Source organism: Granulicella aggregans (assembly GCF_025685565.1).
In the GTDB taxonomy this organism is placed as follows: Bacteria; Acidobacteriota; Terriglobia; order Terriglobales; family Acidobacteriaceae; genus Edaphobacter; species Edaphobacter aggregans_B.
Map to the genome: position 1 here is coordinate 230,687 of NZ_JAGSYE010000002.1, position 230,686 is coordinate 461,372.

General features: G+C 60.6%; 187 protein-coding genes, 1 other RNA gene and 1 pseudogene (1 of these 189 only partly in view). 91 read left to right on the top strand and 98 right to left on the bottom strand.

What is annotated here, in order from left to right; translation table 11 throughout:
* Positions 1-163 precede the first annotated feature (163 nt).
* The 4 genes from OHL18_RS10515 to OHL18_RS10530 all read left to right on the top strand — a co-directional run bounded on the left by OHL18_RS10515 (position 164) and on the right by OHL18_RS10530 (position 5,860).
* On the top strand, positions 164-736 hold the full coding sequence (locus OHL18_RS10515) for a thioredoxin family protein (protein WP_263374810.1): 573 nt from the start codon (positions 164-166) through the stop codon (positions 734-736).
* Between the two features lie 387 nt (positions 737-1,123).
* On the top strand, positions 1,124-2,866 hold the full coding sequence (locus tag OHL18_RS10520; protein ID WP_263374811.1) for an NACHT domain-containing protein: 1,743 nt from the start codon (positions 1,124-1,126) through the stop codon (positions 2,864-2,866).
* 182 nt (positions 2,867-3,048) lie between these two features.
* Entirely contained in the window at positions 3,049-5,307 is a 2,259-nt protein-coding gene (locus OHL18_RS10525; RefSeq protein ID WP_263374812.1) for an alpha-galactosidase, read from the top strand.
* 79 nt (positions 5,308-5,386) lie between these two features.
* Positions 5,387-5,860, top strand: coding sequence for an REP-associated tyrosine transposase (locus OHL18_RS10530; RefSeq protein WP_263374813.1), 474 nt, complete (start codon positions 5,387-5,389; stop codon positions 5,858-5,860).
* A gap of 101 nt (positions 5,861-5,961) precedes the next feature.
* Here the strand turns inward: OHL18_RS10530 and OHL18_RS10535 are convergent, their stop codons facing one another.
* The 3 genes from OHL18_RS10535 to OHL18_RS10545 all read right to left on the bottom strand — a co-directional run bounded on the left by OHL18_RS10535 (position 5,962) and on the right by OHL18_RS10545 (position 10,163).
* On the bottom strand, positions 5,962-7,464 hold the full coding sequence (locus tag OHL18_RS10535) for a serine/threonine-protein kinase (protein WP_263374814.1): 1,503 nt from the start codon (positions 7,462-7,464) through the stop codon (positions 5,962-5,964).
* Positions 7,465-7,579: 115 nt separating this feature from the next.
* Entirely contained in the window at positions 7,580-7,816 is a 237-nt protein-coding gene (locus OHL18_RS10540; RefSeq protein WP_263374815.1) for an addiction module antidote protein, read from the bottom strand.
* Positions 7,817-7,880: 64 nt separating this feature from the next.
* Positions 7,881-10,163 carry a carboxypeptidase-like regulatory domain-containing protein gene (locus OHL18_RS10545; RefSeq protein ID WP_263374816.1) on the bottom strand — a complete coding sequence of 761 codons (2,283 nt, stop codon included), beginning with the start codon at positions 10,161-10,163 and terminating at the stop codon, positions 7,881-7,883.
* A 242-nt stretch (positions 10,164-10,405) separates the two neighbouring features.
* On the opposite strand from OHL18_RS10545, the gene nikR reads away from it, so the two are divergent.
* The 4 genes from nikR to OHL18_RS10565 all read left to right on the top strand — a co-directional run bounded on the left by nikR (position 10,406) and on the right by OHL18_RS10565 (position 15,414).
* Positions 10,406-10,834, top strand: a complete 429-nt coding sequence (gene nikR, locus OHL18_RS10550; RefSeq protein ID WP_263374817.1) for a nickel-responsive transcriptional regulator NikR — start codon at positions 10,406-10,408, stop codon at positions 10,832-10,834.
* Between the two features lie 233 nt (positions 10,835-11,067).
* Positions 11,068-12,666 (top strand): phosphatase PAP2 family protein, encoded by a 1,599-nt coding sequence (locus OHL18_RS10555; protein ID WP_263374818.1) that lies wholly within the window; start codon positions 11,068-11,070, stop codon positions 12,664-12,666.
* A 150-nt stretch (positions 12,667-12,816) separates the two neighbouring features.
* On the top strand, positions 12,817-13,218 hold the full coding sequence (locus OHL18_RS10560; RefSeq protein WP_263374819.1) for a helix-turn-helix domain-containing protein: 402 nt from the start codon (positions 12,817-12,819) through the stop codon (positions 13,216-13,218).
* Between the two features lie 135 nt (positions 13,219-13,353).
* Positions 13,354-15,414, top strand: a complete 2,061-nt coding sequence (locus OHL18_RS10565) for a beta-galactosidase (protein WP_263374820.1) — start codon at positions 13,354-13,356, stop codon at positions 15,412-15,414.
* A gap of 167 nt (positions 15,415-15,581) precedes the next feature.
* Here the strand turns inward: OHL18_RS10565 and OHL18_RS10570 are convergent, their stop codons facing one another.
* Complete coding sequence (locus OHL18_RS10570; protein ID WP_263374821.1) at positions 15,582-17,450, bottom strand: sigma-54-dependent transcriptional regulator; 1,869 nt, start codon at positions 17,448-17,450, stop codon at positions 15,582-15,584.
* On the bottom strand, positions 17,444-20,257 hold the full coding sequence (locus OHL18_RS10575) for a sensor histidine kinase (protein WP_263374822.1): 2,814 nt from the start codon (positions 20,255-20,257) through the stop codon (positions 17,444-17,446). The genes OHL18_RS10570 and OHL18_RS10575 overlap by 7 nt, the downstream gene beginning before the upstream one ends.
* Before the next feature lie 307 nt (positions 20,258-20,564).
* Between OHL18_RS10575 and rph the strand changes: the two genes are divergently transcribed.
* Complete coding sequence (gene rph, locus OHL18_RS10580) at positions 20,565-21,341, top strand: ribonuclease PH (RefSeq protein WP_263374823.1); 777 nt, start codon at positions 20,565-20,567, stop codon at positions 21,339-21,341.
* A 69-nt stretch (positions 21,342-21,410) separates the two neighbouring features.
* Here rph and OHL18_RS10585 read toward each other — a convergent pair whose 3' ends face one another.
* Entirely contained in the window at positions 21,411-25,250 is a 3,840-nt protein-coding gene (locus OHL18_RS10585; RefSeq protein WP_263374824.1) for an LVIVD repeat-containing protein, read from the bottom strand.
* A gap of 56 nt (positions 25,251-25,306) precedes the next feature.
* On the bottom strand, positions 25,307-27,457 hold the full coding sequence (locus OHL18_RS10590) for a carboxypeptidase-like regulatory domain-containing protein (protein WP_263374825.1): 2,151 nt from the start codon (positions 27,455-27,457) through the stop codon (positions 25,307-25,309).
* A gap of 120 nt (positions 27,458-27,577) precedes the next feature.
* Between OHL18_RS10590 and OHL18_RS10595 the strand changes: the two genes are divergently transcribed.
* Positions 27,578-28,129, top strand: coding sequence for a hypothetical protein (locus OHL18_RS10595; RefSeq protein WP_263374826.1), 552 nt, complete (start codon positions 27,578-27,580; stop codon positions 28,127-28,129).
* Between the two features lie 93 nt (positions 28,130-28,222).
* Here the strand turns inward: OHL18_RS10595 and OHL18_RS10600 are convergent, their stop codons facing one another.
* A complete protein-coding gene (locus tag OHL18_RS10600) occupies positions 28,223-30,394 on the bottom strand; it encodes a tetratricopeptide repeat protein (RefSeq protein WP_263374827.1) in 2,172 nt (723 codons plus the stop codon).
* 78 nt (positions 30,395-30,472) lie between these two features.
* Positions 30,473-31,204, bottom strand: coding sequence for a DUF4384 domain-containing protein (locus tag OHL18_RS10605; RefSeq protein ID WP_263374828.1), 732 nt, complete (start codon positions 31,202-31,204; stop codon positions 30,473-30,475).
* Between the two features lie 291 nt (positions 31,205-31,495).
* On the opposite strand from OHL18_RS10605, the gene OHL18_RS10610 reads away from it, so the two are divergent.
* From OHL18_RS10610 to OHL18_RS10625, 4 genes are all read left to right on the top strand, one after another.
* Positions 31,496-32,614, top strand: coding sequence for a hypothetical protein (locus OHL18_RS10610; protein ID WP_263374829.1), 1,119 nt, complete (start codon positions 31,496-31,498; stop codon positions 32,612-32,614).
* Positions 32,611-35,967, top strand: coding sequence for an FG-GAP repeat domain-containing protein (locus tag OHL18_RS10615; RefSeq protein WP_263374830.1), 3,357 nt, complete (start codon positions 32,611-32,613; stop codon positions 35,965-35,967). Before OHL18_RS10610 ends, OHL18_RS10615 begins: the two co-directional genes overlap by 4 nt.
* A gap of 20 nt (positions 35,968-35,987) precedes the next feature.
* Positions 35,988-36,692: a hypothetical protein gene (locus tag OHL18_RS10620; RefSeq protein ID WP_263374831.1), complete on the top strand. Its 705-nt coding sequence runs from the start codon at positions 35,988-35,990 to the stop codon at positions 36,690-36,692.
* Positions 36,693-36,789: 97 nt separating this feature from the next.
* Positions 36,790-38,118: a glycosyltransferase family 39 protein gene (locus OHL18_RS10625; RefSeq protein WP_263374832.1), complete on the top strand. Its 1,329-nt coding sequence runs from the start codon at positions 36,790-36,792 to the stop codon at positions 38,116-38,118.
* On the opposite strand, the gene OHL18_RS10630 is transcribed toward OHL18_RS10625, so the two are convergent.
* Positions 38,054-38,821 (bottom strand): glycosyltransferase family 2 protein, encoded by a 768-nt coding sequence (locus tag OHL18_RS10630; protein WP_263374833.1) that lies wholly within the window; start codon positions 38,819-38,821, stop codon positions 38,054-38,056. The genes OHL18_RS10625 and OHL18_RS10630 overlap by 65 nt on opposite strands.
* Before the next feature lie 100 nt (positions 38,822-38,921).
* On the opposite strand from OHL18_RS10630, the gene opgC reads away from it, so the two are divergent.
* Entirely contained in the window at positions 38,922-40,112 is a 1,191-nt protein-coding gene (opgC, locus tag OHL18_RS10635) for an OpgC domain-containing protein (protein WP_263374834.1), read from the top strand.
* Positions 40,113-40,160: 48 nt separating this feature from the next.
* Here the strand turns inward: opgC and OHL18_RS10640 are convergent, their stop codons facing one another.
* Positions 40,161-42,248 (bottom strand): site-specific recombinase, encoded by a 2,088-nt coding sequence (locus OHL18_RS10640; RefSeq protein ID WP_263374835.1) that lies wholly within the window; start codon positions 42,246-42,248, stop codon positions 40,161-40,163.
* Between the two features lie 107 nt (positions 42,249-42,355).
* On the opposite strand from OHL18_RS10640, the gene cyaY reads away from it, so the two are divergent.
* Complete coding sequence (cyaY, locus tag OHL18_RS10645; RefSeq protein ID WP_263374836.1) at positions 42,356-42,688, top strand: iron donor protein CyaY; 333 nt, start codon at positions 42,356-42,358, stop codon at positions 42,686-42,688.
* 3 nt (positions 42,689-42,691) lie between these two features.
* On the opposite strand, the gene OHL18_RS10650 is transcribed toward cyaY, so the two are convergent.
* The 3 genes from OHL18_RS10650 to OHL18_RS10660 form a co-directional block, all read right to left on the bottom strand.
* On the bottom strand, positions 42,692-43,063 hold the full coding sequence (locus tag OHL18_RS10650) for a hypothetical protein (RefSeq protein ID WP_263374837.1): 372 nt from the start codon (positions 43,061-43,063) through the stop codon (positions 42,692-42,694).
* A 162-nt stretch (positions 43,064-43,225) separates the two neighbouring features.
* Positions 43,226-44,701: an ATP-binding protein gene (locus OHL18_RS10655; RefSeq protein WP_263374838.1), complete on the bottom strand. Its 1,476-nt coding sequence runs from the start codon at positions 44,699-44,701 to the stop codon at positions 43,226-43,228.
* Positions 44,702-44,788: 87 nt separating this feature from the next.
* Positions 44,789-46,435, bottom strand: coding sequence for an FAD-dependent oxidoreductase (locus tag OHL18_RS10660; RefSeq protein WP_263374839.1), 1,647 nt, complete (start codon positions 46,433-46,435; stop codon positions 44,789-44,791).
* A 256-nt stretch (positions 46,436-46,691) separates the two neighbouring features.
* Here OHL18_RS10660 and OHL18_RS10665 point away from each other — a divergent pair, with 256 nt between their 5' ends.
* Positions 46,692-47,348, top strand: a complete 657-nt coding sequence (locus OHL18_RS10665; RefSeq protein ID WP_263374840.1) for a response regulator transcription factor — start codon at positions 46,692-46,694, stop codon at positions 47,346-47,348.
* A gap of 82 nt (positions 47,349-47,430) precedes the next feature.
* Here OHL18_RS10665 and pruA read toward each other — a convergent pair whose 3' ends face one another.
* On the bottom strand, positions 47,431-49,023 hold the full coding sequence (gene pruA / locus OHL18_RS10670; protein ID WP_263374841.1) for an L-glutamate gamma-semialdehyde dehydrogenase: 1,593 nt from the start codon (positions 49,021-49,023) through the stop codon (positions 47,431-47,433).
* Between pruA and OHL18_RS10675 the strand changes: the two genes are divergently transcribed.
* Positions 49,016-49,444, top strand: coding sequence for a hypothetical protein (locus OHL18_RS10675; RefSeq protein WP_263374842.1), 429 nt, complete (start codon positions 49,016-49,018; stop codon positions 49,442-49,444). The genes pruA and OHL18_RS10675 overlap by 8 nt on opposite strands.
* The gene (locus OHL18_RS10680; RefSeq protein WP_263374843.1) at positions 49,441-49,683 is read left to right on the top strand and encodes a type II toxin-antitoxin system RelE family toxin; all 243 of its coding nucleotides are present in this window, start codon (positions 49,441-49,443) and stop codon (positions 49,681-49,683) included. Before OHL18_RS10675 ends, OHL18_RS10680 begins: the two co-directional genes overlap by 4 nt.
* 4 nt (positions 49,684-49,687) lie before the next feature.
* Here OHL18_RS10680 and OHL18_RS10685 read toward each other — a convergent pair whose 3' ends face one another.
* On the bottom strand, positions 49,688-53,245 hold the full coding sequence (locus OHL18_RS10685) for a polysaccharide deacetylase family protein (protein ID WP_263374844.1): 3,558 nt from the start codon (positions 53,243-53,245) through the stop codon (positions 49,688-49,690).
* 122 nt (positions 53,246-53,367) lie between these two features.
* Between OHL18_RS10685 and OHL18_RS10690 the strand changes: the two genes are divergently transcribed.
* Positions 53,368-54,777, top strand: a complete 1,410-nt coding sequence (locus OHL18_RS10690; protein ID WP_263374845.1) for an ArnT family glycosyltransferase — start codon at positions 53,368-53,370, stop codon at positions 54,775-54,777.
* A 117-nt stretch (positions 54,778-54,894) separates the two neighbouring features.
* On the opposite strand, the gene OHL18_RS10695 is transcribed toward OHL18_RS10690, so the two are convergent.
* The 4 genes from OHL18_RS10695 to OHL18_RS10710 all read right to left on the bottom strand — a co-directional run bounded on the left by OHL18_RS10695 (position 54,895) and on the right by OHL18_RS10710 (position 57,835).
* Positions 54,895-55,620 (bottom strand): LolA family protein, encoded by a 726-nt coding sequence (locus tag OHL18_RS10695; RefSeq protein WP_263374846.1) that lies wholly within the window; start codon positions 55,618-55,620, stop codon positions 54,895-54,897.
* Between the two features lie 33 nt (positions 55,621-55,653).
* A complete protein-coding gene (locus tag OHL18_RS10700) occupies positions 55,654-56,043 on the bottom strand; it encodes a hypothetical protein (protein WP_263374847.1) in 390 nt (129 codons plus the stop codon).
* Complete coding sequence (gene serS, locus OHL18_RS10705; protein ID WP_263374848.1) at positions 56,044-57,390, bottom strand: serine--tRNA ligase; 1,347 nt, start codon at positions 57,388-57,390, stop codon at positions 56,044-56,046.
* 85 nt (positions 57,391-57,475) lie between these two features.
* Positions 57,476-57,835 (bottom strand): hypothetical protein, encoded by a 360-nt coding sequence (locus OHL18_RS10710; RefSeq protein WP_263374849.1) that lies wholly within the window; start codon positions 57,833-57,835, stop codon positions 57,476-57,478.
* A 125-nt stretch (positions 57,836-57,960) separates the two neighbouring features.
* On the opposite strand from OHL18_RS10710, the gene OHL18_RS10715 reads away from it, so the two are divergent.
* The 6 genes from OHL18_RS10715 to dgt all read left to right on the top strand — a co-directional run bounded on the left by OHL18_RS10715 (position 57,961) and on the right by dgt (position 69,859).
* Positions 57,961-59,673 (top strand): alkaline phosphatase family protein, encoded by a 1,713-nt coding sequence (locus tag OHL18_RS10715; RefSeq protein ID WP_263374850.1) that lies wholly within the window; start codon positions 57,961-57,963, stop codon positions 59,671-59,673.
* 154 nt (positions 59,674-59,827) lie between these two features.
* On the top strand, positions 59,828-60,763 hold the full coding sequence (locus tag OHL18_RS10720; RefSeq protein WP_263374851.1) for a dihydroorotate dehydrogenase: 936 nt from the start codon (positions 59,828-59,830) through the stop codon (positions 60,761-60,763).
* A 201-nt stretch (positions 60,764-60,964) separates the two neighbouring features.
* Positions 60,965-64,435: a glycosyl hydrolase 2 galactose-binding domain-containing protein gene (locus OHL18_RS10725; RefSeq protein ID WP_263374852.1), complete on the top strand. Its 3,471-nt coding sequence runs from the start codon at positions 60,965-60,967 to the stop codon at positions 64,433-64,435.
* Between the two features lie 101 nt (positions 64,436-64,536).
* Positions 64,537-66,174: a bifunctional phosphoribosylaminoimidazolecarboxamide formyltransferase/IMP cyclohydrolase gene (gene purH, locus OHL18_RS10730; RefSeq protein ID WP_263374853.1), complete on the top strand. Its 1,638-nt coding sequence runs from the start codon at positions 64,537-64,539 to the stop codon at positions 66,172-66,174.
* 331 nt (positions 66,175-66,505) lie between these two features.
* A complete protein-coding gene (locus OHL18_RS10735; protein WP_263374854.1) occupies positions 66,506-68,608 on the top strand; it encodes a tetratricopeptide repeat protein in 2,103 nt (700 codons plus the stop codon).
* A gap of 102 nt (positions 68,609-68,710) precedes the next feature.
* Positions 68,711-69,859: a dGTP triphosphohydrolase gene (dgt, locus tag OHL18_RS10740; protein ID WP_263374855.1), complete on the top strand. Its 1,149-nt coding sequence runs from the start codon at positions 68,711-68,713 to the stop codon at positions 69,857-69,859.
* Between the two features lie 136 nt (positions 69,860-69,995).
* Here dgt and hpxZ read toward each other — a convergent pair whose 3' ends face one another.
* From hpxZ to OHL18_RS10755, 3 genes are all read right to left on the bottom strand, one after another.
* Positions 69,996-70,379 carry an oxalurate catabolism protein HpxZ gene (gene hpxZ / locus OHL18_RS10745; RefSeq protein ID WP_263374856.1) on the bottom strand — a complete coding sequence of 128 codons (384 nt, stop codon included), beginning with the start codon at positions 70,377-70,379 and terminating at the stop codon, positions 69,996-69,998.
* A 139-nt stretch (positions 70,380-70,518) separates the two neighbouring features.
* Entirely contained in the window at positions 70,519-71,490 is a 972-nt protein-coding gene (locus OHL18_RS10750) for an acetamidase/formamidase family protein (RefSeq protein WP_263374857.1), read from the bottom strand.
* A gap of 57 nt (positions 71,491-71,547) precedes the next feature.
* Entirely contained in the window at positions 71,548-72,024 is a 477-nt protein-coding gene (locus tag OHL18_RS10755; RefSeq protein WP_263374858.1) for a RidA family protein, read from the bottom strand.
* Positions 72,025-72,064: 40 nt separating this feature from the next.
* Here OHL18_RS10755 and OHL18_RS10760 point away from each other — a divergent pair, with 40 nt between their 5' ends.
* Genes OHL18_RS10760 through OHL18_RS10770 form a run of 3 tightly spaced genes read left to right on the top strand, consistent with a single transcriptional unit; the run spans position 72,065 to position 74,820 of the window.
* The gene (locus OHL18_RS10760) at positions 72,065-72,973 is read left to right on the top strand and encodes a c-type cytochrome (RefSeq protein ID WP_263374859.1); all 909 of its coding nucleotides are present in this window, start codon (positions 72,065-72,067) and stop codon (positions 72,971-72,973) included.
* Between the two features lie 49 nt (positions 72,974-73,022).
* Positions 73,023-73,517 (top strand): DUF2165 family protein, encoded by a 495-nt coding sequence (locus tag OHL18_RS10765; RefSeq protein WP_263374860.1) that lies wholly within the window; start codon positions 73,023-73,025, stop codon positions 73,515-73,517.
* A complete protein-coding gene (locus OHL18_RS10770) occupies positions 73,510-74,820 on the top strand; it encodes an amidase (RefSeq protein WP_263374861.1) in 1,311 nt (436 codons plus the stop codon). The genes OHL18_RS10765 and OHL18_RS10770 overlap by 8 nt, the downstream gene beginning before the upstream one ends.
* A gap of 4 nt (positions 74,821-74,824) precedes the next feature.
* Here OHL18_RS10770 and OHL18_RS10775 read toward each other — a convergent pair whose 3' ends face one another.
* Positions 74,825-75,196, bottom strand: a complete 372-nt coding sequence (locus OHL18_RS10775; protein WP_263374862.1) for a hypothetical protein — start codon at positions 75,194-75,196, stop codon at positions 74,825-74,827.
* 118 nt (positions 75,197-75,314) lie between these two features.
* Between OHL18_RS10775 and OHL18_RS10780 the strand changes: the two genes are divergently transcribed.
* The 15 genes and pseudogenes from OHL18_RS10780 to OHL18_RS10850 all read left to right on the top strand — a co-directional run bounded on the left by OHL18_RS10780 (position 75,315) and on the right by OHL18_RS10850 (position 90,406).
* Positions 75,315-76,310: an ABC transporter substrate-binding protein gene (locus tag OHL18_RS10780; protein ID WP_263374863.1), complete on the top strand. Its 996-nt coding sequence runs from the start codon at positions 75,315-75,317 to the stop codon at positions 76,308-76,310.
* A gap of 86 nt (positions 76,311-76,396) precedes the next feature.
* Entirely contained in the window at positions 76,397-76,945 is a 549-nt protein-coding gene (locus tag OHL18_RS10785; protein WP_396274334.1) for a nucleoside deaminase, read from the top strand.
* Positions 76,942-78,306, top strand: coding sequence for an FAD-binding oxidoreductase (locus OHL18_RS10790; protein ID WP_263374865.1), 1,365 nt, complete (start codon positions 76,942-76,944; stop codon positions 78,304-78,306). Before OHL18_RS10785 ends, OHL18_RS10790 begins: the two co-directional genes overlap by 4 nt.
* A gap of 84 nt (positions 78,307-78,390) precedes the next feature.
* Positions 78,391-79,179: a creatininase family protein gene (locus OHL18_RS10795; protein ID WP_263374866.1), complete on the top strand. Its 789-nt coding sequence runs from the start codon at positions 78,391-78,393 to the stop codon at positions 79,177-79,179.
* A 163-nt stretch (positions 79,180-79,342) separates the two neighbouring features.
* Positions 79,343-81,049: a CocE/NonD family hydrolase gene (locus OHL18_RS10800; RefSeq protein ID WP_263374867.1), complete on the top strand. Its 1,707-nt coding sequence runs from the start codon at positions 79,343-79,345 to the stop codon at positions 81,047-81,049.
* 106 nt (positions 81,050-81,155) lie between these two features.
* Complete coding sequence (locus OHL18_RS10805) at positions 81,156-81,947, top strand: ABC transporter ATP-binding protein (RefSeq protein ID WP_263374868.1); 792 nt, start codon at positions 81,156-81,158, stop codon at positions 81,945-81,947.
* Positions 81,944-82,732, top strand: a complete 789-nt coding sequence (locus tag OHL18_RS10810) for an ABC transporter permease (RefSeq protein ID WP_263374869.1) — start codon at positions 81,944-81,946, stop codon at positions 82,730-82,732. Before OHL18_RS10805 ends, OHL18_RS10810 begins: the two co-directional genes overlap by 4 nt.
* Positions 82,733-83,008: 276 nt before the next feature.
* Complete coding sequence (locus tag OHL18_RS10815; protein WP_263374870.1) at positions 83,009-83,827, top strand: DUF3891 family protein; 819 nt, start codon at positions 83,009-83,011, stop codon at positions 83,825-83,827.
* A gap of 64 nt (positions 83,828-83,891) precedes the next feature.
* Positions 83,892-84,761, top strand: coding sequence for a beta/alpha barrel domain-containing protein (locus OHL18_RS10820; RefSeq protein WP_263374871.1), 870 nt, complete (start codon positions 83,892-83,894; stop codon positions 84,759-84,761).
* Between the two features lie 115 nt (positions 84,762-84,876).
* The gene (locus OHL18_RS10825; RefSeq protein ID WP_263374872.1) at positions 84,877-85,302 is read left to right on the top strand and encodes an acyl-CoA thioesterase; all 426 of its coding nucleotides are present in this window, start codon (positions 84,877-84,879) and stop codon (positions 85,300-85,302) included.
* A 30-nt stretch (positions 85,303-85,332) separates the two neighbouring features.
* On the top strand, positions 85,333-86,076 hold the full coding sequence (locus OHL18_RS10830; protein WP_263374873.1) for an SDR family oxidoreductase: 744 nt from the start codon (positions 85,333-85,335) through the stop codon (positions 86,074-86,076).
* Between the two features lie 1,203 nt (positions 86,077-87,279).
* A pseudogene (locus OHL18_RS23440) lies at positions 87,280-87,624 on the top strand (methyl-accepting chemotaxis protein); the annotation flags it as partial.
* A gap of 549 nt (positions 87,625-88,173) precedes the next feature.
* Entirely contained in the window at positions 88,174-88,380 is a 207-nt protein-coding gene (locus tag OHL18_RS10840) for a hypothetical protein (RefSeq protein WP_263374875.1), read from the top strand.
* A gap of 201 nt (positions 88,381-88,581) precedes the next feature.
* A complete protein-coding gene (glmU, locus tag OHL18_RS10845) occupies positions 88,582-89,982 on the top strand; it encodes a bifunctional UDP-N-acetylglucosamine diphosphorylase/glucosamine-1-phosphate N-acetyltransferase GlmU (RefSeq protein WP_263375742.1) in 1,401 nt (466 codons plus the stop codon).
* A gap of 127 nt (positions 89,983-90,109) precedes the next feature.
* Complete coding sequence (locus tag OHL18_RS10850; RefSeq protein WP_263374876.1) at positions 90,110-90,406, top strand: 4a-hydroxytetrahydrobiopterin dehydratase; 297 nt, start codon at positions 90,110-90,112, stop codon at positions 90,404-90,406.
* A gap of 204 nt (positions 90,407-90,610) precedes the next feature.
* Here OHL18_RS10850 and OHL18_RS10855 read toward each other — a convergent pair whose 3' ends face one another.
* Complete coding sequence (locus OHL18_RS10855) at positions 90,611-91,663, bottom strand: M20/M25/M40 family metallo-hydrolase (RefSeq protein ID WP_263374877.1); 1,053 nt, start codon at positions 91,661-91,663, stop codon at positions 90,611-90,613.
* A 156-nt stretch (positions 91,664-91,819) separates the two neighbouring features.
* Here OHL18_RS10855 and OHL18_RS10860 point away from each other — a divergent pair, with 156 nt between their 5' ends.
* On the top strand, positions 91,820-92,506 hold the full coding sequence (locus OHL18_RS10860; protein ID WP_263374878.1) for an alpha/beta hydrolase: 687 nt from the start codon (positions 91,820-91,822) through the stop codon (positions 92,504-92,506).
* A 146-nt stretch (positions 92,507-92,652) separates the two neighbouring features.
* Here OHL18_RS10860 and OHL18_RS10865 read toward each other — a convergent pair whose 3' ends face one another.
* A complete protein-coding gene (locus tag OHL18_RS10865; RefSeq protein ID WP_263374879.1) occupies positions 92,653-93,582 on the bottom strand; it encodes an alpha/beta fold hydrolase in 930 nt (309 codons plus the stop codon).
* Positions 93,583-93,886: 304 nt separating this feature from the next.
* Between OHL18_RS10865 and OHL18_RS10870 the strand changes: the two genes are divergently transcribed.
* From OHL18_RS10870 to OHL18_RS10880, 3 genes are all read left to right on the top strand, one after another.
* Entirely contained in the window at positions 93,887-96,913 is a 3,027-nt protein-coding gene (locus tag OHL18_RS10870) for an ATP-binding protein (protein WP_263374880.1), read from the top strand.
* Positions 96,910-97,347 carry a hypothetical protein gene (locus tag OHL18_RS10875; RefSeq protein ID WP_263374881.1) on the top strand — a complete coding sequence of 146 codons (438 nt, stop codon included), beginning with the start codon at positions 96,910-96,912 and terminating at the stop codon, positions 97,345-97,347. Before OHL18_RS10870 ends, OHL18_RS10875 begins: the two co-directional genes overlap by 4 nt.
* 81 nt (positions 97,348-97,428) lie before the next feature.
* Positions 97,429-98,856, top strand: a complete 1,428-nt coding sequence (locus tag OHL18_RS10880) for a sigma-54-dependent transcriptional regulator (RefSeq protein WP_263374882.1) — start codon at positions 97,429-97,431, stop codon at positions 98,854-98,856.
* A 27-nt stretch (positions 98,857-98,883) separates the two neighbouring features.
* On the opposite strand, the gene OHL18_RS10885 is transcribed toward OHL18_RS10880, so the two are convergent.
* The 10 genes from OHL18_RS10885 to recN all read right to left on the bottom strand — a co-directional run bounded on the left by OHL18_RS10885 (position 98,884) and on the right by recN (position 111,904).
* Complete coding sequence (locus OHL18_RS10885) at positions 98,884-100,563, bottom strand: sensor domain-containing phosphodiesterase (RefSeq protein WP_263374883.1); 1,680 nt, start codon at positions 100,561-100,563, stop codon at positions 98,884-98,886.
* Positions 100,564-100,790: 227 nt separating this feature from the next.
* Complete coding sequence (locus OHL18_RS10890; protein WP_263374884.1) at positions 100,791-101,903, bottom strand: zinc-dependent dehydrogenase; 1,113 nt, start codon at positions 101,901-101,903, stop codon at positions 100,791-100,793.
* Positions 101,882-102,562 (bottom strand): phosphorylase family protein, encoded by a 681-nt coding sequence (locus tag OHL18_RS10895; RefSeq protein WP_263374885.1) that lies wholly within the window; start codon positions 102,560-102,562, stop codon positions 101,882-101,884. The genes OHL18_RS10890 and OHL18_RS10895 overlap by 22 nt, the downstream gene beginning before the upstream one ends.
* Positions 102,559-103,569, bottom strand: a complete 1,011-nt coding sequence (gene hpnA, locus OHL18_RS10900) for a hopanoid-associated sugar epimerase (RefSeq protein ID WP_263374886.1) — start codon at positions 103,567-103,569, stop codon at positions 102,559-102,561. Before hpnA ends, OHL18_RS10895 begins: the two co-directional genes overlap by 4 nt.
* Positions 103,570-103,603: 34 nt before the next feature.
* The gene (locus OHL18_RS10905) at positions 103,604-104,050 is read right to left on the bottom strand and encodes a hypothetical protein (RefSeq protein WP_263374887.1); all 447 of its coding nucleotides are present in this window, start codon (positions 104,048-104,050) and stop codon (positions 103,604-103,606) included.
* Positions 104,051-104,129: 79 nt separating this feature from the next.
* Entirely contained in the window at positions 104,130-105,272 is a 1,143-nt protein-coding gene (gene hpnH, locus OHL18_RS10910; protein ID WP_263374888.1) for an adenosyl-hopene transferase HpnH, read from the bottom strand.
* A gap of 60 nt (positions 105,273-105,332) precedes the next feature.
* Positions 105,333-107,381: a squalene--hopene cyclase gene (shc, locus tag OHL18_RS10915; protein ID WP_263374889.1), complete on the bottom strand. Its 2,049-nt coding sequence runs from the start codon at positions 107,379-107,381 to the stop codon at positions 105,333-105,335.
* Positions 107,382-107,455: 74 nt separating this feature from the next.
* Positions 107,456-108,457 (bottom strand): 4-hydroxy-3-methylbut-2-enyl diphosphate reductase, encoded by a 1,002-nt coding sequence (locus tag OHL18_RS10920; protein ID WP_263374890.1) that lies wholly within the window; start codon positions 108,455-108,457, stop codon positions 107,456-107,458.
* A gap of 336 nt (positions 108,458-108,793) precedes the next feature.
* On the bottom strand, positions 108,794-109,837 hold the full coding sequence (locus tag OHL18_RS10925) for an alpha/beta fold hydrolase (RefSeq protein WP_263374891.1): 1,044 nt from the start codon (positions 109,835-109,837) through the stop codon (positions 108,794-108,796).
* A gap of 393 nt (positions 109,838-110,230) precedes the next feature.
* On the bottom strand, positions 110,231-111,904 hold the full coding sequence (gene recN, locus OHL18_RS10930) for a DNA repair protein RecN (protein WP_263375743.1): 1,674 nt from the start codon (positions 111,902-111,904) through the stop codon (positions 110,231-110,233).
* Between the two features lie 203 nt (positions 111,905-112,107).
* Here recN and OHL18_RS10935 point away from each other — a divergent pair, with 203 nt between their 5' ends.
* The 8 genes from OHL18_RS10935 to OHL18_RS10970 all read left to right on the top strand — a co-directional run bounded on the left by OHL18_RS10935 (position 112,108) and on the right by OHL18_RS10970 (position 121,870).
* Positions 112,108-112,551 carry a response regulator gene (locus OHL18_RS10935; protein ID WP_263374892.1) on the top strand — a complete coding sequence of 148 codons (444 nt, stop codon included), beginning with the start codon at positions 112,108-112,110 and terminating at the stop codon, positions 112,549-112,551.
* Positions 112,552-112,592: 41 nt separating this feature from the next.
* Positions 112,593-116,165, top strand: coding sequence for a PAS domain-containing protein (locus tag OHL18_RS10940; protein WP_263374893.1), 3,573 nt, complete (start codon positions 112,593-112,595; stop codon positions 116,163-116,165).
* 209 nt (positions 116,166-116,374) lie between these two features.
* A complete protein-coding gene (locus OHL18_RS10945) occupies positions 116,375-117,145 on the top strand; it encodes a MotA/TolQ/ExbB proton channel family protein (protein WP_263374894.1) in 771 nt (256 codons plus the stop codon).
* Positions 117,146-117,147: 2 nt separating this feature from the next.
* Positions 117,148-117,561: an ExbD/TolR family protein gene (locus OHL18_RS10950; RefSeq protein ID WP_263374895.1), complete on the top strand. Its 414-nt coding sequence runs from the start codon at positions 117,148-117,150 to the stop codon at positions 117,559-117,561.
* Between the two features lie 144 nt (positions 117,562-117,705).
* Entirely contained in the window at positions 117,706-118,503 is a 798-nt protein-coding gene (locus OHL18_RS10955) for an energy transducer TonB (protein WP_263374896.1), read from the top strand.
* Positions 118,504-118,556: 53 nt separating this feature from the next.
* A complete protein-coding gene (gene tolB / locus OHL18_RS10960) occupies positions 118,557-119,891 on the top strand; it encodes a Tol-Pal system beta propeller repeat protein TolB (RefSeq protein WP_263374897.1) in 1,335 nt (444 codons plus the stop codon).
* 111 nt (positions 119,892-120,002) lie between these two features.
* Positions 120,003-120,776, top strand: coding sequence for an OmpA family protein (locus OHL18_RS10965; protein WP_263374898.1), 774 nt, complete (start codon positions 120,003-120,005; stop codon positions 120,774-120,776).
* A gap of 137 nt (positions 120,777-120,913) precedes the next feature.
* Positions 120,914-121,870: a tetratricopeptide repeat protein gene (locus tag OHL18_RS10970; protein ID WP_263374899.1), complete on the top strand. Its 957-nt coding sequence runs from the start codon at positions 120,914-120,916 to the stop codon at positions 121,868-121,870.
* Positions 121,871-121,879: 9 nt separating this feature from the next.
* On the opposite strand, the gene OHL18_RS10975 is transcribed toward OHL18_RS10970, so the two are convergent.
* The 6 genes from OHL18_RS10975 to OHL18_RS11000 all read right to left on the bottom strand — a co-directional run bounded on the left by OHL18_RS10975 (position 121,880) and on the right by OHL18_RS11000 (position 131,234).
* Positions 121,880-122,929, bottom strand: a complete 1,050-nt coding sequence (locus OHL18_RS10975; protein ID WP_263374900.1) for a dihydrodipicolinate synthase family protein — start codon at positions 122,927-122,929, stop codon at positions 121,880-121,882.
* A 52-nt stretch (positions 122,930-122,981) separates the two neighbouring features.
* The gene (gene carB, locus OHL18_RS10980) at positions 122,982-126,275 is read right to left on the bottom strand and encodes a carbamoyl-phosphate synthase large subunit (RefSeq protein ID WP_263374901.1); all 3,294 of its coding nucleotides are present in this window, start codon (positions 126,273-126,275) and stop codon (positions 122,982-122,984) included.
* Entirely contained in the window at positions 126,259-128,034 is a 1,776-nt protein-coding gene (locus OHL18_RS10985) for a hypothetical protein (RefSeq protein WP_263374902.1), read from the bottom strand. Before OHL18_RS10985 ends, carB begins: the two co-directional genes overlap by 17 nt.
* A 77-nt stretch (positions 128,035-128,111) precedes the next feature.
* Positions 128,112-129,278, bottom strand: a complete 1,167-nt coding sequence (locus OHL18_RS10990; RefSeq protein ID WP_263374903.1) for a hypothetical protein — start codon at positions 129,276-129,278, stop codon at positions 128,112-128,114.
* Positions 129,279-129,349: 71 nt separating this feature from the next.
* A complete protein-coding gene (carA, locus tag OHL18_RS10995; protein WP_263374904.1) occupies positions 129,350-130,501 on the bottom strand; it encodes a glutamine-hydrolyzing carbamoyl-phosphate synthase small subunit in 1,152 nt (383 codons plus the stop codon).
* A 421-nt stretch (positions 130,502-130,922) separates the two neighbouring features.
* Positions 130,923-131,234 carry a Rieske (2Fe-2S) protein gene (locus OHL18_RS11000; RefSeq protein WP_263374905.1) on the bottom strand — a complete coding sequence of 104 codons (312 nt, stop codon included), beginning with the start codon at positions 131,232-131,234 and terminating at the stop codon, positions 130,923-130,925.
* 93 nt (positions 131,235-131,327) lie between these two features.
* Here OHL18_RS11000 and OHL18_RS11005 point away from each other — a divergent pair, with 93 nt between their 5' ends.
* Positions 131,328-132,251 (top strand): alpha/beta hydrolase, encoded by a 924-nt coding sequence (locus tag OHL18_RS11005; RefSeq protein WP_263374906.1) that lies wholly within the window; start codon positions 131,328-131,330, stop codon positions 132,249-132,251.
* 169 nt (positions 132,252-132,420) lie between these two features.
* The gene (locus tag OHL18_RS11010) at positions 132,421-132,885 is read left to right on the top strand and encodes a peptidoglycan-binding domain-containing protein (RefSeq protein WP_263374907.1); all 465 of its coding nucleotides are present in this window, start codon (positions 132,421-132,423) and stop codon (positions 132,883-132,885) included.
* A 160-nt stretch (positions 132,886-133,045) separates the two neighbouring features.
* Here OHL18_RS11010 and OHL18_RS11015 read toward each other — a convergent pair whose 3' ends face one another.
* From OHL18_RS11015 to flgB, 23 genes are all read right to left on the bottom strand, one after another.
* Positions 133,046-134,131 (bottom strand): GspE/PulE family protein, encoded by a 1,086-nt coding sequence (locus OHL18_RS11015; RefSeq protein ID WP_263374908.1) that lies wholly within the window; start codon positions 134,129-134,131, stop codon positions 133,046-133,048.
* Entirely contained in the window at positions 134,119-134,787 is a 669-nt protein-coding gene (locus OHL18_RS11020) for a FliM/FliN family flagellar motor switch protein (RefSeq protein WP_263374909.1), read from the bottom strand. The genes OHL18_RS11015 and OHL18_RS11020 overlap by 13 nt, the downstream gene beginning before the upstream one ends.
* A 32-nt stretch (positions 134,788-134,819) precedes the next feature.
* A complete protein-coding gene (locus tag OHL18_RS11025; protein ID WP_263374910.1) occupies positions 134,820-135,806 on the bottom strand; it encodes a flagellar motor switch protein FliM in 987 nt (328 codons plus the stop codon).
* 37 nt (positions 135,807-135,843) lie between these two features.
* Positions 135,844-136,785, bottom strand: a complete 942-nt coding sequence (locus tag OHL18_RS11030) for a sigma-70 family RNA polymerase sigma factor (protein WP_263374911.1) — start codon at positions 136,783-136,785, stop codon at positions 135,844-135,846.
* Positions 136,786-136,901: 116 nt separating this feature from the next.
* Entirely contained in the window at positions 136,902-139,031 is a 2,130-nt protein-coding gene (flhA, locus tag OHL18_RS11035) for a flagellar biosynthesis protein FlhA (protein WP_396274348.1), read from the bottom strand.
* Positions 139,028-140,272 carry an EscU/YscU/HrcU family type III secretion system export apparatus switch protein gene (locus OHL18_RS11040; RefSeq protein ID WP_263374912.1) on the bottom strand — a complete coding sequence of 415 codons (1,245 nt, stop codon included), beginning with the start codon at positions 140,270-140,272 and terminating at the stop codon, positions 139,028-139,030. Before OHL18_RS11040 ends, flhA begins: the two co-directional genes overlap by 4 nt.
* Positions 140,273-140,305: 33 nt before the next feature.
* Positions 140,306-141,100: a flagellar biosynthetic protein FliR gene (locus OHL18_RS11045; protein WP_263374913.1), complete on the bottom strand. Its 795-nt coding sequence runs from the start codon at positions 141,098-141,100 to the stop codon at positions 140,306-140,308.
* Between the two features lie 34 nt (positions 141,101-141,134).
* Positions 141,135-141,404: a flagellar biosynthetic protein FliQ gene (locus OHL18_RS11050; RefSeq protein WP_263374914.1), complete on the bottom strand. Its 270-nt coding sequence runs from the start codon at positions 141,402-141,404 to the stop codon at positions 141,135-141,137.
* A 22-nt stretch (positions 141,405-141,426) separates the two neighbouring features.
* The gene (gene fliP / locus OHL18_RS11055) at positions 141,427-142,083 is read right to left on the bottom strand and encodes a flagellar type III secretion system pore protein FliP (protein ID WP_263374915.1); all 657 of its coding nucleotides are present in this window, start codon (positions 142,081-142,083) and stop codon (positions 141,427-141,429) included.
* A 254-nt stretch (positions 142,084-142,337) separates the two neighbouring features.
* Positions 142,338-142,808: a flagellar biosynthetic protein FliO gene (locus OHL18_RS11060; RefSeq protein ID WP_263374916.1), complete on the bottom strand. Its 471-nt coding sequence runs from the start codon at positions 142,806-142,808 to the stop codon at positions 142,338-142,340.
* Positions 142,809-142,886: 78 nt separating this feature from the next.
* Positions 142,887-143,222, bottom strand: a complete 336-nt coding sequence (locus OHL18_RS11065) for a FliM/FliN family flagellar motor C-terminal domain-containing protein (protein WP_263374917.1) — start codon at positions 143,220-143,222, stop codon at positions 142,887-142,889.
* A 59-nt stretch (positions 143,223-143,281) separates the two neighbouring features.
* Positions 143,282-143,803: a flagellar basal body-associated FliL family protein gene (locus OHL18_RS11070; RefSeq protein ID WP_263374918.1), complete on the bottom strand. Its 522-nt coding sequence runs from the start codon at positions 143,801-143,803 to the stop codon at positions 143,282-143,284.
* Positions 143,804-143,994: 191 nt separating this feature from the next.
* Positions 143,995-145,224, bottom strand: a complete 1,230-nt coding sequence (locus tag OHL18_RS11075) for a flagellar hook protein FlgE (RefSeq protein ID WP_263374919.1) — start codon at positions 145,222-145,224, stop codon at positions 143,995-143,997.
* Positions 145,225-145,290: 66 nt separating this feature from the next.
* Complete coding sequence (locus OHL18_RS11080; protein WP_263374920.1) at positions 145,291-145,755, bottom strand: flagellar hook assembly protein FlgD; 465 nt, start codon at positions 145,753-145,755, stop codon at positions 145,291-145,293.
* Positions 145,756-145,838: 83 nt separating this feature from the next.
* The gene (locus tag OHL18_RS11085; RefSeq protein WP_263374921.1) at positions 145,839-148,358 is read right to left on the bottom strand and encodes a hypothetical protein; all 2,520 of its coding nucleotides are present in this window, start codon (positions 148,356-148,358) and stop codon (positions 145,839-145,841) included.
* Positions 148,359-148,473: 115 nt separating this feature from the next.
* Positions 148,474-148,977: a hypothetical protein gene (locus OHL18_RS11090; protein WP_263374922.1), complete on the bottom strand. Its 504-nt coding sequence runs from the start codon at positions 148,975-148,977 to the stop codon at positions 148,474-148,476.
* A 2-nt stretch (positions 148,978-148,979) separates the two neighbouring features.
* Positions 148,980-150,392, bottom strand: a complete 1,413-nt coding sequence (locus OHL18_RS11095) for a FliI/YscN family ATPase (protein WP_317890488.1) — start codon at positions 150,390-150,392, stop codon at positions 148,980-148,982.
* Positions 150,389-151,096, bottom strand: a complete 708-nt coding sequence (locus OHL18_RS11100; protein WP_263374923.1) for a FliH/SctL family protein — start codon at positions 151,094-151,096, stop codon at positions 150,389-150,391. The genes OHL18_RS11095 and OHL18_RS11100 overlap by 4 nt, the downstream gene beginning before the upstream one ends.
* Positions 151,080-152,165, bottom strand: a complete 1,086-nt coding sequence (fliG, locus tag OHL18_RS11105) for a flagellar motor switch protein FliG (protein WP_263374924.1) — start codon at positions 152,163-152,165, stop codon at positions 151,080-151,082. The genes OHL18_RS11100 and fliG overlap by 17 nt, the downstream gene beginning before the upstream one ends.
* A 55-nt stretch (positions 152,166-152,220) precedes the next feature.
* Positions 152,221-154,062 carry a flagellar basal-body MS-ring/collar protein FliF gene (gene fliF, locus OHL18_RS11110; protein WP_263374925.1) on the bottom strand — a complete coding sequence of 614 codons (1,842 nt, stop codon included), beginning with the start codon at positions 154,060-154,062 and terminating at the stop codon, positions 152,221-152,223.
* A gap of 106 nt (positions 154,063-154,168) precedes the next feature.
* A complete protein-coding gene (gene fliE, locus OHL18_RS11115) occupies positions 154,169-154,501 on the bottom strand; it encodes a flagellar hook-basal body complex protein FliE (RefSeq protein ID WP_263374926.1) in 333 nt (110 codons plus the stop codon).
* Between the two features lie 105 nt (positions 154,502-154,606).
* Entirely contained in the window at positions 154,607-155,143 is a 537-nt protein-coding gene (flgC, locus tag OHL18_RS11120; protein ID WP_263374927.1) for a flagellar basal body rod protein FlgC, read from the bottom strand.
* Positions 155,144-155,188: 45 nt separating this feature from the next.
* A complete protein-coding gene (flgB, locus tag OHL18_RS11125) occupies positions 155,189-155,569 on the bottom strand; it encodes a flagellar basal body rod protein FlgB (RefSeq protein ID WP_263374928.1) in 381 nt (126 codons plus the stop codon).
* Between the two features lie 266 nt (positions 155,570-155,835).
* On the opposite strand from flgB, the gene OHL18_RS11130 reads away from it, so the two are divergent.
* On the top strand, positions 155,836-156,759 hold the full coding sequence (locus OHL18_RS11130) for an alpha/beta hydrolase (protein WP_263374929.1): 924 nt from the start codon (positions 155,836-155,838) through the stop codon (positions 156,757-156,759).
* A 197-nt stretch (positions 156,760-156,956) separates the two neighbouring features.
* On the opposite strand, the gene OHL18_RS11135 is transcribed toward OHL18_RS11130, so the two are convergent.
* From OHL18_RS11135 to OHL18_RS11145, 3 genes are all read right to left on the bottom strand, one after another.
* Positions 156,957-158,099, bottom strand: coding sequence for a Gfo/Idh/MocA family protein (locus OHL18_RS11135; RefSeq protein ID WP_263374930.1), 1,143 nt, complete (start codon positions 158,097-158,099; stop codon positions 156,957-156,959).
* Between the two features lie 83 nt (positions 158,100-158,182).
* The gene (locus tag OHL18_RS11140) at positions 158,183-159,457 is read right to left on the bottom strand and encodes a sigma-54 dependent transcriptional regulator (RefSeq protein ID WP_263374931.1); all 1,275 of its coding nucleotides are present in this window, start codon (positions 159,455-159,457) and stop codon (positions 158,183-158,185) included.
* Positions 159,458-159,730: 273 nt separating this feature from the next.
* Positions 159,731-160,576, bottom strand: coding sequence for a response regulator transcription factor (locus tag OHL18_RS11145; RefSeq protein WP_263374932.1), 846 nt, complete (start codon positions 160,574-160,576; stop codon positions 159,731-159,733).
* A gap of 287 nt (positions 160,577-160,863) precedes the next feature.
* Between OHL18_RS11145 and ppk1 the strand changes: the two genes are divergently transcribed.
* Positions 160,864-163,041 (top strand): polyphosphate kinase 1, encoded by a 2,178-nt coding sequence (ppk1, locus tag OHL18_RS11150; RefSeq protein WP_263374933.1) that lies wholly within the window; start codon positions 160,864-160,866, stop codon positions 163,039-163,041.
* Positions 163,042-163,165: 124 nt separating this feature from the next.
* On the opposite strand, the gene OHL18_RS11155 is transcribed toward ppk1, so the two are convergent.
* The 5 genes from OHL18_RS11155 to OHL18_RS11175 all read right to left on the bottom strand — a co-directional run bounded on the left by OHL18_RS11155 (position 163,166) and on the right by OHL18_RS11175 (position 172,376).
* Positions 163,166-165,958 (bottom strand): protease pro-enzyme activation domain-containing protein, encoded by a 2,793-nt coding sequence (locus tag OHL18_RS11155; RefSeq protein ID WP_263374934.1) that lies wholly within the window; start codon positions 165,956-165,958, stop codon positions 163,166-163,168.
* A 269-nt stretch (positions 165,959-166,227) separates the two neighbouring features.
* Complete coding sequence (locus tag OHL18_RS11160; protein WP_263374935.1) at positions 166,228-168,051, bottom strand: acyl-CoA dehydrogenase family protein; 1,824 nt, start codon at positions 168,049-168,051, stop codon at positions 166,228-166,230.
* 86 nt (positions 168,052-168,137) lie between these two features.
* A complete protein-coding gene (locus OHL18_RS11165; protein ID WP_263374936.1) occupies positions 168,138-168,512 on the bottom strand; it encodes a hypothetical protein in 375 nt (124 codons plus the stop codon).
* A gap of 79 nt (positions 168,513-168,591) precedes the next feature.
* On the bottom strand, positions 168,592-169,782 hold the full coding sequence (locus tag OHL18_RS11170; RefSeq protein WP_263374937.1) for an acetyl-CoA C-acyltransferase: 1,191 nt from the start codon (positions 169,780-169,782) through the stop codon (positions 168,592-168,594).
* Between the two features lie 134 nt (positions 169,783-169,916).
* Positions 169,917-172,376: a 3-hydroxyacyl-CoA dehydrogenase/enoyl-CoA hydratase family protein gene (locus OHL18_RS11175; protein ID WP_263374938.1), complete on the bottom strand. Its 2,460-nt coding sequence runs from the start codon at positions 172,374-172,376 to the stop codon at positions 169,917-169,919.
* A 166-nt stretch (positions 172,377-172,542) separates the two neighbouring features.
* Here OHL18_RS11175 and OHL18_RS11180 point away from each other — a divergent pair, with 166 nt between their 5' ends.
* Positions 172,543-172,953 carry a hypothetical protein gene (locus OHL18_RS11180; RefSeq protein WP_263374939.1) on the top strand — a complete coding sequence of 137 codons (411 nt, stop codon included), beginning with the start codon at positions 172,543-172,545 and terminating at the stop codon, positions 172,951-172,953.
* Between the two features lie 91 nt (positions 172,954-173,044).
* Here OHL18_RS11180 and OHL18_RS11185 read toward each other — a convergent pair whose 3' ends face one another.
* A complete protein-coding gene (locus OHL18_RS11185) occupies positions 173,045-173,314 on the bottom strand; it encodes a hypothetical protein (RefSeq protein WP_263374940.1) in 270 nt (89 codons plus the stop codon).
* 106 nt (positions 173,315-173,420) lie between these two features.
* Complete coding sequence (locus OHL18_RS11190) at positions 173,421-174,005, bottom strand: LOG family protein (protein ID WP_263374941.1); 585 nt, start codon at positions 174,003-174,005, stop codon at positions 173,421-173,423.
* Between the two features lie 47 nt (positions 174,006-174,052).
* Between OHL18_RS11190 and OHL18_RS11195 the strand changes: the two genes are divergently transcribed.
* The 3 genes from OHL18_RS11195 (at position 174,053) to OHL18_RS11205 (ending at position 178,345) form a co-directional block, all read left to right on the top strand.
* Entirely contained in the window at positions 174,053-175,114 is a 1,062-nt protein-coding gene (locus OHL18_RS11195) for a dipeptidase (RefSeq protein ID WP_263374942.1), read from the top strand.
* A 67-nt stretch (positions 175,115-175,181) separates the two neighbouring features.
* The gene (locus OHL18_RS11200) at positions 175,182-176,723 is read left to right on the top strand and encodes a M16 family metallopeptidase (protein ID WP_396274362.1); all 1,542 of its coding nucleotides are present in this window, start codon (positions 175,182-175,184) and stop codon (positions 176,721-176,723) included.
* Positions 176,720-178,345 carry a M16 family metallopeptidase gene (locus tag OHL18_RS11205; protein ID WP_263374944.1) on the top strand — a complete coding sequence of 542 codons (1,626 nt, stop codon included), beginning with the start codon at positions 176,720-176,722 and terminating at the stop codon, positions 178,343-178,345. The genes OHL18_RS11200 and OHL18_RS11205 overlap by 4 nt, the downstream gene beginning before the upstream one ends.
* A 253-nt stretch (positions 178,346-178,598) precedes the next feature.
* Here OHL18_RS11205 and OHL18_RS11210 read toward each other — a convergent pair whose 3' ends face one another.
* Together OHL18_RS11210 and OHL18_RS11215 are read right to left on the bottom strand one after the other, a co-directional pair.
* A complete protein-coding gene (locus OHL18_RS11210; protein WP_184216623.1) occupies positions 178,599-178,823 on the bottom strand; it encodes a helix-turn-helix transcriptional regulator in 225 nt (74 codons plus the stop codon).
* Positions 178,823-179,248: a hypothetical protein gene (locus tag OHL18_RS11215; RefSeq protein WP_263374945.1), complete on the bottom strand. Its 426-nt coding sequence runs from the start codon at positions 179,246-179,248 to the stop codon at positions 178,823-178,825. Before OHL18_RS11215 ends, OHL18_RS11210 begins: the two co-directional genes overlap by 1 nt.
* 1,059 nt (positions 179,249-180,307) lie before the next feature.
* Here OHL18_RS11215 and OHL18_RS11220 point away from each other — a divergent pair.
* A complete protein-coding gene (locus tag OHL18_RS11220) occupies positions 180,308-180,538 on the top strand; it encodes a hypothetical protein (protein WP_263374946.1) in 231 nt (76 codons plus the stop codon).
* A 20-nt stretch (positions 180,539-180,558) separates the two neighbouring features.
* Here the strand turns inward: OHL18_RS11220 and OHL18_RS11225 are convergent, their stop codons facing one another.
* The 7 genes from OHL18_RS11225 to dcd form a co-directional block, all read right to left on the bottom strand.
* Positions 180,559-180,960, bottom strand: a complete 402-nt coding sequence (locus OHL18_RS11225; protein WP_263374947.1) for a hypothetical protein — start codon at positions 180,958-180,960, stop codon at positions 180,559-180,561.
* A gap of 180 nt (positions 180,961-181,140) precedes the next feature.
* Complete coding sequence (locus tag OHL18_RS11230) at positions 181,141-181,767, bottom strand: hypothetical protein (protein ID WP_263374948.1); 627 nt, start codon at positions 181,765-181,767, stop codon at positions 181,141-181,143.
* A 106-nt stretch (positions 181,768-181,873) separates the two neighbouring features.
* Positions 181,874-182,803, bottom strand: coding sequence for a UDP-3-O-(3-hydroxymyristoyl)glucosamine N-acyltransferase (gene lpxD / locus OHL18_RS11235; protein ID WP_263374949.1), 930 nt, complete (start codon positions 182,801-182,803; stop codon positions 181,874-181,876).
* Positions 182,803-183,708 (bottom strand): lysophospholipid acyltransferase family protein, encoded by a 906-nt coding sequence (locus OHL18_RS11240; RefSeq protein WP_263374950.1) that lies wholly within the window; start codon positions 183,706-183,708, stop codon positions 182,803-182,805. The genes lpxD and OHL18_RS11240 overlap by 1 nt, the downstream gene beginning before the upstream one ends.
* Before the next feature lie 128 nt (positions 183,709-183,836).
* Positions 183,837-184,535 carry a lipid-binding SYLF domain-containing protein gene (locus OHL18_RS11245; RefSeq protein ID WP_263374951.1) on the bottom strand — a complete coding sequence of 233 codons (699 nt, stop codon included), beginning with the start codon at positions 184,533-184,535 and terminating at the stop codon, positions 183,837-183,839.
* Between the two features lie 371 nt (positions 184,536-184,906).
* Positions 184,907-185,596: a response regulator transcription factor gene (locus tag OHL18_RS11250; RefSeq protein WP_263374952.1), complete on the bottom strand. Its 690-nt coding sequence runs from the start codon at positions 185,594-185,596 to the stop codon at positions 184,907-184,909.
* Positions 185,597-185,656: 60 nt separating this feature from the next.
* Positions 185,657-186,211 carry a dCTP deaminase gene (dcd, locus tag OHL18_RS11255; RefSeq protein ID WP_263374953.1) on the bottom strand — a complete coding sequence of 185 codons (555 nt, stop codon included), beginning with the start codon at positions 186,209-186,211 and terminating at the stop codon, positions 185,657-185,659.
* Positions 186,212-186,528: 317 nt separating this feature from the next.
* Here dcd and OHL18_RS11260 point away from each other — a divergent pair, with 317 nt between their 5' ends.
* Positions 186,529-186,798, top strand: coding sequence for an HU family DNA-binding protein (locus tag OHL18_RS11260; RefSeq protein WP_184216606.1), 270 nt, complete (start codon positions 186,529-186,531; stop codon positions 186,796-186,798).
* Between the two features lie 230 nt (positions 186,799-187,028).
* Positions 187,029-188,078: a site-2 protease family protein gene (locus tag OHL18_RS11265; RefSeq protein WP_263374954.1), complete on the top strand. Its 1,050-nt coding sequence runs from the start codon at positions 187,029-187,031 to the stop codon at positions 188,076-188,078.
* A gap of 36 nt (positions 188,079-188,114) precedes the next feature.
* On the opposite strand, the gene OHL18_RS11270 is transcribed toward OHL18_RS11265, so the two are convergent.
* Genes OHL18_RS11270 through OHL18_RS11280 form a run of 3 tightly spaced genes read right to left on the bottom strand, consistent with a single transcriptional unit; the run spans position 188,115 to position 191,847 of the window.
* On the bottom strand, positions 188,115-188,753 hold the full coding sequence (locus tag OHL18_RS11270; RefSeq protein WP_263374955.1) for a response regulator: 639 nt from the start codon (positions 188,751-188,753) through the stop codon (positions 188,115-188,117).
* Positions 188,750-189,988 (bottom strand): ATP-binding protein, encoded by a 1,239-nt coding sequence (locus tag OHL18_RS11275; RefSeq protein WP_263374956.1) that lies wholly within the window; start codon positions 189,986-189,988, stop codon positions 188,750-188,752. The genes OHL18_RS11270 and OHL18_RS11275 overlap by 4 nt, the downstream gene beginning before the upstream one ends.
* Complete coding sequence (locus OHL18_RS11280; protein WP_263374957.1) at positions 189,985-191,847, bottom strand: ligand-binding sensor domain-containing protein; 1,863 nt, start codon at positions 191,845-191,847, stop codon at positions 189,985-189,987. Before OHL18_RS11280 ends, OHL18_RS11275 begins: the two co-directional genes overlap by 4 nt.
* Before the next feature lie 148 nt (positions 191,848-191,995).
* Here OHL18_RS11280 and OHL18_RS11285 point away from each other — a divergent pair, with 148 nt between their 5' ends.
* The 5 genes from OHL18_RS11285 to OHL18_RS11305 all read left to right on the top strand — a co-directional run bounded on the left by OHL18_RS11285 (position 191,996) and on the right by OHL18_RS11305 (position 198,070).
* Positions 191,996-192,754: a FadR/GntR family transcriptional regulator gene (locus OHL18_RS11285; protein WP_263374958.1), complete on the top strand. Its 759-nt coding sequence runs from the start codon at positions 191,996-191,998 to the stop codon at positions 192,752-192,754.
* Positions 192,755-192,998: 244 nt separating this feature from the next.
* Positions 192,999-195,326 (top strand): methionine--tRNA ligase, encoded by a 2,328-nt coding sequence (metG, locus tag OHL18_RS11290; protein WP_263374959.1) that lies wholly within the window; start codon positions 192,999-193,001, stop codon positions 195,324-195,326.
* Between the two features lie 202 nt (positions 195,327-195,528).
* Positions 195,529-196,353, top strand: a complete 825-nt coding sequence (locus tag OHL18_RS11295; RefSeq protein WP_263374960.1) for a TatD family hydrolase — start codon at positions 195,529-195,531, stop codon at positions 196,351-196,353.
* Positions 196,354-196,403: 50 nt separating this feature from the next.
* Positions 196,404-196,904, top strand: coding sequence for a YajQ family cyclic di-GMP-binding protein (locus OHL18_RS11300; protein WP_263374961.1), 501 nt, complete (start codon positions 196,404-196,406; stop codon positions 196,902-196,904).
* A 176-nt stretch (positions 196,905-197,080) separates the two neighbouring features.
* Positions 197,081-198,070 (top strand): polyprenyl synthetase family protein, encoded by a 990-nt coding sequence (locus OHL18_RS11305; RefSeq protein WP_263374962.1) that lies wholly within the window; start codon positions 197,081-197,083, stop codon positions 198,068-198,070.
* Positions 198,071-198,182: 112 nt separating this feature from the next.
* On the opposite strand, the gene OHL18_RS11310 is transcribed toward OHL18_RS11305, so the two are convergent.
* Positions 198,183-198,974, bottom strand: a complete 792-nt coding sequence (locus OHL18_RS11310; RefSeq protein WP_263374963.1) for a tetratricopeptide repeat protein — start codon at positions 198,972-198,974, stop codon at positions 198,183-198,185.
* Between the two features lie 159 nt (positions 198,975-199,133).
* Between OHL18_RS11310 and OHL18_RS11315 the strand changes: the two genes are divergently transcribed.
* Together OHL18_RS11315 and OHL18_RS11320 are read left to right on the top strand one after the other, a co-directional pair.
* Entirely contained in the window at positions 199,134-199,985 is an 852-nt protein-coding gene (locus OHL18_RS11315) for a menaquinone biosynthetic enzyme MqnA/MqnD family protein (RefSeq protein WP_263374964.1), read from the top strand.
* 77 nt (positions 199,986-200,062) lie between these two features.
* A complete protein-coding gene (locus OHL18_RS11320; RefSeq protein ID WP_263374965.1) occupies positions 200,063-200,761 on the top strand; it encodes a YqaA family protein in 699 nt (232 codons plus the stop codon).
* A 6-nt stretch (positions 200,762-200,767) separates the two neighbouring features.
* Here the strand turns inward: OHL18_RS11320 and OHL18_RS11325 are convergent, their stop codons facing one another.
* From OHL18_RS11325 to ffs, 3 genes are all read right to left on the bottom strand, one after another.
* The gene (locus OHL18_RS11325) at positions 200,768-201,436 is read right to left on the bottom strand and encodes a DUF2306 domain-containing protein (RefSeq protein ID WP_263374966.1); all 669 of its coding nucleotides are present in this window, start codon (positions 201,434-201,436) and stop codon (positions 200,768-200,770) included.
* Positions 201,437-201,613: 177 nt separating this feature from the next.
* Positions 201,614-202,633, bottom strand: coding sequence for a beta-ketoacyl-ACP synthase III (locus tag OHL18_RS11330; RefSeq protein ID WP_449727817.1), 1,020 nt, complete (start codon positions 202,631-202,633; stop codon positions 201,614-201,616).
* A 178-nt stretch (positions 202,634-202,811) separates the two neighbouring features.
* Positions 202,812-202,909, bottom strand: an RNA gene (gene ffs, locus OHL18_RS11335) — signal recognition particle sRNA small type.
* A 91-nt stretch (positions 202,910-203,000) separates the two neighbouring features.
* Between ffs and OHL18_RS11340 the strand changes: the two genes are divergently transcribed.
* The 5 genes from OHL18_RS11340 (at position 203,001) to OHL18_RS23290 (ending at position 208,466) form a co-directional block, all read left to right on the top strand.
* Positions 203,001-204,320 (top strand): M48 family metalloprotease, encoded by a 1,320-nt coding sequence (locus tag OHL18_RS11340; protein WP_263374968.1) that lies wholly within the window; start codon positions 203,001-203,003, stop codon positions 204,318-204,320.
* Between the two features lie 58 nt (positions 204,321-204,378).
* Positions 204,379-205,530, top strand: coding sequence for an FUSC family protein (locus OHL18_RS11345; protein ID WP_263374969.1), 1,152 nt, complete (start codon positions 204,379-204,381; stop codon positions 205,528-205,530).
* A gap of 78 nt (positions 205,531-205,608) precedes the next feature.
* A complete protein-coding gene (locus OHL18_RS11350; protein ID WP_263374970.1) occupies positions 205,609-206,397 on the top strand; it encodes a hypothetical protein in 789 nt (262 codons plus the stop codon).
* A 73-nt stretch (positions 206,398-206,470) separates the two neighbouring features.
* Positions 206,471-208,120 (top strand): 30S ribosomal protein S12 methylthiotransferase RimO, encoded by a 1,650-nt coding sequence (gene rimO / locus OHL18_RS11355; protein WP_263374971.1) that lies wholly within the window; start codon positions 206,471-206,473, stop codon positions 208,118-208,120.
* Positions 208,121-208,256: 136 nt separating this feature from the next.
* Positions 208,257-208,466 carry a GIY-YIG nuclease family protein gene (locus tag OHL18_RS23290; RefSeq protein WP_396274373.1) on the top strand — a complete coding sequence of 70 codons (210 nt, stop codon included), beginning with the start codon at positions 208,257-208,259 and terminating at the stop codon, positions 208,464-208,466.
* 341 nt (positions 208,467-208,807) lie between these two features.
* Here the strand turns inward: OHL18_RS23290 and OHL18_RS11360 are convergent, their stop codons facing one another.
* Positions 208,808-210,562: a DUF885 domain-containing protein gene (locus tag OHL18_RS11360; RefSeq protein WP_263374972.1), complete on the bottom strand. Its 1,755-nt coding sequence runs from the start codon at positions 210,560-210,562 to the stop codon at positions 208,808-208,810.
* A 120-nt stretch (positions 210,563-210,682) separates the two neighbouring features.
* Positions 210,683-211,705: a YncE family protein gene (locus tag OHL18_RS11365; RefSeq protein WP_263374973.1), complete on the bottom strand. Its 1,023-nt coding sequence runs from the start codon at positions 211,703-211,705 to the stop codon at positions 210,683-210,685.
* A 140-nt stretch (positions 211,706-211,845) separates the two neighbouring features.
* Here OHL18_RS11365 and OHL18_RS11370 point away from each other — a divergent pair, with 140 nt between their 5' ends.
* The 3 genes from OHL18_RS11370 to OHL18_RS11380 are packed head-to-tail and all read left to right on the top strand — an operon-like array spanning position 211,846 to position 213,706.
* On the top strand, positions 211,846-212,073 hold the full coding sequence (locus tag OHL18_RS11370; RefSeq protein WP_263374974.1) for a DNA gyrase inhibitor YacG: 228 nt from the start codon (positions 211,846-211,848) through the stop codon (positions 212,071-212,073).
* A complete protein-coding gene (locus OHL18_RS11375) occupies positions 212,073-212,585 on the top strand; it encodes a phosphatidylglycerophosphatase A family protein (RefSeq protein ID WP_263374975.1) in 513 nt (170 codons plus the stop codon). The genes OHL18_RS11370 and OHL18_RS11375 overlap by 1 nt, the downstream gene beginning before the upstream one ends.
* Positions 212,586-212,626: 41 nt before the next feature.
* Positions 212,627-213,706, top strand: coding sequence for a gluconolaconase (locus OHL18_RS11380; RefSeq protein WP_263374976.1), 1,080 nt, complete (start codon positions 212,627-212,629; stop codon positions 213,704-213,706).
* Between the two features lies 1 nt (position 213,707).
* On the opposite strand, the gene OHL18_RS11385 is transcribed toward OHL18_RS11380, so the two are convergent.
* A complete protein-coding gene (locus OHL18_RS11385) occupies positions 213,708-214,673 on the bottom strand; it encodes a glycoside hydrolase family 43 protein (protein ID WP_263374977.1) in 966 nt (321 codons plus the stop codon).
* Between the two features lie 140 nt (positions 214,674-214,813).
* Between OHL18_RS11385 and rplS the strand changes: the two genes are divergently transcribed.
* The 3 genes from rplS to OHL18_RS11400 all read left to right on the top strand — a co-directional run bounded on the left by rplS (position 214,814) and on the right by OHL18_RS11400 (position 216,765).
* On the top strand, positions 214,814-215,173 hold the full coding sequence (gene rplS / locus OHL18_RS11390; RefSeq protein WP_281383454.1) for a 50S ribosomal protein L19: 360 nt from the start codon (positions 214,814-214,816) through the stop codon (positions 215,171-215,173).
* A 90-nt stretch (positions 215,174-215,263) separates the two neighbouring features.
* Positions 215,264-216,049 (top strand): ribonuclease HII, encoded by a 786-nt coding sequence (locus OHL18_RS11395; protein WP_263374978.1) that lies wholly within the window; start codon positions 215,264-215,266, stop codon positions 216,047-216,049.
* 5 nt (positions 216,050-216,054) lie between these two features.
* On the top strand, positions 216,055-216,765 hold the full coding sequence (locus OHL18_RS11400; RefSeq protein ID WP_263375747.1) for a PIG-L deacetylase family protein: 711 nt from the start codon (positions 216,055-216,057) through the stop codon (positions 216,763-216,765).
* Between the two features lie 13 nt (positions 216,766-216,778).
* Here the strand turns inward: OHL18_RS11400 and OHL18_RS11405 are convergent, their stop codons facing one another.
* The 4 genes from OHL18_RS11405 to OHL18_RS11420 all read right to left on the bottom strand — a co-directional run bounded on the left by OHL18_RS11405 (position 216,779) and on the right by OHL18_RS11420 (position 222,412).
* A complete protein-coding gene (locus tag OHL18_RS11405; RefSeq protein WP_263374979.1) occupies positions 216,779-219,019 on the bottom strand; it encodes a DUF1800 domain-containing protein in 2,241 nt (746 codons plus the stop codon).
* 28 nt (positions 219,020-219,047) lie between these two features.
* Positions 219,048-219,743 (bottom strand): protein-methionine-sulfoxide reductase heme-binding subunit MsrQ, encoded by a 696-nt coding sequence (locus OHL18_RS11410; protein WP_263374980.1) that lies wholly within the window; start codon positions 219,741-219,743, stop codon positions 219,048-219,050.
* A 215-nt stretch (positions 219,744-219,958) separates the two neighbouring features.
* Positions 219,959-220,939: a protein-methionine-sulfoxide reductase catalytic subunit MsrP gene (gene msrP / locus OHL18_RS11415; protein ID WP_263374981.1), complete on the bottom strand. Its 981-nt coding sequence runs from the start codon at positions 220,937-220,939 to the stop codon at positions 219,959-219,961.
* A gap of 102 nt (positions 220,940-221,041) precedes the next feature.
* Positions 221,042-222,412 carry an APC family permease gene (locus tag OHL18_RS11420; protein ID WP_396274379.1) on the bottom strand — a complete coding sequence of 457 codons (1,371 nt, stop codon included), beginning with the start codon at positions 222,410-222,412 and terminating at the stop codon, positions 221,042-221,044.
* A gap of 292 nt (positions 222,413-222,704) precedes the next feature.
* On the opposite strand from OHL18_RS11420, the gene OHL18_RS11425 reads away from it, so the two are divergent.
* From OHL18_RS11425 to OHL18_RS11450, 6 genes are all read left to right on the top strand, one after another.
* Positions 222,705-225,446: a PIG-L family deacetylase gene (locus OHL18_RS11425; protein WP_263374982.1), complete on the top strand. Its 2,742-nt coding sequence runs from the start codon at positions 222,705-222,707 to the stop codon at positions 225,444-225,446.
* A 14-nt stretch (positions 225,447-225,460) separates the two neighbouring features.
* On the top strand, positions 225,461-226,231 hold the full coding sequence (locus OHL18_RS11430; RefSeq protein ID WP_263374983.1) for a 2-keto-4-pentenoate hydratase: 771 nt from the start codon (positions 225,461-225,463) through the stop codon (positions 226,229-226,231).
* Positions 226,232-226,327: 96 nt separating this feature from the next.
* Positions 226,328-227,944 carry a malate synthase A gene (aceB, locus tag OHL18_RS11435; RefSeq protein WP_263374984.1) on the top strand — a complete coding sequence of 539 codons (1,617 nt, stop codon included), beginning with the start codon at positions 226,328-226,330 and terminating at the stop codon, positions 227,942-227,944.
* A 195-nt stretch (positions 227,945-228,139) separates the two neighbouring features.
* A complete protein-coding gene (locus OHL18_RS11440; RefSeq protein WP_263374985.1) occupies positions 228,140-229,759 on the top strand; it encodes an EAL domain-containing protein in 1,620 nt (539 codons plus the stop codon).
* Between the two features lie 53 nt (positions 229,760-229,812).
* A complete protein-coding gene (locus OHL18_RS11445; RefSeq protein WP_263374986.1) occupies positions 229,813-230,082 on the top strand; it encodes a DUF2277 domain-containing protein in 270 nt (89 codons plus the stop codon).
* A 135-nt stretch (positions 230,083-230,217) separates the two neighbouring features.
* Positions 230,218-230,686: the 5' end (the start) of an alpha/beta hydrolase family protein gene (locus tag OHL18_RS11450; RefSeq protein ID WP_263374987.1), read on the top strand. Its footprint extends 878 nt past the window's final position; 469 of the gene's 1,347 nt are visible here — the first part of the coding sequence; its start codon is at positions 230,218-230,220; the stop codon falls past the right edge of the window.

The following is a 230,686-nucleotide window of genomic DNA, read 5'->3' on the forward strand; positions in this document are numbered from 1 at the left end:
TCCTAGACCTTCCACGCCCCAGCTATCCCCTTCGTAGCCATCCCACTCTATTTGTCATTCCCGAAGGGAATCTGCGTTTGCCTTTCCCTGCCGCAGAAGATATCCGCACATCAGGCATAATGACTCATCGCTTCAAAATCCCTCAATGAGTCCACAAAAGCCTATGCCCTCAAGACGCACCCTTCCGAGCCTCGTCTTCTCCGCCGCCCTCGCTCTCATCCCCACCGCCGCACACGCCGCCGTGCCCGATACCGGGGCCACCGCCGCTGACGTCATGACCGCCGCCGAGCATCGCGCCGCCGCCGAGCACAAGAACATCCTGCTCACCTTCGGAGCCTCCTGGTGCGGCAACTGCCGCCTCTTAGACAAGTTCTTCGCCGACCCCACCATCCGCCCCATCATCGACAAGGCATTCGTCCTCGCCGACCTCGACACCGGCGAGCACGCCAGCGACACCCGCCACGCCAACATCCCCGGCGGCGAGAAGATCCAAACCGCGCTCGGCGGCAAAGACGCCGGCTACCCCTACATCGTCATGCTCGACCCCACCGGCAAACTCCTAGCCGGCTCCAACCGCCCCTCCAACCTCGCCCACCCCGGCAACATCGGCTACCCCGTCGCCCCGTGGGAGATCGACTGGTTCCTCGACATGCTCAAAAAATCCGCCCCCACCCTCACCCCACAAGACACCGCCACCATCCGCACCTGGCTAACCACCCACGGCCCGGGCCACTAACCTCTTACTTCATTCCTTGTGCCTGCCGCCAACCTGAGCAGCAGAATGCCCCTGGGTTATCTGTACTTGCCGTCATCCTGAGCGTAGCGAAGGATCCCGACGCTGCCCCACATCCGCACAGCCGCCCGAACCTTTCTCCCTCGGATCCCCACGTCCCTGCTAGCCATCCCTCGATCGATCCACACGGACGACCCGGGCCTCCAAAACACGCCAGTGTGCCTATCCCAAACTAACGAATTTCAATCAAAGATTGACATCCCGCAACCGAAAAGGCACCGCCCCGATAGAGCACGGTGCCGTCATACCCGCCTCCCTCGTCAATTGACACTTGGCACTCGCTCGTATGCTCAACGGCCAACTGCATAAGATATGGTTTAGACTCTCGCCATGATCCCACTTCCGTCCCTGAGTATTAACCTGGCAAACCTTCTTCCCTATTTGGAGGAGAAATTCAAGACATGGTTGGGAAAAGACCCGGCGAGCATAGAGTTGGCGGATTGGTTTAAGGCCGTACAGGCTTCTTCTTTACAGCTAGCATCCGTAGTCTATTGCGTCGGGATGCCGGAGCCTATCCCTTTTGAGCAACTCTACCAACCAACTCGGATGACCAAGAAAGGCGTTGGTCGTCGTAAAGATACCTATGCGTATAACGGGAGACTTGACCGCTCGGTTGCCCTTGCGCACGCAGCTACCGAACGGGAGATCACGGTTTCAGATTTCCTGCTTAGCAAAGACGACGCGATAATTTACGCCGGCCCAGAATGGGGCAAGACGACATTTCTGCATCATCTTTTCCGTACTCTCTTGAAGAATCCCATCGTACTCCCTGTCCTCATAACCTTGAGGAGAACAAATGCTGTGGAAGATCTTGAACGTATCGTTCAGATTGGAGGCGCTGTCAGCAAGAAAGCGAAACGGGACGAGTTTGTATTGCTGGTCGATGGGTACGATGAGATTGACCCGAACGCACGAAAGCGGGTTTCTGACGCACTATTAAAATTTCAAGGGTTGCAGCTAGGGCGCTTCTATCTCACCTGTCGAAGCTTTTATGATGTTGCCCTGATCACGGCACCGGAACTCCACATAAAGGGCTTTCATCTCACAGATAAGTACGCTTTTGTCACGACATTTCTTAAGACATACGGCTCGAAGCTGGACCCTATACAGACCGTTGATGATCTTCAAAAGCGAGGGTTTGAAGATTTCCTCTCGCACCCGCTACTTCTGACGTTGGCATGCATTGTTGAGACGACAAGCCACACCAATCATCCAAGAAGCGCGCTGCGGCTGCTTGAGCGAGCGCTCGAAGTACTCGCCTATAAATGGGACGATCAGAAGATCATCGAACGTCACCGTATTACAGCGTTGGATGGTAGGGATCGCATAGAACTCCTAAAGCGCATTGCATATCAATCTCGATCCCCTATAGTCGACAAACTCCGCGTCACGACCCTTGCGAAAGAAGAACTATCACTGATGCATTTTGATCGCGTTGACCACAATCGAGTGTTGATGGAGACGGCACAGTTCTATGGAATTTTTGTTCCGAAAGACGATAGCTGGGAATTTGTACACCGAAGTCTGCAAGACTTTCTCGCAGCGCAGTATTGGGTTGAAACAGGTATCTTTGCTGGGATTGAGCAATATAGATGGGATTCACGCACGGCGTACGCTGCGTGCCTTTATCACGATGCAACCAAAGTCATTTTGGCCGGGCTTAGCAATCCAGAGGCGCTCGCAACGGTCGCAGAGATATTTAGCAATGCTCCATATTTCAGTATGACGCTCGTAACTGAGGCCATATTTAAATATTACGCTCAACCAAAGTGCGCCGAGATCTACGAGAGCGATCCTCAGTGGTATATAGTCGGTCGTCTCGGAACTGACTTCATCCGTTTGGTGGATTCTAGATATTTAAACCGCCTCGCAGAGGCCTGCGCGAATAATCGAAGCGAATTGTCCGATCTCATAGCTGCGTACTGCGCATTTGAACTCTGTCACAGGCGGCTGCGATTCGATCTCTTGACCTATCAGTGCATGGTCGAGGGATACGGCCATGAGGAGTTCATCTTCAGCATCGTCGATGTGGGCGAGATCAAGCTTTCAAACGCGCGACCGCTCGGGTACTAGACAGTTTTGCAATTTCGAGCCTGCAAGGCGCTTTCGTCACACCCCTGACACCTACCCTTCCCCCGGTGTATACCTTCCTAAGCCCCAAAACTCCGGCATGCAACCGCTTTCACGCCCGGAACCCGGCACCCAATAGCTCAACGCACCGACATACGAATCACAGAAGAACAGGAAAGACGCCCATGTTGAAGCACCTCGGCCTCCGCCAGCATCTCGCCCTAGCCGCCGCGATCACCACCGCCCTCGCTCTCCCTGTCCTTTCCGCGAGCGCCCAGGCCATCCACTTCGACGCCACCACCCACGTCTTTCGCATCGACACCCCCGGCGAGACCTACGCCTTCGGCGTCAACGCGCAGTCCGAGATCCAAACCATCTACTGGGGCTCCCCGCTAGCCGCCGCCGACCCACTCCCCACGCCCGCCGCCTACCGCAGCCTCTCCGGCATGGAAGAGTCCACCAACATCACCCCCTACGAGTACCGCGCCTGGGGCGGCCTCAACTTCACCGAGCCCGCCGTCAAGATCAACTTCCCCGACGGCAACCGCGACCTCGTCCTCCACTACGTCTCCCACAAGATCGACGGCGACCGCCTCACCATCACCACCAAAGACATCTCCCGCGAAGTCTTCGTCGACCTCATCTATACCGTTGACCCCGCCACCGGCGTCATCGGCCGCAACTCGATCATCACCAACAAGACCAAAGAAAAACTCACCATCGAACAAGCCGCCTCCGCCACCTGGAACCTCCCCCACGGAACGGATTATCAGCTCAGCTATCTCAGTGGAAGATGGGCCGCCGAGTGGCAGCTCACCCAAGAGCAGATCAAAGACGGCACCACCGTCCTAGAGTCCCGCCGCGGCAGCACCGGCCAGCAGAACAACCCCTGGTTCGCGATCACCCGCGCCAACTCCTCCGGCCCGCATCCCGAGTTCCCCACCAACGAAGAGGTCGGCCAGGTCTGGTTCGGAGCTCTCGCCTGGTCCGGCTCCTGGCGCATCAACGTCGAGCGCAACCAGGTCCATGACATCCACGTCACCGGCGGGTACAACCCCTTCGACTTCGCCTACCCGCTCGCCCCCGGCCAGAAGCTCGAAACACCCGTCTTCTACGCCGGCTATTCGTCGCATGGAATCGGCGAAGCCTCTCGCATCTTCCACCGCTTTGAGATCTCACAGATCCTCCCGCAGAAGCCCACGCCCAAGCTGCGCCCCGTCATCTACAACTCCTGGGAAGCCACCGAGATGGCCGTTGACTATCCCGGCCAGGCAGCCTTGGCCGAGAAGGCCGCCCGCATCGGCGTCGAACGCTTCATCATGGACGACGGCTGGTTCGGCCAGCGCAAGGACGACCACGCCGGCCTCGGCGATTGGTACGTCAATCAGAAAAAATTCCCCAACGGCCTCAAGCCGCTCATCGACAAGGTCCACGCCCTCAACATGGACTTCGGCCTCTGGGTCGAGCCCGAGATGGTCAACCCCAACAGCGACCTCTACCGCGCCCACCCCGACTGGGTCCTCAACATGACCGGCCGCCCCCGCAGCGAAGGCCGCAACCAGCTCATGCTCAACCTCGCCCGCAAAGACGTCCGCGCCTACGTCTTCAACTTCCTCGACAAGATCCTCACCGACAACGACATCGCCTTCCTCAAGTGGGACTACAACCGCCAATGGTCCGAACCCGGCTGGCCCGAACTCGGCCCTGACTCCGACAAGCAGAAGACCGTCTACGTCGAGTACATCCGCAACCTCTACAGCATCCTCGCCGAGCTCCGCACCAAACACCCCAAGGTCGAGATCCAGTCCTGCTCCTCCGGCGGCGGCCGCGTCGACCTCGGCATTCTCGGATATACCGACGAGGTCTGGCCCTCCGACAACACCGACCCCTTCGACCGCCTCAGCATCCAGGACGGCTTCACCTACGCCTACACCCCGCAGGTCATGACCGCCTGGGTCACCGACTCGCCCAACTGGGCCAACGACCGCAGCACCTCCGTCGCCTACCGCTTCTTGTCCTCAATGCAGGGCGGCCTCGGCGTAGGCGCGAACCTCAACAAGTGGACCGACGCCGACTTCGCCACCGCCAAAGACCTCATCGCCGCCTACAAGACCATCCGCCAGACCGTCCAGCAGGGCAGCCTCTACCGCCTCATCAACCCGCGCAATGGCAGCGACCACTCCGCCACCGAGTCCGTCTCAACCGACCTCCACCAGGCCGTCCTCTTCACCTTCCTCAAATCGAGCACGCAGCGCTACCCCTATCCCCGCGTCTACCTCAAGGGCCTCGACCCCGCCAAGCAATACAAGGTCACCCCCATGTACGGCACCCTGAAGAAGGACACCCCCGAAACCGCTTCCGGAGCCTACTGGATGAACCACGGCCTAGACCCCGACCTAACCGGCGACTTCAAAGCGGCAGCATTCAAGTTCGAGGTTCGGTGACCGCACAAAATCTGGGTGCCCCATATCTGGCAGCTTCACCGCCAGATGTGGGGTTCTCCCATAAAGTAGAATCCCCACCATGCCAAGCCGCCTCAACCGTTATCACCACGAAGGCGAAGACCATTTCATCACCGTTAGCTGCTATCACCGGCAACCCTACTTCATCACCCCACAAGCCAAAGACATCGCTCTAACTTCCCTCGAAGCCACACGTCAGAAGTATCAGTTCGAAATTCTCGGCTACGTTGTGATGCCAGAGCACGTCCACCTTCTCATCTCCGAACCACCCGACCACGAGAACCACACGATAGCCACAATCATGCAAGCGTGGAAGATATCGGTCGCGCGACGATTGCCGCAACGCCCTTTCTGGCAAAGACGCTACTACGACTTCAACGTCGCATCACGCGACAAGGTCATCGAGAAGCTACGCTACATGCACCGGAATCCCGTAACTCGTGGTTTAGTTGAACACCCTGAAGATTGGAGATGGTCGTCATTCCGTCACTATCTGCTGGAGGAAGACGGCCCCGTAAGGATCACCGCGACTTGAAAATCGGTGCCATTGGCACATCCCACATCTGGCGATGAAACTGCCAGATATGGGGCACCCGGCGAGCGGCGCTTTAGCCGCAACGATCAACTAGCAGCGGATCAACTAAAAATTTGCCGCCAATATGTCGGAGAGAAAGGTAACGAAGATGGGTATTTCAGTTTTCCTTCAGCCGCAGCCGCAAAAATTGACATCCAGCGTTCTATAAAATCACCTTCGTTCTCGTCGTCAACCGAAACGGGACCGAAGGCCGCTTGATATACGTGCATAGTTGCTGACAGAGCTAAATCGAGATGACTGAAACGAGGGTGGCCTGGAGCCCGAACATCTATAAGGCTAAAAGGAGGTATCTCGCCGCCTGAACCTAGCGACATAAACGACACCTCATACCAGCGGTAGTCGTTTTCTTTTGGCAAACGACAGTATAAAAGCGACGAACTCCAGAAGTATTCCGGATGGAATTGCTCTACCTGTATAGTCTTGGCGAGCACAACGTCAATCTGAGAGTGCTCAAAGCTCAAAGGCGGGATCACTTGGAGATAATTGAATGCGGTTGCTTTAGGTAAGGAGAACCGCGCTGTCCCGAACTTTAGGTATGTCTCCTCCTCCCGACAGGATGGAGCTTCACTTAGGATTGTCTGTCGAAGACGCGTGAACATTTCGTCGAGCAGATTATGACCGCTGAGAGCTAAACGTTCACGTGCGATCACAATCGATTTCTGTTCGGCAGCAGCTGATTCTTCTCGCGACCGAACATGTTCTAGTCGCACGGCGGCTTCGGCGATTGGACTGGCGTGTCGTGGCACCAAAAGTTCAACGTTGCCAAGTATGTCTCTAATCCTTTGAATTTGTGGCCGGGCCTCGGGAGACTTGCGCAGTAGCATCGCAATTAAAGTGCGTAGCGTCGGAGGAATGTCTTCCGGCAGCGAAGAAGGAGATCGATGCAAATGCTGGTCTCGATAGTCATCCATCTTTGGCCCTTCGAAAGGCAGTCGACCGGATAAGAGCTTGTAACCAATACAGCCAAGGGCATAAACATCGGTCGCAGCCTTGGCACTTTCAAGAAGCCATTGCTCAGGAGCAGCATATTGCGGTGATAGGCAACCTTTCAGGGTATTCAAGCTGGTAGACTCTTCAACAAACCGAGCAATTCCAAAATCTGCAAGTTTCCACGTTCCGTCGTGAAATAAAACGTTTGCCGGCTTAAGGTCTCTATGAATTAGACCGTCCAACTCCCTGATGCCTTCAGTTACCTGCATAAGAATGTCAACTGTCTCAACCAGCGAGTATTTTTTACTTTGATCCAAGTCTGATTCAAGACTTTTAGAGGCACGAGCCATCACGATAAAGTAGCTTCCTGTATTCGCATCTTCGCCAGAATCGAATGTCGGAATTAGGTGAGGCTTAGGATGACTCACTAACTGAGACGCAACTCGAAATTCTCGATGAGCAGACTCCTCAGAGCCAAGATGAAGTTTTTTAATGGCAACCGCGGTTCCGTCGGGAGACTGACCTTCAAAAACTGCACCGAATCCTCCGGGCGCTCCAAGGGGCTTTGTAGGGTCGTAGTACCAATTTTGTCTTTCTAGACGAATCTCAATCATCTTATTCCTTAGTGTCAATCAAGTTGATTATCCATCATATCCGGGTATCCCCAATGACTCGCTTTTGGTCATTGGCTGGGTGTTAGCGGCACTGTAGAGCAGCTACCAGAAGAACTTACACCAGCTTCACCCTGAGCGCCGCACACACCCGGCTCACCGTATCGAACCGCGGAGCGCTCCCTGGCCGCAGCGCCTTATACAGCGCCTCCCGCGTAATCCCCGCCGACTTCGCAATCTCGGTCATCCCCCGAGCCCGCGCAATCTCCGCCAGCGCCGAGGCCAGCAAAGCCCGATCCCCCGCCTCAAGAATCTCCGTCAAAGCAGCAGCAACCGACGCCTTGCTTAAGGGCACAGCTTCAGCCGTGCCACAACCCCACCTTCGCCAAACGGCTTCAGCCGCTGAGGTACGCCATCCCCTACTTCGCCGCCGCCCGTCCCCCAAACTTCCACGTCAGATTCACGCTCGCGTAAGAAGGAATCCGCACCCCCACAACCTCTGAGATCTCGCTCCCCCCAAACGACTCCAGCGTCTGCCCTGTATACCCGCCGGCCAACAGAAAATTCACCCCAACATTCAGCCGCTCGTCGAGAAACGGCCTCACCACCGCCCCGCGAAACTCCTTCACCGCCGTCCCCAGGCACTGCGCATTCACATCCGGCAGACACCCCGTTCCCAGCGGCTTCTTCCCTACAAACTCGAACTCTCCCCGAGCCTGCATTCCGAACGGCAGCCGCTGCACATTCGCCAGCACATCGAAGATCGTCCTCGGAGCCTCGGGCACCGGCTGCCCCGAGTCCACATCCCGAGCATCCGCCTTCGAGAACGTCACCAGCACCGACCCGCCGGTAAAACTCTGCCGCACCGCCGCCGTCAGAAACTCCAGCCGCCCCGGTCCCTGGTCCTCCTGCAGTCCCGTGTCCGGATCGATCTTCGCCAGCTCGGAGCTCGTCGTCACATGCCCCAGCGTCAGCTTGAAGTCCGTCGCCGCCGCCGTCTTGCTCACCACCAGCTGATAGTTATGCGACCGCGCCACCAGCGTGCCGTTCGCGCTTCCTAGCGCGATCCTCGGGTCCTCCGTGAAGAACGCTTCGCCAAAGCTAGCCGAGACCAGCGGCAGAAACTTCATCTCCCCTGGCACAAACGACACCGTGGCCTTCGGCGAGTTCACCCCAACCCACTTTTGAAAGGAGTGCTCCGCATCGATCCGGTCCACGTTCGTGATATCGATCTGGTCCCGTCGCCACCCGCCGTAGTATCGGAAGTGTTGCCCCAGCGCACCCGACAGTGCTCCATACGTCGTCACCGAGGAGATCGTCACATCGCTCGAGTCCACCTTGGTAAACGGGCCATACACAAACTGCCCCGTGTAGTTGTCATAGTGATCGAGGTTGTCCCTACGCGGAGCTTCCCTCTCCCAATCAAGTCCAGCCAGCACCGAAAGCGCATCGCTGAACTTATTCACGTAGCTCGTACTCTGCGCGGCCACAGTCCGAAACTCGCTCTGCCGAATCAGTCCATCCCCAAAGTTCGAGAACAGCGCCAGGTTATAGGTCCTAAAGAACCCTGAGACCTGTAGCTCCTGCCTGGAGTTCAGCCGCCAGATATCATTCACCGCCGCCAGTGCAGTATGCGTCTGGTCTCTCTGCCGCGGGTCAATCGTGTCGCCGTAGTTCACCACGCCTGCGTCGCCATCGTCATCCGGAAAGATAGGAACCAGCCCCGGCACATAGGACCTGCCCCAGTACGCAATCCCAAGCAACGTCAGCTCATGCCGTCCCAGGTCGAAGACCCTCTGCGAGTTCAGCTTGTACTGCTGCCTGTGCTCCAGCCGCTGCAGAAAACCGTTCCCCAACGACGCCTCGATCGCCACAAACGACTTCTCCGCCGGACTTACGCCAGCCACCAGATCGATGTCCCGATAGTCTCCCGTAAGCGACACAAACGGATCGACCCGCGACCGCAGCCCATAGGTCGCTGCCACATTCAACGCATGGTTCCCCTGGCGCACGTTGAATGCTCCTCCATCGACCTGAACACTTTCGATCACCGACGGGATGAGGATATTCGGATCGGAGTAGCCATTGCCGTGCGCGTTTGCGGAGAGATTGTTCGGCACCAGGTAACCGCCTACGGCAACGAACTGAGCGATCGGCTCGCCATGATCTCCCGCCACTCCCGGGGCAAAGTATTGCGGAGCCTTGATGCCGCTCGATGCTGTCTCGATCGGATATCCAGGAATCGACACCGGCGCTCCCGGCCTCCCAGGATTTGCATCGATCAAGTCCTGCTTCACGAAGACCTTCTCCGCCGGATCGGGCGAGAGCACATCCAGTTGATTGATGTCCGCGGTCACCGCCACCGACTCCTTGTGGCTCAGCGTCGGAACCATGTCTATCTGCAACGTACTCGTCGAGTTGTCCAGCTTGATTGTCGTTGATACAGTCTGGAACCCTGGTGCATTGAAAACCAAAACGTAACTTCCCGGCATCAATTTCCCAAACTCAAACCTCCCAACGGAATTGGTCAACACCTCGCGCTTACGTCCAAGCTGCGGCGAAAGCTCAACCGTCGCGCGAACAACCGGTTTCCCCGCCGAGTCAACGACCTCGCCCTCCACGCGGAAGAATTCCTGCCCCGTCGCGAGCAACGGGTACATCATGCCGAAGAATAAGCACCAACGGACGAGAACAGCGGTCATGGCCTTCCTTTCAGCTCATCGAATGGAGGAACAGGGTTTTGATATGCGGGATCGATTCCCAAACGTAAGAGGAATGTAAAAATCGTGCTACGTTATTCGCGGAATTCGTGGGAGAAATTTCATCGATCGGCACGATGGTATTACATTTTTTATAACTGTGCTACGAAACGGCTCGCAGTCTGGATTGCGCAATTGGAAGAGATATCCTTGGATCGAAGTCATAGCTTCATCCGAGAGGTTGCATGTCCAATCTAAGCCGCACCGGCGTCTCGCTCGACGGAGACCTCCTCAAGGAGTTCGATCGCCTTATCACCAAACGCGGTTACAAGAACCGTTCCGAGGCCGTCCGCGACCTCATCCGCCGCGCCCTTCTCGAAGAAGACGTCGATTCGAATAAGTCCGTCGTAGGCACCCTCACCCTGGTCTACGACCACCACATCCCCAATCTCTCCGAGAAGCTCACCGACGTTCAACACCGCGCCGGAGCCATGATCCTCGCCGCGACCCACGTCCACCTCGACCATCACTACTGCCTCGAAGTCATCATCATGAAGGGCAAGAGCAGAGAACTGCAGGCAGTCGCCGACGGCATCCTCGCCCTGCGCGGCGTGGAACTCGGCAAGCTCGTCCTCACCAACTCCGGCAAGGACCTTAAGTCGCACACCCACTAAAGTCTAGAGAGAAACCGTTGACTACGTCCGCTGCCACGACACTTGCATCCACTGCCACATCTCTTTATGGCGCGCCGTTTAGTAGTCTTCACCTCATGCGAGGTTGAAACGCAAGGACCATCGCGCGCACTCTTGCTCGTCAGATGCAGGGTCTAACCTATCGATTCGATTCCTTGCAGCTCGAGCAGCACCTCAGGCCCGTCTATCAAATCGAACGACCACGAGGAGACTCTATGCCAAGTCCGTGCAGCACGCCCGTACCTTCCCCCTGCGCCCCTGCCATTCCCGCCGGACGCATCCTCGATAACTTCACCCACCGCTACAACACCGCCACCGCACAAGCCGTTCAGGCCGTCCCGCCACAGCCCACGAACGGTGACGAGGCTCTGCCCGACAAGTGCGGCACCTACACCAAGTGCATCAAGCAGGCATCTCCCGGCAAGGTCGATCTCACCGCCTTCGCACAGTTTCGTAGTGCCATCAACTCTGGCGACTTCGCTGACTTCCAGAACCTGACTCTCGGCGGAAGCCGCACCCAGAACAATCCGATGGGCTCCTATGCGTACAGCTTTGTCGGTGCCGACGCCAGCCAGTTTGGCCTGCCTGAAGTGCCTGCCCCGCCCGCTCTCGCCAGCGAAGAGTACGCCACGGAACTCATCGACCTCTACTGGTGCTCGCTGCTTCGCGACGTCGCCTTTATCGACTACCATGACAACCCCATCGCCCACGCCGCCGCCAAGGAACTCACGAACTCTGTCGAGTACAAGGGGCCCAAACACGCTGGTAAAGTCACTCCGGAACTCCTCTTCCGCGGCAACTTCCCCGGAGAAGCGATCGGCCCTTACATCTCGCAGTTCTTTGCCACACCCACCAACCTCGGCGCTCTGCCCTTCAGCCAGCAGTACGTCACCTACAAGCCGAACGTCGACTACATGACCGATCAGGGTACATGGTGGGCGGTGCAGAACGGCGTCGGCACCGGCTTCACCAATCAGAAGCTTGCCACTCCGCTTTACCTTCACGATGGCCGTGGCCTGGCTGCCTATACTCACGTCGACGAACTCTACCAGGCCTACTTCACCGCCTACCTGGTCCTCAGTTCTATCGGCGCACCCGTCAATCCCGGCAGCCCGTATGTTGTTGGAGGCCTGCCCTCAAAGAAGCAGAACGGCTTCGGCACATTCGGCGGGCCGGACTTCGCAGCCGTCCTTGCGCAGGTCGCCAAGCTCGCACTCAACACCGTCTGGTATCAGAAGTGGGTCGTCCATCTTCGCCATCGGCCGGAGTCCGGCGCGGGCCTTATCCATCTCATCAACCGCGGTTCTACCTTCGACGCCCAGCCGCTGCCGCGCGTCTTCAACTCACAAGCCCTGCATCAGAGCAGCAGCAAGTACGGCTCCGATCTCCTCTCGCAGCCCTTCCCGGAGGGCTCTCCCGCGCACCCGGCCTACCCCACAGGCCACGGCACCGTTGGCGGAGCCTGCATCACTATCCTGAAGTTTTTCTTCGATGGCGACTACGTCCTCTACGCTCCACAGGAGTCCAGCTCCGACGGCACCACGCTCGGGCCGTGGGACCCCATGGACCACCCCGACTACCTACGGGGCAACCTCACCGTAAACGGCGAACTGCACAAGCTCGCGCACAACGTTACCTTCGGCCACGGTCTTCACGGCGGCATCCACTGGCGCAGCGACAGTGACTGGTCGATGACTCTAGGCGAAGCTGTCGCCATCCGCTTCCTGCAAGACCTCGCCTGCACCTACAAGGAACCATTCAGCATCACCTTTACCAAGCTGGACGGCACTCCGCAGACCATCACGAATATGTAAGCCGTCTCCTCAAGCGCGTTGCCAGCCCGACAACTGGCATCGCAGCGAGGAACAGCCGTTCGAAGCTCAATCACTCAACATGCGTCTCTTTGAAGCGAATCCGAAACAGGCAATGTACACGTAGCAAAGCGACGGAAGCAGAGACGCTAGGTGCAGCCCGATCGCGTCGGCGAGCCCTCCCGTTGCGAGCGGGATGATCGCTCCACCAACGATCGCCGCAATCATCAGGCTGGAGGCCGCGTACTTTCCTACCTCCATCAGCACTATCAGGATCAGAACGCCGTCGAGAGGCTAAGCCGCATCGACGCCCTGAGCCGCAGTTCGCTGCATCGACTCTTCAAGCTTCACACCGGCGCGACGATCACCGAGTATATTTCGCGACTGCGTATCGGCAACACGTGCGCCCTGCTCATCAACACCGAACGATCCATCTCCCTCATCGCCGACGATGTCGGCTATCGCAACCTAGCGAAGTTTAACCGCCAATTCAAAGCATTCAAGTCAACAACTCCCCGGCAGTTTCGTTCAGCGTTCAACGTTAAGCACGCATGAGATAAGGGATTGTTTCGAATTCTGGAGAATCGCCCATTCAATGCGTTTCTTTACAACCAGTCACCAGTGGTCCCACCAATCGGCTACAGTGTATGTAATCGTTTTCAGGCCACTCTGAAACAGGAGCCTCAACCCTTGAAGCCTTCGCACATCCTCACCCGCGCCTGCACACCTCTTCTCGCTCTTCTCCTTACGACCGCTGCGCTTCCCGCACAGAATGCCGCGCCCGCTCCGCCGCTCGTCCTCGGCACCGCCTGGTATCCCGAGCAGTGGCCCGAGTCCCGCTGGGACGCCGACCTCGACCTGATGCAGAAGGCCGGCATCCACATGGTCCGCGTCGGCGAGTTCGCCTGGAGCCGGATGGAACCCTCTGAAGGCGATTACGAGCTCGACTGGCTCGACCATGCCGTCGCGGCCGCCGCGCGCCACAACATCGTCACCGTCATCGGAACCCCCAGCGCAGCGCCGCCCGCATGGCTCACTCAGAAGTATCCCGAGACCTTGCGCACCAAGGAAGACGGCCGCAAGGACGAGCACGGTAACCGCACCCAGTTCAACTGGGCCGACCCCAAGTACCGCCAACTCGCCCGCGCCGTCGCCGAACAGCTCGCCAAGCGCTTCGGCCACAACCCCAACGTCGTCGGTTGGCAGATCGACAACGAGTATGGCGACAACTCCTACGACGCCGCCACTAAAGCCCAGTTCCAGGCATGGCTCAAGGCGCGCTACGGCACGCTCGACAACCTGAACACCCGCTGGACGACCTCCTACTGGAGCGAGACCTACCAGAACTGGGACCAGGTCCCCATCCAGACCGGCTACGGCAACCCCGGCCTGCTGCTGAGCTGGAAACGCTTCGTCTCCGACACCTGGCGCAGCTACCAGAAGAACCAGACCGAGGTCATCCGCGCCAACTCCGCCAACCAGTTCATCACGACCAACATGATGGGCCTCTTCGACGGCTACGACCACTACACGGTCGGCCAGGATTTGGACATCATTTCGTGGGACGACTACGTCGGTACCGGCCAGCTCGACCCCTACAAGAACGGCATCGCCCACGACTTAATGCGAGGAATTTTGCGCAAGAACTTCTGGGTCATGGAGACGCAGCCCGGCTCGGTCAACTGGTCGCCCAACAACAACACCCTCGACAAGGGTGAGGTCCGTGCGATGGCCTGGCACGACATTGGCCACGGTGCAGATGCCGTCAGCTACTGGCAGTGGCGCAGCGCCTTGAACGGCCAAGAGGAGTACCACGGAACCCTCGTTGGAGCTGATGGAACGCCAGTCCCGCTCTACACCGAGGTCGCCCAGCTAGGCCAGGAGTTCGTCAAAGCTGGCCCGGTGCTCGCCGGAACCTCCGTCCACTCCGACGTTGCCATCCTCCACTCCTACGACAGCCGCTGGGCCATCAATTGGCAGCGCCACAACAAGGCGTATGACCCGGTCGCGGAGATCTACAGCTACTACAAGCCGCTGCGCGATCTCGCGCAATCGATAGACATCGTAAACCCATCCGTCTCGCTCTCTCAGTACAAGCTAGTCGTCGCTCCGGGCCTCAACGTGCTGTCTGAGGAAGAGGGCAAGAACCTCATCGCCTACGTCGAACAGGGCGGCAACCTCGTCCTCGGGCAGCGCTCTGGGATGAAAGACGTGGACAACGGCCTCCAGACAAACCGCCAGCCCGGCCCGCTCGTTCCTTTGCTCGGCGGTCGCGTGGAGCAGTACTACTCCCTGATCGATCCAGTCCCGGTCTCCGGCGCATGGGGCAACAGCTCTAGCAAAGAGTGGGCCGAACAACTCAGCGCGTCCTCACCCGACACCAAAGTCCTGATGACCTACGGCAAGTCGAACGGCTGGCTCGATGGCCAGCCCGCAGCCATCACCCGCAAGGTCGGCAAGGGCAGCATCACCTACATCGGCGCCTGGCTCGACGAACCCGCCATGAAGAATGCCGCCAAGTGGATGGCCGACATGAGCGGCGTCGCCGCAAAGTTCGGCCCCGTGCCTGCGGGTGTCGATGTCTACCCGCGCGAGGGAGACCACGGCAAGGTCTTCATCCTGGTCAACTTCGCCAAATCACCACAGAAGGTCGCATTGCCAACGGCGATGACCGACGTACTGAAGGGCGGAGCCATCCACACGGTCGATCTGCCCGTCTATGGCGTAGCCGTGCTGTCGGAGGCAAAGTAAAACGTCCTGACGGACGGGCCCGCTACGCGCGGGGCGGGCGCTTACGTGCCTTTTTAACGTTTCGCGTGGCTCTCCCGTTGGTCGAGGTTGCGACCAACGGGAGCACCACGCGAAGCCCAATAAGCGTCACGAAGTGACCGCCGCCCGCGCAGGGCAGCCTTTCGTCTTTAGTGCATCCCCTCAGCCCCCTCGGCGATTCCGTACTCCTTCAGCTTCCGATAGAGCGTCGTCTTGCCAATCTGCAACAACTTCGCTGCCATCAGCTTGTCGCCATGCAGTTGCCGGATCGTATTCAAGATCGCCTGCTTCTCAAGCTCCGCGATCGAGACAATCCTCTCCCCATTCTCCATGCGGATCAGAGAGGTATCGTTTGCCGCCGGTCCCAGGTAACCGCCATGCGACTGCTCCAGCGTAGGCGCTGCAGCGGTCTGGGCTTGCGCCTGCCGCTCCCGCTGCTCGATGAGGCTCTGCCGTGCGTGCATCTGGAAGTCCTGCAACTGGGTCGGCAGGTCGCCGATATGCAGCACCGGCCCCGAGGAGAGCGCACAGGCACGCTCGATCGCATGTTCTAGTTCACGCACATTTCCTGGCCAGGGAAACTCAATCATCCAGCGCAGCGCTTCGTCCGAGAGAATCAGCGAGCGCCCCGTCTCTTTCCGCTTTCGCTCAAGAAAGTGCTCGGCCAGCACCGGGATGTCCTCCTTGCGCTGGCGCAGCGGAGGAATCTTTAAGTTCACCACGTTCAAACGGAAGTAGAGGTCCTTGCGGAACTGCCCCTGCTCGACCATCGCCAGAAGATCACGATTGGTCGCCGCCAACACCCGCGCCGATATTGGCACCGCATGGTTCGACCCCACCGGCCGCACCTCCTTCTCCTGCAGCGCCCGCAGCAGCTTCGCCTGAAGGTCAAGCGGAAGCTCGCCGATCTCGTCGAGGAATACCGTCCCGCCCTCGGCTGAGGCCAGCAGACCCTCTTTCGAACGGTTGGCGCCGGTGAACGCTCCTTTGACGTGGCCGAAGAGCTCGCTTTCGATCAGCGTCGGCACAAGCGATCCGCAGTCCACGGGAACAAACGGCTTGCGCGCGTTGGGTCCGTTGAAGTGGATCGTCCGCGCCACCATCTCCTTGCCCGTCCCGCTCTCGCCCAGGATCAGTACCGGGTGGTTCGAGAACGCGACCTTCGAAAGTATCCGATAGAGCTTCTCCATCTCCGGGCTGTTCCCGATGATGTGACCGTCGCCCTTCTGCGAGCGCAGTCTCTCCCGCAGCAGCCTGCTCTCGATGTCATACTGCCGCCGCTTCGCCGCGCGCAGTAGCGTGTTGCGCAGCTCGGTCAGAGCGAAGGGCTTGGTGAGGTAGTCCGCCGCCCCGATGCGCATCGCCTCGACCGCCGACGAGACCGTCGCGAAGGCCGTCATCACCACCACCACCGTCTCCGGATGGATCGCCCTGATCTCTTCCAGTAAGAGGAGACCTCCTCCCCCAGGCAGCTTGAGGTCGAGGAGCAACAGGTCGATAGGCTGAAACTTGAGCACCGCCCTTGCCGCAGGCACACTCTCTGCGCTGTGCACGGTGAATCCCATCTGGCGCGCGATCTCGCAGCAGGCGTTACGCACGGGGTCGTCGTCGTCGACAACGAGCAGATGGTGAATCCCAACCTCCGTACCGGGCACATGGTCAGAGCCGGCGAGAAAGGCTGATGCCTGTTCGTCCGTCAGGGCCTGACCGGCTTCACCGATCGCGTCCCCACTCAACCGGCTCCGATCCCGAGCGGCCCAGTCGGAGACGATCGCAGCTCCTGGCTCTCCGCGCTCTCCGCCCATGGCCAGCCCGGATCGATCGCCAAACTCTGCGCTCGACTGGAGCAGGGCCTCTCCGGACCGCGCTTCGCCGACCGGTAATCCTGCCGGCGAAGGTTCCGAATTCGGTAATCCGATCGTCTCCCCGTCCCTACGTGTCGCCTCCCTGAAGTGGGAGGTGTCCCTCTGTCCTGCAGCCGATTCATCCCGTTCGCCGAATCCCTTCGTCTTTAGCATGCGATCGCTCCTTCCAATCCCTGCTGGGGGCGACGCTGTCCAGCTACTCCGGGGCGAGGGATTGCGGCCGTCACGCCCGTTGACGCTGGAGGGATACGCCCGGAGTGGGTCTCCGGCTCCACGCTGGATTGCAGCGTGGGGCTGGGTTGCAGCGCGGGCCAGTGGATCTCGATTCGAGTCCCCACTCCAAGGCGGCTGTAGATGGCTAACTCCCCCCCGCTGGCTGAGACGAGCTCCCGAACAATCTGCAGCCCCATGCCATGCCGGCGATGGCTTCTGGAATGGCCCGTCAAAGGTGGGTGTCGGGCATTATCCTGACCAGGTTTGGGAACAGGATTGATGTCGGGGCTGACGTCGATCCCGCTCTGAAGACTATCCTGAAGTGATCCGTGTGTACCAGAGTGAGCGCCAATACCCTTTGCATCGACCATAGTTCGGCCCGTGCCCAGTACCTTCGCGATCTGCTCCTCGCTCATGCCGCACCCCGAGTCGTCCACCGTCAGCACCATCTTGCCAGCTGGCCGGACCCACCCCTCGGAAGACGGATGAGAGGGAGCCGGACGACGCGTCTCGGCGCGACCTACTCCAATCCGGATCGCGCCGCCGTTCCGTGTCGCCGTCATGGCATTATGAACCAGATTCACCAGAATACGTTCCATCGCCTCTTCGCCAACCTGGATCGGGAGCGCCGCCTGGGGTCCAAACTTCACCTCGACAGGCCCGCGAGCGATCATGGATAGCAAACTGCCCCAGCGAGTGAGCAGATCGACAAGATTGATCGGGTCACTCCCAGTGCCCGCCTTGTCTCCGATGTCCTTTGCTCCGATTTGCTTTATTCCTGCATGGGACAGCTCGGCCTCTCCCAACCTAGCTGTACTGTCCTTGCCCGGAGACTGCGCAGCCGCAGGGGCGAGCCTTCCGTCCTCAGGGTTGCCGACCCTGGGCACGCCGTCGGCTGCACCCTCCGGAAGCGCCTGAACTCGCTCCAGACAACGGTCTTTTCGTTCTTGCGATGGTTCTTGCAAAAGAGACGGCTCTAGGCGAGATGTTGCTACGAGACCAATGCCTCCGGTCACCGGATCTTCGTCCGAAGAGAATCGGTCGCGCTGATTCGAACCCGATTCGGTGGTTCGCGAGGGCATCGAGCTTCTTGGCGTAGCTCCCTCTGCTTGCTCCGCGAAACGTTCGCCGGATGGCGCATCTGCCGGGCCGAGAGACACGTCGTCCGCTCCACCGTTCGCTCCGTCGTCCGTTCCACCGAGGACATGGTTCTGCACAAGCTGGCGGGCATCGCTCTCGGCAAGGCTGCAGGAGGCGAGCAGACGGTCGATCAGCACCTCGCTCCGTGCCGCCAGCAGCTTCAGGTCCTGGGCGTAGTGGCTGTGCCGTGCATGGAGAACGCCCGATAGCGCCAGCAACTCGCTATACAGCTTCAGGGCGGAGAGCAGGTTACTCGCGTCATGCGCCAGCGCAGGGGCATCCGATGCCGTGCCGTTCGCTCCACGCAGGCTCGGCGTCGAAGCGGCCGGTAAGCCTTCAGGCAGAGATGTGATTCGTACATCGCCACCCTCTGCGGCTTCGAATCGTGTCTCATTCCGCATCTCGTCCCGGATCTCGCTTCGTATCTCACCCAATGTCCGGTTTAGCGTCCACTCCTGGTCCAAGTTGCCCTGGTTCAACTTGCTCTCGGCAGCCTCTGTCCGCGGAGAGAGGCTCAGCCCCGCAGACGAGAGGGGGAGACCGCCGTTACCAGGCCGTTCTGCTCTGGCGTACTCGCTGGGACAGGTCTCCCGTGCTGCCGCCACCGAAGTCTCTCTCGCGACCTCCTGCGCGGCAGACGCATCTTCTCCCGCCTTGCTCCCGCTGGCTGGGCCTGTCAAGTCAACCTCCAAGATTGGATTTTTCTTTGCGCTGAGTCTCTGGGAGCTGAGTCTCTGGGAGCTGAGTGGCTGGTCCGTGGAATCGATCGCCTCAGGCATGGACCAGAGCTGACGTGCAACCTCGGCAAAGCCGGTACCGGGGTTGCTGATCGCAGTCTCTGCTGTGGCGACAAGCTGCGTAAGGGCGCGGGTCGGCAATCCGTTCCGTGCTCCACCACTCCCGGGAAGTTCGGGGAGCTCTTGAGGCGGTGCCCAGCGGCTGGACGACTCATGCGCCAGACGAAAGATTGCGGCGCGAACGGCCTGAGGATCGAGGAGCGGTCCCCCCGCGACCGATGCTTCCGTGGAGCTGTTTGCCTCCTCGCGATGAGCGGTCTCGAATTGAGTCTCCCGCTTGTCTAGCTCTAAGTCCGGCGCTGGATCGGGGAAGTCCTGCGCTGTCCCAAAGGCTTCCGGCTGGCCGCCCTCCCCGGACAGATCTAGCCAGTCGTCGGTCCCATCCGCCTCAAGCTCGGTCTCAAAGTGGAAGACCGTCTCGAAGGCAAAGGCCGCTTCGATGGACTGACCGCTATAGCCGTTCGCCGCCCGCGCTTGATCGCCATGACGGATATCATCAGCCGGACTCCTAACAGCTTTCTCGATGCTGCCGGAGGCCGTGCTCATCGCGGGAGCTGTCCCCGGATTAGTTCCAGAATTCGTTTCAGGAGTCTGATGAGGTGACTCAGCCCGCCAGCACCGCAACCACGCCGGGCGGCCATCGTCGAGAGATGCATCGGCCTCCTCGGTGTCCATCGCTGCTAACGCTGCCTCGCTCTCTCTCTGACGATCAAGGTACCTCTTCGCCGCTTCGAGCGGGCCGGTGGTAGCGGACATCAGCCCGCGCTTCTCCGTCTTATCCGGGATCATGCTGCTCTGGATTCCCTGCATGGTGCTCTCCAAGGCGGTTCAGGATTCCCCTTTCGGGGGATGGTGTGCGACTCCTGTATTCACGTCGCATGCCAAACTGGAACGCACGGAACAAGTGCCTGATAAGAAGGCCCTAATCTGGAATTCCACAGCTCTTCGGCCATAGGGGTTCATTCCCGAATCGGTACCGCGGTCCATCCGTTCTCGGTGAGCCGTCCTGAAACGGGAGATATTCCCGCAATGGGAATATCTCCTCCAACGTTGCGCCCCATCCCTCAAGAGCTCCCCTCACGATGACACCCCAGGCCACGCCACTATAATCGCGGTAATGACACTTGCAATCCCCACCCAACCCGAGAGCGCCGTACCCGAGACCCTCGTGTATCGCCCCGGCAACCGCTCCGCCTCTGAACTGCGCCCCACTGTTCTCACCCCGGGGTTCAGCGCCATGCCCGAAGGCTCCGTTCTCATCGAATGCGGCAACACCCGGGTCCTCTGCAATGCCACCATCGAGCAGGGCGTCCCCGGCTGGCTGCGCAACTCTGGCCGCGGCTGGGTCACCGCCGAGTACGGTATGCTTCCCCGCGCCACCCTCACCCGCACCCCGCGCGAGAGCGAACGCGGCAAAGTGACCGGTCGCACTCACGAGATCCAGCGCCTCATCGGCCGGTCCCTGCGTTCTGTGGTCGACATGAAGGCCCTCGGCGAGCGCACCATCATCCTCGACTGCGACGTCCTGCAGGCCGACGGAGGCACCCGCACCGCCGCCATCACCGGAGCCTCGCTTGCCTTGGCGATCGCGCTCCAGAAGCTGGTCGCCGCCGGTACCTTGAAGACATCGCCCCTGACCCAGATGGTCGCGGCAACTTCCGTCGGCATCGTCGACGGCAACGTCCTGCTCGACCTCTGCTACGAAGAAGACTCCCGCGCCGACGTCGACATGAACGTGGTGATGCTTGCGTCCGGAGGTCTCGTAGAGACCCAGGCCACCGCCGAGAAGGATCCCTACTCCCGGGCCCAGCTCACCCAGATGCTGGACGTAGCCGAGTCCGGAATCCGCTCCCTATTGGAGCTTCAGCAGGCCGCACTGGCAAAGGCCGTTTAGCTAGGAAGACGTTGTACGTTGTGAGTTCTACGTTGTACGTAAAACTCACAACGTAGAACTTACAACCTGCTACCGCTTCGTCATCATTGTCGCACCGACAGCCGGCCCCGGCGGCTCGTCCGTCACCGTATACAGCTCGCCAGCCCGCAGATACATCCGCCGCATCTCTTCGCCATTGAACGGTCTCGCCCCACGCCGCCCGAAGACTGCGAGCTGATTCCCTTCCTCATCCACCGCACGATCGCGGTCAATGCCCTTCGAGATGGCCAGCGCTCGCCCGCGCATCGGCTGCGTCGCGATCAACTCCGGCACAGGCATCGGGCTGAAGCCGTAGAAGTTCCGTTGCGTCCCCGGTGAGAAAAGCTGCACAATCCGCATCCCGTTCTTGCCATCGGCCACGAACGCGAACTGGCTCGAGCTGACCATGCCGATCTTCAGGTCGTTGACATCGTTCAGCTGACCATCAGCGTTGAAGTTCCGCACGAAGGTAGCGTGCTCCGGCTTCTCCACATCGACGATGCCGATGCCATCTTTGCCTGCGGACACGTAAGCGTAGGTCCGCGCCACGTAGACATTACGCGCGTCTGTAAACGGTACTGTCTCACCCACCCGTTTGATCTTCTCCGGCACGGTCACGTCGAAGACCTTCAGCCCTTCGGCATCGACCACAAACGCATAGCGGAACTGGATCGCCACGCCGCGCCCATCATGCACCTCCGGCACCTCGGCGATCACCTTTGGATGGAGCGGATCAGCCAACTCCACAACAATCAAGCCCTTGTTCGCAAGAATGTAAGCCTTCGTTCCGCCAATCGTGATTCGCCGTGCTCCATCCAACACGCCGTTCGGGTTGAACGTGATCTCCCGGTGTAACACGTTGTTCCGCGCGTTCCCATCGAGCAGCGTCCCGACACCCTTCGCTCCGTTCCCCACCACGATCAGACCTTCATACTTGTCCGCGACATAGAGGAACGCATAAAGCGGTGCGATCCCCTGCTCTTCGTTCTCCGCGACCTGCGTCCGCAGTGGGTCGAGCGCCAGCGTCGACGGCGACGCAATCGACGTAGCGAACTTCGTCTTCACATAGAACCGCTGGCTCAGTGGCGAGACAGGCGCAGTCTGCAGATGCTCCGAATCATCTTTCACATCGACGTTCGCCACATCGAAGACCCGGAAGCCACCCTTACCCATCGCCGCGTAGAGATACTCACCACGCAGCTGCACCTCGAGCACCTCGTCGCCCTCATGGCTCGATCCGCCCTTGATGATCCGTCCGCCATCGACAAACTTCTTATAGTCCGACGGATACGCCAGCTTCTGGAAGTCGCTACCCGCGATCACCGGAGGCTCCGTGCTGGCCGCGACTGGCACCGCCGAAAAGCCATGGTCGCCACGCGCTACATAAACGTACTTACCCATGAAGTTCAGGAAGTTCGTTCCCTGCACCAGCAGTTGCGACATCCACGCGTTGTTATCGCCCTTGGCCGAGACATGGCAGTCCGTGCAGCCCTTGGTCTCCTTGCCACGCACCGTATGCGGCACATAGGTGCTGAAAGCCTCTCCGCTGAACCCCGGAGCGGAGACCGTCTGCTGCGTCTGATAGATCCAGTTGCGGTTCGCGTTCTGAGAACTCACCACCACAGCGCAGGCCGATCTCACCGGCGACACCTTATTCCCTGTCACCGTCCCATCGATGCCGAGCATGTACACATCGTCACGCAGCACCTGGAAGTTATAAGCAGTCCAGTTACGCGTCGTCTCGCCCTCATTGTGCAGCATCGGCATCTTCTGGTTGGCGGACATCGAAAGATGGCACCCGAAACAACTCGTCGTCCACGACGAGTGACAGCTCTGGCACGTCATCCGCTTGTCGCTGTGGGCCATCTCGGCGATGGGATCGGCCGCACCCCAGGTGACGCCGTCCTTCTGCATCGTCTTCGCCAGCCGCGACTTCTCGCTGTAATGCACGTTGCCCGGAGTGATGGTGTCGACCGTCTGCACGACCTCCCACTCTACCTTTGCATCCAGATTCGACCGCTGCCACAGCTTACCGTCACGCCAGTAGAACCGAGCCTGCTTGAACGGCGTACGCATCCGCAGAAGGTTCGATGAAGCATCGTTCGCCGATGCCGGCCCACTGGTCGTCAGTAGCGCCTTCTTGTAGATCGTGCCATGGCAGTCCTGGCAGCCGATCTCGACCGCATTGCGCGTCTCGCCGTAGAGCTTGCCGTTGCCGTGCACGTCCTGCGTAAAGTGGCAGTCGATGCAGTGCATCCCCTTCTCAAGATGGATGTCCGCAAGATGAACTGCCTTGCCCAGCGCCTCGGGATCCTCTGACGGAACGATGTTGTCATCCTTATCGAGGAGATTACCCTTGCGGTCGCGCTTGTACACCTTGCGGAAGATCCAGCCATGCGAGTGGAAGTCCGCGAACTGTGTGTCCTTCAGATTCTTGTTGAACTCCGGAGTGCCCACTGTCTTCAGGAACTCAGGATCGGCCCAGAGCCCGCGCGCCGCGCTGCCTTCAGGGTTCCGCACCTTCACATCGTGCAGCTCCTGCTCGCTCGGATTCTGCTGCTTGTCCGGATACATCGTCTTGCCATCTGCCTCGTTGTCCCACCACGTCATGCCGTAGTACGAGACCACCATGTTCGTTCCCGGATGCACATGGCAGACCATACAGCTCGACGACGGTATGTCTTTCTGGAAGGTGTGCTGCAGAGGATGTCCGCTCTCTTCCTTGTTCACCGTCTTGTCGTTGCTGATGCTCAACCCAGCGTTGCCATACTGCGCAATCGCGGCCGAGTGCTGCGGATCGCGGTCGTTGGCATACAACACGTGGCAACCCGAGCAGCCTGCGCCGCGATAGTCTCCCGGCTGCTCATTCGTGCCCGGCATCGAGAGCAGAGGATCGAGCAGCCTCGTCTTCTGCAGCCCCAGAAACACGGGATCAGTCCGCAGCTCCGTACCCAACCCGCGGTCACTCAGCTTCGTGTCCGGCTTGCCTGGAAGATCTTCACGGTCAGGATTGCCAATCTCCGATCTTGGGCCGCCGCCGCGCTCAAACGCGCGCAGCATGTTTCCCGGCTGCGAGTACTCCCACCGCTGCAGCGGATCGAGATACGGCAGCACGCCCTTCAGCTTCGTCTCCTCCGGCGTCGGCGGAGGAAAGCTTCTCAGCCGCTCCGGCTTGCCGTTCACGTCGTAGGCCTCGCCGAAGTGTGGATTCTTCAACGGATACGCTCCGTTGTTATAGAGCGCCGCACCCCACAGCATCGCGCCGTGCGTCATCATGCTGTTCTTCACGTTGCGCGTCTCGGCCGCGTGACACCCACCGCAGGTCTCGGGCGCGACGCGAAGGTCGCCAGGGTCGGAGAACTTCACGAACTCGTAGCTCTCTTTCAACCACCGTACATACGGCCGCACCGGATGACCACCCTGCGCGAGATCCTCCGGGAAGCGGGGCTGCACATGAGCCTTCTGCTCTTCCTCCGCATACTCGTCCGTGTCCGGCCGATGCGTCGATGTCACTTCTGCGTTTCCTCCGTGGCAGTCCGTGCACCCCAGCACGACCGTGTCCTCGGCGTGCATGTTCGGGTGCTCGATGCCCGTGTGGCAGCTCACGCAGCCGACGCTCGCGAGCTTCGCCTGCTCCGCCGTCTCCGTCTGAATCGTAGGACGCAGCTTGATCCGCAAGGGCTCAGGCGGCAGCGGCCCTGGACTAGGCACCGGTGCAGGTACCGTCTTCACCGCCGGCTGTTGCATCGCGGGTTCAGCTTGCTGCGCAAGCACCCACCGTACCGGGCTCTTCGACACTGCCCCCGCAACAAGACACACGGCCGCGATCACCAGCAGCGTCCTGCGCAACGCCTGCTTCGACTCTCGCGACCATGATCTAAACACCAGCATTCACCGCTTCCCTCATATCAAACGAACAAGGCAAAACGCACATCGTACGGCCGCACTTAGAACTGAAACTTCACCAACCCGAACACCGAGATCAGCGTCTGGCTCGTATAGATATCCCGCAGCCCTCTCAAGGGCACAAGGTCCGTTGCTCCTGCGTGAATGATCACGTTGTCGTTGAGAAACGGACGGTAGATAAATCCCATCCCCGAGTCCACGCCAATAGTACGGCGAATGCCATTCTGTTGCAGCAGAAATTCCAGAGGCTCCGTGCGGTCAAACTGCATGAAGTTTGTGTTGGCGACAAACTTCAATGTGGGCAGCACGTCGACGTCGACACCCGCGTTGTAAAGAAAGATTCCAGGGTTGACAAAATTCGACTGCCCTTCATCCTTGCTCGATCGCAAGTCGGGAAGAAAGCTGTCGCCCGCATTCAGCGCAACACCTGCGCGCGTCAGCGGCAAACCTTCACGATTGAAGAAGCTGAACTCCCCTCCAGCGAAAGCTACGCCGTCGACGATCGAGCTGAACCCTCGCGCGGTGCTGTCCCTTACCTTGCCATCGCCCGAGGCATACAGGAACGAAGTGCGGAATCGCATGTAGTCTCGATCGACCGAAAGCTCCACCGCCGCTAGCTGGGCGTTGATTCCCGTCTTCTGCGCTGCAATCTGATTGAACGAATCGTTGCCCAGTACCTCGTAGAACGCATGGGTCAGGTTCAGCTTGCCAATGTGTCCATCGCCCGTCCAGCCGAAGTAGTCTGCGTCGATACGATGGGGTGCGATCGTTCCAATCGGCGCAGGCCGCACAATCTGGCCGTTGTCGTTATAGTGCGTCGAGTTGTTGTCGCGTTGGAAGTGATAGCTGAACTGCGTCGTGTATCCCTTCGCAATAAAGTCCTGCATATAAAAATTCGCGACTGCAACCTCACGACCGCGCCGATGGAAGGTATTCAGCCCGCTATTCGTGTTCTTCTCCAGCAGGTCGAACATCGCCACGTTGTATTGAATGCGATTGGACAGTACGTTGCCGAAGATCCTCACACCCGGCTGCTCGTCGGCGAAGATAAACCCTCGGAAGTCGGACACGAAAGACTGAATTCCCACGCGCAAGTTCAGGAAGTCGTAGTTCGGCCCAACGTCGAAGACCTTCACCTCGCCGAAGGCCTCCTGCAGCGACTCCGCCGTGTCGAAGTGAGTCGTACCGTTCGTCACCAGAGGACTGAAGACCTGGTTCTCCCGCGCCACCCGGTAGTTGAGGTTCACCGCCGGAGTCACCCGGATCCGCCAGTCGACGGGCCGGAACGCCGAGGTGTCGCCGTGGAAGAGATCGAGGCTGAAACGGAACGTCTGTGCGAGAAAAAACTGCCCTCCGTTGCCGAAAAAGTCAGGCTCGTTCGGGTTTGCAGTGGACTGCCCCGCCGGCGTCGGCAGCCGCTTGCCCTCGAGCGCCGTGATGCTATCCGCAGTCAAGCTGAAGAACGTCTTGCCAAACAGAGGCTTGTCCGCCTTCAATCGGTTGCGGTTGAACGGATCGTACCAATGGCCCAGAACAAAAGGCGTCTCATCGCCAAGATTGTAGCGATGATAGTTTGGCATCGACGTGTTCCAGCGATCCGGCCTCGGCTGGAAGTAAGCCGCATCGGGAAGGATGTTCTCGAGCGGCGCCGCAACCACCGCGCCATCGGAGTCTGGTCTGCGGTTCAGTTCCCTGTAACTCGCATCGCCCAACACTTCCCCTGGAGTCTGCGGCAGGGCAAAGGCCGTGCTCCTGTCCGCTACCGTCAGGTGGACTTCGATCGAGAGCACCTCGCCCGCGTGGATCTCAACACCCTGCCTGCGCATAGCCGCACCCCCGCGCGGCGTGAAAACCAGCTCGTAACTTCCGGGAGGTATACGGAGCGCACGGAAGATACCATCACCGGATGTAGAGACCGGCACCTGGATTCCCGAAAGCCTGACCTCGACCCCCGCCAGCGGTCTGCCTGCCTGGTCCATCACCATTCCCTGCAGGGCTCCGACTCGCGAGACCGGCTGCTGCGGAACTCTCTGCTGCACGGCCTGCGACCGCTGCGACTCAACCTGTGGAGCAGCGGGTTCAGCCGTCTGAGCATGCGCAAACACCGGCCACGCCATAGCCGGCAGCAGTAGAGCGCACATCAGGGTTGGCCATGGGGCCAGCCATCCAGGCATCGTTCCTGTCGATCGCATCTTTCTCTCTGGAATAGTTCGCACCCAGCCTAACGGCACTCTCGTCACACCGCAACCACAATCCGCATCCCGCCTGCTACACTCCCGTCTATGTCTGCCGCAGCCAGCTCTGAAGAACCGGTGGTCCATCAAGCCGAAGATTTTTGCAACCGGATCCACTTCCTCTACCAGATCATCGAAGACACGCAGGAGACGGTCCGTTTCCTCGATACCAAGGCCGGCTTCTGCGTCACATTGCTCTCCGGAATGGCCGCCGTCAGTATTCAGCATCCCGGCTCCAGACCAGCAGTCCACCTCTTGCTCTTCGCTCTGTTCATGGCCGTCGAGGTCTGTTCCATCCTGGTCTGCCTGCGCGTCATCTTCCCTACCGTCAAACCTCACATCAATAACGGAGCGCCCGCGAAGCCCCGCTTTTATATCGCGCACAACAAGGCCCATCACTGGGTGAAGCACACCATTGCCAACCCCAGCGACAACATCTTGTCAGAATCCAAGATCACTTACTTTGAATCGCTCAAAAAGGCAACCGACGAAGATCTTATGTCCAGCCTCGCCGATACCGTCCTCACCCTTGCCTTCGTCCGCCAGATCAAGAGCGATCGCCTCCACGCGGCCATGTTCTGCCTTATCGCGTCGGTCTTTCTCTTCGCCGCGATCATGCTCTTCAGTTAGTGCACTGGGATTGTCTTCCGTTACGTCACGAATACACGGGTGCCCCATCCATGCGGCCTTATCGCATGGGTGGATGTAAGCCGCTCACAACGCTTACTGCACTTGGGCCAATACGCTGTCGATGTTCTTCACATACTTCCGCGCCCTGTCGGCCTCGATCGCATCAGGGTTCGATTGAATCGACGCGGAAAAGTGCAGCTTCGCTGCCGCCAGCAGCCCAAGCTGGTTCTGCTGATTGAACTTCTCCGAGTACAAAACCCCCAGCCGATAGTTCACGCCCAGATCGTTCGGAAGATACGTCAGCGCCTTCTGACAGTACGTAATCGCCTGGTCGAACTGCTTCTGCGCGTAAGAAGTGTTGCACAACCCGAAGTAAGCCTCACCGCGAAGCTCCTTCCAGATGTCACCCTGCGTCGCCCGCGACTTCTTGCCCATCCCGAGCAGGTATCCCGCAAGATAGTAGTTCAACTGCCCCGCCATGCCTGTATCAAAGTTCGAAAGCGCGAGGTACGTGTTGTACTCGCGCTCGGCATCCGCAGGCTGCTTCAACATCCGCATACACTCAGCCAGCCAGAAGTGTGCCTCCGCATTCTTCGGCGTCAGCCGGATCGCATTCTCCGCCGCTGTCTTGCCATCGGCGAAGTCGTCCTTGCGCGCATACGCCTGCGAAAGCAGATACCAGGCCCACCCCCGGTTCGGCTCTCTTCGCGTCACCACATCAAGCTGACGTACAGCTTCATCCAGATTGCCGCTGTCCAACAGCACTGCGGCGTAGCTCGACCGCGCCTCCTGATAGTCCGGATCGAGATCGACCGCAGCCTTCAACGAGACGACCGCCTTGTCGTTCTCATAAAGCGCGCTCTGCGCCCGTCCCAGATACACCATTGCCGCGCTGAACTTCGGGTCAAGCGCGATCGCCGCATTGAAGTGCTCGATCGCCTTCTTGTAGTTCGCCTCGTACCCCTTGTTGTAGAACTCGATCCCCTTGTCGAACTCCTCCGTCGCCGCATGGTTCGGCCGTCGCGCAATCAGTATCCGCAGGCTCACGGTAGAGTCCTGCCCCGGATACACCTGCTCCTCACGAGGGCCATCCGGCTCGTAACCCAGATGCACTCCCTTGATCGTGTGTGATCCCGGCGAGATACCCGGCAGCCTCAGCGCAGCGCCCTTGTTCACAACGCCCGCGCTCTTGCCATCGACCCACACCTCAACCCCATCCATGTTCGTCTCAATAATCAAGTTGCCGAACTGCGGCGCAGGCAGGTTCGCTCCCTTTACCCGTGAAGGGTTATAGGCCAACACCATGTTGCGATCAAAGCTGCCACGCTCGCTCGTCGGATTCTGCCTGCCCTCGGTCGCCAGCCTCACGTTAGTATGCACGTACTCCGCGAGTTCATCCGCATCGACCACGCCGTCGCCGTTGGTGTCCGCCTCGCCCTCAATTCCCTTGATGACGTAGTACGTAAAGATCCCGTGCCCGCCGCCCCAGCGATCGCTCTCGAAGCTCTGTTCGCGGTCGCGGCTCGCCGTCAGCGAGAACAACGACTTCTGTAGATCAAGCAGCGTCTGCGTCACCTGCTGCCGGTCAGCCTCAGGCGTGATCGCGCCGGAATGACACGCGTCCGTGATCAGCACCTTCCACTTGCCCCTGATCTTGCCGCCGATCTCCGACCCCAGCCCATCCATCGGATATGCCGTTGTCGTGATGTTGTGCAGATCGACGTCGTACGTCGCCAACCATCCCTTGCCGCCCGAAACAAATCCGTGCCCCGCGAAGTAGATCAGCACGCGGTCGTTGTCCTGCGTCACCGAAGGCAGCCACACCTCAAGCTCATGCCGGATGTTCGCAATCGTCGCCCGCTCGTTGATGAGCTTGTGGACATTTTCCGGAGGAAACTGGCCGCCCTCAGGACTGATCAGCGCAGCATAGATATCCTCAGCATCGCGATTCGGAAACTCCAACTGCGCAGTAGCCGGCAGGTTCTTATAGGCCGAGATTCCGATCACCAGCGCATAGCTGCGTGGAATCGTCACCGTAACCGTCGACTTCTGCTGCACCGCCTTCAAGTCGCGTGACTCCGTCGTCGCTGGAGGAGCGGAAGGAGCAGCCTGCGTCGGAGGCTGCGCCGCGGGATCAGCCGACGGTGCCGTCTGGCTATGAGCCGAAATCCCCAACGCACCAAATAACGCCGCGAACGCCAATCCCGCCAATCCACGAATGCACTCACTCGCCCATCTTCTGCGTTCACCGCCAAACCTTCCCATACCTATACCCTCAACCCAAACCGACCTAGCGACAACGGACAAGAACGGACAACGGTCTACTTACAACGGACAACGCCTCTACAAATGAGCCAGCCGGAATGTATACAACATCGGCGCGGCGCTCTCACCCGTTACTCCCACGGTCCCGTTGCTCTTATTGGTAAACGTAATATCACGCGACGCGCTCCCCGCCAGGGGGGCCAATGGAGCCGGAAGCGCCTGGCCCGGCGCGACCGCAGCCGGCCCGGCACTATCGTCCGTGCAGTCTCCCCGCGAGCGGAAGATCTCGTCATTACACCGCGGCTTCAGCGAACTCACCGGTCCCGGCGCGGCGAAGCTCGAGAGCACCGGCGGAGTCAACGCAGTCGGGCTCAGCAGGAAGTACAGCACATCAAATCCAGCGGGCCCGCCCACCTCAAACCAGCCGTCTTCAACCGCCGGCACCAGATACTGCTTCGCCCGCTGTACCCGGTTGTCGCTGCCCGTCTGCATTGCAGGGAACACGGTCGCAAACTTACCCGAACTTCCCTGGTCCATTACATACAGAAAGCCGTCGTAGTGGCTTACCAACTTCAGCCGGATGATATCGCCCGTCGCGAAGACATGGCCCGCGGCCATCGCCTCCACCTTGCCATCTTTCTTCCGCTCCAGCGTAATGTCCACAACCATCGCGGAACTTGAGCTGCCGGGAGACACCGCGGCCTGGCTGCCAGCAGGGTTCACCACTTCGTCCGGCGCAGCCTTCGCCTCAGACTGCGCCACCGGAAGAGCAAGTACCAACAAGACCGAAATCAATACAAAACGGACCACAGCTTCTCTCCCTTAATCGCTTCCACTACTAAGGCCCGGTAAATCCACAATGCGGCTGGTACCTTTGCTACTATCCGGCTGCCACGCATTCTACTCGTATCTACGTGACATCGCCCCATCCGGTTTGCTCCGGCCACCGTACCTCCCACAATCGGGTAATTGACCTCTGTAACGATTTGCCACATCAAGCCACTCTTTATTGCTTGCTCTTGCCCCTCAGACACGGTATCTTGCAGCGGTATATTCCCCAAGGTATTCATCCGTCCTCAACTTGCTCGCGCAAGGAGAACTATGCAATCTCAGGTCGCGCTTCTCTCAGAAAAGACATCTCCGGCCCGCGTTGATGCGGTCTCCCGTATCGCCGTCGCTGCTGCACTTTCGCTCACCTGCGCTCTCTCCGCCACGTTCGGTTGCGGTAGCGGAACCGTCCAGTCGATCGGCTCAGGCTCGCAGAGCAGCGCGGTGCCCACCGCCTCCGCGCAGGGACCGCAACTCGGCTACCTCTGGCTCGACTCAGACCGCACCCTCCGTCCCATTCTGGGCGTAGCAGGAGCCTCGCAGATTGGCCAGAGCCTCGTTCCCGCAGGCGCCTACGTCGGTGCCGCGAGCCATGCCGCTGCGAATATCGCCATTCTGCAGGACACAGACGGCAGCTTCGACCTGATGCGGCTTCCCTCCGGGTTACCAGCTTCGCTCTCGGTCAAGCTCCCCACGGGCGCGGCTGTCAGGATATCCCCGTCAGCAGCGAGTGCGCTCCTTTACACTCCCGGCACAAACTCGGCGACACTGATCACCAACCTGCTGTCTACACCGCAGGCGCAGACCGTAAAACTCTCCGCTTCCATCGTGGATTCAGCCGTAAGCGACACTGGGACGATCGCTGCGGAGTACACCCAGGGTTCCTCGATCGCCCTGGCGGTCACCTCGACGTCCGGCCGGTCCGTTCCACTCGCCAATCTTGGCGCGGCCGGGGGCCTGAGCTTCCTTCCCGGTCACGACGACCTGCTCTTCGCCGATGGCGCCGCAAACAGCGCCACCCTTGTTCGGTCGGCAACCTCGGCCCCTGCATCCTCACTGGTTCAAACCGGGTCTCTTCTTAAGTCTCCCTCCGCTCTCGGGGTCTCGGGCAGCGGCCGCTGGGCCCTCGTCGTCAACAACGCCGCGAACAGCGCAACTCAGACGCTCGTCCGGATCGATCTCAACACTTTGACCACCGTTTCGGTGTCATGTTCCTGCAAACCCACTGAAGCGGCGGTCCTGACCGACGAAGGCGCATTCCGCGTCACGAACGTAAAGTCAGGTGCGAATTGGATTGTCGATGCCTCTTCAAGTTCACCTCGTACGCTGTTCATTCCCGCTCTGCCTCAGACCGCCAACACATCCCTGGTAGCCGCAAATATTGCGCCATGAGATGCGGGCTGCGCAGGCTGGGCCTCTCGCTGGTTGCGGCCTGCCTGGCTCCGGTCTGCTCCGCGCAGATCGCAAGCTATTCGATTACGCCTGACCTGACCTCGCTTCCTGCTGGCTCCTACGGCGCTACAATCCACGCAACCGTCGAGAATCTGCCACAGGGATCATCTTTCAACGTCTGTTTCTACACCGGTTTCGGAGACATGGCTCCCATCGTGCCAGACTCGTTGCTCAACCTCAGCAACTCGGCCTCCGTCACCTTCCCCGTCGACCCATCCTCCATCCAGGATGTGCCCCCCGCTTCGTTCAGTGCGGGTATCTTCCCCGCGCTCCTCTACACCGTCGATCCATCGGCCACCTCATGCACGGGCTCAAGTCAGGCGCAGGGAAACGCCGCCACCATATCGCTTCTCTTTCCCACCCTGACATCCCTGAGCCTTACCTCAACGCCGCATCTCAATCCCAAGCTCACCAGCCTGGTCCCGTCGAATCTTTCGCTCACCGGCATGAACTTTCTCGGCGGCACATCTCCCAGTTCAGTGACCTTTACCTCCACAACTTCTGTCTCCGGCCAGGTCAGCTTCATCTCACCGACCACGCTCGTGAGCACGATCCCCACCACACTTCCGCTCAACGCAAGTTCAGTCAACGTCCAGGTCTGCAACACCGCCGTCTACAGCTATTGCAGCGGGACCAGGAAGCTCGGACTCACCTCCATCCCGACGACGCCTGGAGTCGTGGTCGCCAACCCGGCTTCAGCACTGCCTTCGCAGCTGGTGACAGTCAGCGCGACTTTCGGGTCGGCCACCCCTACAATCGCCGGCGCTCCCGGGGGCAACGTCGACTTTCACTACGCCAGCACAGAACTCGGCGGAGCTCCGCTCATCCTCGACAAGACCGGCGTCTTCGTCGCGGCTCCCATCACTTCCTTCCAGGCAACGCACTCCGTTGACTCACCCATCGTCGCCGACTTCAATCAGGACGGCATTCCCGACGTTCTGCTCGTCGAATCGTCCTCGTCCACACTTCACCTCCTGCTTGGAACCACCCCCAGCGGCAGCTTTGCCGCAGACCGCCCACTTGCTCTTCAAATAAACGGCTCCCACTTTGTCGTGCAATCTGCGGCAGTCGCGGACTTCAACCACGATGGCTTCCCCGACATCGCCATCCTTGGACAAACAGCAGACTCTGGTGGCCAGCCAAACTCCCTCTATGTGCTGCTCAATGACGGGAGTGGCAACTTCCTGGCTCCCACTCTTGCATTGGCCTCCGCCTATGGATCCAGCATCGTTGCAGGCGACTTCGATCATGACGGCAAGCAGGACATCCTTCTTACTGGGGCGTTGTCCAATACAACGGGCTTCGAAGTACTTCTCGGGGACGGCATCGGCGGATTCACCGCCGGCCCCGTCTCCTCGGGCCTGAATACCGCGCCCAGCGCCAGCTTCGGCGGCTACAAGGTCCTTGCGGCGGACTTCAACAGCGACGACCATCCCGACATCGCCATCCTCAACGGTGCGAGCGGAGACGGCACCCAGATCGCGAAGTCCATTAATATCTTCCAGAACGACGGCTACGGCAGCTTCACCCAGAAAGCGACCATCGCCACAGACGGCACCGCGACCTCCACCTTTCTCGCGGCCCCGCTCGCCTACGGCCAGCCTCCGGCAATTCTCCTCGTATCGCCTTCAACCGCAGCCATCTCCGTCGTCCCAAATCAGAGCACGACCACGATTTCCTTCTCCAGCTCGCCTATCGTCACCAGCGTCCCTGGTCTGAAGCAGAGCGTCAGCGGCGACTTCAACGGCGACAACCTGCTCGATTTGGTCGTCGACGACGGAGCCACCGTCCATCTCCTCAGCGGAGACGGCAAGGGCGGGTTCACCGCAGACTACCCCGGCATCTCCACCACTTCGATCATCGGCACAACGCTCCTCGCTGCCTCAGACGAGAACGTCGACACCTTCGCAGACCTGCTCGCTCTTACCGCCTCTACTCCTTCCTCAATCGGGACTATCTCGTATCAACTCCGCGACTACATCACCGCCGGGACAGCAACCGCCACCCTCGCCGCAGCTACCTTCCCCGCAGGTCTCCACATCATCCAGGCGCGTACGCCCGGCACCTTCAACATCGAGTGCGGCAGTGTCACCGGCAACCTCACCATCGTCAAGCTAACGCCCGTCATCACCTGGACCACTCCCGCCCCGATCGTCGCAGGGACTGCTCTCTCCTCGACCCAACTGAACGCGGCCTTTACGGGTAGCGATGGCAACCCTCTTGCTGGCACACCGATCTACAACCCGGTCGCCGGAACGCTCCTTACTCCCGGCATCCACACGCTGACCGTCACGTTCACGCCGGCAGACTCGATTGACTACGTTACCGTCTCAGCCAGCGTGACGATCCAGGTCGTCGCCTTCTCCCTGAACAGCCTCTCAAGCAACACGGCTTTACTCGGCGATCCCGCCAAGACCATCACCCTCACCGGCAGCGGCTTCCTTCCAACCGCAGTAGTCCAGATGGATGGCTCCGCAGTCGCGACGTCTTATATCAACGGCACAACCCTCACGGCCGTCATCCCTGCCAAGGACTTCCTCACCGTCCATACGATTCAAGTCGCTGTCTTCGATGCCTCTCTGGGCCTCACCACAACCTCGCTCGGCATCAACGTCACCGCACCCGCCGCGGCAGTCGACTTCAGTGGTCCCACCTCCATCGCGCCCGGGTCACAGATAACCCTGAACTTCAAGCTCACCAGCGCCTACCCCGTAGACGTCACGGCAACCTTCACTGTCGCCTTCACCCCGGCGACGGGGCTTCCTGACGACCCCTCTGTCCAGTTCGCCAGCGGCGGCCGCACCTTCACCGCTGATATACCTGCCGGCACAACCTCGCTCGCGCCCATTGAGATTCAGTCCGGAACCGTTGCAGGCACACTCACCGTCTCTACAAAACTCATGGCCGGCGGCGTGGACATCACTCCCGCCTCTGTCCAGCCTCTGATTATTGAGGCTGGGATCTCCGCGCCCGGTATCGTCTCGGTCAAGTTCTCCGGTAACGGAAACATGCTCACCGTCACTGTAAGAGGCTTCTCCAATACACGCGAGATCACCGGCGCGAAGTTTCACTTCAAGCCGGTCGGAGGAGCAAGCATCAAGACTCAGGACGTGACCATCGATGCCCAGGCGCTCTACGCATCCTGGTACAGCTCTGAAGCTTCACTTCAGTACGGTTCCACCTGCACTTATACCCAGGTATTTAATCTCAGCTCCGACGCCAACGTCGTCGGCCAGGTGTCAGTCATCCTGACCAACACTCAGGGGAACTCACCGGAAGTGAACTCTCAATGACCTTTAAAGCGATAAAAAAAATGACAAATAGAATCTCTCCTACCTACCTCATCGGTTACGTCCGGCAACTTCTCGCCCTCGCTCTGATCTTCGCCATCGGTCCCGCGCCGGCCCTCTTCGCCCAAGCCTCGACCGTCGGCCAGTCTGTCGCGGCGACGCCCATGTCGCTGCACATCACCATCCTCGACGGAGAGGACGCGCTCAACAGCATCCGCGAGCGCACCGCCCGCGAGCCGATCGTCCAGGTAGAGGATGAGAACCACAAGCCCGTCGCAGGAGCTCTCCTTCTGTTTACCATCAACGGCGGTCCAGAAGGAGCCAGCGGGTCCTTCTCAGGAATCAGCAGCACGCTCTCTGTCACCACCGGCCCCGACGGCCGCGGCGTTGCTCACGGCCTGCTGCCCAACAAAACCCCCGGCAAATACACCATCACAGTCTCCGCCACGCTCGGCACCCTCGTTGCAACCGCTATCATCCATCAAAGCAACGTCGCTGGTGCCGCGCCCGGGGGATCATCGTCGTCTTCTGCTGCCTCACCGGAGCAACCCAATCCAAACTCGGGTTCGATCGGAACGAAGACACCCAGCCGCCTCGCCAGAATTCCCAAGAAATACTGGGCAATCGGCGGCGGTGTCATCGTTGTTGGCACCGTCCTCGGCGTGACGCTGACACGCGGCAATGGTGCCACCACGATCACCCCGGGCAATGGCACCGTAGGTCCGTAACTCCACCCCACCGTTCGCAGCAAAGAGGCTCCCGCATTTAGCAGGAGCCTCTTCGTCTTAGGCCACCACCGCAACTGCGAACTACAATCGATCCAGAATGTTCTCCCGCCTGAAGTCCTTCTTTATCTGCGCCGGAATCGGATTCCGCGCTCCGCTCCGCATCTTCTGGGTCGGCCTCGCCGTTCGCCTTCTGTATATCACCGTCGCCCACACCTACCGCATACGGCTTCTTCTGGACCACTTCCAGTTCGGCTGGGAGGCAGGCCGAATAGCTCGTGCCCTGGTCACCGGCTATGGCTACGCCGATCCCTTCCTCGGCCACACCGGTCCCACCACCTGGATTCCACCGCTTTTTCCGCTCCTCATCGCCGCCGTCTTCAAGCTCTTCGGCATCTACTCGCCGCTCTCCGCCTGGGTGGTCTTTGCCATCGACAGCGTCTTCTCCGCCGCCACCGCGCTGGCCGTCTACGAGATCGCTGTCCGCTGCTACAACCGCCGGATCGCCCTCTGGGCAGCCTGGCTCTGGGCCCTCTATCCAGCCGCCATGCAGTACGCCGTCCACTGGGTGTGGGACATGTCCCTCACCACCTTCCTCTTCTCATGGACGCTCGTCATCGCTCTTCGCGTCCGCGGCATCGGCGAACCAGACCGGCCATCCAACCCGCAGACAGCGTCCCGATGGGCGGCCTTCGGCCTCCTCTGGGGACTCATCGCCCTCACCAATCCCTCACTACTGATCGTGCTTCCCGCCTGCGGCCTCTGGATGCTCTGGGGTATGCGCGCCAACATCAACTCCGCGACAGCCGCAGCCTCAAAAGCTCTCCTCGCCGGAGTCATCTTCACCCTCTGCCTGACACCGTGGGTCTACCGCAACTTCCGCACATTCCACGCCTTCATCCCCACCCGCGGGAACCTCGGCGCAGAGCTCTACCAATCAACCCTCCAAGAGAACGACGGCTTCCCCTGGGGCACCACCGTCCCCTTGGCTGAGACTCACCCCGAATACATCCGTTACAAGACTCTTGGCGAGCTCGCCTACATGAAGGAGAAGACCGCCGCCGCCAAAGCCAACATGCGCCAGCATCCGGAACGCATCGCCATGTGGACCGTCAAGCGCATCTATTTCTTTTGGGCCAGCGTTCCCCACCCCTTCGAAAAATCCCCATTCCTCGAATACGCCCGCGAGATCAACTTCGGCTTCCTCAGTGTCACCGGAATCCTCGGACTCTTACTCTCGCTCAAGCGCCGAATCGCCGGCACCTGGCTCTTCGCTGCGATCTTTCTGATCCAGCCGATCATCTACTACGCCGTCACCGTCCAGGCCCGCTTCCGGCATCCGCTGGAACCGCTCATCGCCATCTTCACGGTCTTTCTCTTCCAGTCCGCCCAGCCTCGAGCGCCCAGAGCTTTGCGTACTTCGAGCTGACATAGAACGCGTGATACAGGTTCAGCAGGACCCCCTCCCGCCCATCAAGAAACCCTAGCCGAAATCCATAGTTATAAATGAACGTAAGCACCGGGCGAAGCAACACATCGGAGATAAATCCCGCCCTACGCCCGCTCTTCGCAGCCTCGCCCGCCCCCAGCGAGCTATACCGGTTCATATGCTCGAAGTAACTCTCCAGCGTTGGATAAGCGTTGTGCAGCAGATTTCCGCGAAGCCTCTTCGTCGGCCCGGTAAACTTCATGCTCTCGTGTACCGCGCGCTCCTCGAACCACACCGTCCCCTTACGAAACAGCCGCAGCTTCGCGTCGGGATAGAACCCAGCATGACGAATCCACCGCCCAAGAAAGTAGTTCTTGCGATTCGCATAGAACGCATCGCAGCCACCCTGCCCGTGGACCACCCGTTCAATCTCCCGCCGTAGCTCCTCATCCACCACCTCATCCGCATCAAGCGACAGCACCCATTCCCCGCCGCACTGCGAGATAGCAAAGTTCTTCTGCGCCCCAAACCCCAGCCACTCTTTCTGAATTACCCGCGCCCCCGCTTCGCGCGCGATCTCCACCGACCCATCCGTCGATCCCGAATCGACCACAACAATCTCATCCGCCCACTGCACGCTCGCAAGCGTCGCGGGCAGATTCGCCGCTTCGTCCTTCACAATCATCGCAACAGAAAGCCTCACCCTGCCCTCATTGTTCTCGTCCAAAACTCATCGCTCCAGTCTTCCATTCGACGGTAACAGCATCGGGCAATTCCACACAGAATGGCATCCTATAGCCAGGATGCAGCGGCCATCACTCAAGGCACTCGCCAGTCTCCCCAAGCTCGAGCGCAGACCCGAGATCGATGCCCTGCGCGGCCTCTTCCTCGTCTGGATGACGCTCACCCATCTGCCCACGCACTTCAGCGACTTCGTCAACCAGCCCTTTGGCTTCGTCTCTTCCGCGGAGGGCTTCGTCTTCCTCTCCGCCCTGCTCGTCGCCCGCCTCTACATCCGCAAGGCAGCCGAAGATGAAGCCGCCCTCCGCGCCAAGCTCTGGAAGCGCGCCCTGAAGATCTACGGCTATCACGTCATTCTCTTGGCGCTAGCCTTCACGATCGCAGCGGCCTTCGCAGTCACGACGCACCGCGCCGCGCTCAGCAATCTGCTCGACTTCTACCTCGCCCACCCTGTCACGGCGATCATCGGCTCGCTCCTGCTTATCTACTGCCCGCCCCTGCTCGACATCCTCCCAATGTACGTCATCTTCCTTCTGCTCTCACCGTATGTGCTCGCCTTCGCGGCACGCCGCGGTTGGAAGCCCCTGCTAGCCCTCAGCACCTTCGTCTGGCTGCTCGCGCAGTTCGGTCTTCGCACCTGGGTGCACGACCTCGTTGTCCGTATTACTCACCTGCATATTCCGCTACAGGAGACCGGAGCCTTCAACCTTTTCGCATGGCAACTGATCTGGCTTCTTGGCATGTGGATCGGCGCGCGCTCCGCCGATCCACCACCCAATGGCGGACTTCCTTTCCGGCATCTCCCTGGGTACGCCTACCCCATCGCCGCCGCGATCTGCGTCTTCTTTCTAGGCGTTCGCCACAACTGGCTGGGTCCTCACCTTACCCAGGAAGCCCTCGGAGTTCACTTAGACAAATGGCAGCTCGCCGCGCCCAGAATGCTGAACCTTATCGCCTTTTCCATCCTCATCTACTGGTTCCGTAAACCGGTGAAGCGCATCGTCCTCATCGAACCCTTTCTCACCCTCGGCAAAGCTTCGCTCGAAGTCTTCTGCGCCCACATCGTCTTCGTCTTCATCGCCCTGGCCCTGCTCTACGGAGAGTTCACCCAACTCCGCGGCATATACGCCGCAGCAACCCTTGTCCTTACCTTCACCGGACTCATCCTCATCGCGATCCGCGAAGTCCGCATCAAGCGCAAGGAAGCCTTTGCCGCGAAGCAGCTTGCGCCCCTTAAAAATCAGACACCTTGATTACTTGCCCTTCCCGGAGGGGATCAGCGTCTCATCCCGCACTTGCCGTCAGTGCTCCACAGCCACAGTCTCCGCTTCTGCCTCTTCCTTCGCTCCAGGCGCTATCGAAAGAACCCCTTCCCGCACCGGAAAAACGAACGACAGCGGAGCATCCAATACCTCACGCGCCAGGAACTTTACAATCTGCCACTGTTCCTCGCGCGGAACCTCATAGGCGCGGAGAGCCACCAGCGAAGCAATGGAGAAGCTCACGCCTAGATTCAGCACAAACGTGATTCCAATCCCCGCGATCGCATACCAGAGCCACCCGTGCCCAAACGAGCTCGTCCCAAACCGAGCCGCCGCCAGCGCCAGCGTTCCAGTGCTCAGTGTCACGTGCCGCACATCGAGCGGAATTCCAAAGAACCTCGCCACCACCGGCGAGAACCCCAGCAGGTATCCCAGCACGATACTCGTGCTCCAACTCGCCAGGTTACGCTCCAGCCAGTCTGCCGCCAGCTTCATCTTCCGCGTACCAAACCGCTGCCCCAACGGATGTTGCGCCACTGCCTCCGGCACCCGGTGATAAACGGCAAAGTTCTCGAACCATCCGCCGATCACCGCCGCCAGCCAAAGTAGAACTCCGGTAAACGCAGCGAAGATCGCCGTCCCCGAGGTAAACGGATGCAGCGTGGACGTCACATGACGCGCGCTCTCCTCCGCCAGATAGTGCGTTTGAAACATCCAGCCCCAAAGCCTCTCAAACGCCACTGCCCCAATACACACCGCGATCACATTCGAAAACGCCGCCGCAAGCTGCGTCCTTGAGATGTCCGCCGCAAACTCCGAGATCTTGCTCCAACGCGCCACGCCGCGATTCTCGCGAATGATCCCCGCCAGCGTCGCCGCCGTCATCGAAGGCTGTTTCGTCGCCAGCGCAAATCCGAAGATCTGCAGCAGGATGAAACTCACCGCGTAGTCGGTCCCTATCAGAAACCCTTCGACAAACGGCGGAAAGTGACTGTCGATCAGCCTCATCTTGATCGCCGCAGTGAATACCGTCAGCAACCCACCGCCCGCAGCAGCGCGCCACATCCGCCAGTAAGCCCGGTTGGAGTGCGCAATGTAGTGCTCGCCGCCCTGCCCCGTCCGCTCCACCGTCTTGCGCGCCAGCAGGTTCACGCTCTGCCCCAGCAGCAGCCGTATCCGCATGTCCTCCAGCCGCCCGCGGACCAGCGTGTTCATCAGCTCGCGCAGGGGTGAATGTACCCGTTGGCTACCGCCCGTATAGACTGCCCCCAGCATGTCCATCCGCACCAGGCTGCCTTCGATGCTGCGCAGGTCATAGACCAGCGCCGAGCTCACGCCAGCTTCTTCCATGTGCAGGTGAATTTGATCCAGCTCTGCGATACAGGCCGCCACCGCGCGTTGCCACATCCCAAACTCTTCCCGCCGTTCGAACATCCCAGCGGCGTGCATCATCCGTTCCGTCGCGAAGATCAACCGGTAGAACGGCGACTCCTCCACGTGCCGCGTGCTGCCACGTTGCCGAATCGCCGCCGTCGCTCCGCGTCCGGCAACCCGGGTCGCCAGCAGGCACATTGCCTGTCGCAGATCTTCCTCCAGGTGCATCACTGCTGCCGGCGAGAGCGCCAGCAGCCGCACCAGCCGCTCAAAGACAAATCCCTGGGCCCCGAGAAACCGCTCCACCGCGTCCGGCGTCGAGAAGACCTCGGCAAAGATCCGTCCCGCATCGGACTCCTCTCGCGCCGATGGCAGCAGCCGTTGAAATACCCGCCCGATAAGCTCCCGTATCAGCGCATGATGAGCCGGCAGCCCAGCTTCGGCAAAAAGGGTCACCGAGTCCAGTTCCAGCAGCATCGCATTCCAGTTCTTGTTGAATGCGGCGCTCAGTTCGCGGTCCTGCTCCATCATCCGGATCCAGCGCAGCAGCCGGACCACGAACGCCCTATCCCGCGTCGTATCCCAGATATACGCAAACAGACCCGTCGCACGCCGGGTTCTGCCCTGCGCGGTATCCGCCTCGCAGAAGGCCTGCGTCAGGCTGTACAGCTCGTCATGCGCGCGCACGAACGTCGGCCCCTTCTTCCAGCGCCGACCACGCAGCAGCTTGCGCACTGTCCGAATCAGACTCATCCACCAACCTTAGGGAAATTTCGCCAACAGCGTTCCACAGCCACGCTGGAGACAATGCTTCGTGAGCGTTACGTTCTTCGATGCAGAATAGACGCTAAACTTATGCCATGATCGATGAAGCAACCTTCCGCCGCGCCTCCGACAGCGCACTAGAGGCCCTCAAGCAGTCCCTCATTGCCGCCGAAGAAGACGGCGGCTTCGAAGCCGAAGATAACAATGGCGTTCTCAACATCCTTTTCGAAGACGGCACCGGCAAGTTCGTCTTCACGCCCAATACACCCGTGCGTCAGATCTGGATCTCGGCCCAATCCACCAGCTTCAAGCTCGACTGGTCCGAGACCGAATCAGCCTTCGTCCTCCCAAAAACCGGAGAGGCGCTGACTCCACTCACCCAGCGCCTCCTCCGCGAACATCTCTCGGACGACAGCATCACCCTTTAGCCCTTAGCGAAGTCCCCGATACCCCTCGTCATACCCGCGCAGATAGCTGTCCCTGTAGCTCTGCCGGTAGACATCGAATGGCCCCAGAGCGGGATCATAACCGGGTGTCGAACGGAAGTTCCGGTCATGGTCCGGCCGGTAGCCGCTGCCGCGATACGCATCACGCGCCCCATCCTCTCTGCCCGCAACGTGTCCGTTCCGCTGTGCAATCTCAACCAGCGGAGGCCGCTGTGCATAGCCCACAGGAGGCGGCGGTGGTGGCGCTGCGGCATAGTAATAGTGGTGCGAGGAGCAACCCGCGGTCGTAAGCATAGCTGCCGCGCCAACCGTCAAAAGGAGTGCCTTCGAATAAGGTCCCGCTTCGAAAAACTTCATCTGGATAACCCTTTTCGCCATCTCCGTCTTTGCGGGAGGGCGACCTTTCTCCGGTAAAAACGCTTCTCGGAGAGAAAGGTTGCAGGAAAAGAAGTTGCGGTGAAACCCAGATTTATTCGCTCTGAACTTCGCTAAATGATGTACCGCTGTCTCGCAGCCGTTTCAACTCTTTGCTCGTGTACTCGGCAGACTCACTACGAACTCCGTCCGCCCCGGCTGCGACGAAAATCGGATCGTGCCCCCGTACTGGTCCACGATCTTGTTCACGATCCCCAGCCCCAGCCCAGTCCCTACCCCCACTTCCTTCGTCGTATAGAAGAGGTCGAAGATATGCGGCTGAATATCCAGCGGAATTCCCGCACCGTCATCGGCGATGCTGATCAGAATATATGGAACCCCAAACCGCTCCTCCGTCCAGGTCTTCAACTCGATCCTGCCATGCTGCTGCAACGCGTCGATCGCATTGTCGAGGATATTCGTCCACACCTGATTTAACCCCGATAGCTCAGTCTGCAGAAGAGGAAGTGAGTTGTCGAAGTTCTTCTCGACCGTAATCTCCTTCTCGCGCATCTTGTGCCCCAGGATGACCAACGTGGCATGGATGCTGTCGTTCACATTGATCGACTGCTTCGATCCTTTGCCCTCGTAGGCATACGACTTCACCGCGTGAACCAGTTCTGTGACTCGACCGATGCTCTCTTCGATCATGCCCACCAGCTGCATGCTCGACACCAGAGCTTCGAGCCAACTTAAGCAATCGGAGAATAGCTCCGGCTGAAACTCGCTCCGCGCACACTCCAGGTCAGGTGCCTTGATTCCCACGGAGACCAGCGTGGGAGCCAGCTTCCAAGCATTCTCGATGTGCGCCTCTTCCATCCACGTCGCTAGCTCTTCTTCGGCATCGCTTTGTTCCAGCGAATTCATCCGGATCGGCTTCTCCGCCTGCATGGCGTGCGCTTGTAAGTCAAAGATGCATTCCTTCTGCTCTGCATTCAACTCGGTTCGGCTTAACCGCGTGCTCAGCTCATGCATTCGTTGCAGGTTCTGTCGCAACTGCGAGGCCGCCCGTCTTGCCGCAGTGCCGGGATTGTTCAACTCGTGCATCAAGCCCGCTGCCATCGTTCCCAGCGACGCCATCTTCTCGTGCTGGAGCGTCATGGTCTGATGCTTCGTGAATCGCTGTGCCATATTCCGCAGGATCGCCTTACGAACCTGCGGACAGCTCGTCATCAGCTCCCAGAACGACTCCTCATCCAGTAGCAGCAGATAGCTAGGCTGCATCGCCCGCACCGTGCCCGTCACGGGGAGGTTGGCCAATAAAGGAAGCTCTCCGAACGCACTACCCGCACTGTAGGAAGCGACTTCGACCTCCTCCTGCTTCCCTGTCTTGTGGAAGATGCTGATCTTTCCCTCGAGCAGGACCGCAAAGTGCTTGACCGACTCGCCCTGCTGGATCATCACATCGCCGGGTGCCATGTGGACCTGCTGGATGTCCGTCATGCACTCGAACTCTTCGTCCTTCAACGACTCGAAGATCGAGACTCCGCGTAGCAGACTGAGCAGCTTCGGCGTTATCTCGCCAACCGGGGACAGATCGAGCTGCTCGATCCCCACCTTACCCACCTCCGAGCTGGACATCTCGCTCATCCTTGCCTCAACTCCCAGACCAACCCTTGCATATTCCTCCCGCACAACATCTCTCTCAATCCCACAAACGAACCTGCCCTACAGTGTTGCCAGATACTGATGCACAAACTGGATTGCAATCGACCCTTCGCCCACAGCGGAAGCACATCGCTTCACCGACCCATGCCGCACGTCGCCCGCCACGAAGACTCCCGGAACGCTGGTCTCCAACAGGTACGGGTCCCGATCTTGCAGCGGAAACTGTGCTCCAGAACTCTTCAGATCCGGGCCCGCGAGAATAAAGCCCTTGCTGTCGAGCGCAACCTCCCGTGGCAGCCAGTCCGTCTTCGGAGCGGCACCGATAAAGATGAAGACCGACGACGCCTGCCGCACCTCTTCGCCCTTTGGCGAAGAAATCGTCACGCACTCGAGGTGGTCGCCGCCGCCCATCGCCACAATCTGCGTCCTCGTCTCAACGATGATGTTCTCGGTCGACTCGATCTGATCCACCAGGTACTTCGACATGCCCTTCTCCAGCGAGTCCCCGCGCACCAGCAGATGCACCGTCGCGGCGTAGCGCGAGAAGTGCATCGCCGCCTGCCCCGCGGAATTTGCCCCGCCGATGATATACACAATCTCGTCGCGGCAGGCGTGCGCCTCAGTCTGCGCCGCACCGTAGTAGACGCCGGCACCTGTAAAGCGATCCGCCCCAGGAATATCCAGCATGCAATACGAGACGCCCGTGGCAATCAGGCACACGTGGCAGGTGACCTCGCCGCCGTCCGCCATCTTTACGATGTGGTACTGCCCTTCAGTGCGGATGCAGGTAACCCTCTGCGTCAGAAACTCCGCGCCCAGCCGGTTCGCCTGCAGAAAAGCCCGCTTGGCGAGTTCCTCGCCGCTCAGTCCCTCGGGGAAACCGAGATAGTTTTCGATCCTCGAGCTAGACCCCGCCTGTCCACCCGGCGCAACCGGCTCGACCACCAGCGTTCGCAGGCCTTCCGAAGCTCCATAGACGGCCGCCGCCAGCCCTCCCGGCCCTGCGCCGACGATCACCACGTCATAAAACTCCTGCTGCGCCTGCGTCCTTAGGCCCACCTTCTCGGCGATCTCGGTCATCGTTGGCTGCACCAGAGCGGTGCCGTCGCCAAAAAGGATCACCGGCAGCTTTGCGTCGTCGATCCCCTTCTCCCGCAGCAAAGTCAGCGCCTCAGGATTCTGGTGAGGATTCAGCCACATGTAAGGAATTCTGTTTCGGGAAAGAAAGTCGCGCACCGCATAATCGGCCGGCGACCATCTCGGTCCCACCACCCGAATACCCTCAAAGGGAGGCTTGTAGCCCTGCTTCCAGGACTCCAACAGGTCTGTCAGTACCGGGTAAAGCTTCTCCTCCGGCGGGTCCCAAGGCTTATTCAGGTAGTAGTGAATCTTCGCCGCATTGATCGCCCGGATCGCGGCCTCAGTGTCCGCATACGCCGTCAGCAGCACGCGTTTCGCCTCGGGGTAGATCGCGATTACCTGCTGAAGCAGGTCGACGCCCGTCATCCCCGGCATCCGCTGGTCCGAAAGGAACAGCGCAACCACTTCGTTGCGCTCCTTCAACTGCACGCAGGTATCGAGCGCCGCTTGTCCGGAAGCCGCCCGGATGATTCTATAAAACTGGCCGTACTGCCGCCTAAGGTCCTGTACAACCGCCTCAAGCACACTCACATCGTCGTCAATTGCAAAAAGAATTGGTTTTGGCATGCAGGAACTCTTTGAATCTCCAGTCCAACTCCAGTATCAACCACCCGCCTGCAACCGCAGGCCAGCCGCGCCAATACCACATTCGATACCCCGAATACATCTCAGGGTTCATTAATTCATCTTGTCACGTACCGTTACTTACGTTACCGTACTTGCTGAACGACCTTGTACGAATTGAATACATTGAAACCCCGTCCGCTGCCAGCGCCGATGAGGTGCTTGCGGGCGAAGTTCTAACTGCCGCGGAGACAGATCTATGAATCGAATCATACTTGGAGACAACCAGGCCATCTTTCGTGCGGGAGCAGCCCGCCTGCTGGCCATGGAAGACGATGTGCGGATCGTAGCACAGTGCGATAACGGAGCACGCCTTCTCGCGGCCGTCGAAGCCAACCGCGGTGCCGTCATCTTGCTCTCTACCGGCCTCAATATTGATCTCCCCGCCCTGCTGGTCCAGACCAAGCAACTCGCCAGTCGCGTAATCCTCATCACCGAGAAAGCCGAGGAGCTGCCCGACCACGTCATCTCCAATCTCGACGGCGTCATCTCCCGCAACATCGCCGGCCCGGAGCTCATCGACACCATCCGTCGCGTCTCCCACGGTCTGCGCTGCGTCCGCCACTCCGGTGTGACCACCATGCGGGCTCAGGACAGCGTCGGCGAGCGGGTCCGCGACCGCCTCACACCCAAGGAGATGCAGATCGTTGCCCTCATCGTCCAGGGCTGCAAGAACAAGGACATCGCCACCCAATTGAATACAAAAGAGCAGGTCATCAAGAACTACCTGCGCAATATCTACGACAAGACAGGCGTCTCCGACCGCCTCGAGCTGGCTCTCTTTACCATCCACCACCGGAATCTCGCCGAAGCCGCCGCCAAGGTAGGCGAACTCCTCCGCAAAAAAACGGCGTAGCGCTCTTCGAACCCGCCCAACGGGCGGGCCACGCAAAGCGGTATACAAGTCACGAAGTGACCGCCCCGCGCGCAGCTGGCCTTTATACCGCCGTCACCTTTTCCGCGATCGACTTCGCCTGCGTAAACAGCAGCAAATAATCCGGCCCACCTGCCTTCGAGTCCGTCCCGCTCATATTGAACCCGCCAAACGGATGCGCTCCGACCATCGCCCCCGTGCACTTCCGATTGAAGTAAAGGTTGCCGACGAAGAACTCCTCCCGTGCCCGCTCCAGGTGATCGCGGTTGTTCGAATACACCGCCCCGGTCAACCCATACTCGGTGTTGTTCGCAATCTTCAGCGACTCATCGAAGCCACTCGACTTGATCACTGCCAGCACCGGCCCAAATATCTCTTCCTGCGCAATCCGCGCCGTAGGCGAAACATCCGCGATCACCGTCGGAGCGATGTAGTAGCCCTTCTCAGCCGTCTCGACTGCGGCACCACCCGTCAACAATCGCCCTTCACGCTTGCCAATCTCGATGTAATCCAGCACCCGCTTGTACGCGATCGGGCTGATCACCGGCCCCGCATAAAAGTTCTCCACCGGATCGCCCTGCTTGATCGCCTCGACCCGCTCCACCAGCCGGTCGCAGAAGACATCATAAATCGACGCATCCACAATCGCCCGTGAACACGCCGAACACTTCTGCCCGTTGAACCCGAACGCACTAGCCGCTACGCCTTCAACCGCAGCCTCAATATCGCAGTCACGATCGACAAGGATCGAGTCCTTGCCACCCATCTCGAGCACCGTCCGCTTGATCCAGATCTGCCCTGGACGGGTCTTGGCCGCGCTCTCGTGGATCTCCAGTCCCACCTTCTTCGATCCGGTAAACGCGATAAACCTCGTCTTCGGGTGCGCTACGACCTCCGAGCCAAACTCCGGCCCCTCGCCCGGACAGAAGTTCACCACCCCATCCGGCAGACCAATCTCCCGCAGCAACTCGAAGAAGATCGCAGCAATCGTCGAAGCATCCACCGACGGTTTCAGGATCACAGTATTTCCCGTCACAATCGCCGCCGCGGTCATCCCCGCCATAATCGCAAACGGGAAATTCCACGGCGGAATCACCGCGCCCACTCCCAGCGGAATGTACTTCAACTGGTTTTTCTCGCCCGGATACTGAATCGGCGTCTTCGCCTCGTTCAGCCGCAGCGCCTCGCGCGCATAGAACTCCAGGAAGTCGATGCACTCGGCGACATCCGCATCCGCCTCGGCCCAGTTCTTCCCTACCTCATACGTAAGCCAAGCGCAGAACTCGAACTTCCGCTCACGAATCAGATCCGCAGCCTGCAGCAGAAACTGCACCCGCTCGGTTACATCCGTCTTGCTCCAGGCAGCAAAGGCCCCATGGGCCGCCGCAATCGCAGCCTCGACATGCTCCGCCCCGGCCCGCTGATGCGTTCCCACCACCTGCGAAGGATTCGCCGGATTCACCGAAATGATCTTCCCGGTAGTTTTGATCGGACTCCCGCCGATCACCATGTCGTACTCGCGCCCCAGCTTCGAATACACAGAAGCTAGCGCAGCCTCCATCGCCAGTTTGTTCTCCGACGCGGTAAAGTCGACAAACGGCTCGGTGGCAAAGGAGGAGAGTTCAGCGACGGCGGGCGGAATCGTCAAAGTGGCCATAGTCTTCGATTTTACGCCGCGCGGCTCAATCGTGATTCAGGTCGCCGTATACTATCCGCAACTTGCAGAAGATCCACTCATCCAGGCACGGAACTTCCGCATCGGAGGAAACACGATGGAGACGAACCTGACCCGGCAACGTCAACACGCCCACGAACTGATCGACAAGATGTCCGTTCGACAGGTCGTTGCCGCTGTTGGCCTCTTCGAAGCCATGCTCGATCCAGTTGAAATCGCCTCGGCAAATGCCCTCCATGACGACGAGCCGCTCACGGCGGAAGAGATCAAGGCGCTCGATGAGTCTAACGAGTGGCTCAGACACAACGACCCCATCCCCCACGAACAGGTGTTGGCGGAACTTGGCATCACGCAGGAAGAGATCGACAACTATAGGGCACCCCAGTATGCGGAACCGCAGTGAAGCGGATCGTCTGGACTGAACCGGCCAGGGCCGATGTTCGACGCATCGACCGCGAGATGGCCATGCGCATTCTCACAGCGCTTGACCGCTTCGTCCGCACCGGTGAGGGCGACGTAAAAGCCCTGCAAGGGCGGGACGAACTCCGCCTCCGCGTCGGCGACTACCGGCTCTTCTTCGTCAACATCGAGGAGGATATCGAACTCCGCCGCGTCCTTCATCGCCGGGAAGCATACCGATAGCCCGTCACCCAGCCGTCAGCTTCTCCGTCTCCGCCGACATCTTCGCTGTCCGATCCAGCTTGTCCCAGTTGAACGGCTTACCATCCACGGCGCGTTTGACTGTCTTCAGCAGCACTAACGAGAACACCTGCCGATACGTAAAGCGCTGTATCCAGATGTGGAACAGCAGCCACCAGTCACCCTTGCTCGCCTGGTGCTTCCGCTCCAGCGCAAAAGCCACCGCCGACGCCGCAAAATCAATCACCGTAAACGTCAGGAAGAACGCGATCAGCTTGTAGAGGCTCGCCGTCGAAGCCGATTCCGGGTGGAAGTAGTGGTCGATGATGTAGTGAAAGATCCCCGCCACAAACATCAGGTCGATCAGCGGCGACACCAGCGGCAACAATATCTGGAAGATCAGAATATTTGGCAGCGCAAACAGCCCCATCGCCCGGTGCTTCCGAATCGCACCCTTGTGCTTGTAGATCGCCTGCAGGATCCCGAACGACCACCGGAACCTCTGCCGCATCAGTCCATCCGCGTTGACAGGTGCCTCAGTAAACGCCAAAGCCTGATCCTCGTAGATCACCGAGTACCCCTGCTCCAGGATGTTCATCGTCAGGTCGGCATCCTCGGCTACGGTATTGGTGTGGTAGCCATTACCGGCCTTCACCGCATCGGTCCGCCAGGCCCCAATCGCCCCTGGCACCACCATCACCACATCGAACAGATCCAGCGCCCGCCGCTCAAAGTTCTGGCTGGTGATGTACTCAAGCGCCTGCCACCGCGTCCACAGATTCACGCGATTGCCAACCTTCGCGTTACCGGCAACCGCCCCAATCTTCGGGTTGGCAAAGTGAGGCACCAACCGCGTAATCGCATCATGCGCGATCACGCCATCGGCATCGATGCCGACATAGATCTCCTCATCCACATAGTTCAGCGCGTAGTTCAACGCATCGGCCTTGCCGCCGTTCGGCTTGGTCAGCACGGTCAGCCGCCCAGCCTCAATCTCCTTCGGATAGGCAGCCCGCGCCACCTCGCTCGTCCGGTCTTTCGAGCCATCATCGATCACGATGATGTGCATGTTCTTGTAGTTCGACATCATCACCGAACGAATCGTCCGCACGATCACCAGCTCTTCGTTGTAAGCAGGAATCAGCACCGCCACGCGCGGATTGTAGTCAGCACTCGCAAAGTTCTTCCGCTTGCGTAAGCGATCAATGATCGCGAACAAGCCGATGATGATCAGTCGTCCAGTCATCAGGACATCGCCGACAAAAAACACTGCGACCACAAAGTGGTTGAAGAACGAGATGAAGAAGAACGCTACAGAATCCGCAAACGCCAGAGCCCGCTGCCGCCATCCGGTCAACGGAACCATCACCTGTTCGCGCGTCTGTCCCACCAGCTGTGACACAGGCACAATCTCATATCCCCGTGCCCGCAGCGCCTCAATCAGCATCGGCAAAGCGGCTACGGTCGCCGAGCGATCCCCGCCACCATCGTGCAGAAGAATGACCGATCCCCGCCCCCACGGATTCTTCTCCATCGCATCAATCTGGCGGAAGACACTATCCCTGATCTCTTCCGGCGACTTCCGCGGATGCTCATCCCAATCATCCGTGTCGATCTTGTTGCCCACCACCACGTACCCGAGGTTCTGGATCAACTCCACCGGAGCGGCCTGGTCGTTCGTGTCCGGCTCCTGGTCGATCGAGTACGGCGGCCTGAAGTACAGCGGATTCACGCCGAGCTTCGCCGCAAACAGCCGCTCCGTCGCCACCACCTGCAGCTTCACCTGCGCGCTGGAAATGCTGCTGATGTCCGGGTGTGTGAACGTGTGGTTTCCGATCTCGTGGCCTTCGCGGTACACGCGCTTCATCACGCCTACGTTGTTCTCCGCCTCCTCGCCAATCATGAAGAACGTTCCCGACACTTTGTACTTCTTCAACACATCCAGAATCTTCGGCGTCCACTCCGGATCAGGCCCATCGTCGAACGAAAGCGCCACCTTTTTCTTGTTGTATCCGACATACTGCACTGTGTACGGCAGCGGGTACGACTTCATCTGCTCGTTTACCACGCTGCGCTGGTCCATCGGCACTTCGTCGTCATCCTCGAGCGTCATCGTCCGCTGGCCACTCTGCGGACGCTTCGTCACCCGCATAATGTCGCCCTCGCCCTCATCGTCGACGTCGTACCCGGGCTCAACCTGCGCCAGGTCCTTCCACGCATCCACACGCTGCGGCTTGTCCCATATCTTCCACAGCGAATCGTCTTCCGAGCCAAGTCGCCAAAGCCCAATCGTCTGGATACCCAGCGCCCGCGCCGCCCGCATCTCGTTCAACACGGTCACGCCGTCCAGGAACCAGACCTGATGGCGCACATGCGCATCTTCATCGTCGTATGCGAAGTGCGCATTCATTGCATCGGGATCGAACTGTATCTGCGCGTCTGCGTCCGAAGCCGCCTGCCATGCCTCCTGCGTCGAAAGAGCCGTCGCATTCAGCACCTTCGCTGGAGGCGGCTGTGCAGCCTTCTTCCCCTTCACTCCCTTCGCCGGCCCGGGCGGCGGCAACGCGGTCGTCCAGTCATAGCCATAGCTGCCCAGCGAGCAGATGATCTTCTCCTTCGGCACGACCTTCAACACGTCCTTCAGGTTGTCGATAAACCAGTCCTGCGACGCGATCGGTCCCGGCTGGCTGTCCACCTGGTGCTCGTCGTAGTTCATGATCATCAATCCGTCCGAATGGTCGGCCATAAACTTCAGGTCGTAGTCCGGATCGCTGACCGGCGTGTTGATATAGAGCTTTAGATTCCGTCGGTGAAAGTCGTCATAGAGCGCACCGATCAGCGCGCGATATCCGGGCTGCGCCGCTGTCGGAATCTCCTCCAGATCGAGCGCTATCCCCCGATACAAAGTGTTCTTCGCCAGAAATGTATCAATCTCGGTTACAAATCGCGCCCGCGAAGCATCATTGCCAAGGAAATCTCCTACTAGCGGAACGAACATTCCCTTCCTCGGATCAAAGTTGTTCACCAGCGGAAAGACTTCCGTATCTTCATGCGCATCGGAGATCGCCCGCGCGACCTTATTCTCGCGGTCGACCCCATGCACGCCGGCACGATCCACAATCGAGTACGGCACATTGTCGATCGTGTTCGCCGTAATGTCTCCGTCCGTACCCACCACATGCAGCCAATCCGGGAACAGCAGATCGATCTGCTTGATGTGCTGCTTCAGCGAGGGGTAGCTCGAAGGGTCCCACTCCACGTAATACGCCGCACGCAGACCTTCGCCCGAGTTCAGCGTGATATCCGACGGTGCCTTGTCCGTCTTCCGGTGCGGTGCACGCCGAAGCTTCTGCGCGGCGGTCTTGGTGGCAATCGGCTTCGTATCCAGGGCGCGGTAGTTGTGCGTCGTCGCCGGAAGCAGAAGCTCCTTCATCGGCTTCACCCGCAGCAGTCCCACGATAAAGATCACGCCGACGATCAACCCCAGCAGCGCTGCCACGTCCAGAACGCGACGAAGCCGCTTCCATCGTCTTCTCTGCGGATCGTAAAAAACCTGTTGGCTCACGACTGCCTACTCGCTAAGGGAAAGAAACACCGAAAATTCGTTTGGGGACGGAGCACTGAAGCCAATCGTAGTGACACCTCACCCTCCAGTCAACGCGCTGCATCTTCAGTATGATGCGAGAGATGGCGCAACCGAGAGCAAAGCTGTGGGTATGGGTCGCAACCGCACTTGCGGCAGGCGTTGCACTTCGCCTTTACTTTCTGCATATCGCCCCAAAGCTCACCACCGATACCCTCCTCTACGGCGACATCGCAAAGAATCTCCTCCAGAACCACGTATACGGCTTCACCGTCCCCGGACATCCGCCGCGCCCGACCCTCATCCGCGTTCCGGGCTACCCACTCTTTCTCACCCTCTGCTTCCTTCTCTTTGGCGTCGAGAACTACACCGCCGTCCTCTATCTCCAACTCCTCATCGACCTTGCCACCTGCCTCCTCGTCGCCGATCTCGCCCGTCGCCTCTGGGGCACCCGAGCCGGCATGGCCGCCCTATGGCTGGCCGCCCTCTGTCCCTTTACCGCCAACTACGTCGCTTCGGCACTCACTGAGACACTCACCCTCTTCTTCATCGCCGCTGCCTTCTATGCCCTCCATCGCTGGAGCGAGACCACCCTCGGCTACAACCGTTGGCTCTGGCTCATCGCCGCTTCGCTCGCCGCAGCCATCCTCGTCCGTCCGGAGCAGGGCCTCCTCGCTACCGCCATCATGCCGGCTATGCTCTGGGTCGCCGGACGCTCCCGTGCCAGCACCTTCTCGTCGGTTTCAGTACGTCTGGCACCTGTTTTCATCGCCGCGCTCTGCGTCGTGCTCCCATTCGTACCCTGGGCCGCGCGCAACTGGCACGCCTTTCACGTCATTCAGCCCTTGGCCCCACGCTCCGCCACCGACCCCGGCGAGCACATTCCCCTCGGCTTCCAGCGCTGGTATCGCACCTGGGCCATCGAGTTCGCAAGCAACGAGTACGTCTACTGGAACTACGACAGCAGCGACATCAAGATCACCGATCTTCCCACCCGCGCCTTCGACTCGCCCGCCCAGCGCGCCGAGACCGCCCAACTTCTCGCCGACTACAACCTCACCGACAGCGACTCCCCTGCGATCGACGCCCGCTTCAACGCTCTGGCCGCCGAACGCATCTCCGGCCGCCCGCTCCGCTACTACGTTGTCCTGCCCGTGGCTCGCCTCGCGAACATGCTCTTCCGTCCACGCCTTGAGCTGACGGCCATTACTCTCGAGTGGTGGCAGTGGAACGAAGACCGCAAGGAATCGACCTTCGCCTACGCCTACGCCTTGCTCAATCTGGCATACATGGTCCTGGGAGCTCGCGGCTTCATCCGCTGGAAGTCCCTCCCGCCCGCATTTGCCGGCCAAGCTCCCCTCGCACTTGGGATGGCAGCCTACGTAGCTCTCCGCTGCGCTCTGCTCCTCACACTCGACAACTCGGAAGACCGCTACACTCTGGAGTTCTTTCCCATCCTCATCTTCTGCGCCGCAGTCCTCTTCAAACGCGAAGAAGCGCCAGCCATCAGCTGACGCTTTCTTTCACCCACCCCAGAAACCCTGAGCGAGGCGGCTGGTAACTTCATCAGCTTGCGCCTCACTCATCGCGGCATCATCACGATGAGTGGGACCGCCACAAACGTAAGAGACTTACCGCCGGTCCACCTGCGTATCCTTGTTTGTCTTGATCGCGAACGCGCCCTCGTTCACCTTCTGGTTGTACCGGATGTTCTGGAAGAACGTCGTAAACGTATCTCCCGAGGGTGAGAAGAACTGCTGCTTCAGCGAGATCCCCAGCGTCGGCTCTACCCAGATCGTAATGTGCGAGAACATGTTGCGATTGTTCGGGTCCTTCGCCACCAAATCCAACTTCACCACGCTGTACGCCTTCGCCCCATCCTTGATCGTCTCGGTTCCCTGCTCCGTGATGTTCCAGGTTTTGGCGAGGTCCTTGCCGCTCCCACCAAATCCAAGCGTCAGAAAGCTCTCGTATTGCGCCTGGTTATTCCCGGCATGAAGAACGGTCAACCGATTCGTGCCTGGCTCATAGATCTGCAACTCCCCGCCTTTATAGGCCACCGTTCGCGTACCATTCGCCGTAGCCGAGGCTTCACCCGCGCAAGCCTGTGTCGCCGAAGGGGCCACTTTCAACCCCATCTCCGTCTCGGAACCTTTGCGCACAAAGTAGATCGTCCCGCATTGCGAGCTCGTCTCCTTGACCACTTTCGTAAATGTGTCCCGGCGAAAGTCCGCCTGCGCCGACTTGAACCCTACACTAGCCGTATCCATCTGCTTCAGCACGGCATCCAGACCCGGCTGCTGCGCTCCCGCAGCCATAGACAATCCCAGCAAGCAACTCACAGCAAAAATTTTCATAGAAAACCTACACCCTATCCCCTACTTCCTGCCTTACCGCAGCACCCAAGCGTCGTAAGCCACAACCTTGCCCTTGCCATCGATCACCGGCTCGTAGTGGTCCAGCGTTACCTCGCCCGAGATCGGCTCAACAGTCCGCATGATCGCAGCAACGCGCTCGCTCTCACTCTGAGATGCATTCGGCGACCCGCTTCCGCCGCCTGCGCGAATCTCATAGATGAACTGGTTCTTCTGCCCGTTGGTCCCCGCTTCCTTCACCAGCACCTCGCTGTCGCGCAGCGGCACCGTCGCAACCGGCCTCGCACCGTACTCGATGAACTGCGGCGACACAAACAGGAACAGCAAAATCAGCGTCACCATCACATCGTAGTGAACGCTGCCGCGCTCATACGTCCACCAGAAATAGCTCTTCAGCAGCTTCATCTAGGCCGACGCCCCTTTCTTATGCATGTGCGTCTGTACTCCAATCACCGTGTCGCCGTTCATATACGGCACCAGGACCTCTGGCACCTTGATAGACCCGTCTGCCTGCTGATAGTTCTCCAGGATCGCCAGATACGTTCGCCCGACAGCCAGGCCGCTACCGTTCAATGTATGCAGTAGCTCACTCTTCTTCGCTCCCGTCGGCTTGTAGCGAATGTTCGCCCGCCGCGCCTGAAACGCTTCGAAGTTCGAGCACGAAGAAATCTCGCGATACAACTGCTGCCCCGGCAGCCAGACCTCCAGGTCATACGTCTTGGCGGAAGAGAAGCCCATATCGCCCGTGCAAAGAAGCATCCGGCGATACGGCAGTCCCAGCTTCTCGAGCACCGTCTCCGCGTGACGCGTCAGCAGTTCGTGCTCGGCGTCAGAGTCTTCCGGACGCACAAACTTCACCAGCTCGACCTTCTGAAACTGGTGCTGACGGATCATCCCACGAACATCCTTGCCATACGATCCGGCCTCGCTCCGAAAGCAAGGCGTATACGCACAGAAAGAGATCGGCAACTGACCTTCATCCAAGGTCTCGTCGCGAAAGATATTCGTCACCGGAACCTCAGCCGTTGGGATCAGCCAGTGATCGTTCTCCTGAAACTTGCCCGGCTCATAAGGCCCCTTGTCGTCGCAGTGAAATGAATCTTCGGCAAACTTCGGCAACTGCCCCGTCCCAAACAGTGACTTCGAATTCACCATGAACGGCGGAAGCACTTCGGTATAGCCATGCTCGCGCGTATGCAGGTCGATCATGAAGTTCGCCAGTGCCCGCTCCAGCCGCGCTCCCTGCCCGAAGTGCACTACGAAGCGCGATCCGGAGATCTTCGCCGCACGGTTGAAGTCCAGAATCCCCAGCGCCTCGCCCAGCTCCCAGTGCGGCTTCGCGGTAAACGGGAACTCCGTTCGCTCGCCCCACACCTTCACCTCGACGTTGTCATGCTCGCTATTGCCCGAAGGAACGCTATCCTGCGGCAGATTTGGCAGCGTCTGCAATACCTCGCGAAGCCGCTCATCAGCCGCAGCAGCAGCGGCTTCCAGAGCCTCCACCTCGCCCTTCAGAGACTTCGTCTGCTCCATCAGCGCGGTCGCATCACCGCCCGAACGCCGCAGTCCGACTATCTCTTCCGTCAGCTTGTTCCGCTGAGCCTTCAGTGTCTCGACACGAGTCACAGCATCACGCCGTTCCCGGTCAATCTCCGCAAAGCCTCCCAGCAGCACAGCCGGATCGGCCCCGCGCAGACGCAGCTTCTCTTCTACCAAGGGCAGATTCGCCCGTACAAATCCCAGATCGATCATCGCTCCTCATTCTAAACGCCCACAATGCAAACGGCCCCTTCCGCTTAGAAGGGACCGCTTTTATAGCCAGATCAACTACGAGTCGTTACCGAGGTCCGCCGCCCATCAGGTGTTGAACGCCGACATCGTATCCGCGGCGAAAACCGTCTCTGTAATCCCGTCTCGCGCCACGCGGCACATTCGGATGCCGGTACTCATCGCGATTATTCACATCCGGCCTACGGTGGTTCTCATAGTCCTTCCGAGCGCCCTCGATGCCGTCGTGAAATCCCCGGCGATGAATCTCATCAGCATACTCAGCAGGCGGCGCGTCCCATCCACCCGGCCCATAAGCGCCCGGAGGAGGAGGAGGAGGCCCCTGTTGATATTGCGCCTGAACCGCTCCGCTGCTCAAAAGGAGTCCCGCCGTCAAAGCCATTGCCGAGAGTACATTTCGTGTCTTCATTACCTAAACCTCTTTCGGGGCATCATCTGCCACTTCGTTAGAACCCAACTTCGTAACGCGTGTTGCTTCGCCCCGCAAATTGCCTCGTTCGCACCCGCGAAACAATCCCCGTTTATCATTCCCAGATGCAAAAGAAAGTCGCCGCCCTCCTGTGCCTTGCCCTGGCCCTCGCTGAATCCCCGCGCTCCTTCGCCCAGGCCTACCAGGCAAAGCCAAAGCTCGCCATCATCCTCGTGATCGACCAGTTCCGCGGCGACTACCTCGACCGCTACCGCGACGACTTCACCACTCCGAACGGCTTCAATCTCTTCCTCAAGAAGGGTGCCTACTTCAACTCCTGCTACTACGACTACGCCAACCTGAAGACCGCGCCCGGCCACTCCACCATCGGGACCGGCGCGTACACCGACGGCCACGGCATCGGCTCCAACGAGTGGTGGGATCTCTCCCGGAGCACCGATCACCCCGTCTCCTCCGTCGAAGACCAGCGCTACCGCATCACCGGCACCTTCGACGACCTCCCCGTGCCGCCCCCGCCCGCCATCGATCCCAGGGCCCCGCGCGTCGGCTCGTCGCCCTTCAACCTCAAGGCCACCACCATAGGCGACGAAGTCCGCCTGGCCACCAACGGCGAATCGAAGCTCTTCGGCGTCTCGCTCAAAGATCGCGCCGCCATCCTGCCCTCCGGCCAGACCGCCAACGGCGCGTTCTGGATCGATCAGGCCACAGGCCGCTTCGTGACCTCCACCTACTACATGGCCCAGCTCCCCGAATGGGCGACAAAGTTCAACAAAGGGCCGCGCGTCGCCCAGGCCATCAAGGAAGCCGGCCTCGACGACACCACGCAGTTCTACGCTCTCGTCGGTCGCACCCCTGCCGCGAACAGCTATGAGCTCGCCTTCGCCGAAGCCCTGATCGACGGCGAACAACTCGGCAAGCACCCAACCACGGATGTCCTCACCGTCAGCCTCTCCGCCAACGACATCCTCGGTCACCAGATGGGCCCTGACTCCGACGCCGAAAAAGAGATGGTCCTGGCTCTCGACCAGCAGATCAACACCTTCTTCTCCGACCTCGATAAGAAGGTCGGCCTCGCCAACGTCCTCGTCGCCTTTACCGCCGACCACGGCGTTGCTCCCATCGTGCGTGAGTCCGCAAAGCTTGGCGTGCAATCGGCAAGCCTCGACCTCGAAGCCATCGTCGAGTCCGTCAACGGGGCCCTGAACAAGAAGTTCAACACCGCGAAGAAGACGAACTTCTTCTTACCCGCGCAGGAACTCCCGAACCTGGCACTCGACTCCCGAGCCTTCGAATCGATCAAAGTCTCCGAACAAGACGCCGAAGCCGCCGTCGTCGACGCTATACCCGCAGCCGTAGCCGCGCTTGCGCCGCCGCCACCACCGCTTGATAACCCATCGCTCCATCCGCTCGACCCCACCGCCGGCCTGACCTTCAGCGAGACCCGCATCGACGCCTCACCGCGCATCGCCTTCCTTCGCTCCCGTGTCGACCTCGCCGCCGGCAAGATTCCTGACACCGAGTTCGGACACCTCATCCAGCACAGCCTCACCGACCACGGCGGCTGGTACGTCATGGTGTTCCCGACGGCCTACCAGATGGAGTACCTCAGCGGCATCCAGACCACCCACTTCTCGCCCTGGAGCTACGACCGCCACGTCCCCCTGGGCTTCTACGGTGCCGACATCATCCCCGGCTACCATCGTGAAAAGGTGGCACCGGTGGATATCGCCGCGACCTTCGCCGCAATCCTGGGCGTCAACGCTCCGTCCTCCAGTGTCGGCCACATCCTTACCCAGATCATCAAGCCTTCAAACTAGCCACAACTCTGTGCCCCATTCATTCGCAGCTTCATCGCGAATGAGTGGGTCTCGGCACTCCGGCCTCTTTTTTTTCTTCGACTCTCCGTTTGTCATCCTTCGCCGAAGGCGGAGGATCTGCTTTCCTCTCCCGCCACAAAGCTACAATCGTTCCATGTCCCCCAAGCCCCCCAGAGGCCCCGACATGCGGGTCGCCCTCGCCGGCGTCGAGCTCGCCAACCCCGTCATCGCCGCCAGCGGCACCTTCGGCTACGGTGTCGAGTTCGAAGAGATCGTCTCGCTCGCCCGCATCGGAGCCTTCGTCACTAAGGGCCTCTCGCGCGAGGCCATGCCCGGCAACCCCACCCCTCGCATCGTCGAGACCGCCGCGGGCATGATGAACGCCATCGGCCTCCAGAACATGGGCGTCCGCGCCTTCGTCGAACAGAAGATGCCCCGCCTCCGTAAGATCCCCGGAGCCGTCGTCATCGCCAACGTCTTCGGCTTCCGCATCGAGGACTGCATCGAGGTCATCCGAGTCCTAAACGACACCCCGGACATCGCCCTCTACGAGCTCAATGCCAGCTGCCCCAACACCAGCCACGGCGGCATGGTCTTCGGCACCGACCGCGACCTCCTCCTCGAACTCACCTCGCGGTGCAAGTACATCGCGACCCGGCCCATCATGGTGAAGCTCTCACCCAACGTCACCAGCATCGCCACCATGGCCCGCGCCGCGCAGGATGGCGGTGCCGACGCCATCTCCCTCGTCAACACCTTCCTCTCGCTTTCCATCGACATCGAGACCCGCCGCTCCCGCATCGCCAACTTTACCGCCGGCCTCTCCGGCCCCGCGATCAAACCCATCGCCCTCCGCATGGTCTACGAGGCGTCGCAGGCGGTCAGCATTCCGGTTGTAGGACTCGGCGGTATCGTCCGCGCCGAAGACGCCGTGGAGTTCTTACTGGCTGGAGCCACAGCCGTCCAGGTAGGCACCGCCAGCTACGCCGACCCCCGTGCCGTCGAAAACATCGCCAACAACCTCCGCCGCTGGTGCGGCGAAAACAACGTCACCCGAGTAGCCGAGCTGACGGGCGGTCTGCTCATCTAGCTCATTTTGTTATCCCTTTTGTTTTGTCATTCCCGAAGGGAATCTGCTTCTTTCTTTGTCGCTACTATCGTCCATTTCAGCCGTGACATGCCAGCACTCTCATCCCTTCAGCAACACTCGCTATACTGAAGCTCCGTGAATCCACACAATCAAAGAAACCAAGCAGGTCCTTCAATCCATAGGAGGTGGTCAGGGACTCGTGTGGCAGCGTTGCTGTCTCTTGCAGCCGCTCTATCTTCAGCGGCCGCAGCCGCGCAACAGCCGGAGCCAATTGTCGTTCCCACGCTGCATCTCACTCAGCCCTCGTCGCCGTCGCACTTTGGGCCTTACAACGCACACATCCTCGCGGGCGGCCGAGGCCTGACAAAGTCTCTGCCCGCAAGCGACCCGATCCTAGACGCCCGAACCCCCTGGACACTCTCCGCCTGGGTCGAACTCTCGCCCAACTCTGCCTCGACCTTCTTGATCGCGGGAGCCGGAGATCCAACAGCCAAGAGTCTTCGCTTCTTCGCACTGGTCGATGGAAAGCCAGTCTTCAAGCTCGGCGACGCCAAACCGCTGGCCAACGCCGCACCCTTCGCTATCAACGGCTGGCACTTCCTCACAGCTACCTCCGATGGAACAATGGCCCGCTTCTACATCGACGGAGTGGAGGCCGCACACAGCGCCTTACCCAACACCCCAATAGCTCCCCAACTCGAAATCGCCCCGGTCCAGCGAGCCTGCGCCAAACTGCCATGCCCGCACTTCGGCGGTCGCATCGCCGCCTTAACCCTGGCGCGCGGAGCCGCATCGGCGGGAACCATCGCGGCCCTCGCCCGCGACACACCTGACCCTGACCTGATCACCTTCGAAGAAGGCTCAAAGCCCTGGCCCCTGCAGGTCGTCCAGTTCGCTGGCAACACCGCCCCGCAGGAACCCTGGACAATGCCGCAGCGCAACGCTCCCTTCAGCAAACCGGTCGCCCAGCCGCTGCCGCCCGCCGAAACGACGCTAGCCGAAGACTCTCCCGGCGAGTGGAAACTCACCGGCGGATGGAGACTCATCGAAGCCCCCGCCGTCTCCGCTTCTCCCGAAGCCCTCTCCACCCCCGGCTTCGACGCGACCGCCTGGATGCCCGCCACCGTCCCCGGCACCGTCCTCACCACCATGATCGACCGAGGGCGCTATCCCGACCCCGACTTCGGCCTCAACAACCTCGCCATCCCCGAAAAACTCAACCGCCAGGACTACTGGTACCGCGCGGAGTTCCCCACGCCCGCCACCAACGGCCAGCCGAACCTCTCGCTGCGTCTCGACGGCATCAACTACCGCGCCGAGATCTGGCTCAACGGCCAGCGACTCGGCCACATCGCCGGAGCCTTCACCCGCGGCACCTTTGACGTAACCCGCCTCCTGCATCCCCACGTAACGAACGCCCTCGCCATCCACATCTTCCCCGTCCCCCATCCCGGCATTCCCAACGTTCAGTCCATCGCGCTCGGCTCTGGCCTCAATGGCGGAGCCATGGAGCTCGACGGCCCCACCTTTCTCGCCTCCGAAGGCTGGGACTGGAACCCTCCCATGCACGACCGCGACACTGGACTCTGGCAGGATGTTCATTTGGTCGCCACGGGCCCCGTCGCCATCGGTGACCAGCAGGTCATCACCCACCTCGCCCTTCCCGATACCACCAAGGCCGACGTGACGCTCAACGTCCCCCTGACCAACGCCTCCGCGAGCTCCGTAACCGGCATCCTCACCCTCGCCTTCGAAGGCGTACAGATTCACAAACAGATCACCGTGCCACCCGCCGGCACCACAATCCAACTCGCACCCTCCGAGTTCACCGCCCTCCATCTCGACCATCCCCGCCTCTGGTGGCCCAACGGCTACGGCTCCCCCGAGCTCTACCACCTCACCACCACCTTCGCCGCCGACGACTCGGCACCCGCAGTCAAGAATCTCCGCTTCGGCGTCCGCGAGATCACCTACGAACTCAGCCTCCTCGACAACCACGGCGAACTCCGGCGCGTTGACTACAATCCAACGGTCGGTCGTCTGGAAACAACCCCGCAAGTCGATGTCACCCACGAAGCCATGCGGCAGGTCCCCGGCGGATGGGCCGCCTCCATCGCCGCCGGCCAGGACACCTCGCCCGTCTTCCATCCCGTCGACGACACCCGCGCCACCCCCTTCCTCACCATCAAGGTCAACGGAGTCCGCATCGCCATGCGCGGCGGAAGCTGGGGCATGGACGACTCCCGTAAGCGCGTCTCCCGCGAGCACCTCGAACCCTTCTTCCGCTTCGACCGCGATGCCAACCTCAACACCATCCGCAACTGGCAGGGCCAGAACACGGAAAAGGTCTTCTTCGACCTCGCCGACGAGTACGGCATGCTCGTCTGGAATGACTTCTGGGAGGTCACCACCGACTCCAACGCCGAAGCCGAAGACCCGCAACTCTTCCTTGCCAATGCAAAGGACACGATCCTTCGCTACCGCAACCATCCCTCCATCGCCATCTGGTGCGGCCGTAACGAGGGCGTTCCGCAGCCCATCATCAATCAGGGGCTGATCGCTCTCACCCACTCGCTCGACGGCACACGCTACTACTCGCCCTCCTCGAACGAGGTGAACCTGCTGCCCAGCGGCCCCTACTCCTACGAAGAACCTGCCGATTACTACACCAAACTCGACCGCGGCTTCGCCGTCGAGGTCGGCACCTCATCCCTGCCAACGCTGGAATGGTTTTACCGATGGCTCCCCAAAGAAGACCGCTGGCCTGTCTCCGACGACTGGGCCTACCACAACTGGCATCCCAACGACGCATTTCGCGACCACCGCGAGGCGCAGTTCGGCAAGGCAACCAGCCTCGAAGAGTATGAACGTCAGGCGCAGATGATGAACTACGTCGACTACCGCGCCATCTTCGAAGGATTCAACGCCCATCTCTGGTCGCCCAACACTGGCCGCCTCCTCTGGATGACCCAACCCTCATGGCCCAGTATGTTGTGGGGCATCCTTAGCTCCGACTACGCCACCCAGGCCTCCTACTACGCCACAAAAAAGGCCTGCGAACCGCTCCACGTCCAGCTCGATCTCGCGACTAACGATGTCCAGGTCATCAACACCACCCGCGAAGCTCTTCAGAACGCAAAGGTGGACGCAGATATCTACGCGCTCGACGGCAAGCTGCTCCTCCACCGTGACGCGACGCTCGACGCGCCAGCGAACGATGTGGAGCAGGCGCTGCACCTCGATCTGGCCCCGCTGCTAGGCAACACCACCGTCCTTGTGCATCTTGCCTTGCACCGCCCAGATCGCACTCTGCTGTCACAGAATCTTTACTGGCGTGCGGCATCGGACACTGGCTACCGTGCCCTCAATTCGCTTGCCGCATCCGCTCTGACCCTTACGGCTGTAGAAACTTCCGCGCCTTCAGGCCGCTCGATCAAAGTCCATCTGAAGAACACAAGCGCAGTCGCAGCCCTTAGCTCAAAGCTCACAACCTTCTACGACGACGGCTCCGAGGTACTTCCCGCCTTCTACAGCGACAACTACATCTCGCTACTTCCGGGCGAGGAGCGTACCGTCACCATCGACCTTCCCCGAGCCGACAAGAAACAGGCCATCCGGGTAAAGCTGCGCGGCTGGAACGTGACTCCCGCGTCCGCCGAACTTCCCAACTAGCCAGGTAAAGCCGGGGCCCCAGGTCTCGCTTCTCAGACTTGGGAGACCACAAATCCATCCCGTTGCCCCTTCGCTCCGCCTCCAGCGCTAAACTAATCCACGTGAACATTGAATGCATCTCTACCACCGCTCCTGAGATCTCTGGCGACCTCCGCCCCATCCGTCGCGCCCTCCTCTCCGTCACCGACAAGACCGGCCTCATCGAATTCGCCACCACCCTCTCCACCTTCGGCGTCGACCTCGTCTCCACCGGCGGCACCGCCCGCGCCCTCCGCGACGCTGGCCTTCCCGTCCGCGACATCAGCGACCTCACCGGCTTTCCCGAGATGCTCGACGGCCGCGTCAAGACCCTCCACCCCAAGGTCCACGGTGGCATCCTCCACATCCGCCACAACGCCGCCCACCTCGCCTCCGTCGCCGAGCACGCCATCGAGCCTATCGACATGGTCGTCGTCAACCTCTACGCCTTCGAAAAGACCGCGCAGAAGCCGAACGCCGCCTTCTCCGACATCATCGAGAACATCGACATCGGCGGCCCGTCCATGGTCCGCTCTGCCGCCAAGAACTTCGAAGACGTAGCCGTCGTCACCGCAGTCGCCGACTACGCCGCCCTCACCGCTGAGCTCATCGAGCATCACGGCAGCCTCACCCGCGCTACCCGCTGGCGGCTCGCCAAGCAGGCCTTTGCCACCACCGCCGCCTACGACGCTGGCATCGCATCGACGCTCGAAACCATCATCGAACCCGCCGCCGAAGGCGAGCCCGCGAAGTTCGACCACGCGACTCTCCCCACAACCGTCCGCATCATCGAGCCTCTCGCTTACACCCTCCGCTACGGCGAGAATCCACACCAGAAGGCCGCTCTCTACACCGACGGCAGCGGCAAAGGCGTCGCCTCAGGCAAGCAACTCCAGGGCAAAGAACTCAGCTACAACAATATCGTCGACCTCGACGCCTGCTGGGAGCTAGTCAGCGAGTTTGAAGGCTCGGCCGACGCCGCCGTCGCTATCATCAAGCACACCAACCCCTGCGGCGCGGCCACCGGCGCGACCGTCCTCGAGGCCTACAACCGCGCCCTCGAAGCCGACCCCATCTCCGCCTTCGGTGGCGTCATCGGCATTAACCGCGAGGTAGACGAAGCCGCCGCCGAGGAGATCGCCAAGCTCTTCGTCGAAGCCATCGTCGCCCCCAGCTTCACCGAGGGCGCACTCGCCCGCTTCGCCGCCAAGAAGAACCTCCGCCTCGTTGCCATCACCTCAGCCCACACTCCGCGCATCCTCAAGCAGGTCTCCGGTGGCCTTCTCATCCAGGACGCCGACCGCCATCGCGTCACCGAGGCCGACCTGAAGACCGTGACCAGCCGCCCGCCCACGCCCGAAGAGATGCGCGCCCTGCTCTTCTCCTGGAGCGTCTGCAAGCACGTAAAGTCGAACGCCATCGTCTACGCCCGCTTCAACGCCGGGCACGGCCAGACCGTCGGTATCGGCGCCGGCCAGATGAGCCGCGTCGACGCCGCGAAGTTCGGCGCGATGAAGGCCGCTCTCCCGCTAGCCGGAACCGTCGCAGCCTCGGATGCCTTCTTCCCATTCCCCGACGGCCTCGAAGTCGTAGCCAACGCCGGCGCAACCGCCATCATCCAGCCCGGCGGCTCCGTACGCGACGCCGAAGTCATCGCCGCCGCCGACAAGCTCGGCATCGCCATGGTCTTCACCGGCATCCGCCACTTCCGCCACGGCTGACCCTGACGACCCTCTGTGCCCCACTCATCGCAGTCTTGTTGCGATGAGTGGGACCAGGCACAACCTCACCCTTGTCATCCTTCGACGAAGTCGGAGGATCTGCTTTTGTCTTTGCGGTTGCCCTTCAATCCCTTCATCCCGCCCAGAATCCCAACTTTCCCACCCTACCGTCTATAATTCTCCCCATTACATCCGCGTGAACACCGCGCGCAGATCCCGGCATCCGACTCACGAACCCAAACGTCTAACCTTGTAGCACTGGTTCCACTGCATCACTCGTTCCACCGAACTCCCATGAGCTTCTAACCCGTCGGCACCGGATAAAACACATATGACCTTTCGACCCTCGAACGCCGTTCTGATCTCCTGCCGCCGCTTCCTTCCCACTCTCGCTCTCTGCGTTGCGACCCTTTCGCTTCCCGCTCAAACCCTGAAGCATCATAGCGATACGCCCGAAGCCGCTCCAAAATCCGCTGCGCCTGCGGTGGATCACGGCGCAAGCTACTACCACTACGGCCTCGCCCATCTCTACGAAGATATGGCGGTCAACGCCGGTCGCCCCGACTACGCCACCCAGGCCGTCGAAGAGTACAAACTCGCCCTGAACGCCGATCCCGACTCGCCGATGCTCCAGAACGGCCTCGCCGACCTCTACTTCAAAATCGGGCGCATCCGGGAAGCCGTCACCGCCGCGAAAGACCAGATCTCCCGCAATCCGAACGACATTGAAGCCCACAAGCTCCTCGGCAAGGTCTACCTGCGCTCCCTCGGCGACGCCCAGAATCAGCAATCAGCCGAGATGCTCCAGCTTGCACTCACCGAGTACGAAACCCTCGCCAAGCTCGATCCCAACGACGTCGAGAACCACCTGCTCCTCGGCCAGCTCTACGGCCTCAACCACGACTCCGCAAAGGCCGAAGCCCAGTTCAAGCTCGCCGAAAAGATCGACCCCAACTCCGAGGAGAGCGTCCTCAACCTCGCCCGCCTCTACAGCGTCCAGGGCGACTTCCAGCGCACCATCGAAGTTCTCAAGTCTGTCCCGCCAGAAGACCGCACACCCCGCATGGAACTCGCCCTCGGCGGCAGCTACGACCAGGTCAAGGACTACGGAAACGCCGCGGCAGCCTACAAACGCGCCCTTGACCTCGATCCCGGTAACGTCGATAGCACACGCGGCTACGCCAACGCCCTTTTGAACGACGGCAAGCTTGACGAAGCCCTCGCCCAATTCAAGGCTGTGCTCGCCATCGAATCCACCGATGCCCAGTCGCAGATCCGTATCGCCGACATCCAGCGTCGGCAGGGCCACTACGAAGAAGCCCTCGCAACATTGCAGAAGGCCAAGACTCTCACCAAGGATAACCAGGAGCTCAGCTACAACGAGGCCCTGATCGACGACTCCCTCGGTCGCTACGACGACGCCGTCGCCGTCCTCACCGGCCTCGTCGACTCCGGCACCCAGCCCGACGGCAAGTACTCTGACGGCGACAAGTCCAACCGCGCCATCTTCCTCGATCGCCTCGGCATCATCTACCGCGAACAGAACAAGACCGCTCAGGCCGTCGATGCCTACAAGCAGATGATCGCACTCGGTGGCGATTACGTCTCCCGCGGCTACCAGGGTGAGGTCGACGCCTATCGCGATGTGCATCAATGGAACGAGGCCACTTCAGTCGCTGCTGAAGCTGCCAAGGCTCTGCCGAAAGACCGCCAGGTCCAGCTCATGTACGCCGGTCAGCTAACCGACTCCGGCAAGGTGGACGAAGGCCTAGCCCTCGCCAAGGCCCAACTCCAGGGCACCTCTGACGACCGCGACGTCCAGCTCTCCCTCGCCCAGATCTATCTGCGCCTCAAGCGCTACTCCGATGCAACCGCCGAGATCGACAAGGCCGAAACCACCTCAAAGACTCCCGGCGAAAAGCTCTACATCCACTTCCTCCGTGGAACAGTTGCCGACCGCCAGAAGAACTACGACGAAGCTGAGTCCGAGTTCCACAAGGCCCTCGCCATCGATCCCCAGAACGCGACGGTCCTAAACTATATCGGCTACATGAACGCCGACCGCGGCGTAAAGCTGAACGAAGCCCTCGCCCAGATCAAGAAGGCGGTCGACCTCGACCCGCAGAACTATGCCTTCCTCGACTCGCTCGGTTGGGTCTACTTCAAGCTCGGCCAGTACACCGAAGCTTCGCAGAACCTCCAGAAGGCCGTCGAGCGCAGTAGCACCGACCCCACCGTCCACGACCACCTCGGCCAGGTCTACGAGAAGACCGGCAAGCTCAAACTGGCCGTCACCCAGTGGGAGCGCTCCATGACGGAGTACGCGCACTCCCTGCCCGCAGACGCCGACCCCGCTGACATCGCCAAGGTTCAGCATCATCTCGACGCGGCCAGAATCAAGCTGGCCAAAGTAAACACCCCAGCCAAGCAATAGCACTCGACGGCGAATTTGCGACAACTCTGTGCCCCATTCATCGCAGCCGTATCGCGATGAGTGGGCCTCGCCGCAATCGCCCCTTGCAATACACTGCTGTCAGTGACTGAGAACGACACCCCTCATCTTCCGTCCGTCCGTGGCGACGCCGATGACCCGCTCTGCACGCGCGTCTACCCGGCCCCCGCGCGTCCGCACCGCACCCCTTTCCAGCGCGACCGCGACCGCGTCGTCCAGGCCCGCGCCTTCCGCCGCCTGGCAGGCAAAACGCAAGTCTTCACCAGCCGCGCCAGTGACCACTTCCGCAGCCGCCTCACTCACACCATCGAAGTCGTACAAATCGCCCGCGACGTCGCAGCCGCCCTCGGATTGAACGAAGACCTCGCCGAGACCCTCGCCCTCGTCCACGACATCGGCCACCCGCCCTTCGGCCATGCCGGCGAGCGCGCCCTCGACAAGTGCCTGCAGCAGCACGGCCTCCGCTTCGACCACAACCTCCACGCTCTGCGCATCTGCGAACACTTCGAGCAGCGCTACGCCGCCCACCGCGGCCTCAACCTCACCCTCGGCGTCCGCGAAGGCATCATCAAGCACTCCCGCGACTACAAGCCACACGAGCACCCGCTCCTTGAGCCCTACATGCTCGGCGAGCGCCCACCGCTCGAAGCCCAGCTCATCGACCTCGCCGACGAGATCGCCTACCTCACCGCCGACCTGGACGACGGCGTAGAATCCGGCCTCCTCGAGATCGACCACATCTGCGACCACGTCAACATCCTCAGCCGCTGCTACAAGCACGTCGCTGCCCAGCACGCTGGCGTCGAGCAGAAGTACCTCTTCAACGAAGCCCTGCAACTGATGCAGCACGCCCTCACCGACGACCTCATCGCCACCACCCGCCGCAACGCAGAAGCCATCGGCGCGAAGTCCCTCGAAGACATTCGCAACCACCCCCGCCGCCTCGCCGTCTTCTCAGAGCAAGCCGAGTCCGAACGCCTACAGGAGAAGCGCTACCTCTACGACACGCTCTACACCTGCGACGCCCTCGAAAACGAACACAACAAGGCCGAAGAGGTTGTCACCGCTCTCTTCAACTTCTGGATCGAAAACCCCGAGGAACTCCCGCAGGGCTACTTTGATGAGTCCGAAGCCGAAGGCGTCCCCCGCATCGTCGCCGACTATATCGCCGGCATGACGGATCAGTACATCCTGCTCCAGTTCGCCGCCATCCGCCGAGCCATCCGCCGCTAACCTTCGTGTTTGTCCTTCCCGAAGGCGTGTTTGTCATTCCCGAAAGGATCTGCGTTTGCTTTTGAGGCTACGGCCACCCATGCCCGGGTGCCCCATCCATGCGCAGCCTCATCGCGCATGGGTGGGACGTAAACTGCTACGGCAGCAACGAAACATGCGCCGCCACAATCCTCCATCCCTCGTCGAACCTCACCCAGACCTGACTCTGTCGCCCACGAATCACCCGGCCATCCCCGGCAACCCGCTCAAACTCTAAAGTAATGCTTCCATAGTCGCTTCCAAATGCAACCACATGAAGCCGCTTCACCGTTCGCGCCAACCCCGCCGACGGCCGGCTCTTACGAAACGCCTCCAGCTCTTCGAAGCCGTAGAGATTCTCCGTCACCCCAAACCGCATCACCTCCGGCGAATGCCAGAACATCGCCGTCAGCGTCTCCACATCGTTCGAGACCAACGCTACTTCATACTTCGGATAAAGCGCAGTCAGCTCCGCCACAACCGCCGGATCATTTACCACCATCGTTTCGTTCTCCTCGACCCAACTAAAACCTTGTTATCCTGAGCGAAGCCATTCGCGGCTTCATCGCAAATGGTGCACGCGAAGGACCTGCTTCTGGGGCCACCAGGCGCAAAGATCGGACCTTTCAGCCACGAATCTCCTAAAACAGCCTCCGCCCAGGCAAGATACTCTTCCCAATCGAAGCCGCGACCGTCACCATCGGACGATTCACCACCTGCGCCAGCCTCAGATCCATCGCCACGCTGCACAGTAGATACGCGTGCAGTTCCGAGAGCCCCCAGCGGTCGGCCAACAGATCAATCATCCGCGAAGTCGCCGTCTTCGCCGCTCCCAGCGCATCCGGAGAGGACTCCACCACCGTCCACCGTCCCAACGGGTCAGCCGCAACAAAGGGAGCATCCACCACGGGCCCCGCCAACGCTCTCTCCTTGTGCAGCGCAAACCGCAGCGTCACATCCGCCGGACACTCGATCCCGTTGATGCAGACCTCACCGTCGCCCTGCGCCGCATGGGCGTCCCCGCAGGAGAAGAGCGCACCCCCATTGAATACCGGCAAATAAAGCGTCGACGCCGTCACCAGGTCCCGCACATCCATGTTCCCGCCAAACGCCCCCGGAGGCCGCGTCTTGAACACCCCCGCCTCACCTGGAGCCACACCCATCACCCCACAAAACGGTCGCAGCGGCAACACAGCCGGAGCCAGCGACCGCGAGACCTCCCCATCCAAGTCCCAGTGAAACAGACTCGGCTCAGTAAATCGCTCATCCAGGAAACCAAGCCCGGCAATCGTGCTCGTCCATCCCCACCCCTTGTGCCTGACCTCCAGCACTTCTACTTCGAGCACATCCCCCGCAGCCGCGCCCTTCACGTACACCGGGCCGGTAAGAGCATGGATCCTGTCCCGCTCGATTCCGAGAAAATCCTCAACAGTAGAGCTCGGCTTCACCTGCCCACCGCTCGCGTCCAGGCACTCAAAGTGAACTGTATCGCCAGCCTCAATCTCGAGCCTCGGCTCCAGTTCCTTGTTCCAAACCGAATGGGTCGGCTCCGCCGCTAACTCAAACTCCGCCATCCATCCCCCAGCCTCATATTGATTTGTCTTCCGGAGCAAGGGACGTGCACTTTCATCGCGCGTCCCGCAGTCGAAGGGCCTGCCTTTCGCCTGTCCCTAAAAAATCTCAACCACCATTTGCACCTCCACCATCGCATTTCTCGGCAAAGCGCTAACCCCCACAGCAGCCCTTACATGCCGCCCAGCATCACCAAATATCTCCACCAGCAGGTCCGAAAATCCATTTACCACCTTCGGCGAATCCGCAAATCCCTCCGGTGCGTTGACATACCCATTCACGCTCACCGCGCTCTTCACCGCATCCAGAGACCCAAGGTGTCTCTTCAACACCGCGAGCTGCGTCAACCCGCAAAGTCTGGCCGCCCGATACCCCGCATCAACATCCGAAACCTGCCCCGTCACAACTCCGTGTTCATCCGATGAAATCACTCCCGCCAGGTAAACCAGCGTTCCTACCGTCTTCGCAGAGAGATAATTTCCGCCAGGAGCGGGCAGTTCCGGCAGTACGATACCCGCTGCGGCCAGCCTTGTCTCTGCGCTTGACGTCTCTTCCAGGCTCTTAATCTGTGTCATAGCCCCGTACTCTATCACGCTCAAATTGGAAACATCGTAGGTGCTTGGGCATCATCCGCGATACGCTGCTTTCATGCTTCGGCGGGTCTCCCTTATCCTCGCTCTCTCTCTTGCTCTGCAAATAGCCGGACAGCAGGCCAGACGGCCTGCACCGGCAACGCATCGTCACTCCCCGTCCGACCTTGAAGTCATCACACTCGACCCCACCGGTCGTCAGAAGCCAAGCATCTTCCTCTCCCGCGCCTATCTCTCGAGCCTCCCTCAGACCACGACCAGGATCCACGCGGACGAAGATTTTCCGGAACTCCCCACCTCTGGCACACGCATCAGCGGAGTCGATCTCGAAACCCTCATTCACGCCATCGATCCCTCGAACCCCAATCTTGCCGCGGTCGCCATCTGCCGTGATGAATATATCTCCCCGTTTCCGTCTCAAACCATCGGACAACATCACCCGATCCTCGCCCTCACGATGGACGACCTCTCCCCCCACGCCTGGGCCGTCAAACACCACACCTACGATCCCAGCCCTTACTTCGTCACGTACCAGAACTTTGTTCCGGCCTTTCACATCCTGGCTCACCAGGACCGCGCGCAACACCCTGCCGAGATCGTTGGCCTAAAGCTCCTCCCTACCTCCTTGCTCGTTGCCGCCATCACTCCACCCGGTGCAGATCAGCTTCCTCCCGGCTCGCCCATCCTCGACGGATTCCAAATCGCCCAACAGAATTGCTTCCGCTGTCACAACTCCGGTGAGACCGGCGGCAAGAAGGCCCATCGCACTTGGCAGCAACTCGGCGAAGTCGCGAAGTCGCGACCGGAGTTCTTCGCCGACTGGGTCCACAATCCCCAATCCATTGATCCGAAATCAAAGATGCCGCCCAATCTGAAGTATGATCAAGCCACACTCAAAGCCCTGACTCGTTACTTTCAGACCTTCGCTCCGTAGAGATTTCCAAGAGCGCGCCCCGAAAAGTAACCAGCTCTCAAGGAGATCGATGGCGGTCCGTCTCTCGAAGTGCATCCTCGTCCTTGGTGTCGCCTTCTTCTGTTCGCTCGTCGTCTTCAACAACCTTACCGACTACGACTCGAACTTCCAGTTCGTCCGCCACGTCCTCCAGATGGACACTACCTTCCCCGGCAATCGTGGCATGTGGCGAGCCATCAACTCCCCCGCCTTTCATCACGTCGCCTACGACTTCGTGATCTTATGGGAGTCCATCACCGCCGCCATCGCATGGTTGGGAGGCATCATTCTGCTCCGCGCCGTGAAGCGACCCGCCGCTACCTTCAACGCCGCAAAGTCCCCCGCGGTCGCGGCCCTTACCCTCGGCATGGTCCTCTGGTTCGTCGGCTTCATCGCCGTCGGCGGCGAGTGGTACCTCATGTGGCAATCCAAAGTATGGAACGGCCAAGACCCAGCCTTTCGCCTCGTTGTAATCCTCGGCGTCACCCTTCTCTACGTCACCTCTCCGGATCAAGACCATGCCTGAAACAACACCTCCCCTCGCTGCCATGAGCGCGTTCCTCCGCTCCGGAGAGTTCGACCCCGTGACCGTGATGGTCGAAGCCCAGAAGAACGCCGACGTCCGCCCCGGCAACGGCAACACCTACCTCCAGCGCGACTCCTCCCTCGCGATCCGCGAGGCGCTCGCCCTGCCTGCAAAGTTCCCCGATGAAGCCTCGCGCCTTCCGCTCTACGGCATCCCCGTCTCGCTCAAAGACTGCTTCGACCTCACCGGCACCGTCACCACCTGCGGTTCAAAGTTCTACGCCGCCCAGAACCCTCCCGCCACCGCCAACTCCTGGATCGCCGACCGCCTCCTGGCCGCAGGTGCCCTCATCACCGGCAAGACCCACCTTCACCCTCTCGCCTACGGCATCACCGGTGAAAACCCCGAGTACGGCGACTGCCTCCAGCCCCGCGACACCACGCTCCTCACCGGCGGCTCATCATCCGGCGCCGTAGCCAGCATCCAGGAAGGCTCCGCCCTCTTCGCCATCGGCACGGACACCGGTGGCTCCGTCCGTGTGCCCGCCGCTTTGGGCGGCCTCGCAGGATACCGTGCCTCCCTTGGCCTCTTCCCCGAAGAAGTCTGCTGGCGCGGCGGAGCCCACCTCGCACCTTCCTTCGACACCCTCGGCCTCCTCTTCCGCGATCTCCGCGACGCCCCCGCCTTCGGCCACACCGTCTTCGGCATCGAGCCAGTCCCCGCACCCTTCGCCCCCCGCATCGGCATCCCCGACGAAGCCTTCCTCCACGACTGCGACCCCGATGTCCTCGCCGCCTACAATGCCTGGCAGCACCGTCTCCGGCAGTACGGCGCGACGCTCGCCACCTTCGACACAGCAGCCTGGGCCGACTGCAAAGAGATCTTCACCTCCATCCAGGCCAGCGAAGCCGCCGCCATCCATCGCGGCCACTTCGCTGAGTTCGAGGCATCCATCGCCGAGCGCCTCGCCTGGGGCGAATCCATCACCCCCGACCAACTCGCCGCCCTCCACGTCCGCCTCGAAGCCTTCCGCGCCACCATCGCCGAACTCTTCACCCGCTTCGACTTCCTCATGCTCCCCTGCGCTCCCGTCAGCCGCCTCGTCGTCGGCGAAGACCAGAGCGGGGCCCGCGCCCGCATCCTCCGCTACACGTGCCCCATCAGCATGGCCGGCCTGCCGACGGTCACCCTCCCCGGGGAAGTCCTCGCGACCAAACCCGACGAACACTTCGGCACCGGCATGCAACTCTGCGCCCCGCGCCTCAAAGATGCCCAACTACTCGCCCTGGCTGCCTCGTTGTAGCCGTTCACTCGGACAACTTGCCCAGTAACGCCAGAAGTCCAACCCGCAATCTCTCCGTCGCAGCCATCCGCCACCATAAATCCGGACAATGCTGAGGATCGATCAGCGACCGGCATACCTCCAGATTCGGATGCCACTCGAATAAATCCTTCGCAAGCCTTCTCTTCGCGGACGTCAACTCAGCAGGGGTGCGAGCAGACAGGCGCGTTGCAGAACTGCCATAGCCGGCCACTGTAGCAAAGTAATCATCCAGCTCCGGGATCAAGTCTCCATCTGGCAATCCAACTCGATCGGCCAGCCAGCGGCAGTCGTTGTAAGGAAAAGGTCCACCGAGAGCATCGCGATAAATCGCTTCGAACTCTTCCGCAAGATTCAAACAATCCACCATTTGTTCGGGACGGCGTGAAATCCGTCACCCACCATATTTTCACGCTTACCGCACCACTGCTATGCTGCAATCACACCGAAAAACACTTCAGGAGACCCCACCCAAGATGCGGAAGGTTCCATCCTCACTCATCCTGCTCTGCACCGGAGTTCTCCTCCTCCTCACGTCCTGCAAGAAACCAGCCCCCGCCAACGGTCTCTTCCCCGTCACTCTCCAGACCGACTGGTACCCGCAGCCCGAGCACGGCGGCTTCTACACCGCGCTCCTCAAGGGCTATTACAAGCAGGAAGGCCTCGACGTCACCATCAATCCCGGTGGCCCCGCCGTCTTCGGCGATCAACTCGTAGCCAGCGGCAACGCCACCTTTGGCATGAGTTCCTCCGACAAGGTGCTGGTGTCTGTCTCCAAAGGCCTGCCCCTGGTCGCTGTCGCCGCCACCATGCAGCGCGACCCGCAGTGCGTCATGGTCCACGCCGAATCACCCGTCCAGACCTTCGCCGACCTCAACGGCCACTCCATCGCCGTCCAACCCGGCTCCATCTGGTTCCAGTATCTCGTCAAGAAGTACCACCTCGACAACGCCCGCGAGATCCCCGCCACGCTCTCCGTCGCCAACTTCCTCTCCGACCCGAACTACATCCAGCAGTGCTTCGTCACCTCCGAGCCGTACTTCGCCGAAAAGGCCGGTGCCAAAGTCCGCACCCTCCTCATCGGCGACTCCGGCTACGAACCTTACCGCGTCTACGAGACCTCCGAGAGCTTCCTCCACGACCATCCCGACATCGTCGCAAAGTTCGTCCGAGCCTCCACCCGCGGCTGGCGTGACTACCTCGCCGACCCCACCCTGGCCAACGCCGAGATATCCAAGCTCAACCCCGCCATGAGCCCCGGCCAGATGGCCTTCAGCTACCAGGCGCTCAAAGACCAGCACTTCCTGACGGGCGACGGCCCCAGCGATCCTAAGCTGGTCTCCGGCGACATGCTCGGCAAGTTCACCACGCAACGCTGGGCGACACTTTACAGCCAGCTCGTCGACCTCAAAGTCATCACCGCCCCTATCGAACCCGCGAAAGCCTACACCCTGCAATTCCTGCCCCAATAGCCCGTCAGTCTGAGCGAAGCGAAGAATCCCCGCATCTCGCTCGCGCCCACAAACGCCGTTTCCATAGATACACCGACCGAGACAATATGCCGCCAGAACCAACCGACGAATCCTTCATGGCCGAAGTCATACACTTCACCATAAAGTCCATGAAAACGACCACGCCAGTCCCGTTCGGCGCTCTCATCGTCGACACCGCCACCGGCAAGCCCCTGATGAAGGCCTTGAACGCGGTCGCCGCCGAGAACGACCCCAGCTCCCACGCCGAGCTCCGAACCGTCCGCAAAGCCTGCAAGAAGCTCGCGAAGCAGGGCAAAGGCCGCTCACTCAAGGGCTACACCATGTACTCCACCTGCGAGCCCTGCGCGATGTGCATGGCGAACATCCTCTGGTCCGGCCTCGACCGCGTCGTCTACGCCGCGACTATCGAAGACGCCAACCGCCACTGCAACCAGATCCACATCCCCGCCCGCGAGGTCTCCACACGCAGCGACATGCCCTGCATCGTTGACGGCCCGCTGCTCCGCGACGAAGCCTATGCCCTGTTCACCCACCCCAACATGCTCAAAGTCTTCGAGAGCTGGAAGTCCGGAAGCCGTACATTGAAGAAGCAGGCAAAGAAAGGCAAAGCATGACCGACTCACAGATCGCCGCCCTGACCGCCTGCCTCTCCGACCCCGCGCGCCTCATCACCAACGCCCAAACTGTCCAGCGACTCTCCCGCGACTTCTACTGGTACTCCCCCATCCTCAAGAAGCAGCTCGAAGACAAGACAGCCGACGTAGCCATCCAGCCCACGTCTGTCGAAGAAATAAGAAGCATCCTGACCTACTGCCACCAGCAAGAGATCCCTGTCACCGCACGAGGCGCAGGCACCGGCAACTACGGCCAGGCCATCCCGCTTGAGCGCGGAGTCGTCCTCGATCTCATCAAGATGGACGCCATCGAAGCCATCACCCCCGACGGCGTAGCCATCTGCCAACCCGGAGTCCGCCTCGGCGTCCTCGAAGCCGCTGCCCGCGAGCAGGGTTTCGAACTCCGCTGCTATCCCAGCACCGTCGTCAAAGCCTCCGTCGGCGGCTTCCTCGGCGGAGGCTCCGGTGGCATCGGCTCCATCGCCCACGGCGGCCTGCGTGACTTCCAGACCGTCCGCGCCATCGAAGTCGTCACCATGGAAGCCACCCCGCGCGTCGTCCTCCACGAAGGCACTGCCGTCCACGACGTCATGCACTCCTGGGGCACCAACGGCATCATCACCCGCATCTGGCTCGCGCTCACCCCAGCCGTCGAATGGGCCCAGTGCGTCGTCGCCTTCCCTACCTTTGACGAAGCCTTCACCTTCAGCGAACAGATCGCCGTCTCCGAAGCCTGGATCAAGCGCCTCATCACCACCTTCGAGTGGCCCATTCCATCCTGCTTCACCCCGATCGCCCAGGTCACACGCGAAGGCAAATCCCTGATCTTCTTCATGATCGCGGCCGCCCAGTTAGAAGCCCTGCAAGCCGCCGCCATCGAAGCCGGTGGCGAGATCACGCTCGCCGCGCCGTACACCGGCCTCCGCACCCTGCCGCTGCTCTCCGACTACACCTGGAACCACACCACCCTCTGGGCCATCAAGCAGGACGACACCTTCACCTACCTCCAGTGCGGCTTCAACCCCGGCACCGTCCGCGACCAGTTCGCGCAGCTCAAAGCAAAGTTCGGCGACGAGATCCTCTTCCACATCGAGTGGATGAAGAACGGCACTGGCACCATCATCCCCGGCTCCATCCCGCTCGTGCGCTACACCACCGAAGGCCGCCTCAACGAGATGATCGACTTCTGCCGCAGCATCGGCGTCGGCGTAGCCAACCCTCACGTCAATAACGTCGAAGGCGGCGGTCGCTACCGCGAAGACAACGTCCAGCTCCAGACCAAGTACAAGTACGACCCCAAAGGCCTCCTAAACCCCGGCAAGATGACGACGTTCATCGCCAAGGAAGTTATCCCTATCTGATCGCACGAGCATTCTGGGTGCGCCATCCATGCGGTCTTATCGCATGGGTGGGATCGAACAAGTTCAACTCAGCAAGGAAAACAAATGCAAACCTGGATCCCCGACTCCCGCCAATTCGCCTATCTCAACTGGAAACAAGTCGACGCCCTCGACCGCGACAAAACTTTATTAGTCCTCCCCACAGCCGCCATTGAGCAGCACGGCCACCACCTCCCGCTCGCCACCGACACCCTCATCAACAACGTCCTCCTCGGCAAAACTCTGTCGCAGCTCCCAGCAGACGCCCCCGTCTACGCCCTGCCTCCCGTCTGTTACGGTAAGAGCAACGAACACATTGGCTTCCCCGGCACGATGGCGATCTCCGCGCAGACCTACATGGCCGTCCTCCGCGACCTCGGCGCCAGCCTCCACGCCGCCGGCTTCAAGAAGCTCGTCCTCTACAACTCGCATGGCGGCAATACCGCGCTCAACGACGTCATGGCCCGTGACCTCCGCGCCGAGTTCGGCCTGCGCACCTTCCAGATGGGAGCCTCCGGCGGCGCAAAGTTCCCCGAAATAAGCGAGCAGGAACGCGCCTACGGCTTCCACGCCGGCGAGTACGAGACCTCCGTGCTCCTCGCCGCCACACCCGCGCTCGTCGACACCACCGCCTACACCGTCAACTACATCGCGGACATCACAAAGCCCGAACTGCTCAAACCAGAGTTCGCCCCCGCCACCTTCGCCTGGCTCACTCGCGACATCGCACCCTCCGGCGTCATGGGCGACCCCAACCCCTCCACCGCTGAAAAGGGTGAGCGCTGGATCGAAGCCGCCGCCACCGCCGCCGCAGCCTGCCTCGAAGCCATGCTCGCCTACGAGAACCCCCACTAAAGATTCGTCATCTCGACCGGAGCATCGCAGCCGTATCGCGATGCGCAGTGGAGAGACCCCCGCATTTCGCTCTGCCTTTGCCGTTGCATAGTCTTTCTTTGTCATTCCCGAAGGGAATCTGCTTTTGTCTCTTCCGTTCCAATGAGCGACCCCTGAGAGCCACATGACCGAGCCAACGAAAATAATCAACATGGGCAACGGCGTAACCCTCCGCCGCTCCATCCCCTGCCGCATGTCCGACGGCGTCACCCTCCTCTCCGACCACTACGCTCCCGCCGACGCATCCACCCCGCTCCCGACGATCCTCATGCGCCAGCCCTACGGTCGAGACATCGCCTCCACCGTCGTCTACGCGCACCCGGCATGGTTCGCCCGCCGCGGCTACAACGTCGTCATCCAGGACGTCCGCGGACGCGGCGACTCCGGCGGGCACTTCTATCCCTTCCTCCACGAAAAACAGGACGGTGCCGAGACCATCGCGTGGCTCCGCACCTTGCCCGAGTCCAACGGCAAGGTCGGCATGTATGGCTTCTCCTACCAGGGCATGACGCAGCTTCTAGCCGCCGCCGCCCAGCCCGAAGGCCTGCTCTGCATCTCCCCAGCTATGGCAGCGACCGACCTCTACCACGGCTGGTTCTACAACAACGGCGCGCTCCGCCTCGCCTCGTCTGTGGGCTGGGGCCTCCAGATGCTCAAGGAGGACGCCCGCCGTCTGAACCTCCGCGAAGCCAGCGAGCGCCTCGAACGCGCCTGGGCCAATCTTCCCGCGCAGTTCCTGGAAACCCCATACGCCGCCCATCCCGCGATCAAGGCCAACGCCCTCAGCAAGTACGTCGTCGATTGGATCGAGCACAACGCTCCCGGCGATTTCTGGTCGCGCATGGACCTCAGCACCTCGCTCGAACAGATCACCATCCCCGCCCTCCACGTCTCCGGCTGGTACGACACCTACCTCAACGGCACCATCGCCGGCTTCAGATCTCTAACTGAAAACGCCGGCACCGCCCACGCCCGCGACAACCAATACCTGCTGGCCGGCCCGTGGGTCCACATCCCTTGGGGCAACCGCATCGGCACACAGAACTTCGGCCCCGAGGCGCTGCTCGACACCGACGACTTGTTGCTGCGGTGGTTCAATCACTGGCTCAAAGACTCCGGCGAGTTTGCCGCCGAGCCGAAGATCAAGCACTTCGCCCTGAACCAAAACAAGTGGCACCCCGCCGCCACCTGGCCCACCGAGTCCTCACTGGACCTCTACCTTCACAGCGAAGGCCGCGCCAACTCCAGCAAGGGCAACGGCAGTCTCCGCGCCGAAGCGCCCACGAACGAAGAAGCGTCCGACATCCTATCCGTAGACCCCGAAGTTCCCGTCATCGCCCCCGGCGGCATCGCCTCAGCCAGCGGCTGCTTCAACCAGGCCGCCGCGCAGCAGGGCAACAACGTCCTCGTCTACACCTCAGATCCATTCGATAAAGCACTCCACATCTTCGGTACTCCCAGCATCACCCTCCACGCCAGTACCTCCGCCCCGCACGCCGATCTCGTCGCCAAGCTAACCTGCGTCCGCCCCAACGGCGACGCCGACTTCATCTGCATCGGCATCGCCCGCAGCAGTTTTCTCTTCGAGCACTACACCCCCGACACCCCGCACATCTGGCGCTTCGACCTCGAACCCACATCCTGGGTCTTCCAACCCGGCGAGCGCCTCCGCCTCGAAGTATCTGGCAACAGCTATCCGCTCTACGACCGCAACCCCCACACCGCCGTCAAACCGTCTCACGCAGACTCATGGAACTGGAAACGCTCCACCCACATCCTCCACCACACCATCGAACTCGCATCGGCGCTTCACCTGCCCGTCGTGGGTTGAGTTACGCTAAGAGCAAAATCATTCCAAAAGAATCGTCATCTCGACCGGAGCCAAGCGCAGTGGAGAGACCCCCGCATTTGTCTTGGTCCTTAGGCGGCACTGCACCATGACCAACGAAACCATCACCGTCCCCGCCATCGCCATCGACCGAGCCACCAAGAGCTACGGCACCGGCACGACCATCCTCAAGGACATCTCCCTCAACGTCGCAAGAAAAGAGTTCGTCAGCATCATCGGCCCCTCCGGCTGCGGCAAGTCGACGCTGCTGAAGCTCGTCGCCGGTCTCAGCCCCATCACCTCCGGCACCATCGCCGTCGACGGCATGACACCTACCAACGCCCGGGAGATTGTCTCCTTCATCTTTCAGGAAGCGACTCTTCTCCCCTGGCGCACCGTTCGCCAGAACATCGTCCTCGGCCTTGAACTCGAAGGCATGGCCCGCGAACGCCGCACAGAAAAAGTCAACGAAGTCCTCCAGCTCGTCGGCCTCGCTCACGTCGCCGACTCCTACCCTCGCCAGCTCTCAGGCGGCATGAAGATGCGCGTCTCGATAGCTCGGGCGTTAGCAACACGCCCGCAAGTGTTACTTCTCGACGAACCCTTCGCAGCGCTCGACGAGATGACCCGCGACCGCATCAACGAAGACCTCCTTCGTCTCCGCGCCGAGCAAGGGTGGACCTCGCTCTTTGTAACTCATTCGGTTGCAGAAGCCGTCTTCCTCTCCACCCGCATCCTCGTCCTCGCCCCGCACCCCGGCCGCGTCGCACATGATATCGCCATAGACCTGCCCTTCCCGCGAAACGAAGAGACCCGTTCCACCCCTGCCTACGAGCAAGCCGTTGTAGAAGTCTCCCGCGCGCTTCGCAGCGTCAGCGTCGGAGGTAACACAAACCTATGAAGATCTTTCGCAATGTGGCGCAGACGCTCGGCATCCTCGCCGCAATCCTGCTCTTTTGGCAGTGCATCGTCTGGCTCTTCAATCTCAAGCCCTACATCTTTCCTGCGCCGCTCGACGTCCTCAAAGCCATCGAAGCGCGCTATCCAGAGCTGCTAGCCTCTTTGAGCCTTTCAGCATCCGCCGCAGCAGCCGGGCTTTTCGCTGCGCTCATTGCAGGCATCGCCATCGCGCTCGTCTTCGCGCAGTCACCATGGGTGCGGAAGATGTTCTACCCCTACACCATCCTGCTGCAGACCGTGCCCATCGTCGCCGTCGCTCCGCTCATCATCATGTGGATCGGCCCCGGCCTCTTTGCAGTCACGCTGATCACCTTCATCATTTGTCTCGCGCCCATCATCGCCAACACGACGCTCGGCCTCATCAGCATCGACCGCAACCTCGTCGACCTCTTCCTCATGCACAACGCCACCCCGGCCCAGGTGCTCTTCAAACTCCGCATGCCCCACGCCCTGCCTTCGATCTTCACCGGCATTCGCATCTCTTCCGGCATAGCCGTCATCGGCGCACTCACCGGCGAGCTCTTCGCCGGCTCCGCGCGCGTCGGCCAGGGCGGTCTCGGCTACGCGATCCAGTACGCCAGCGCCCAAACTGAGACGCCCTACCTCTTCGCCCTTGTCCTCGCTGCATCCGCCCTTGGCTTCGCCTTCTTCTTCATCGTCATGGGCCTCGAGTGGTACTTCCTCCACCAATGGCACGAGTCCGCCCGCTCCACCGAACTCGAATAACCCCACCTTGATTGTCATTTTTCGTCATTGCAGGGCCTTTGTTTGTCATTCCCGAAGGGAATCTGCTGTTGCCGCTGCTCTTGGTGTCGCCGTTGCCGTTGCCTCTAGGTAGGCCAAGGCATTAGCCTTGGCATCACAACATCGCCACGATGAGGGGCTCTGGCGCCGGAGGTATGCGACCATTACGCTCCATCCGTCTTGCTTAAGGGCACGGCTTCAGCCGTGCCACAACCATCCTCCTGCAACGCGGCTTTAGCCGCTGAGGACATATCTCCGATGCTTCGCCTCGAAACCCCCACCGGCTACTGGCTAGTCACCCACCCCGATCACGCACACCTCGCCGGCGCCATCGCCACCCACTGGGGCAACGATCTCTTCACCTCACCCGAGCCCCGCACCAACGTCCTCCTCGGCGTCCACTCCCACGACGACGGTTGGGCACTCCGCGACATCTCTCCCTCGATCACAAGACAAGGCAAGCCCTCCGCCTTCTCCGTCGAACTCGTCGGCAAGTACTCCGCCTTCGAAGAGATTGACCTGCAGGACTACCTCAACGTCCGCGAGCGCGCCGTAGCCGAAGTCGCGGTCCAGGACGCCTACGCCGCTCTACTCGTCTCCAAGCACACCTACAATCTCCTCACCGCCCGGGCCGACCGCTCCACCATCGCGCCCGATCTATTGCCCTTGCTCGACAACTTCCTGGAACGCCAGCGCACGCTCCAATCCGACCTCCTCACCACCATCCGCGCCGACTCGTCATTCACGTCAGAAGACACCTCCGACGCCACCATCGAAGACCACTTCCGCCTCCTGCAAGCCTGCGACAACATGTCCCTCCTCACATGCGTCGACTTCGCTGCCCCCGCAACCCTCCTGCATCCTCTGTCCACCATCGACGGCCATCAGGAGATCACAGTCACCCCACTCGGCAACCGTACCTTCCGCCTGACACCTTACCCACTCGACCAGGAAAAGATCACCATCGACTTCCCAGCCCGTCACGTCACCGGAAAGACCTTCGCCTCTTCAAGCGACCTGGCCACCCTCTTCCAAGCCGCTCCCATCGATACGCTCACCGTGACTCTCTCTGCCTGAGCGCATCTTTCGCGTACTCTAAAAGATGGGCCGCCGCACAGGCCCATCTAAGGAGCCACCAAGAGTGTCCGCAGTAAAGATCATCGAATCCCCGCGACTCGCCTGGCAGCATCTTCCCAAGTCCATGCCCGCCGAGATCAAGGCTGACTACCTCCGCACCCTCATCGCCGCCGGCTTCAAGTACATCGACGCCGTCAGCTTCGTCGGTCGTGCGCTCGTCCCACAGATGGCCGACGCCGAACTCGTCCTCGAGTACCTCGACCCGCCCGACGACGTCGAGATCACCGGCCTCGTATGGGATACCAAGGGGGCAGAGCGCGCCATCAAGTCCGGCTCCATCCAGACCTTAGCCTTCCCTTACTCGCTCTCTCCCGCCTTCCTGCAGCGCGAACAAGACCACTCTCTCGAAGACGCGCTTGAGCTGCTCGAAGAGGTCGGCACACTCGCCTACAAAGCTGGCATCGACCTCGTCGCCCACGTCTCCATGGCCTTTGGCAACCCGCTCGGCGATGACTGGAGCATCGAGGAAGCCGTCAACGCCGTCGACCTCCTTGTCGAAGGCGGCGTCACCCAGATCACTCTCGACGACACCGCTGGCCTCGCGACACCCAGGCTCATCAGCGACCTTTTCTCTGACGTCTCCGCCGTCCACGACGAGGTCGACATCGGCCTACACCTCCGCGCCCTGCCCCAGGACGCCGCCATCCGCATCCGCGCCGCCTACGAAGCTGGTTGCCGCCGCTTCAACACCCTCCTCGGCGGCTTCGACTCGACGGTAGCTCTCGGCAATACGCTTGCCCCGACCATCCCCACCGAACTCGCCCTTACCGAACTCCGCAGCCTTGGCGCAGAACTCGACGACATGCGCCCGGTCGAGTCCATCGTCCACGCCGCCTCCGAGATCGCCCGCAAGTACGGAGCCCGCGTCCAATGAGCATCCCATTACGTTGAGTTCATCATCCCCACTCGAAGATCCGTCATCTCGACCGGAGCGAAGCGTAGTGGAGAGACCCCCGCATTTCACACTCACTGAAGAGGTAAAGCATCCCTTGGAAGTCACCCCACAACCCAGCGAAACCCGCGTCCGCGTCCGCTATGCCGAAACCGACCAGATGGGCGTGGTCTACCACGCCAACTATCTCATCTGGTTCGAGGTCGGTCGCGTCGAACTCATGCGCCAACTCGGCCTCAACTATCGAGACATGGAACGCCAAGAAGGCTGCGGCATCGCCGTCGTCGAAGCCAACGCCCGCTACCGCTCCCCCGCTCGCTACGACGATGAGCTCATCGTTCGCACTCGCCTCACCGCAATGCGTGGCCCGGTCATCAAGTTCGGGTATAGCATTGTCCGCGCGTCCGATGAGACGCTCCTGTGCGAAGGCCACACCGTCCACGTCGTCGTTGACGGCACCATGAAAAAATGTGCCCTTCCACAGAGATATGCGGAACGTTTGGCCGCCTGCCTCATCCCATAAGGCGAGTCACAAGCAACGGAGGAACCACCCATGAGCACCACGAAGAAGATCGCCCTCGTCACCGGCGGCAATAAAGGCCTCGGCCTTGAAACCAGCCGCCAGCTCGCCGCCGAAGGCGTCACCGTTCTCCTCGGAGCCCGCGACCTCGCCAAGGGCGAAGCCTCCGCCGCCCCGCTGAAGGCCGAAGGCCTCCATGTCCGCGCCGTTAAGATCGACGTCGATGACCGTGCCGACCACACCGCGATCGCTGCCTTTATCGAGAAGGAGTTCGGCGTGCTCGACATCCTCGTTAACAACGCCGGCATCATGGTCGATGGCGGCGCGCTCGGCACCAACACCACGCTTACCGTCTCCGAAGAGAACACCCGCAAGACATTCGACACCAACTTCTTCGCCGTCGTAGCTCTCACCGATGCCCTGCTCCCTCTGCTCCGAAAGAGCGAAGCCGGCCGCATCGTGAACCTCTCCAGCATCCTCGGCTCGCTCACACTGCACGCCACCAAGGGATCGCCCATCTACGAGGCAAAGACCTTCGCCTATGACACCTCCAAGGTCGCGTTGAACTCTTACACCATCCACCTCGCGCACGCGCTCAAGGACACCAAGATCAAGGTCAACTCCGCCCACCCCGGCTGGGTCAAGACCGATATGGGAACCGACGCCGCTCCGATGAACGTAGTCGACGGCTCAAAGACCTCAGTGTGGCTTGCCACCCTTCCCGAAGACGGCCCCACCGGCGGCTTCTTTCACATGCACGACACCCTGCCCTGGTAACTCGATCTTTGCGCGTTCGTAGCGACAGCCGCCGCGATGAACGCGTCGAACGAAGTCCGCTGGATACGCCTTGCTTAAGAGCACGGCTTCAGTCGTGCCGCAGACTAATCGTCGACAGTGCGGCTTTAGCCGCTGAGGTACGCCTTTCTCTCTAAAAACCATTCTGACAACCGGTCTTCAGCGAACTCCGCTGAAGGCCGTTCCGCATGCGCTCACGAAACCCTCCAGCACCGCCGATAACCCCACTGGAGACGCGCGTCGCAGACAGCCATGTCCATCGCCAAACTATTCTTTGGAAGAATGACCATCGGCAGGAAGCTCTTTCTTAGCTTCGGCGCTGTCATGGCCATTACTTTGCTCATCGCCCTCGGCGCTCTCGTCAACAACGCCGCCCTCAGCGCCACAGTCGAGCGCGTCGTCTACTCCACGGCAGTCAAGCAAGCCGTGGCCGACGAGATCGATATCAAAGTGACAAATCTGATCGCCATTGAACGCGGCATGTACCTGCACACCCTCCTGAAGGACCGTGCCTCCGCAGACGACTTCAATCGCGCCTACCTCGCGGAGGCCGACAAGCTCACCCTCCTATCCCAGCGCCTCGAACCTCTCCTCACCACGCCTGAAGACACCCAGGTCTCCGCGCAGATCAGCTCCGGCGTCCTTCAACTTCGCCATCTCCACGAACAGGCGTACACCCAGATCAGCCAGCCCTCCGCCATCGCGCCTCTCAGCCTCTACACGGGGCAGTTCGCTCCCCTTGCCGCACGAACCAAATCGCTCGCCGACGATCTCCTTGATCGCCAGACGCGCCTCACCCCGCAGGAGTCCCTCTTTGCACGCGCGGAAGAGTCCAAGGCCCGCTGGCTTACCTGGGCCATGCTCTTCCTCTTCTGCGTCGCCGGCATCGTCCTCACCTTCATCGTCGCCGACATTAACCGCAGCCTCCGCCACACCGCCACCGACCTTAGCCGCGGTGCCGCCCAGATCGCAGCCGCCGCCATCCAGGTCTCCTCGTCCAGCCTCTCGCTCGCCGAAGGTGCATCCGAGCAGGCCGCCTCCATTGAAGAGACCTCGGTCGCCGCCGAGCAGATCAGTGCCATGGCCCGCAGCAACACCGACAACGCCCAGGCCACCGCTGGCGTCGTCGCCGAAAGCCAGAACCACATCGCCGAAGGCAACCGCTCGCTCTCCCAGATGCTCTCCGCCATGGAAGGCATCGCCACCTCCAGCGTCCAGATCTCAAAGATCATCAAGGTCATCGACCAGATCGCCTTCCAGACCAACATCCTCGCCCTTAACGCCGCCGTCGAAGCCGCACGCGCCGGAGAAGCAGGCATGGGCTTCGCCGTCGTCGCCGATGAGGTCCGCAACCTCGCCCAGCGCAGCGCCCAGGCCGCCAAGGACACAGCTACCCTCATCGAGGACTCCATCGCTCGCTCCCTCGCCGGCAAAGCCAGCGTCGACGAGGTCGCAGAGGCCATCCGCTCCATCACCACGCAGTCATCCCGCGTCAAAATCCTCGTCGATGAGATCCACACCGGCAGCCGCGATCAGTCCCGCGGCATCGACCAGGTCAGCCGCGCTGTCCTTCAGATGGAACACGTGACCCAGGCCACTGCCTCCAACGCCGAGCAAAGCGCCGCTGCAGCCAATCAGCTCAAGTCCCAGTCCCAGACCATGCGGGAGATCGCCAGTGCCCTCGGCGCGATGGTGGGCGGCATCGAGAAGGAGTATCCCGAACCCTCTGGCGGACCAGCACCATCGAACCGCGCCGCGACTTCTTACGCGACGGTCACTCCAATCGACAAGCTGCACTCCGCCGCTCGAACTCCCGATCGTAGACGACGCGACACTCCCGGCTCTTCATCCACACGGCGCTTCACCGATCGACGTTCCTTTTCGCCGCCCTCGCGTGATGAAGACGAAGACTTCCACCCATTCTGAACAGGTCGCCTGAATCAAAGTTTGCGACTCATTTAGTCGTAATTTACGCGGCAATTTGTAACGTGTATCTTCACTCCGCAGACAACCGTGTAGCTCCGCGGAGAGTCACAATGCTTGAAAAGAACTAAGTGCAAGACAAAAAGGAGGTTTCAGATGCAGGCAATTCACGAAGGACAATGCGGTGCATGTGGTCACTTCGGCGAACATCATAAGAGCGATGTGCTCGTAACGATCCTCTCCACCAAGAAGGCCGATGAGTCTTTCCTGGAAGATTGCGGCCTTCCTAAGAACGCAGCGATCCACCTGAAGGTCTCCCCCATCAGCGGATGCGACGGCTTCGTCCCAGCCGCTTCCGCATAAGACGATCTTCCTTGCTTGAGTCGCAGTCGAAACGGCGGAGCCCATCGGCTCCGCCGTTGCACGTTCACCGAGCCTCGTCATCCTTCGGCCTTCTCGCTCCAGTCACACATCCACGCTCCATCCTCTCGTATCATCGAGAGGACAGGAGACACCTTGCCACTCGAAACCCAAGCCCCGAATCAAGACCTCGCAATCGTCATCATGGCGGCCGGCAAAGGCACCCGCCTCAAGAGCAAGCGCCCTAAAGTCCTCCATGAAATCGGCGGACGCTCTTTGCTTCTCCACGTCATCGCCGCCGCAAAGTCCCTCGTCCCCGCCGACCGCATCTACTGCGTCATCGGCCACGAAGCTGACATGGTCCGTCACGCCGTCGCCCACGCCGGCGTCCACTTCGTCCTGCAGGCTGAGCAGCGCGGCACCGGCCACGCTCTCCAGACCGCAAAGGCCCACTTCGCCGCAACCGGCGATCCCCTCCCGCAGAACCTGATCGTCCTCTCCGGCGACGCTCCCCTTATCCGTCCGGAGACCCTCCACTCCCTCGTTAGCTTCCACACCGAGCAGCACGCCGCGATGACCATCCTCACCGCCGTCCCGCCTGACCCCACCGGCTACGGCCGCGTCATCCGCGCCACCCCGAATGTTCCCGACGTAACCGCCATCGTCGAGCAGAAGTCTCTATCCCCCGAACAGAAGAACGCGCCCGAGATCAACTCCGGCATCTACTGCTTCAACACCGCAGCTCTCTTCTCGAAGCTCGATCTCCTCTCCACCAGCAACGCCCACGGCGAGTATTACCTCACCGACGTCGCCGCCCTCCTCGTCGCCGACAACCAACGCGTCGTCGCCATACAGGCCGACTCCGTCGACGAAGTCCTCGGTGCCAATACCATCGCCGAGATGATGCACCTAGACGCCGCCATGCGCCTCGCTACAGCGAGCCGTCTCATGGCCGAAGGCGTCACCATCTTTCGCCCTGAAACCTGCGTCATCGACGCCGAAGTCCAGGTCGCCCCCGACACGATCATCGAACCCTACGTCCAGATCCTCGGCGCGACCCGCATCGGCGCAGACTGCCGCATCCGCTCCTACTCCGTTATCCACTCGTCGGAACTAGGGGAAGGCGTACTCGTTCGCAACGGCTGCATCCTCGACGGCGCAACCATCGGCGACGGTGCCGTCCTCGGCCCTTACGCGAACCTCCGTCCCGAGAGTCACATTGGTGCCGCCGCCCACGTCGGCAACTTCTGCGAGACCAAGAAGATCACCCTCGGGGCAGGATCAAAGGCCAACCACCTCACCTACCTCGGCGACGCCGTCATCGGCACCGGCGTCAACATCGGGGCCGGCGTCATCACCTGCAACTACGACGGCGTCCACAAGCACACCACCATCATTGGCGACCACTCCTTCATCGGCTCAGACTCTACTCTGGTCGCCCCGATCATCGTCGGCGAAGGTGCCTACGTAGCCGCCGGCAGCTGTATCACCGAAGAAGTTCCCAACGACGCCCTTGCCTTCGGTCGGGCCCGGCAGGTCACCAAATCCGGCTGGGCCGCCACCCGCCGCGAAACCATCCGCGCAAAGCAAGCACCCGAGTCATAGAAGGCCCGCCAACTCAATCGTCATCTCGACCGTAGTCCGCGCCTTTTGCGGACGCAGTGGAGAGACCCCCGCATTTCTTTCGCGTGCGCCTCTGCCCATCCGCATCGAACAATCCGAGGAACTCATCATGCCAAAACTCACCCAAACCGAAATCACAGCCGCCCTGCAAACCCTACCCGGCTGGCAACTCTCCGAAGAAAAACTCATTCACGACTACAACTTCCCCGACTTCGCCGCCGCCATGGCCTTCGTCAACCAGGTCGCCACCCTCGCCGAGTCCGCCAACCACCACCCCGACATTGACATTCGCTACAACAAAGTCCGCCTCGCCCTTGTCTCCCACGACTCCGGCGGCATCACCAGACGCGACATCAAGTTTGCAACCTCCATGAACGAAGCCTTTCCGCCACAACGTGAGGGTTAAGGAGTGAGGACTCCCGGTGTTCTGGGAGTCCTTCTAACTGGGGGGAGTTTTTTTGCGGATAGGGGAAGCCGGAGTTGTGGGAACTGCTAACCTCGACTGTTTGGTTGCTACATTCAATCAGACGCGACCTTCGAGCAAAAGTTGCACCCGCTCCGAAAAATAAATTGTTTTCTGCATTTTTATACAGAAAACCGTATTACTGCCTCAAGCCTGCAACTCCCGACCCTCAACAAGGCTCGTCGCGAGATCGTAATAGAGCTCTACGCAGTCCAGCAGCTCCTTCTTCGCGATCCGTTCGTCCGGCGTATGCGCCACATGAATCGATCCCGGCCCCAGCAGGAACGGCTCGCCCCACGCCGTAAGCGCCGGAATGTCGGTTGCAAACTTCGCCACCATCGTCGGCAACGTCCCCACCCGGCGCATCCGCACAAACGGCAGCTCCAGCGTAAACCTCACATCCGCCCGGTCGCCGACTGTCTTCACGATCAGCGCCTTAGTCTCCTCGGACGGCCCCACCAGGCGGATCAGAATATGCGCCTCCGCCTTGTCTGCGATCACATTCGGTGCCCGTCCGCCCTCGATCAGCCCGATATTTAACGTTGAAGGCCCAATCTCCGGTTCGACCGGCAACGGCATCGCAAGAATGTCGTTCAACGCGGCCACCAACTTGTCGATCGCCGACTCCCCCAGCTCCGGGTAAGCCGAGTGCGCCATCCTGCCCTTCGCCCGCAACTCCACCCGCAGCGCGCCCTTCGAAGCCAGCGCCAGCCGGTTATCCGTCGGCTCACCGTTGATCAGAAACCGCGATCCCTTCGGCGACAGGTTCGCAATCTTCGCCCCCGCCGAATCCCGCTCTTCGCCGACTACAAACAGCAGCCCAACCTTGACTCCTGCCTCCCGCAACCGGTCCGCCGCCGCGATCTGAGCCGCGATAATCCCCTTGGCATCGCAGGTCCCGCGTCCATACAGAAACTCGTCGTCCTCGCTCGATCCAAAGAATGGCGGAACGGTGTCCATGTGCGTCGACAGCACCACATCCGGAGTCACTCCCGGCAACGCTGCATACACGTTGAACCGTTCCCCATCCCCAGCTCCCGGAGTCGCCGCGCGGTCAGGCTGCGGAACCGCCATCCGCTCGACCGCGTACTTCTCGCCTTCAAGAAACTCGTGCAGGAATGCCCCTGCCAGCCCTTCGTGGAAGGTAGTCGAATGAATGTCGACAAGCTGCTTCGTCAGTTGAATCGCATCGATAGCCATGTGAACTTCAGAATACCCGACGACCCGCAACCCTTGTCACCACGCCCCGATAAAGCAGCCGAGCAACCCATAAGTCCGGGTACCCATCAAGTCCGGGTGCCCCTATCTGGCAGTCTCATCGCCAGATAGGGGATCCACGCCAGTAAACTATCAAGGATGCCACCCTCCACAACCTCGCACGTCCGCGCCATCGAAGACCTTTACGGCCCCGCCGGTCGCCTCGAAGCCGTCCTGAACACCGGCAGCGACGACGCCCCCTACACCGCGCTCGTCTGCCATCCCCACCCGCCCAGCGGAGGCACCCTTCATAACAAGGTCGTCTACAACGCGATGAAGGTCTTCTCCTCCTTCGGCCTTCCCGTCCTCCGCTTCAACTTCCGCGGAGCGGGCCTAAGCGAAGGCGTCTACGACGACGGCCACGGCGAGCAGAACGACGTCCGTGCCGCCCTCGAGTGGCTAGAACTCAACTTCCGCAAGCCCATCCTTTTCGCCGGTTTCTCCTTCGGAGCCAACATCGGTCTCCGCGCCTGTTGCGGCGACATTCGCGTGAAAGGCACCATAGGCCTCGGCCTTCCCATCAACGCCGAGGGCCGCGAGTACACCTACAGCTTCCTTCCCCGTTTGATCGAACCAAAGCTCTTCGTCATCGGCGATCACGACCCCTTCGCCCTCCGCGAGCAGATCGAGCAAGTCCTTCAAAAGTCCCCGCCACCCAGCGAAACCGTCTGGATCGAAGGCGCAGACCACTTCTTCCAGGGCATACCGGAGTCACCAAGTCCGAAACTGGACGCGATGAAGCGAGCCATGCAAACCTGGCTCACCAAGACCTACAATCTAAGCTAAACAAAATGCCTTGCTGCTAAACAATTCGCATTGCCGAAGGGCACGGCTTCAGCCCTGCCATAAGCCGACCGCCTAAGAAAACCGGCTTTAGTCGCTGAACTACGCTTCAGCCCGAGCCACAACCAAACGTCCCCTGAGACGCGAGTCTAAGCCCCGACCAGCCACTCCACCATGGCCTGGTTACAAGCGTCCGGCATCTCCGCAAACGGAAGATGTCCCGCCCCTGGGATCACCACCAGCTTCGAGTTCGGCATCATCGCCCGCAACCGCTCGCCCGAAGGCAGCGTCACCGCCCGGTCCATATCGCCCCAGATGAACAGCGCAGGTTTGGCCGCCAGATGGATCAACTCCGAACGCAGCGCCCGCATGTCCTCATACCATCCACCAACGATCCCTAGGACATGGTCGATCGTCCCCGGAATCCTTAGGCCATCCGTATACGTCTCAAGCGTCCCCTCAACTACCCGCGTCGGATCACCGTACATTCTCGCCAGCGCCGTTGCATGGAGCATCCTCGGCAACTGTGGCAGTCGCCGCGCGAACCATTGACCCGTCCGGGTGTTGTAGAAACGGATCAGATGCCGCCCCGCATCACAGAATGGATTCGCCGGGGCGAAAAGGATCAGCTTCCGTACCCGGTCCGGATGCCGCGCCGCAAGCATCATCGCGATCGCCCCGCCGTGCGAGTGCGCCGCAATATCCGCGGATTCAAGCCCTAGCGCCTCCATCAGGGCAACAATACGATCTGCCGTAGCCTCGAGGCTCGCATCCAGCCCCGGGACCCGCTCCGACTCGCCCATATTGAACAGATCAACCGCATACACGCTCGCGTAACGCGAGAGGAACCCGATATTTTGCCGCCAGTTACTTCCCGACCCGACCAGCCCATGTAGAAGCAGCAAAGGCCGACCCGCACCTGCGAAATGGTAATGCACCCGAGCGCCATTCACCTCAACATGGTGGTCTTCCACCAACGGGGATGCGGACATTCCCAGCTTCGCTTCACCCTCGCGCTGCCGCCCTTCACTCGTGGGCAAAGTCAGATTTACGTCCATCATGTTGCCCAAGCTCGCCAAAACAGTTCCGCCTCTACCCGTTGCAATCTCAAAGCTAAATGTTACAGCAATGTGAATCGTTCGCAGCAAAAATTACTCTCACTTCCGCATTACGTCCCATCACTTTTGGATGCAGTTCAGACAAAATTGGAACCCTCCCTTGGCGCGGAACGTATTTCGTTGAAACAGCTTGCAAGCCGTCTCTGCAATAACGGAATAGCTTATGATTAGTCATACTGAAGAAGCACTGTAATTGAGGCATATCTCCTTCCAGCAACTACACGCGCCGAATGGCACTTAAGTTGCTACTTCCCTTGGAACCGCTATGCAGCAGGCCACCCGCACCCGCGCTCTCGTCATCGCACTCGCCCTCGCGACGATGGCTGCCTGCTTGCTCGCCGGTTTCAACCTCTCCCAGGAAGCCAGCTTCGACATCCCCACCGACGGCATTCGCTGGCTCGAAGCCACTGGCGGCCTTCGCGCTGACCGCGTCCCCATCGACTCCCCCGGCTACCGTGCCGGCGTTCGCACCGGCGACGTCCTCCAGGCTGTAAACGATCACCCCACCCCCCGCCTGGCACCCTTTGAACGCGAGATCTATCGCAACGGCATCTGGTCGCACTCCACTTACTCGATCCTGCGCCCCGTCCATCACGCCGATACGCCGGACACCGCCGCCAAGCTCGAGATCCAGGTCATCGTTGAACCCACCGATCGCAGCATCAACCTCGGCCTCCGTCTCATCGCCTTGGTCTATCTCTGTATCGGCCTCTACGTCCTCTTCCGCCGCTGGACTGCGCCCAAGTCCCTCCACTTCTTCGTCTTCTGTCTCGCGTCCTTCGTCCTCTACGCCTTCCGCTACACCGGCGCGCTTGATCTGCTCGACTCCATCGTCTTCTGGGGCAACGCAGTCGCACTTGCTGTCCAACCCGCCCTGTTCCTCCACTTTGCCTTCGACTTCTCTGGCTCAGACGACCAGAACGACCGCTTCCGCATACGCCGCCGCGCCATCGGAGCCCTGCTTTACATCCCCGGCGCAGCCCTCGTCGTCCTCCAGGTCTACGCCCAGCAGTACTGGTCCGCGACCGGCGAGCTGCTCAACCGCCTCAACCAGCTCTTCGTGGGATACCAGGGCCTCTACTACGTCATCGCTGCTGCGGTCTTCGTCTTGCGCTACGTCAATGCCCGTTCACCTCTCGAACGCCAGCAGCTCAAGTGGCTCACCCGCGGCACGCTCGTCGCCTTTGCTCCCTACACGCTGCTCAACGTCCTCCCCCTGATCTTCGACTTCCAGGTTCCCGGCCTTCTGCTCAAGCTCAGCGCCGCCTGCCTCGTCATCCTTCCGCTGACCTTCAGCTGGGCCATCATCCGCTACCGCCTGATGGACGTTGACCTTATCTTCAAGCGCGGCGTCACCTACACCATCGCCACCGCCGCGCTGGTTGGCCTTTACTTCGGGGTGGTCGCCATCGTCTCGGAGACGGTTCGCAGCCGCGTGCCCAGCCTCGGCGTCTGGGGCCTGATGGCCGCCGTCATCGCCACCGGCCTCATCTTTGATCCGCTCAAGCGCGCCGTCCAGTCGCGCGTGGACCGCATCTTCGACCGAAAGCGCTTCGACTACCGCGAGACCCTCGTCGACTTCGGCCGCAGCCTCAACTCCCAGACCGACCTTAACGCCCTGGTCGGCTCCATCGTCGAGCGCCTCCCTCAGACCCTGCTCGTGACCCGCGTCGCCGTCTTTCTCGCCACAGACGACACCACCCACTCGGTAAAGAAGCGCTTCGAACTGACCGCCTCGCACGGCCTCACCACGCTCACTCCCTCCGATCCCGCAGCTTCCCGCGAGCAGCAGGTAAAAGCCCTCCGCGCCCTCGATCTCGGCTTCCTCGACTTCGACCGCCGCGACGCCAACAACCATCTCTTCCTCGAAAACCCGCAGCAGGCCCTCACGCTTCCCGAATCCCAACAACAGGCCGCCCAGCGCCTTGACCTCAACTACTACCTCCCCTGCCGCGTCGCCAACCGGGAAGGCTTCGGCACCCGCACCGTCGCGGTCATCGGCCTCGGACGCACCAACGACGGCGACTTCCTCTCCTCCGAAGACATGGAGGTCCTCGAATCCCTCGCCGGTTACATTGGCATCGCCATCCAGAACGCCCAGCTCTACCGCAGCCTCCAGCAGAAGGCCTCCGAGTTCGAGCGCCTCACCGAGTTCCACGAGAACATCGTCGAGTCCATCAACATCGGCATCTTCGCCGTCGACCTCGACGACCGCATCACCAGCTGGAACGCGCAGATGGAGTCCCTCTACGGCCGCCCGCGCTCGGAAGCCCTGCTCCAGCCCCTCGACGCCATCTTCCCGCCCGAGTTCCTCGCCCGCTACAACAGCGTCCGCGCCCTCGGCGAGAACGGCGGCGAAGCCGGTTATATCAGCGAAGCAGATCAAGGCACCCACACCCTCTATAAGTTCCCCATCTCGCTGCCGACCGGCGAAACCCGCACCGCCAACATCGCCATTGCTCCACTCGTCACCCGCAGCTTCCGCACTGTAGGCCGCATCGTCCTCGTCGACGACATCACCGACCGCATCGAGCTCGAAACCCAGCTCACTCAGTCGGAGAAGCTCTCCTCGATTGGCCTCCTGGCCGCCGGCGTAGCACACGAGGTCAACACCCCACTCGCCGTCATCTCCAGCTACACCCAGATGCTCACGAAGCAACTCCGCGATGACACCCGCCTCGCCCCAGTTCTAGAAAAGATCACTCAGCAGACCTTCCGCGCCTCGGAGATCGTCAACGGCCTGCTCAACTTCTCGCGCACCAGCGGAGCCGAGTTCACCGCCATCGACCTGAACGCGCTCGTCCACGACACCCTCGTCCTGCTCGAGCACCAGCTCAAGACCGCTCAGGTCCGCGTCGAAACCAACCTCTCGCCATCGCTCCCAGCTATGAACGGCAATCAGGGCAAGCTCCAGCAGGTCGTCCTGAACCTGATGCTCAACGCTCGCGATGCCATGCACGGAACCGCCGCCGCAACGCTGCATATCTCGACGGAGATGCAGAACGGCCGCATCCTCCTCCGCATCAAGGACACGGGAGCAGGCATCGAGCGCGAGCACCTCCACCGGATCTTCGATCCCTTCTTCACCACCAAGGTCAAGCCCCAACCCGGCCAACACAAAGGCACCGGCCTCGGCCTCGCGGTCACCTACGGCATCATGCAGGAGCATGGCGGCAAGATCTCCGTCGACTCCGAGGTCGGCGTAGGCACCACCTTCACCCTTGACTTCCCCGCTCCCATCGCGGCACCCATTGCGTCTCAGCCGCAGGTAGCAACTGCGAGCTATTCATGAGCGACCGTCCTCTTAGATCGACGCCATCGCAATGCGCTTGCATCCTTGAGACAGTCTTCGCCAGCATCGCCTTCGGCGTATATGCATTCGTCGTTTGGCTCGCGGGATCATTCAACTTCTCCACCGATGCTCCGTTCAAATGGAAGATCGCCTTTCAGTTCGGATCTCTCTTCTTCCTTCCCGTGGCCACCGTGGTCGCGGCGGTCGTGCTTCTCTGGCTAAGGAATAGATGGGGCTTTTACCTTACCTTCATTGCCAACGCAGCCGGCGCGTATCTAGTCTGCTTGTGGTTTGCGAACGACCTAAAGGCGCGGCTAAGGGGCCCCAACCACCTGCCTCTTGTCACCGAGTTGGGCCTCGCAAGCCTTATCGCGATCATCATTGCTCCCATCGTTCTTCTCGTTCTGCCAACAAGCCGTCGTGATTTCCTTTAACATCGCTCAATCGTCTTGAACATAGACCGTTCTTTTCGGGCCCACAGCTAGCTTTATCGAATACCCAGGTACCCAAAAATAATGTCCAGCACCACGCTCGAAGCTCCCGTAAAACCCGCAGCCATCACCGACGCCCGCATCCTCATGATCGATGACGAAGCGGCCATCCGCGAGTCCATCGAGACCCTCCTCACCCTCGAAGGCTTCACCATCTCGCTTGCTCCCGATGGCCCCACCGGCCTCGATCTCCTCGCCCGCAACGAGTACGATCTCCTCCTCCTCGACCTCGCCCTTCCCGGCGAGTCCGGCATCGACCTACTGCCCCGCATCAAGGAGCTCCGCCCGCAGCTTCCGGTCATCATGATCACCGCCTACGGCACCGTAGGCAACGTCGTGGACGCCATCCGCGCCGGCGCCGAAAACTTCGTCCAGAAGCCGTGGGACAACGAGAAGCTCCTTGCCGACATCCGCTCCGCCATCGGCCGCCACAAGGCCGAAGAAGAAGTCATCCAGCTCAAGCGCACACTCAAGCAGCGCTACAACTTCGACAACATCGTGGGCAAGAGCGACCTCATGCTCCGCCTCTTCGACACCGTCGCGCAGGTCGCCCCGAGCCGGTCTACGATCCTGATACAAGGAGAAAGCGGTACCGGCAAGGAGCTCATTGCCAAGGCCATCCACGCCAACTCCCCGCGCCGCGACAAACCCTTCGTCCCCGTCAACACCGGCGCCGTCCCCTCCGAACTCTTAGAATCCACCCTCTTCGGCCACGTCAAAGGAGCCTTCACCTCCGCCGTCGCCTCCAAAAAAGGCCTCTTCGAAGTCGCCAACGGCGGAACCCTCTTCCTCGACGAGATCGGCACCATGGGCATGGACATGCAGGCCAAGATCCTGCGCGTCCTGCAGGACCGCCGCTTCATGCACCTTGGTGGAACCCACGAGATCCAGGTCGACGTCCGCATCGTCGCCGCCACCAACGTCAATCTCCAGCAAGCCGTGCGCGATGGGCGTTTCAGAGAAGACCTGTTTTATCGTCTCAATGTCATCACGCTCGAACTCCCGCCTCTACGCCAGCGCCGCGAAGACATTCCTCTGCTCGCCGCCCACTTCCTCAAGTTCTACGCCGAAGAGAACGGCACCACCGAGCGCGTACTCTCCCCCGACGCCCTCCGCATCCTCATGGACTACGAGTGGCCCGGCAACGTCCGCGAGCTTGAAAACGCAATGGAACGCGGCGTCGTCCTCTCCACCGACCGCACCATTACCACGGAGCTCTTACCCGCCCAGCTCACGGGCAACACTTACTCCGCCAGCATCCTGGACCACCGCCCCGACGCCAGCCTCTTCGACCTGATGGAAGAGATCGAACGCCGCATCATCGCCGATCGCCTCGAACGTTGCCACTGGAACCAGACCGAAGCCGCCGAGTTCTTCAAGATCCCCCTAAGCACCCTCAACCAGAAGATCAAGCGCCTCAACGTAGAGATCCGCAAGCGCCCTCGGGACTAACCTTACCCCATACTTTGTCACTGGCTATTACGAATCCGAAACTGAGTCCTGCAAGATCTCAGCCAGAAGCATCCCTTTCGAAAGAGCTTCGTGATCTTCGCGGTTGTGGCTCTCGATCTCGTTGAGAGATCTCTGTTCCTGCGTCTTCCGGTCATGAATGTCTTCCACGCTGCCATACCAACGCGTAATGGCACCGCTCGGCCCGAAGCGAGGCGATCCTGTGGACCGCATCCATCGCCACGTCCCTTCCGGGCCGAGGATGCGGTACTCCACATCGATCGGCTTGCCTGTCCGCAGCGCATGCTTCATCGTCTTGATCGTCGCTTCCAAGTCATCGTTGTGCAGCGCCTCCAGCCAACGCAGATTGCGCGTCCGGTCTTTGCCCAAAGGCGTCGTCCGCACCCACCGTGAACTCACCTGCAAGTTGTTGCCTTCGGAATCCATCACCCAAGGCGTCTCGGGATTCACCTCGAAGACGAACTCATGCATCGCGGTACTGTGAAAGGCTGCCTCGTCAGCGGCCCGGTGAGCGGTGACATCCAGCAATGAGATGGAAATTCCGATCACCTCATCCGCCTCGTCCCAGGCTGGCTGATAGGACGCTAGAAGTTCACGATCTGCGGCGTCACCGTTCAACCCAGGGCGATGAATGTTGACCCCCGAGATCGCCTCGCCCTCCAGAGCGCGAAGAAGATACGGCTCAAAGACCGGGAACCACTTCGGATACATCTCCTCAAGCGAACGTCCCAGGTGGTCCTTCACGGGAAAGCCATTCATCTCTGCCAGCCGTTGATTGAGACTGACGTAGCGAAGTTTGCTGTCTAAGAAGCAAAGCCCCACAGGAGCTCCGTCGTAGATGGCCTGCAACTGTGCCAATCGCAGCGTAGGAAGCGCCTCCAGACTGGAAGTGGCCCAGTCCTCTCCCGGCGTGGTCAGTGAGGTGAGCGCCCCGATGGGTTCAGCCTCGATCAGGCCCGCTATTTTGTCCGCTCCTCCGGGACGTCCATAGCGCCATCCCTGACCCTGCGAGCAGCCAAGCCAGATCAGCATGTCCGCCTGCTCCTCGGTCTCGATACCCTCAGCAACCGTATCCAGTCCCAGGCTTTGCCCAAGACCGATGATCGCCGCCACAATCTTTCGGCTCGCGCGGTCGGTCGTGACCGAGGCCACAAAACTCTGGTCGATCTTCAACTCATCAAACGGGAACGACTGCAGATGCTGCAGACTGGAGTATCCCGTTCCAAAGTCATCCAGGGCGAGTCGACATCCCATGGCCTTGAGCTCACCCGCAATCTTCTGGGCATGGAGAAGATCGTTATGCAAAGCCGTCTCAGTGATCTCGATCATCAGTCGAGAGAGCGAAAACCCCGCGGCCTCCGCACTTTCGCGAAGTTGTAGCGGAAGTTGAGAGTTGCGCATCTGGATCGGTGAAACGTTGACAGCCAATGTCAGCTCTTCTGACAGAAGATGCGACGCTCCGAACGCCTTCCGGCATATCTGCTCGGTGAGAGTCCCGATCAGCTCGTTCTCCTCTGCCAGCGCGATGAAGTTGCTGGGCAGAACCGGACCGAACTCGGGATGCAGCCATCGGGCCAGAACCTCGAACCCCTTCAACCGTCCCGTGCGGAGTTCGACCAAAGGCTGAAAGAAAGGTACGAGCTGATCGTTCTCCAAGGCTTCAGTAAGGTCGTGCAACTGAATGAACATGGATCCCTCGGTATAACGCTGGATATTCCAGATGTTCGTGAAGCTACAGGTCGCTAGCCCCTATGTATATGGCCCGGATGGGTAGGCTTCAATTGTAGCCTTCAATCGCTCGCTGTCCGCGAGGCGTAGACAGGAGCCCCATCCATCGCCGGGTGCCCCATCCATCGCGCCTCTGTCTTACGCGATGGGTGGGAATGTAAGACTTCCACAGGGCAGCCTTTACAGCCCTAAGGCTGCACCACAACCTTCAGCGAATCTGCCACCGGATGCGAAGCCACATCCACCGCCTTCACCGCATCCTCCAGCGAAAACCGGTGCGTGATCAGCTTCGTCAGATCGAAGCTCCCGTCCCGATACCCTTCAAACACCAGCTCCGCCACAGCATCGTTCACCGTCAGCGACGAGCTATACGACCCCATCAGCGTCTTCTCATCCATACACACCGTGCCAGGGTCGAACGTCGCCGCACTATGCTGCGTCGCCGCAAACAGCATGACTCTGCCGCCCGGCCGAATCGCTTCCATCGCGACCTTGATCAACGCATCCCCAGCAACCGCCAGCAGAGCCACATCCGCTCCCCGCCCCTCGGTCGCCGCCTTCACTGCCGCCACCACATCGCCCCGAGCATCCAGCGGATGCGTCAGCCCAAACCCCGCAGCGACCGCATGACGCTCCGTATAAAGATCGCTCGTCAACACCGTAGCTCCGGTCCGCTTCGCCAGTGCGGCCAGCAGAATCCCAATCGGCCCCTGCCCAATCACCAGCACCGTCTCATCCGGCTTCAACCCAAGAGTCCGGATCGCCTTGTAGCACGTGTTCACCGGCTCAATAAACGCAGCTTGCTCGAACGGCACGTCATCGGGAATCTTCACCACGCCACGCTCGACGATCCAGTCCATCACCCGGATGTACTCGGCGAACCCCCCGCCCGAAGGCGCAAACCCCGCAGTGCATCCCACATTCTTGTAGAACTCGCACTGCGCAAACGTCTCCTTGCGACAGTAGTAGCAGTCGCCGCAAGGGATATGGTGATACGCCATCACGCGATCCCCCAGCGCGAACTTCGTCACCCCATCGCCAACCTTCACAACAGTCCCAGCCATCTCGTGCCCAAAGATCCTCGGAGCACTATGCGACCCCGCATGAATCTTCTTCAGGTCTGTCCCACACACACCGCAGGTATCGATCCGCACCAACAACTCGCCCGGCCCAATCTCCGGCACCGGCACCGTCTCAATGCGAACATCGTCCACCCCGCGATACACTGCCGCACGCATCTCTGCTGGCACATTCTCGGCCTTCGCAATCAATGGGAGACCTAATTCCTTTTCCGATACCATTCCAATTCTCCATGCAAGACGTCAGTAAGCGACACTAAAGCTTTACCACTATTACCAGCAAGAGCGATCAGCTTTTTCCAGAGATACGGCCTTATCGCCGCGTACATTCCGAACGCTGCCTCGCGAAACTGACCATCCCTCGTCGCAAACCTCGACAGCCCTTCGATCTCAAAGTCAGCCTCGTCGGAGATCACCTTGATGGCCTGGAAATACAGGCCATGCCCGAGCGCGATCCGCGCCACCGTCGCGGCCTCCATATCCACCGCGACTGCTCCATACGACTCCAACAGGCGTCGCTTCTCCGCCACGCTCGCAATCGCCATACTCGTCACCAACACCTGCCGAAACTGAGAGTTCGCATAACGCTCGCCCGTTCCGCTATCGATCACCTCACCTGCCCGAACGATATCGCCCACACGAAGCGCCGGATCACATGCCCCCGCCAGTCCCACCGAGAGAAGTGCCGTCACCGGTCCCGCCTTCAACGCCGCCTCGACCGCAAGCGCAACCCGCGTCGAACCCATCCCCGCGCAAGCCGCAACCGCGCTCCCGTTTGTATAGACAAAGACCTTACCCGGCAGTTCGCGCCGCTCCCACCCGCGAACAAGTCTCTCAAGCTCACGAGGCAGCGCCGCGATGATCGCGGGAAACTCGTTCACTTCGCTGCGCTCTCAGGCTTCGGGGCATACCCATGCTCCGTAAACCACTCAATCGCGGCCCGCAGCGCCGCATACACCGGCAGCACCTTGAACCCAAGCTCCCGCTCCGCCTTCGCCGACGACGCGAACATCATCTTCTTCCCCATCCGTACCGCCTCAACCGTAGCCCGAGGCTCCTTGCCCAGCAGCTTCCCGGTAAAGTTCTCATCGAAGAACGCGAACGCCATCGCCACCGCGTGAGGGACCTTCATCGTCGGCGAAGGCAATCCCGTAATCGCAGACATTCGATCGAGGATCTGCTTCAGGGTCAGGTTCTCCCCACCCAGAATGTACCGCTCACCCGGCGTCCCCTTGTCCAGCGCCACCAGGTGCATCCGAGCCACCTCGTTCACATCCACCAGGTTCAACCCCGTGTCCACATAAGCCGGAAAGTTCTTATTCAAAAAGTCGACGACGATCCGACCCGTAGGCGTGGGTTTTGCATCCCCCGCACCAATTGGCGTAGTCGGATTCAAAATCATGACCTCCTGCCCCGCGCGAGCAGCCTTGATCGCCTCCAGCTCCCCGAGAAACTTCGACCGCTTGTAGTGCCCAATCATGTCCTCGATCGACACCGGCGAGTCCTCATTGACGATCGTCCCATCCTTCCGGAACCCCATCGTCGCCACGCTCGACGTATACACCACGCGCCTCACGCCGCTCTCACTCGCAATCCGCAGCAACTCCCGCGTCCCATCGACATTCGCCGCATACATGCTCTTAGGATCGCGCACCCAAAGCCGGTAGTCTGCCGCAACATGCACTACAGCCTCGCAGCCCGAGATAGCCGAACGCAATCCCTCGGGCTCACGCAGGTCGCCGACAACAACGTCTGCAGCCATGCCCTCAATTGAAGCGAGATTGCTGGAAGACCGAGTCAGCAGCCGCAGCTCCGCACCCGCGTCCGCATACACCCGCGCCACGTGGCTCCCCACAAACCCCGTCGCACCTGTAAGAAAGACTTTCATTCGCTAGTGCAAAACCGTATGCGATTGCAGACGATTAGTCCAGCTTCTCCGGCTCAATCTGGATGTTCTTCTCACCCGCCAGCTTCTTCTCCCAGTACTTCTTCACCCAGGCATCGAAGCTCTTGCCAGCCGCCGTATCGCGCCCGCTAAACACCAGCGCCGCCACATCGCTGTACGCAACGCTCACCTTCGTCGTCTCCTTCATCGGAATGATCCGGATGAAAGAGTCCGCCAAAGTTGCGCCCACCCGACGGTCGAAGAGATATCCCTCCACCTTCGATCCATCCTTGCGCGTCACCGTCACGTCGCCGCGATAGTCAAACGCCTTCTCCAGCGCCTCGCGGATATCCGCATCGCTTGCCAGCTCCGGAGTCCAGCCCTCAAGCTGCTCCCGTTCGCGACCGGCGATCACTTCAATCTCGTCCTGATTCACATGCGCGAGCTGATCCAGCTTCGCCGCTTCCTGCAATTGCGTCGACATCGACAATCCCCCACTAAAACCTTGTCATCCTTCGCCGAAGGCGGAGGATCTGCTTCTAAGCCCAGCCACGGAACCCGGCTTAGTCTCCTGAAACGCTCTGAAGTTCCTTGCTCTGCGCAGCCACAGCGGCAGGTGCCGCAATCTGCACCAGTGGCCCGTGCTCCGCCTTCGGCCACTCATTCAGCAGCTTCATCGCGCCCTCGTCCTCATACGTCGACGGGAACATATACTTCTTCGCCGTCTCGATAAAGCCTTTCAGCGACCCAAAGTTATAGTCCACCGCCGAAGCCTCGTGCCCCGAGTGCACCATGCAGTTCGCGCACTTCGGATTGCCGCTCTTCGCGCCGTAGTTCTCCCACTCCGTCGTATCCAGCAGCTCCTGGAAGCTGTCGGCATAGCCATCTTGCAGCAGGTAGCAAGGCTTCTGCCAGCCAAAGATCGAAAACGTCGGCATGCCCCAGGGCGTGCATTCGAAGTTCCGCTTTCCCATCAGGTACTCGCTGAACAGCGGATGCGTGTTGAACTCCCAGCTCTTCTTCCGGTTCGAAAGGATCGCCCGGAACAACCGCCGCGACCGAGCCTTACCCAGAAAGTGTGTCTGGTCCGGGGCCTTGTCGTACGTGTACCCGGGCGAGACCATCATGCTCTCGACACCGGCCGCCATCAGCTCATCGAAGTGTGCGCGCACGCTGTTCGGGTCCGCACCATCGAACAACGTCGTATTCGTCGTCACGCGGAAGCCCGCAGCAACCGCAGCCCGCACGCCTTCCATCGCAATGTCGTACCCACCCTCGCGGCACACGGAGAAGTCATGATGCTCCCGCTGTCCATCCACATGCACCGAGAACGAAAGGTATTTGCTCGGCTTGAACAGGTGCAGCTTTTCCTTCAGCAGCAGAGCATTCGTGCACATGTACACGTACTTCTTCCGTGCCACCAGACCGGCCACGATCTCCGGCATCTGCGGATGCAGCAGCGGCTCACCGCCGGGAATCGACACCATCGGCGTCCCGCACTCTTCGACCGCCTTGAAGCACTCTTCCGGCGAAAGCTCAGCCTTCAGGATGTGGGCCGGGTACTGGATCTTACCGCAGCCCGCGCACGCCAGATTGCAGCGAAACAACGGCTCCAGCATCAGTACCAGCGGATACCGCTTCCGCCCCATCAGCTTCTGCTTCAACACATACGTTGCAACCGTCCACGCCTGTGATACAGGAACCATGCTCTCAATCTCCCAAAAACGTTTTTACGTACAACGGACAACTTACAACGTATGACGTCGCTAAGCCGCTTCCGCTTCCCGCTCCATCAACTTCTTGTAAGTCGTCAAAGCCAGCAGCGGGAAGTAATCCCTATACAAGTGGTAGGCAAGATAAAACACCCGTGGGAACCCAGTCCCTGTATAAACCGCCTCGCCGTTTCGTCCCGCGGCCGACTCATCCCACGATCCATTCTCCGCCTGCTTCGACACCAGCCAGCGAATGCCCTTGGCCACCGAGTCACTCCGCGTATCACCCGCCGCCAAAAGCCCAAGCACCGCCCAAGCGGTTTGCGATGGTGTACTCGGCCCAATAGCCTTCTGCAGCGCATCGTCATAGCTGCCACAGGTCTCGCCCCAGCCGCCGTCGGCGTTTTGCATCATCCGGATCCACTCCGCCGCCTGCTGAATCGCCGGCTCGTGGTTCCAGTAGCCCATCGCCTCCAGGCCGCGCAGCACCAGGAACGTTCCATAAAGATAGTTCACGCCCCAGCGGCCGAACCAGCTTCCGTCGGACTCCTGCTCTTTGAGGATGAACTGGATCGCAGCCTCCACGCGCTTGTCCCGCCGTGTATAGCCGTAGCTGGCCAGCATCTCGAGAATTCGCCCGGTAATGTCTACCGACGGCGGATCGATCATCGCGTTATGGTCGGCAAATGGAATGTACTCGAAGATCTTCTTGGTATTGTCCTTATCGAAGCCGGCCCATCCGCCGTTCTTGCACTGCATGGCGAAGATCCAGTCGATCGCACGCATGCAAGCCCCGTGTTGGGCCTTCGCATGGGGATGTTCGACACACTTCAGCGCCATAACAACCTGTGCGGAATCATCGACATCCGGGTAAAACTCATTGTTAAACTCGAAGTACCAGCCACCCGGTTCGACATTGCGTACATTGTTCGCCCAGTCGCCCTTGTGCCGAACTTCCTTGTCCAGTAGCCAGCCTGCTGCCTTCACCATGCGCGGATCGTGCTTGTCGACGCCCGCCTCGCCCAGCGCAAAGACTGCCTGGCCAGTGTCCCATACCGGCGAGACGCAAGGCTGCATCCGGAAGGTCGGGGTGGGATAGTTCGGTTCGCCCTCGGGAAAATCCAGGCCCAAACGTTCAAATTCATCCATGGCCCGGATGAACTGCGGGTCGTCGTTGGAGTAGCCAAGGCAGCGCAGCGCAATGATCGCATTCATCATCGAGGGATAGATCGCGCCCAGTCCATCCGACATCTCGAACCGCTCAAGCATCCACCGCTCGGCCTTCTTGATAGCCATCTTCCGCAGCGGTCGGATATGCACCCGTTCGGCCCAGTGTGCGATCCGGTCGAAGGCCAGAAACAGGTTCCGCCAGCCGACCGGTTTCTTCTTGTCCCAACGCAGATGCAGGTTCGCGTTCTCGCGCCCTCCGACAAACAACTCGTCGATCCCCTGCTCCGGCGCGATCTTCTTGAATGGCTTCTTGGCATACGCAATCGAGAGCGGCACCACGATCGCCCGCGACCATGACGAGATTTCGTAGATGTTGAAGTAGCACCAGTTCGGGAACAGAATCAGCTCGGGCGGAACCGCAGGCACAGCGTCGTACTCGTACTGCCCCATGAAGCACAGGTAAATCTTGGTGAAGGTATTCACCTCCACCACCCCGCCGTTTGCCAGAATCCACTTCCGCGCCTTTACCAGCACCGGGTGGTCCTTCGACCATCCCATTAGCTTCAGCGCAAAATAAGCCTTCACGCCCAGCGAGATATTGGAAGGCCCGTTCGGATAGATACTCCATCCGCCGTCCTCATTCTGGTGTCGCAGAATCTCGTTCACGGCGCGCTGCATCCGGCCTTCATCGCCCGTATCCAGCAGCTTGTGCATGAAGATGTAGTCCGACTCCAGCATCGAGTCGGCCTCAAGTTCACCGCACCAGTATCCATCCGGATGCTGCAATCCCAGCAGCCAGTCCTTTGCGCGCTCAATTCCGGCAACAACGTGCTCCAGACCAAGGTCCATCCGACCGAAGCGCGGCTGCGTCCGTCCATGGGCGGTCTTTGCCGGTTGCGGGACCGCCTGCGGGTTACTTATAGATTGACTCATTCGTATGTTTGACTCGACGAGGACAGAAGTTGATTCAGCGGACTACGGGTCCCATTGAAAGATAAATTCGGAAGCTAAACCGCCGCGACATTCATCGGCGGTGCCGAAGCAATCGCCTGCACGATCTCCGGAGGCAGACCAAACCGCACATTCTCCGGCATCACCTCAACTTCATCCACGGACCCAAAACCCTTCGCCTGCAGATACTCCACCACTTCACTCACCAGAACTTCAGGAGCCGAAGCTCCAGCCGTCACCGCAACCGTCTTCACTCCGTCCAGCCACGCCGGATCAATCGCATCCGCGCTGTCGATCAAATAGGAGTTCGTATCCAGGTTCTTCGAAACCTCAACTAACCGGTTCGAGTTCGAACTATTCGCTGACCCTACAACCAGCACAAGGTCAGCTCCATGTGCAACATTCTTCACCGCCGTCTGCCGATTCTCCGTCGCATAGCAGATGTCCTGCGACTTCGGCCCAGCGATGTTCGGGAACTTCTTCTTCAGCGCATCGATCATGATGCCAGCCTCTGAGAGCGACAGCGTTGTCTGCGTCAGGTAAGCCACCTTGTCCGGATCGGGCACCACCAGCGCCTCAACCTCTTCGACGGTGGAAACTACCTGGGTCACATCCGGAGCCTCGCCCTGCGTGCCTTCTACCTCTTCGTGATCGCGATGCCCAACCAGCACCAGCGAATACCCCTGCTTAGCGAACTTGATCGCCTCCACGTGGACCTTCGTCACCAACGGGCAGGTCGCGTCGATCACCTTCAACCCGCGTCCCTTGGCCGCCTCGCGAACCGCCGGAGAGACGCCATGCGCGGAGTAGATCACGCGCGCGCCCTCAGGCACCTCGTCCAACTCATTGACGAAGATCGCTCCCTTCTTCGCTAGGTCGTTCACCACGTAGCTGTTGTGCACGATCTCCTTGCGCACGTAGATCGGCGCGCCGAAGGTATCGAGAGCAATCTGGACGATATCGATCGCGCGTACAACGCCTGCACAAAATCCGCGAGGCTTGAGCAAAAGAACGCGCTTGGTGGAACTCTCTGTCGTGTCGATGGTTGAGGTATTCACAAAGATAAGTATACGCTGTCAGGCTGCCTAAGACTACGATTTGTGAACCACTTCTGGTGCAACCTGACCCGCCATTGAGCTTCTCCCTATAGGTTCTTCTATCGAGAAGACGTCATCTCGACCGAAGCGCAGCGGAGTGGAGAGACCCCGCATTTCCTTTCCGCTCTAACCGACATAGCAAGTGTGCCCCATTCATCGCAGTCTCATCGCGAGGAGTGGGTCGCGCCATAGTCGGGTGCAACGCCACCACGCCTCACGGCCATCTTCCCCCTACTCCAACGCCCTGTGCCCCATTCATCGCGGCGTCACCGCGATGAATGGGACTGGCCACGGAACCTACCGCAACGCCTCCGTGATCGCCGGCCTCACCTTATCCGCCTCACACCCAGGCGCAAGATGCCCACAATCCCCCTCCAGCACAAGCAGCTTCGCATGGATCAGCGGAGCAAAAGCGATCGCCGGAATTGGATTCACCATGTGGTCCTGCCGCGCATTCACGAGCAGCACTCGCGCCTTGATCCGAGCTGCTGCAGCCTCAAGTGAACTCCCCTTCCCAATGTCCTGAGACAGCATCGCGTGGATCTGCCAGCGCCAGTCGTTCGCGTCGAAGGCCCCGTTCGTCGTCCCCTCGGTCGCCGCGAAGAAGCTCTCAAACTCCGTCAGAGGAGTATGTTGCACACGAAACTCCGGCGTCGTCAGGTTCATGTTGTGGATCAACTGAACCACCGGCATCTTCGGATTGCCGTCATACCGTCCGCCCGCATAAGCAGGGTCGGCCAGCATCGCCGCCTCCTCGCTCCGCCACAGCATCTTGTCGTAACTCGTAAGCCGCGGCGACCCCACGATAGGAATCGCCACATCCATGAACTCCGGATAGCTGACTATCCATTGGAAGGTCTGCATCCCGCCCATCGACCCGCCCATCACAGCGTGAACATGCTTCAATCCAAGCGCCTCAGTCACCAAGCGGTGCTCGGATTCCACCATGTCCCGGATCGTGAACTCGGGAAAATCGATCCCATGCTGACTAGCGCTGTTCGACGGAGAACACGAAACGCCATCGCCAAGCGCGTCCACCAGGATGAAAAAATACGACTCCGTGTCGATATACCCCTGCGGCCCGAAGACCCGCATCACGTCCGCGCTGGTTCCCGTAAACCACGTCGGAAACACAATCGCATTCGACTTCGCTGCGTTCGGCGTCCCAAGCGTCCGGTATCCGAGCTTGCAGCCATGAATCACCGCGCCACTCTCAAGCTTCAACTCGCCAAGATCAGCAAACTGCTGCGGCGAACCAGCTCCCACCTGCCCACGCGCCAACCTCCCACCCAACACAGAAGCCAGAACCGCCACAAAGCCGACTGCTCGAAAGATATTCATCGTTCAGCGATTCTATGGCTCAACCTGGAGGTCCGCCAACAAATCCCAGAAAACTCTCAAACAAGGTAAGGGCTGAAAGCGCGATCCCATCCGCGCCTCAACCCTCACTCGTAGATCATCTATCGAAACGTCCTAAAGCTTGTCCGCCTCGCACGCGGGATGTCCGCAATCGCAAGTCAACGTCTGCGTCCCTTTCGAATCCTCACAGAAGGTCGAACAATACTTTTCCTTCTCGCCGACAACACACTGACACATCTCGTGCGCACACTTCTTCACATCCGCCATCGCAGTTCTCCTCGGAAAATAAAATCACTCCGTTCACTGCGATGCCCGATTACCCAATCGAGATGCCGATGCCTTCACGTACAACGAAGAACATACAACGTACAACGCCTACCGGCTGATCTCCAGCAACTGCTCTGCATGACGCATACTCGTATCCGTCAGCTTCTCCCCGCTCAGCATCCGGGCAATCTCCTCGACCCTCTCGCCCGTCTCCATCAGCCGAACCTCGGTCTGCGTCCGCCCCGCCTTCACAGTCTTCTCGATCAAAAAGTGCTGGTCCCCGAACGCCGCAATCTGCGGCAGGTGCGTGATACAGATCACCTGCTGCCCCCGCGAGAGCGCCTTCAACTTCTTCCCAACAGCCTCCGCAGCCCGCCCACCAATCCCAATATCGATCTCGTCAAACACCAGCGTCCGCGGCAGCACTGCCTTGACCACCTTCGCGCTCGCGTCCTCAACGGCGACCTTCAGCGCCAGCATCACTCGCGACATCTCACCGCCCGACGCAATCTCCGCCAGCGGCTTCATCGGCTCGCCCGCATTCGTCGCAATCAGGCAATCGACCGCATCCCACCCATGTGCCGTCCACTCCCCTTCGCCCTTCACCTCAATGTGAAACCGAGCATTCATCGCTAGATCATTAATCTGCAAAACCGCAGACTTCTCTAACTTCCGAGCCGCCGAAGCCCTAGCCGCACTTAGAGAAGAAGCCGCAGCCCGAAACCGCTCCGCATCCACCGCCTGCTTCGCCGTCAGCTCCGCCATCAGCACATCGCGATTCTCCACCTCCGCCAGCTTCGCCGCGGCGTCCGCGCCGAACGCGATCACCTCCGCCAGCGTCGGGCCATATTTCCTCTTCAATCGATCCAGCGCCGCCAGCCGATCCTCAATCTCCTCCAGCCGCTCCGGCGCAGCGTTGATCGACTCCGCAAAGTCCCTTACCTCCGCGCTCAAATCCTCGACCGTAGCCTTCGCCGCCGCAAGCTGCGTCACCGCCTCGGCAAACCGCGAGTCATACCGCGCCAGCTCCTCAAAGTGCTTCAGCGCCGCTCCCAGCGTCGACTCCGCCGCTCCCTCCGACTCATACAACAGATCGTGCGCGCTCATCGCCGCCGTATACAGCTTTTCGGAGTTCGCCAGCACCCGCTTCTCCGTCTCGAGCTGAGCGTCCTCGTCGTCCGCGACCAGCCCCGCGGACTGAATCTCTCCACTCTGAAAACGCCAAAGGTCTGCCATCCGCAGCCGGTCCTGCTCGGCTGACTGCAACACCTGCAATCTCTCCGTAGTCCCTCTCCACTCCGCATAAGCCGCCGCAACCGCGTCGCTCGAGATCGCCCCAAACCGATCCAGCAACAACCTCTGCTGCTCCGTATCGAACGACCCCAGCGTCTCGCCCTGCGAGTGAATCAATGCCAGCTCCGGCGACAACTGCCGCAGCACTCCCACCGTCGTCGCCTGATTATTCGCAAAGACGCGTCCTTTTCCGTTCGCTGCAATCTCCCGACGCAGAAGAACATCATCCGTCTCGCACTCGATCCCATTGGTCTCAAGCACCGCCCGAGCCCCCGGCGTCATCTCGAAGACGCAGCTCACCACCGCCTTCTCCGCGCCATGCCGGACAACATCGCTGGAAGCTTTTCCACCGAGCAAAAGCGCCAGTGCGTCGATCAGAATCGACTTCCCCGCTCCCGTCTCGCCCGTCAGCAGGTTCAGCCCATGGCCAAACGTCGCCGCTGCCCGGTCGATGACTGCATAGTTCTCCGCCCGCAACTCCAGCAGCATTAGGTCCTCACCATCCACATACCGCGAGAATAACAAAGCCTGTCGAATCCTTTCGCAACACCACACCTATCTCCTCCGCATCCCACAGAAGTACCCATCCCGCCGGTCGATTCCCTTCCAGTCCGCGATGACCCCTCCCGATAAACCGGTTAGCCGCGAGCCGCGCTCAATCGGTCCATTTCGCCCAGAAGAGGTCACCACCCATGCCCCAGAAGAAGATCCTTATCGTCGATGACGACCCCGAGATGCGCCTCGCCATGCACGTCCGCCTCAAGGCGAACCATTACGACGTCGGCTTCGCGGTCGATGGCGTCTCCGGCATCGCCGAGGCCCGCCGCCAGCAGCCCGACGTCATCCTTCTCGACCTCGGCCTCCCCGCCGGGGACGGGTTCACCGTCCTCGAACGCCTCCAGACCAACGACTCCATGGCCGCGATCCCCGTCATCGTCGTCTCCGGCCGCGACCGCGCCGCAAACCGCGACCGCTCCCTCAAAGCCGGGGCCAAGCTCTTCCTCCAAAAGCCCGTCCGCAACAGCGATCTCCTCCTCGCCATCGAACAGGTCCTCGGTACCAAACACACGTCGTCCCCCGACTCCGCTCCAACCGTCTACGACCTCGGCGAACAGACTCCCGCACGGGCCTTCTGAACTCTCTTTCTGAACCGTCTATGGACTTCAGGTTCCACTCGATGTCAGCATTCCTGAGTTCTTTCCCGCTCTGCGTCTACCTGCGATCGAACACACTGCAGCCTCTCCTGTCATCGGAGTACTCTCCCCGCCGCGCCCTCTACATGGCCCATCCCGGGCTGTTGTGGACGAACGTGATCTCGGACGCGCTGATCGCAATCTCCTACGTCCTCTTCTTCCTGGGCATCAGGTGGCTGGTCGGCAAACTCAAACACATCGAGACCATGAGGTCCAAACTCTGGGCACTTTCAGCGTTCAACGTCTTCATCATGTCCTGCGGGGCCATGATCCTGCTTCGCATCGTCACCATCTGGTATCCCCTTGCCCAGATCTCGCTGGTACTCAAAGTCATCTGCGCCCTGGCATCGCTGCCTCCCGCCATCCTCTTTGCATGGCGTGCTCAGGCACTTGCGTCCGGTGTAACCCGTTTCTTCGATCTTCTAGCAACAGAGCACCGCCAGTCGGATGCCCTTCGCGAGAGCGAAGCGCTCCTTGACCGCACCAACCGAATCGCCGGAATTGGAGGCTGGGACCTCGATCTCAGTACCAACGCGGTCAATTGGTCCGCCGAGACAGCCCGAATGCACGGTCTCGCTCCCGGCTATCGCCCATCGCTCGAAGAAGGGATCAACTACTACGCTCCCGAGTACCACCCGGCCATCCTCGCCGCCCTTCAAACCGCAATGGCTGGCGGCGGAGGCTGGGACCTCGAACTTCCCCTGATCCGAGCTGATGGAATCCGAATATGGGTCCGCCTCGTCGGCGAAGCCGAACTCGTCGACGGCAAGCCCGTGCGGCTCTTCGGCTCGCTCCAGGACAAGACCAAGGAGATCGAGCAGCGCGAAGCCCTCCGTAAGAGCGAGCTCTTCCTCGACCGCACCAATCGCGTCGCCGGAATCGGTGGCTGGGAGCTCGATCTCGCCACCAACGATCTCACCTGGTCCGCCGAATCCGCACGCATGCACGGTCTTCCCCCGGGCTACAAACCGCTCCTCGACGAAGCCATCAACTATTTCGGCCGCAGCTATCACGCCACCATCCGCGCCGCTCTTCAGCGAGTCATCGAGGGCGGCCCCGGATGGGATCTTGAACTCCCTCTCTACCGCGTCGACGGACGAAAGCTCTGGGTCAGGCTCATCGGCGAGCCTGAGATCGTCGACGGCAAACCCGTCCGCGTCTTCGGCTCCGTCCAGGACAAGACCGAGGAGATCGAGCAGCGCGAAGCCCTGCGCAGGAGCCAGGTCTTCCTCGATCGCACCAACCGCGTCGCAGGAATCGGCGGTTGGGAGTTAGACCTCATCACGATGGACCTTCTCTGGTCCGACGAGACGGCACGGATTCACGGTAGGCCTCCCGGCCACAAACCAACCTACGAGGAAAGCCTCACCTACTTCCCCTCGGAGTCTCACACGCAAATTCTGGCGGCTGTAGAAAAGGCTCTGGCCACCGGCGGAGGCTACGAGCTTGAACTCCCCTTGATTCGCCCCGACGGATCCCGCATCTGGGTCCGGCTCCTTGGAGAGGTCCAGCTTGTAGATGGCAAACCAGTCCGCATCTTCGGTTCGCTGCAGGACAAGACACTAGAAGTAGAGCAGCGCGAGATCCTCCGCAAGAGTCAGAACTTCCTCGACCGCACCAACAGTATCGCCGGCGTCGGCGGATGGGAGATCGACATTCCCACCGGCGTCGTCACCTGGTCGGCGGAGACCTACCGCATTCATGCGCTCCCCGAGAGCTACCAGCCATCCATCGAAGCCGGTCTTAGCTTCTATGTGCCCAGCGCTCGCGCCGTGGTTGCAGCCGCGGTGGAGCGGGCTCTTGAGACGGGCGAGCCCTGGGACGTCGAAGTCGAGTTCATCCGCGCCGACGAGAAGCCCATCTGGGTGCGAACGGTCGGAAATGTCGAGATGGAGGAGGGCAAGCCTGTCCGCGTCGTCGGCGCCATTCAGGACAAGACAGCCCAGGTCAATGCCCGTCTCGCTCTTCAGCGCGCCAACGAACGCGCCACGCTAGCCACAGATAGCGGCGGAATCGCAATCTGGGACTGGGATCTCTCCAACAACCAGTTCATCTGCGATCACTGGATGTTCCGCATCTACGGGCTGGAACCGATCGAAGGGCCGACGCACATGTCCCTCTGGTCAGACCAGCTTCACCCCGAAGACCGCCCGCTGGTTATCTCGGCGCTTATGGATGCCATCGAAGACCGCAAGCCCTACGACATGGACTTCCGTGTCCTATGGGCCGACGGGAGCACCCACATCGTCAAGGCCACAGGCCAGGTCATTCGCGATCAGGACGGCCGCGCACTTCGCATGATCGGGACCAACCGCGACATCACCGAAGCTTGCCGGCTCGCCGCCGAACTCGAAGCGCAGCACGAACTCCTCCGCGTCACCCTCTTCTCCATCGGCGACGCCGTTGTCTCCGTCGACGCCAGGCGCAACATCGTCTGGATGAACGGCGCTGCCGAGCGCATGACCGGGTGGGAGGCCGCCGAGGCCATCAATAAGCCTGTTTCCGAAGTCTTCACTATCCTTTTCGAGAACTCCCGCCTCCCCGCCTCCGTCCACGTTGATCCCAAAGTCGCCCGTAGCCGCCGCATCTGCATGGAAGAGCGCGCCATCCTCGTCGCCCGCGACGGCACTGAACTCGGCGTCGAGACCTGCGCCACTCCCATCTACGACAGCCGCGCCGAGCTCGCCGGCAGCGTCCTCGTCGTCCGCGACATCACCGAACAACTGCGCCACGCCCGCGAGATCGAGCAGATTAACAAGCTCCAGCTCGACCTCAAGCTCAAAGACCAGTTCCTCTCCCACGTCTCCCACGAGCTTCGTTCGCCGCTCACCTCCGTCTACTCCTTCACCTCGATCATTGCGGACAATCTGGCCGGTGACACCACCGACGAGCAGCAGCAGTACCTCCAGATCGTCCTGAAAAACGTCCTCCAGCTTCAGGCCATGATCGAAGACCTCCTCACCGTCACCCAGTCGAAAGAGGGCAAGCTTCCCATCGAAGCCGAAAACTTCGCCGTCGCCCCCGCCATCCGGGATGCCGTACACACCTCCCACCCTGCGTCTTCGGCGAGACAGATCGCTGTCGACGATCATGGCGTCCACGAAGACCACTGCGCCTGGACCGACCCCACCCGCCTGCGCCAGATCATGATCATCCTGCTCGACAACGCCATCAAGTTCACCCCGCCTGGCGGTCACGTCTTCATCCGCACCTACGATGAGGGCAAGATGCTGCGGATCGAAGTAGAGGACGATGGCTGCGGCATCCCCCTCGACAAGCGCGCCCGCGTCTTCGAGAAGCTCTACCAGATCCTCGGTCCCGGCCACGCGGATACCAGCCTGGAAGGCCGCATCGGCCTGGGCCTCGGTCTTCACATCGCCCGCGACCTCGTCCGCCGCCAGGGCGGCAACATCTGGGTCACCGGCGCGCCGGAACAGGGCAGCATCTTCAACTTCACCCTGCCATCCGCCTCCGCAAGGCAGGAAGATGGCACCCCACGACGCCGAAGCACAGACTGGCCCGCCGCCATCGACTCCCACCTAACCTCAGCCGCCTGACCTGCTGAACTCCGTCGTCCTGAGCGGAGCGCCGTGTAGCTTCACCGCACGGCGCGCAGTCGAAGGACCCCGAAGGCGCTAACGTCACCCATGCAGCTCGAACCTTTCACCCCCGAAAGGCCGCACCACCCCAGATTCCCCCAAATTTATCTCCCATCTCTCCCCTAAAAACCGAACCAAGTAAACTGAGGTCTGGTGAAATAGACCCTATGGCCTGCTGTCTGACTCTCGCTCTCTTCCTGTTTCAAGATGACGCCACCCCAGTCGCTCCCGTCTCAACCGGCAGCAGTGCCCTACTCGAGATGGTCCACAACAGCGGGCCCGTCGCCTTCGCCGTCCTGATCACGCTGCTCCTCGCCAGCATCTTCTCCTGGACCATCATGCTCTCCAAGTGGTCCAGCTTCCGCCGCGCCCAGGCCCAGAGCACGCGCTTCATCCGCGCCTTCCGCAAGTCGGGCCGCCTTAGCGAGATCGCCGCTCTCTCCGACCAGTTCAAGCCCAGCCCGCTCGTCCCAGTCTTCATGGAGATCAACGACGAGTACCAGCGCCAGACCGGCGGCCGAGGCATGCCTCGCAATCCCATCGCATTGGAACGCGCAGCCCAAATAGCCTCCAGCGAAGCCTTGACGTCGATGGAACAGCGTATGACCTGGCTTGCCACCATCGCTGCCGTCGCTCCCTTCATCGGCCTCCTCGGCACCGTGATGGGCATCATCGACGCCTTCCATGGCCTCGGCACCGCTGGCGCGGCGACACTGCGCGCCGTCGCTCCCGGCATCTCGGAAGCCCTCATCACCACCGCCGCCGGCCTGGTCGTCGCCATTCCCGCCGTCGTCGGCTACAACCAGCTCACTGCCCGCCTCCGCGAGTTCGGCTCTCGCATGGACGACTTCGGCCGCGAGTTCCTCAACCTCATCGAGAACGCAGCCATGGCCTCCACTCCGCCCGTCGAAGAAGAGACCTACAGAAGGAGCCGCTAGCCATGGCCTTCACCGCCCGCTCCGGTGGCTCCGCCCGCACCCAGACCGCACTCGCCGAGATCAACATAACCCCACTCGTTGACGTCGTCCTGGTGCTCCTGCTCATCTTCATGCTCACCGCGCCCGTCCTTCAATCCGGCATGGAAGTAGCGATCCCCAAGACCCGCTCCGTCAACCAGCTCACCGAAGAGCGCCAGGTCATCACCATCGACAAGGAGCAGAACGTCTTCCTCCAGGACAAGCCCGTCAACGTGAACGACCTCGCCGGAAAGCTCAAGGTCGGCGAACACAAGATCGTCTACGTCCGCGCCGACGAGCGCGTCCCCTTCGGTGCCTTCGCCTCCGTCATGGACGCCGTCAAACACGCCGGTGTCACGAACATCAGCATCGTCACCCAACCCCTTAACCAGAAGTAACGAGCCTGGAAAGAACGTCATCTCAACCGAACGCGATAGAACGTCCTCGTAACAGGACACCCTAAGAACACGTCATCTCGACCGGAGCGAAGCGAAGTGGAGAGACCCCCGCATTTCGCTCTCACCCCTAAGGAACGCTGAGCTTTGGCCACTAACTCCCTAACCCGCAACCCACCCCCCGAGAACCTCGGCGGCAACTTCGCCGGCGCGCTGCTCCTCCACGTCGCGCTCTTCGCGGTGTTGCTCGGCTACGGATACATCTTCCACCACGACGGCAACTCCTGGGGCGACAGCTCCACGCCTTCGACGACGATCCAGGCCACGATGGTCAACTCCATCCCTCTGCCTCCGCGCCAGCCCACCAACGCCGACAACGTCCTCACCTCCGAGACGCCAAGCCCCGCCCCGCCCGTCGCCAAAGAGAAGGTCGCTCCTCCACCCGACCCCAAAGCCATCGACATCCCCGACAAGCCTCAGAAGCCGGTTAAGGTAGCTCCGAAGCCCGTCGAAGCCACCCCACACCCGCAGCCCGTCAAGCCGCAGCCGCAGAAGGCCACCACCGGCGAAGCCCCCGGCGTTCGTATCGCCATGTCCGCTACGCAAACTCGCGCCGGCACCATCAGCGTCGGCACCAACGACTCCACCTTCGGCGCCCGTTACGCCTACTACGTCAAACAGATCACGCAGAAGGTCGCCAGCCAGTGGTACACCACCATGCTGGACGCCAACGCCAAGGGCCACCGTGTCTACATCACCTTCGAGATCGGCAGGGATGGCACCCCCTCAAATATCCGCATCCAGCAGCCCAGCGGCGACTCGACCCTCGACCAGACCGCCCTCCGCGCCGTCCAGCACATCGATACCTTTGGCCCTCTCCCTGACGGCTATTCGGGCTCTTATCTGAATGTTGTTTATTATTTCGACCCTCCCTCGGCACCTTAACTTCACCCCATCACAACCCGATCGCCGCTCTTCGCGTCTACCATAAGGTGAGAATGCAAAGCGCGACCCGCAAACTCTTCCTCTTCCTGCTGACACTCCTGTCAACAACCGCCGCAGCAACCGCGCAGGACAACGTCTTTACCGGAACCAATACTGGCGCGGACCGCATCCGCATCGCCGTCGCGGACTTCAAGTCCGGCTCCGGTGACACGTCTCTCAAGGCGACCTTCGACGCCACGCTTTACTCCGACCTTGCCAACGCGGGCATCTTCGACATCGTCTCGAAGAGCCTGATTCCGCAGACCACTCCCGGAACACCATCCGAGATCACGATCGCGCAATGGTCCGCCGCGCCGGCATCAGCCGCGATGGTCGCCTTCGGCAACATCTCTGTTCAAGGCGGGCAACTCATCACCAACGGCTTCCTCTTCGACGCCAACAATGCACAGTATCCGCAAGTCCTTGCCAAGCAATACTCCGACAACGCCACCGACGACGCCGCCCGCCAGACCGCCCACAAGTTTGCCGACGAAATCATCTTTCGCCTCGGGGGCGGCGTAGCAGGAATCGCCGAGACCAAGATCTTCTACATCCACGCCGCAGGCGGCCAGAAGGAAGTCTGGCAGATGGACTACGATGGCGCGAACCAGCACGCCGTCACGCATCTCGGGGCCATCTCGCTCTCTCCGCGCGTCTCGCCCGACAACACCCGCGTAGCCTTCTCCTCACTTGGCCGCGACGGCTTCCAGATTCGGATGTACTCCCTGCTGCTCAATCGTATGGTGAACTTCTCGGCCGCAGGCGGAACCAATCTCTCGCCCGCCTGGTCGCCCGATGGCCGCAGCATCGCCTACTCCTCCTCACGCTCCGGTGACCCGGAGATCTGGATCAGCGACGTCAACGGCGCCATCGCCCGTCGCATCACGAGCTTTAAGGGTCCCGACGTCTCCCCTGTCTTCAATCCCAAGACCGGATCGCAGATCGCCTGGATCAGCGGCCGGACAGGATTGCCGCAGCTGTACATCATGGATGTCGACGGCTCCGGAGTGCAGCGCATGACCGACGGGGGCTACGCAACTTCGCCATCATGGTCACCGAACGGCCAGTTCATCGCCTTCGCCTGGAACCGCAAGTACGGCCCCGGAGCGCCCGGCGGGCAGGACATCTACGTGATGGAGGTCGCCAGCAAGCGCTGGATTCAACTCACGCACGACGGTGGCCGCTGCGACTTTCCCTCGTGGTCGCCCGATGGCCGGCACATCGCCTACGCCAACACCGCGGACGGTCGTGACGATCACATGAAGATCTGGACCATGCTCGCAGACGGCACCCAGAAACACGCGCTTTCCTCAACCGGAGGAGACATGCCAAACTGGAGTTGGAAGTAAGTCTGCGGACACCTCTTAGGACGACTCCTTTTTTCTCTCTGCCTGAGGCCACGTAGTGCCTGCCGCGCTGCGGCAAGAATCGTAAATGACAAGAAAGTTCCGGAGGAACTGATGAACGTAGTTGCAACCCGACTTTTCAAATCTCCTGTCCTGCTGGCCTCGCTTCTCACGCTGTCGCTTGCCACGGGCTGCCACAAGAAACAGGGCCCCGATCCGAACAGCATCGGCCCAGCCACCGCGCCGCCCGCACCTGCGCCCACCGCAAGCATCACGGCTGATCCGCTGTCGATCGACCTCGGCCAGTCCGTCGTCCTGAACTGGCGCAGCCAGAACGCCAACGTTGTCACCATCGACGGCATCGGCCAGGTCAACGTGAACGGCACCCAGACCGTCTCGCCGTCGAACTCGACCAACTTCCACCTCACCGCGAAGGGTGATGGTGGCACCGTCGAAGCCAACGTCCGCGTTACCGTGAATGTCCCCGTCGCTCCGACGCCGCCTCCTGCCGATGCATCAACAGCTGGCGACATGGGCACTGACGCCGCCTTCCACCAGAACGTACCTGACGTCTTCTTCGACTACGACAGCTACGACCTCCGCCCGGATGCAACCACCGCCGCGTCCCAGGCAGCCGCGTACCTCACGGCGCACCCGGCGATCAAGATCGTCATCGGCGGATACTGCGACGACCGCGGCTCGGCCGAGTACAACCTTGCCCTCGGTGAAAACCGCGCCAACTCCGCCAAGAGTGCTCTTGTCTCGGCAGGTATCGCAGCCAGCCGCATTCGCGTCGTGAGCTTCGGCAAGGAGAAGCAGTTCTGCACCGACGAGACCGAGTCCTGCTGGCAGCAGAACCGCCGCGCGCAGTTCTCCATCGACCGCTAGAGCAATCCGCTAACTCACCATCCCGCGAGAGTGCCCAGTTCCTCCAGACGATTGGGTGAACCGGGCACTCTCAATCGTTCGACAGAACTCTTATAACCAGTCCACTGGCAAGTCGCTGAACCCTAGGAAAAGAACCGATGACCTTCCGATTCCCTCGTCTCGCCACCGCCACCCTCGCTCTGGGCTTGCTCGCGACTCCCGCCTTCGCCGTCAACAAGGATATGGTCCAGCTCCAGACCCAGGTCCAGGCGCTCGAGGACGCGGTTGCCCGCCTTCAGCAGTCGAACGATGAGCGCATGGGCGTGATGAAGGACCTCGTGCAACAGACAGCCGACTCCGTGAACAAGATGTCCGTCGTCGTGCAGGGTCTGCAGACGCAGATGGGCCAGCAGCACGAGGCACAGAACACCAAGATGGAGCAGGTCTCCGGCCAAATCCAGTCCTTGAACGACTCGCTCGATGAACTGAAGGCGCGGTTAGCGGGCATCGAAAAGTCCATCAACAACATCCAGAACCAGCAGCAGTCGATCAACGCAAACATCCAGAGCGGTGCTCCGGCCACGGGATCATCGATCCCTCAGCAGACCGCTCCCCCCACGCAGGATAATCCCGCGCCGCTCGGCGATGCACCGCCGGCTCCGGTCGTCCGTAAGCCATCGGCGGCTGTTCCGCAAGCCGACAACGGTGGCGGATCGGCGCCTCCCGTAGGCGATCTCTACAAGACGGCTCTCGGCGACTACATGGGCGCCCGCTACGCGCTTGCCACAGCCGAGTTCGGCGACGTGATCAAGTTCTACCCGGACGACAACCTCTCCGGCAACTCCTTCTATTACCTCGGCGAGATCGAATACCGCGGCGGCAAGTACGCTGCGGCAGTAAAGAACTACGACAACCTTGCATCGCAGTTCCCCGCCAGCCCAAAGCTACCCGCCGCGCGCCTGCACAAAGGCGAAGCGCTCATCGCGATGAAGCAGAACGATGCCGGAATCGCGGAGCTGCGCGCTGTCATTCAGCGATACCCGACGTCTCCCGAAGCCGCACAGGCACGCAGCCGGCTTAGTGGCCTCGGCGTAAGGACTGCACCCCGCAGATAGCTCGCGCGCTCAATTGCGAAGGCCGGCCATGGCAGCTTCAACCTGTTCGCGTTCCGCGCCAGACAAGGGCAACGAAGGCAACCGCGGCCTTCCACCGAAGTATCCGTTCAAATCGCTTCCGTATTTGATTCCGGCCACACCAAGCCCCTCCTCAACAACCGCAGCAGCCACTCGTAGCCGATGCTGCTTCTCAGCCGCGAGCGCGGGATCGCCATCCTTCCAGGCAGCTAGAACCTCGTAGCAGGCCTGTGGCGCACTGGCCGACAGCGGCGGTATCGCGCCCACTGCGCCAGCGCTCACAGCATCGAGAATCCCTGCCGCACTGCCACACAACATCTGGAACCCAACTGTCTTGGTGCGCGTCTTCAACGTGCTGACAGGAGTTGGAGCAACAGCGACCGCCGTGCCTCCCGAGAGCGACTCCGCCGAGACCAGCGCCCCAAGCGCCGGCTTGTGTTTCGCGATCATCCTTCCGGTGACAGCACCGAAGACCGATGTCACCGTGACCTCGCGGCGAACTTCGGTACTTCCTTCGCGTAGCTGCTCTACCCATTCGGCGCTCGCATACGCATCGACGATTGCGATGATGTTCCGGTGCTTAGCAAGGTCGATCGCAAGATCGGTAGCAATGGCGGCATCACCCGCGCCGCTATCGAGAATCACAGGCAGCGCTGCCGAGTCCGCGACCGTCTCGAAGTAGGTCCTTGCTTCTCTGACAAACACAGGTACTCGCAACATCGAAGGCAACGGTACCAGCGCAGCGTCGTAGCCACACTTCGCCGCAAACTCGATCAACTTGAGCGTATGGATCACAGAGTCACGAGCGACGCCCGCGATCAGAACCTTCTCCGCCGCAGCCGCATCAGCGACACAACACAATGCATCCTCAGTCTCCGCGTCCGACAGCAAGCTCGGCTGTCCAACGTGAGAAAGAGTCACCAGCCCCACAGCCGGCGTCTTCGAATAGCGAGCGACGTTCTCACGCAGCTTTGGCAGATTCAGGCGGCCGTCGGGTAGAAACGGCGTAGTCAGGGGCAGGAACAATCCTTCAAGCAGCATCTCTCTATTCTATGAGCGATGCTGCTTGAAGTGTTCGAGCACATCGTGACATCTAGCTTGCAGCGACCGCGACAGCGCGCTCCGCATGAAGCGCCTGCAGCGCCTTCACACGCACGCTGCCCTTCTGCAAGGCAGCAATGCCCTCAGCCGCGGCGCGTGCCGCAGCCAGGGTTGTGATGGTGGGAATACGGGCCAGCACCGCAGCGCGCCGAATCGCCTTCTCGTCAAAGAAGGTGTCCTGCCCGCGCGGCGTGTTGATGATGAGCTGAATACGATCGCTCTTGATCAGGTCCACCACGTTCGGCCGTCCTTCCTTCACCTTGTAGACGCGCTCCGGCTGCACGCCTGCGGCTTCGAGAACCTCCGCGGTGCCGTGCGTCGCAACGAGGTGGAAGCCCAGATTCATAAACTCCTTCGCCAGCGTCACCAGGCCCGCTTTGTCGTGGTCGTTCACGCTGAGGAAGATCGTACCCTGCATCGGCAACACTTGCCCCGCCGCGATCTGCGCCTTCGCGAAGGCTTCGCCGAAGTTGTCGGAGACACCCATCACCTCGCCAGTCGACTTCATCTCCGGCCCCAGGACCGTGTCCACTCCGGGAAACTTGCCCCATGGGAAGACCGGCGACTTCACGAAGAAGTAATCCCCCGTGTCGAGATCATCGCCCGACGCAACCTGCTCCGGCAACAGCGTCCGCAGCTTCTGCCCGACCATCAACCGCGATGCGATCTTCGCCAGCGGAATGCCGGTGGCCTTCGAGACATAAGGCACCGTGCGCGAGGCACGCGGGTTCACCTCGATCACATAGACCACTCCACGCTGAATGGCGAACTGAATGTTCACTAGGCCAATCACGTTGAGAGCCTTGGCGAGCTTGCGCGTGTAGGTGCGGATCGTCTCCAGGACCTCAAGGCTCAGGTCAACAGCAGGCAGCACGCACGACGAGTCGCCGGAGTGGATACCCGCCTCTTCGATGTGCTGCATGATGCCTGCGATCAAAACGTCGTCGCCATCGCACAACGCGTCCACGTCGCACTCTACCGCATCCTCGAGGAAGTGATCGATGAGCACAGGCCGCTCCTGCGAATACTCAATGGCGGTGCTCATGTACTGCGTGATGGCGTCGTCGTCGTAAGCGATGACCATCGCGCGACCACCAAGCACATACGAAGGCCGCACCAGCACGGGATAGCCGACGCGATTCGCTCCCGCGATCGCCTCCGGAACACTGGTGACGATCGCGCCCTGCGGCTGTGGGATCTCCAACTCTTCGATGAGCTTGCCGAAGCGCTTGCGATCTTCCGCAAGGTCGATCGATTCGGGAGACGTCCCGATGATCGGCACGCCAGCCTTCTTCAAGGGCAGTGAAAGATTCAGCGGAGTCTGTCCGCCAAACTGAACGATCATGCCGATCTCAGCGCCCGAAGACGCCTCGTGCTCATACACACTCAACACATCTTCAAGCGTCAACGGCTCGAAGTAGAGACGGTCGCTCGTATCGTAGTCGGTCGAGACGGTCTCGGGATTGCAGTTGACCATGATGGTCTCGTAGCCATCCTCGCGAAGCGCGAAGGCCGCGTGGCAGCAGCAGTAGTCGAACTCAATTCCCTGTCCGATGCGGTTCGGCCCGCTGCCCAGAATCATGATCTTCTTGCGCTTCGTCGGCGGCGCTTCGTCCTCTTCGTCGTAGCAGCTATACAGATACGGCGTGAAGCTCTCGAACTCTGCGGCACACGTATCGACCAGCTTGAAGACAGGCATCACGCCAAGCTTCTTACGCAGCGCGCGGACCTCGGCGGTCCCTTCACCTCCGGTCAGCCCCCAGCTTGCGGCAAGCCGTTCGTCGGAGATGCCCATGCGCTTAGCGAAACGAAGCTCGTCCGCGGTAATCTCGCTGATCTTCTTCTCTCCGACAGCCTTGATCTCATCGGTGATCTGCTTGATCTGGTACAGGAACCATGGGTCCATCGAGGTCATCCGCGCCACTTCGCGCACCGACATGCCGCGCTCGAAAGCGTAACGAACATACGAGAGACGATCAGGGTGCGGCGTTACCAGGCGCTGCGTCAGACGGCGCGGCTCGATGTCGTCAGCGGTCGCCTTCTTGCCCGTCTCGAGCGAGCGCACGGCCTTCATCATCGCTTCCTTGAAGGTGCGCCCAATCGCCATCACTTCGCCGACAGACTTCATCTGCGGCCCAAGGCCTTCATCCGCGCCGGGAAACTTCTCAAACTGCCACTTGGGGATCTTGACGACAACATAATCAATGGTCGGCTCGAAGCAAGCCGGCGTTGCCTTGGTGATGTCGTTCTGAATCTCGTCGAGCGTGTAGCCAACCGCAAGCCGAGCCGCGATCTTCGCAATCGGGAAGCCCGTTGCCTTCGAAGCCAGAGCCGAAGAACGCGAGACGCGTGGGTTCATCTCGATGACGGTCATGCGGCCGTTCGCAGGATTGACCGCGAACTGCACGTTGCTTCCGCCCGTCTCGACACCGATCTCGCGGATACACGCGATCGCGGCATCGCGCATCCTCTGATACTCACGATCCGTGAGCGTCTGCGCCGGAGCGACGGTGATCGAGTCGCCGGTATGCACGCCCATCGGATCGAAGTTCTCAATCGAGCAGATGATGATGACGTTGTCCTTCAGATCGCGTACGACCTCAAGCTCGTACTCCTTCCAGCCCAGCACGCTCTCTTCAATCAGGCACTCGCCGACTGGCGAAAGGTCGAGGCCGCGCGACAGAATCTCCGTCATCTCCTCGCGGTTGTACGCGATGCCTCCGCCCGATCCACCAAGAGTAAAGCTGGGCCGGATCACGACCGGAAAGCCGATCTTGCCGGCAAACTCAAGCCCCGCGCTCACAGTCCGCACCAGCGCCGACCGCGGCATGTCGAGCCCGATCTTGTTCATCGCGTCCTTGAAGAGGAGGCGGTCTTCAGCCTTCTTGATCGGCCCGAGCTTCGCGCCGATAAGCTCCACGCCATACCTCTCGAGCACGCCCGAATCAGACAGATCGACAGCCAGGTTCAGAGCAGTCTGTCCGCCCACCGTGGGCAGCACGGCAAACGATCCCGTCGCACCCGATGCCTTGAGCATCTCCGTCTCGACACGAATAATCTCCTCGACGTAAGCCGCATTGAGCGGCTCAATATAGGTGCGGTCGGCGACCTCGGGATCTGTCATGATCGACGCCGGGTTGGAGTTCACCAGCACGACCTCGTATCCCTCGGCCTTCAGCGCCTTGCACGCCTGCGTTCCGGAGTAGTCGAACTCGGCCGACTGTCCAATCACGATCGGCCCCGAGCCGATCACCAAAATCTTTGCGATGTCATTCCTGCGTGGCATAGTCTAGCTGATCCTTCTCATATTCTTCGGTTATTTTGTCGTCACTGCTGGCCGCATGTTTCGCCCCGCTCCAACTGGCAGCCTTCGCCAGATAGTCGCTCATCTTGTATCCGGGGTACATATCGGCCCAAAATAGCTGCATCTCGCGGTCGATCTGGGGGCGTATCGGGCTGTCTCTTCGCAACGCCAGTCCGTAGCTCGCCGCCCCTACGAAATAGTCGTAGTCTTTCAGAAACTTCGGATTCGCAATCATCAATCCGCGCTGAAAGGTATAAGCGTTATGCGGCATCCAGATGATGTCGGGATGTCGCGCAAGCAGCGCATTCATATCAAATCCTGAAAGCGCAATCTCCGTATCGTTCAGGCCGGCGATGTCGATTACATTCACGTGCGGGGCCATCGCCCCTACGTATCCAACCTCACTCGCGGCAATCGTCGTCCCGATCGGAAGTGGCTGAATGACCCTCTTCGTCAGGGCGACGAACTCTTCATAGCCTGATGCCACCGGCAACCGGACCGTTGCAGTCGTCTCGAAATGCTCCGGGTCGTAGATGTCGTTACGTCGCTCAATCATTCTGTCGACCGCATAGCTCAGCTGGCGCATCTTAATGACTCGCTGATTGACGTACAGGACTGCCATCCCGGCGATCACCGCGCAGCATGCCAGAACCTTGACTCTCCGGGACGGCAGAAGGCCAACTGCACTCCGACCTTCCGCAATCCGCCTGTCCAGCACAAGCAGCGCCGGAATGACGATCAATCCCAAATAAGGAAGGTAGTATCTTGAGTTCTTTCCCATGATCTGGGTCACCGTTGTCAGGTAAGCGAACACCGCCACGGCAGGCAGCAGCAAGACAGCTACCATTCGCCAGTCCTGTCGCCGGACAAGCAGCACCAGTAATGCCACAAACGGCCAGCACGATGCCAGCAGCATCATAATCCCCGTGAATGGATGCCACGATACGGCGTATCCCTCGTAGCCATGCCGCGACTTCATGTAGAGGCTCAACGGAAACGGTGTCCCGTAGTAGGCTTTGCAAGCAATCAAATCAAGAGCTAGGCTCGCAAGAAAAACTCCCAGCAGAACGCTTAGACCTCTCTTTGTACCACCGAGCGAATATAGACCCACCAGTGCCGGCATCAGCATCACGACGACCGCAGACTCGGGCCTCGCAAGGAAAAGCAGAAGGCCCAATAAGGCCACGAACTCGGGTCGTGCCGCACCTCTGGACCAGACCAGAACGCCGCCTGCAAACGCGGCGCAAAGCATCGCAGCCAGCATCGTCTCCATGCCGGTGACCGCGTTCACCCGGAACATGTAGGTCAACATAAGCGGCAACGCCACGATGGACGCAACTCGCCATGCGCTCCTCATGTATCGGCTCGTGGCATTTTGAGATACGGCCCATGACACCGTCCAGATCATACCCACCGAGCACACCCATGAACCGACGATCAGCGCCTTGGAAGCGCTCAGCGGCAGATAGGTGAGCAACAACACAGGTACTCCCCAAAGCTGGCTGGTCTCGCCAAATGTGTGCACTCCGTCGAGGTTCCAGGACATGCCTAGTCCCTGCCTGACATGCAAAGCGTAACGATAAAACATGTAGGCGTCATCGAACTCAAGCGGAGTCGACAGACTCCTTCGCAGATGCTCCAGCCACAAGCCAGCCGCGCATAACAGGAAGGAGCCGTTCACCCAAAGCGATGTCCTCGCTGAAATGGAATCCGAACTCCCGATGTCGTTCCTACGCGGCATTACCTGCTCACTCTCTTTACTAGATTGCTGTCTTCAACTCAGGCCCGTACCACCCTTCGACCACTCTGCCCGGGCCGTCACTTGTCTGGGGGATTGACCTTGAGAGGTACGATCGACTCGAAATGAGCATCTTTGAGTGCATAGACAAACGGAAACGTATTGATCTGCTGATCGTCCATGAGTGGCTCGCCAGTGGCCATGCTCAAAACGATGACTAAAATTCCGGCACCGCGAAACCAGGCTGGCAACTGTATGGGAGTTCCAGGAAAGTTGCGACAGATCAAAAGAAAGACAACGAAAGCATCGAAGCAGGCTAAGGTATTCCAGCGAGCCCAGTCCCAGCCTAGGAAATACATCGCTAACGGCGATACACACGCGATCCAGGCCGAGGCCAGCAGAATGTTCCGGTGTCTGACTGTCTCTGGAACGAGGCGAAGGGCTGCCCCGATAGCGGTCAACAGCAGAATGGCTGTTGGCGCAAAGACAGCAGCACTCACACTGAACATCGTTTTGCAACCGGGGCAAGAGCGGTACATAAATTTCATATACCGGAAGTTTTCCCTCGCAGAGCGCTCCAAGGTTAGGAAGACATCGCTTCGTAAGGGAAAGTTCACACTCGACTGAAGCCTGCGCTCCATCGCAGCGGCGACCTCGGGTGTCACTGGCCTGGCGAGCGCGAGCTTCACCGTGACGGCCGAAGAGATAGAGATGAGGAACAAGATCATGAGCGGAGCTCTCAAGCTCCGTCCCGGTTTCGACTCGGTGGCAGCATCAAGCACAAAACTGAACAGAATTACGGGAAGCAACGTGAAGAGGAAAGACTCGTGAATGAGCAGCGCGACCACACTGACCGGGATTGCGACGAAGAACCGCAGCCAGGTGCCACGAATCAGCAGGAGAGAGACAGCCAGGATACCCAGCGCAATGTCGAGATAGCCGATCATATCGGCAATGAAAGTGACAGCGAAGCTGGAAAAGAATACAGCGCAAACCGCAGCACAGCCGGACCTTCCTTTGACGATTGAGAGCGTGAGAAAAAGTACAAGTGCGACAAACACCGCCAAGATCACGAAGGAACCGGCAGCGAAGTGACTGAACTGCTGAAAATGAAACCAGCGGCCAATCGTCTCGCCAAAGAATCCTCGTTTCAGCAAACCAGAGTCGTAGTTGATGGCCGCTTGTGTTGCCGCCCACCGGCTGGGAATACGGAGACCTTTGAAGAGACTAATGACACCTAGCAGCACGATAGCCGCCGGGTGGAAGATCCAATCCTGAGACTTACGAATCTCGGATGATCTTTCGTTCATATAGCTCGTCATCGGGGAGTCCCGTCTTTCCACTCTTCCATCATCTTGCGAAAGTCCTTGAACAAATAGTGCGAGTCATGGGGCCCGGGACTTGCCTCCGGGTGATACTGCACACTAAACATCGGGTCCGTCTTGTGCTTCAGACCCGCCAGCGTCTGATCGTTCAAGTTCGTATGCGTACGCTCCACATCTGCGGGCAATGAATCCGGGTCGACGTTGTAGTTATGGTTCTGCGCGGTGATCTCAACCTTGCCCGTCTGGTGATTCATGATCGGGTGATTCCCGCCGTGGTGGCCGAACTTCAACTTATACGTCTTGCCGCCCAGCGCCAGCCCGAAGATCTGGTGCCCCAGGCAGATGCCGAAGATCGGAGCCTTGCCCTTGATCTTCTGCACGTTCTCAATCGCGTAGTCGAGCGGCTCAGGATCCCCAGGGCCATTCGAGAAGAAGACTCCATCCGGCTGCATCGCCAGCACGTCTTCCGCCGGCGTACGCGCTGGTACAACCGTGACCCGGCAGTTCTCACGCGTCAGCATCCGCAGGATGTTCTGCTTGATGCCGAAGTCATACGCGACCACGTGCATCTGCTTCTGCCCAGGATCGAGCGCGGCGGTCAACAGCTTATCGCCCGTCTGGTTCTTCGGCTCCGAGTCGTCCCAGCTGTAAGCCACCTTGGTGCTGACGACGCTGGCGAGGTCCGTGCCGTCCATCTTCTTGATCGACTTCGCCTTCGCTACCAGCGCCGCTTCATCCAGCGCTTCGCCAATCGCAATCACGCCGCGCATCACGCCGTTAGCGCGAAGATGCCGCACCACGGCACGGGTGTCGATCTCCGCGATGACCGGAACGCCATTGCGCTCCAAATACTCGTCCGCGACCTCGCTCGACCGCCAGTTCGAGCTGATCGGCGAAAACTCCCGCGTCACCAGGCCTTCGATGTAGGGCTTTGAGGCCTCGGCATCGCTTGGAGTCGTGCCGTAGTTGCCAATGTGAGGGTTTGTCAAAACCACGATCTGGCCCGCATAAGAGGGATCGGTAAAGATCTCCTGGTAGCCGGTCAGCGATGTATTGAAGACGACTTCACCCGAGCGTTCCACTCGTGCGCCAAAACCTTTACCGCGAAAGATGCGCCCGTCTTCCAGCGCGAGAATTGCCTGCATTGCCGCTCCTGAGGATTCCGGCGGCGTCGCCGACGGAATCGAGATCGAATCTGGAGTGGATTCAATCGATTCTATCAGCATTGGAAGAGCAAATCTTTCATTCTCGTTAACGAAAAGACCCGGCACCAGGGCCGGGTCGCTTCGACTGCACGCATCACGGTTTAGCGATGCGGGTGATGGTGATGGTGACGGTGGTGATGACGGGCCTCTGCTGGCAATACAACGCCTGCAAAAACTGCAAGTGCAACGATCGAGAGCATCAGGTTACGAATCTTCATGGGGAATCCTCCTCTAGCCGGGCATCGGCGTGTGTCCGACTATCCCGTTCAGCTTAGTCGGTTAGAACGCATTTGCCAGAGAATAGTTTTCCTCAGCACGCAAGATGTTCCTCTCTTGATTCATCCCGCTGCGAAGAAGCTCGTTATCCCAGATCGATCAACACGTCCTCGCCCTCTTTTTTCAGCGGAAAGACCTTCACCCGCTCATGCGCTGGATACTCCGACTGGCCGGTCTTCAGATTAAAGGCCCAGGAGTGCCAAGGGCAGATCACCGCCTCGCCTTCGATCCATCCCTGCCCCAGCGGTCCCTGCCGGTGCGGACAGAGGTTGTCCAACGCCGCTAGTTCGCCGTTCAGATTTGCAAGGCAGATTTGGACTCCATTTACGTCGGCCTCCATCACCTTCCCAGGCTCGGGCACCTCTGTCGCCCCGCAGATCTTTATCCACTCCGCCACAATCGGGCCTCCATTCTCCTAACAGCGTAACCCAGCGCCGGATCTCAAGACGGCTCTGAAGAACCTGCTAGAGTTCAGGAGGAACCTACCGTTATGGCCCCTGCAACACCCCGCTCCGGCAAGCAGTCCGGGCATCAACCTCAAAGAAACGCGCAACAACCCGGCAATCCCGAGGTCGTCGACCCCATCTGGTTGCTCAAGGCTGCCGGCGTGGTCCTCCTCGCCGCTCTCTTCTGCGGCTACCTGACGTTCTGCCTGCTCTTCTATCAGGGTCAATGGCAGTTGGTGCTGCATCCCGACCGATCAAAGCCCGCCCCAGCCAGTATTGCCGGGTCACACTATGAGACCGTCCACTTTGGCGTCGACGAGACCGGCACCCCACAGTTGACCGGCTGGTGGATTCCAGCCGAGCCAAACGGCCGGTACACCCGCGAAACCCTTCTCTACCTCCCCGGCGGAGATGGATCGCTCGCCGACGCAGAGCCGAAGCTGGCCGCCTTGCATTCGCTTGGCATCAATATCTTCGCCTTCGACTACCGCGGCTACGGTCAGAGCTCTGCCACGCATCCGAACGAACGCCGGATGACCCAGGACGCCGCCTCCGCCTGGCAGTACCTCACCGCCTCGCGGCAGATTCCCGGAGCGCAGGTCATACCCTTTGGCGAGAGAGTGGGCGCGGCAATCGCCGCCAATCTCGCTGCGACTCAATCACAAATTCCGGGCGTCATCCTCGATTCGCCGCGCACCGATCTACCCAAAATCGTTCGCGACGACCCCCGAACTCGTCTTCTACCCGTCGGCCTCCTGTTTCATGAAGACTTCCAGATTGCCTCCACGGTCGGAAGCCTGAAGACTGCCAAACTGTTTCTGCTACCCGAAAGCGCAGCGTCGCTTGAGATGGCGCGGTCCGCCGCGGAGCCCAAAGTGATTGTTGCGCTCCCACCCTCTCAGGCCAACGGTCCGGCGTATCTTGAACAGATCGCACGGTTTCTGGACCAGCTTCACCCGAATCGATAGACAGAAGTTGTTCAATGACCCCGCTACAACAAAAGTCGAGAAATTATTTCTTAACCCGTACAACCTCTAGTATTGCAAACCTGTTACGCTGCCGATATCCTTAGGCTGCACGCGATTGACTGCACGGTACGTCTGCTCGGTAACTTTAGTCCAGGAGTCCTCTTCATCTATGTGGTCGAGACGAATCATCGTTGTGTCCATCCTGACGCTTGCCTGTTCGATCCCTAGCTATGCCTATAACCACGCTCGTCGTGGCCCCACGTCAAGCCTCTTCAAGCGTAAGTCTTCCAAGTCTGCTCCCCGGCCGAGCGGCCCGCGCGCGATGGAACCTCAACGTGCGACCGAGATCCAGGAAGCCCTGATCAAGGCGGGCTATATGTCCGGAGCTCCTTCAGGGCACTGGGACTCCGAGAGTCAGGCCGCGATGCAGAAGCTTCAGGCGGAAAAGGGCTGGCAGACGAAGCTGACGCCCGACTCCCGCGCGCTCATCCTTCTTGGTCTTGGGCCCCAGCAATCCCGGCCTTCCGAAGTAACCCAGACATCGAGCGTGAGCGTCCCCGCTCTCTCTGGCGGCTCCGTCGATGCAACACCAGCCATCCAATCAGGCTTCTCGCTCGCTTCCTTGAATAAATAAATTCCGCGTCAGAACGCACAAAGGCCATCCTCCTCGGGATGGCCTTCATCTTTAGACGCCGTCGTTCTGACTCGTTGGGGGCCGTGATTCTGAGCGGAGCGAAGAATCGCCGCATTTGTTTAGGCACGAGACCGGATACCTCGCCTGAGCCTAAGTTCCCTTACCCAATCGTGAACAGATAATCCGCAGCCTCTCCGGGATCAGGAATCTGGCGCGTCGATCTCACACCGTCCCTTCCTTGCTGCCAAAGTCGAAGCCAGTAGTAGCGATGCAGCCGCACCAGCCGGGATGCGCCGGGCTTCCCTCGTTCGATGACTCGCTCTATGGATCGCGCAAGGGCGTCGCGATCGGCGACGATCGTCCGCTTCATGTCAACGAAACGGCAGCCAAGGACCATATCTTTCGCCTTGCGATAGCGCTCTTCGCCGATCACTCCACACTCCGTTCGCAAGCCGCTGATCTGCTCTACGGCATAGGCGGAGGAGGCATCCAGATGGTCTTGAAACCCCACGTAAAGAATCCTGCGAGCAGCCACGCGCAGAGGAAGAATCCCATACTCCTCGATAAATGGCTTCGGAATCGCCCGAGCCATCGTCTCCGGAGAGAACCCGTCCGTCGTGAGCACCGGGCAGTTCCACTGCACGCTCAGCCCCCGCGTGATCCACTCCGACCGTAGTCCGCACTCGGAGACGAGCCAATCCCCGATCCTTCCCTTGCCCTTCATCCGCTGCATCTCCAGCGCCCTGCGAAGCTGCGGATGCGTGATCCACCCCTGCCCCAGCAGGACCAGACCCAGCGGAATCCGGTGCCGGTGCTGGCCTGACACCTCCTCAACCCCTTCAAGCACACCGTCGTCGATCTCCCGCGCAATGGCCATCTTTATCATCTCCAGCAGGCAGCGCGGCGAGCACGCCCACCGATCCTCGAAGAACGGATATCTCCGGCTGCGCCATGGCGCCGTCCACCCTCCGCCGCAGACCGAGTTGCCGCACTCGATTCGCGAGGAAAGCAGAGGGATGGGAAGCACCGGCCCTCTCAGTCGTGCGACGTCGCCCCCGGTGTAGTCGCGCCCGGGGTATCTGTCGCTTCCAACCCTCGTGTCCGTCCGATTCTTCATCGTCCCGGCACCAGACCCTGGACTCTCCGCGTGGACATCGCCCTTCATCATGCCCAGCTGAATCTCAGCCGCGCGGTTGCTCTGCAATCCGGCAACCGCGCTTAGGCTCCTGCTATTTAGAAGAGGCATCGGATACTCTCCAGCCGCATCTGCGGGGTTGCCACTTCGGTGACGCGAAGGGCAAAGTTGCCGCTCGCCACAACGACCTCTCCGCGAGCCACAATGCGATCGCCCACAACAAGATCCACCGGCTGCGCGATGTGCCGGTCAAGCTCGACCACATCGCCGGGGCCAAGTTCGAGGACATCGCGCAGCAGCATCTCCTTCGAACCGAACTGCAGCGTAGCATCCAACTCAACGTCGTAGAGCAGGTCAAGACCTGGCTTATCCAGCTCGCCAACATCGACTCGCGCAGGCCCATTCGATCGCGAAGCCGTCCCGGCAGATGCCGCTTGCGTCCTGGGCGGCTCCGGCTGATCGACATTGGGCGCAACATCATAAAGCCCCCCCGTGGAGCCGGTGGATGAAGTGGCTCTGAGAGGAGGCTTCTCCCCCGCAGCATCCATAGAATCCACGCCGGCCGCAGCAGCCTGAGCGTCATCTTCCGCTGCGTCGCTGGCTAAGAGGCTTCCCTCAACCTCGGTTGTCTGCGCAGCAGCTTCCGCCGCCGAGGTCTCGCTCTTCTCACCGGCAGCGGAGGAGGCTATGACACCTCCAGCCATCTTCTCTTCCGGCGTGGGGCCTCTTTCTTCCGCGCCCAGGGACTCGTCCATCTCGTCAGCCATCTCTATCTCTCCACTCCGCTTCGTTCAGCTCGTTAGTTGTGATGTGCCGAGGTCTTTGGCGTAACTTTCTCGTTGATGATGCTTTCTATCTGCGCGCCACGATGCTCCTGACTGCGAACCGGGTGGGCCTTCGCTATGGGCAATCCACCCACACAGAGCTCGGAGGTTGCATAGCGCGACAAAGGAAACCGCAGGATCTTTCCCGGCTCGAGCTCTATCAAGTCGCGCGCCTGAATCTTCATGGGCGTGAACTGCAGCACCGTACCCACCGTCGTCTTTCCGATAAGGTTCCGCAGCCGGGTCTGGTTCTCTTGCGACTGCCTGCGCGGACGGTCACGCTCCTTGTGCAGACGGCGCAGTATCTGGTTCAGAACGACGGATGGAATGCACAGATTCAACGCTCCCCGCTCCTCGGCCATCGTGACCTCGAAGCTCACACAAAGCGTCTTCTCCGCCAGCGACATCATCCTTGCACCGCTTCCCGCCGACTCGCGGTGATCGAACTCAAACCTTAGGCCGATCGAGAGCCACGCGGTATTCAGCTCCCGAATGATGAGCTGAATGACCGAGGCAAGAATCTCCTCTTCGATATCCGTCAAGTCGCGCACCTTTGCCGAGTCGCCCACTCCGCCCATCAGCAGATCGACGATGGGAGCCACCAGGGCCAGGTCAAACTCGATCAGTCCCAACGCCCCTAACGGTTCAAGCCGGATCGAACAGATGTAGTTCGGGTCAGGCAGGCGATCAAGGAACTCCTGGTATGACAACTGCTCCCGCGAGACCAGCTTCACGTTGAACTGCGTGCGCAGCCAGCCGCCGATTGTGTGCTTGAGATTCATCGCGAAGAAGTCGCTCACGCTGGTGATCGTCTTCATCTCTTGAACGCTGATCTGGCCCGCGCGGGTGAAGTTATACGGAGCAGTGCTCGGGCCCTCGCCGATCGTGGCCTCCTGCCTCTTCTCTCCCTTCGCTTCCGCGAAGATCGCGTCGATGGCGTCCTGATCGAGTGTCGTGCTCATGATTTCGCGCTCCTGATGTCCATCTTGCGAATCTGTGTCATCGCGATCCGTACCCCCGCTTGCGCGAGTCTGGCCTCTCGCTCGCTGGCCCCTTGCCACGACCGGTGCGCAGAGCGGCAAGCGCCACGCGTAGCCGCAGCACGGCGGCGGAGTGAATCTGCGATACCCTGGACTCCACCACGCCCAACGTAAGACCGATCTCTTTCATCGTGAGTTCCTCAAAGTAGTAGAGCGTCAGCACCAGGCGCTCGCGCTCGGGCAGCTCATCGATCGCATCCGTTAGCCGCTGCTTCAACTCCCCCTTGAGGCAAAGAAAGAGCGGGTCTTCTTCAGGTGATCCGGGAATATAAGCAAGCTCCTGGTCGCCTGAGTCCTCCGTGCGCTCCATGTGCAGACTGCCAATCTCGAGCCCCTTCAGGTCGCCCAATAGTTGCTGAAACTCGCTCAGCGTCAACTCCATCTCGGCAGCAATCTCATGCTCCGCAGGAGCGCGGCCAAGCCGCTGCGTCACGGATCGAATCGCCTCTTCAACCGCTCTGCCCTTGCGCCGAAGCTCGCGCGGACTCCAGTCCAGCGTTCGCAAAGAGTCGAGGATCGCGCCACGAATCCGAAACTGAGCATAGCTCTTGAACTGGACCTTCTTGTTGTGGTCGAACTTCGAAAACGCATCGATCAATCCCACGACTCCGGCTGAGATCAGGTCGTCAAGCTCGACGTGCTGCGGTAGACGTTCATGAATCCTTCGGGCAAGGTATCGCACCGTTGGTAGGTGCTCCAGCAGAAGCTGGTCCCGGTCTGCCGACGACATCTCTGCCGCAACCTCGCCCTTCAATCCATCGTCGAGCGGATGGCCTCCGAGCTGCGTATCATCGAGCGCCGCATTCGCCAGCAACCGGCCCTCGTCTGCACCACCCTCGCCGGTCTCACGGAGTTGTCCCTCGCGATGTTTACCCTTCGGCAATTGTTGAAACAGACTCATCGGTATCGGATTCCCCATGCTCATTCTGTTGCTCACCTTGTGTAACTAATAGCCTGACTCACTGGCCGTGTAGTTCAGTTCACGTTCCACACCTTGATACCGTTACTTCCTGCCCCTTACGAACTCACCGTTCCGATGCTGCGTACCCGGATGTCCGCCGGGATCTCCGCCGGAGCCAGAACCACAATCTTCGGCAGGAACGGTTCCAGCCAGCGCCGAAGATGATAGCGAGCCGGGCTTGGGCATAAGAGCACTGCGGTGGCCGTAACTCCCGCACCGCCGGTTAGCCGTTTCACAGACTCGACCATCCGCCGCAGAAACTCCGCCTGCGTCTTCGGCCCGCCATCGCCCAGCGCCAGCGCCGCCCGCTGCGGATCGAAGGTATTGAGAATCTCGGACTCGAGCAGATGTTCGAGCGTCAGCACGCGCAGACCGCCGTCGGAGTCCAGCAGCGGCTGAACCACGCTCCGGCCCATCGCCTGCCGCACGCTCTCGACCAGGTTCACGATGTTCTTCGAGTGCGACGCAGCCTCCACCAGCACATCGAGGATCGCCCCGAGATCGCGGATCGATACCTGTTCACGCAGCAGCTGCTGCAGCACCTTCTGCACCTCGCCCAGGCTCAACAGCTTCGGCACCAGCTCCTCGACCAGCTTCGGATAAGCGTCCGTCATACTGTCGAGCAGGCGCTTCACCTCTTGCCGGCCCAAAAGTTCGTACGCATGCCTGCGAATCAGCTCACCCAGGTGCGTCCCGATCAACGTCGTCTGGTCAACCACGGAGTATCCCGCCGCCAGCGCGGCTTCTTCCATGCCCGGCTGGATCCAGCGCGCGGGAACGCCAAACGCCGGCTCGCGTGTCTCGATGCCGCTTAGAGGCCTTGCCTTGGGGTCGGCGTTTACCGCCAGGACAAAGTTCTGCTCCATCTGCCAACGAGCAATCTCGATGCCACGCAGGCTCACCACATACTCTCTCGGCTTCAGGCGGAGGTTGTCGGTAATATGTACCGGCGGCACCACAAAGCCCAGCTCCGAAGCCAGTTGCCGCCGCATCGAACGGACGCGGTTCAGCATCTGACCACCCTGCCGTTCATCGACGAGTGGAATCAACTGGAAGCCGATCTCCAGTGTCAGCTCGTCCATCTTCAGCAGCGAGGTGAAGTTGTCGCTCTTCGCGATCTCGTCGGACTTGGCCTTGTCCGTTGCGACCGCGCCCTCGACGGTGAGCTGATCTGCGGCCAACGTTGCCGGCAGCGCGCGCGCGATCAACGCGACACCACCCGCCATCAGGAAGAAGGATATCTTTGGCAGGCCAGGAATCAACGCCAGCGCCAGCAGAACGCCGCAAGCGATCCATAGCGTGTTTTTGCCGCCAAAGAGCTGCGTCCCAAGTTCCTTATCGAGCGTGCCCGAAGACGACGCGCGCGTGAGCACCATGCCTCCTGCGATCGACACCAGAAGGCTGGGAATCATCGTCACCAGACCATCGCCCACCGTGAGGATGGTGTACGTCTTCACCGCTGTGGAGAGGTCGGTTCCCTGCTGCAGCACGCCAATCAGAAGTCCCGCCACGATGTTGATCGCGGTGATCAGAATCGTAGCGAGCGAGTCGCGCTGATTGAACCGCGCCGCACCATCCATCGCACCATAGAACTCCGCCTCGCGCGCAATGGCCTCGCGCCGCCTGCGAGCTCCCTGCTCATCGATCAGACCCGCGTTCATGTCCGCATCGATGGCCATCTGCTTACCCGGCAACGCATCGAGCGTGAACCGAGCCGTCACCTCGGCAGTCCTCACCGCACCATGGCTTACGACCAGATATTGAATCGCGATCAAAGCGAGAAACAACACGAAGCCGACAACGTAATTCCCGCCAACGACGAATTGACCAAAGGCCTCAATTACCGATCCTGCAGCGTGTGTTCCTTCGTTGCCATGCAACAAAATCCGTCGGCTTGACGCCAGGTTCAGACTCAAGCGAAACATGGTGAGCAAGAGCAATAGCGTCGGAAAGACCGAGAAGTCGACAGCCTTTCGCACCTGGATCGCCGTAAGAAAGACAATCACCGAAGCAGTGATTGAAGCCGCCAGCAGCAGGTCGAGCACAAAGCTGGGCACCGGGATCAGCATCACGAAGACCATGCTGATCGCCGTCACCGGCAGCAGCAGGACGCGCAGCTTGCCCATTCTCATGGCCATGTTCGACTCGGGCCGTCCCGCCTGCTTCGCTAATACTGCTTCGCTCATAGATCTCCCTCATTGCCCGTTCCTGACGCGCCGCCTGCGTCAGGGCCCGGCTCTTCTGAGACCTCTGACTGAGAATCCTCAGGCACGATCCTTTCGATCACCGCCGCTCCGCGCTGCGCCTCGTAGACTCGATGGCCCATCGCGCTCGCTGCCGTCTTCGCTGCCTGCGCTGCCTTGGCGGCCCGCTCCGACCGCAGCTTCTCTTCGACCCTCTGGCGATAGAGGAACGCGAGAATGCCCGCGACCGCCTGGTAGAGCGCAAACGGAATGGCGCTCCCCGGCTCGACCGCCTGATAGAGACTTCGCGCAAGCGGAGGGTTCTCGATGATCGGAACCCCAGCCCAGCGAGCCTCTTCCCGCATCTCGAGCGCATGCAGATCACGACCCTTGGCCAGCACCGTCGGCGCTTGCATGGTCTCGAAGCTGAACTCGAGCGCCACCGCATAGTGCGTGGGATTCGTGATCAGTACGCTCGCCCGCGACATGTCCGCCTTCACTCTGCGGCGTCGCATTGCGCGCTGGATCTGCCGGACACGCAGCTTGATCTGCGGGTTGCCGGTAGCGTCACGCATCTCCTCACGGATCTGCTGCTTGGTCATCATGAGCCGCTGGTTCCAGGCACGCCGCTCAATCGCGTAGTCCAGTCCCGACCAGGCCAGCGCCACCCACGCGCCGTCAAGCGCAAGCATGTAGGCAGTCGAAAAGGTCTGCGGCAGACGGACCATGCTCATCACCGGCGACTGCGCCATCAAGCTATGCAGCCCATACCAGCCGAAGATCGCCATGATTCCAGCGGGCACCAGCGACTTCACCACCCGCGTCGTCGAGCGCAGACTGAAGAGGTGCCCCATGTTCGTGACCGGATTGATGCGATCGAAGTTGAGGGCCAGCGACTTCGTATGGATCCCGATGCCGCCCCCCTGAAGCAGCCCCATCAGAAGCGAACCGGCGAAGGCAGCCAGCATCACCATCGCAATAGGTGCCATCCCGGGAAGCATGGTTCGTCGCACCAGCTCCACCCCACGCTCGCCCGAAAGATCGGAATTCCGTAGTCCGCTCAAGCTGTCGATGTAGACACGCATCCATCCGCTCACGAAGCGGCTGCTCATCGCGCCCAGCACAAGCACGCCAGCAAGCATCGATACCGCCGCAAGCAGCTCGCGGCTGCGGACGAAATCGCCGTCTTCACGCGCCTTCTTCTTGCGTTGCGGTGTCGCTTGCTCTGTACCCTTATCTGCCATGCACCTTCACACTCTCTCCACTTGAAAAAATGCCTAAAGGGACGCCTGCGCGGGAACAATCAACTTCGACGCGGCATCGAGCAGCGCGTTGAAGTGCCGCTCAATCCACCCCGGCCACGCAGCCAGGCTGGCAATCAAGACCACGTACGACGCGATCGCCTTCAGCGGAATGCTTACGACCAGGACCGGCAACTGCGGGGACAGTCTGCCGATCAAGGCAACCGTCACTTCAACCGTCAACGCGGCTGCGAGCACCGGTGCCGCAAGCTGCAGCCCTGCCAGAAAAAGCCCGCTGGCCATCGCAGAGATCGCCACGCCAGTCTGGCCTTGAACCACCCCCTGCCCTATCGGAACCACGCTGAAGCTGCGCATCACCGCCATGATCATGGTGCGATGCAGCCCCGCACCAAGGATCACCAAGATGCCGAGCCATCCCAACATCTGCCCCAACACCGGGGTCTCGATCATGGTGTTCGGATCGAGCAGGCTGACCAGCGAGAAGCTGAACTCGAAGCCCATCACCGTTCCTGCGAAGTTCAGGGCCTCGTTCAGCATCATCAGAGCCAGCCCAAGGGTGAGCCCCACGCCAAGCTCGCCAAGCACCGCGGTGAAGTCAAGCACCGGCCGGGCACCGGGCAACGCCGCAACCACGGGAGCGAGCAGGATCGTCATCGCCAGCACCAACCCTGCCTTAGCCTGCGGCGTGATCGCGCCCGAGCTCAAGATAGGCGCGAAGACCATCAGTCCGCTAAGACGAATGAGCACCAGCACGCCCGCACTCAGATAACCCGGCCAGTCGTGAATGATTTCGCCCGTCGCAGAAGCCACTTGATACCGTCCCTTTCAAAGTCCCCATGAGCTTCTATCCCAGATATCGCTGCAGTCCTGTCCAAAGGTGCACGGTGAAGTTCACCAGCCGATGCACCGTCCAGGGCATCGTCACCATCGCCATCGCGAAGACCACCAGAAGCCTCGGCACGGCGGTCAATGTTTGCTCCTGCACGCTCGTCAAGGTCTGCAGCAGGCTGACGATGAGGCTGATGATCGCAGCGCCGACCAGCATCGGAGCGCTTAGCAACAACGCTTCAATCAGCAGCCTTCGCATCATCTCTACGGCCTGATCCGGTCCCACACGCCCTCCTCGGGACGAACGCTCAAAAGCTCTTCAGAAGCTGGTCAGCCAATAAATTCCAGCCATCGACCATTACGAACAAAAGAATCTTTAGCGGCGTCGAGATCACCACAGGCGGTAGTTGCATCATGCCTATCGATGTCGTCACGCTCGCTACCATCAGGTCCACCAGAAGGAACGGAAGGAAGAGCACAGCTCCGATCTGGAAGCCCGCCTTCAGCTCGCTAAGGATGTATGCGGGAAAGATCACCGGCAGCGGCAGGTCGTCCCGCGTGCGCGGCTGTGTGCTCATGCCGGCCGCCGCAAAGACCATCAGGTCTTTCTCCCGCGCGTAACGCAGCATGTACTGCTTCACCGGCACCAGTCCTTGCGCGATCGCCGCCTCGCCCGTCATACGGTTCTCGCGATACGGAGTGACGGCCTGCTGCTCCACCTGCAACAACACCGGCTGCATCAGGAACCACGTCATCATCAGCGCCAGCCCCATCAGCACCTGGTTCGATGGAGCCGTCTGCGTGCCGAGCGCCTGACGAAGAAAGTGGAAGACCACCAGCAGCCGGATCATCGGCGTCATCGAGAGCAGGATCGCCGGCAGCAGCGTCAACAGCGTCAGCCCGAAGACGATCGCCCAGGGTACGTTCTGGCTCCCCTTCATCTGGTCCGCGATCGACTTGCTCATCGCATTGCCAAGTGAATCCGCTCCGGCATCCGAGCCATTGCGAGATGCTGCGGACCCATGATTCGCGACACTTGGCTTCGCCTCCGATGCAAGGAACAGACTTACTGCGCTAACACCTCTGGGCGAAACCATCCGCGCCGGCGACGCTGTCGCGCTCATCGGCAGAACGAAGATCGCACCCAGCACAAGAGCGGCCAGTGAATGACAGCCTCTATCGCAAGGCTTTCCGCTCCTCTCACGGTGTGACTGAGCTCTCATTGCACTCTTCCTGCCTCAAGGCCTTTACTTACCGTGGCTCCATTTGCGGCGACGTCACCCCGCCGGACCAGTCGAAGGCCGCTTCCCGTGGTTTTTGCAAAAGCGGGAGATCGCATCCAAGCTGGCTCCCTCATCCTCACGGCATCTCGCACAGAGTTTGCGCGCTCTACATCAGGCGGCAATTTGACGTCGCCCGACCCCGCACCCGGCACTGCCTCAGAAGATGTCTCCGGAATCGCTACCAGCGTTCCGATACGGTCGCCGCCCGCTCCAACCAGGAAACGATGCTCGTCGCAGGCAACCAGAAATAGCTGCCGCCGGTTGCCGAGCTGAAGGGCCTCAAGCAGGACCATGCGCCGCGGCTTGGCGCGCTTGCTGCCCTCGAGCAAAACCTGCCTGAGATGCCGCAGCATGGAGGACAGCAGGACCGCGAGACCGTTCCCTCGATCAGTCGTGGATTCACTCATGGCGTTCTCTCCTCCTGTCCTGTTCATGCCATTCCAATTGATGGATCATGCAGTTTCATACGGCGATCACTGTGCGAGCTACGCAAGCTTGGCCACACGAAGCCCCAGCGACTCCTCTACAACCTCGAACTCCGCCCATAAGATATGCACCGCGCCGATCTTGATCGGGATCAGCTCCGAGGTCAGCGTCTGGCTCACCACCACGCGTCCCGGCTGCAGCGTCAAGAGATCACGCACGGTGAAGTCGGGAATGTCCACTACCGCCGTAATCGTCTCCGGCACTCGCTGCAGGATCGGCCACGAGACGTGATCTTCGATCCTTTGCGTCCACGGGAGATGCTGACGGTTGGAGACATAGCCGCCATGATGCAGCGCCATCTCACCGGTTCTGGTCTCGCTTTCCGCAATGCTCATTCACGCCTCCCGGAACCTGATACTGCCCTTGCCGATGTCTTCTCTCAACTCTGTTCGAACTACATCTGAACCAGGAAGTCGCTGAAGTAAAGATCCTTAACGTTCATCTTCAAATCGCTCTTCGTAATCGCTTCCCTCAGTTCGATCTTCAAGTGCTCCTTGCCATCCGGCCCCAGGAGATACGCGCTGGTCTGGCGGCTCAACACGGTTAACACGATGTCGCGGATCGCAGTCTCGGGGCCGCTCTTCCCCTTGGCGTCTGCCTCCGCTGCGGGAGCTGCCTTCTCTCCAACAATCTCTAGAGTCAATCCAAGGCGCAGATAAGCGTGTCCCCCCTCGTCGGCGAGATTCACAAGGATCGGTTCCAACACAACTTGATGGCTCGCATCAGACGAAGCCGCCGTTCCCTCAGCGTGCGCGATGGGCAGCTTGCCCGACTTCGCCAGATAGAAGAACGCCGCGCCACCGCCCGCCAGGCCCAGCCACGTGCCGAAGATCACGACGACCAGCAGCAAGGGGATCGGTAGCTTCACTCGACCCGGCTTGCCCGGCTCTTCACCGCCTGAGGATGCGTTTGCCATGACTTAGGTAACTGCATCTTGAATGCCACTTCAGAACCGAAGACGATTAGTGGGTGCTCACAAATGGGACATCGTTCCCGAACGGCCTCGCAGCGCCAGCTTCACTAAAAGAAGAGCGGCGGGCCGGTATCGGAGTCGCCTCCCATACCCGCAGCCGCCGCTTCCTGCCACACGATGCCGATTACCTGTCTCTAGCGGATCATCGCAATCGTATCCTGGCTGACGGTGTCGAAGGTGGTCACCGTCTTGGCGTTCGCCTCGAACGAGCGCTGCGCCACAATCAGGTTGGCGAACTCGGTCGAGATGTCTACGTTCGACAACTCCAGCGCGGCGTCGGTGATCGAGCCGCGTTGACCCGTGCCTGCAGTTCCCGTAACGATCTGGCCCGAACCAGCCGTCGCGATGTAATTGTTGTTCGTTGAAAGCGTCAGACCCTGATCGTTCGCCACGGTTCCAATCGCAACCTGTCCCACAGCCTGGGTTTGGCCGTTGCTGTACTGAGCGTACAGAACTCCGTTTGAGTCCGCCGTGAAGCTTTGGTACACACCGCTGGGGAACCCATCCTGCGAGTGTTCCGTGGTCCCCGAAGCGGCCGCTGTCTGCGTGATCTGCGGGGTGTTCGTGCTGTCATACAGATTGAGCGTCATGCTCAGGTTGGCGGCATTGTCGGAAAGACCAGTGAATGAAACGTTGGCGACATTTGCCGCGGGCGAGGTCAAGACGCCGGACGAGTTGAAGGTCAACGTGCCGGTCGCGTTTGCCGAGGCGGCCGCATCGCCTGCGGGAAGCGTAATCGCATACGTCCACTGGTTGGCGGTCGCCGTCTTGGTAAAGGTGATCGTCGCCTGGTGCGACTGGCCCAGCGAATCATAGATGGCAACGCCAGTTGGATAAGTAGTGCCAGTTGCCGCGCCGGCGTTGAGGTTCGAGGTGAAGGAGATGTTCTGCGTCGCCTTCGCTGCCTGGGTCGATCCCACCGGAACCTTCAGTGCAACCAGATTGCCCGTCGTATTGACCACTCCAGCGGTTGCGCCGTATCCCATCACACTCGCTCCTTCAGCGGTGATCAGATTGCCCAGCGTGTCCGTTTGAAAGTTGCCAGCACGAGTCAGTTCGTTCAACCCACCCACCTGGTCGATGAAGTAGCCATTGCCGGTCAGCGCCATATTGGCCGCATCCCCAGTCGGATTGATCGATCCCTGGCTGAAGTCGATCGTCGTGGCCTGGACCTTGGTGCCCACGCCCACCTGGATCGCATCGCCCGCGCCGTTCGACCCGAACTGCTGATAAAACAGGTTCTCAAACTCGGTTGTCTGGCCCTTGAAGGCGGTTGTGTTGAGGTTGGACAGGTTGTTGCCGATGGTGTTCAACGCGGTCGAGTCGGCCGACAGACCTGACAGAGGTATTGAAAAATTAGGCATGTTGATTCTCCCTTTCCGTACGGTTGCTGGTTGAAGTTTTGAAAGTCTCCGGCGCGTCACCTCGGGCTAGACTCCGGTGGTCGGCTTCGAGTGGTTCGCCGTGGTAGTCTGGGCCGCAGCAGTCGCCTGGCTCGTTGAGGACGAAGAACCCGAGGACCCAGAAGACCCAGAGGACCCAGATGCCGACGACGCGGCCGAATCAAGGCTCGCAATTCCGGTGTTGATCGAGATCAACTGCTCCAGGCTGTTCACACCGACCAGCTGCGTGATGTAAGCGTTCGGATCAGTCGGCTCGGTGGGATCCTGGTTCTTCAACTCGCCAACCAGCAGCGTCAGAAAGTCGCTGCTGGTAATGGTCGATGGATCGGTCGAGCTTGAAGTGCTCGAAGTGGCCGCACCCGTCGCCGCTGGCGCGGCCGTCGATTTCGCCGCTGCGCTCGTTGACTGAGACGTCGAGGCAACCCTCGGTGCCAGTGCGGTCGCTACGGCGTGAGATGCTGCCCGGTTCACCTGCGAAAGATTCGTATCCATCTGCTCTCCTCGTCTTCTGCGTTGCGTTTCAACGCCACCAGGCATCGCAGCCCTGGCGGTAAATCTGTTGGTTGATGCGACCACTACACCCTGACGTTCAGCCACTGGCCGCTATCGGCGGTGGTCGAAGGTAGCGCGGCACCGGTCATCATGCGACTGTCGGAGCTGGCCTCATAGCGCGTCTGACCATCGCTGGAGCTTGCCGGCTGAAGCGGTACAACACTCGCGGCATCGCTCTGCGGCCTGCCATCTTGGCCATCCATGCCCTGGTTCGCACCTCCCGGAAGCAGGGAGGCATCCCCACCGTTCGCCGAGCCTGTGCCAGCATGCAACGCCGTTCCCACAGCGTCGTGGGAGACCAGTCCATTGGCGATGCCCGTGCGCTCCGCGACCGACGCGGTAACCGACATCTGTTCGCTATGCAGATACGCGTTCAGCGCAGGGAGCTGGCCCTTCAAGATCTGCTCGCCACCGGGGGATGACGACGCCAGCGATGCCGAGACCTCGCCCTCGCCGCCTATCTCCGCGCGGATCTTCAACCATCCCTGCGATCCGCTGTGCAGTCCCACCTCAAGCGAAGTCGGAGTGGCGACGAGCGTCTGGTGCGACTCCGGCGGGATAGCCGCTTGAAGCGTGTTGACTGGATGACCCAGCTCAGCCCTCGTCGCCGCGTTCAAAGAACCCTGCCCCCCTGAAGCTCCCTGCCCCGACGACGCGATTGACGTATTGCCTGTCCCCTGATGAACGCCTTGGACAGATAGAGTGGAGACCGCGGCGCCAGCTACTGCTACGCCGTCGAAGCTCTCTGGCGGCGCGACGTGATCCGCGGCAGCCGTCACCGCCGTTACTCCTCCAGCGTGCGAGCTGACACCGTTGCCACTCCCATCGCCAGTCACACCTCGATCGGCGCTGCTCTGAGAGACCAGGTTCGATGCGGGCTGTGACGCTGCGCCCGCACTTCCAACCACCTTCGCCCGCTCGGCGGCCTGTGACCCGACTGTTGACCGCTGAGAGCTGGGAGCCGTAGCCGCGCCAGCTACCGTCGGTGTGCCCGGAGGGTTCTGCTGAAGACTGGCGTTGGTAGCGTGCCCGAGCGGTGACGCAGCATTAGATAACGCCGCTCGATCCTGCGAGAGAGCCTGTGTCGCAGACTGCTGGGGAGCCTGCTTTGCAGTTAAAAGCAACCCAGGCGTTGTAATCGCGCGGGCGGATGCAACGCTCGCAGTGCCCGTCCTCGCAGAGGTTGCCTCGAGGTGATTGACGCCAGAGGCTGCACCCGTTGTCTTTGAAGGGATCAATGCGGCAGAGTCCGAGTGCGCGTTGGCAGCAAGCCATGCTGTAGAGGAAGCGACGGCCGGTTGCGAGCCGCTCAACGACACATAGGTAGCCGCCGATTTCAACGGGGCAACACCCGGCAACTCAGACTGAATGGCAGCCCCGTCTTTTGAGAGGTCGTTCGTAGTCGATGGAACGCGTTGCTCTCCGCTGATCGTGAACGCCGTAGAGACGGGCACGGTCGTCGACCGATTCAGGCCGGAAGCAAGCGAACCTGTCGGAAGCGAGAGGTCCGCCAAAGACTGCGCTTCGCCCGCCGCTTCAGCACGCGGAGAGGTTCGTTCGAACTCGTGAGCTCTGCCAGCTGCGCCTGTCGCCGCAGAGGCATGGACCGCTTCAATCGAATTCCATGCGGCCAACGCGCCGCTCTTGGGGGCGCCTGTGTTCGCACTCGTAGCGCTCGGATGCAGTTGCGCATACTGCGCGGACAAGTCCGCTGATGCCGCTCCCGAAGGTGCAGTGATACCGTCTGCTCGCTCCGGAGAAGATGCGGTGGAAGATGCAGAGACTGTCCCGGAAGACGGCGCCGGCGTAACGACAGCAAGAGCTGCACCCGGGATGTTGTTTGCGATCGCGCCGGTTGCAGGAAAGTCGATTTGAGACGCGCCTTTGGCCGTTGCCTGACCAGACACCTTGCTCTTTGCCGCGCTCTGGCTCCCGTCGACCTTGGCGCTGCTCTGCGAGGACTTCGCTGTCTCCGTCACCCCGGAGTCTTTTGCACTAACGTCCAGCTTCTGCAACGCAACGCTGGCAAGATCCTGAACGTCTCCGGGAACATAGCCGAGAGCACCAGACCTCGCAAGGTCAATCTTCTGCGACTCCGCGATACTCGTCGTCTGCTGCGACCCGGACCCTCCCAGGAGAACCGCATCGGCTGGCTTGGTCGCGACAGCCGACACTACAAACTCACCTGCCTGCTCGATAGCATCGGCGCCCTCTGCGCTGCTACCGAGCGAAGCCGCTGTAGCGACACCTGCCCTTTGGCTAGCCGCGGTGGAGATAAAAATACTGGCCGTAGAGGTCATCTTTGTAGCGGCCGTTCGACTGGCCCCAGCACCCTGACCGGGAAAAGCTGGATTCTGTCCCACCTCGGTGACAGCCTCTCTACTGCCTGACGGGCCCGCGGTTGCGCTCGTGGCCGAGAGGCTTGCCGTAAATGCCGCGCCAAAGTCGCCGCCGCTGTCAGCCGAAGATGTCTCCAGAGCAATTCGGTCGATCAGTTGCGGCGTTCCCTGCAGGTCCAACGCTGGCGTTATCACTGGGTCCACCCTCCAGGCATCTCGAACACTGGATAAAGCTGCACCCGGAGAACCAAAGGTTGGCGGCATTAATTAGGAGAGATTCATGCGGTCCGGCCCAAACGCGGTAGGCCAGCGCGGCAAGTCAACTCAGGAAGTCCATCCCAGACGCAACTCGCTCTCTGCGGGCCTTGCGTTGCTGCTCACCATGCGTCTGCCAGCGCCGGCGCGAGAGATAACGATCGTCAGCCGCGCGTTGTTCCGCGCGCTCAAGCTCGCGCTCCGCAATCACCCGCGCCTCGCTCAGCACGCTCTGCATCTTCTCCAGTTGCATTCGGCTTGCCTGGTACACCTCAGCGGCCTCACACATCGCAGCATCCCGTGCCTGCCGGATCGCTTCAAGCGTCTCAGCGTTCCATTGCATGAACTCAATCTGGGACTGGTCAAGCTGCCACTCCGCCCTGTCTCCCTCGCGTAGCGCCTCATACCCCGCCGCCTCCAACCGGGTCGCCGCATCCACGCGAACACGAATCATCGTCTCCACATCATGAAGCGCCGCTCTCGCCTGATCGAGCGCGACCCCGTCCGCATACTCCATCAGTTGGTAGATTGCCGCGATGCGGCCCAGCGATTTGAGCCGCGAGGACAAGGCTAGATCTCCATCGCCAGCAGCCGCGCGACCGAATCGGCAAACTCCACCGGCTCCGCGATTCCCTGCTGAAGAAACGCCCGAAGCCCTGGCATCGCCGCAATCGAGCGATCCAGCTCGACGTCGAGCCCCGGCTTGTACGCTCCAATCCGCACCAGGTCAGCAGACCTCGAGTGCGCCGCCATCAGACGCCGCACCATGGCAGCACGCGCCATGTGGGATGGGCTCGTCACCGAGGGCATAAGCCGGCTCAACGAATCGACGATGTCGATGGCAGGAAACCATCCCTCCGCCGCCTGCGCCCGCGACAGCAGGATATGTCCATCCAGCAGCGAACGCACCGCATCGACGACCGGATCATGTTGATCGTCGCCCTCCATCAGCACCGTATAGAACGCGGTGATGCTCCCATTTTCGAAGTTGCCCGCGCGCTCCACAAGCCGCGCCAGCCGGGCAAAGACGGACGGCGTATAGCCTTTGCTCGCCGGTGGCTCACCTGCCGCAAGACCGATCTCCCGAGCCGCCATCGCATACCGTGTCAGCGAGTCGAGCACCAGCAGCACGTGCTTCCCCTGCGCCGCATAAAACTCCGCCACCGCCGTCGCCGCCATGGCCGCACGCATGCGCAGCAACGGGCTCTCATCAGAGGTCGAGACCATCACCACGGACCGCTTCAACCCCTCGGCGCCCAGCGCCTCTTCGACAAACTGCCGCACCTCGCGCCCGCGCTCACCCACGAGGCCGACAACCGTGATGTCCGCCTCGGTGTTGCGCGTCATCATGCCGATCAGCGTGCTCTTGCCAACGCCCGATCCGCCGAAGATACCTACTCTTTGCCCGCGCCCGACCGTCAGCATCCCGTCAATCGCACGCACCCCGGTCGGCAGCGCAGTCACGATCGGCACACGATCCATCGGCCGCGGCACGGAGCCATCGAGTGGCCACATATCCGTCACCCGCGGCGACCCTCCGCCGCCATAAGAAAGATCGATCGGCTCGCCCAGCGCATTCAGAATCCTGCCCTGCATGCCATCGCCCACCGCCAGGTAAGGGGTAGTCCCCAGCGCGATCACGGTATCCCCATAACGAATGCCGCGCGTCGGCTCGAGCGGCATCACCAGAACGTGGCGCTCGCGGAAGCCGATCACCTCCGCGCCGTGCCGTTTGCCTTCGCCGTCGATCACCTCGCAGCTCTCGCCCACCGAACACAAAGGTCCCAGCGACTCCAGCGTGCCCGTACTCGCCTCCACCACGCGGCCACGCCACCTCCAAGCCGGGCGCGCTGCAAGATGCCGGAAGTAGGCTTCCATGCCGGTATCGCGCATCTGAAGGACCGAGCCGCGCGCAGCTGTGGACTGTGTCGCCACACCCTGCCGCGACAACGCTCCGCTCACAGCGGACTCCGCCGCCATCATGCCGGCCGCTTTTGCAGAAGGTCGTAGAAGCCGCGTTCAATCTCGCCGAGTTGTGCCTCGATGCCAAGCTCAACCGTCCCGACACTCGTCTCAAGCACGCACTCTCCGCGCGCCATCCCCTCCTGTCCAATCAATTTCACATCGGCCACAGCGAGAGAATCAAACTCCGCCTGCCACAGCGCAAGATCGGAGGCAGGCACCCGCAGTCGCGTCTCGCTCTCCTCGGCCACCTTCTCGAGCGCTACACGCACAGCCGCCGAGAGCAGCAGCGGGTCGATCTTCGCCTCGCGATGCAGCACCCGCGCCGCGATCGCCAGTGACAACTTGATGACCTGTCCTTCCACGCCAGCAAAGTACCGTGACCGCTCGCGATCGAAGTCGTCTACCGCCTTGCGGACCATGGCGCGGTCCTCGGCCAGCCTCTGCTGCATCTCCTGCTCGCAGTCGGCGCGTGCGATCGTACGCGCGAGCAGCTTTGCCTGGTCGAGCTTGCGCGGAAGCGCATCGATGTGGCTCCGCAGCTCTTCTTCCAGCCGCTCCACCTGCTCGCGAAGCTCTGCAACGACTGCAGACTGATCTTCAGGAATTCGCCCGCGCGTCTCGAGATCCTCAATCGCCGAGAACTCCAGTCGCTCCACCTCTCGGGGAGAGTCGGCAAACGTCCGTTCAACCTCCCGCTCCGCAACGCTAGACGGTGATGGCATCGTCGGCCTCCAGCTTCAACACAATCTTGCCTTCGGCCTCGAGCTTCCGTGCGAGGTTCAGCACCTCAAGCTGCGCGGCAGACACGTCCTTCATTCGCACCGGTCCCATGATCTCCATGTCCTCCTTCATCATCTCGACGGCGCGTGAGCTCATCGCAGCGAAGACATGCGCCTTCAAGTTGTCCTTCGTACCCTTCAACGCCACGCCCAGCACCTTCTTGTCCGCAGCTGCGACCAGCTCCCTTATGCTGGCCGAAGGCACCGTCAGCAGATCGTCGAAGGTAAACATCAGCTCGCGAATACTGATGGCCAGCTTTGGCTTCTTCTGCTCGATCTCATCCAGGATGCCTTTGCTCGCGACCTGATCGAGGCCGTTGAGCAGATCGGCGACCGCCTTGAAGCCCGCATAGCTGCGCCGTCCGGTGGACGCACCCAGCGCCTTCATCTTGCGCGAGAGCACCAGCGCGACCTTCTGCGCCATCTCCGGCGAGAACTGCCGCATCTCCGCCAACCGCTGCACCACCTGCACCCGCTGCTTGTCTTCAAGATGCATCAGCACTACCGCGCCGCGCTTCGCATCAAGGTGCGCCAGAACCAGGGCAACCGTCTGCGGATGCTCGCTCTCAAGAAACTTGCTGAGCTGCTGTGGGTCCATCTTCTGCAGCATCGCCAGGTCGCCAGCCGACCGCTCCTGCAGACCCTTTACCTGCGCCAGCATCGTCGCCGCTCGTGCATCGCCAAAGGCTTCGGTCAACAGCTTCAGAGCGTAATCCTGTCCACCACGGACCACATAGTGCTGCGTCTCCAGCAGCCCATAAAACTCCGTCAACACCTGCGTCAACAGCTCCGGCGAGACCGAATCCAACTGCGTGATCTCATCGGTCAGGCGTGAGACCTCGTCCTCGCCCAGGTTCTGCATCAGCTTCTTACCCAGCTCATCGCCGATCGCGATCATCAGGATCGCTGCCTTGCGTATCCCCGGAAGATCGGCCGGGCTGAACCCCGACTCAGCCGCCAGCATCAGCTGGTTTTCTCCCGGAGCCTCCAGTTGTTCCATCTCTTCCGTCATCGATCAACCTCTCTTTGGAACCCTTGCCAGCCGCGGTGGTTCCTTGCAACGCGCCTTATCCTTCAGCTTTCTCCGCTGGTGCGATCCAGCTCTGCAACACCCGCGTGCTCTGCATGGAATCCTCGCGGATGTGCTCCGCGACGCTGTCGAAGATCGCCTGCGCCGAGGTCTTGCCGCGTCTCTGGACCGGTGCGGGCGCATGGTGTACCGGCGCGGACATCTGACGTTGCGGCATCATCTCAGGCTGTTCGTCCATCTCATCCATTCCGCCACTCCCCAGCGCCTCTTCGTGGTCCACCATCTCCAGGTGATGGTGATCGATGCCCTCCGCCTCGTGATGCGGTCCCGATCCATCCGCCAGCATCACCGGTTCCTTCATCGTCTCGATCGCTTGCCGCGCAACCGGCCGCAGCACGAACATCACCAGCAGCACACCGCATAGTCCAAGGACGAGCGTCTTGATCAGGTTCGGCTGCGTCCGCAGAAATCCCTTCGCTCCATCGCTCACACGGTCAAGAATCGGCGCCGGAGCCTCGGGCGAGTTACTGTCAAAGCTCATGTTCTGAATCACCACCTGGTCGCCGCGCTTCTGGTCGTAACCCACCGCCGCCTGCGCCAGTTCTTCCAGCCTGTGAATCTCGTCCGGCGTGCGCGGCTTCCATACCGTCTTCAGCGACTTTCCCGCCCCTTCCGTGGCCAGCCGGTCGTTCACCAATACCGCCGCTGTGATCCTGCCAACTCGTCCCGGCCCCATCTCCAGATGCGTCGTATGTTTCGACACCGCGTAGGTACCGCTCTCCTGCTTCACCGTCTGTCCCTGCGCCGATCCCTGCGGATACACTGGCGCGTCCTTCTGCAGCAGCGGAGGCGTCGTCGGCGTCGCTGCCGGCGATCCCTGCACCGCGCCATTGGCTGCGCCCGCGGGAGTGTTGCTGGCCGTCCCCGGTACACCTGAGGCCTTCGTTGGAGCCGTTGAACTCTGCTCGCTGCGCTGCATATTTGTAGCCGCAACCTGCGTCGGGTCGTAGACCTCATCGGTCTTCTCTTCGCTCGACTGGTCATAGCTCACCCGCACCGTCGCCCGAACGTTGTCGCGCCCCGCCAGCGGTTCAAGCAGGCTCACCAGCTTCGCCTCCAGCGCCTGCTCCACGTCGTCGGCCTCCATGCTCGCCGACTGCGGCTTCAGGTTCACCCGCCCATCCGCATCGACCAGCACCACATCCGCCGGACTCAGATTGTCCACCGCCCCCGCAACCAGGCTGCGTATCGAGTCCGCCTCGGCCGCATCCACATTCGACCGCTTCAGCTTCAGCACCACCGACGCCTTCGCCACCTTCTCCTGCGCGGAGAACAAACTCGGTTGCGGCAGCACCAGATGCACCCGCGCTGACCGCACCACACCCAGCGTCTGGATCGTGTGCTCAAGCTCACCCTCAAGCGCCCGCTGATAGTTCACCCGCTCATCGAACTCGCTGCCCACCCAGTTCGGCTTATCGAACAACTCAAAGCCCATCCGTCCGGACTGCGGCATCCCCTTCGCCGCCACCTCAATTCGCGCCTTGTCGATGGTGTCCGCAGGCACTTCCACGCTGCTCCCATCCGCGGTCATCCGGTACGTCAATCCCGCAGCGGAGAGCTCCTGCGCCACCTGCTGCGAGTCTCGCGACTCCATCCCGCTAAACAAGACCCGCCAGTCCGGTCGCCCCGCATACCAGATCATCACCCCAATCGCGCCCAACAGGAACAGAACGGAAGCCAGCAGCCAGTTGCGTCTTCCGGCAGGCATCGCCATCATCCGGTTGCGGAGGTTCTCAGCCATCTCCTGCATCGGGAGAGACGCTCCCTTCGGAGCCGCCTTGCCATCAATGGTCTTTATCGCCTCAGCTTGCTCCGCCACAAGTTGCCCCTGTCTTTTTGCTAACGCCTCTTGCGTCAACTCCCCAATTCAGTCGAATCGCCAGCCTGTAATCCGGCGATCTTCCGGCCCAGCCCAAGGCATACCGCTAGAACTGCATCCCCATCATCTGCTGATACGCCGAGACCGCCTTGTTCCTCACCTGCAGCGCCAGTTCGAACGCGACGCTCGCCTTCTGGGAGGCGATCATGACGTCATGCACCTCCACGCCCTGCCCACTCAGCAGCCCATTGACCGCAGTCTCTGCCTGTTTGCCCAGATCCCGCGACTGGTTCACGATCGACTGCACCAGCCCTGCAAACGGCGTCGCTCCAGGCACATTCACCGACGAATCCTTCAGCCCAGCTCCCGTTACGCCAGCCCCTATCCCAGCTCCACTCACCGCTCCTGCAGCTCCGGCAACTCTCTCTGCTATGTTCATCGCTCTCTCCCTCTTTGACTCTCTGCGTTTAGGAAACTTCAGCCATCCCGTCTAAGCCGAAAAACACTCCGGTAACTGGCCGAAATCAGGACATCCAAGGAATGACTATCTGAGAATGTCGAGCGACGAAGAGATCATCGACTTCTCCGCCTGCACCGCCGAAACATTCATCCCGTAAGACCTCGTCGCTCCCATCAGGTCCACCATCTCGGTCAGCGGATTGATGTCCGGATACGACACAAATCCATCCGCGTCCGCGTCGGGATGCCCCGGCTCGTACCTCTTCAGCGGATCGCTCGTGTCGCGAATCACGCCGGTAACGGCGACGCCCCCCGGAACCGTACTCGCCGCATTCACGCTCCCCGGCATCGCACTCAGGAAGCTCGCGCTGCGAATCTTTCCTCCAGGCCCAAACTGGCTGGAGAGCGAAGAAGTGGATGGCAGCCCCGCCTGCGCGATCAGCGAATCCTGAAACGCATTGCTCTCCTCGGCCTCGAAGACCACATGCTGCCGCTGATACGGCACGCCATCCTCTGTCCTGGTGGTCTCCGCGTTCGCCATGTTGGCAGCCACCACCTCGGCCCTCACCCGTTGCGCCTGCAGCGCCGAAGCGCTCACATCCAATGCCCCGAACAGATTCATCACATCTCTCCTTGCCAGTTGCCCTTTGTCCCGGCCCGCGAATCCTTACTTGCCATCCGAGGCATGAATCGCACTCAATATCTGCGAGAACTCGCCCTTTACCAGTTGCACGCCAAGCCGAAACCGCAGCTGCGCCTTCGCCAGCTCCAGCCCCTCGCGATCCATCGAGACGTTATTTCCGTCAGGCCTCGCAACCAGTCCATTCACCACGCTGATCTGCGGATCGACTGCTCCCAGCCCGTTCGCCCCAAGCGACATCGGATTCGCATTCAACTGCCGCGCAAACTCCTGCTCAAAGTCGAACCCCTCGGTCTTGTAACCCGGCGTATCGACGTTCGCCATGTTCGCCGCAGTCAGCTTCATCTGGTCGCTGGCAAGATCCAGAAAGCGCCCCAGCGCCTCGCTTATGGGTGTGCTTAGTTGCATTGGCTGTACCTCGCAGCCTCCTACAAGCAGCCGGTGTGCCAAAACAAACCTGCGACAGATAAGAACGCTGCCATAATCCTCAAGTTCTCTTCCCCACGGCCCTTGCCCCTTATCCGACATACCCTTTGTCATTCCCAAAGGGAATATGCGTTTGTACCCGAAACTGCATCCGTCCTTACTGGTTCTTCCTTTGTCATTCCCGAAGGGAATCTGCTTCTGAACTAGCAACCACACAAGCAATTCCAAATTGGCCGTAGAATTCTCCCGTGACGATCAACCGCTTCCTCCCACTCCTCTACCTTGCCGTTACCCTCTCGACAACGGCCGCGCAGCAGGTGACCCTCCCAATCTGGTCACACGGCGCGCCCGAGACCACACCCGGCCAGGGCCCGGAGAAAGACATCGATCTCCCCACCGACGCTCTCATCGCCGGCAAGAAGATCATTCGGCTAACGAACGTTAGCGAACCCACCGTCGCCGTCTATAGAGCCCACGGCACCTCCAACGCTCCAGCCGTCCTAGTCCTTCCCGGCGGCGGATACCAGATCCTCGCCTACGACCTCGAAGGCACCGAGGTCTGCTCCTGGCTCAACTCCATCCACGTCACCTGCGTTCTGCTCAAGTACCGCGTCCCGTACAACGGCCACTATCCCGAACGCACCGAAGACCTCGAAGACGCGCAGCAGGCCATGCGCCTCACCCGCCAGCACGCCGCCGAGTGGGGCATCGATCCCAAACGCCTCGGCGTCCTCGGCTTCTCCGCCGGTGGCCACCTCGCCGTAGTCCTCAGCAATCACTTCGACTTCACTCCCGACGCGGCAAAGTCCGCCACGCTAAAGCAGCACGGCGCGCTTGACGCCGCGATCAGCGCCCGCCCCGACTTCGCCTTCATCCTCTATCCCGGCTACCTCGTCCACTGGCCCGATAAGTCAACCATCGCCCCCGAAGCCGTCCCCAACGCCGCCACCCCGCCCACCTTCATCCTCCAGGCCGAAGACGATCCCGTCCACGAAGAGAACGCCCTCGTCTACTTCCAGACTTTGAAGGAGGGCAATATCCCCGCCGAACTCCACCTCTACGCCAAGGGCGGCCACGGCTACGGTCTCCGCCCCACCGAACTCCCCATCACCCACTGGCCCCAACTCGCTGAGACCTGGCTCCGCACCATCAAAATCCTCGCCCCGAAGTAATCGGGTGCCCCACCCATGGCTCGCACTTGGCCATGGGTGGGTCCGCCACAGACCCATCCGACGTGTACGTGGAAACTAGCCCGACCCGAACCTAATAATCGCGTCATCTCGACCGGAGCGGCGGACAGTCTCATCGTCCGCCGCGCAGTGGAGAGACCCCCGCATTGGCCTTCGCCTTTCCACCCACCCAAAACCTTCTATTTATCCAGCGGCAGCTTCACCGTCTTCCCACTCTCCGCCGACCGCCGCGCCGCATCCAGAATCTCCGCCACAATCACATTATTCTTCAACGAAGAAAGATCAGCCTTCTCCTCGATCTGCCCGCTGATCACCGCCTCCATATAGTGCAGCGGATCGTCATAAGGCGCGACCAGCGGCGCACCATGTATCGACATCGGCGAAGCATCGCCCCTCTTCCTCACATCCAGCCGGTCAGAGTCGATCGTCTTCGCATACCCGGTCGCGCCGTACACATCCATCTGCTTCACCGCGAACGGCCAGTTCCACGAGCCCTCCACAATCGCCGTCGCATGAGGATAGTTCAAGAGTATCTCGGCCTCATCCGACACCTTCGGATAAAGCTCCGGCTGAAGCCGCTTCGTCACCGCCGTGACTGAGATCGGCGCCTCGCCATGCATCATCCACGTCATCAGATTCGGCCCATAGCATCCAAAGTCCGTCAGCGCCCCATCTCCATCCTGCGCCGGATCGATCAGCCACGAAAGAAACTCAGGCTGCACATGGATCTTCGCTGGCCCCTCATGCCCATCGCGCATCACCGCCTTCACGATCGGCCCCAGCGCACCCTTCTGCAAAAGGTTCACCGCCTCGGTGTTGCTCGTATACCAGGCCGTCTCGTAGTCCACCAGCACATGGATGTGCCCCTTCTCCGCCGCTCCCTGCATCGCAAGCGCATCGGCGTAGGTGAAGGCCAGCGGCTTCTCCATCAGCACATGCACACCAAGCGCGGCGCTCTCCTCCACGATCCGGCGATGCTGGCTCGGCGGCGTAAACACCAGCACAGCCTTCGGATGCGCATGGCTCACCATCTCCGCGATGCTCTTGAAGTGAAGCGATGGCGAGAGGTGATACTTCTGTGCGTACTTATCAAAGAGCGCGCCATCGGGCTCCACGACTCCGACAAGCTCAGTATCGGGCCGCTTCAGAATGCTTCCCGCAGGATTGAGATTCCCTCCCCCCAGAAAGCTCTCCACGTGACCATGCACCAGCCCAACGATCCCCACCTTCATCACTTCGGTCGAAGGCGGCGTTGCCGTTTGTGAAGCTCCAGAGACCACCGATGCGATCAAAAAAATACCAAGCCCGAATAGCTTCCTCATTCAATGCCCTCAATCTCAGCCATCTTGAGACATAGCCGAAACAGCCGAGGCCATTATCGTGCTGCCATGCCACACTCGGCAAACTAAGCCGCGCTCGTCACTCTCCCAAACCGCAGGTCCGCAGCGCGAATCTCCTGCCTGTCCTGCGCAAGAATCACTCCCCGCTCCAGCACATGCATCAGCTCACGAACATTGCCCGGCCACGAGTATGTCTGCAGCCGCACCAACCCCTCTTCGCTCAGTCTCTTCCTGGGAGAGTCCTTCCCCATCTGTTCCAGGAAGTGCTCCGCAAGGATCTCCACATCTTCTCTTCGTTCGCGAAGCGCAGGAACCTCAATCGGGAAGACAGCCAGCCGATGATAGAGATCCAGACGGAAGGACTTCTCTTTTGCCCGCTGCTCCAGCGGCTGATGCGTCGCAGCCACTACGCGCACATCCACGCGTAGCGTCTCATTGTCTCCCACCCTCTGTAGCTCGCCGCACTCCAGAAACCGCAGCATCTTCGCCTGCAACGCCAGCGGCATCTCGCCGATCTCGTCCAGGAAGAGTGTGCCACCGTGCGCCGCTTCGATCCGGCCCGTTCGCGATGCGACCGCGCCCGTGAACGCACCACGCGTATGCCCGAAGAGTTCCGCCTCCAGCAGCGCCTCGGGAATCGCGGCGCAGTTCAGCACCACAAACGGCTTTTGCGAGCGGACGCTGAGACGGTGTAACGCACGCGCTACTACTTCCTTGCCTGTCCCGGTCTCTCCCTCGATCAAGACCGACGTCGACCGTGGCGCAACCATGCGAATCAGCCGCGCCAGCTCCAGCATCGCCTCACTCTGACCCACCAACTCTGGCAGAGTGCCCTCCGTCGGACGTCCCTCAGGAGAAGCCATGCGAATCCGATCCTGCGCGCTCGCCGGGAAGACTCGAACGCTGGCACTCTGTCCACTCCCTCTGGGAATCGACAGCGCAGCCGCAGCCCACACCGCGGTGTCTGTAGCCGGCAAAGCGTCCTGAGCCTCGCGTAGAGCATGCAGCAACTCGTTTCGCCTCGGACTCCGTACGCCATCATTCTCACTCGTCCCATCGATCCGTAGAAGATCGATCGCCGGATGCGAGGTGCGAATATGCCCCGCAAGCTCCACGACATCGAGGTCGGGCAGCCAGCTATCCAGCATCAAAGCCTCGGCCGGCGATGCGTCCAACAGAGCGATCGCCTCGGCTCCGCCGCTCGCCTCTCGCACCTGCCAGCGAAGATTCATCAAGTTTGCCCGCAGCCGCGCGCGCAAAGCCACATCAGTGCTCGCCACAATCACCGTTCGACTGGCTGAAGCTCCGTTCTCTCCCGTGCTGCTCTGTGGTGAGTTCATGGATTCTCCTCTGCCCTTCTTCCTGCACACTTTGTTGCATTGCGATCACCGTCACTCTCAAACGGTCGATAGCGTCTGTACTCCAGCTCATCACCTGTTTCATCTCATCGCTTGCCTCCAGACTTGACCCGTATTCGAGAAGGCACAAGAGCGCCGTCATGGGCTGGCTCAGATCATGCAGCCCAGCCTCCATCCTCTGAAGCAACCCGTTCGGCGCCTCGTGCGGCTCCATGCACTCTCTCACACTTTTGACGATGACCAATCTCTTCTCCATCACGCTCGCCAGGCTAAACCGCCAACCACAACCGATCCCTGGACCGGCTCCGGCCGTACACTCCGGACGGGCTTTCTGGTGGAATCTCCAACACTCGAAAAGGCCGCCGACGGTTCGGCGAGCCGGTATCCTTCTCCGCGTACCGTCTCGATCAGCTCCGAACCAGGCTCGCTAACTGCGGCACCTGCCGCACTCTCGCCCGACTCCAGGTTTCGCCCGTGCGCCATCCCATACGCGGTCGCGAGCTTCCGCCGCAGATAGTTGATATACACATCGACCACGTTTGTCCCGGTGTCCGCCTTCATCTGCCACACCTCACGCAGCAACTCGCTCCGGCTGCAGCAGAGCCCTCGGTGCTGTAGTAAAAACTCCAACAGCGCAAACTCTTTCGTCGTCAGATCGACGATCTGGCCATCGCGCGTGACCTTGCGCTCAATCCGGTTCAACTCCAAACCGCCGACACGAAGCACGGGATCGGCATACTGTTCGCGCCGGCGCAGCAAAGCTCGGCAGCGAGCACGAAGTTCACTCAGGTTGAATGGCTTCAGCATGCAGTCGTCAGCCCCAAGATTCAGACACCGAATCCGGACCTCAAGATCGCACCGCCCGGTAAGCACCAGCACAGCCATACCGTCGAAGCGCCCAAGCAGCTCCTCAAGCACCTCTGTCCCGTCTTTCTTAGGGAGACTCAGATCCAGGATGAGAAGCGCGGGCCGCCGGTCTGCCATCCGGTCCAGCGCAGACTGACCATCCTCGACCCACTCGACCTCGTGGCCGTCGAGCTTCAACCCTTTGAGAAGAAATCCGCCAAGAGCACAATCGTCTTCCACAACTAAGACTCGCATCGTTGCACCATCCCAAATTCCTACACAGGTACCCTTGGCCCTTGCACCGGTTTCGCCCGTCGAGGGAGCGTGCCCGATCCAGTGCTCTTCCACCATGTCGCCTTCTGTCGATCTCTACAAGCCTTGATCCACGAATTCGTTGCACTCAGTTCCAAAACAGAACTGCGCCTGTGGAAAAATTCACTCGCGCCGCAGCCATCGAGACACCTGCTTCGCTCCCTCCCTCACCCGCAACCCATCCTCTTCTCAGTCCCTTCATACTGCTGCGGTAAACTCATCCCACCTCCATGACGACCAAATCCGTAAGCGCCCCCTCGACTCGACGCAGGAATCCCGCGAAGGCAGCTAACACGCCCGCGCCGCCGCCGGAACCACCACCCGTGGAGACACTCTTCTTCTCCCGCGACGAGTCCTGGCTGCACTTCAACGAGCGCGTCCTCGAAGAGGCCCAGGACCCCTCAAACCCTCTGCTGGAGCGCGTCAAGTTCCTCGCCATCACCGCGAGCAACCTCGACGAGTTCGTAGAAATCCGCGTCGCCGGAATCCTGCAGCGCATCGAAGACGGCATCAGCATGCCGCAGCCTGCCGACGAAGGCGGCCTCTCTCCGCAACAACGCCTCGACCGTCTCAGTGTCCTCCTCGCCCGTTTCGTGGAGACTCAGTACAACTGCTGGAACGAACAGCTACTCCCCGCCCTCGAAAAGGAAAAGATCCGCACGCTGAAGTTCGCCGACCTCAGCTCCAAACAACGGGCACACGCTCTCAACTTCTATGCGAATGAGGTCGACCCGCTTCTCACCCCGGTCACCATCGACCCCTCCCACCCCTTCCCTCGCGTCCTCAACAAAGCCCTCTGCATCGCCCTTCTGCTCCGCCACAAACGCAAAGGAAACACCACCACGGCCCTTGGCGTCGTCACCGTCCCACGTTCGCTCCCACGCCTCGTCTGCCTGCCATCATCTGCAGGCACCTACGACTTCATCCTCCTCCACGAACTCATCGAGTCCCAGGTCGACAAGATGTTTCCCGGCTACGAGGTTCTCTCCCGCTCCGCCTTCCGCGTCACCCGCAACAGCAACCTCTACATGCAGGAAGAAGAGTCGCGCTCCGTCCTCGAAAGCGTCCGCTCCGAGCTCCATAACCGCCGCAAGGGCGACGCGGTCCGCCTCGAGATCGAGGACGGCGCCAACGAAGAGATCATCGAACGCCTGCGCACCAACTTCGAGCTCGACCCCTGGCAGGTCTTCCGCACCAAGGGCCCGGTCAACCTCTCCCGCATGATGAACCTCCCCTCGGAGGTCAAGCGGTCCGACCTGAAGTATCCCGACTTCAAGGCGCGCGAGTTCAAGATCGACGCAAAATCCACCGACATCTTCGACCAGATCCGCAAGGGTGACATCCTCTTCCATCACCCCTTCGACTCCTACAAGGTCGTTGAGGACTTCATCACCGCCGGCGCTCTTGATCCTCACGTGATGTCGATGAAGCAGACCCTCTACCGCACCAGCAAAGACTCCTCCATCTTCCGTGCCCTCACCGATGCCGGACAGAACAAGGAGGTCACCGTCGTCGTCGAACTGATGGCCCGCTTCGACGAAGACTCCAACATCCGCTGGGCCCGCGAACTGGAAGACGCTGGCGTCGGCGTCTACCACGGCATCTTCGGCTTCAAAACACACTGCAAGCTCGCCTTGCTGGTTCGCCGCGACCCAGACGGAGTTATCCGCCGTTACGTCCATCTCGGCACGGGAAACTATAACCCCGTCACCTCGCGCTTCTACACCGACATCAGCCTCCTCACGGCGAACCCCGAGATCACCGCCGCCGTCCAACACGTCTTCAACTACCTCACCGCTGAGGCCGAATCAGACGGCTACAAGCCGCTCCTCGTCGCTCCCTTGACGATGGCGTCGACCTTCCTCGAACTCATCGCGCGAGAAGCAGAGCACGCGAAGGAAGGCAAGCCCGCAGGCATCATCGCCAAGGTAAACGGTCTCCTCGATCGCGCCACCGTCGAGGCCCTCTACGAAGCCTCGAAGGCCGGAGTCCAGATCGACCTGATCGTTCGTGGCATGTGCTCGCTCCGTCCCGGCGTGCCCGGCCTCAGCGAAAACATCCGCGTCCGCTCCATCGTAGGCCGCTTCCTGGAGCACAGCCGCATCTTCATCTTCGAAAATGGCGGCCACTCCGAGATCTTCTGCGGCAGCGCCGACTGGATGGCCCGCAATCTCCACGAACGCTGCGAGGTTGTCTTTCCCATCACCGACACAGCTCTCCGGCACCGCGTCCGCGACGAGATTATTGGCAGCTACCTCGCCGACACCCGCAAGGCGCGCCTCCTTCAACCGGACGGCCATTATGAGCGCGCAACCCATAAAGGCCAGGGCTTCAGCGCCCAGACCCACCTCATGTGCCTCGCCGATCCCTCCATGGGCGACACCAGCAGGCCCGGAACCGACGAATAGCCGCAAACGCACGAACGCCCTCCCTTCGTTTCATCGGAGGCAGGGCGTTTTCGTGTCTGGATCGTTTATGCTGCTCTACACATTTACTTCGCTCTAGCTTGCTGCTCCGCGCTGTCTTTCCGCTCTATTGCACGACAAACGTCACCGTCGAGGTATGCGACACCGTCGTGCCCGTGGAACTGGTCCCCGTCGCAGTCACATCGACTGTGTAGGTCCCGGGGGTCGTATTCGTAGTTCCCGCAACCGACGAGGAGTTGTCGCCGCACCCTGTCATCATCGATACCGCCCCCAGCGCCAGCACTGCGACGAAGAGCCCGGTCCAACGCCGGCGCCTCGGAACCATCAGCAGCAACATGCAACCAAGCGCAACTCCAGACCCCGCGTACCAGGTCCGCCGAATGGGCTGCGTCGGCTTCTCCAGAGAGGCCGAACCAACCGGCTTCAACCGAAGCCGCCCGCTCCCCGTCTTGGCATTCGCCACATAGGCTGAAAGCGTCAGTGTCGATGTCGCAGGGGTTGTCGACGAAATCGTGACCGTCAACGGCGAGAACGAGTACGTCGCATTCAGGTTGTCCGAAGTACTGGCGGAGAACGTCACCGATCCTGTGAAGCCGTTGACCGGCGTCACCGTGTACAGAACGCCCGATGCATCGGCACCCGACTTCACCGTGACCGTCGTCGTCGCCGGAGTCAAGGTGAAATCACCGGTCGTCGCCGAGGTTACATCGAGGCTCACCGATCCTTTCGACGAGGCATAGACTGCATCGCCTGAGTAAGCTGCCGAGACCGTGTGACTTCCCGATGCAAGCGCGGTCGTGGAAAGCGACAAAGTCGCTACGCCGCTTGCCAGCGACACCGCGCCGCCCGAAGCGACGTTATCCACCAGGAACTGTACTGTTCCGGTCGGTACGGTCGAGTTCGCCGTTCCGCCATTTGCAACCGTCGCTGTAACCGTCACCGCAGTGCCCGCCGTAACTGATGTTGGGCTCAACGTCACCGTCGTCGTTGAAACCTGGGTGCCCGTCGTACCGGACGATATCGGCGTCACCAAACTCCACGTGTTGACAAGGTTATAGGCATCCACCGAACCCCATCCCGTCGCCTGGTCGTAACCGACGTTCGCGCTATAGCCAATGCTCCCACCAGAGGGGCAATCCTTCGTCCCCGCCGTACACGGGCTCGCATTATTGCCGACCGTCACATCATGAAAGTCGGTGTTGTAATACGTGCTGTTCGCCAGCGCATAGATCACCGGATTGGCGTTCCCGATCGACGATCCAATCTTCTGCTCGACAAGCGCCAGAATCGCTGCGAAGGCCGGTGTGGACACCGACGTCCCGCCAACAACATTCAGGTTTCCCGAAGCCGTCCGGAAGCCATTGACGCAGGAACCCTGCGAGCAGAAGAGATATCCATCGTGGTCGGCCGCCGCATTCAACGCCAGATCAGGAACGTCCCTGGCGAAGTCATTGGGCACTCCCGTTCCCGTCTGCCAGTACGGCTTCGTAAAGTACGAGCTGAACCCGCCACCACCCGCGCTCAGGTATCCGCCAGCTGCAATGTCCACCGCAGTCTCGTTCCAAACATTCTCCGGAATGTAGGAGGTCGCCGAGTTGATCACATCGCTCCCCGAAGCCGCCTCCCAGTAAGTGCCGGTTCCCTCGTTGAACATCGTTCCGCCCATACCAGTCACGTACGGCGAACTTGCCGGAAAGTCCACTGCAAGGCCCTGCGTGGCGCTCGTGACTTGATAGTCGCAATCCGTCGCCCCCGAGTCTCCCGCTGGTCCAACGATCGTGATCCCTTGTGCGTTCGCCTGCATGAACAGCGCGTTGTACGACTCCAGAGTCGAAGTGCCTTCATTCGACTCGCAATCTCCATAACTGATCGATGCGATCGGCGCCAGCTTGTTATCGATAATCTGCGTCAGAGAATTGAAGACGTCTGTTGAGTTTACGTACAGGATCGACGCCGAAGGAGCCACCGCACCCGACCACTCAATGTCGAGGTCTGCCTCCGATTCGTCATCTGCCACCCCGTCCGTCAACGGAGTTCCAGGGTCGTTGCCATACAGCTTCACCGTCGGCAAATTCGTGCTCAGTCCCGCAGCCGACCGAAACGCCGTCACGTCCGACAAGCTGATGTCCGTCTGTCCGGCGACTGCTATCGTAATCCCCGTGCCATTGATCGAGCTCGAGAGCAACGGCTTCTCATCGTAGATCGTGTAGAAGTCCCCCGGGGCGACATAGTTGTTGCCGGAGACAGACGATGTGAACTTCGGGCTGGTGATCGCCGGCACCTGGTGTACCCGCAGATGCGGCTTCAGCCGGAAGTCATCAAGCCCGGAGACGCTCCCCACAACACTGGCGATTCCCGCCGGCAAGGTCACTGGAGTTACATTCGCAATATGCTCCTCGCCGTTCACCGAAACCCTGTGGATGCTCGTCTTGAAGGCGGCCTGCGCCTGCGCCACTGTGCCGCTCGCCTGGATAAACGTTCCGCTCCGCGCTACTTCCGTCACCTTGAAGCCCTGTCCGGTCAGCCACTGCGAAACCGTCGCAAGATCGCCGCTGCTCATCCCGAACTTCGCCGCGAACTGTTCCGGCGTCAACCACTGGTGATACTTCGAAGACGCCGGATTCTGCTGGTCCTCTAGCAATTGAATCAGCCCCGCCTTCTGTGCAGCCGTCATCGCGAAGCGCAGCGTGATCGTGCTCAGCGCCTTCGTTCCATCAGCTTCGCCAAGGTCTGTCATTCCGGCGCTGCTCACCTTCGGCGAGACGGAGTGCGCCAAAGCGACTGCCTGTGAACTTCCAACTGCGGCGATCCTGTTTTGTACGGCGGCCTGGGCACCAGGCGCAATCACGCTAAGGCTTGCCAGCGCGGGGAGGAGACGGCGAAACAAAAACTTAAGCATTGGTCGGGCCTCTTAAAGAACTTGTCCCGGATCCCCACGGCCCGGAACCATCCAGCCGTGGCGAATCTTTAGGGAACATCTCACTGAACCCCAGCTGTCCAAAAAGGACTCGCTAGGACCCGTGGTTTCTCTTTTGACCCGTTATGCGACAAATCGTTAGTCGCCTCAGTTTGGCCTCACGCAACCAGGTGAGCTGCATTGGGTGCCCCATCCATCGCGGTCTTATCGCGATGGATGGGTTGAATCACCGCAGAATTACCAGAAAACCACTAGATCGAGTACCGTCCCGCCCTGATCACATGCCCCGCCACCATCCGCTTCAACCCGATCGTATCCGCCGGGTCATGCTTGGCCAGCCGCCGAAGGATCGTCAACTGCGTCCGCAGCATATCGCCCTCCGCCACCGCCGCAATCACCTTCTTCGCCGAGGACTCGACAACCTCCATCGCCCCCGCCGCATAGATCTTCGCCATCGCGACCGCAACGTCCTTATTCGGCCCAGAGCCAGCCTTCCGGGACGAGATCTTCTCCGCCCGCAGAATGCAGCTCTCCATCACAAACACCTGGATAATCATGTCCGCAATCGCCGCCATCACCTCCTGCTCGTCCGCGATTGCCGCCATGTACTTCTGCGTCGCCGCCCCGGCCACAAACAGCGCCAGCTTCTTCGCAGACGCCAGCAACCCGAACTCCTCCGCCAGCGCTCCCTCGCGCTCTTCCTTCTCCACCGGCCCAGCCATCACCTCGTCCATCAGCGTCTTGATCGCTTGCATCAGCGGCAGCTTCCCGCTCATCGCCGACTTCATCAGCCACCCGGTAATAATCAGCCGATTGATCTCGTTCGTCCCCTCAAAGATCCGGTTGATCCGCGCATCGCGATAAGCCCGCTCCGCCGGATACTCCTCCACATACCCATACCCCGCGTAGATCTGCACCACATGGTCGACCACCATATCCAGCATCTCCGAAGCCCACACCTTCACAATGCTGCACTCCACCGCGTAGTTCTCGATCTGCTTCTGGATCGCCTTCGTATCCTTGTGGTCCACATCCGCCAGCGCCTGGTCGATCATCCCCACCGTTCTGTAGCACAGCGCCTCGCCCGCAAAGATCCCGACCGCGCACTCCGCGATCTTCTCCTGGATCAGCCCAAACTCCGAGATCGACTTCCCAAACGCCTTCCGCTCCTTCGCATACCGAATCCCATGCCCAAACGCCTCACGCGCTCCGCCGACCGCCGCCGCACCTAGCTTGAACCGGCCCACATTCAACACGTTGAACGCAATATGCGATCCCTTGCCCACCTCACCCAGCAGGTTCTCGACAGGCACCTTGCAATCCGCCAAAATCAGCGGGCAAGTCGAAGACCCGCGAATCCCCAGCTTGTGCTCCTCCTTCCCAACGGAGAATCCCGGCGTCCCCCGCTCCACCAGGAATGCCGTCAGCTTCTCTTCCCCAGCCTTTTCGCCATCCGGAATCGCGCACTTCGCAAACACCGTATAGATGTCCGCGAACCCGCCATTGGTGATCCACATCTTCTCGCCATTGATCGTGTAGTGCGTGCCATCCTCGCTCAGCACCGCGCGGCTGCGCGGATTCATCGCATCCGACCCCGACGTTGACTCCGACAACGCATACGCCCCTATAAACTCACCCGAAGCCAGCTTCGGCAGATACTTCTTCTTCTGCGCCTCCGTCCCGTACCAGACAATCGGCAACGTCCCAATCCCCACATGCGCCGAGAACGCGACCGAAAAGCTCCCCTGCTTCGCAATATTGTCCGCGATGATCGCCGAGGTCACCTTGTCCATCTCCAGCCCGCCATACTCCTCCGGAATATCCACCGAAGTAAGCCCCAGCTCCGACGCCTCCTTGATCAGCCTTCGCGTCACCGCGAACTCCTTCGCCTCAATGGCGTCGCTCACCGGCACAATCTCATTCGCCGCGAACTTGGCGGTAGTCTCAGCGATCTGCTTCTGTTCTTCTGTAAAGTCCTCCGGAAAGAAGCAATCCGCCGGAACAGCATCCGAGATAAGAAACGCGCCGCCAGCAATCTTCTTAGCGGTAGGGATAGGTGCGGTCATAGTAGCCATCGTGTAACTCCTCAACAATCCGAAGCTTCGTCAGTACTTTGTTTGTCATTCCCGGAGGGAATCTGCTTTTTTGCTTACGCTCTGTATCAATCAAACTCAGCAAAATGGCTTCCGATGTCGCTATGCAACTTCACTTCACCTTCTCCGGGCCTCTTTGGATTCCACAACACCGTCGCAAATCTTCCCTTCTTATCGGAAAGCCACATTTCAAGCTCAGCGCGGTCCGGTGTGGGACGCGAGGCCGGAAGCCAAACATCAAACGGGCTACCGCCCGCGATATAACGCACCTCAGCTTCGGCTCGATAGTAGAGAGTCGCCGGCTTTGCCTCACCAGCTCCAGTTGCATAGGCCGTAACTACCCTCGTGCCAATAACCTCGACATCAACAGGATTCCAACCTGGATGAGCCGTTAGCGCAGAGCGGCGATAGGCAACGGAGAAGGGCAACGCAAGGATCATCACGATCGCAACTCCCGCAATCGCTAACAGCCAAACTGGTCGTTTACTATTGCCTCCCCATTTGCCTCTACGGATCATCTGTCTAGCTAGCCCTCTCAAATATCCCAGCCGCGCCCATCCCACCACCAACACACATCGTCACAATCCCATACTTCACACCCCGCCGAGGCATCTCCCGCAACAAAGTCGCCGTCAACTTAGCCCCCGTACATCCCAGAGGATGCCCCAGAGCAATCGCCCCACCATTCACATTCACCTTCGCCGGATCGATCCCCAGCACCTTCAGCACCGCCAGCGACTGCGCCGCGAACGCCTCGTTCAACTCGAACAGCCCAATGTCCTCCAGCGACAGCCCCGCCATCTTCAACACCTTCGGAATCGCATGAATCGGCCCAATGCCCATCTCCTCCGGATCACACCCGGCATACGCGAACGCCACAAACTTCGCCATCGGCGCAATCCCCAGCGCCGCCGCCCGAGCCGCCGACATCACCACCGCCGCAGCCGCTCCATCCGACGTCTGCGAAGAGTTCCCCGCCGTCACCGTCCCCTTCGCATGAAACACCGGCTTCAACTTCGCCAGCGCCTCCAGCGAAGTATCCGCCCTCGGCCCCTCATCCTTGCTGAATACAGCCTCCGACGTAACAGCCTTCGCCTTGCCCTTCTCATTACTCACCGCAGAACTTGTAACCAAAACCGGCACAATCTCATCATCGAACTTTCCGCCCTCAATCGCCGCCAGCGCCTTCTGGTGCGACTCATACGAAAACTGGTCCATCGCCTCCCGCGTAATGCCGTAGTGCGTCGCCACCCGCTCCGCCGTCAGCCCCATCGACATATAACTTCCCGGATAGTTCTCCATCAACCACGGATTGATCGAAATCTTGTTCCCGCCAAACGGAATATAAGACATGCTCTCCGTCCCACCCGCAACAATCACATCCGCACCACCCCCGCGAATCCTGTCCGCCGCAATCGCAATCGACTGCAACCCCGAAGCGCAGTACCGATTGATCGTCATCCCCGACGCCGTAATCGGCAGCCCCGCGCGGAAGCTCGCCACCCGAGCGACGTTCATCCCCTGCTCCGCCTCCGGCATCGCGCAGCCCAGGATCACGTCCTCCACCTCGGCCTTATCCAACTGCGGCACCCGCGCCAGCGCCCCCTGAATCGCAAACGCCGCCAGATCATCGGGCCGCGTAGTCTTCAAAGTCCCCCTCGGAGCCTTCCCCACCGCCGTCCGCACCGCCGAAACAATCACCACATCATTCATGACAACTCCAATTGCGACTAAACCCCGTCATCGCCGACCTAAACCCTCGTCGCCGCTGCCAAACCCTTGTCATCCTTCGCGAAGCGGAGGATCTGCTTTTGCCTTCCTACTCCCTATTCCCTACTCCCTGCCTCTCAGTTCCTCAGCGGTTTCCCCGTCTTCAAAGTAAACGCGATCCTCTCCTGCGTCTTCTTCTCTCCGCACAGACTCAAAAATGCCTCCCGCTCCAGGTCCAGCAGATACTGCTCACTCACCAGCGTCCCCGGCGTCACCTTGCCGCCACACAAAATCCGCGCCGCCCAGTTCGCCACCTTCGCGTCATGCTCGGAGATGAAGCCACCCTCGCGCATCGTCCACACCGCCAGCTTCAACGTCGCCAGCGCATTCTCTCCGGGAGCAGCAATATCCCCTCGCATCACCGGCGCCGAATAGCCCGCATCCACCAGCGCCCGAGCCTTCAACTTCGCATCCGTCAGCAACCGATCGCGATTCATCGTCACCCCATCGGTCTTCTGCAAATATCCTAGCGACCGTGCCTCCGCAGCAGAGGTCGACACCTTTGCCATAGCAATCGTCTCGAAGTTCTTCTTCAGCGCTTCAAAGATCTCGACACCTTCAGCCCGCCCATCCGGACGAATACTCTGCCCCGCCTCAATCGAACGTATGGTCAGCTCCTTGCATCCGCCGCCGCCCGGAATCAACCCCACGCCCGTCTCCACCAACCCCATATACAACTCGGCGTGAGCCTGCCGCGCCGCCGCATGAATCGATATCTCCACCCCACCGCCCAGACACATCCCATACGGCGCAACCACCACCGGACGCGGGCAGAACTTGATCGCCTGCGTCATGTTCTGGAAGCCGCGCACCATCATGTCGACTTCGTCCCACTCCTCCTCCTGCACGCCCAGCAGAAGCTGCATAAGATTCGCGCCCACAGAAAAATTCGCTGAGTCCCCCGAGATCACGAACGCCTCAAAGTCATTGACCGTCGTACTCCCCGGCTTCAGCGTCTGCGTAATCAGACTCACAATATCGCCGCCCAGCGCGTTCATCTTCGAGTGCAGCTCAATCCCAGCGACCCCATCGCCAAGATCGACAACTGACGCCCCAGGATTCTTCTTCACCACGCCATGCGCCTTCTTGATCACACCGAATGACGTGACGCCTTCAGCCACCGGGACAGCCTTGTACCCGCCGGACGCCGGATCAAAGTACAGTCGCCCGGAAGCCACCGTTGCATCATCGCGATACCAGCTCTCCCCACCCGCAGCCAACAGCTTCTCCACATTCGCAGCCACCGGCAGCCCCGCCGCCCGCATCTTCTCGGTAGTCGCCTTCACCCCTGCGGCATCGAACATCTCAAACGGTCCAAGCTCCCAATTGAACCCCGCCTTCATCGCCGCATCGATCTCGACGATCGAATCCGCAATGGCGTTCCCCACCGGCGGCACACGATTCGCCGCATACGTAAACAACTCCGTCAACAGCGGCCAATAAAACGCCGCCGCCTTGTCCTTCGTCGCATCGCCATGCAAGAGCTGTGCAATTCGCTTCGGCGTCGAATCCACATTCTTCGCCATCTCAATCGCCTGAAACTTCGGCCGCACACTCGGCCCATACTCAAGCGTCTTCCAATCCAGCACCAGGCGGATGTCACGCCCCTGCTCGTCCCTGCCTTCTTTCTTGTAGAACCCCTGTTTGGCCTTATCACCCAGCCACTTCTTCTCGAGCATCGTCGAGATGAACGGAGCCAGCCCCACATCCGGGCGTTCGTCCTCGATCGAAGCCGCCTTAGCGGAAAAATTCGTCGCAACATGCGCCAGCACATCCACGCCAACCAGATCGCCCAAACGGAACGTCCCCGTCTTCGGCCATCCCAGCGCCGAACCGGTCAGCGTATCCACCTCTTCGATCGTCAGCCCCTGCGCCATCATCAGCCGAATCGCGTTCCCCATCGAGAACGTCCCAATCCGGTTCGCGATAAAGTTCGGCGTATCGTTCGACCGCACAATCGTCTTGCCCAGCCGCATATCGCAGAAGTGCGAGATAGCGGCAACATCGTCCGCGCTGGTCTTCACCGTTGGGATAATCTCCAGCAGGCGCATGTATCTCGGCGGATTGAAAAAATGCGTCCCGAAGAAGTGGCTCGCCGCCTCATCCGACAGCGTCGCCGCAATCGACCCAATCGGAATCCCCGAAGTATTCGAGGTCAAGATCGACCCCGGCCTCCGATGCTCCTCCACCCGCTTCAGTAGAGCCGCCTTGATCTCCAGGTTCTCCGCAACCACTTCAATAATCCAGTCGCAGTCTTTGATCAGCTCTAAGTCATCCTCAAAGTTCCCCACCGTAATCAGCCGAGCGCTCTCCAACGCGTAGAACGCGGTCGGCTTCGACTTCTTCAGCCCGTCCATCGCCGCCAGCACAAACTTATCTCGCTCCGGCTTGCTCGCCTCGCTGCCCAATCCCGGCGGCACAATATCCAGCAACACCATCGGAACGCCCGCATTTGCCACATGCGCGGCAATCCGCGACCCCATCGTTCCCGCGCCCAGAACGGCAACCCTGCGAATCTGCCTGCCCAAACCAGCCATGCCCACACTCCACCTAACGCAGCGAAGCATACTGAATGGTCATTCATTCCGTCAAGTGAAGCTCTCGTAAAGAACCCGTCCACCGTTTGTGGGACGGTCGAAATCACTCCAAACGACTACAGTGATCCGAGATATCAGCCAACTTCCGCTGAGGATCGGCACACCCGTGAAGTTCACCTACATCGCTTTAGCAACAGGCTTCTCTCTTTACCTGGCGTTCGGTGTAGCCGGCAGAGCGCTCCCACATACGCCTGCGCCGCTGGTCCTGGCCAGCCACGGCTTGGCGATCGTATGCCTGCTCAGTTGTGCCTTGTCTCTCAATCACTCAAAGGCAGCTTTCATCGTGCTGGCCCCGGGGATCACGCTCTATACCGTTCTTGCGTTCCACGATTTGGCTGTGAGCCACGGAGACAAGAACAATCTGCTCAGGTTCACCCTGAAGCTCTCCTGCACCGTCTGCGGCTGTCTCGCTGCCGCGACCCGTGAGGAGAAGGAGGAGGAAGAACGCAACCGGGACATGTCGGATTCGATCGAACGAGATCTTACTTACCCGGCAACCCGACCTCCCGGCGCATAAGAAAGCAGAAAATCCCTTCTAACGGCCAGACGCAGATCTGGTCATGGCCCACCCCCAGGCCACGCGCCGCCAATCAATCAGGACAAGGCGATTAAGCGACGACAGACAGACGCGCACCGAGAGCCAGCAACGCGCTCGCCTGCGACGTCGTCGAGGTTGTCGTCGACGTCGTAGTGCCAAGGTCCTCGGCAACGATTGTCTCGGGCAGCCCAACCGTTGTAGCAATCTGCGCGGCCGAATGTCCCTGCGCGGCAAGCTGCTTGATCTGGTCCGCCTCAGTCGGCTTGGGAGCCGGCTTTGGCGCAGGAGCGGCGTCGAAGTTCGTCTGATTGGAAGAGACTGCGGAGATCGAAAAGGACATTTCTCACCTCGTGGGCGAAACAAGTCAGTTCCTATCGGCAATACCAGAACAAATGTTCAACGCTTTCACCGCAAACTTCCACTAACCATCCCCCAACTACCCGCACTCATCGAGCGGAGCGGCCGATCCACTTGTCCACGATGGGCACAGAGTAGCTGAGAATCCGATCAATCAGCGGTTCAATGTTCACGTCGGAGAGCAACATCTCACGATGAACTGCCTTGATAAATCCTTCAGAGACGCCCTTGTCCGCCATCTCGAGAAGCGGATCGTAATATCCGTTCGCGTTGAGCAAAGCACACGGCTTTCGCTGCAACCCTAGCTGTGTCCAGGTCAAGATCTCGCAGAACTCGTCCCAGGTTCCGTAGCCCCCGGGAAGTGCGATAAAGGCGTCGGAGAGATCGGCCATCATGGCCTTCCGCTCATGCATCGATCCAACCACCCTCAGCTCCGTAAGCCCGTTGTGAGCCACTTCCTTGTCCACCAGCGCCTGCGGAATCACACCCGTCACGTGACCACCCGAGTGCAGGCAGGCATCCGCGACGGCACCCATCAGTCCGACATTTCCACCACCATAAACAAGCCCTATCCCGCGCGCCGCAAGCAGGCGGCCCGTCGCCTCAGCCGCTTCCCGATACACTGGAAGGGATCCAGAGCTGGAGCCGCAAAACACACAGATTCTTCGAATCATCCCCAGATTTTACCGGCAGATCCACTCCCCAGGTCACCAACACAAATATGGATGCAAAAACGTTATCGATCCCCATCTTCGACGGCCATAACGACGCCGTTCACCTCATCCGCGAGTTCAAATCCGACGGCATCGACTTCCTCGCCACAAACACCACCGGCCACCTCGATCTTCCCCGTGCCCGGCAGGGCGGAATGATCGGCGGCTTCTTCGCCCTCTGGGTCCCTGCGGAAAATCCCCGAGAAAACACACTTACCCAGACGAATACCAGCTACGCCGTCCGAATGGCCGAGCCCCTCGACCCCGCCTACGCACGACGCGATACAACTCGGCAATTAGTCGCGTTGAAGTCCCTCGAAGCCCGCTCCGAGGGCGCAATCCGAATTGCCATAAACCTAGCGGAGTTGGAGCAGTCCCACCAGGACGGTACTTTCTCGATGCTCCTGCACCTCGAAGGCGCGGAAGCCATCGGCCCCGAACTCACCGAGCTTGACGACCTCTACAGCCAGGGCCTCCGCAGCCTCGGCCCCGTCTGGAGCCGTCCCAACCTCTTCGGCCACGGCGTCCCCTTCGCCTTCCCCAGCTCGCCCGACACCGGCCCCGGCCTCACTCCCGCCGGCTTCGACCTCATCCGCGGCTGCAACCGTCTCGGCGTCATGATCGACCTCTCCCACCTCAACGAACGCGGTTTCTGGGACGTCGCCAAGACCACATCAGCGCCCTTGGTCGCCACCCACACCTGCGCTCACGCCCTCTGTCCCACAGCCCGCAACCTCACCGACCGCCAACTCGACGCCATCCGCGACTCCGACGGCATCGTCGGAGTCAATCTCTCCGTCAATGATCTCCGCCCCGACGCCAACCGCAACGCCGATGTCTCCCTCGACGCCGTCGTCCGCCAGTTCAGCTACCTCACCGAACGCCTCGGCATCGACCGCGTCGCCCTCGGCTCCGACTTCGACGGCGCAACCCTCCCCTCCGCCATCGGCGACGCCAGCGGCCTGCCACGGCTCATCAAAGCCCTCAGCGCTCACGGCTTCGACGAAGCCTCCCTGCATAAGATCGGTCACGAAAACTGGAGGCGCGTCCTTCGCCTCACCCTGCACTGAGTCCTGAAGCGTCTAACCAGAGACCTCACGCCCATCAATCGCGTATCTTAGGTAAATCATTTCGGAGGTGCATCTGTTGCGTTTGCGTCATCTCGCCGCTGCTTTGTTCGGAACCATCCTCGCCGTAGCCCCTCTTCTTGCCCAGGACCTCGCCAGCTTTGAAAAGCGCACCACCGTCAAAGTGCTGCCCAACGGCCTCACTTTGATCGTCTGCGAGCGCCCCACCGCCCCCGTCTTCAGCTACTACACGCTGGTCGACGCTGGCTCAGCCGACGATCCACAAGGTGCAAGCGGCCTCGCACACATGTTCGAGCACATGGCCTTCAAGGGCACCACCGAAATCGGCACCACCGACTACCCTGCCGAAAAACTCGCCCTGGCCAAAGTCGAGATCGCCTACGCCGACTACGACGCAGAGCTCCGCAATCTCGTGCATCAAGACCCCGCCAAACTCGAATCCCTGCACAAAGTCTTCCTCGCCGCCCAGGCCGAGGCTGAAAAGTTCGTCATCCCCAACCAGTTCTCCGAGCTCGCGGAACAGAATGGCGCTGTCGGCCTGAACGCCTCCACCAGCGAAGACTCCACCCAGTTCTTCTGGTCCATGCCCTCCAACCGCCTCGAGCTCTGGGCCTACATGGAAAGCTCTCGCCTCGCCCACCCTGTCGAGCGCGAGTTCTACAAGGAGCGCGACGTCGTCCAGGAAGAGCGCCGCATGCGCATCGACTCCTCCCCCACCGGCCGTATGGTCGAACAGTTCCTCGCCACCGCCTACGTCGCCCATCCTTACGGCCGCAGTGGCGTCGGCTGGGAGAGCGAGATCAGCCAGGTTACCGCAACCGAAGCCGACGCCTTCCACAAAAAATATTACGTCCCCGCCAACATCGTCATCGCCGTCGTCGGCGACGTGAAGGCAAGCGAGACGATGCCTGTCCTTGAAAAGTACTTCGGCCCCATTCCCGCTGGCCCCAAGCCCGAAGCAATGACGACCATCGAGCCACCACAGTTCGCCGAGAAGTCCGTCATCATCCGCGAAGCCACGCAGCCCTTTTACATCGAGGGCTACCATCGCCCCGACTACCGCGACCCCGACGACTCCGCCTACGACGCCATCTCCGACATCTTCTCGAACGGCCGCACCGCACGCCTCTACCGTGCCCTCGTCCGCGATCAGGGCATCGCCGCCGAGGCCGAAGGCTTCAGTGGCTTCCCCGGCGACAAGTACCCCGGCCTCTTCGCCGTCTACGCCGTCCCGTTGCCCGGCCACACCCCAGCGCAGATGCGCGACGCCATCCACAAACAGCTCGACCTCCTGAAGACCACCGACATCACCGACGAAGAGCTCGCCCGCTTCAAGACCCGCGCCCGCGCCGACCTCCTCCGCGGCCTCGCCGACAACGAAGGCCTCGCCCACCAGCTAGCCGAGTACCAGACCCGCTTCGGCGACTGGCGTCAACTCTTCCGCGACCTCGACAAGATCGACGCCGTCACCAAAGCCGATGTTCGCCGCGTAGCCAACAAGATCTTCATGGAAAGCAACCGCACCAGCGCCCAGATCGACTTCGTGCCTCCCACCGAAAAAGCCGCAGCCAGCAAAGGAGGTGCCCAGTGAACCTATTCAATCGCCGCACTTCCAACATCTCTAAAAACCTTGTCATCCTTCGCGAAGCGGAGGATCTGCTTTCTTTCTTATTCAGAGGAAACGTCATCTCGACCGAGCAACGCGAGCGGAGAGACCCCCGCATCTCGCCCGTAGCGCCACCAACCCCGGGTGCCCCATCCATGGCTCGCCTTTGGCCATGGGTGGGTCTAGCCACCGCTCTCCTCGTAGCCAACACCGCTCAGCCCCAATCCCCCGAACCCTGGAAGTCCATCCCAATCCCGCCCCTGCACGCCTTCAAGCCCCAGGCCCCCACCCGCCTCGAGCTCCCCAACGGCCTCGTCATCTTCCTCCAGGAAGACCACGAACTTCCCTTCATCAGCGGAACCATCCTGATCCGAGGCGGCAGCCGCGACGAGCCCGCCAATAAAGTAGGCCTGGTCTCCCTTTACGGCCAAACCTGGCGCACCAGCGGCACCGCCACCGCCGATGGCGACCTACTCGACGACCGCCTCGAAGCCAAGGCCGCCAACATTGAAACCGGCGGAGGCGTCGCCCTCACCACCATGAGCTGGTCGAGCCTCAAGAGCGACTTCGACTCCGTCTTCGCCACCACAGTCGATCTCCTCCTGCATCCCGTCTTCAAGGAAGACAAGCTACAACTGGCCAAGTCGCAAATGGAAGCCGGCATCGCCCGCCGCAACGACGACGCCAGCGGCATAGCCGCCCGCGAAGCCAGCATCCTCGTCTACGGACCAAAAAGCTCCTATGGCCGCGAAGCCCAGTACGCCACCGTCGACGCCGTCACCCTCGCCGACCTCAAGAACTGGCACGACACCACCGTCATCCCCAACAACATGATCCTCGCCGTCTCCGGCGACTTCGACAGCGCCGCCATGGAGGCCAAACTCCGCGCCACCTTCGGCCCGCTCGCCCGCGGCAAAGCCACGCCGAAGTTCAAATCCGACTTCACTGGCCCCAAACCCGGCGTCTACGTCGTCGATAAGAAGGACGTAAACCAATCCAACGTCGCCATCCTCGGCCTCGGCACCGAGCGCAGCAATCCCGACTTCTACGCCCTCAGCGTCATGAACGAGATCTTCTCCGGCGGCTTCGGCTCGCGCCTCTTCCAGGAAGTCCGCACCAAACTCGGCCTCGCCTACCAGGTCAGCGGAAGCTACGGTGCCTCCTACGACCACCCCGGCGTCTTCGAAGTCACTGCTTCCACCAAGAGCGCCAGCACCGTCGCCGCCACCCAGGCAATGCTCGACGAGATCGGCAAGCTGAAGACCGTCCCTCCCACCGCCGACGAACTCCGCAAAGCGAAGGACGAGCAGCTCAACTCCTTCATCTTCCGCTACGACTCACCTGACAAGACCCTGAACGAGCAGGTAACCCTCGCCTTCTTCGGCTACCCCAAAGACTTCCTCGAAAAGTACAAGACCGGCATCGAATCCGTCACCGCCGCCGACGTCTCCCGCGTAGCCAACAAGTACATCGATGCTTCCAAGCTAGCCATCCTCGTAGTCGGCAACCAGTCCGAGATGACCACGCCCATCACCACGTTGGGCAAAGTCACCACGCTCGACATCACCATCCCCGGCACCCCGCCGGGAGGCCCGCCCCAGCAGTAGCCGTCTCTTTTTGTTTGTCATTCCCGAAGGGAATCTGCTGTTGCACTTCGGCTAATCGTTCGCCCCATAACCCCACCCTTGTCATCCTTCGCATTCATCCATCACAGCTTCATCGTGATGGATGAATGCGGAGGATCTGCTTCTCGCCGCAGCACCGCGTAGCAGTTACCCGCATCTCACCTCGAAGCGAAACGTCATCTCGACCGGAGCGAAGCGGAGTGGAGAGACCCCCCGCATTGTTCTTTCGTCCCCACTACCTCTTCCCCTTCTTCTTCACCTCCTCATACTGAAACACCTCCTCCAAACCCACCCCAAACACATTCGCAATCCGAAAAGCCGTCTCCAGCGACGGCGAATACTTATCGCCCTCAATCGCAATCACCGTCTGCCGAGTCAGCTCAATCCTGTCGGCAAGCTGCTGCTGGGTCATCTCATGCACCGCCCGCAGATCGCGCACCTTATTCCGAATGCCGCCCATTAGATCGACCTCCGGTACGCCACCAACTGCGTCACAATCTTCACCAGCTCCGAGATCACCACCATCCCCAGAAACGCGCTCAGGAAGTGCAGCCCCATGTGGTTCGGGTTCAGATGGCCATCCACAGCATGGAGCCAGAGCAGCGCCATCCCGCCAAGGATCAACGTCACCAGCACAAAGTAAGCATTGCGATACCCCATCCCGGCAATCTGCCGGTCCCGCTCATCGGTGATGCGGTTGCGCGTGATGATGGCGATGATCGTCTGCAAAACAATATGCGCCACGATCAACAGGATGATCGTCCCCACAATGCTCGTAAGCGTAGTGGGATGGTGCATCACGTAGACGAAGTAAGGAATGTAAACCAGCAAGTCCGCGGCCAGCGTGCCGTAAAGCGACTTCTCCTGATACGAAAGCGTAGACATCGGCAATCTCCATGTCAGAAATGTTTGACATGGAGAACTGTATCCGCCCCGTAACGCGATGTCAAACATTTCTTACACTGCCAGCCACACACATTCCACCTTCTTTCTCATTCCCTCCCTTTGTTCTCTTCCTTTGCTTGTTCCCTTCCTTTGTTTGTTCCCTTCCTTTTTGCTTGTCATTCCCGAAGGGAATCTGCGTTTGCTGCTGCTGTTGTCTGTTCCTCTTGTTTGTCATTCCCGGAGGGAATCTGCTTTTGTCTCAATAGGAGACACCCACCAATTCGGGTGCCCCATCCATGGCTCGCACTTGGCCATGGGTGGGATCAAGGCCACCGCCTGATCCAATTCTGCAATCGTCATCTCGAGCGGAGCATCGCAGCATCATCGCGATGCGTAGTGGAGAGACCCCCGCATTGGCACTTGCATTTGCCTTTCTCCTTACCGTTGCTGGCCCTCGCTCGTTCTTCTTCAAAGAGGTCGAAGGATCTGCCCTTACCTCCGCTTCTAGGTAAGCCAAGGCTTCAGCCTTGGCACTCTCACACGAAGACAAAGGCCGGGCTTCAGCCCCTTGGGTATGCCTTCACCCAAGCACCCCAGAAAATTGTCAAGCCCCCACCTGCTTAAAACCACCCGCATCCATCACATTCCATGCCACTTACGAGAAGAAGAAACTTGCCCATTTACCCCATCCAACCTGATACGATTTAACTAGATATCAGGAAAAACCCCGGCCGCAACCGGGGTTCGTGCACTAAGTCTGACGAATCCCTTTATTTTGACGACTTTAGGGGTTAACTCACCTGCTTGCACGACTTTAGCCCTACCCGTACGGACTATCTCGCACATTCCAGACCACTTAAGCCCCACGCCGCGTTCTTTTTTTCGCCTACTTTTCCACAGCCTTCCACAGCCGAACAGGCATGCAGATAATCCACCCAAACCCGCCCATTGGGCTAAGTAAGCAGGAAGCAGGCCATGGTCAAGCTCTCGCCGCTGGCTAACCGGCGAGACCGGACAGTTCCTTTGGAAGGCCGAATATAATCTTGGCGGAGGCGGCGCATGCGAACGACGATCGAGCTGCCAGAGCCAACCTATCGCAAAGCGGAACAAGCCGCCCATGCACAGGGAGGCACCATCGAGGACTTCATCCTACGCGCATCCGAGCGAGAGTTAGAGGCTGGGCCTGTTGCCGCTTCCTCTTCCAGGCGCGTGGTCTCACCGCTCCTGCCCTCAAAGCAGCCAGGCGTGATGGATTTGAGAGACTTCAACTTCGATGACCTTCTTGCCTGATGTCAACGTTTGGATTGCGCTCACTTCCGCTCGGCATGTCCACCAACCCATTGCCAACGGGTTAGCAGCCAGTTCCCGGACCATGTGCATACAAAAGCCACAAGAGAACCACCTAACTGAATAGCTAAATTACCTTTCTCGAGCAGAGTATTTCCCAATGCGATAAAGAAGATGCTCGAATGGAGTAGGTAGAGAAGCGCGGAAATATACGGGTAAAGTTGCTGCCTCTTCCCTTGAAGGACAAACCGAGCAATAAGCGTTGTCGCAAGATATCCAGTCATCGCAAACTCGATCAAGACAAAGACGCCGATTCCCGCTATCATTGAAGGTGAAAGGTCGTTTTGAAGTGGAGGCTGGATAGACCACGCCTGCAGGAATGCCATCAAGCATATGACAAGGCAAGTCCCGAAGGCTTCACTCATAATTTCCAAGAGCCAGACAGCTAGCCCGGGCCTCACTTGCACGGATGGGCCAACTTTACTGTTTCTTCCAATCAAATCCATCTCCTTCCCTCAGCCTGAACGCTGACCTAGCGTACTTTCGAGTCAGAGCAAAGCCGCACTGTTGAGCAGCCTTATCGTATGGCTGCTAAGAAACATGGCTTAAGCGCGCATCACCGCCAGCCGTTCCCGCACAAACCCCGCAATCTCCTCCGTCACATACCCCGGCAGCTTCATCTGAAATCTCGGCACCCCCTCGATCAGCTTCAGCGAAACTCCACTCCACTCCGGCCTTCCTATCTCCAGCTCCGGCAGCAGTACCGCATCCGCCCGATCCAGATACCGCAGCGCCGACTCCTTAAAATCCTTCGTCGCCGGGTCGAGTACTGTCAGAAAAACATCCGGCCTTAGAAAACGCAGAATGCTGTTCGACTCCGCAATCACATTCCCACCCTCCGCCTGCGCCCGCTCGAACTCCTTCCGCAGCCGAGGCATCGCCTCCGCAAGCTGCCCCTGCCGCGTCCTCACCCAGAACGACCGCACCGCCCCCGCCTCCAGGTACCGCGCCGAGTCCGTTCCCGTCGCCCCGTCGCGCTCCTCGCTCACCGCAATCGTGTGCTCCGCCGTCTCGCAGTCGCACGGCTCCCCGTTCGCCGAGCACACCCCATGCCCGAACTGCGTAATCTTGAACGCCGTCCACCGCATCTCCGGCAGCGCGCGGATCAGCCCCGCAACCACGCTCGTCTTCCCGATATTCCGCGTATGCCCGCCAACCACCACAATCGCCATAAATGAACCTTCAAGCGGCCATCCTGCGCCACAAATCTGGGTGCCCCATCCATCGCGCCTCTGTCTCACGCGATGGGTGGGACATTCGTGCGAGGCACGAACCGCACTACCTCTTCTTCAACGAAGCCAAATCCCTCAAATACTCCTTCAACGGCCGAGCCGGCCGGCCCCAGAACACCTGCCCCGGCCCCTGCATCTTCTTATTGCTCAGAACCCCTGCACCTCCCCCAAGTATCACCCCTCGACCAACAAGAGCATGTTCGCCGATCCCCACCTGCCCGCCCAGAATCGCCCCATCTTCCACCACGCTCGACCCCGAGATCCCCGTCTGGGCCGCAATCACCACGTTCCGCCCAATCACGCAGTTATGCCCGACATGAACAAGGTTATCGATCTTCGATCCCGCGCCAATCCGCGTCTCACCCAGCGCTCCGCGATCGATCGTAGTATTGGCCCCGACATCGACATCGTCCTCGATCACCAGCGTCCCCTGCTGCGGAAACAGCACATACTCGCCCGTAGAAGAGTCCCGTGCGTATCCGAACCCCTTGCCGCCCAGCACCGCGCCCGCCTGCACACTTACGCGATCACCCAGCAGGGTCCCGGAATAGATCGTCACCCTCGGGCCAATCTCGCACTCCCTACCAAGCTTCACGCCCTCTTCCAGCACACACCCCGCGCCAATCCGCGTTCCTTCACCCACCCTCACTGTCTTATGCACGACCGCGGTTGGATGGATCTCCGTCACTCCAACCCGCGCACTCAGCCGCATCGCCACCTTCGCAAACGCCAGCCGGGCATCCGCAACGCGAACCACCCGCGAATCATCAACAGCCTCAGCCGCGCGATGCCAAGCGAGAATCATACCCGCCGCCGACTCCACCGCCGCAGCCAGCGTCTTCGCATCCGTCGCAAACACAATCGAACCAGCCTCAGCGGCCTCGATGCTCGACACCGCCAGCAACTCCGCCCCAGCATCCGCTCCAGACGCAAGCTCTACGCCGAGCCACGCTGCAATCTCTCCCGCCTTCGCCATCAGTAGATTCCCTCTTCGCCCGGTGGCCGTGTCTTCCAGCGCCGGTGCATCCATAGCCACTGGTCAGGATATGCCCGAATATACGACTCAATCACGCTGGTAAATCTTGCCGTATTCGCGACCGCATCGCGCTCAGCATCTCCCGTGCTTTCAAGCTCGATTCGTTCGCCGAACCGAAGCACATAGGCCCCCTTGTCCTCGTCCCACAGCAGAAAACCGGGCACCACCGCGGCCCCCGTCTTCGAAGCCACCCGAGCCATGCCCGAAGCCGTCGCCGCCATCCTCCCGAAGAACGGCACAAACACGCCCTGCGGTGGAGTCATGTTCGTATCCATCAGGATCCCCACCGTCTCACCGCCACGCATCGCCGCAATCAAGCCCCTGGCAAAGTCATCTTTGTGCAACACCTTATTTCCGTGTAAGCACCGGATGCGATTCACAAACTCATCAACGAGCGGATTATCCAGCCGCCGAATCACCATCCCCATCGGATATCCCATCAGAGAATGATGAAAGCTCGACAGCTCCCACGCACCCAGATGCCCTGTCAGCACCAGCACACCCTTACCCCGGTTCCGCGCCGCGAGATAGTTCTCCAGGCCGTCATATTGAATCAGGCTTCGCGCCACCTCCGGCGTGTAGCTCGACATCTGCGCGAACTCCGCAAGCAGGTATCCCAGGTTGCGATACTCCCGGCGCAGCGTCTGCTCCCGCCGCTCCTCGCTCCAATCCGGAAATGCCAGCTCCAGATTCCGAAGCCCAGCCATCCGCAGCCGCTTCAGCGCTGCATACGCAAAGGCACCCACGCCGGCTCCCACGCCTCTCGCCACATCGCGCGGAAGCGCTCCCAACACGCGAGTGATGCACCACACCACGACAAACTCAAGCCGGTGGCGTGTGGTCACACGGGGTCGCGAAGGGCCGGATGAAATAGCTTTGCTCAAGCCTTCAGTCTACCTGTTGCCAAAACTTCAACGTACAAAAGCAAAAGGCGACCCGAAGGCCGCCTCTCTCGCTACAAGCTCGACTCTGCTTACTGGTTGTCGCGCGAAACGATAAAGTACTTCGCAACCGTGCGAACGAACGGCTTCGCTTCGGTCGGAACGACCTTGTCTCCGTGCAGCACGGTCTGGAACGGAATGTCCGCGCCGTAGAATGTCCGCGTGTCATCGGCGTTCTGCGACAGAACCGTCCCATCAAGGTCGATGCCAGCAAACAGGCCCTTGCTACGCGAGTACGTCAGGAACTCTGCATTCAGCTTCCAGTCTGTTCCCGCCTGCGCATTGCGGCCCACTGGACCGGCAGCAGCAGCAGCATCGCCGCCAATCTTGAACTTCGACTTCAGCATGTCCTGGAGGCCATTCTGGTTCATCGCAACCAGAACAAGGTCAGTCGACTGTCCGCCAATCTGGAAGCCGAAGCTGCCACCGGCAAGCTGAACAAACACCGGCGAACTCCAACCATTCGGCGTGCGGCAAGTTGCGACGCCCTGGCCATATTGTGCGCCAGCGATGAAAGCACCCTTCTTGAACGAAGGAATCACCACGACGCAGGAAGCGCCCGCGAGGATGCTCTGCGGAATGCCCTTATCCGGAGTCGCCATCACTTCGTTGATGACATCGCGCGCGCTGAGGAGACGCTCATCCAGCTTCGCCTTGTCCGCTTCTCCAAATGCTGCCAGTGAACTCGCTGCCAGCGCCATCGTGCAAACCAATCCCGCAAACTTTTTCATGTCCGTACCTTTCAGTGGTGGAACTTTGTTGGACCGACGAGACCGCAGGTGGCGGCTACTCAGCAATCAATCCAATCTCATGACATCAGATGGGCTCTGAGACAGATGAGTTGCACGGCCACCTGATTCCATTCGCTTCCTTGCTGGATCGGATGAGCAAATCCGCAAAAAAATGGGGGTTGCGAGCCAGGAAGAATTTTCATTCTGCCCAACCCTCAACCCCACTCTCCCAAGTCTGTGTAACTGGAGGAAGCATCGTTCAGCCCAGCCGATCCTTCAAGGGTACCGAGGTCTGTAGACTTTCGTTACTGCGACGTTTACTCCAAAGTAAACATGGCATTACCACTGGCTCGAGGCTTCCCCAGACGGTGCTAGCTGGCTTGCATGCCCCGGCGCTGCGCCTTCGCCCCGCCCTGGGCGGCCGATCGGTGCTTCACCGCGAACATCGTTAGCTCAATGCGGTTGGCCACTCCCGCCTTGCGCATGATCCTTCCCATATGGGCCTTCACCGTAAACGGACCTATCCCCAGGCTCAACCCAATCTCGCGATTGCCCTTGCCGTCCAGAAGCAACCGGATGATCTGGCTCTCCCGTTCAGTGAACCGAACCGAAGGATCGATCCTGTCCGGAAGCCGTTGCAGCAGATGCCGCTCCGCCAGATGGGAGAGCACCCGGCGCGTAGCCCAGATCGACCCCTCACGCACGTTGAGCAGAGCATGGCGAAACTCCTCGGCGCTCGCATTTGCGCCCAGAAATCCCTTTGCCCCTGCCGCAATGACGCACTCCACATAGGTCTCATCGTGGTCAACGCCAATGACTAACACGCGAGTAAGTGGTCGTCGCTCTCGTAACCTTCTCAGCATCTCGAAGAGCGGCTCGCTCGAACCCGCGTCGACCAGGAGCACCTCTTCGAGGTCGTCCAGCAACGCCTCTTCAAGGGTGAGTGGAACGATCTCTATTCCGCAAGGATCGCCGTAGACCCCTTGAATTCCGGCGATCCTCATACTATTGGAAGCGACCAGACGCAGTCGTTCCTGCGCCACCAAAGTGCTTTCCTTCATCTCTCCACGACCTTTGCTCTGTATTTGAGGCCAATAGACAAATGCAGTTACGCAGCGATATTACAGCTTTGGAAGCACAATACCAGTCTGATTTTGATATTTACCTTTTCGGTCCGCGTAGCTTACCTCGCAGACCTCGTCGGATTGGAAGAAGAGAATCTGGCACAGCCCCTCATTCGCATACACCCGCGCGGGGAGAGGAGTCGTGTTCGAAATCTCGAGAGTTACAAACCCTTCCCACTCTGGCTCGAAGGGCGTGACGTTCACGATGATCCCACAGCGGGCATAGGTCGACTTCCCAACGCAGATCGTCAGCACATCCCGCGGAATCTTGAAGTACTCGATCGATCGAGCCAGCGCGAACGAGTTCGGCGGAACGATGACGCTCGGGGCCTGCACGGTGACGAACGAGCGTTCGTCGAACGCCTTGGGATCAATGATCGCGCTGTTGACGTTGGTGAAGATCTTGAACTCATCCGAGACCCGGAGGTCGTAACCATACGACGACAGTCCATAGGAGATGACGCCATCGCGGACTTGCTTTTCGCTGAAGGGCTGGATCATCTTGTGTTCGGTTGCCTGTTGCCGAATCCAGCGGTCGCTCTTGATTGCCATAGTGTTTTCAGTGTCCCTTTCCAAATCAGCAGGTAACCGCCAGCACGTCCCGCGGTTACTTGCGTGTGCCGCAACATGAGCGCTGAGCTTCCCGAACCATTAACTTTACGGCACGCTAAACTCATTGACAACGCAGCTTACGATTTCTACCATCGGTACAACAGAGCCCGGCAAGCCTGTTCTACCTCCGACACGCAGATTACCGGAGAGCATGGTTCGCAGTCACACCACCGCTCGATCCGCGCATCCGCTGTCGCAACAATCCGGCAACCATCTCGGCTATAACCCCACGAAACACCAAGGAAAGGTACTCCCTCGTGATCAAGCAGGACCTCATACAAAGAGTCGTCGAGCGTACTGGACTTCCAAGGTCGAAAGCAGAGTTGGCCGTCGATGCCATCTTCGAAAGCATGAAGCGGACCCTGGTCACCGGCGAACGGATCGAATTGCGGGGGTTCGGAGTCTTCACCGTGAAGCCGCGGAAGACCGGAATCGGACGCAACCCGAGGACAGGTGCCGAAGTGAGCATCGCCCCAGGCAAAGCAGTTCGATTCAAGCCGGGCAAAGAGCTGCATCTTATCGATTAGCCGGACTCTGTTTCCGCATCTCATCAAACGTTAGCAACCCGCTCGACTTGCACTCCAGTCGTTGTGGAACTCGTTCGTCCATACCCCGGCACTTCCAACTGTCCGGCTGAACTCACTTGCTTCGACGCAGAGCTTCTTCGAACTGAACTTCTTATCGCTGTGAGCGAATCGCCTCACGCAGCCTGCACCACTTTCAAACTTTTTTGCTCTGTATCGAGGCCCCGCCGCACATGCCGCCCGTCCGCGCGACTACATCCATCCAACGCCGACATCCCCGGATTCAGGTTGGGATTCACGCTGAAAGTCCTCGCCCAGGTTCGGCTTCGCCGGCACGCTTCATACCCATTCCCATTCCGAAGACGTTTTCCGTCCTGCTTGTCCTCGTCGCCTTCGCCGCAGCCACGGCGATCGGGATGAGGTACATGTTCGACTTTCGCAACGGACAGCCGCCGCTTACCTCCTCGGTCGATCTCCTCCCGTTTGCCTGGGCATGGAGCCACCTGCAGCATGTCGCCGACGGTCTGCCGTTCTCTTTGACGCTCCTCGCCATCCTCGGTGCTCACCGGCTCGGACACTTCTATGCGTGCCGGTACTTTGGCATCGAAGACACAATCCTCGGCCTCGCCTCCTCCGCTCCTGGTCCAACGGCGTATTCCAGAATCATCGGCCGCGGCCGGTCCCACGCCAGCTCCCGGTCGGAACTGATCACCATAGGAGCGGCTGGCCCGATCGCCGGATTCGCCGTCGCCGTCGCAACGACCAGCTACGGACTCACCCACTCTGCGCCGATCGGCGCGCAGGTGGCTCCTTCCCTGCTCCGCATCTCCGCTCCCGCCCTGATTGGCGTCCTCAGATCCACGATGCTCGCCTCCTACCCCGACATTCCGCCGATTCTGCAGCTGCTGCCGCATCCCGTGCTGTTTGCCAGTTGGTGCGGTCTCCTCATCACCGCATGGACGCTCATCCCGGCGGGTCGGCTCGATGGTGGAGATATCCTCTACGCCCTCTCTCCACGGCTGCATAGAGTCGCGTCCACTTGTACTATCGGCGCACTCCTCTACCTCGGGACGTTCGAGTGGATCGGCTGGCTCTTCCTGGCCCTGGTCCTGATCCTGCCTTCCATGAGGCACCCGAGGAGTCTAGCCCGAACCTCGCTCAGCGTGGAGTGGCTGGTGTTTGTGCCACTTTGCGTCGCAGTCTTCCTGCTCGCCGCGTCGACGCAGCCCATAGCAGATATGAGCCTCACTCGCGTGCTGCTCAGGATTCATTGGGGCATCTGACCTGATAGAAGTGACCTCATTAAAGAGACGCCCAGGCTAGTCCAGATGGACGATCCCTCGCTGCTGCGCGATCCGCGCCGCCTGGGTCCGGTCCGTCGCTCCCAGTTTGCTCAGCAGATTGTTGATGTGCGTCTTCACCGTCGCCTCGGAGATGAACAGCGCGCTGGCGATCTCCTTGTTGCTCTTGCCCAGCGCAATCGTCTTCAGCACCTCGGTCTCACGCTCTGTCAGAGCATTTCCAGAGAGCCGCTCTGCCAGCCGCTCCGCAATCGCCGCCGGGATCTTCGAGCGCCCCCGGTGTACGGTCTCAATCGCCTCGACCAGTTCATCGATTCCCATCCCCTTCAGCAGGTAGCCCCGGGCTCCCGCCTGGATCGCGCGATAGATATCCTCATCACCGTCGAACGTCGTCAGCACAATCACGCGTGCATCGGGAAACTCTGCGCGGATGGCAGTGATGGTCTCAACGCCGCCCATCCCAGGCATACGCAGGTCCATCAAAGTCACATCGGGTTTATGAAGACGGAAGAGTTCCACCGCCTGCGCTCCGCTCGACGCCTCGGCGATCACTTCCATGCCGCCTACCATGCGCAACAACGCTACGAAGCCCTGCCGCACGACCTGGTGGTCTTCCACGATCAAGATCCGAATTGGTCCCTCTGTCTGCTCGCTCATCCTTGCTCCACTCTCTTGTTTGCCGTGTTCGCGCCAGAGATTGCCAACGACGCCTCAATCGACGTCCCAGATCCCGGACTGCTCTCAATCCTAAGCTTCGCACCAATCGCAGCAGCGCGTTCTTTCATTCCCTGAAGTCCGTAGTGCCCCTGAGGCGTCGAGGCAATTGGTAAAAATCCCTTGCCGTCGTCCGAGACCTTCAGCCGCAACCATCCCGTATCGTACTTCAGCAGGACCTCCACAGCGGTGGCAGAAGCATGACGCACCGCGTTGCTGACCGCCTCCTGCCCAATCCGCAGCATCTCGTCCTCCACAGACCGCTCCAGCGGCCGGAACGTACCAGTGACCGTCAGCTGGATGGCTGCCGCGCTGCCTTCCTGCTTTCCGCGCACGGTAGCCGCCAGCCGCGCAGGAAGCGTCTCTGCCTCGGCGTCCGACTGCGCCGATCGCAGATTCCATATCGAACGGCGCGCCTCCTCCAGGCTGCTCCTCACCATCTCCTTTGTCGACTCCACCAGCCCTTCAATTGGCCCCGGCTCGGTCGGCCAGGAGCGCGAGGACTTTAGCATCCGCCCCACCATCTCAAGCTGCAGCGAGACTCCAACGTACCCCTGCGCCAGCGTGTCGTGGATCTCTCGCGCGATCCGGTTGCGCTCACCCATTACAGCCTGGTAGCTCGCCTCCACCGACCGCACCCGTAGCCAGTAGACACCATACGTCGCGCAAGCGACTACCAAAGCCAGCAGCAGATAGAACCACCAAGTCCGGTAGAACCTCGGCTTCACCACGATGACTATTGTGGCTGAAAATTCGCTCCAAACCCCGTCGCCATTCGAAGCCGACACCAGGAACTCGTACCTACCTGCCGGAACATTCGTGTAGTAAGCGGTGCGCCGCGAGCCAGCCGTCACCCACTCGTGGTCGAATCCCCTCAGCATGTACCGGAAGATCAACTTCTGCGGAGCCTGAAAGCTTGGCGCCGCATAGTGAATCGTGATCCGTTCGCGTCCGGCAGGCACCACAAGCGCTGCGCCCGACGCGCCATCAGCCCCATCCTCCACCAGCTGGTCGTCGATCGCCACCTGCTCAATCGCCGCAACAGGTTCTATCCTGCGCTCAAGATGTGACCCCGGCAGGACGGACGCCACCCCCTTCAGCGTCGCAAACCACAGGCTGCCATCCTGCATCCTCCATCCCGCCGGACGTCCGCCGCTGCTGCACTCGCTGATCTTCATGCCGTCCGCGACGCCAAATACCTCCGCTCCTGCCGTGGCAGCCCCCCGTCAGCAAGTGCGTTCAACTGCGCCAGCGGCACACGGTAGACACCTTTCGCAGTGCCCATCCACAAGTCCTTGGACTGATCCTCCAGCACGCTGTAGATCTCGCTGGGTAACCCAGCCTTGCTCGCCGAAATCGCGGTGAACCCACCTCCGCGCAGCCGCGTCAGCCCCGCCCCATGCGCGGCGACCCACAGGGTCCCTTCGCTGTCCTCAGCCAAGGTCGTGATCGCGTCGCCACCCAGCCCGTCCCGCTGCGTGAAGTTCTTGAACCCCGTCCCATCGAACCGGCTCACACCGCCCAGCGTCCCCACCCAAAGCGTCCCGTCGCGCGCGCGCAAGATGCTGCCGATGAGATTGCTGCCCAGCCCGTCCAGAGTCGAGTAAGACGTGAATCGTCCATGCGCATAGTGCGATAGCCCGCCCCGAGTACCAATCCACAACGATCCGTCCTTGTCGGTGTAGAGCGACCGCACAAAGTCATCCGGCAGGCCATTTGCAGTCGTAAACAGCTCAAACCTTCCATCGTGCAGACGATTCAATCCATCCGGCGTTCCCACGAAGAGGTCGCCGCCAGACTCCGCCAGCGCCAGCACAACGTTGCTCGCCAGGCTGCCCGCGCCGCCGACACGAAACGTCGTCACCTTGCCGTTCTCGACTCGGTTCAGTCCACCACGGTTCGTCCCGATCCAATCCCGTCCCGCGTGGTCCTGAAAGACCGCCCGCACGAAATCATCGGACAGCCCATCCTGCACCGTCAACGTGGAGAACGCCTGTTCGCGCAGCACAGTCGCGCCGCCCGAGTCTGTCCCGAACCACATGTCGCCTTCGCTATCCTCGAAGATCGACAGCACTCCGGCAAGGTCGATCGGCTCCTGCAGCGCCCCGTCTGGTCCCAGCCGCGACACGCCGCCCTCGAAGACCACCCACACCGAGCCGTCGCGGTCGCGAAACAACTGTTCGACCCGGGCCGCCGTGATACCGCTTCCGGCAATGCGCTCCTGCCGTCCCGCTCGATACCGAACCAGCCCGTGGTCCGTGCCGATCCACGCTTCGCCGTTGGGCATCGGAAGAACAGCAGTCACGTTGGCACGCAGAGCGACAGAAACCTTCATGCCACCGCGAAACAAAACAACCCCTTCGTGGCCACCCACCCAGATATCTCCGTGCTCTCCAGCCGCTACAACCTGCAACTCTCCAATGTCTGTCACCGCAAACTTCGCTTCAACGACACCGGTGCTCTCTGTAACCGAGACCTCCTCGCGCCCGGAAGCTACCCACAAAACCCCGTCAGCACCCTCGGCCACCAACTCGCCGGAGACCCCCTGGAGAGATCGAATCCCCGCATCGCTACGAATCGCCAACCCACCATCCTGAGCGATCAGGACATCCCCATTGCGCAACACCTTTATCACTCTTGCCGTCGGAGTGACTCCAGGGACACGCGCGAATCGGCCACCCTCCAGCCTCACCAACCCACCCGCGCAACTGACCCAAATCGCGCCGTGCCTATCCATAGCCAACCCTTCAATCGAATCCCCCGGAAGCGCTGGCGTGTTGCTCCTGTCGAACGTTCGGAACTCTTGCCCATCGAAGCGCACCAGGCCACCCTCGGTCGCCAGCCACAGGAAGCCGTCACTCGTCTGCGCCACCGCGTGGACCGTGTTCTGCGGCAGACCTGAGTCGCTCTGCCAGCTCTGCCGCCCATACTGCTTCAGGGGCTTGCCCGGCTCGATCGCGTAACCGCCCCGCGCCGCCCCCCAAAGCAGCAGAAGCAGCACCATCATCCTGACCGGATGGGCAGACCCTGCTCTCACCTTCGCAACCGCTCTTCCGCGGACTCGCCCTGCGGCAGCCGCAATCCCCTCCGGCATCATTGCTTACTACAGTAAGCCCAATTGAGCCGTGCAGGAACGTGGTGCCTCCAACGTGTTACCCTTCTCCAAATCTCCATCGCACCCAGACATGAGATCCAAAGAAAACCCAGCCGAATCAGCAGCCCACAGCCAGCTCACCCAGCAGGTTGTAGAACACGTCCGCAGCCTCATCGACCGTGGCGAGCTCAGCCCCGGCGACCGTCTCCCGCCCGAACGTGAACTCGCCCGTACCCTCAAGATCAGCCGCTCTACCCTGCGCTCCGGGATCGGCTTCCTCTCCGCCATGGGCGTGCTCAAGAGCCGCCACGGCGCGGGCACCTTCGTCTCCACCGGCCCAGCAGCTCTCGACTCCAGTTCCCTGTCGGTCCTCGGCTCCCTCCACCACTTTCTTCCCTGGCAGATGTTTGAGGCCCGACTCGTCGTCGAATCGAGCATCGCCGCCCTTGCCGCAGAGCGCGCCACCGACGAGCAGATCGCCGAACTCTCCGAAGAGGTCACCGAGATGTACGCCTCGCTCGACGACCCCCAGCAGTACCTCGTCCACGACGTCCGCTTCCACCGGACGATCGCGCGGGCGTCGGGGAATCCGATTCTGGGGGCGCTCATGGAGACCATCGCCTCCAACCTCTACGACAACCGCCGTCTCACCGTCGACAACTCCCTCGACCTGAAGGAATCGGCGGGGATGCACCGCGAGATCTACCGCGCGATCCGCTCCCACAACCCGCCCGCCGCCCGGAAAGCCATGGAAGACCATCTGAACCTGGCCCGCATGTCGCAGGCCTCCGAGGCAGGGACCCCGCAGACGCTTACCGACACCCCGGCTGATCCGGCTAAAGCCCGCTAACAATCCTCTAAGCCGCCAGCCTTTTCTTTGTCATTCCCGAAGGGAATCTGCGTTTACGGTTGTATCTTCCTGCCTTCGCCCGATCTCGAGTGCTTCAGGCTTCTGCGATGCGTAGGGGAGAGGCAGCTCAAGAACAAAAACAAACGCAGATTCCCTTCGGGAACGACAAACAACGGAACAGAAGCCCTTCACGCTCAGCCGCTACACCTACCCCTTACACCCTGCTGGTAAACTGGCCTTTGCGATGCCTTCCGACAAAAAGTTCTACCTCACCACCCCGATCTATTACGTCAACGCGCGCCCGCACATCGGCCACGCGTACTCGACCATCGTGGCCGACGTCATCGCGCGCCGCCATCGCCTCCTGGGCGACGACACCTACTTCCTCACCGGCACCGACGAGCACGGCCAGAAGATCGAGCGCAGCGCCGCAGCCGCAGGCATCCCGCCGCAGCAGTTTGCCGATCAGGTCTCGAAGACCTTCTCCGACCTCTGGAAGCGGATGGGCATCACCAACGACGACTTCATCCGCACCACCGAACCCCGCCACAAGCAGGGCGTCCAGAAGCTCTTCGCCGAACTACAAGCGAACGATGCCATCTACACCGACACCTACACCGGCCAGTACTGCGTCTCCGACGAAGCCTACGTCGAGGTCGGCCCCGGCGAGCCCTGTCCCGACTGCGGCAACATCACCGAGACCATCAGCGAGTCGAACTACTACTTCAAGCTCTCCGCATACGGCGAACGCATCGCCGCCCGCATCGAGTCCAACGAACTGCTGATCCAGCCCGACTCCCGCCGCAACGAGATTCTCTCGTTTGTTCGTGGAGGGCTGAAGGACCTCTCAATCTCGCGCACCAGCTTCAAGTGGGGCATCCCCGTCCCAGGCGACGAGAGCCATGTCATCTACGTCTGGCTCGACGCGCTAGCCAACTACATGACCGCCGTCGGCTACGGCTCCGACAAGCCGGAAGACATCGCGAAGTTCGAACGCTACTGGCCCGCCGACCTCCACCTCGTCGGCAAGGAGATCATCCGCTTCCACTGCGTCTACTGGCCCGCCTTCCTGATGGCGCTGAGGCCCGCAAACTCACCGCTCACCGAGGCTGAGTGGAACGACAAGTGGTTGCCGAAATCGATCGTCGCCAACGGCTGGCTGCTCTTCGAAGAGTCGAAGATGTCGAAGTCGCGCGGCAATGTTGTTCGCACGGAGACCATCCTCGACGCCTTCGGCTCGCTCAAGCCCGACTTGCCTAAAGCGGAACAAGACCTCTTCGCAACGGATGTACTGCGCTACTTCCTTCTCCGCGAAATCCCCTTCGGACAGGACGGCAGCTTCAGCTTCGATGCACTGGTGCAACGATATAACAGCGATTTAGCGAACGGCTACGGGAACCTCGTAAGCCGCACTCTCACTCTTATTCAGACGAGCTTCCCTGAAGGGTTCAGCCAGATCCATTCGGCTCGCTTCTCTTCTGTGACGGTTGCAGACGGGTTACAAAGTGTTCTAACGGATCAATGGTATGTGGGTGAACCAAACGATACCGGAGCAGAAGAAAAACAAGAGACTCTAGAAGCAAGTGTGTCCCGCCGGTTTGCAAATCACGACTATCTTCTAGCAGTTCGTGAGATCTTTTCTTTCATCGGCCAAATCGACGGCCACATGTCGGTCAATGCGCCATGGAAACTGGCAAAGCAGCATGATGAGGCCTCTCGCTCAGCACTTGAATCCGTTCTTTATGCTTCCGAAGAATCTATCCGCATCATCACGGCGCTCCTCTACCCGATCCTGCCCTACGCCACGGCGCAAGTCTGGTCGCAGCTGGGCCTCGGAGACATCGAAGCAGCTGCGCGTAACGGCGAACTCAAAGACCTCAAATGGGGCGGACTGAAGCCCGGCACCAAGCTCGGCCCGCTCGCCCCCATCTTTCCCCGAGCCCCCAAGGAACTCATCCAAGCCATGATCGCCACCGAAGAAAACAACGCCCAGGCCGCAGCTGCCGCCAAGACCCAGACCAGCATCATCGACGAAGCTGCACCCACCGCCGAGGAGAACCATCCCTCCACCCACCCCGGTGCCGGCCCGCGCACGGCGATCTTCTCGAGCGACAATCCGGCCACACACGTTGCTGGAAGCGCCGCGCTCTCCACCGAGCGCCCGGGCACGCCCCCGCACACCGAAGCTCCTGCCTCTGCGCCGTTCGCAAACGCTGCAGCCGCATCGGACATACCCGACACGCCGCAGATAGCAATCGACGACTTCGTGAAGATCGATCTTCGCGTCGCCAAGATCCTCGTCGCCGAGCGCATCCCCAAGGCGGACAAGCTCCTCCGCCTCGAAGTCGATCTCGGCTACGAGAAGCGCCAGATCCTCTCCGGCATCGCAGAGTGGTACACGCCCGAAGACCTGATCGGGCGGAACATCGTCGTCATCGCAAATCTTGCTCCGCGCAAGATGCGTGGGCTGGAGAGCCATGGAATGCTGCTCGCAGCCAGCCATGGGGAGAATGGGAAGCCCGTGCTCGCCACCTTCGGTGAGGACATCGCCCTGGGGTCACGGCTGCGTTAGCGTCTTACGTCCCACCCATCGCGAGAGGCAAAGGCGCGCTGGATGGGGCACCCGGGCGTTCTGCTTCCCACATCTCAGAGGCGAGATGTGGGGCACCCTATAGTTGCCTTTGCTACTGTTTGTTTTTGCCGTCATCCTGAGCGCAGCGAAGGACCTGCCACTCCGCTAGTACACGAACACCGATCCTCCCTTTCAGCCGCATATGCTCATCGACTCCCACTGCCACCTCGACTTCTACACCGACGACCTTGAGCAGATCATCGCCAACGCAGAGACCGCAGGCGTCACCCGCCTCCTCGCCATCGGCATAGGCGATGGCCCATCCACGATGCACCGCGCCCTCGACATCGCCGCAGCGCACCCGAACATCTACGCCAGCGCCGGAATCCATCCGCAGGAAGCACACCAGGCCACTCCAGAAAACCTCGCCAAGCTATCGGCCCTTGTCGAACGGGAAAAGTGCATCGCAGTGGGCGAGATCGGTCTTGACTACTACCACGTTGAGAACCCCGATATCCCCACGCAACAGGCCGCCTTCATCGCGCAGATGAAGATCGCAGTCGCCGCGCGCAAACCCATCCTCATCCACTGCCGGACGAGCGAGCTTGCGACACCTGTTGCGAAGGAGAGATACGGCACAGCGAACGCCGAACAGGATCTGCTCGCGCTGATCGCGGAGCACTGGGCACCGCATGGAATTCCCGGCGTGATGCACTGCTTCTCCGGCGATCTAGACCACGCGAAGCGTTCGCTCGACCTCGGCTTTTATCTCTCGTTCGCGGGAAACCTGACGTATCCGAAGGCGCAGGGCATTCGCGATGCTGCGGCCTTCGCTCCGGCCGACCGCATCCTCGTCGAGACCGACGCGCCGTTCCTCGCGCCCGTTCCGCTGCGCGGGCAGCGCAACGAACCCGCCTTCGTTGCCCACACAGCATCCTTTCTCGCAGAGCTCCGCGGCATCTCCGCGGAGGCCCTCGCCGAACTCACCACAGCGAACTTCAGAACGCTCTTCCCCTCAGTCACATAAAGCACGAAGCCTGCGATAATAGAGATCGACCGCACCACAAGGAAAAAGACATGGCATCCGATAGCAGCTTCGACGTAGTCAGCAAGGTAGAGCTTCAGGAAGTAAAGAACGCAATTGACCAGGCGGTGAAAGAGATCACCTCCCGCTTCGACCTCAAGGACTCGAAGTCGAAGATCGAACTCGAAGGCACCGAGGTCATCCAACTCGCCTCCTCCGACGAATACAAGCTCACCGCCGTTAAAGAGATCCTCTCGCAGAAGCTGGTCAAGCGCGGCGTCTCGCTGAAGAACCTCGAGTTTGAAAAGATCGAGCCCGCCGCCGGGCAGAGCGTTCGCCAGAAGATCAAGCTCGTCCAGGGCATCCCGTCCGATAAGGCGAAGATCATTGTGGCCGCCATCAAGGACTCGAAGAAGAAGGCCCAGGCCAGCATTCAGGGAGACACCGTCCGCGTCGTGAGCAAGGACAAGGACACGCTGCAGGACATCATGTCGATGCTGCGCGCCAAGGACATCGGCGTCGATCTCCAGTTCACCAACTTCCGCTCCAACTAAGAAGCAGATCCTCCGCTTCGCCAAGGATGACAAGCGGTCTGGCGGAGGATATGCATCTCCCACTTCGGTAATACTTTTTTTCGCCCTATTTCCAAACCCGGCGGGAATCTTCACGTCCCCGCTGGTCCACAAAACGAACCGCAACGTAATCGTCACCCTGTTACTCTCAATTATTAGTGAGCACGCTCTCCATCGCGACGGCAAAAGAAGTCTTCGATCTGCTCCGTGACGACCTTGCCGCCATCGAGCGCGAGTTCGCTGAGCAGTCCGCCTCCCCGGTCTCCGTTATCACCGAGATCGCCGAGTACCTCATCGCGGGCGGCGGCAAGCGCATTCGGCCTCTGCTTCTGCTTCTGAGCGCGAAGTCCCTCGGCTGCGAGTCTGAGAGCCGCATCAAGCTCGGCGCCGTCGTTGAGATGCTGCACACGGCCACGCTCGTCCACGACGACATCATCGACGAGGCCGACACGCGCCGCGGCCGCCCCTCCTCGAACACCACCTGGGGCAACTCGAAGTGCGTTCTCGCCGGCGACTGGCTCTACATGCAGGCGTTCCACACGGCCCTTGAAGAGCGCAACTTCCGCGTGCTCGATCTGCTCATCTCGCTCACCCAGCAGATGGTCGAAGGCGAGCTGCTGCAGATGCAGAAGCTCGGTCACCTCATCAACGAGGAAGAGTACTTCGACCTGATCTATCGCAAGACCGCCTGCCTGTTCAAAGTCTCCATGCAGCTCGGCGCGGCCATCACGCACGCCAGCGACCAGGTGGACGGGCAGCTTGGCGAGTACGGCCGCAACCTCGGCCTCGCCTTCCAGATCATCGACGACGTTCTCGACCTTACCGCATCCGAAGAGGTCCTGGGCAAGCCCGTCGCCAGCGACCTTCGCGAAGGAAAAGCGACGCTGGCTGTCATCCATGCGCTTGAGCGCGGCACCGGAGCCGACCGCGAGGCCATCCGCAAGGTTCTCGCCGACCGCAGCTTCGCGAACGTCTCGCACACCCAGATTCTAGAGATCCTCAACCGCCACGGCTCGATCGACTACGCCATGGACACGGCCTGCGCCTACGCTGAGGCAGCAAGGCTTTCCATCGCCGACTTGCCCGATACCGAAGCGAAGAGAGCTCTGCTCTGGGTTCCTGGCTTTGTCACTAGCCGCGACCGATAAGCCCGCGACCGCATGAAACACTGTTCTGCTGCGCCAAAGCAGATTCCCTTCGGGAATGACAAACGAAGGGTGCTGGGACTGAGGGAGAGGGCACGCGCTTGCGGTCGGCGCACTATCGCGATGCCAGCGTCACTCCCTGCGGCTTGTGCTCTTCCTTCATCCTTTGCGTCACCCTTGCCAGTGCGGCCTGAGCTTCTTCGCGATGCGGTTGAACTCCCGGCCTCGCCAAGTAGGCATACAACTTGTCCGAGGCTTCAGCCCAGCGCTTTGCCAGCATCAGGGCGTTGGCCCGCATCAGGATGGCGTCGGTGAAGTCGTGAGGAGCGGCCTCCCACGCCTCAGAGCTCCACTTCAGAGCTTCATCGAGATCGCCAAGCCCGATCGCCGCGCGCGCGTGTTCGTACTTTGCCTGCCAGCATTCCGCCTCTGTGGGATCGAGGCTCAGTATCGTGTCCATCGCATCTTCGTAGCGATGCAGGCTGTTGTACGCGCCCGCAAGGATCAGCCCCGACCACTGAGCATCCGGCTCGCTCTTCCTGGCTGCATCTACATTCGCTATAGCCCCGGTAAAGTCGCGCAGCGCTAGTTGCTGGCTCGCCTGCAGGATGCGAGCGGCAGCGAAGGTTGGCGCAATCGCGAGTGCCTTTCCGCTCTCCTTCTCAGACTCTACCGGGCGATGCTTCACCGCGAGGGACCTGGCTTTCTCGAAGTGTTTCCACGCACTCGGCGGAATTTTCAAGGTTGCGACCGAGATGGTCGCAGGTCCGTGATACGTATAAATGTGGCCCTCACCCGGAGCTACCTGCCCGCACGCCAGCCCATCGGAGGCGATCACAAAGACCGCCGCAAGCAGTCCCACCGACACCGTCCGCTGTGCAACTCCTCCGCTGAGCATGAGAGCCATCCCCGCCTCCATCGCGACCTTCGCGAGATGACGTCATCGGCATCATCGCAGTGCGGGAGTACCGGGTGGGCGGTGAAACTCAGTAACGAAAGTGACCGCGTCCCAATACGGGACGGTCCCGCATCGACTGGCTCCCTCGCTCATCTAATGTTCAGAGAGATGACATCCCTTCACGATCAACGACTTCGCATCGCCGCCATTGACTTTCTGAACCCCGCGCCGCTCATGTGGGACTTCGAGCACGTGCCGCACGCCGCGAATCTTGCGACCCGTTACGCTATACAACGCATGTTGCCGTCGGAGTGCGCTGCCAGCCTCATCGCGGGCACCTCCGATCTTGGCCTCATCCCCATCGCCGCGCTTACGCCTGAGTTAGCCATCGTTCCCGGCTGCACTATCGCATCGCTCGACCGTGTCCGTTCGATCCAACTCATCGTTCGTGGCACACGGCCTCCTAAAGAGATAAAGACCGTCGCGGCGGACACTGCCTCTCGCAGCTCGCTCGCCTACGCCAACATTCTCTTCCGCAAATTCGTAGGCAACTCGCCAACCTTCGTTCCCCACATTGCAGATCCGGTAGCGATGCTGCAGTCGGCAGACGCTGCTCTGCTCATCGGCGATCCAGCCCTGCTTGCGCTTGAAGCCCGCGACTCCATCGAAGAGCAGGTCGGCCCCTGCCAATGGTTCGATATCGCGCACGAGTGGACCACTCGTACCGGCCTGCCCTGGGTCGCCGCTGTCTGGGCCGTCCGCCCCGAAGCAGTCGCTTTACCGGCCCAGCTTATCGATGACCTGAACCAGTCCCGCATCCACGGTCTCGGCCACATCGAAGAGTTGGTCGCCGAGTGGACGCCCCGCTTAGCCGTCCCTCCAGCCACCATCCATTACTACCTCACGCAGAACATCCACTACGCGCTGGACGAACCCTGCATTGAAGCGATTCGCCTCTTCCGCAGCTACGCCGCGGAGATTGATCTTCTGCCCGCGCTACCGCAGTTCAATTTCATCTAGTAGAAGTATCTTGATGCTGCGAGAGACCTGGCCGGTCGCGGCAGCGTCTCAATAACGACTGCACCGCTGCGAGGACCATGACGATCTCCCCCGCCACTCTCGCCCTGATACAAGCTGCAAAGCAGGCCACCCATCCTGGCCATCACACCAACAAGTTGCTCCATCTGTTCCTGCACTTCGGGGTCTTCGGGCTCTTCTTCATCTCGATCGTGGACTCGTCGTTCGTCCCGCTGCCCATACCCGGCGTCACGGACATCATGCTGGTGCTGCTGGCCGCGCAGAAGACCAACTGGATACTGCTCGTTGCGCTCTCCACAGCCGGTTCGGCTGTCGGCGGATTCTTCAGTTACCAGGTAGGCCACGCAGGTGGCATGGCCTTCCTTGAGAAGCACGTCCCCGCGCGCATCTTCAAACGAGTCTGCGGCTGGATGCAGGAACACGCCATCCTCGCCGTTGCGCTGCCCGCGATTCTTCCTCCACCCATGCCGTTGAGCCCGTTCGTGCTCGCCGCCGGCGCACTCAATATGGCGCGGTCGAAGTTCATGTGGACCTTCACCATCAGCCGGGCCATTCGTCACGCCATTGCTGTGTTCCTGGGTATCTACTACGGCCGCCACATCCTTCGCATCTGGAACGCCTTCTCCGAGAAGTGGGCAACCACGATCCTGGTTGTCATATGGAGCATTATCCTGGTCGGGTGTGCGATCGCCTTCTGGAAGCTCTATCAGACATCGCGCTCTGTCGGCACCCGCGCAGCAGAGCCTGAAGCCAGCTAAAGATCGCTAAGCTGTGGCGGCCACCTTCGTTTTCGGCGCGAACTTGCGCTTGTAGTAGATCGTGGTGAGTACGATCGCCGGAACTCCAACAGCAGTCGGCCAAAGCCAGAAGAAAAAACTGTTGCCGAAGAGGCGTGGCAGCGTCACGACGGAGAACGCTGTCCAGGCGGCGATATAGCTTCCGATCATGTTTCCCAGGTGCGAGTACCACCAGAACATCTTCTCCTTCGGCTTGCGCACGAAGCTGACCATTTGCACTGCGGCCAGCCGCATTCCCAGCAGGCCGAAGACAATCGCCACAATGCCCATGTGCTGCACCATCGCCGGAAGGAAGATCGCCAGCAACGCCAGCGCTGCGCTCGAGCAGAACGTGATCCCGCCCGCGATCCAGTCGACCGGCTCCGCGCTTCCGTCTCGGGCAAGCGCCTTCAACTTCGTCACGCGATAGCCGGAGAACGCTGCGTAGAAGCTGAAGACCGCCACCAGCGCCAGAAAGAGTACAGGACGATAAAGCGCCATCGGCAGCGCAGTGGCCGCCACAACGCCCATCGACCACAGATAGACCATCCCCCACAGCCGGTGCGCCTTTCCGCCCTTCGCCGTGGCCAGCGCCACGGGCGCAAGCAGGAAGGACGAGGCACCGGCAGCAATGTGCAATCCTAGAAAAACCCTCATCCACAAAGGATCATGCGTCATCCGAGCACCGCCGCTGAAGCTTTTGCGAAAAGCCTACAGCGTCAGATACGCGCCCCAGCCACCAATGTTCCCACCCTTCCCCAGCACAAGAGAAGAGGGCGAAGCCGCTGGCCTCGCCCTTCTACACCCGGTCCCCTATACGCTACACCCTGCTCCTTACTCCCACCGCAACAGCGTTGCCCCAACCGTATATCCGCCGCCAAACGAAGCCAGCAGCACCGTCATACCCTTCTGCAATCGTCCCTGCTCCAGCGCTGTATGCATCGCCAGTGGGATCGTTCCGCCCGTCGTATTTCCGTACTCGCCGATGTTGATCACGATCTTGTCTTCAGGCATTCCCAGCCGTTCAGCCGTTGCGAGGATGATCCGCTTGTTTGCCTGGTGCGGGATAAAGAGGTCCACATCCGCAGCGGTCAAACCATTGCGCGTCAAGAGGGTCTCGCTCAACTCGGCCATCTTCCGCACGGCTACCTTGAAGACCGCTCCACCCTCCTGGTGCACAAAGTGCATCTTCGCCTGCACCGTCTCCACCGTCGAAGGATGCAGGCTTCCGCCGCCCGGCATGTACAGCGAAGTCGCTCCCGAGCCATCGATTTCGTGGACGAAGTCCACAAATCCAACTTCGCCGGGTTCGCCCGCCTCCATCAATACCGCCCCAGCACCATCGCCGAACAGAATGCAGGTCGAACGATCGGTATAGTCCAGGATCGAGCTCATCACGTCCGCTCCGATCACCATCACCTTCCGGTGCGCTCCCGATTCGATCAACTTTGCGCCCATCTGCAGCGCATACAAAAATCCGGAACAGGCTGCAGAGAGATCGAAACCCCAGGCACCCTTTGCGCCGATCTTTTCCTGCACCAGGCACGCCGTCGCGGGAAACATCATGTCCGGTGTGACCGTCGCAACCAAGATCGCGTCCAATTCGCTCGCGGGAATTCCTCGCTTTGCCAGGCAGTCCCGCGCCGCTTCCGCCGCCAGATCGCTGGTAGCCACGCCCTCGTCGACCAAGTGACGTTGCTTAATTCCCGTTCGCTCGACAATCCAGGCATCGTTGGTCTCGACCATCTTCTCGAGATCCGCGTTTGTCAGCAACCGTGGTGGAACATAAGCCCCAACAGATGTGATCTTTGCAATACCCTGGGCCCGCGCCTGTTCGCGCGGCTTCAAACTCAAACTCAATCCTTCACCTCAAAAATGGTTCTAAGACAGGATACAAAACTACTACAAATGAGTGACGATTCATTTATGGAGTTTGTCGCCTTTTGCCGCGAGCAACGAGGGATTGTCGGCCACAAGACACAGCGCATCCGCATCAGCCGAATCGACCCAGATTGTCAGTGGGGGAAGTTAATAGCACCGGGTGACCTACTGCGCCCGTAATTACCCGTTACCGTTGCTTCCTTCCGGACCTGGCGGGGTTGGCGGGATTACGTCGCGTAGGACCCGGCACTGCTTCATCTTAGCATCGGACGGGGCCAGTTCCAAACCGGCACAATACCTACTGGACGAAGAGCGTGCGCCCCGCTACTCTGTTGCCATCGTGCGCCATTTCATTGCTTCCATCGCCTTAGCGATTGCACTGTTCTCTCCTGCGGCTCGTGCCGACGATTCCTTCAAGACGGGCTTCGTGACGCGCATTGCGGATACCGGCGAGTTCGACGTGAACGGCATGCACGTCCTCATCGGACCCAAGACCGCCATCACCCTGAAGTCCTGGGAGGGTACAGCCGTCGGCGCACGAAGCGTGTCGACCAAAGAGACGAAAGTTCCCGCGCTCTTTCTCGGCGAGCGAGTCGAAGTATACGGCGATGTTTTGAACGGTTCGAGCGAGATCCGGGCAAAACGTATCCTGTTTTCGATGCCTGTGAACCGGGTAAGCGGCGTCGGCATCATCGATTTCGTGCCAGATTCCTCCGCCTCAAGTGAAGGCAGACTCTTCCGCGCCGACGGCTACGTCATGCTAATCCCAGCCGCGATAGGAGCGACCTTCGCCCCGCCACTCAAGTCTCTAGACGATCTCCATACCAACCAGTGGATTCGCTACCACGGCACGCAGCGCCCGGACGGTGTCGTCGTACTTGATAAGGCGGAGTTTTCGCCGAACACCATCAACCATCGCGAAGACGACCTACGTGCGAAGACCGACTACGATCCTGCCGTGATTGACAAGGGCGACGCGCAGAGCGGCGTCTCCAAAGTCTTCCAGGGCAAAGACATCAAGCGACTGCCCGCCTGGCACAATGCCGCGGTTCAGGCACGAGTGGATCGAATCGGCAACAGCCTCGTCCCAGCCTTTCAGAAGGCGCTCCCGGAAGACGACCCGACCCGGATCGACTTCCGCTTCCAACTCATCGACGAGCCCAAGCACGGCGACTCGTGGTCGATGCCAAGTGGCATCATCCTCGTCCCTTACCAACTCGTCACACGACTACCCTATGACTCGCAGTTGGCCGCAGTTTTGGCCGACAGCATTGCGGAAGTCCTGGAAAAGCAGGACCTCCGCACCATTCCCGCAAAGCACAAGATGCTGGCCGCCAACATAGCTGGAGCGGCGGCCGGTGCCTTCATCCCCGGCGTCGAACTCGCCCCGAGCGTAGCGAACTTCACGGTGGGCCAGTCGATGCGGCAGCATGCCCAACAGCAGAGCGCGCGCGTAAGCCTCTGCCTCCTCCACGATGCGGGGTACGATATCACCCAGGCCCCTATGGCCTGGTGGACCCTCGCAGGCGATCCGAAGGGAGGTCCGCCTCCAAAAGAGATGCCCGATCACAGCTCCTTTCTCTACAGCAGTCTCGGCAGCAGTTGGCGGGTTCCAAATCCGGCTCCCGAGAAGAACCTGTACCTCGCGCTCCATCCCTGACCGGCAACTCTTCCAAGGCCGCATCTAACCCAAAGTGCCCGATACGCAGGTCTCCAACTTGACGGCAGATCCGACTCCGCAGAGCCTGGCCGCGCCGCATCCCTACTTCGCCGACCTCTACACCTTCGACTGGTCGAAGGCGTCCTTCGCCATCCCCGCGCTCTGCTGCGTCTCCATTGCGCTCTGTTTAGTTGCGGGTGTGCTTGTCGGACATCCCGCTGCCGGCCTCATCGCTGGTGGCGGAGCCATGACCATCGGCTTCGGCATCAACCAGCGCATCGCCGACTCTCGCCTTGCGCCCATGATCTTCGCCACCTTCGCGATGGCCCTCTCCACCCTCGTCGGCATGACCGTAGGCCACCACGGCTACGAGATCCTGATCGCCGCCGGCGTCTGGAGCTTCGTCTACGGCCTGCTCACCGCGCGCGCCGCGGGCATCGCCTGGGTCGGCCAGCAGGCCGCCGTGACCTTATTCGTCACCTCGGCCTTCCCTGCCGGCCCGCGCGCCGCTGGGGAACGCGCCCTGCTCATCTTCGCTGGGGGAGCGCTCCAGATCCTTATCACCTCCTGCACTCTCCACCTGATTCCAGAGCTGAAGACCCAGCTCTTCGAGTTCCACCGCCTCGCCATTCAGGCCCCATTCGAGCAGACCTCCGACTTGCTCTCCCACTCCGACGCCCGCCGTCGGGCGCTACACACTCTTCGCGAGATCCCACTCTCGTTGCCACAGCTCTCACACACCGCTGGGTTCGCCTATGCCCTCCGCCTCACCGTTACGGTCGTTCTCTCTGCCGAAGCGTATCGCCGCCTCGGGATCGAATCAGGCTACTGGATTCCCATGACCGCCCTCCTCGTACAGAAGCCTGCCTTCTTCGAGACCTTTGTCCGCGCCCTGATGCGCATCGGCGGAACGCTTGCCGGGGCCGTGCTGTCGACCTTCGCCCTGGCCCACCTGCATCCGGATCCGCTCGTGCTGGCGATCCTGGCGACACTGGCTGCCTTCCTTGGTTATGTCACGAATTCCGTCAACTACGCGCTCTTCTCGACCTGCCTGACCTCGTACATCGTCTTCCTGCTCTCGCTGAACGCGCTGCCCGGCCCGGTCATCGCGCACCGCCGGGCTCTCTGCACGATTGCCGGTGGTGTGATCGCCCTGGTCATTCACCTCGACGCGCTTCGCCGCCACCGCGACCAGCCCACAACGACATAAGACCATTTCCATTCCGAAGACAAATTCATCCCCAACTGGCGCAGTTGTTCGTGTACTCTCTGCGTCGGGGAGACAAGAATGCGTTCACTGCGATCCGTTTCGATTCCTCTCGCGCTCGGAGCACTTGGCCTGTCCGTCTCCGTCTGCGCGTCCGGCCAGGCGCAGCAATCAGCCGTATCCAACGTGCCGCGCGACTATGCCGGCGTACAAGTTCGTATCCCGGGCGTCTTCGTAACGCCCGTCCCAGGCGCGCCGTTTGCCGCCAAGGTGGACATCTTCTCCACCCAGCTTCTCGCCAACGGAGAGACCGAAGTACGCACGACGGTCAACCGTATCGCTCGCGACTCCTCCGGCCGAATCCACAACGAACGGCGGCGGCTTGTCCCGCCCGGCCACGTTGGCGACCCCGTATTAAGCGAGACCCACCTCTACGACCCGGCAACCCGCCTCAATGTCTGGATGAATCCCTTCACTCATGTCGCGCGCGAGATGGTTTCGCGCGCTCCCGTAGCAATTCCCCAGGCATCGGCCGCGACGGGCGGGGTGAAGATGGGATCCGGACAGGGAACTTCCGGCGTCACCCAGGAAGACCTTGGCACGAAGTCGCTAAACGGACTGGAGCTGAAGGGATCCAGAAAGTCCCGCACCGTCACGAAAGAGTTGAGTGGGACAGGCAAGCCGGTCGTGGTCGTCGACGAGTACTGGTACTCGCCCGAGCTGTCCATTTACGTTATCGTGCGCCACGAGGACCCGCGCACAGGAGAGCAACGGGTGGTCGTAAGCGAGGTCGACCGTCGCGAACCCAATCCCGATCTCTTCGCGGTCCCCTCCAACTTCAAGATCGCTGATGAGACCCCTGTCGAGTAGAAGCCGTGCAGCCGGGCGTGACTGGGCCGGAAATACCGTATTTTTCCTCCATAAGCTGGTAAACTAAAGAGCTGTGACTTCCCCTGCCAGCCTCGCTATTCAACCCACCGAAACCCCTGCCGCAACTCGCCCCAAAGTAGGCTTCGTCTCCCTCGGCTGTCCCAAGAACCTGGTCGACTCCGAGGTGATGATGGGCATGCTCCACCACAACGGAGCCCAGCTCACGCCCGAGGCTGAAGACGCCGACATCATCGTCGTGAACACGTGCAGCTTCATCGACTCCGCCAAGCAGGAGTCCGTCAATACCATCCTCGAGATGGCGAAGCACAAGCTGGCCGCGGGAGGCAAAGCCCGCCGTCTCATCGTCGCCGGCTGCCTGGTCGAGCGCTACCGCGATGAGATCCAGAAGAACATCCCTGAAGTGGACGCCGTCGTAGGTACTGGCGAACTGGAAGCGATTCTCGCCGCCGCCGGACTGACGCCCACCGGCCATGCGAACAACTCGCCCTTCAATATCCTGCCGCAAAATTCAGAGCTGGTGAGCCGCGCCCCCAGCGCCGTCCACCAGCACTCCCACCCGACGGAGATCGGCGCGCAGCTCATAGCCGAAGGTTCGATTGAGACAGAAGCAGAGGACGCGTCCTCGACCGCTACACCCTACACCCTGTCCCCTACACCCTCCCGCCCCGAAGGCGCCGCCCGCGAACAGTCCGGTCGCTTCTCCCGCGAAGCCTGGGACGGTGCAGTCTCCACGCTCCCCGAGTACCTCTACTCCGACGAGACTCCGCGCATCCTGACGACTCCCCGCGCGTCCGCCTACATCAAGATCGCTGAGGGCTGCGATCACCCCTGCACCTTCTGCATCATCCCGCAGCTAAGGGGGAAGTTCCGGTCGCGCCGCATGGGGTCGATCGTCGCTGAGGCCCAGAACCTCATCGCGCAGGGTGTGCGCGAGATCACCCTCATAGGCCAGGACACCACCTGCTACGGCGAAGACCTTGGCTTGAAGGACGGTCTCGCGCAGCTTCTCGACGCCCTCGCCGTTCTTCCCGGCCTGCGCTGGCTCCGCTTCCTCTACACCTATCCGAACAAGGTCACCACGCGCCTGCTCGAGACCATGGCGAAGCACGACAACATCGCCAAGTATCTCGACGTGCCGCTGCAACACGCCAGCCCTGCTGTTCTGAAGATCATGAAGCGGGGCGGCAACGCCCAGATCTTCCTCGACCTCATTGCGAAGGCCCGGCGCATCGTCCCCGGCATCGTCATCCGCACCTCGTTTATCGTCGGCTTCCCCGGCGAGACCGAGGCTGATTTCGAACTTCTCTGCGACTTCGTCCGCCAAGCCGAGATTGACTGGCTAGGCGTCTTCACCTACTCCGATGAAGAGGGTGCAGCGGCATTTGAGTTAGCGCCAGAGCTGAGGGTCCCGAAGCGCACCATCGAAGCCCGCCGCCGCAAGCTGATGAAGCTTCAGCAAAAGATCAGCACAAAGAGCAAAGCCGCATGGGTAGGCCGCGAGATCGATCTCCTCGTTGAAGGTCCATCGGAGGAGACCGATCTATTATGGCAGGGACGAACGCCGCTCCATGCGCCGGAGATCGACGGCAAGGTGCTCATCAATGACTTTGGGCCGCATGAAGAGCTGGTGCCCGGAACGTTTTATCGTGCGGAGATTACCGAGTCGCATGACTACGATGTGGTCGCCCGCATTCTCGAATAGCGACTACCTTTCGCCTAGCCCACCCATTTCCCTTGTCATCCTTCGCCACAGGCGGAGGATCTGCTTTTGCTTTTGTTCTTGCCGTTGCTGTTGCCCTTCGCCTTTACTCCTTTTGCAAGCGGCGCTACCCTTCCCCATGCCCCACGAGCACGAATACTTCGTATACATCCTGGCCAGCCGCTCGCGGACGCTTTACGTCGGGGTGACCAACAATCAGATTCTTCGCATCTTGCAACATCGACAAGGTAAGGCCGACACCTTCACCGCAAGATATAAGATCACGCGCCTTGTCTACTTCAGCGCTTCGGATACATCGACAGGGCGATTGCACGCGAGAAGTACTTGAAGCACTTCACTCGGCAGGAGAAGATCGCACGGATCGAAGTGGCCAACCCTGCATGGGAAGACTTGGCCGCTGATTTGTTCCCGACCCCGAACGGAAGAGTGCAACAGCAGATCCTCCGCTTCGCGAAGGATGACAAGGGGAGAGTGGGGTGACAGGGACAGAGAAGATGGCCATAAGGACTACCTCTTCCTCCTTGCCAAACCCACCGTTCTAGTCTTTCGACACTCTCGTACCACTTGTCATCCTTCGAGGCAGAAACCACAGTTCCATTGCGATTCGCGGCCTCGGAGGATCTGCTGCTCGCTCTTGTTGTTACTCGTATCGAATCAAGGAAGGACCTCTCATTTACCCTTCTGCGCTGCGATCCACTCGTTCGTCCGCGCATCGAGCAGATCCAGCGGCAAACTCCCGCCATTCAGCATCTCGTCATGGAACGTCCGAATGTCGAACTTCGGACCCAGCTCAGTCTTCGCCCGCTCGCGTAGCTCGCGAAACTTCAACTGCCCCAGCTTGTACGCCAGAGCCTGTCCCGGCCATGCGATGTACCTGTCCGTCTCCGACTGGATCGTCGGCTCATCCACCGAGCCGCTCTTGCGCATGAACTCGACCACCTGATCCCGCGTCCATCCCTTCGAGTGAATCCCGGTATCTACCACCAGCCGCACCGCGCGGAACAGCTCGCTCGAAAGCCGTCCATAGTCGCTCACAGGGTCCTGATAGAAGCCTACCTCCTTGCCTAACTGCTCCGCATAAAGCGCCCATCCCTCCGCATAGCCGGAGTTGCCGTTGTGCAGCCGGAACTTCGGCAGCCCGGTCAACGTCTGCGCTACCGAAAGCTGCATGTGGTGGCCCGGAATTCCCTCGTGATACGCCGTCGCCTCGTCGTCGATCAGAGTGCGCTTCTCATAGTCCGACGTCGCCACGCTCACCCGTCCCGGCCGCTTCCCATCCGGAGTACCGGTCTGGTAGTGCGTCGCCATCGCCGACTGGAACGCAGGGATCGCCTCCACCGTCACCGGAGCTCCAGGAATGAAAGTGAACAGCTCCGGTAGTTTCGGCTGCATCTGCGCGATGTATTTTCTGTAGTCCTCCAGAATCTGCTCGGAGGAGGTGGGCTTGTACTTCGGGTTTGTCTTCAGCGACTCACGAAACGTAGCCAGGTCCGCAAAGCCTTCTTTCTTTGCGATGACCAGCATATCCGCCTCGATGCGATCGATCTCCCGCAGCCCAAGCTGATGGATCGCATCCGGCGTCATCGTGCTGATGGTCGTCCGGCTGCGGATATTGTTGGCATAACGCGCCTCGCCACCCGGCAACGAAGTCACCGACAACGTTGTGCGTCCGTGCGGCGCGTAGTCTTTCGCGATGAATGCCGAGAATTGCTTGTACGCCGGCAGCACCTCGTTATTGACCGCGTCCGTAATCTCTTGGGTCAGCTTCGCCTTGTCGGCATCCGAAAAGCTCGCCGGAAACTTCTTCAGCGGAAGCAGGAACGGGTCGGCCGCAATAATCCCAGAGCACTGCGCCGGCACCTTCTCCAACAGAAACTTCACCGGCATCAGGTTGTCCTTCATCCCCGCTCGCAGCACCTCTTCGGTCTGCGTAAACACTCGCGGTATCTGATGCAGCCGCGCGATGTAATCCTCATAATGCTTTACCGAATCGAGTGGGACCGCGAGCGGAAGGTCGGCTAGCCCGGTGTGGGGGCCATCCATCTGCGAGACCGGCATCTCGTACTCTTTGAAGCTGTAGTTTGCCATCGCCTGTTCCAGCGAGCGCTGCATCAGCTCGTGCGAGAGCACATCCTGCTCTGCGAACCCGTCCGTCGAGATCGCCTTCAGCCGTGCGAGATATGCTTCGTTCTCCTTCTCGCGCCGCGCTACTTCGGCAAGCGAGACATCGTTCAGCTTGTCGTTGTATCGGTAGTCGCCAAACGCCGTAGCTCGTTCCGGGCTCGCCTTCAACCCCGCTTCGTACCACTCCTCAAAGAGAGCGTTCTGAGACGCAAGCCGCGTTGTGGCAGAATTCTGGGCGAAGGACATAGAAGCGGTGGCAAAGGACACACCCAGGACGACGGCAGAGAGGAAGGATCGCATGATGGGATCGTAGCAGCGGTTCTCCTACCGGCGCACCTGTCTTCGCGACGAAGTTCGCTTCAAGAAAGATGGGCGAACGCCAAAGCGCCCGCCCATCTCGCACATCTGCTGCGCGTGGATTTACTTGCCTACAGTCAGGATCGAGAAGCTTCCCGGAACCATTGGCGGTCTTGCCGGCTTCTGCCCCGGCTCAACCGGCGGCGCAGCGCCAAACTCTGCGGAGATGAGATACAGCTTGTTCGTCTTCGCGTCCAGCGTGAGCGTCTTCGCGCGCGGCATCGTTGTCAGGTTCTCTTCGACAGAAAAGCTCGTCGGGCTCTCTTCCTTCACGATCGTCAACGTCCCGTCTCCCTGTGAGCTGAAGACTTCTTTTGTCTCCGGATTGAAGACCGCGCCATCCGTCCCCTTGCCGATGGGCAACGTCGTGATGATCTTGCCATCCTTCGCGCTCAGCACCACCATCGCCTGCGGCTCGCGGCATGCCGCAAAGAGGATCTCGTGCCTTGCGTCGATCGCCAGGCCCGCGCATCCATCGCCCTTGCCCTGCAGGTCAAAGCTGGTCGAGACCGTCATTGTCTTCGCGTCGATGACCGCGACCTTGCCCTTATCCTCAATCGCGACGTAAACATGCCCCTTGCCGTCCGAGACCGCCTGCTCCGGAGCTCCTCCCAGGTCGATCGTTCCCAGCACCGCCCCATCCTTGGAATCGATCACCGTTGCGTTCGGATCGACATGGCTGAAGATGTACACGCGGTCGTTGAACTTGTCTGCGAAGATCCCGTCCGGCCGGCCCTTCACGTCAATCGTCTTGATCGGCGCCAGGGTCTTCGCATCCCACATCGCGACCGGGCTGCTCGACGCAAATCCATGCCCGGAGGCTACGGCAACGCCATGCCCGCTCGTCTTCTCGATCGAACCCGCATACTTCAATGTATCGAGATCGAATACTGCGACGGCTCCGTCTGTCCCTATCCTCGGCACGTAAAGCTTCCGGCTCGCCGAGTCCGCATAGACGTAGTCGAAGCCGCCCTCGCCACCCACCTTCGTCGTCGAAAGCACTTTGTATGGCCACTGCTGCGCAACCCCCTGAACGGCCATCAGCGCAACCGCCGCGCATCCCGCTACGCCAACCAATCGCTTCATCTCATGCTCTCCTTCGCAGGCCATCGAGGACACGCCTGCGTTCCTGAATCCAGTTGCCTGCGGATCTCGCTGCTTGCAGTCAATCTATTCGGCTTTGATTAAGCTCACCTGAATGCGCCCTCTTCTACAATGAGAGGGTCATGTCCACCGCACCCAAAGCTCTCTTCTGCCCCACCTGCCGCAAGGTCGTCCTTGCTACCGACGAAGACTTCCCCTTCTGCTCCGACCGCTGCCGCATCCTCGACCTTGGCAAGTGGGCCTCAGGCGACTACAAGATCAGCTCGCCCATCCAGGACCCCGACCTGCTCGAAGAGCTTGCCCGGTCAAACGCGAACCGTCATCCGCACAGCTCCGAAGACAGCGAATAGTGGCGAACTCGAAGATTCAAATTAGCGAGCCTTCAAAGACCAAGACGCTCTGGGCCTGGGCCATCGGAACCTTCTTCGGAGCTGGACTGCTGAAGCCCGGTCCGGGAACCTACGGTTCCATCGCTGCGATGCTCCTCTGGTTCGGAGCGGCCAACGTCTTCCATCCCACCCCGTTCGCGCTCGCAGTCGGCACCACTGTCGCGGCTCTCATCGCGACGCTCATTGGTATTCCCGCAGCGACCATCGTCGCCCGTGAGTCTGGCCGCGAAGACCCCGGTCATGTCGTCATCGACGAGGTCGCCGGGCAGCTCATCGCACTGCTCTTTCTTCCCGCAGATTGGCCACACGCTATCCTTGGCCTGCTGCTCTTTCGCTTCTTCGACATCCTCAAGCCGCCGCCCGTTCGGCAGCTTGAACGCCTTCCCGCCGGCACCGGCATCATGATGGACGACGTCGCCGCAGGCGTGCTGGCGCTGATCGTCTCACAGATCTTGACCCACCTGATCCGCTGACTTCCCTTCTCCCTTCTCGCTTCTCCCTCTACACTGTCTCTGTGACCTCGCTCCTCGACTTCCTAAAACCCGAATCGCCCGATGCGCCCCATCTGCACCATCTCGTGCCACCTGCGGCCATGCCGGGCGGTGAGATCGAAGTCCACGGCTCCCACCTGGGGCCTCTCCATGCCGACCTTCCCAGCGCCACCATCGGCGACACTCCCGCTCCCGTCGCTCTCTCGCGGCCGACTCGCGCGACAATCCGAATCCCCGAAGGCAGCATCTCCGGCGACCTCGTCCTCCACCGCAACGGAGCTTCGAGCAACGCGCTCTACGCGCGCGTTGCAGTTCCGATGGCCGAGAATCTCCACCCCGTCGCCAACCCCGCTGTCGACGCCGATGGCCGCCTCTTTGCCACCTTCTCCGGCTCGCGGAACCAGCAGGTTCCCGTCTCCATCTTCTCCATCGACCGCGATTTCCAGATCCGACCCTTCGTCCGCGACCTGCTTAATCCCAGCGGCCTTGCCTTCGGCCCCGACGGCCTGCTCTACGCCAGTTCCCGCGCCGAAGGCACTATCTATCGCATCTCCCCAGAAGGAAAGGCGACCCTTTACGCCGAAGGCCTCGGCGTAGCCACAGGCATCGCCTTCGACGCCGAAGGCAACCTCTACGTAGGCGACCGCTCGGGAACGATCTTCAAGATCGCCGCCAAATCCGACCCTCTAGAGCCCGAAGACGCCCCGCGCAGCATCTTCGTCTTCGCCACGCTCGAACCGAGCATGGCCGCCTATCATCTCGCCTTCAATGGAACTGGAACCCTCTTCGTCACCGGTCCCACGACCAGTTCTAACCAATTAATCCACGCTATTGCCCCTGATGGGACGACATCTATGTTCTACCAGGGTCTTGGCCGCGCCCAGGGTATGGCCTTCGATGTCGATGACAATCTTTACGTCGCCGCGTCCCTGCATGGCCAGCGCGGCATCGTCCGCATCACGCCGCGCAAAGAGGCTTCGCTCGCCGTCTCCGGCTCGAATCTCGTCGGACTAGCCTTTCTGGAAGACGGCTGCGCTGCGCTCGCTACCCGCGATGCTCTCTACCACGTAGCCCTTGACATCGAAGGCCGCAGGCTGGCGTAGCTCAGCGCACCTTCAACGCCGTCCCGAAGTTTGGCGTTCCGTCCGCGCTCCAGGTAAACCGTTGTGCACGCGTCGTCCGATGAGCCGCAGTCGGCGCATCGGTGCTCTTGGCCGCGTACAGCAGCCATTCCGATCCGTCCGCCGCGTGCGCGAACGTTCCTCTGCCCGGCCCGTAGACTCCATTTACCGGTGCGGCTGAGAACAGAGGTCGCGGGGTCTTCTTCCAGTTCTTACGGTTCAGCGGATCGCCACCCTGGAACGTCAGCAGCCCGAGGCAATAAAACGGCGAAGCCGTATCCGACCCGGAGAACACCACGAACGTTTTGTCGCCGTGATAGAGCGCGCTCGGCCCTTCGTCCACCGGGTAGTTCTTCGTGCTGCCCGCACCCTTCTCCCAAGGAAACTCCGGCTCCGCGATGAGCACCTTCTCTCCGACCGGCTTGATGGGCTCTGCCAGCCGAACCATAGAGATGTCGTTCTCTTCGAGATCGACGTTTACGAACATCAGGTAGTCGATTCCTCTCACAGTCAGGATCGAAGGGTCGATCGCTGGCCGCCCCAGATCGAGAGCGCCGCGAAAGGTATAGCTTCCCCACTCATCTTTCGTGTCTGACTCCAGCACGTAGATGGCGTGCTCCTTACCTGCGGCCCGAGCGGTGAAGTAGATCCACCATCTGTCGCCCCTTTGCCAGATGGTAGGCGACCAAAGCTCCGTGAGATCGTCTGTTGGAGTAAACAGGACTTTGGACTCGCTCGCTGCGGTCTCGATTGTCGGCCCGCGCCAGAGCGTGATGTTGTGGCCAGTGGTTGCGAGCAGCAAATACTTTCCGTTCACTGTATTCAACGTGATAAATGGGTCGGCGTTAGGGAGAATAGGAATCGCCGCAGGTTCCCGCCCCGCCATCACGGCAGGCAATGCGCACGTAACCAGAAAAACCCAGACAATTCCCTTTACAATCCTGCACATACAAGCACTTCCTCGGCGAGTCTTCGGGCTTTAGCTTGAACAAAATTGACGGGAACCATGATTCCTCGCCCGCATTTCACTTCGCGTCTTCGCTCTTTTTATGTACACTAAGGATTCGAGTTCTTTACAGGAAAGTTGCTATGTCCATACATCCCATCATGCAGAAGCTGGCCGCCAAGTTCGAGCGGACCGATCTCCCCCCATTCGCTCCTGGCGACACCGTCCGCGTTCAGGTCAAGATCAAGGAAGGCGAGAAAGAACGCCTCCAGGCATTCGAGGGCATGGTCATCGCCTCGCGCAAGGGCCCGCACGGCACCTTCACCGTCCGCAAGATGAGCTTCGGCCAGGGCGTCGAGCGTATCTTCCCCTACAACTCCAAGGTCGTCGACACCGTGACCAAGGTTCGCTCCTACGAAGTCCGCCGCTCGAAGCTGTTCTACCTGCGCGGCCTCCGTGGCAAGGCTGCCCGTCTCAAGGAAGTCGCCCGCGCCACCAAGTAGTCTCTTTCGCATCTTCGTAGAGGCCCCGGTCCACAGATCGGGGCCTCTTCTGCGTGTGCAAAATCCAAGGTTGTAGACTGCAAAGTGACCATGCCTGCTGCCCCATCGCAAAAGAAGAGCGTCAAAGCCGCAGCCGCCAAGCAACGCATGTTGAAGCAGCTCATCTGCAGCGACGCCCCGGAGCAGGCACTTCGTTATGCCGGATTCGAACGCATCGCAGGCGTGGATGAAGTAGGCCGCGGAGCCCTCTTCGGCCCGGTCGTCGCCGCTGCCGTCATCCTCCCGGAGCGCATCGCCCATCTCGCAGAGGCTGGGCTGAAAGACTCCAAACAGATGCTCCGCGAAGACCGCGAGGCGATGGACGCAAAGATCCGCAGCATGGCGCTCGCCGTCAGCGTCGCCGAGGTCTCCGCTGAGATCATCGACTCCATCAACATCTACCAGGCGACGCGCCTCGCCATGCGCCTCGCCGTCGAAGGCTTGGCCGTCGACCCCGACCATCTCCTCATCGACGCCATGCGCATCGACCACGTCTGCGCCCAGACCAAGCTGATCTATGGCGACTCCCTCAGTCTCTCAATCGCCGCAGCTTCAGTCATTGCCAAAGTCCATCGCGACGCGCTTATGCGCCAGCTCGATGAGCTTCACCCGCAGTACGGCCTTGCCTCTCACAAGGGCTACGCCACGCCCGAACACCGCCGCGCTCTGAAGGAGCACGGCCCCTGCCCGCTCCATCGCCAGACCTTCGCTCCGGTCGCACTGAGTAGCGGCCGAATGGCGGGAGAAGTCACACAAACGCTCTTCGACGAAGACCCGAACTTCGAAGACGCCATCATCGACGCAACCGACCTAGAGGAGTGTGTAGATTGGGCTTGAAGCTCATGCTCGTAGTGGCTCACCCGGACGACGAATGCTATGCATTTGGCGGCGCGCTCTCGTTGGCCGCCGATCGCGGCATCGAAACGTACGTCGTCTGCCTGACAGATGGTCAAGCAGCTACAAATCGCGGAGACGCCGCCTCAGCCCAGGAGCTTGGTGCCATGCGCCGCGCCGAGTTCGCCGCCTCCTGCAAGGTCCTCGGCGTCACCCACAACGAGCTCCTCGACTACCAGGATGGCCGCCTCGAGTTCGCCAACTTCCCCCAGGCCGCAGGCCGTATCGTCGAGCGCATCCGCCGCTTCAAACCAGATGTCGTTCTCACCTTCGGCAGCGATGGCGGCCCCAACATCCACGCCGACCACATGATGGTCTCCATGTTTACCACCGCCGCCTTCCACTGGGCCGGCCGGCCCAATCGTTATCCAGACCTTGCCCAGCCCTTCCAGCCACGACGTCTCTTCACCGTCACCTCCAGCTTCGAAATTCCCGACCGCCAGCCGCCCATGCCTTCGCCCTGGACGGTCTCGCTCGACATCACCACCGCGCAGGAGCGCAAGGCCGAGGCCTTCCGCCAGCACCTCTCGCAAGCGCCTTTGATGGAGAGCACCAAAGAGCTCTTCGAAAAGTTCGGCCAGCAGGAGTTCTACACCCTCCTCGCTTCGGAGTCCTCTCAGCCCGCCCGCCACATGACGGACCTCTTCGAAGGACTTTGAGGGATTAGCTTTCTTATCGCAGCTGAAACTCCGGCGATCCCAAGACCAGCGCCGTCAGCAGATTCAACGTGTCGACAGGGCTCGTTCCTGCTGGTTGATCGTTCAGCTGCTTGTAGATCAACTGGTTCGTCTTCGCAGACGCCTGGCCGCCGATGATCGTGTCTTCGAGGACACGAAGCGCAACCCCCTGGCCACCCGCACTCGCGACGCCCGGTGGTGACGGATCTTTCCCCTCTTCCGCGAGCAGCGTTGAGGTCAGCTTCGGGCGCGCCGTGGACTTCCCTTCCGTCGAGGACTGCACTGCCGATACCGGTCCAGCCTCCGACATCAGCCCCATAGCCAGCACCCGCGACGAATCGAACTTCTGGTTGTAGAACTTGTTCGTGGTGAGCTGAGAGGCGAAGTTCAGCCGGTCAACCAGAGCTCCCGTGTTCATCCACTTGTCTGCGGTAATGTAGTATCCCGTCGGCGGAAGCGCGTTGTAGAGCGGCATGCCCATCGCGCGGACCGTGTTCACCAGCGCACCGGGATTAGCCGGATCGGTCGCCGTCGAGCGGAAGGCGGAGGCAACAAACTCCACTGGCGTCTTTACCTTGTTGCGGAAGTACTTCTTCGAGTTGAACTCCGGCGAGGCAACCAGCGTCCGAAGGACGGCCTTGATATCTCCATCGGTAGAGAGGTACGTCTTCGCCATCTGGTCGACCAGCGCCGGCGGCGGATCGTCAGCAACAAAACGCTGTGCCAGCTTCCAACTGATAAAGTGAGCCGTCTGCGGACTTGCTGCCAGGATCGCGAGTGCCTCCAGCCCCTGCTTCATGCCCGGATCGACGTTCATTCCCTGCACGCTTGGAATCGCTGCCACATTCGCCGATCCCGCAGGACTCACCGTCTTTCCTCCACGAACTATCGGGGCGGCACTGATCTTCGTGGCCACGCCGTTCTCGGCTATGCGATAACCAAACCAGTCCTTCGCCCCCGGCTCATGCCGCTTCGGATCGAAGAGGAACTGGCCCGCCTGTCCCGGATGGTCGACCGTCCATCCCGTCAGAATCGCGGCCAAGGAAGTGACATCGGCCTGTGAGTAGCCGCCATTCACGCCGACCGTGTGCAGCTCCATCACCTCCCGGCCGTAGTTCTCGTTCAGGCCCTTGTTGCCCTTCTTCGAGTTGGGATTCGCAGGGTTCACCCCGTTTGCGATCGAGTTCGGACCTATCGAAAGCTGGTTGTCCAGGTAAACCATCATCGCCGGACTCGTCGCAGTCGCCGCCAGCAGGTCGCCAAACTTGCCCAGAGCATGTTTGCGGATCACGTCGCGCTCATAGGTCGTCGTGTACCACTGATCGGAGTCTTTGTTGATGTAGATGTTGAAGTGGTTGAACCAGAAGTCGGTCATCACCTCGAGCAACTGCCGCTCGGTAAGAATGTCGCGCACCATCCGTGCCTGGGCCAGCTCGTTCCCGATGTTCCCGGCAGCGTTCACGTTCGAGCTCATGCCTTGAAAGATCTCGCGCTCACGCGGGGTGAGGTCGTTTAGCAGCAGGTTTCGCTGATCTCCCGCAAGATAGCTGGTGAACGCGATCCTTTCCGGGACAGACATCTTGATCAGCTCGGCCATCCGCTGGTTCTTCGGCAGCGCGAACAGCTCCCCGGCGATCCTCGCCGCCGTCGCCTGGTCTGCAGCCTTCTGCGCCGCCTTCTCCGCGTCGCTCGGTTCCGGAGGAAAGTTCCCCTTCGCATCCGCGGTCTTCGACACCTTCTGCTGATTGAACTTGTAGATCTGTACTTCGTACATCGACGCCAGCAAAGGGTCCGTCGGATACGGCATTCTGCCATCCGCAACCGCTCCGATCGCGCCCCGGTCAGGGAATAGCAGCAGGGCCTGCTCCGGCTTCATGTTCAAGGTCGGAAAGTCACCAAGCCGTTTGTCCGTGGCAGCATCCGGGATCGACTCCGGCTTGAGCTGCTGCTCAAACCACTTGTCGCCTCCCATGGCCAGGACACGCTCCAACTCGCCCGGTCGCGGCCCGAAGGTGAATCGATCCAGCAATTGCAGCACGCGATCATGCTCGTTCAGCGGCACCAGTGCAGAGCCCTTTGGTGTCGAAGGCACCTTCGACTTCCCTGCAAACATCCTGATCCCGGAAGCCGCCGGCAGTGAGCTGTCCTGACCGGATGCGGCCGAACCGCTCTGAACGCTCAGCGCAAGGTTGAAGATGAGAGGCCAGACCAGCGATTTAAGGCCACATCGGCGCATGAAGTCTCCTCTCTCATAGGAACCTGTTTCAGGCCGCCAAGTTGCGTCTTGCCCTGATCTTCTTCATCGCCCAATAGGACAATCTCGCCAGCAAGAGCACATCCAACACGATCGTCACTCTCAGCGGAGACATCACCCCTGGCTTCACCATCCACCAGAAGTGCGTCACTCCCAGCCATGCTGCCAGGTAGATCGACCAGTGCAGCCGCTGCCAGTTCTTGCCTCCCATAGCCCGCATGATCGCGGAGGGCGAGGTGGCAGCCAGCAGCAGCAGGATCACCCACGCCGCAAACCCCACCTGGATGAATCGCCGCTTCTGGATGTCGTCCCACATCCTCGGCCAGACCAGCTTGAACTGCGTCCACACCTCGGAGAGATGCCCCGACTGCACCCCAGCAAGCGCCGTGGGAATGTCATATCCAGAGAAGAGCAGGATGTACGTTAGCAGGTGCAGCGTCGCGTAGAAGAACGCATAGAGCCCTACCATCCGCCGGAACCGGATCAGAAATCCCAACGAAGTATGCAGCCGTCGCACCGGCGTGATCGCCAGGCAGGCAAGCAGCGTCCACAACGCCCAGTCGCCAGTGAAGTGGGTAATAAAGTTCACCGGATCGGGAAGCAGCCCCAGCGATCCGTTCTGGTAGAGGTGCAGCAGCCAAACGAACGGCGCCAGGCACGCGAGATGAACGACGACTTTCAGCAGAAAGATGACGCGCTTCGGCATGTCTCAGAGTATCCAGCCAGGAGCCTGCTCCGGCAACCTGATTTCAGAGATGACTACTTTGAAAAAGAGGAGGGATCCTCCCCGACCGCCCGCTTGCATCGCAGGGCCGCCGGAGAGGACTTTCGAGGAGAGAATTTGTGGCAGAGTTTTTGCAGATAGGAGTTGCAGCTACTTACTGGAAGAACGGCATAGTGCATCATTCAGATTGCCTTTGGCTAGTAAAATTTTTTCAGGTTCATGCCGTTATAGATACCTGCGACCTGATCCGCATATCCATTGAACGGAAGCGTCGGAATCGTCTTCGGAAAAGGGCTCGAATCGATCCTCCGCTCGTGAGCCTGCGACCATCGCGGATGATCGACCGTCGGATTCACATTCGCGTAAAACCCGTACTCGTCTGGAGCCATATCGTTCCAAAGCGTGTGCGGCTGCTTGTCGGTGAAGTGAAATTTAACAATCGCCTTCCCATTCTTGAATCCATACTTCCATGGAGTCACAATCCGAATCGGGGCTCCATTCTGGTTCGGGAGCACGTTTCCATAGCAGCCAAACGTCAGCAGAGCCAGCGGGTTCATCGCCTCGTCCAGCCGCAGCCCTTCGGAGTACGGAAAGCTGAAGCCGAATGGCAGGTCCGGCATCTGCTTCTTGTTCAGGTCGGTGATGAACTGCACATACTTCGCGCTCGGCAGCGGGTTGCAGAACTTGATGAACTCGCTCAGGGAGTATCCGTCCCACGGGATGACCATCGACCACGCCTCGACGCAGCGGTGGCGATAGACGCGGCTCTCGAGAGGCCGGTACTTCATGATGCTGTCCACATCGAGCGTTAGCGGCTTGGCCACCATGCCGTCCACCTGCACCGTCCATGGCCGCGTCTGCAGCGTGTGCGCGTTACGCGCGGGCGCCGACTTGTCCGTTCCGAACTCGTAGTAGTTGTTGTAAGCCGTGGCCTTCGCCTCGGGAGTCTGTGTCTCGGTGACGTTGTACTGACTCGAAACCGTCTGCAGCTTCTGCGTATCGGCGAAGACCTTCGTCGCCGGATTCAACATCCCGGCGAACCCCGTCGCCGCGAACGCACCTGCCCCAAGCGCTGCCGCCGAGGCCAGAAACTGCCGCCGGTCCTGCGAGTGTTTCTTAAACGCGCCCTCCGGCGTAATCTCGGACGAACGAATATCGGGCTCTTTGCGAAATAACATGGTGATCCTTCCCTGCCCTGCAACAGTTAGATTGCGGACGCAATAGAAGGTTACGCCCCTGTGAAGAGATACGGCCAGCGGTCGCTCGCGGATGCCCGCCGCCTACGCTCGCTGATGGCTCCGCCGGCTTCGCGCCAGGAACAGAACAGCCCCTACGACGACCAACACGCCAGCCAAGAGCAACTCCCGCTCGAAGTTCGCCCGCGAAAACAGAATGTACACAAACCCGCAAACAGCCACCACCGCGGGGACCGGGTAAAGCCACATCCTGAAGGGACGTGCCAGCTCCGGCTGCGTCCTTCGGAGATAGATCACGCCCACATGCTGCATGAGGAACTGCAACAGAATCCGCAGCACCACCAGCGCTGCAATCACATCCTTCAACTGAAAGAAGCAGAAGACGACTGCCGCTGCAGCCAATGTAAGCAAGGACACATAAGGAAACCCGCGCGTCGGATGCAGCTTCGCGAACGGCTTGAAGAACTCCCCATCCCGAGCCGCCGCATACGGTATCCGCGAATATCCTAGCAGCAGCGAAAAGATCCCCGCGAACGCCGTGAACATGATCAGCAGCGCCGCAACCTTGCCGAGCATTGGCCCGACTATTGGCCCATAAGCCATCTCCATGAACAGCGAGATCGTCGCCCGCCGCGCATCCAGATTCTGCTGTGCCAGCATCGTCTGCCACGGAACCACCGCCAGCACCATCACATTCATCGCCAGATAGATCGCGGCCACCAATCCAATGGAGATGAGGATGGCTCGGGGCACCGTCCGCGCCGGGTCCTTCACCTCTCCGCCCAAAAACGTGACGTTGTAGTAGCCCCAGTAGTCGTAGGTAGCAATCAGCATCGCCGACCCCAGCCCCATGAAAAACGCTGGCGTCAGATGAAACGCTCCCGCAGGCAGCGCGAACGCCTGATGCCAGTTCGCATGTAGCACGCCCGTCACCAGGATCCATCCGATCGTCGCCATCACTACCGCCCCCATAGCGATCGAGATCACCTGTATTCGCGCCAGATTCCGATAGAGCAATACAACCGCGAGCACCACCGCTGCGATCGCCACCACCGTCGCCCAGCTCACGGAGACGCCCGCGCTATACGCCCCCACATGCAGAATCCTCGTAACTCCGCCCTTCGCCAGTGCAGGCAAGAGATACGTAGCGTACTGCCCCAGCCCTATCGCTCCCGAGGCCATCGACAATGGCGCGGAGAAACAAAGCTGAAATAGAAACAGAAACGCGAGAAGCCGCCCCAGCCTTCCGGGATAGATCATCCTGAGAAAGTGATACGTCCCGCCAGCTTCCGGCAGCGCTGCACCAAGCTCCGCCCACACCAGCCCATCGCAGAGCGCAAGCAGCGCGCCGAGAACCCACCCGAGCATCGCCTGTGGGCCGCCCATCGCCGCCAGAATCAGCGGCATGGTGATGAATGGGCCAACGCCGATCATGTCCAGCATGTTCAATGCCACCGCGCCACGTAACGTCAGCGTGCGCGCAAGCTGCTGCGAGTTGGCCCCATCGTGCTCGATCTTCTGAGTCTACCGTCTGGCTCTTCTTTGTTCGTCATTCCCGAAGGGAATCTGCGTCTACAGAGTCCACTCCCTGAACCTACCCATTGAGCGGTATACGTTCCCACCCATCGCAAGAGACAACGGCGCAATGGATGGGACACCCTAACATTCTTGCTTCTGCGGCAAGGGGAAGAATCCCCGCATCCCGCCCGGCCATCGAACTTCTACCAACTATGAGAGATTTAACCCAATGACCCTCCGCGCCCTTGCAGCGACTGTCACCTTGTTTGCATCCGCCCTTGCGGCTACCGCTCAGCAGCCCCTGCCGCAGTTCACCGACCCCGCCAACCTGCGCGGCGAGCGCGTGAAGCCCCGCGACGGACGCGAGTTGCCCATCGACCAGGGCGCACGCGGCCTCGAGCAGATGCTGCGTAAGCTCAACACCCGCGCCTCGCTTATGCTCATCGTCGCCCACCCCGACGACGAAGACGGTGGCATGCTCACCTACTACTCCCGCGGGCTCGGCGCACGCGTCGCCATGCTCACCCTCACCCGCGGCGAGGGCGGCCAGAACGCTATGACCGGCGACTTCGAAGACGCCCTGGGCCTGCTCAGAACCCAGGAACTTCTCTCCGCCGACCGCTATATGGGCGTCGATCAGTTCTTCGGCACCGAAGTAGACTTCGGCTTCTCGAAGACCAAAGAAGAGGCCTTCAAGAAGTGGACCCACGAGCGCGTGCTCTACGACGCCGTCCGCGCCATCCGCCTCTATCGCCCGCTAGTTATCGCAGCCGTCTTCATCGGCGGCGTCACCGACGGCCACGGCCAGCACCAGGTCTCCGGCCAGATCGCGCAGGAGGCCTTCAAGGCTGCCGCCGACCCCACCGTCTTCCCCGACATGATCGCCGAAGGCATCCTCCCCTGGCAGGCGCTAAAGGTCTATGCCCGCGTCCCTATGCAGTCGATCTCCGACAAGGGCTTGTTCGACTACGCCACCGGCAAGTACACCGCGCCGCGGTTCGAGAACTACGTCACCGGCGAGGTCACCACCACCACGCCGACGGCAGACGTCATCGTCCACGAAGGAACGCCCGACAAGCTCCTCTCCGACGATCCTGCCGCGCCTCCGAGAACATACGTTCAGTTCGCAAGGATCGGCCTGGGGATGCAGAAGTCCCAGATTGGCGGCGGCATCCGCGTGCCCCCAGCGGGTGCCTTCGACGTGAGCTACCACCGATATGGATCGAAGCTCGCGAAGCAGCCGCAACACGAAACGAGCTTCTTCGACGGGATCGACACCAGCATCGGAGGCATCGGACGATCCATACCAGGCGCGCCAAAGTTTGAGCTCGAACAACTGGAAAGCCTAGAAGCTGAGATGAAACAGCTTTCTGACCGGAACGCCAGCGAAAAGCAGCGCCCGCGACTGCCCGAACTTCTTGCCGGCGCCTTGAAACGAACTGACCTTATCCTCTCAACGCTTGAGTCATCACAGCTCACGGGGCAGGAGAAAGCCGACGCCCTTCACGAACTCCGCATCAAGCGCGTTCAACTGAATGACGCTCTTGCGCTTGCTCTGGGGGCACAAGTCGATGCCGAGGCAGATGGCGCGGATGTTTTGCAAAATGGCTTAGGGCTTGTTCATGTCCAGGTCTCAGAGTCCGCAGATCTTCGACTCAAGTTTCCGGTGAGGCTAAGTGCTTTTGGGACTAAAGCATTCACAGAGTTGCGTCGGGAATTTGGCCCCGACGATCCGCAAAGGTCTATTGAAGCCAAAGTCGATCTGCACTTTCGCCCAGATATGACCTCAGTCATCACAAAACCATATTTCTTCCGTGACAACATCGAGGAGGCTTCCTACCAGATGCATGACGCGGCACTGCGCAATGCTCCGTCAACTCCGCCGGCGTTCGTGGCCAAGGCGCATTACACCTACAACGGCGTGGACTTTGAGATTGACCGCATCGTCCACAATGGCCTCCAGCCAGTAAGCATCGTCCCACATGGAAGTCTCAGCCTCTCCACTCATGCGCAGGTCCTCTCAAACAGCGCTACGTCAACGACCATCCGCGCCTTCCTCACTCCCGCAACAACCCCAGCGATAGCGCCAACGCTTGCGCTTCCAACTGGCTGGAGATCAACTGCAGCCTCGGCCAATGCCGCGACTGCAGATGAGACGCGCTTCACCATTACGCCCCCGCCCACAGCCCGCAGAGCTACCCTCATCAAAGCCAGCGCTGCACTCCCGGACGGAACGATCTCCGTCGGCTACCGGCCCATCGGCTACGGCGATCTCCCCCGGACCAACTACTACACGCCCGCCACCGTCCGCATCGTGCCCGTCGATCTGAACCTGCCATCGAATAAAAAGATCGCCTACCTCCCCGGCACGGGCGACGCCGTCCCCGAAGCTCTCGCCTCCATCAACCTCAAGCCCGAGATCCTCACCGTAGCCGACCTCACCCCGGCCAAGCTCGCGCAGTACGACACGGTCATCCTCGGCGTCCGCACCTACGCCGCCCACCCCGACCTCCACGGCGCACCCACGCAGGCGCTGCTCGGCTACGCCCGCAACGGCGGCAACGTCCTCGTGCAATACCAAACCACCGAGTTCACGGCCGAAGACGCTCCTTACCCTCTGTCGCTCGGCAGCAACGAAAGGGTCGTAGACGAGACCGACCCCGTCCAACTCCTCGACGCCAGTGCCCCATTCCTCACCACGCCAAACAAGATCACCCCCACCGACTTCAATAACTGGGTGGAAGAGCGCGGCCACGGCTTCCTTGGTAGCTGGGATTCGCACTACACGGCGTTGACCGAAACCCACGACCCGGAGGAAGACCCGCAACGCGGCGGCCTCATCACAACAAACCTCGGCAAGGGAAGATGGACCTACTGCGCCTTTGCCCTCTATCGCCAGCTCCCCGAAGCCGTCCCCGGAGCCTTCCGCCTCTTCGTGAATCTCATCACTCCCGCGACCGCAAAGAATTAAGAGACACTACAGCCATGACCACCGGCTCTCTCGAAGCGAAGCACCTCGAAGCGGCAGACCTCCTGCTCAACGCCCGCCGCACCGCTACCCCTATCGCCGACCTCCCGGCCGAGCTTCAGCCCACGTCGCTCGAAGAGGCCTACGCAGTCCAGGACCTCCTCGCCGAAGCCTATGGCCCCATCGGCGGATGGAAGGTTGGCGCGCCCACGCCCGAAGCCACGCCCATCTTCGCCCCCATGCCGCTCGCCTGGATCGCCGCCAGCGGAAGCACGCTCTCCGGCATTACCTCGCGCTATCGCGGGCTCGAGGCAGAGATCGCCTTCCAGCTCGGCGAAGACCTTCCGCCCCGCGCGACCCCGTACACCATGGACGAGATCGTCGCCGCCATCGCCAGTTGCCACCCCGCCATAGAAGTGATCGAGTCGGGCCTCGCCGACCCCGTCGCCGCCACGCGGATGTCGATGCTCGCCGACCTCCAGATGCACGGCGGCTTCCTCTACGGCCCTGCCTTTGCCGACTGGCAAGCCATCGACTTCACCTCCGAGACCGTATCTCTATCCGTCGACGGCGTAGTCCGCATCGAGCGCACCGGCTCCAACACCTCCGGCAATCTCATGCGCCTGCTTCCCTTCCTCGCCAACGAAGGCTCGGCCCGCACCCACGGCCTCAAGCGCGGTCAGTGGATCACCACCGGAAGCTGGACCGGCCTCGTTCAAGCGATGTCCGGGTCGGACGTCAACGTCCACTTCGGCACCGCCGGCCGCGTCGAACTTCTCTTCGCCTAGCCGCGTGCCGCGCCACGAATCTGTGCCCCATGCATCGCAGCCTCATCGCGATGCGTGGGATGAAGCCACAAACGTCTACCGATCAGGATCGAAACTATGACCACCGCAATTCCCGGCGTTGAACTCACCGCCCCGCTCTCCGACCGCTACGCCACCGTCCTCACCCCCGAGGCCCTCGACTTCGTCGTCAAGCTCCAGCGCGCCTTCAACGGCCGCCGCAAGAAGCTCCTCGAAGGCCGCGTTGCTCGCCAGGCCCGCCTCGACGCCGGTGAAAAGCCCGACTTCCTCCCTGATACCGCGGAGATCCGCAACGCCGAATGGCAAGTCGCTCCGCTCCCGCAAGACCTGCTCGACCGCCGCGTCGAGATCACCGGCCCGGTCGACCGCAAGATGATCATCAACGCCCTCAACAGCGGCGCCAAGGTCTTCATGGCGGACTTCGAAGACTCCACCACGCCCACCTGGGACAACCTGCTCGACGGCCAGATCAACCTCCGTGACGCCATCCGCCGGACAATAACTTTCGAAGACCCGAAGACGCAGAAGTCCTATAAGTTAACTGACAACCCCGCCGTCCTCTTCGTCCGCGCTCGAGGCTGGCACCTCGACGAGGCCCACATTCTCGTCGACGGCGAGCCCATGTCCGGCTCGCTCTTCGACTTCGGCCTCTACGTCTTCCACAACGCCGCAGAGCTCCTCGCCCGCCACTCCGGCCCCTACTTCTACCTGCCCAAGCTCGAAAGCCACCTCGAAGCCCGCCTCTGGAACGACGTCTTCGTCCTCGCGCAGACGCTACTCGATATCCCGCAAGGATCGATCAAAGCGACGGTGCTCATAGAGACCATCCTCGCGGCCTTCGAGATGGACGAGATCCTCTACGAGCTCCGCGACCACTCCGCCGGCCTCAACTGCGGCCGCTGGGACTACATCTTCTCCTTCATCAAGAAGTTCGCCGGCGACAAGACGCTCCTCTTCCCCGACCGCGGCCAGGTCACCATGGCGACGCACTTCATGCGCAGCTACTCGAAGCTCGCCATCAAGACCTGCCACCGCCGCGGCGTCAGCGCCATGGGCGGCATGTCCGCCTTCATCCCCATCAAGTCCGACCCCCTCGCCAACGAGCGCGCCCTCGCCCAGGTCCGCATCGACAAGGAGCGCGAAGCCACCGACGGCCACGACGGCACCTGGGTCGCGCACCCCGGCCTCGTCCCGGTCGCGATGGAGGTCTTCGACCGCATCATGCCGCAGCCGAACCAGATCGACAAGCAGCTTAACGACCTGAAGACCACCGCCGCCGACCTGCTCAAGGTCCCCGAAGGCACACTCACCGACGCCGGCCTCCGCCTCAACGTCGCCGTCGGCCTGGGCTACCTCGAAGCCTGGCTGCGCGGCATCGGCTGCGTCCCGCTCTTCAACCTGATGGAGGACGCCGCCACCGCCGAGATCAGCCGCGCCCAGCTATGGCAGTGGGTCCACCACCACGCTCACCTCGAAGACGGCCGCCGCGTCACCGCCGAACTTGTCGATCAGGTCATCACCGAAGAACTGGCCCTCGCCGAAATCCGCGTCGAAGCCACCCGCTTCGAAAGCTACAAACACGCCGCCTTCCTCATGCGCGAGCTGGTGAAAGCCCCACACTTCCAGGACTTCCTCACCGTCCCCGCCTACGCCCGCGTGATAGCCAGCGAGACCTTCACGACCCCATCCATCTGAAACTTTCGTTGTAGAAACGCCCGTTAAACGCTACTGAGCCAGAAAAACTTACTTGGCAATCGTGGAGGTTGCGCTAGACTTCTGTCCATGCTGACTCGCTTCCCAACGATTCATCCGTGCGGCACGGTTTGATCGGGAAACGGCTTGGGCAGATATCTCGAAGCCAGGGATAAACACCACCACGAGCTTTAATCGATGACGTTCAGGCTAAACCGCCGCTTGTGGATATCGACGACCGCAATCCTGCTGGCAATGGCGATAGGTGCGTCGATTGGATACCTCAGCGGCAGAAGATTCGTCGAGACCACCGCCGAAGCCCGCCTGCAGGAGGAGGCTGCGCCGCTCGCGGAGACCATTCACTCCGTCGTAACCGAGTCTCACGACATCCTCGCCAAGGCGAACGCCCTCAATCTCCCGGCCTGCTCCGATGCGGAGATCGCCCAGCTTCGGCAGTTGATCTATCACTCCGCCAACTTCCGTGAGATCGGCCGCATTCACGATGGAAAGATCCTCTGCTCTGCCCTCTTCGGAAGAGACAATCTCCCCAAAGAACAGTTCAAGCCGACGTTTCACTACCAGGACGGGACAACCCTCTTCAGGGATATGGCGCCCTATAGAGTCGCCGGATCTCCCGTCTTCATTCGCCAGCGAGGCGACTTCTTTGCCGTCGAATCCCCAGAGCTGAGTGGCCGGATTCACGAGATGAGGCGGAACCACGAGGTCTTCTCTTCTGGAGCGATCAATACCTTCTTGCCTTCGGCCGTTGGTAAATCGAAGAAGCTCCCTGGCGCGATCATCGATCGGGAGTCGCAGGGACGCATCGGCGACACAATCTACGCTACACACTGCATCGCCAACGCCACCGGCCCCAGCCAGATCGACTGTGCCACATCCTTCGGATCGTTCGCGAGCTATCGAAGGGCGCAACGGGGATTGCTGATCCTCTATGCCATGAGCATCGGCCTCTTCCTGGGCCTCGTCAGCGCGCTTCTACTGCTGCTGCACTCACGCCGGCGCAGCATGCCTCATCAACTGATCAAAGCAATCCGCCAGGATCGGCTGCACTTCGTCTATCAGCCCATCGTCGACCTCTCCAGCGGCCGTATTGTGGCCGCCGAGACGCTCGCCCGCTGGCGAGATGATGACGGCCTTCAGATTGGCCCGGACATCTTCATTCGTCTCGCGGAAGAGAGGGGACTCGCGCTCGAAGTCGCCCGGCTGGCCCTGCGCCATACGTTGCTCGACTTCGCGGACACGCTACGGAGCGACGACACCGAATTCCGCATCCACATCAACCTCACAGCCAGCGATCTCGCGGACCCGGCACTGTTGCCCATGCTCGGACAGTCATTAGCCGCTGCGGGAGTCGCGCCACACAAGCTAGTGCTCGAACTCACGGAGAGCGCGACGGCCCGACACAGCATCGCGATTGAAGCCGTGCACCGGCTCCGCGAGCGCGGCCATAGCGTTCAGATCGACGACTTCGGGACCGGCTACTCAAGCCTCGCCTATCTGAAAGACCTCGACGTGGACGCCATCAAGATCGATAAGGCGTTCACCCAGTCGATCGGCACGGATTCTGTTACCGGAGTGATTCTTCCGCAGATTCTTACGATGGCTTCGGGCCTCGGCCTACTCGTGATCGCCGAAGGTATCGAGATACCGGAGCAGGCAGCGTACTTCGCAGGGTTTGACTTGCCTGTTATGGGCCAGGGATGGCTGTTTGGCAAGCCGCAGGCTCCCGGCGAATTCCTGCTCGCGCTCGCATCCCAGGAAGAACAACGAGTGACTCTGCCGGTTACGAACAACGCCTGATCTCCAGTCAGACTGTGACGCGGGAGAGACACGAACGATCGGAGCGCCCGACCATGTGCCGCAACATCAAAATGCTCTTCAACTTCGACCCACCCGTCACGGACAGCGAAGTCCACGCCGCGTCCCTGCAGTTTGTCCGCAAGATCAGCGGGATTAATAAGCCATCCAAGGTAAACGAAGCGCCCTTTCTTGCCGCGATCGATGCCATCGCTGGAATCTCCACCGAATTCCTGCATTCGCTTGAGACGAATGCACCACCTAAGAACCGCGAAGCAGAAGCGGCAAAGTTGAAGGCGAGAAGCGTGAAACGGTTCGGAAGCTAGGCCAGCTCAGCGGCACCTCTCCACAAGACCTCATTATTTGACAGTGCTACGCGCTGCTCTCTACCCTTTCGTCTCGTAATCTGTTTCCCTGTAGAAATCATCGCGCCGACTCTCGCACCCAGAGGAAACCCCTGCATGCCTTTTAGAGAACCTTTCCTGGTATTCCTCTTTGCCGGCTCCGCGCTCGTCTTGCAGGCGCAGGCACCACCGCCAACGGCAAAGCGCACCTCTGAAGTCGTCACGGGCATTCCCGCCAACTACGATGAGGCGAAGGTCGGCACCTACACCCTGCCTGACGCGCTCACGCTTAACAACGGCAGTCACTTCAACGACCCCCATATCTGGTACCTCCAGCGCCGTCAGGAGATCGTCAAACTCTTTGAGGTCCAGCAATATGGTCAAGCTCCCGGCCGCCCTCCCGGTGAGAACTTCGAGATCGTCGACAAGGGAACACCTGCGCTCAACGGGAAGGCCATCCGCAAACAGGTCACCATCTACCTCAACAAGGAGAAGACCGGTCCAGCGATCGATCTCCTGATCTATCTCCCCGCGAACGCGACCAAGCCAGTGCCGATGTTCTTCAGCATCAACTTCGGTGCCGTTC

Coding starts and splice junctions, on each gene's coding strand:
- opgC (WP_263374834.1), top strand. CDS start 38,922: ATGCAGCGGCCATCACTCAAGGCACTCGCCAGTCTCCCCAAGCTCGAG.
- OHL18_RS10975 (WP_263374900.1), bottom strand. CDS start 122,929: ATGCTGCTTGAAGGATTGTTCCTGCCCCTGACTACGCCGTTTCTACCC.
- OHL18_RS10695 (WP_263374846.1), bottom strand. CDS start 55,620: ATGAAAATTTTTGCTGTGAGTTGCTTGCTGGGATTGTCTATGGCTGCG.
- OHL18_RS10755 (WP_263374858.1), bottom strand. CDS start 72,024: ATGACACAGATTAAGAGCCTGGAAGAGACGTCAAGCGCAGAGACAAGG.
- OHL18_RS11155 (WP_263374934.1), bottom strand. CDS start 165,958: ATGCTTAAGTTTTTGTTTCGCCGTCTCCTCCCCGCGCTGGCAAGCCTT.
- OHL18_RS10985 (WP_263374902.1), bottom strand. CDS start 128,034: ATGCCGCGTAGGAACGACATCGGGAGTTCGGATTCCATTTCAGCGAGG.
- hpxZ (WP_263374856.1), bottom strand. CDS start 70,379: ATGGTGGTAAATGATCCGGCGGTTGTGGCGGAGCTGACTGCGCTTTAT.
- OHL18_RS11395 (WP_263374978.1), top strand. CDS start 215,264: ATGCCTGCTGCCCCATCGCAAAAGAAGAGCGTCAAAGCCGCAGCCGCC.
- OHL18_RS10870 (WP_263374880.1), top strand. CDS start 93,887: ATGCAGCAGGCCACCCGCACCCGCGCTCTCGTCATCGCACTCGCCCTC.
- OHL18_RS10590 (WP_263374825.1), bottom strand. CDS start 27,457: ATGCGATCGACAGGAACGATGCCTGGATGGCTGGCCCCATGGCCAACC.
- OHL18_RS10795 (WP_263374866.1), top strand. CDS start 78,391: ATGCAAACCTGGATCCCCGACTCCCGCCAATTCGCCTATCTCAACTGG.
- OHL18_RS10905 (WP_263374887.1), bottom strand. CDS start 104,050: ATGTCGACGCAATTGCAGGAAGCGGCGAAGCTGGATCAGCTCGCGCAT.
- OHL18_RS11185 (WP_263374940.1), bottom strand. CDS start 173,314: ATGTCCTTTTCGATCTCCGCAGTCTCTTCCAATCAGACGAACTTCGAC.
- OHL18_RS10570 (WP_263374821.1), bottom strand. CDS start 17,450: ATGCTAAAGACGAAGGGATTCGGCGAACGGGATGAATCGGCTGCAGGA.
- flgC (WP_263374927.1), bottom strand. CDS start 155,143: ATGAATCTGTTCGGGGCATTGGATGTGAGCGCTTCGGCGCTGCAGGCG.
- rph (WP_263374823.1), top strand. CDS start 20,565: ATGACACTTGCAATCCCCACCCAACCCGAGAGCGCCGTACCCGAGACC.
- OHL18_RS10690 (WP_263374845.1), top strand. CDS start 53,368: ATGGCGCAACCGAGAGCAAAGCTGTGGGTATGGGTCGCAACCGCACTT.
- rplS (WP_281383454.1), top strand. CDS start 214,814: ATGTCCATACATCCCATCATGCAGAAGCTGGCCGCCAAGTTCGAGCGG.
- tolB (WP_263374897.1), top strand. CDS start 118,557: ATGCAAAGCGCGACCCGCAAACTCTTCCTCTTCCTGCTGACACTCCTG.
- OHL18_RS11250 (WP_263374952.1), bottom strand. CDS start 185,596: ATGAAGGAAAGCACTTTGGTGGCGCAGGAACGACTGCGTCTGGTCGCT.
- OHL18_RS11145 (WP_263374932.1), bottom strand. CDS start 160,576: ATGCGAGTCTTAGTTGTGGAAGACGATTGTGCTCTTGGCGGATTTCTT.
- ppk1 (WP_263374933.1), top strand. CDS start 160,864: ATGACGACCAAATCCGTAAGCGCCCCCTCGACTCGACGCAGGAATCCC.
- dcd (WP_263374953.1), bottom strand. CDS start 186,211: ATGGCAATCAAGAGCGACCGCTGGATTCGGCAACAGGCAACCGAACAC.
- OHL18_RS10615 (WP_263374830.1), top strand. CDS start 32,611: ATGAGATGCGGGCTGCGCAGGCTGGGCCTCTCGCTGGTTGCGGCCTGC.
- OHL18_RS11265 (WP_263374954.1), top strand. CDS start 187,029: ATGCCGCCCGTCCGCGCGACTACATCCATCCAACGCCGACATCCCCGG.
- OHL18_RS11325 (WP_263374966.1), bottom strand. CDS start 201,436: ATGAGGGTTTTTCTAGGATTGCACATTGCTGCCGGTGCCTCGTCCTTC.
- flhA (WP_396274348.1), bottom strand. CDS start 139,031: ATGAGCGAAGCAGTATTAGCGAAGCAGGCGGGACGGCCCGAGTCGAAC.
- OHL18_RS10655 (WP_263374838.1), bottom strand. CDS start 44,701: ATGTCCAGCTCGGAGGTGGGTAAGGTGGGGATCGAGCAGCTCGATCTG.
- OHL18_RS10950 (WP_263374895.1), top strand. CDS start 117,148: ATGGCCTTCACCGCCCGCTCCGGTGGCTCCGCCCGCACCCAGACCGCA.
- OHL18_RS11005 (WP_263374906.1), top strand. CDS start 131,328: ATGGCCCCTGCAACACCCCGCTCCGGCAAGCAGTCCGGGCATCAACCT.
- glmU (WP_263375742.1), top strand. CDS start 88,582: ATGGCGGCCGGCAAAGGCACCCGCCTCAAGAGCAAGCGCCCTAAAGTC.
- OHL18_RS11015 (WP_263374908.1), bottom strand. CDS start 134,131: ATGCCTCTTCTAAATAGCAGGAGCCTAAGCGCGGTTGCCGGATTGCAG.
- OHL18_RS11315 (WP_263374964.1), top strand. CDS start 199,134: ATGACATCCCTTCACGATCAACGACTTCGCATCGCCGCCATTGACTTT.
- OHL18_RS10620 (WP_263374831.1), top strand. CDS start 35,988: ATGACAAATAGAATCTCTCCTACCTACCTCATCGGTTACGTCCGGCAA.
- OHL18_RS11285 (WP_263374958.1), top strand. CDS start 191,996: ATGAGATCCAAAGAAAACCCAGCCGAATCAGCAGCCCACAGCCAGCTC.
- OHL18_RS11350 (WP_263374970.1), top strand. CDS start 205,609: ATGCGTTCACTGCGATCCGTTTCGATTCCTCTCGCGCTCGGAGCACTT.
- OHL18_RS11365 (WP_263374973.1), bottom strand. CDS start 211,705: ATGAAGCGATTGGTTGGCGTAGCGGGATGCGCGGCGGTTGCGCTGATG.
- OHL18_RS11445 (WP_263374986.1), top strand. CDS start 229,813: ATGTGCCGCAACATCAAAATGCTCTTCAACTTCGACCCACCCGTCACG.
- OHL18_RS10700 (WP_263374847.1), bottom strand. CDS start 56,043: ATGAAGCTGCTGAAGAGCTATTTCTGGTGGACGTATGAGCGCGGCAGC.
- OHL18_RS10710 (WP_263374849.1), bottom strand. CDS start 57,835: ATGAAGACACGAAATGTACTCTCGGCAATGGCTTTGACGGCGGGACTC.
- OHL18_RS10965 (WP_263374898.1), top strand. CDS start 120,003: ATGAACGTAGTTGCAACCCGACTTTTCAAATCTCCTGTCCTGCTGGCC.
- OHL18_RS11060 (WP_263374916.1), bottom strand. CDS start 142,808: ATGAGTGAATCCACGACTGATCGAGGGAACGGTCTCGCGGTCCTGCTG.
- OHL18_RS11210 (WP_184216623.1), bottom strand. CDS start 178,823: ATGGGCGGCATTCGGAATAAGGTGCGCGATCTGCGGGCGGTGCATGAG.
- recN (WP_263375743.1), bottom strand. CDS start 111,904: ATGCTGCTGGAGTTGCGGGCGGAGAACTATGCAGTCATCGACCGGGCA.
- OHL18_RS10720 (WP_263374851.1), top strand. CDS start 59,828: ATGTCCCCCAAGCCCCCCAGAGGCCCCGACATGCGGGTCGCCCTCGCC.
- OHL18_RS10625 (WP_263374832.1), top strand. CDS start 36,790: ATGTTCTCCCGCCTGAAGTCCTTCTTTATCTGCGCCGGAATCGGATTC.
- OHL18_RS11225 (WP_263374947.1), bottom strand. CDS start 180,960: ATGAGTGAAGCCTTCGGGACTTGCCTTGTCATATGCTTGATGGCATTC.
- OHL18_RS11075 (WP_263374919.1), bottom strand. CDS start 145,224: ATGCCTAATTTTTCAATACCTCTGTCAGGTCTGTCGGCCGACTCGACC.
- OHL18_RS10610 (WP_263374829.1), top strand. CDS start 31,496: ATGCAATCTCAGGTCGCGCTTCTCTCAGAAAAGACATCTCCGGCCCGC.
- OHL18_RS10555 (WP_263374818.1), top strand. CDS start 11,068: ATGCCAAGTCCGTGCAGCACGCCCGTACCTTCCCCCTGCGCCCCTGCC.
- OHL18_RS10880 (WP_263374882.1), top strand. CDS start 97,429: ATGTCCAGCACCACGCTCGAAGCTCCCGTAAAACCCGCAGCCATCACC.
- serS (WP_263374848.1), bottom strand. CDS start 57,390: ATGATCGATCTGGGATTTGTACGGGCGAATCTGCCCTTGGTAGAAGAG.
- OHL18_RS11310 (WP_263374963.1), bottom strand. CDS start 198,974: ATGGCTCTCATGCTCAGCGGAGGAGTTGCACAGCGGACGGTGTCGGTG.
- hpnA (WP_263374886.1), bottom strand. CDS start 103,569: ATGAAAGTCTTTCTTACAGGTGCGACGGGGTTTGTGGGGAGCCACGTG.
- OHL18_RS11425 (WP_263374982.1), top strand. CDS start 222,705: ATGACCCTCCGCGCCCTTGCAGCGACTGTCACCTTGTTTGCATCCGCC.
- OHL18_RS11385 (WP_263374977.1), bottom strand. CDS start 214,673: ATGTGCAGGATTGTAAAGGGAATTGTCTGGGTTTTTCTGGTTACGTGC.
- OHL18_RS10665 (WP_263374840.1), top strand. CDS start 46,692: ATGAATCGAATCATACTTGGAGACAACCAGGCCATCTTTCGTGCGGGA.
- OHL18_RS10765 (WP_263374860.1), top strand. CDS start 73,023: ATGGCGGTCCGTCTCTCGAAGTGCATCCTCGTCCTTGGTGTCGCCTTC.
- OHL18_RS10855 (WP_263374877.1), bottom strand. CDS start 91,663: ATGGCTATCGATGCGATTCAACTGACGAAGCAGCTTGTCGACATTCAT.
- OHL18_RS10940 (WP_263374893.1), top strand. CDS start 112,593: ATGTCAGCATTCCTGAGTTCTTTCCCGCTCTGCGTCTACCTGCGATCG.
- OHL18_RS10780 (WP_263374863.1), top strand. CDS start 75,315: ATGCGGAAGGTTCCATCCTCACTCATCCTGCTCTGCACCGGAGTTCTC.
- OHL18_RS11190 (WP_263374941.1), bottom strand. CDS start 174,005: ATGATTCGAAGAATCTGTGTGTTTTGCGGCTCCAGCTCTGGATCCCTT.
- OHL18_RS10600 (WP_263374827.1), bottom strand. CDS start 30,394: ATGGGAAGGTTTGGCGGTGAACGCAGAAGATGGGCGAGTGAGTGCATT.
- OHL18_RS10660 (WP_263374839.1), bottom strand. CDS start 46,435: ATGCCAAAACCAATTCTTTTTGCAATTGACGACGATGTGAGTGTGCTT.
- OHL18_RS11170 (WP_263374937.1), bottom strand. CDS start 169,782: ATGAATGATGTGGTGATTGTTTCGGCGGTGCGGACGGCGGTGGGGAAG.
- OHL18_RS10520 (WP_263374811.1), top strand. CDS start 1,124: ATGATCCCACTTCCGTCCCTGAGTATTAACCTGGCAAACCTTCTTCCC.
- OHL18_RS11025 (WP_263374910.1), bottom strand. CDS start 135,806: ATGAGCACGACACTCGATCAGGACGCCATCGACGCGATCTTCGCGGAA.
- OHL18_RS11295 (WP_263374960.1), top strand. CDS start 195,529: ATGCTCATCGACTCCCACTGCCACCTCGACTTCTACACCGACGACCTT.
- OHL18_RS10875 (WP_263374881.1), top strand. CDS start 96,910: ATGAGCGACCGTCCTCTTAGATCGACGCCATCGCAATGCGCTTGCATC.
- OHL18_RS11135 (WP_263374930.1), bottom strand. CDS start 158,099: ATGAGGAAGCTATTCGGGCTTGGTATTTTTTTGATCGCATCGGTGGTC.
- fliG (WP_263374924.1), bottom strand. CDS start 152,165: ATGACGGAAGAGATGGAACAACTGGAGGCTCCGGGAGAAAACCAGCTG.
- carB (WP_263374901.1), bottom strand. CDS start 126,275: ATGCCACGCAGGAATGACATCGCAAAGATTTTGGTGATCGGCTCGGGG.
- carA (WP_263374904.1), bottom strand. CDS start 130,501: ATGCAGGCAATTCTCGCGCTGGAAGACGGGCGCATCTTTCGCGGTAAA.
- OHL18_RS11370 (WP_263374974.1), top strand. CDS start 211,846: ATGTCCACCGCACCCAAAGCTCTCTTCTGCCCCACCTGCCGCAAGGTC.
- fliE (WP_263374926.1), bottom strand. CDS start 154,501: ATGAACATAGCAGAGAGAGTTGCCGGAGCTGCAGGAGCGGTGAGTGGA.
- OHL18_RS10515 (WP_263374810.1), top strand. CDS start 164: ATGCCCTCAAGACGCACCCTTCCGAGCCTCGTCTTCTCCGCCGCCCTC.
- lpxD (WP_263374949.1), bottom strand. CDS start 182,803: ATGGCGAAGGCGGGAGAGATTGCAGCGTGGCTCGGCGTAGAGCTTGCG.
- OHL18_RS11405 (WP_263374979.1), bottom strand. CDS start 219,019: ATGCGCCGATGTGGCCTTAAATCGCTGGTCTGGCCTCTCATCTTCAAC.
- cyaY (WP_263374836.1), top strand. CDS start 42,356: ATGATCGATGAAGCAACCTTCCGCCGCGCCTCCGACAGCGCACTAGAG.
- aceB (WP_263374984.1), top strand. CDS start 226,328: ATGACCACCGCAATTCCCGGCGTTGAACTCACCGCCCCGCTCTCCGAC.
- OHL18_RS10815 (WP_263374870.1), top strand. CDS start 83,009: ATGCTTCGCCTCGAAACCCCCACCGGCTACTGGCTAGTCACCCACCCC.
- OHL18_RS11215 (WP_263374945.1), bottom strand. CDS start 179,248: ATGTCTACGCTTTCGTATCAGGAGAAGTCGCTTTACGGCACGCTGGCC.
- OHL18_RS10770 (WP_263374861.1), top strand. CDS start 73,510: ATGCCTGAAACAACACCTCCCCTCGCTGCCATGAGCGCGTTCCTCCGC.
- shc (WP_263374889.1), bottom strand. CDS start 107,381: ATGAGTCAATCTATAAGTAACCCGCAGGCGGTCCCGCAACCGGCAAAG.
- OHL18_RS10850 (WP_263374876.1), top strand. CDS start 90,110: ATGCCAAAACTCACCCAAACCGAAATCACAGCCGCCCTGCAAACCCTA.
- OHL18_RS10945 (WP_263374894.1), top strand. CDS start 116,375: ATGGCCTGCTGTCTGACTCTCGCTCTCTTCCTGTTTCAAGATGACGCC.
- OHL18_RS10970 (WP_263374899.1), top strand. CDS start 120,914: ATGACCTTCCGATTCCCTCGTCTCGCCACCGCCACCCTCGCTCTGGGC.
- OHL18_RS10585 (WP_263374824.1), bottom strand. CDS start 25,250: ATGCTGGTGTTTAGATCATGGTCGCGAGAGTCGAAGCAGGCGTTGCGC.
- OHL18_RS11065 (WP_263374917.1), bottom strand. CDS start 143,222: ATGAGCATTGCGGAAAGCGAGACCAGAACCGGTGAGATGGCGCTGCAT.
- OHL18_RS11430 (WP_263374983.1), top strand. CDS start 225,461: ATGACCACCGGCTCTCTCGAAGCGAAGCACCTCGAAGCGGCAGACCTC.
- OHL18_RS10535 (WP_263374814.1), bottom strand. CDS start 7,464: ATGATTGAGATTCGTCTAGAAAGACAAAATTGGTACTACGACCCTACA.
- OHL18_RS11410 (WP_263374980.1), bottom strand. CDS start 219,743: ATGCCGAAGCGCGTCATCTTTCTGCTGAAAGTCGTCGTTCATCTCGCG.
- OHL18_RS11440 (WP_263374985.1), top strand. CDS start 228,140: ATGACGTTCAGGCTAAACCGCCGCTTGTGGATATCGACGACCGCAATC.
- OHL18_RS10785 (WP_396274334.1), top strand. CDS start 76,397: ATGCCGCCAGAACCAACCGACGAATCCTTCATGGCCGAAGTCATACAC.
- OHL18_RS23290 (WP_396274373.1), top strand. CDS start 208,257: ATGCCCCACGAGCACGAATACTTCGTATACATCCTGGCCAGCCGCTCG.
- OHL18_RS10805 (WP_263374868.1), top strand. CDS start 81,156: ATGACCAACGAAACCATCACCGTCCCCGCCATCGCCATCGACCGAGCC.
- fliP (WP_263374915.1), bottom strand. CDS start 142,083: ATGAGCAAGTCGATCGCGGACCAGATGAAGGGGAGCCAGAACGTACCC.
- OHL18_RS11020 (WP_263374909.1), bottom strand. CDS start 134,787: ATGGCTGACGAGATGGACGAGTCCCTGGGCGCGGAAGAAAGAGGCCCC.
- OHL18_RS11095 (WP_317890488.1), bottom strand. CDS start 150,392: ATGATGGCGGCGGAGTCCGCTGTGAGCGGAGCGTTGTCGCGGCAGGGT.
- OHL18_RS10715 (WP_263374850.1), top strand. CDS start 57,961: ATGCAAAAGAAAGTCGCCGCCCTCCTGTGCCTTGCCCTGGCCCTCGCT.
- msrP (WP_263374981.1), bottom strand. CDS start 220,939: ATGTTATTTCGCAAAGAGCCCGATATTCGTTCGTCCGAGATTACGCCG.
- OHL18_RS11320 (WP_263374965.1), top strand. CDS start 200,063: ATGACGATCTCCCCCGCCACTCTCGCCCTGATACAAGCTGCAAAGCAG.
- OHL18_RS10530 (WP_263374813.1), top strand. CDS start 5,387: ATGCCAAGCCGCCTCAACCGTTATCACCACGAAGGCGAAGACCATTTC.
- OHL18_RS11160 (WP_263374935.1), bottom strand. CDS start 168,051: ATGGCTACTATGACCGCACCTATCCCTACCGCTAAGAAGATTGCTGGC.
- flgB (WP_263374928.1), bottom strand. CDS start 155,569: ATGCAACTAAGCACACCCATAAGCGAGGCGCTGGGGCGCTTTCTGGAT.
- OHL18_RS11230 (WP_263374948.1), bottom strand. CDS start 181,767: ATGGCGATTGTGGTGGTTGGCGGGCATACGCGGAATATCGGGAAGACG.
- OHL18_RS11275 (WP_263374956.1), bottom strand. CDS start 189,988: ATGAAGATCAGCGAGTGCAGCAGCGGCGGACGTCCGGCGGGATGGAGG.
- OHL18_RS11175 (WP_263374938.1), bottom strand. CDS start 172,376: ATGGCTGGTTTGGGCAGGCAGATTCGCAGGGTTGCCGTTCTGGGCGCG.
- OHL18_RS11140 (WP_263374931.1), bottom strand. CDS start 159,457: ATGAACTCACCACAGAGCAGCACGGGAGAGAACGGAGCTTCAGCCAGT.
- OHL18_RS10545 (WP_263374816.1), bottom strand. CDS start 10,163: ATGACCGCTGTTCTCGTCCGTTGGTGCTTATTCTTCGGCATGATGTAC.
- pruA (WP_263374841.1), bottom strand. CDS start 49,023: ATGGCCACTTTGACGATTCCGCCCGCCGTCGCTGAACTCTCCTCCTTT.
- OHL18_RS10935 (WP_263374892.1), top strand. CDS start 112,108: ATGCCCCAGAAGAAGATCCTTATCGTCGATGACGACCCCGAGATGCGC.
- OHL18_RS10525 (WP_263374812.1), top strand. CDS start 3,049: ATGTTGAAGCACCTCGGCCTCCGCCAGCATCTCGCCCTAGCCGCCGCG.
- OHL18_RS11080 (WP_263374920.1), bottom strand. CDS start 145,755: ATGGATACGAATCTTTCGCAGGTGAACCGGGCAGCATCTCACGCCGTA.
- OHL18_RS10800 (WP_263374867.1), top strand. CDS start 79,343: ATGACCGAGCCAACGAAAATAATCAACATGGGCAACGGCGTAACCCTC.
- OHL18_RS11270 (WP_263374955.1), bottom strand. CDS start 188,753: ATGAGCGAGCAGACAGAGGGACCAATTCGGATCTTGATCGTGGAAGAC.
- OHL18_RS10885 (WP_263374883.1), bottom strand. CDS start 100,563: ATGTTCATTCAGTTGCACGACCTTACTGAAGCCTTGGAGAACGATCAG.
- OHL18_RS11195 (WP_263374942.1), top strand. CDS start 174,053: ATGGATGCAAAAACGTTATCGATCCCCATCTTCGACGGCCATAACGAC.
- OHL18_RS10830 (WP_263374873.1), top strand. CDS start 85,333: ATGAGCACCACGAAGAAGATCGCCCTCGTCACCGGCGGCAATAAAGGC.
- OHL18_RS11010 (WP_263374907.1), top strand. CDS start 132,421: ATGTGGTCGAGACGAATCATCGTTGTGTCCATCCTGACGCTTGCCTGT.
- metG (WP_263374959.1), top strand. CDS start 192,999: ATGCCTTCCGACAAAAAGTTCTACCTCACCACCCCGATCTATTACGTC.
- OHL18_RS11220 (WP_263374946.1), top strand. CDS start 180,308: ATGCGAACGACGATCGAGCTGCCAGAGCCAACCTATCGCAAAGCGGAA.
- OHL18_RS11245 (WP_263374951.1), bottom strand. CDS start 184,535: ATGAAAAAGTTTGCGGGATTGGTTTGCACGATGGCGCTGGCAGCGAGT.
- OHL18_RS10650 (WP_263374837.1), bottom strand. CDS start 43,063: ATGAAGTTTTTCGAAGCGGGACCTTATTCGAAGGCACTCCTTTTGACG.
- OHL18_RS10860 (WP_263374878.1), top strand. CDS start 91,820: ATGCCACCCTCCACAACCTCGCACGTCCGCGCCATCGAAGACCTTTAC.
- OHL18_RS11040 (WP_263374912.1), bottom strand. CDS start 140,272: ATGGCAGATAAGGGTACAGAGCAAGCGACACCGCAACGCAAGAAGAAG.
- OHL18_RS10840 (WP_263374875.1), top strand. CDS start 88,174: ATGCAGGCAATTCACGAAGGACAATGCGGTGCATGTGGTCACTTCGGC.
- OHL18_RS11070 (WP_263374918.1), bottom strand. CDS start 143,803: ATGGCAAACGCATCCTCAGGCGGTGAAGAGCCGGGCAAGCCGGGTCGA.
- OHL18_RS10790 (WP_263374865.1), top strand. CDS start 76,942: ATGACCGACTCACAGATCGCCGCCCTGACCGCCTGCCTCTCCGACCCC.
- OHL18_RS11100 (WP_263374923.1), bottom strand. CDS start 151,096: ATGCCATCACCGTCTAGCGTTGCGGAGCGGGAGGTTGAACGGACGTTT.
- OHL18_RS10640 (WP_263374835.1), bottom strand. CDS start 42,248: ATGAGTCTGATTCGGACAGTGCGCAAGCTGCTGCGTGGTCGGCGCTGG.
- OHL18_RS10810 (WP_263374869.1), top strand. CDS start 81,944: ATGAAGATCTTTCGCAATGTGGCGCAGACGCTCGGCATCCTCGCCGCA.
- hpnH (WP_263374888.1), bottom strand. CDS start 105,272: ATGGTTCCTGTATCACAGGCGTGGACGGTTGCAACGTATGTGTTGAAG.
- OHL18_RS10575 (WP_263374822.1), bottom strand. CDS start 20,257: ATGCAGGGAATCCAGAGCAGCATGATCCCGGATAAGACGGAGAAGCGC.
- OHL18_RS11400 (WP_263375747.1), top strand. CDS start 216,055: ATGCTCGTAGTGGCTCACCCGGACGACGAATGCTATGCATTTGGCGGC.
- OHL18_RS10735 (WP_263374854.1), top strand. CDS start 66,506: ATGACCTTTCGACCCTCGAACGCCGTTCTGATCTCCTGCCGCCGCTTC.
- OHL18_RS11360 (WP_263374972.1), bottom strand. CDS start 210,562: ATGCGATCCTTCCTCTCTGCCGTCGTCCTGGGTGTGTCCTTTGCCACC.
- OHL18_RS11300 (WP_263374961.1), top strand. CDS start 196,404: ATGGCATCCGATAGCAGCTTCGACGTAGTCAGCAAGGTAGAGCTTCAG.
- OHL18_RS10890 (WP_263374884.1), bottom strand. CDS start 101,903: ATGGTATCGGAAAAGGAATTAGGTCTCCCATTGATTGCGAAGGCCGAG.
- OHL18_RS10925 (WP_263374891.1), bottom strand. CDS start 109,837: ATGAATATCTTTCGAGCAGTCGGCTTTGTGGCGGTTCTGGCTTCTGTG.
- nikR (WP_263374817.1), top strand. CDS start 10,406: ATGTCCAATCTAAGCCGCACCGGCGTCTCGCTCGACGGAGACCTCCTC.
- OHL18_RS11030 (WP_263374911.1), bottom strand. CDS start 136,785: ATGAGTCTGTTTCAACAATTGCCGAAGGGTAAACATCGCGAGGGACAA.